The sequence below is a fragment of the Aquimonas voraii genome, from assembly GCF_900101825.1.
Classification (GTDB): Bacteria; Pseudomonadota; Gammaproteobacteria; order Xanthomonadales; family Xanthomonadaceae; genus Aquimonas; species Aquimonas voraii.
In genome coordinates this window covers 1-224360 of the sequence record NZ_FNAG01000002.1, presented here as the reverse complement: position 1 = coordinate 224360, position 224360 = coordinate 1, and the positions used below count along the sequence as shown (strand labels likewise).

Below are 224360 nucleotides of genomic sequence, written 5' to 3'. Positions count from 1 at the left end.
TCCGGCCCGAGCTGGTGCTGGTCTCGGCCGGCTTCGACGGCCATCGCCTCGACCCGCTGGCCGGACTGAACCTCGAAGCCGCGGACTACGCCTGGCTGACCGAGGAGCTGATCGACCTCGCGGACCGCCACGCCCGGGGCCGTCTGGTGTCGGCGCTGGAGGGCGGCTATAGCCTCACCGCGCTTCGCGAATGCAGCGTCGCCCACGTGCGTGCGCTGGCCGAAGCCGATCTCGCCGCCAGCGCGTGAGCACCGCGCACGATTCCAGTGGCCCCATCGCCATCGCACCCGCAGATCCGCGCGCGATCGAGGCGCTGGACTGGGCCTGCGAGCGGCTGGGCCGAAAGGACCTCGCGCTGGCTCCCGCGGCCAGCGACGCCAGCTTCCGCCGCTACCTGCGGCTCGACGGCGCGCCCGAGCTGTTGCTGATGGACTCTCCACCTGCACAGGTGCCGCTGCAGCCCTGGCTGGACGTCGGCGCGCTGATCGGCGGCGCCGGCCTGCGCGTACCGAAGGTGATCGCCGCCGATGCCGGGCTTGGCTTCGCGCTGATCGAACACCTCGGCGATGCGCTCTACCAGCATCGGCTGGACGAGCACAGCGCCGACGCCCTGTACGGCCGCGCGATGGAGGCCCTGCTGCGCCTGCAGACCCTGCCGGCCGAGGCCGTACAGCCGTATGAGCAGGCCCGCTTCGAGATGGAGCTGGAGCTGATGCCGGAATGGTTCCTGCGGCGGCATCTGGGCATCGCGCTCGAATGCGAGGACTGGGACCCGATCGAGTCCGCCTTCCGCCTGCTGCTCGACTGCGCGATGGCACAGCCGCGGGTGTTCGTGCACCGCGACTACCACAGCCGCAACCTGATCGACTGCACGCCCGGCCCCGGCATCATCGACTTCCAGGATGCACTTGGCGGCCCGCTGACCTATGACCTCGTCTCCCTGCTGCGCGACTGCTACCTGCGCTGGGACGAAGCGCGCGTGCAGGCCTGGGCCGAGGACTTCCGCCGCGAACTGGTGCGCGCCGGGCGGATCGCCGATGCGCCGCAGCGCTTCTTCCGCGCCTTCGACCTGATGGGCCTGCAGCGCCATCTGAAGGTGCTCGGCATCTTCTGCCGCCTGCACTACCGCGACGGCAAGGCCGGCTACCTCGCTGACTTGCCGCGCGTGCTCGGCTACGTGCTCGATATCGCCGCGCGCCACCCCGAGTTGGCTGACTTCCGCGTGCTCATGCAGCGTTTCACCGAAGGCCGCGACCTCACCCGGCCGCGCGCAGACGCATCGGCATGAGCGCGGTCGACGTCGCCTTCCTCCTCGCCGCCGGCCGCGGCGAGCGCATGCGCCCGCTCACCGACGTGACGCCGAAGCCCCTGCTGCCCGTCGGCGGCAAGCGCCTGATCGAGTGGCATCTGGAAGCGCTGGCCAAAGCTGGCGTGCGACGCGTGGTGATCAACATCGCCCACCTCGCCGACTGCTTCGAGCCGGCGCTGGGCGACGGCACGCGCTACGGGATCTCGATCCGCTACAGCCGCGAGGCCGAGCGTCTGGAGACCGGCGGCGGCCTGCTGAACGCCCTGCCCCTGCTGGATGCGCCGCGCTTCCTGCTGGTCAACGGCGACGTGTTCTGCGACGTCGACTACGCCGGCTTCGCACTCGCGCCGAACGATCTCGCCCAGCTGCTGATGGTCGACAACCCGCCGCAGCACCCGCGCGGTGATTTCCACTTTGAGGGCGGGCGCCTGCGCAGCGAGGGCGAACCACGCCTGACCTATGCCGGCATCGGCCTGTTCGACGCCCGCCTGTTGGACGGTTGGCGCGAGGTCATCGGCGACAACGAGGACAGCCGCCGCAGCCCGCCGCGCTTCGGCCTCGCCCCACTGCTGCGCGCAGCGATGGGCGCCGATCGCATCGCCGGGCTCAAGCACACCGGCGCCTGGGAAGATGTCGGCACGCCGGAGCGGCTGGCGGCCTTGGATGCGCGATTGCGCGCGCAGCCGCACACCTGAACCCGCAGCCCCGCGCTTCCGCTAAAGTCGGCCCGCGGCGAACGGCGCCGCTGGACTGTTCGGGGGCGACATGAGCTTCATCAGTGAATTCAAGGCCTTTGCCATGCGCGGCAACGTCGTCGACTTGGCGGTGGGTGTGGTCATCGGCGCGGCCTTTGGCAAGATCGTCGGCTCCCTGGTCGACGGCATCATCATGCCGGTCATCGGCCTGATCGTTGGCGGCGTGAACTTCTCCGACCTCGCGATCACGCTCAAGGAAGGCGCGGAGGGCGTGGAGCCGGTGCTGTTCAAGTACGGCGCCTTCCTGCAGACGGTGGTCGACTCCACCATCATCGCGTTCGCGATCTTCATGGTGATCAAGCTGATGAATCGCCTGCAGCGCAAGCAGGAAGAAGCGCCCGCCGCGCCGCCGGCACCGCCGGAAGACGTGCTGCTGCTGCGCGAGATCCGCGATCTGCTGAAGAAGTGAGTTCGAGAGCCGGGCAGGCCGATTCGGCTCCCGGCCTTTCCGCACATGCCGGTGCCCTCGGGCGCTGGCATGGTTCCAGCGTTCTCCTGCCTCCGGAAGTTCCGCCATGCGTCTGCGCGTTTGCCTGCTCGCCGCCCTCTTAGCGCTGAATGCGCATGCCTCTGAGCCAGCCTCGCCTGTCGTGGCGCCGCTGTCAGCCGGGAGCCTTGCGAACGCCGCCGCCCTGCGCGACAAGCACGTCGAGGCCGGCGCCGCTTATGCCATCGTCGAGTCGCTGACCACCGAGGTCGGGCCGCGCATGGCGGGCACCAAAGCCGATGCCCGCGCGATCGAATGGGCGCTGGCGAAGTTCGGAGCGCTCGGCTTCGATGACGTGCGGATCGAGCCCTTCAGCTTCCCCTACTGGCGGCGCGGTCATGAGCGCGGCGAGATTCTTGCGCCGTATCCGCAGCCGCTGGCGATCACCGCGCTCGGCGGCAGCATCGGCACCGGCGGCAAGCCGCTGGAAGCCGAGATCGTGGCCTTCGACAGCATCGCCGCGCTGCAGGCCGCCCCGACCGACGCGGCCGAAGGCAAGATCGTCTTCATCAGCCAGCGCACCCAGCGCGCGCGCGACGGCCGCGGCTACGGGCTCAGCGTGATCGGGCGCAGCTCGGGCGCGGTCGAGGCCGCGAAGAAAGGCGCGGTCGGCCTGATCATCCGTTCGATCAGCACCAATACCGATCGCTTCCCGCACACCGGGATCATGCGCTACGCCGAAGACGTGAAGCAGATCCCCGCGGCGGCGGTCTCGAACCCCGACGCCGACCTGCTGACGCGCATGATCGAGCGCGGCCAGCCGGTGCGCATCCGTCTCGACATTGATGCCGAGAACCGCGGCGAGGCGACCAGCTACAACGTGATCGGCGACATCCGCGGACGCGAGCTGCCGGACGAGGTCGTGGTGATCGGCGGCCACCTCGACTCCTGGGACCTCGGCACCGGCGCGCTCGACGATGGCGCCGGCATCGGCATCACCATGGCCGCAGGCGCCGCGCTGCTGAAGCTCGATCAGCGTCCGCGCCGCACCGTGCGGGTGATCGCCTGGGGCAACGAGGAACAGGGCCTGCTCGGCGCGCGCGCCTACGCCGCCGCGCATGCGGAGCAGATGGCGAAGCATGTGATCGGCGCCGAGAGCGACTTCGGCGCGGGCCGCATCTACGCCCTGCGCGCAGGCGTGGAGCCCACCTATTGGCCGCTGCTGGAGCAGATCGCCGAGGTGCTGGCGCCGCTCGGCATCCCCTTCGAGCGCGAGGGTGGCGGCCCCGGCCCGGACGTCGGCCCGCTGGTGCAGCGCGGCGTGCCCTGGGCCCAGCTGGCGCAGGACGGCATGGACTACTTCGACTACCACCACACCGCCAACGACACCCTGGACAAGATCGACAGCGAGGCGCTGGACCAGCAGGCGCGGGCGTATGCGGTGTTCGCCTATCTCGCGGCCGAGGCGGAGAGCGGGTTCGGGCGCGTGTCCAGGCAGCGCTGACGGGGCTCAGGGCTCGCGAGCGAGGGCGCCAGGGCTGGTCCGGACGCCCAGGGCAGGCACACGGCTTCAGCGCCGGTATTCGGCCGAGGCGGCGAGTTCTTCCTCGCCCTGCGGCGAGATCGTGTAAAGGCGCAGTTCGAGCCGGGTCGGCTCGGGACAGTCGAGCTCCAGCCGCCAGGTCCAGTCCGCGCTGATGCCCTCGCCGCCCTGCCCGCTCAGGCGCAGCAGCCCGCTTTCGTCCAGCCAGCCGCGCAGGGCCAGCACCTCGGCGCCGCCCACGGCACCGCCGACACCGCTGTCCATCCAGGCGCCGCTGGCGCGGCGGCTACCGGGATCCACTGCCAGCAGCAGATGGCCCTCGCGGATGCGGTCCTCGAAGGTCCACACGTAGCGCAGCCGGGCACGCGTAGGCGTTCCGGCCTGCACGCAGCGCAGCCAGGCGCTGGAGGTGTGCTCGGGATGCGCGGCATGGCCGGCGTGGAGACGGGTGACGCCCTCCCAGTCGCCGCACAGGGTCGCCAGCAGATCGATGTCTTGGCTCGGGTCCATCTGGGCGGTTCCGCGTCGCGCGTTCGGATGGGAGGGCATGCTGGCGCGGACCCGCGCCGGCGTCGCGTGATGGGCGTCACGCCGGTGCGGGAAACCCGCCGCTGCGTCAGCGCCCCAGCACCTGCTTCAGGGCGCCGAGCACGCGGTCAACGCACTCCGGCCGGCTGCTCTCGCCCATCAGGCCGATGCGCCAGACCTTGCCGGCCAGGGGCCCGAGGCCCGCGCCGATCTCGATGCCATGCTCGTTGAGCAGGGCGCGGCGCACGCCGAGGTCGTCGGCGCCCTCGGGAATCCGGATGGCGTTGAGCTGTGGCAGGCGGGCGGCCTCGGGCACCAGCAGCTCCAGGCCGAGCGCATCAAGGCCGGCGCGCAGTCGCAGGTGGTTGGACTGATGCCGCGCCCAGGCGCCTTCCAGCCCCTCCTCCGCCAGCATGAGCAGGCTTTCGTGCAGGGCGTAAAGCATGTTGACCGGCGCGGTGTGGTGATAGCTGCGGCCACCCTCGCCCTGCCAGTAGTTCATCACCAGCGACAGATCGAGGAACCAGCTCTGCACCGGGGTCTTGCGCGCACGCACGGCGGCCACGGCGCGCTCGGAGAAACTCACCGGCGACAGGCCCGGCGGGCAGGACAGGCACTTCTGCGAGCCCGAGTAGATGGCGTCGATGCCCCAGGCGTCGACTTCCAGCGGAATCCCGCCGAGGCTGGTCACCGCGTCGACGATCGATAGCGCGCCGTGCTGCGCGGCCAGCGCACACAGGGCCTGGGCGTCCGAACGCGCGCCGGTCGAGGTCTCGGCGTGCACGAAGCCCAGCGCCTTGACGCCCGGATTGGCCTTCAGCGCGGCTTCGACCTTGTCGACGCTGACCGGCTGGCCGAAGTCGTCCTCGACCAGGATCGGCACGCCGCCGGCGCGCAGCACGTTCTCGCGCATGCGTCCGCCGAATACGCCGTTGACGCAGACGACCACTCGATCGCCGGGCTCGATCAGGTTGACGACGCAGGCCTCCATGCCGGCCGAGCCGGGAGCGGAAACGGGAAACGTCAGCGCGTTCTCGGTGCGGAAGGCGTAGCGCAGCAGCAGCTTGATCTCGTCCATCAAGCCCACGAAGGCCGGGTCGAGATGGCCCAGGGTGGGACGGGCCAGTGCGTCCAGCACGCGCTGCGGCACGGTGGATGGCCCCGGCCCCAGCAGCAGGCGCTGCGGCGGGTGGAAGGAGCGGCTCGGCAGGGCGGCGGTCTGGGGCATGGGGCGAGAGGTCCAGGGAAGGCAGCCCCGGAACCTCGCAGGGGGACGCCGCGCCGTCAAGCCAGCCGTGCGGCTGCGGCTGCGCTCGTCATACCGCACCCCCTCGCGTTGCCGCGGCCCAGCGCTTGCATGCGCCAAGCGTTCCCACCCCACCGGAGCGTCCGATGCTGGGCATGGTCTTCACCGAACTCATGGACATGGTTGAAACGCGCTACTCGCCAGAGCTGGCGGACCGGGTGCTGCAGCGCGCCGCGCTGCCCCATGGCGGCGCCTACACCGCCGTGGGCTACTACCCGCACGAGGAGATCGTGCGCCTGGTCGGCCTGCTGTCCGAGGAGACCGGACAGCCGGTGGACACGCTCGTGCGCGGCTTCGGCCAGCATCTGCTGGGCCGATTCGAACAGGCCTATCCGGAGCTGTTCGCCGGCAAGCGGACCCTCTATGACTTCCTGGCCAGCATCGAGTCGCACATCCACGTCGAGGTACACAAGCTCTATCCCGAAGCGCGGCTGCCGCGTTTCGAAGTGCTGGAGCGCGGGCCACGACACCTGCAGCTCGCCTATCGCTCGCCGCGGCGGATGAGCGCGCTGGCCGAGGGCCTGATCATTGGCGCTGCCGATCTCTACAAGGAGCCACAACGACTGGAACTGCGCGAGGCGCCGGAACTGGGGGCCGATGCGATGGTGTTCGAACTCCATGCCCTCTACTGAACCCGGCGGCGCTACCCACACCATGCCTGGACTGCTGCTGCCGCCCGCATCGGAGCCTCAGGATCCCGCCGCCCAACAGCGCCTGGCCCTGATGGAGCGCCGACTGGAGCGCGAGCGCGAGGCGCGGCGCCAGGCCGAAGCCCTGCTCACCGCCAAGAGCCGCGAGCTCTACCTCAGCGCCGAGCGCGCCCGCGAGGCCGAGCACACCCTCGCGCTGGCGCTGTGGGCCAGCGGCGAGAGCATCTGGGAGTGGGAGGCCGCGAGCAGTCGTCTGAGCCTGCGCAGCTTCGAGGGCGACCGCCTGCAGACCCTCGATGACGCGCCGCAGATCCTGCTCGACGACGCCGGCAGCGTGCACCCGGCCGACATCGGCGAGGCCAGTACGCATTGGCGCGATTACCTGCGCGGCGCCGCCGAGTCCTTGGAGTGCAGCTTCCGCCTGCGGTTGAATTCGAACTGGCGCTGGGTGCGCATCCGCGGCCGCGCGGTGGCACGCAGCGCCTCGGGCCGGATCGAGCGCATCGTCGGCACCCTGCGCGACGTCACCGCCGAACGCGAGGCGGAAGAGGCACTGCACCTGCTGAGCGACGCTTTCGACAAGGCCCGCGAGCCGATGCTGATGCTCGACCGCCGCGGCGTGATCCACGAATGCAACCGCGCTTTCCACGATCTCGTTGGCATCGACAGCTTTGGCAAGGGCAGCCATGTCTTCAGCCTGCTGCAGGGCGACCGCAGGGCACTGGAGCACCTGCTGATCGAGGTCGGCGAAGGTTGGCGCGAGCAGCTGCAGCTCAAGCGCGCCGACGGCAGCCTGCTGCCCGTCGAACTCAGCATCCTGCGGGTGATCGAAGGCGCCGAGCGCCGCGGCATGCTGGTCGCCACGCTCAGCGATCTCAGCCTGCAGCGCAGCGCCCAGGCGCGCGCCCAGCGCGCCAGCCTGCTGGATGGCCTGACCGGCCTGGCCAACCGCGCTCACTTCGAGAACCGTCTCAAGCTGCGTCTCGCCCGCGAGCAGGGTGCTCCACTGGCTCTGCTGTGGATCAACCTCGACGGCTTCCGCGCGATCAACGACTCGCTGGGCCATGCCGCAGGCGATGCCTTCCTGTTCGAGACCGCGCAGCGCCTGCAGGACCTGGCCGGCGAACGCGACGAGTTGGCGCGCTTGAGCGGCGACGAGTTCGCCATGCTGCTCGATGGCGAGGACGCCGCCGGGCGCGCGCCCACCGCCGCGCGCCAGATCATCGCCACCGTCGGCGCGCCGATGCAGATGGGCGAGCGCATGGTCTCGGTCAGCGCCAGCATCGGCATCGCCCTGTTCCCCGAGGATTCGCGCCTGGCCGATCAATTGCTGCAGCAGGCCGAGACGGCCATGCGCAAGGCCAAGCAGCGGGGCCGCGCGCGCGCCGAGTTCCACCGCGGCGAGTTGGGCGGCGAAGCGGCACGCCGACTGGAGCTGATCACCGAACTGCGCCGCGACATCGAGGCCGGCGCGATGGACACCGTGCTGCAGCCCAAGGTGAGCGCCGGCGGCTACGTGGTCGGCTACGAGCTGCTGATGCGCTGGAACAACCCGCGGCTGGGGCCGGTCTCGCCGACCGCCTTCATTCCCCTGTCCGAGGAGTTCGGCCTGGTCGGCGCGCTCGGCCTGATCGCGATGGAGCGCGCCGCTGCCTTCGCCGCGCACCTGCTGCGCATGGGGCTGCATACGCCGGTCGCACTCAATCTTTCGCCGCGGCAGGTGTTCGACCCTGACACCGAGCAGCAGCTGGTGGCGGCCTGTGCGCGGCACAGCCTGCCGCACGACATGCTGGAAATCGAGCTGACCGAGTCGGCCCTGCTCGAGAACATCGAAGCCGGGCGCAGCTTTCTGCGCCGGCTGTCCGAGCAGGGTTTCAAGCTCTCGCTGGACGACTTCGGCACCGGCTTCTCTTCCTTGGCCTACCTGCGGCGGCTGCCCTTCAACACCATCAAGATCGACCGCTGCTTCATGGACGACATCGATACCGATGCGCGCGCCCTGCGCCTGCTCGAAGGCATGGTCACCCTGTGCCAGTCGCTCGATATCGCCGTGGTGGCCGAAGGCGTGGAGACCATCGCCCAGCGCAACCTGCTGGTGCGCATGGGCGTCGACCAGATGCAGGGCTACCACTTCGCTCGCCCGATGCCGGCCGAGGACGTGATCGCCCTGGCGACGCGTCGGCTTCCCCTCGGCGAGTGATCTCGCCCGCGGCACGTGCGCATCGGCGGGCGTGTCTGCAGCGGCCCGGACCCGTGCTTCTTGACGCCACGCAGCAGGCCCGGGGTCGGCGGGGCCGCTATGCTATCGCCCCCACCCTACGGAGGCGTATGCATGTTGCAGAAGATTTCCCACGGCCGCGTTCACGAGTTGCGCTTCGATCGCCCGCCGGCCAACGCCTTCAACCACGCCCTGCTCACGGCCCTGATCGAGGCGATCGACGCTGCGCCCGGCGAAGGCGCCGAAGGGCTGGTCATCTCGGGCAGCCCGGGCCTGTTCTCCGGCGGGCTGGACGTGCCGACCCTGCTCACGCTCGACCGCGAGGGCGTGCTCGCCACCTGGGGCGCCTTCATGCAGGTCTGCGCCAGGCTCGCCGCCTGCCCGATCCCGGTGGTGGCTGCCCTGACCGGCCACAGCCCGGCCGGCGGCGCGGTGATCAGCCTGTTCGCCGACTACCGGGTGATGGCGCGTGCGGGTGAGAAAGGTCCGTACCGCATCGGACTCAACGAAACCCAGGTCGGCCTGGTGGTGCCGGGCCCGATCCAGTACGCGCTGAAGCGCCTCGTGGGCGAGCGTATCGGCGAGCGCCTGCTGGTCGCCGGCGAAATGATCGAATCCACCCGCGCCGCCGAGATCGGCATGGTCGACGAAGTGGCCGAGCTCGACCAGGTGATCCCGCGCGCGATCGCCTGGCTGGAGGCCCACCTGAGCCTGCCGCGTCGGGCCATGCTGATCACCCGCGCGATGTCGCGCGAGTCCCTGATCCAGGCGATCTGCGCGCCCGACGCCATCGACCTCGGCCCCTTCATCGAAGGCTGGTACCACCCGGAAACCCAGGGCGTGCTGAAGGCGCTGGTGGCGCGGCTGGGCAAGTAGCCAGCGAATGCACGGGTAGGCGCGCAGCGAGCGCGCGCCTACCCTATGCGCCCCCGCGCCCGAGTGACTCCGCATGCCGCAGTTTGCCGCCCACCCCGAGCTCACCCCCGATGAGCGCGCACGCATCCCGCTGGATGTGGTGCGCGCGCTCGAAGAGGACATCGGCGGCGGCGATGCCACGGCCGCGCTGATCGACGCCGGCGCGCGCTCACGCGCCCGCCTGATTTGCCGCGAACGCGCCGTGCTGGCTGGCCGCGACTGGTTCGAGACCTGCTTCCGCGCGCTCGACCCCGAGGCGCGCATCGACTGGCGCGCAGCCGACGGCCAGTGGCTGCAGCCCGGCGCCGAGGTCTGCGCCATCGAAGGCACCAGCCGCGCCCTGCTCTCGGCCGAACGCAGCGCGATCAACTTCCTGCAGACCCTGTCGGCCACGGCCACCCGCGCTGCCGCCTTCGTCGAAGCCGTTGCCGGCACCCGCGCGCGCATCCTCGACACCCGCAAGACCCTGCCCGGCCTGCGGCTCGCACAGAAGTACGCGGTGCGCTGCGGCGGTGGACACAACCACCGCATCGGCCTGTACGACGCCGTGATGGTGAAGGAGAACCACATCGCCGCGGCCGGCAGCATCGCCGCGATCGTGGCGCAGGCGCGCCGCCAGTCGCCGGGTCTGCCCGTCATCGTCGAAGTCGAGACCTTGGATGAATTGGCGCAGGCCATCAAGGCCCGCGCCGACCGCATCCTGATTGACGACTTCAACGCCGAGGAGCGCCGTCGCGCGGTCGAGTTCACCGCCGGCCGCGTCCCGCTGGAAGTGTCCGGTGGCGTCGGCCTCGAAGGCATCCGCGCGATCGCCGAGAGCGGCGTCGACTGCATCTCGATCGGCAGCCTGACCAAGCATGTGCAGGCGATCGACTTCTCGCTGCGGCTCGCCGCGGTCGAGCAGGCTGTTGAAAAACAGGCTGCCAGCCCGGCCAAGGGTGGCCGGGACGACGAAGCAAGCGCGTAAGCGATGGATGTGTCGGGAGGCGGTACGGACCTGCGCCGGACCGCCGACTTGAAAAACTCCCCGGAAGGGAGTTCTTCAACAAGCGGCTAACCCTGCCCCCCCAGTTCAGGGGGTACACGCGGCACGCGTCGACACCTAGCCTGTCCGCGTCCATCCACGCCGACAGGGGGCGCTCCATGTTCAAGCAGATTCGCACGGCTCTCGGCCATCGCCGACTGGCGCTTTCACTGGCCCTGCTGCTGCCGGCCTCGGCCGGCCTCGCCCAGAGCATCGACTACACCGGCGGCTGGTGGCGCGCCGACGAGTCGGGCTGGGGCCTGTTCACCATCGACCAGGGCAATGTCCTGCTGCCGACCTGGTTCACCTATGACGTCCAAGGCCAAGCCAGCTGGTTCGTGATCGGCGGAGCCAGCCTGCAGTCCGACGGCAGCTACCTCGGCGATGTCTACCGCTTCACGGGCGTCCCCTTCACGCAGATCAACGGCCGTGCGTCGGAGACCGGCACCAAGGTCGGCAGTGCCCGGCTGCGCTTTCCCGCGCGCGATCGCATGCTGTTCGACTACACCATCGACGGCATCAGCCAGAGCAAGCAGCTCGATCGCTTCGTGTTCGACGGCCAGCAGCTCGAGTGCTCGGGCAGCAGCGCCGATCCGGCCGGCTTCAGCAACTACACCGCACTGTGGTGGAACCCGGACCAGAGCGGCTGGGGCGTGCAGATCAACCACGTTGGCGACCTGCTCTCGGCCACCTGGTACACCTATGGCGAAGACCGCAAGCCGGCCTGGTTCGTGTTCAACGCGACGCGTCAGGCCGACGGCCGCTACACCGGCCCGCTGCTGCGCGGTCGCACCGGCACCCGCTTCGATCAGATCAACGGCCAGCCGGCGGTGGGCCAGATCGAAGAGGTCGGCACGGTGAGCCTCAGATTCACCAACGGCGCCGCCGGCGAGTTCAGCTACACGATCGGCGGCAGCACCCGCAGCGTGCAGATCAGCCGCGCCGAGTTCGGCGCCCGCAGCAGCGAGTGCCGCAGCGTACCCGCCACGCCGGTCGGCGAGCCATCCGCGGGCGACGAGTGCTATCCCCCACTGCGCGTGGGCGACCGCTTCCTGCTGCAGGACGGCAGCGGCGGGCGCATCGAGCAGCGCGTCACCGGCACCAGCACCTACAAGGGCCGCCCGGTGTTCGTGCTGGAAGACCGCATCGTCGGCGACAACAGCGCGACCGTGCGCGAGTTCATCGAGCAGACCGACACCCACCGCATCTACCTCGGCGGCGAGGGTTTCATCCGCTCGGCCAACGCCCAGGGCACCTACGAGTACGAGCCGCCGGTGGAGATTCCGCGCCTCACCCCGGTCGGCACCGAACTGCGCCGCAGCTATGTGGTGAAGAACCGCTACACGGCGATGGGCATGCAGGTCGCCGCCGACGTGCAGACCGAACAGCTCACGGTGCGGACGGGCAGCGCCGACGTGAGCGCACCGGCGGGCACCTTCAATGGCGCCTGCAGCTTCGACACCCGCGTCACGCTCAACAGCACGGTCAACGTGGCGGGCTTCTCCGTCAGCACCCGCACCGAAGGCCGCACCCTGCTCTCCGCCCATCCCAGCGTCGGCACCGTGCGCAGCGAGCAGGAGTCGACCAGCACCACCAGCGCCGCCGGCGCGCCGCCCAGCAGCCAGACCACGCGCACGACCAGCGTGCTGGTCGAGGCCGAGGTCAACGGCCGCCGCTACCCCTGAGGCAACACGGATCAAGTCCATCCTGGCCTTGATCAGTGATCGCGAGTCCGGCGCAGGTCCGGACTCGCCTTGGCTGGATCAAGCATCGCGTGCTCGATCCGCGGGTGCGCCCGCCATGGCGCGCAACAACGCTGGATTCTCCAGCGTTGCCCTGAGCCCAGGCCCTGACCGGCCATCGAGCACTTCCCGCTGACACGCCCGCGATCCCCGGACGGCAGCCGCCAGACGCTGCCGCCGGGGCATCGCCCCGCAGTCTTCACAAACGCTTGATTCAGATCAGGAACGGCCACCCTGCCCTGCGGCAGCCTGTGCGCCCTGTCACCTCCACTAGCGCGAGACACCGCACATGGACTTCGACCTGATCGTGATCGGTGCCGGGCCGAACGGCCTCTGTTTCGCGCGGGCGCTGGCGGATGCCGGCCTCAGCATCGCCCTGGTCGACCAGCAGCCGCGCCAAGCGCTCGCCGAGGCCGAGTTCGACGGCCGCGAGATCGCGCTGACCCATCACAGCGTCGAGCTCCTGCAGCGCATGGGCGTGTGGGCGCACATCCCCGAGGACGAGCGCCACCCGCTGCGGGCCGCCAAGGTGCTGAACGGCGATGCGAAGCGCGGCATCGAGATCGACCCCGGCGCCAGCCCGCACGACCGCCTCGGCTGGCTGGTGCCCAACCACCTCATCCGTCGTGCGGCCTATGCCGCAGTGGAGGGGCAGGCCGGGCTGCACTGGTTCGATGGCCTGCGGCCGATCGCGGTGGACTGCCGCAGCAGCCATGCCGAGGTGCAGCTGTCCGACGGCCGCCTGCTGCGTGGTCGCCTGCTGGTCGCGGCCGACAGCCGCTTCTCCGAGACCCGACGCGCGCTGGGCGTCGCCGCCGACATGGAGGACTTCGGCAAGACCATGCTGGTCTGCCGCATGCGGCACGAAGTCGGCCACGAGCACACCGCCTGGGAGTGGTTCGGCTTCGGCCAGACCCTGGCCCTGCTGCCGCTCGGCGAGCGCACCGCCTCGGCCGTGCTGACGCTTCCGGCCTGCGAGATCCAGCGCCTCTTGGCGATGGACGAGGCCGCCTTCGGCGCCGAGATCACCCGCCGCTTCGACGGTCGCCTGGGCGCCATGCAGCCGATCGGCAGCCGCCATGCCTATCCGCTGGTCGGCGTGTATCCGCGCCAGTTCGTCGGCACGCGCTTCGCCCTGGTCGGCGATGCCGCGGTGGGCATGCACCCGGTCACCGCGCACGGCTTCAACTTCGGCCTGCTCGGCGTGGATCTGCTGGCCCAGCGCATCCGTCGGGCCCGCACCGTGGGCCTCGACATCGCCAATGCCCGCGACCTGCAGGGCTACCAGCGCGAACTGCGCCGCGCCACCCGGCCGCTGTACCTGGCCACCCGCGCGATCGCCCGGCTCTACACCAGCGACAGCGCCCCGGCGCGCCTGCTGCGCCGGGCCGGCATCGCCTTCGCCGCCCGCGCCCTGCCCTTCCGTCGCGCGCTCGCGGGCGCGCTGTCGGCCAGCGGCGACAGCCGCGAGCAGACGCGGCCGCTGACCCAGGGCCTGCGCGCACTGTTCTGAGGCAAGGCAGAAGAACTGAGCCTTTGCCGCGCGCCATGGAGGGCGCGGCAAAGCCGTAGGCTTCCGCCTTGCGCACAGGCGGCCCCGCCACGAGGCCCGCCCCCCACCAAAGCCACGCCCCACATCGCCACGCGCGCACCCATAATCGGGCCTTCACAACCCGCCCACGCGCACCGCCATGCCCGCTCATACCGACACCGGCTCCACCGACGCGACTTCGCCCAAGGCAACGCTGCCGAACAACGCACGCATCCGCCGCATCAGCGCCGCCGATGACCCCGCGGTGGCGAACATCATCCGCACCGTCATGCCGGAATTCGGCGCCGACGGCCCGGGCTTCGCCATCCACGATCCCGAAGTCGCTGCGATGAGCGAAAACTACGCCGCCCCCGGCCACGCCTACTTCGTTCTGGAGCGCGACGGCCGCGTCATCGGCGGCGCTGGCATCGCACCACTCGCGGGTGACGTGCCCGGCGTCTGCGAGCTGCGCAAGATGTACTTCCTGCGCGAGGCCCGCGGCATCGGCGCAGGCGCCGCGATGATGGCGGTCTGCCTCGACTACGCCCGCGAAGCCGGCTATCGCCAGTGCTACCTCGAAACCCTCACCGGCATGGACGCCGCCGCCAAGCTCTACGAACGCAGCGGCTTCAGCCGCATCCCGCGGGCCATGGGCGCCACCGGCCACTTCGCCTGCAACCGCTTCTACCTGCGCGAGCTCTGAGGTGAGCGCGCCCTTCGACCGCCTGCTCTGCGGCCTGCGCGCCGCCACGCTCGCCGACGAAAGCGGCTACGGCCTGATCGAAGACGCCGCCATCGGCATCCGCGACGGCCGCATCGCCTACATCGGCCCGCAGACGAAGCTCAGCGCCGAGCAGCGCCACCAGGCCCGCGAAATCGAGCTGTTCGACAACGCACTCGCCACGCCCGCCCTGATCGACTGCCACACGCATCTGGTGTTCGGCGGCAACCGCGCCCGCGAATTCGAGATGCGGCTGAACGGTGCCAGCTACACCGAAATCGCCCAGGCCGGCGGCGGCATCCTCAGCACCGTGCGCGCCACCCGCGAAGCCACCGAAGAACAGCTGCTCACCGCCGCCCTGCCCCGCGCCCGCGCGCTGATGCGTGACGGCGTGGCGACCATCGAGATCAAGTCCGGCTACGGCCTCGACATCGACACCGAGCTGCGCATGCTGCGCGTGGCGCGACGACTCGGCGAGGTGCTGGGCATCAGCGTGCGCACCACCCTGCTGGCCGCCCATGCCCTGCCGCCCGAATACGCCGGCCGCGCCGACGACTACATCCGCCACGTCTGCACCGCCATCCTGCCCGCCGCCCACAACGAAGGCCTGGTCGACGCCGTCGACGCCTTCTGCGAAGGCATCGGCTTCAGCCCCGAACAGACCCGCCGCGTGTTCGATGCAGCCACCGCGCTGGGCCTGCCGGTGAAGCTGCACGCCGACCAGCTCAGCAACCTCGGCGGCGCGGCCCTGGTCGCCGACTACGGGGGCCTGAGCGCCGACCACATCGAGTTCACCGACGAAGACGCCGTGGCCCGCATGGCCGAACGCGGCACCGTTGCCGTGCTGCTGCCCGGCGCCTTCCTCTGCCTGCGCGAAACCCAGCTGCCCCCCATCGACGCCCTGCGCCGCCACCGCGTGCCCATGGCCGTCAGCACCGATCTCAACCCCGGCACCTCACCGCTGATGTCCCTGCGCCTTGCCATGAACCTGGCCTGCACCCTGTTCCGCCTGACCCCCGAAGAAGCCCTGCGCGGTGCGACGGTGAATGCGGCGAAGGCGCTGGGGCTGGCGGATCGGGGACGATTGGTGGAAGGGATGCGGGCGGATATCGCGGTGTGGGGGGTGACTGAGGCGGCGGAGTTGAGTTACTGGATGGGGGCGGAGCTGCTACAAGCCACTCACTACGCGTCACAACGCCACGATTGACGGAGCTCTCCTGAACGCGTTCGAACATTCACCTGTGAAGCTTCTGCTGGCAGCAGCGCTGGCGATAAGCGCTTCGCGCGGCACCGCAAGCGAAGCCGTCGACCCGTCACCCGACGAATCACTCGCGCTTGAGGAACCCGCTCAGGGGATACTGCACCTGCAACGCCATGCCCTGATCGCACGCAGACTGGAGCAGCTGGCCGTACTGCTTTCGGACGGCTACGCCGTGCTAGGCGAGCAAAGAGACGGGGTGCGGTTCGGCCCCTTGCTGCCCGATCAGGGGCAGGCCGCGGTGGCAGTGTTCTCGCTCGAAGGCTTCCGCAAGAGCAACTCGCACAACGACTACCTCGCCGTGTTCGCGCACATAGTTAACGAAACCGGCGAGCTCGACGACCCTCATGAGCCCTACCGACTGCTGGACGTGATGCAGATCGGCGGCAAGGGCTGGCGCAGCTTCCCGAACGCCCCGGTGAGCATCGAAGCAGGTGTGATCTCGCTGGAGGGCTTGAAGTACGCAGAAAGCGATGCACTGTGCTGCCCGAGCCTGCCGTTTACGACCCGCTTTCGCTTCGAGAATGGCAGGCTGTCGGAGCTGACTTCTGCTCTGGCAACTGCCGAACCTGAAGTCGAGCTCTAGCTTGCAAGGGGAGGGCAGTTGGCTCAAGACCGAACTGTCCTAGCCCCTGCTTCGCGTGTGACGTCAAACCAGGCCCAGACATGCCCACCACCCGCATCGCCCTCGCCAACCTCCCAATCCCCGCCACCCGCGAAGCCGCGGTCGATGCCGCCGTCGCCGCCATCGCCGAAGCCGGGCGCCAAGGCGCGCTGATCCTCTGCTTCCCCGAGTGCTTTATCCCCGGCTATCGATGGCCGGGGGCGGTGATGCCGGCGCCGGAGACGGGCTTTCTTGAGCAGGCCGTGCGTGCGGTGGCAGATGCCTCGAAGGCGGCAGGCGTGGCGGTGATCCTGGGCACCGAGCGCATCACCGAGCGCGGGCTGCAGATCAGCGCCTGCGTGATCGGTGCCGATGGCGAGATCCTCGGCTGGCAGGACAAGGGCCAGATCGATCCGGATGAGGAGCCCACCTACCCCGCCTATGGCAGCGAGCGGCAGGTGTTCAGCGTGGGCCCGCTGCGCTTTGGCGTGGTGATCTGCCACGAGGGCTGGCGCTATCCCGAGACGGTGCGCTGGGCGGCGCGGCGCGGGGCACAGGTGGTGTTCCATCCGCATGCCGCCGTCGGCGAGCCCGGCGGCTTTCGCCCGCAGACCTTTGCCGACCCGGGCGGCAGCTTCCACGAGATGGCCGTGCGCTGCCGCGCCGCAGAGAACACCGTCTACTTCGCTTCGGTCAACTGTGCGAGCGAGGGTGTGCCGATCACTTCCGCGATCGCCGCGCCCGATGGGCGGCTGCTCTGCTGGCAGCCACATGGGGTACCGGGTTTGCTGGTGGCGGATCTCGATTTGCACGCGGCGACGGGGCTGCTGGCGCAGCGATGCAGGACGTCCGGTCTGTAGGGGCGTCTTTGCCTGCCGGCCTCGCTTGGGTGCTCGCGATGGGGTGGCAGGGCGTTGGCGAAGACCTTGGCGAGCGAGTGGCTCATGGTGGGCCGGGGCTCACCCTATGGCGCTCCGGCGAAGCTGTGGGCGATCTTGCGAGGTATGAAAGCTGAGTCGCCGGGGCCTGCTTCGTCAGTTCAGCGCTTGCTCGATCCAAGTCAGGGCCTGGGCCGCCGTGAAGATCGGCACGCCTTCGTGTTCACCGAGATCAAGCAAATCGAGATCGCCCGAGACGATCAGGCGGGCATTGGCCGCAAGCGCACAGGCTAGGACGTGATCGTCATCAGGGTCGCGCTTGACGACGCGCCGCACCGTTGCAGGCGACACATGCGTCACCAGCGCGGCATAGCCATTGAACAGCGTACGCGCAGACGTTCCGCGCTTGGCCAGTGTTCGGGCGAACTTCGGCCGGTCCAGCACGCCCTGAAGCTCGGCCAGCAGGGCGGTGCTGCTGAAGAGTTCGATACGCCCATCGAGCGCGGCGTCGATCAAGTGTCAGGGCGGTCCTCCGGGCCAGAGCAGGCCCGAGACGGCCGTGTTGGTATCAAGTACCAGCCGCACGTCGCTGCGCATCGCGATAGGCGGTGATCTCGCTGTCAATCTCGGCTGCGGTCAGCGCAGGCACGGGGTCCGCGGCCAGCGAATGCCTCGCGGCCCGCAGTTGCGCCACTCGTTCTACTCGCAGCTGCTCACGCAGCAACGCTTCGATACGCTCGGCGCGCAGCAGACCGGCGCTCGCGGCTTCTTCGGCAAGCTGGTCTGGCAGGGTGATCTGTACGGTGGTCATGACGCAGGGCCGAAGTTCGGGGTGGGTCGATTCTAGTCCTGGAGGGATGCCGGGCAAGCAGGCGAGCACTGCCTGATCTGCTGATGGCCGATCTGGATTCAAGTGCAGCGACTGGGGTTCTGGTGCAGCGGTCCAGAGGGTCGAGGGTGTAGGGGTGCTCTTGCCCTTGGCCTTGCGCGGGTTATTGCGATGGGAGGGCGGGGGCCTTGGCGAAGACCGGGGCGGGCGTGCCGCTCATGGTGGGCCGGGGCGCACCCTATAGGTGCTCGGTGGCGCCGCGGTCCACGGTGTCGGCTCACGCTGGGAAGCTGGCTGTGCTTGCAGCTCAGCACGCGGAGCCCCAAAGTACACACACTCAAGTAAACACAGGTGCCAGCCATGGCGACCCTGACCTCTCGTGTGTTCAACAACGGCAACAGCCAGGCCGTGCGTATTCCGGCCGAGTTCAAGCTGGATACCGACCGCGTCACCATCACCCGCAACGAGGCGGGTGATCTGATCATCCATCCGCTGCGTGCGCGGCGTGGTGCTGCCCTGCTCGAAGCGCTTGAGGCGCTGGCAGACGCGGACGCGGAATTCGTTGCGGCCCTGGAGGCGGAGCGCGCCAGCCAGCCCGACGTGCAGGAACGCGAGCCGCTGTGATCTATCTGCTCGACACCAACATCCTGATCTACCTGATCAAGAACCGGCCGCCCAGCGTGGCGCAACGAATTGATGCGCTGCCGGAGTCCGACGAGATCTGCATGTCCTTCATCACTTGGGCGGAATTGCTGAAGGGCGCGGAGCGCAGTACGCGCAAGGCCGAGGTATTGCGACGGCTCGACCAGCTCAGCCGCCAGGTGCCTGTGCGGTATCCGAGCGGCCCGGCCATCTGCCGGCACTATGCCGAGCAGGCGACTCAACTGAAGGATCAGGGCACGCCGATCGGCGCGAACGATCTTTGGATCGCCTGCCACGCCCTCGCCGATGCGGCCACGCTGGTGACGCACAACACGCGCGAGTTTGCGCGTGTCAGCGGATTGAGCGTGGAGGACTGGGCTTCGGAGGTGGCGGATTGAGCGAGTGACCTGCTGGCAACCGCAGGCCCCGCCGAGGCTGCTGGTGGCACGTCTGGATCTCGATACCGCGAGCGGGCTGCCAGCGCAGCGGTGCGAGGTGTCGGGGGTGCAGGTGTGTCCTTGCCTGCTGACCTCGCGCGGGTGCTTGCGATGAGGTGGCAGGGCGTTGGCGAGGACCTTGGCGAGCGTGTGGCTCATGGTGGGCCGGGGCCCACCCTATGCGCGCTTCGGGGGCCGATGCGGCGGGCTTCGGCGCAATACCCCACAGGGTGTATTGAACCTCTAACCCCCAGAGGGTATAAAGCGTCGAAATCCCCCACAGGGTATACGCCATGCGCCTCCATGCCGACACCCCCCAACAGCTGGCCGCCGTGCTGCGCGGCCGGCGGCTGAGCGCTGAACTGACCCAGCGCGAGGCGGGCAGCAAGGTGGGGCTGTTGCAGAAGACGGTCTCCAGCCTCGAAACCGACCCCAGCGGCAGCAGCATCGCCAGCCTGTACAAGCTGCTCTCCGCCCTGCAGCTGCGCCTGGTGCTGGAGCCGAACGAAGCGCCGGCGGACGATCCGCAGTCGCCGGAGTGGTGAGGTGAGGCGCGCACGCGGCCCTCGCCAGCTGGCGGTGTGGATGAACGGCGAGTTCGTTGGCCGCTGGCGCATCGGCGCAGGTGGCGTGCATGCCTTCGGGTACGAGGCGAGCTGGCTGCAGTCCAAGGCCGCACGTCCGCTGTCGCTGTCTCTGCCCTTGCGCGCCGCGCCCTACACGGGCCCGGTGGTGGAGGCCTTCTTCGACAACCTGCTGCCGGACAGCCCGGCCATTCGCCAGCGCCTGCAGTCGCGCTTCGGTGCCGCCAGCCAGCGCGCATTTGATCTGCTGGCGGAAGTGGGTCGCGACTGCGTGGGCGCGGTGCAGCTGCTGCCGGACGAGGTGGCGCCCGCGCCGATTGATCGCATCGAGGGCGAGCCGATGCGCGAGGCCGATGTCGCCGCCCTGCTCCGGCGCACACCGGCACTCTCGGGGCTTGGCCGCGACGACCAGGTCGACCTGCGCATCTCGCTGGCCGGCGCGCAGGAGAAGACCGCCCTGCTCTGGCACGCTGGCGGCTGGCAGCGCCCGCTGGGCACCACGCCGAGCACGCACATCTTCAAGCTGCCGCTGGGCAGGGTCGGCAATATGCAGGCCGACTTCGCCACCTCGGTCGAGAACGAGTGGCTGTGCGCGCAGCTTCTGCACGCCTTCGGCCTGCCGGTGGCGGAATGTCGCATCGCCCAGTTCGAAGAGCAGAAGGCACTGGTAGTGCAGCGCTTTGATCGGCGCCTGGCCAAGGCCAGGACACATTGGCTGCGCCTGCCGCAGGAAGACTTCTGCCAGGCCACCGGCACACCGCCGGCCTTCAAGTACAAGGCCGACGGTGGGCCCGGCATCATGCAGGGCATGCGGCTCCTGCTGGGCTCGGCACAGGCCGAGGCTGACCGCGAGACCTTCTTCCGCGCGCAGTTGGTGTTCTGGCTGCTCTGCGCCACCGATGGCCACGCCAAGAACTTCAGCCTGCACATCGAGGCCGGCGGCCGCTATCGGCTGGCGCCGCTGTACGACGTGCTGTCGGCGCATGCGGTGCTGGGCAAGGGCCGCAATCAGCTTGCCCCCGAGCGCGCACGCATGGCGATGGCAGCACACAGCACGCATCGTCACTCCCTTTGGAAGCGCATCCTGCCCCGCCACTGGGACGCCACCGCGCATCGCTGCGGCTTTCCAATCGAGCGCGCGCGTGCGCTGCGTGAGGACTTGGCGGAACGGGCGCCGGTGGTGGTCGAACAGGTGGCCCGGCAGCTGCCCGAGCGCTTTCCTGGAGAGCTGGCGGAGCGCGTGCTGGAAGGCGTCGCAGCGGCAGCGAAGAAGCTGCACACGCTGGAGTGAGCCGCGCCCGCTACGCCAATTGACGATCCAATCACACTGGCACGCCACGCCGCCTCGCGAGGGGCGCACATGCCCTACGCTACTGCCTCGAACAGCATGCCGAATGCACCGGATGACATCGCCGTATCGGCCCTCGCAGCAGTTTGAACCACCACCCTCCGCCCCGACGACAGCGTCCGGCCTGTCGATACCAGGCATCGTCATCTGGGCGCTCGGCCTGTTTCTGCTCACGGTAATGGCGAGCAGCGTGATCACTGCGCTCGGCTTCACAAGCCTTGGACTTACAGCGCAGGACGTCACCCAACCCATGGGCCTGTTCCGGCTGACCCAGCTGATTGCCTGCGGAGTGCTCGAATCACTGGTCTTCGCCTGGGTCGGCACACGAGCCCATTCAAGGCCGGCGAGAGATATCACCGCGGTACTTGTCGCCTACCTGATCCTGGGCACTTCGATCTCGGCCCTCTTCCTGGACGTGTCCCTGCTCCAGGACGCGATAGAGGGCTGGCTGCCAGCCCTTGTTTCTGCAGCGCTTGGCTACGCGATTGCAAGGCGGCTCGCGTGAAAAGGCATGCGCCAAGCGTCTACCACTTCAGGAGCATCGAGACAGGCGGAAGCTCACCCCTGTTGCAGTCGCGAGGGTGCACAGGACACTCCGTCGCGGACCGGACCGAGCGATAAATCCAATCGAGTGATCCCCACCTCGGAGCATCGATCTTCCGTTTGAAGAACTCGCCCAAGCTGGGGCACCCCATGCCGGCGAGGGACGCCACCACCACCGTGTCCGGAGACTCAACATGAAAGCCCTGCTCTTCCTCGGCTCCCGCCGAGCCTCGACACCACCGCAACCCAAGCGTCTGGGTGAGCGCGTCTGCGCGTTTCTCGGCGCGCACCTCGCCAGTCGCTTCGAAACCACGCTGATCGATCCGCTCGACTACCCGCCCACCGAGGTCTTCAAGCCGGTCTTCGCTTACGCCGAAAGCAGCAAGCCGGCACATCTCGCCGCGCTGGAGCGGCAGATCGTCGAAGCCGACGCCTATGTGATGGTGAGCCCCGAATACAACCACAGCATGAGCCCGGCGCTGGCGGACCTGCTGAATCACTTCCCAAGCTCGGCCTTCGCCTTCAAGCCCAGCCTGATCGCGACCTACTCCAGCGGCCAGTGGGGCGGCGCGCGGGCGGCGCTGAACATGCGCAGCTACCTGTCGGAACTCGGCTGCCTGCCGGTCTCGGCGATGCTGCACTTTCCGCATGCCGACAAAGCCTTCGAGGCCGACGGCAGGCCCGCCGCCGATCAGGACTCAGCGCGCTGGGCGAAGTACGCAGCGCGCGGCATCGAGCAGCTGCACTGGTGGGCAGAGGCCGCCGCGCAGCAGCGCGCGGGGGTCGATCCTTTTGCCGCGTCGCCGGCGTTCCGGCGAACGCCGAGCGAGCGCGATGCGCCCGCGGGGTGAGCAGGCGTCGGCCACGGCGGCGCAGTGAGAGGCGGTATCCCGGACGTTTGAGGCAGCGCACTTCGATGCGGCGGGCGCAGCCGAGCCGGCCCATGTCACCAGAACACCGGATCGTTCAAGGCCTCAACGCAGCGGCACGGCCCCGGCAGCGGAAGCAGAGGGGCCTCGCGCAGCGATTGACCTTGCCAGCCATGCGGCATCTGCAGCGGAAACGGCGCCTGCACCTCGTCCTCGCGCAGCGGCTGGAAGCCCACCTTGCAGTAGTAGTTGGGGTCGCCGTAGGTGAGGACGGCATCCACGCCGTGCTCGCGCAGGGCTTGCAGACCAAAGCGCAGCAGCTGCAGGCCGATGCCCTGATGCTGCCGGGCGGTGGCCACGGCCACCGGCGCCAGCACGAAGACCTGACGCGAGTCCTGCGGATAGCGCAGTCGCGAGAAGACGATGGCGCCGACCAGCTGGCCCGCATCCTCGGCAACGTAGGCAAGCCGATCCTCGGTCGGTGTCTGCCGCAGCAGATCGAAGGCGAGCTTGCCGATCAGTCGGCCTTCGCGCTCTCCTTCGGAGGCGGTGAAGCTGGACTCGACCAGTTGGGCGATCTCGTCGGCGCGGTCTGTGTGGGCTTGAAAGCAATGCATGGAAGACTCCGATGGCAAGGAAATCGATAGCGACGGTGAGCAGCGCTGGGGCGGAGCCGACCGCCTCGCTGCGCGCTCCCCCCAGGATTCTGAAGTTGAGGACCTGAAGGTGAGGATCTGAGAGTGAGGATCCGAGGATAGGCATCTGCGGATGTGGAGCCGCGCGCTCCGACAGGGCGGCCGGGGCAAGCGCGAGGCAAGGCAAGAGGCAGACCGCAGGGGCGTGGCGACGCGCGCGGCTCTGGCTCACCGATGTCCGGATCTGCACCGTGGCGACGTAGCCTTGAGGCCTGTCATCGGAGCACTGCCCATGCGCCTCCTGTCCTGCCTCGTCCCGCTCGCCCTGCTGCCGTTCACCGCCAGCCAGGCCGCCACCACCTACACCGTCACCAGCACCGCCGACAGCGGTGCGGGCAGCCTGCGGGCGGCGATCCAGTCGCTCAATGCGAATACCGCGGAAAACAGCCACACCATCGCTTTCGCGGTCGGCAGCGGGCAGACGATCCAGGTGCTGAGCAATCTGCCGGCCATCGGCCGCAGCGGCGCCTTCGTCACCATCGACGGCAGCGGCAGCCCGGGCCTGCAGATCGATGGGCTGAGCACGAACCGGCTGCTGTTCTCGTTCGAGAACGCGCTGTTCAGCGTGCGCGATCTCACCCTCACCCGGGGCTTTGCGGGTGGCGGCGGCTGCCTGCGCAGCGGCGTGGATGCCAGCGCCAGTTCGCCCATGGTGGTGGCGCGGGTGCTGTTCTCGGGCTGCCTGGCGGGCATCCAGGGGGGCGGGGCGATCTATGCCGGTGCCCAGCTTACGGTCACCGACAGCGTCTTTCTCGACAACCAGGTGACGCTGATCCCCACCGTGGCCTCGGGCGGCGGCGCGATCCTCAAGGCCGGCGCGGGCAATCTGATCGTCGAGCGCAGCACCTTCGTCGACAATCGCGTGCTGAGCGATGGAAGCGGCGACGCAGGGCCCCTGGGCGGCGCGCTCTACATCGCCGGCAGCAGCCTGAACCACGCAGTGCGCGACAGCGGGTTCAGCGGCAACCGGGTGGGCAATCCGGGCGGGACGGCGGGCGGTTTCGGGGGGGCCATCCATCTCGAAAGCGGCGGACTCAACGTCGAGCGCAGCTTCCTGCGCGGCAATGTGGCGGATCGCGAGGGCGGCGCGATCTCGGTGGCCGCCTTCGGCAACGCCTCGGCCGCGCGCAACCTCAGCGTGCGCAACAGCAGCTTCGTCGCCAACAGCGCCGGCTCGGGTGGCGCCGTCCAGTTCGCCAACTACGGCGGCAGCAGCGGCGTGCTGGACATCCGCAACAGCCTGTTCGAGCGCAATGCCGCCAGCGGCGGCAGCGGCCACAGCCTGCGCATGGGTGACAACGTGGGCAGCTTCAATCTGTCGCATACGGCCTTCGGCGCGATCGGGCTCGACGGCAGCACCGCGGGGACGCACTGCTCCGGAACCGCGAACACCCACAACGCGAATGCTGCCCTGCAGGGCACCTCGATCGGTTGCGGAACCACAGCGCTCAGCGTGACCACGCTGGGGCTGGCCGGCAGCGAGCCGACCCTGCCGGCCGCACAGCCCGTGGCCTTCGCGCTGGCACCGAACAGCCCGCTGATCGACGCTGGCGCGGAGACGGCCAGCCTTGCCAATCCGGCGGCCTGCCTGACCAGCGATGCGGCAGGCAGCTCGCGTCCGCAGTCAGGCCTCTATGGCGGACCGATCCGCTGCGATATCGGACCGATCGAGTTGATCGGCCCGATGTTCCGCGACGGCTTCGAGGACTGACGGCGTCGGCGGCGCAAGCGCGATCCGCCGAGCGCCTCAGAGCCTGCGCAACCGCACGCTGTAGCCCTGCACCGGCGGCTGCGTCATGCCGAGCAGCAGCGGCGTGCCGGAGTCGTCGATGGTGAGCGTCAGTTCGTCCGGGCCGTGCACCGTGATCTCGAAAATGCCAACGGTCTCGACCGTACGCGCCGCACGCGCGGCGAAGTTGCACTCGGGGTTGGGGAACTGTGTGGTGCAGGCCACGGCATCGGCCTCGGCGCGCAGCACCCGGCCCAGCAAACGGGTGGGCGAGGCCCAGTAGGTCTCCGACAACACATGCCACTGGCTGCGGCCGTCGGTGGCGAAGTTGGACCAGCTGCCCCACAGGCTGTCGAGGTTCGCGGAGCCCGCCTTTCGACGCGCGTGCTGCAGCAGCAGGCCGGTGCCCGAATGCTCCGGTGAATACCAGGCGCCGCTCAGGTCGTACTGCGCGGTGACCGGGAACAGCCCAGCCGGCGGCTGACGCGCGGTGGGCCAGTGCGTCACTTGCCGCTCGGCCGGCGCCTGGATGGCGAGCTCGATCGGCGGCAGCACGGTCAAGCCCTGGACCGGGGTGACGGTGCTGCCATCCGGCGCCGCCAGTCCGTCGTGGGTGTTGACCACGGTGATTGACAACGCGCCGATCTCATTCTCGTCGAAACGCACGTTCTCGATGTCGCGGGTGAAGGGGGTGAGCGTCGAGAAACAGAAAACGAAGGCCGAGCGGTTCCAGAACAGGTTCAGCAGTCGCCCCTCACCACTGCGCTCGAAGCCCAGCACGTTCGGCGTACAGCTGTCGCGCCAGACACCGCTGATCCTGAGCGTGACCGTCTCACCGGCGGGAATCTCGCGGCTCAGCTGGCCGTTGGGCAGCACGCGCTGGATGTCATCGATGCGCGAGGCGGCGTGGGCCTGCGGCGCGAAGAGCGGGGCGATCAATGTGGCAAGCGAAAACAGCATCCTGGGTGCCATGGGGTCCTCCCTGTCCGGTGATGGAGATCGGCGGTGCCGATGCCCGGGCGAGACGCTTCGGGCGCCCACAAACCTATCCAAGCCGCGCGCCGAAGACTGCAGCGGATGTGTATCGAATGCGTAGTTGTGGTGAAGACGGCGACAGCGGCTTGAAAGCAAGCCGGGCCACGCCTACCCCACCGGCGGGTCGGCTGCGGCAGCCGGCAGTGCCCGGCACGACGCATGCGCGACGGCATGGGCGGCACGCGGCCGCTATGCTGAGCGCGGCACCGCATCCTGCGGTCGCTGCCCCTGACCAGTGAGAACCTCATGCACCTCCTCCCGCATCACGCCCAAGGGCGGTGGCTCGTGTCCAGCCTGCTCGCCTGCGCGGTGGCCGCAGGCGCCGCGCACGCCGAGACCCTGCGGATCGACGGCGAGCTCAAGCAGACCGTGGGCATGCTGCGCGAAGCCGTCAGTGGCGATGTGAGCTGCTATCTGCAGCTCGAGTCGGACGCCGGCGAGACCTTCCATGAGTCGGCCGTGTTCGAGCTGTGCGAGGACCCCTCGCTGATCGGCCAGCGGCTCAAGCTCAGCTACTCCGTGGAAAGCGTGCTGGCCGAGTCCTGCCGGGGCGATGTGGACTGCGGGCAGAGCGATCAGGTCGTGCTGGTGACTTCGGCACGGGTGTTGCGCCCCGCGAATTCGGCCATGGCCGTCTCGCTGTGTGCGCCCGATGAATCCATCGCCTTCGACTGCGCGACCGGGACCAAACGGGTCTCGGTGTGCGCCTCGGCCGATGCCTCGAACGTATCGGGCTCGCTGCAGTACCGCTTCGGCAAGGCCGACGGCAGCGCGCCGCCCGAGCTGGCCGTCCCTGACCACCGCGCGGTGCCGCGGCTGGCATCGCGCGGAGAGTCCACGCCGTTTGCCGGTGGCGGCGGCAGCTGGCTGCGCTTCCACAACGGCGCGTATGCGTACGTGGTCTACAGCGGCATCGGCCGCTGGGGGGCCGCGGGAGAGACACTCGAACTCCAGGGCGTGCAGGTGGAGCGCGACGGCGAAGCCATCGCCGCCCTGCCCTGCACGGGACCGCTGCAGAGTGCGCTGGGCCCCGACTGGTTCGAGCGCATGGGCGTCATCTCCGAAGGCGAAGAGTTCACCTTTCCCAGCGCGGAATGAGCGCGGGCCGGGCGAGGCCGGCACAGCCCGCATCGCTCCTGCCTGACCCGTGCCGTCAACGCACTCGCTTGCCGATCCGCCGCAGGGGCGGCGAGCCTCGGCCAAGCCGCCACGCTGCAGGCGGTGCGCAGGGAACTGCCGATGCCCCCGCACGTGCGCGAGCGCCGCGAATGCATCGATCGCTACGGAAACCCTCAAGGCGACGCTGAAGAATTCAGCGTCGCCGCGCGCCATGGAGGGCGCGCCCGCGGATCGAGCACGCGATGCTTGATCCAGCGCAAGCGAGTCCGGACCTGTGCCGGACTCGGAACCACTGAGCAAGGCCAGGAGGGACTTGATCAGTGTTGCCTTGAGAGCCGATCGAGCAGCTGCCAACACCTGACCTAGACCCTCGGGGAAGGACACTGCACGCCCCCTCCCCCAGGACAGCCCCCATGGTCAACCTCGCCCTCTTCCACGCCACCCTTCCCCAATACCTGCGCAGCCAGGCTGGCGAAGCCGACCAGAAGAACCTGCAGGTCGTGCTGTCCGGCGAGCGCAAGGAGCAGCTCCTCGCCGCCGCCGGCACGGTGCGCGTGGATGCGCTGGTGGTGGACCTCGCCCTGCTTGGCGAGCAGCCCGAGGCGGTGCTGGACGAACTGGAGCGCGCCTTCAATCCGGAGCTGAGCCTGGTGGTCTACGCCTTCGCCAAGTGGGACCTGATCGAGCGCCTGCGCGGGCCGCGCCGGCAGCTGCTGCGGGCGCCGGTGAGCGCGCGCTCGCTGCGCTCGAACATGATCGGCCTGATCGTCAAGCACCTCGCCAGCAGCACGTCCGCCACCGCGACCGCGGTGAGCCCGGAGGCGACCCTGCTGCGGCTCGAACAGCAGCCGCCGATGCGGCGCTACGACGACATGCAACTGGCCGCACTGCAGGACGTGAAGTCCCTGGTCGACTGCGAATGTCCCAACCAGGTGGCCGACCTGGTGCTGGCGCTCAACGCCTTCGAAACCTATTCGGCGCAGTGCCAGAACCGCAACGAGAAGGACGCGCAGATCCATCGCATGCTCGCTCGCGTCACCGGCCATGCGCGTGCGGTGATGGAGTACGCGCTGAAGGAGCTGTGCGCTTTCGAGAACATCGACCCGGCGGCACTGGTGCGGCAGGCCGGACGCGCCAACGGCTGAGGCGCGTCGGTGCAGCGCCACGATCACTGTGGTCCGGCTTCGGCCACAATCGAGGCACCGTCTCCGTCTGCGTGACTGCATGGCTCCCTCTTCCGCCCCGATCGACACCCCTGCTGCGGCGGCAACCACCGATCGCCTGATCGCCTTCCTGCGCGATATCGGGCTGCGCGTGGACGCCGAACCACTGGCGACGCCCGGCTTCCTGCCGGGCGTGGCGATTCGCGCGGGCGGCCTGGTGGTGGATCGGGTGGCGCTCCAGTGGCCGGGCGATCTGCTGCATGAGGCCGGGCATCTCGCAGTGATGCCGGCAGCCCTGCGGCCCGCGCAGAGCGGTGCACTGCACGACTGCGAGCATGTCCCGCATGCCGGCGAAGCGGAGGCCATGGCTTGGGCCTATGCCGCAGCCTGCGCGGTGGGGCTGTCCGCGCGCGAGTTGTTCCATGCCGGCGGCTACCACGGCCAGGGCGAGGCGCTGGCGACGACCTTCGGCTTCGGCGTCTATCCCGGCCTGCATGGGCTGATGCAGGCCGGCATGGCCTATGGACTGGCGGAAGCGCGGACGCTCGGGGTCGAACCTTTCCCGCACATGCGCCGCTGGCTGAGGGCGTGAGGGCTTGACGGGGCTGACGTTCGCCAGCAGCGGATGCAGCGCGTCAGCCTCCTGAAATCGAGAGCGCGCGCAGCCGCTCCGCGGTCGCCGCGTCCGCCGGGTAGAAGCACTCCAGCGCGAGCTCGGAAAGCGTGACGTCCGCGGGCGTGCCGAACACCGTGATGGTGCTGAACAGGGCGAGCTCGCCCAACGGGCTGCGCAGGCGGAACAGCATCAGCACATCGGGCGTCGGCGACTCCGGGGTGTCGTGCCGCTCAGACTCATGCGGCAGGCTCGGGTAGGCCGACAGCTCGGCAAGCAGACTGGCCAGCGCGGCATCGCCACTCTCGTGGACCTGGCGGCGCAGGCGCGCCAGCAGATGCCCGCGCCACTGCTTCAGGTTGATGATCTGCGGCGCCAGCCCGCGCGGATGCAGGCTGATGCGCAACACATTGGCCTGCGGCTGCAGCAGCTCGGGCGCCACCGCGCCCAGCAAAGCCTGCGCGCTGGCGTTGGCCAGCTGCAGATTCCAGTGCCGATCCACGGCCACCGCGGGAAACGGCGAGTGCAGATCGATCACCCGCTGCACCGCTTCGCGCGCGGCCGCGAGCGCCTGGCTGTCGAACGTGGCCTCGGCGAACGCCGGCGCGAATCCCGCCGAGAGCAGGCAGCGGTTGCGCTCGCGCAGCGGCAGCTCCAGCAGTGCGGCCAGGCGCAACACCAGTTCACGGCTGGGACGGGCGCGGCCGGTCTCGATGAAACTCAGATGTCGCGTCGAGATCTCCGCCTCCAGCGCAAGCTCCAGCTGCGAGAGCCGACGGCGCTGGCGCCAGTCGCGCAGCAGGCCGCCGATGGCGTAGGAAGACGCGGACGCGGCGGTCGATCGGGGGCTGTCCATGGCGGCGGATGCTACTCGCGCCGGCGCGGCTGGGGCATTACCTCGAAGGTAATCGACCGCCGGCAGGCACGGGCCGAAGCTGCAGCCGCCGTCAACCCCCGAACCCAAGGAGATCCGCCATGAGCACCGTGCTTCCCTCATCCCTGTTGCGCCTGGGCCTGCGGCTCGACGCCATCCTCAGCCTGGCTGCCGCCGCGGCGGTGCCGCTGCTGCTGATGCCGCTGAGCACCGCACTCGGCTTCAACCGCGAACAGATGATCCTGATCGCCGCCTTCATGTTCGGCTGGGCCGCATTCACCGGCTGGATGGGCGGCCAGGCGCGGCTGCCGGCCTGGAGCGTCTGGCTTGCGATCGCCGTCAACGTCGAATGGGCGGCGGCCAGCCTGCTGCTGCCGACCCTCGGCTGGATTGCGCCGAATGCGCTGGGCTGGCTGCTGCTGATCGCGCAGGCGCTGGGCGTGCTGGTGTTCGCCGCGCTGCAGTGGCTGGGCCTTCGGCGCAGCGAGCGGATCCGTGCCGCCGCCGCGGCGATCGCCTGAATGCAGCGCACGCGAATCAGTTTCGGACGCCAGTGGATCCGCGCGGGCCTGTGGGTCGCGATCGCGATCCACTGGCTGCCGCTGCCGGGCCTGCTGGGCGCCGACTCGCTGCGGACGCTTTACGCGCTGGCGGCCAGCATCGAGCCCGCAGTCGAACTGCTGCTGCAGCACCGTGCCCTGCTGTTCGCCCTGCTCAGCCTGCCGCTGGCCTTCGCACTGAACGGACGCGGCTCGCTGCGCGCGGGATGCGCCCTGCTGCTGGCCAGCGACATCGCATTCGCCCTGCTGTGTCTCCAGCGCTGGCCGCTCTCACCCGCGCTGCAGCGCGTGCTGCTGTTCGATGTCGCCTCGATCGCCCTGCTGTTGATCGGCCTGGCCGCGACAGCGCCGAGCGGCGATCAGACCTTGCGCAGATAGCAGGCCTTGAGCATGAAGTTGCCGGCGTCCATGCGGCAGTCGACTTCGTGGTCGCCGTCGACCAGTCGAATGCTCTTCACCTTGCTGCCGACCTTGAGCACGGTCGAGCTGCCCTTGACCTTGAGGTCCTTGATGAGCACGACCGAGTCGCCGTCGGCCAGCGGACTACCGTTCGCATCGCGAACCACACGCTCCTCGCTCGGCTCCGCCGCTGCTGCGACGCCGGGCTCCCATTCGTGGGCGCAATCAGGGCAGATCCACTGCGCGCCGTCGCGATAGGTGTTGTCCGAGCCGCATTGCGGACACGAAGGCAGGAGGTCGGACATCGGACGGAACCATGGAAAGGGCGTGAAAGTATACGCCCGCCCGCTCGGGGCCCCGAGCGCGCCTATGCGCGCAAGCTGCGCTCGAACAGGGCCAACGTCCTCGCCCAGGCCTCGCGCGCCGCGGCTTCGCTGTAACGCGGCGTGGTGTCGTTGTGGAAGCCGTGCAGGGTGCCGGGCGGCTGGAACAGCTCGAAGCGTGCGCCTGCGGCGGTCAGCGCGGCCTCGTAGGGCGGCCAGGTCGCATTGACGCGCTCATCGTCGGCGGCGAGCACCACCAGCAGCTCGGCCTTGATGTCCGGCACGCCTTCCAGCGGCGCCGCACCGCCGTAGTAGGGCGCGGCGGCGGCCAGTTCGGGCAGTCGCGTGGCCAGCAGGTTGACGATCGCACCGCCATAGCAGAAGCCGGTGGCGCCGAGTTTGCCGTTGCCGCCTTCGAGCGCCAGCAGCCAGCGCGAAGCGGCGACGAAGTCCTCGCGGCACTTGACCTGGTCGAGCTGCGGAAACAGCGCGCGCGCTGCGTCCTCGTCGCCGGGATAGCCGCCGAGGGTGAACAGCGCATCGGGCGCGAAGGCGCGATAGCCCGCAAGGGCCAAGCGGCGCGTGACGTCCTCGATATGCGGGTTCAAGCCGCGGTTCTCGTGCACCACCAGCACGCTGGGCAGCGGGCCCGCGGGCTCGGCGGGCTGCGCGAGATAGCCGCGCCCCTTGCCGTGGCCTTGCGGCGAGTCGAACTCGCGGTACTCGGCGCGCAGTCGGGCATCATCGACAGCCACCTGCTGGGCGGCGGCGAACTGCGGGCTGAGCGCCGCCAAGAGGCCCGCTGCACCCGCGGCTCCCGCGGCGTAGCGCCCCGCGCCTGCGAGAAATGCGCGGCGGTCAATAGCGCCGTGCACGAACTGATCGAACAGGCGCAGCACTTCGGGATGGAAATCGTGCTGGTCGAGGCGACGCGACGTGCTCATGGCGAATTCCAGAATTGGGTTGGCTCGCAAGGCTGGTGGTGCGGGCATCGCGGTCGCGTGAATCGAGGCGCCCCGCGTCTGGCGCCGCCCGCGGAGCGCCGTAATGCACGGCGGTCAGCGGGCGGCGCGCGCCACTCAGCCGGGGCTGACGGCCAAGGGATAGACCTCGCGGATCGGACAGTGACTGCCGAGCCGGCTCGCAGCCATGCCGGCGAGATCGGCCCGATCGTCGGGAAGGATGATCACGGTGTCGCCGGTGTTGCCGCAGATCAGGCCGTTGTTGGCGCCCGAGGCGAAATCGATGTTCTCGAAGCGGCCGAGATCGGAACAGCTGCCGTCGAGCTCCACGCGGTAGCTGGCGCGCCCGCCACCGCGCCGTGCGGAGGCCTCGACCACGAGGCCACCATCGACCTCGTTCCAGGCGCGCAGGTGGCGCGAGGCGAAGCAGAAGTCGGCGCTGCCACCGAATCCGCTGCGCCCGCGGCCCCGCACTTCGACGGTCGCCAGCCGGCGCGCCGAAGCCTCACGGGCCAGCCGCGCGAATTCACGCGACTCGACCGGCGCGAGCGCGGCGATGCCGCAGGTCTCCCCGCCCGGCTGCACCTGCACCAAGGCGCCCTCACCGCAGGCCCAGCCCTCGCGAGCCAGCAGACTGGGCTGGGCCTCGGCCTGCAGCAGCGACTCGCAGGCCTCGGCCAGTTCGACGCGGAAGCGCTGACCGTTCGACAGCGCCACCGCCAGCTGCCAGGCCGAGGGCGCGTGGAAGTCCTCGACCAGGCGGGCGTCGAGGCAGTCCGGCGAGGGCGCGGGGGAACGGGCGGCGGCCGCGCCGGCCAGGGCAAGCGCCATCAGGGCGAGCACGGAGCGGTTCATCGGGCCACCTGCGCGATCGGAAAGACCTCGCGGATCGCGCAGCGCGAACCCAGCGGGGCCACAGGGATCAGGCCCACATCCATCAGCTCCACCCGATCCCCGGCATGGCCGCAGATCACGCCGTTGTCGGTGCCCGAGCGGAAAGCCACGGTGATCGCACGGCCCAGGTCGGGACAGGTTTCGTCGAGTTCGACCCGGTAACGCAGGTTGCCACCGGAGCGGCGCGCAGCCACTTCAACCTCCAGCGCTTCGCCGGATTCGCTCCAGCCGCGCACATGGCGGGCGGCGAAGCAGTGATCGTGGCTGCCGCGGAATCCGCGCGGCGCCTTCGCCTTGACCTCCAGCGGCGCGAGCCGGACATCGTCCCCCTGCCCGGCCTCGCGCAGCAGGGCCGCGAATTCACGCGCGTCCGCCGGCGCAAGCGCGGCGATCGCGCAGGCGGTGCCGGTGTTGGCATCGACGATGAACTCGCGCGGGCCGCCACAAGCCCAGCCCTCCTGCGAAAGCAGGCTGAGCTTGGCCGCATCTTCGAGCACAACAGGGCAGGCCGAATCCAGTTCGACGCGGAAGCGTCGGCCATCGGCCTGGACCACGGCCAGCTGCCAGGGCGACACCGGATACAGGCGATCGACCTGCCGCGCATCAAGGCAATCCGGAGTAGGCGCCGGTGCGCGCGGCGCATCGGCCAGGGCGAAGGACGAGTACGCGCAGCAGGACAGCAGCAGAAGCGAACGCAAGAACATGGAACCCCCAAAACGGAATGTGGCCGAACGGGCCGCGCGGAACTGTGCCAATCCGGCGCTGGACCAGCAAGTACCCGCATCGCTCAGCGACAGACGCATTGGACAGGCCACATTCAGCGACACAGCAGAGAGCTCGACCGGCTCGGGCAGGCGGAGTTTTGAGTCGCCTCAAGCCCACAGGCGATAATGCCGCCGACAATCGCCTCCGCTCCGAGGCCTTCCCTTCCCCCTCAAGCGCCCCTCCAACGCCTCGGCCCCGGCCGGCGCGGCCGGGCGCCTGGAAACCCTTCCGCATGAACGCTGCCGTCCAGCCCGCCCGCGCCGAAGCCGACAAGCCCTACCGCATCGAGCGGGTCACCGCCGTGCACCACTGGACCGACCAGTACTTCACCCTGCACACCACCCGCGACGAGGGCCTGCGTTTCGAGAACGGCCAGTTCGTGATGATCGGCCTGATGGTCGACGGCAAGCCGCTGCTGCGCGCCTACTCGATCGTCAGCCCGAACTGGGAGGAGCAGCTCGAGTTCCTCAGCATCAAGGTGCCGGACGGCGCGCTCACCTCGCGCCTGCAGCACATCCAGCCGGGTGAGGAGCTGCTGGTCAGCAAGAAGCCCACCGGCACCCTGCTGATCTCGGACGTGAAGCCCGGCCGCAACCTCTACCTGCTGGCGACCGGCACCGGGCTCGCGCCTTTTCTGGCCATCGTCCGCGACCCCGAGACCTACGAGCGCTACGAGAAGATCATCGTGGTGCATGGCGTGCGTCTGGAGCGCGATCTGGCCTACCGCGACTTCCTCACCCGCGAGCTGCAGCAGCACGAGTATCTGGGCGAGATGGTGCGCGACAAGCTGCTCTACTACCCGGCGGTGAGCCGCGAGCCCTTCGTGCACGCGGGCCGCATCACCGACCTCATGGACTCCGGCCAGATGATGCGCGACCTCGGCCTCGATCCGCTCGACCCCGCGCAGGATCGCGCCATGATCTGCGGCAGCCCCGGCATGCTGGCCGACTTCCGCGCCCTGCTCGACCGCCGCGGCTTCGAAGTCAGTCCGCGCATCGGCACGCCTGGCCACTACGTGTTCGAGCGCGCCTTCGTCGAAAAGTAGTCCGCTCGCAGGCGTCACGCTTCCCCGCATACTTCGTCTTCACGCGGCGCCCATCGGGGGCGCCCGCGCCTTCGGGGGTTTCGCCATGTTCGAACGTTTCGCGCGCAGCTGGTCGCTGATCAAGGCCAGCGCTTCGGTGCTGAGGCAGGACAAGGAGCTGCTGCTGTTTCCGCTGCTGTCTTCGATCGCCACCCTGCTGGTGACGGCAGCATTCGTCCTGCCGGCGCTGGGCCTCGGCGCACTGGATGGGCTGCAGCGGATGGACGAACAGGGCCTGCCGCCGCTCGCCTATGTGCTGGCCTTCCTGTTCTACCTGTCGCAGTACTTCGTGATCTTCTTCTTCAACACCGCACTGGTGGGTGCCGCGATGATCCGCCTGCAGGGCGGCGATCCGACCCTGGGCGACGGCCTGCGCATCGCCGGCGGCAAGCTCGGAGCGATCTTCGGCTACGCGCTGATCGCCGCGACCGTCGGCATGCTCCTGCGCGCGATCCAGGAGCGCGCGGGCTGGCTGGGCCGCTGGATCGCAGGCCTGCTGGGGGCGGCATGGACGGTCGCGAGCTTCCTCGTGGTGCCGGTGCTTGTCAGCCGCGATGTCGGCCCGGTCGAAGCGGTCAAGGAGAGCGCGCTGCTGCTCAAGCGCACCTGGGGCGAGAACGTGATCGGCCAGGGCGGCATCGGCCTCGTGTTCGGCCTGATCAACTTCCTGGTGGTCATTGCGGGCGTGGCGCTGATCGTGGCCGCAGCGATGAGCCAGAACGCCGTGCTGATCGGCCTGGCGGTCGCCATCCTGGTCATCGCGCTGGTGATCGGCGCGCTCGTGCAGGCGGCGCTGTCAGGGATCTACTCGGCAGCCCTGTACCGCTATGCCAGCGGCGAAGGCGAGAGCGCAGGCTTCGACGGTGCCCTGCTCACCCAGGCGTTCGCGCCCAAGCGCTGAGCTCGGCCCAGGGGCATCGAGCGCGGCCGCGCAGCGTGGGTCGCAGTGCCGTGGACTCGGCGCTCCGCCGAAGCATCGCCGACCGATCGAGGCGCCATTCAGGCAAGGCTGAAGCATTCAGCGTTGTCGCGCGCCATGAAGGGCGCGCCCGTGGATCGAGCACGCGATGCTTGATCCAGCGAAAGCGAGTCCGGACATGCGCCGGACTCGCGACCGCTCATCCAGGCCAGGAGGGACTGGATCTGTGTTGCCTTCACCGGCCGCTGCCCGTGCTTGCAGACGCCACTGTTCAGGCAGGGAGCAGGCCATCGTCGGATGCCGCCGCCCCCTCACCCTCGGCACCTTCGTCGCGCTGCGCCGCGAGTTCGGCAAGCGCAGCCCGTGCGGCATGCTCGAAATCGTCGCCGACCCAGAGGCTGTGCAGGCCCGCGACCGGCAGTTCGCCGATCGCGCCGCCCAGGTGTTCGCCCGCCAACAGGGACGGCACGCCGGCGGCTTCCAGCCAGCCGCGGGTGATCTGCGCGTCGATGTAGCTGTCGGCCTCGTAGACTTTGCGCATACCTGAGCCATGGGGTTCCGTTCGATGAAGCAGAGAGCGTACGCGCTGCCGCGCCGCCTGACCGTGTGGAGGTCCGTCTGGATGTTGTCCGCGTACCTGCTGGCACTGGCCGGCTGCGCGCCACAGCCCCTGCCGCCCGAGTTCGGTCGCATTCAAGGCATCGAGATCGTCGACCTGCGCGAGGGTGAGGGCTCGCCCGCCAAGCCGGGCGACCGCCTTCGCATGCACTACCGCGGCTACCTCTTCGACCAGCGCGCCGAGGGCGGCCGCGGGCCGAAATTCGATGACTCGCATGCACGCGGCCAGCCCTTCGAGTTCGTGCTCGGCGCGGGGCAGGTGATCCGCGGCTGGGACGAAGGTCTGGTGGGCCTGAAGCCCGGCGGCCAGCGCCTGCTGCGCCTGGGCCCGGACTTGGGTTACGGCGAGCGCGGCGCCGGTCGCGCGATTCCGCCGGGCGCTTCCCTGTTGTTCGAGGTCGAACGCCTCGCCGAGCCCGACTGAAGCCGGCGCACTCAGGCGCCAGCGTCGCGCTCCTCGCGCCAGCGCTGGGCGCCGAGGAAGATCATCCGCAGCTGGCGGGTCAGCTCCTGCTGCTGTTCGCGTTCGGCCTGTGCATCGCCGGGCGGCAGGTCGAGGATGTCGTTGATGGCGTTGATCACGGTCGCCACCACCAGACGGCACAACAGGGCAAGCGTATTGGCATCGAGGCCGGGCATCAGGTTCAGCCGGCGCATGTCCTGCGCCATCTCCTGCGCGAAGTGGCCTTCCTCGGTGCGGATGGCCTGGCGGATCACCGGCGCGCCGCCGCCGCGCTCGGAGGCGATGAACAGGAAGTGCGCGCGATGCTGCTGCACATAGGTGCGGAAGATCAGCACCGAGCTGCGCAGGATCTGGGTGGGCGGCAAGCCGGTGCGGCGGGCCTCGCGCAACAGCCGCCGCAGGGTGGCGCCGGACTCCTCGACCAGGGCCAGGCCGAGCTCGTCGAGGTTCGGGAAATGCCGGTAGAAGGCCGCCGGCACCACGCCGGCCTCGCGGGTGATCTCGCGCAGGCTGAGCGAGGCGAAGCTGCGCCCCGTGCCCATCAGCTGGAGCGCCGCCGCCAGCAGCTGGGCGCGCGTCAGCAGGCGGCGCTCATCACGGGTCAGCGTGGAGTCGGCCTCACCGGCCGTTCGTAGGGACATGGGCGTGGCACTGCGGGTGAAGCCGGAAGTGTACCCGCCGCGCCCTCGCCTTCGGCGGCCTCAGGCCTCGCGGGTCCGCGCCCAGGCCTCGAACTCGGCGGCCGGCATGGCCGGCGCGAACAGGTAGCCTTGGCCGCGCGTACAGCCCATCGCATGCAGGGCAGCGCGCTGCTCTTCCATCTCGATACCCTCGGCGGTGAGCGCAAGCCCGAGGTCACCGGCGAAACCGATGATGGTATGCACAATGGCGCGGTGGCGCGGATTGCTGCCCATGTCGCGGACGAAGCCGCGGTCGATCTTGAGCGCATCGAAGGGTGAGTCGGCGAAGCGCTCCAGCGAGCTGTAGCCGGTGCCAAAATCGTCGACCGCAAGGCCGGCGCCGGTGGCCTTGAGCGCGGCGAGGCGCTCGCCAGCCTGGTTCATGTCGCCGCCGAACACGCGCTCGGTGACTTCGATCTGCAGATTTGCAGCGGGCAGACCCGAGGACAGCAGAGCAGCGCGGACCTCGTGCGCCGCCACCTGCGAGGCGACCAGCCGCTCGTCCATGTTGACGCTGAGGGTGAAGCTGCTGCGGCGGAACGCCTGTCGCCACAGCGAGGCCTGGCGACAGGAGCTGCGCAGCACCCACAGGTCGATCTCTCCAATCAGACCGGCCTCCTCCGCCAGCGGCAAGAACTCGCCGGGCAGCAGCAGGCCGCGGCGCGGGTGGCGCCAGCGCACCAGCGCCTCGCAGCCCAGCGGCCGGCCGCTGTCGAGGTCGACGATCGGCTGGTAGTGCACTTCGAACTCGCTGCGGCCGATCGCCAGCCGCAGGTCGGTCTGCAGTTCGAAGCGGCGCCGCGCCTCGGCATGCATGGCCTCGTCGAACACCGCGAAGCCGCCCTTGCCCTGCGCCTTGGCGCGGTACATCGCGGTATCGGCATCGCGCAGGATCTGCTCCGGCCAGCGGTAGTCCGGGTGTCCCAGCACGATGCCCACGCTGGCGCCGGAATACACCTCCTGGCCGTCGACCCGGAACGGCCGCTCGAACAGCTCGCCGATCAGACGGGCGGTGGCTTCGGCGCGCTGCCGCGTGCAGGCCCCCTTGGGCAGCAGGCTGAACTCGTCGCCGCCGTAGCGGGCCAGCAGGGCCTCGCGGCCCAGGGTCAGCGAAAGCCGCTCGCCGATCGCCACCAGCAGGCGGTCGCCGGCACCATGGCCGAGGCTGTCGTTGACCCACTTGAAACCATCGAGGTCGAGGAACAGCACGGCATAGTCATGGCAGTCGCGGCCCTGCGCCTCGCCCAGGGTGATCAGCAGCTGCTGCTCGAACTGCCAGCGGTTGGGCAGGCCGGTCAACGGATCGAAGTTGGCATGGAAGCGCAGCAGGTGCTCGGCCTCGCGCTGGCGGCTGATGTCCACCACGGAGCCGGCCAGCTCCATGCCGCCCGCGTTCTCGGCGCCGCGCTGGACCGACAGGTTCACCCACAGCAGGCTGCCGTCCTGGGCGACGAGGCGGGTGGTGAAATCGGCCACGCGACCCTCGCCACGCAGGCGTTCAAGCAGGCGGTCGCGGTCCTCGGGATCTGCATAGAGACGATCGACATGTTCGAGCGAGTGCAGCAGGGAGGCGGGATCGGCGTAGCCGAGCATGCGCGCCAGCGCCGGATTGACGTCGAGGAAGCGACCCTGTTCGGTGCTGCGGAACAGTCCCACCGGCGAGCGATCGAACAGCTCCCGGTAGCGCGCCTCGGCCTCGGCCAGGGCCTGCCGCTGGCGCTGCTCGGCGGTGATGTCGCGGATCACCCCGGTGGAGGCGATGTCTCCCTGGTAGAGGATGGCGTCGGCATGCACCTCGACGCTGACCACGTGGCCGCGTCGGTGCAGAAGGCGGATCACGTAGCGCTGCGCGTCCAGCGAGCCGTCCTCGCGCGCCTGCCTTCGGGCCATCTGCGCCGGCAGATCATCGGGGTGGATGCTCTCCATGTAGCCGTGGCCAATGACCTCGGCCGGGGTGTAGCCCAGCATCTCGGCCAGCGCCGGATTGACGAACAGCAGGCGGCCGCGCTGGATCAGGAAGACGCCATCGCGGCAGTTCTGCACCAGCGCGCGGTAAAGCACCTCGGACTCGCGCAGCGCCTGCTGGGCTTCGAGCTCGGCGCTGATGTCGATCAGCGAGCCCTCGTGAAACAGGGTGCGCCCGCTGCCGTCGTTGACGGCACGCGCGTTCAAGCTGACCCAGACGATATCGCCATCGCGCCGCCGCATGCGCTGGCGGCGGCCACGCACGCGGCCGCTGACGGCCAACTCCTCGCGGACCCGTGTCGCATCTGCGGGATCGGCGTACAGCGCCTCCATCTCCTCGGCAAGGGCCAGCAACATCTGTGCTGGCGAGTCGTAGCCGAACAAACGGGCCATCGCCGGGTTGGCGTCGATCAGGCCACCATCGGGCAGGCAGCGATACAGGGCCTCGGCGGCATGCCAGTAGAGCGAGCGATAGCTCTCGCGCTGCGGGTCGGCGCTGTGTTCGACAAGGCGCTCGGGCGCCACGTCGAGCAGGACGAAGATCTGCGTGCCCTGCTCGCCGTCCATGCACTCGGCATTGAGACGACACAGCAGCAGGTGCCCCTCGGCGTGGCGGACGGTGATCTGCAGGCCGCAGACGCGGCCGTACTCGCGCAGCTGCGACCAGATCGCGGTACGCACCGACATCTCGGGCCACAGGCCCAGTTCGAGCGGCCGATGGCCCAAGGTGTCCTCGCGCCGGTAACCCAGCATGCGCTCCAGGGCGGGATTGACCTCCAGCACGGTGCCGCGGTCGGCGCAGAGCAGCGCGACCACCGTATCCGAGTGCCTGAAGCGATCCAGAAGACCCACCCAACGCCCTCCCCTGCGCAAGACGCCGACTATACGGACCAGCCCGCCGCCGCGCCTGCGGCCACCCGGTTTGCCGGGTCCTCGGGCTTTCCTGCAAGCTTGGGGCCATCGAAAGTGCCGACCGGTCCTGGGCCCAAGGCCATCGCCGCCCGCGGCACCTCTCTCGCCACCTGCATCCGAGCTTTCGCCCTTGAGCCCGAAACGCCCCCGAATCCATCGGCTGAGCCTTGCGCTCGGCCTTGCCCTGACCGGCCAAGTCCAAGCCCAGACCGCCCCCTCGGACTGGAGCCTGTGCCGGGTGCGGGAACTTCCCGCCTTCTATCGTCAGGATCTGCCGCGCGACGTCGAGCGCGAGGGCGCGCCGGTCGACGTCGCGGCGCGGGCCTTCCGTATCGAAGGGCCGGGCCTGTACGTGCTGGAGGGCGAGGCCGAGCTGTTGCGCGCCGACCAGCGCCTGCTGGCGCCGCGGCTGGACTATGCCGCCGGGACTGGCGCCTTCAGCGCACCGCTGGGGCTGCAGTACCAGGACCGTGCCCTGCTCGTCGAAGCCGCGCAGGCCAAGGGCGACCTGCAGCATGACCAGACCGAACTCAGCGACCTGCGCTACCAGATGCTCGAGCTGCGCGGCAACGGCGTGGCCGCCGCCGCGCGCATGCAGGGCAGCCGCAGCGCGCTGGACGGGGTCACCTACACCACCTGCGAGCCTGGCCAGGAAACCTGGCAGTTCCGCGCCCAGCAGATCGATCTCGACACCGAGACCGGCCTCGGCAAGGCCCGCAACGCACGCCTGGAGTTCGCCGGCCTGCCGGTGTTCTACCTGCCCTACGTGACCTTTCCCATCGACGAGCGCCGGCGCAGCGGCTTCCTCTACCCCGGAGTGGGCTCGGGCAACAGCAATGGCCTCGACATCCGCCTGCCGTATTACCTGAACCTTGCGCCCAACTACGACGCCACCGTGGTGCTGCGCAGCCTGGGCCGGCGCGGCCTGATGCTGGGCGGTGAATTCCGCTACCTCGGGCGCAGCTTCGAGGGCCAGGTCGAAGGCGACTGGCTGCCCAACGACGACGTGCGCGGCCGCGACCGCGGCGCCCTGCGCTACCGCCACTACGGCCGCCTGTCGCCGGCCTGGACGGTGCAAGCCGACCTCAATCATGTCTCCGACGACCGCTACTTCGAGGACTTCGGCGACTCCCTGACCAGCATTTCGACCACCCTTCTCGAGAGCCAGCTCGGCCTGCGCGGCCGCGGCCGGCAGTGGCAGGCCAGTGCGGTGGCGCGCGACTTCCAGCTGGTCGACCCGCTGATCGCCGACAGCGCCGCACCCTTCCAGCAGCTTCCGCAGCTGCGGTTCAGCGGCTGGCTGCCGGCCGGGCCCGTGCGATTCGGCCTCGACGCGGAGCTGGTCGCGTTCGGCCATGAGGATCGCGCCGCCGGCAGCCGTTACGACCTGCGCCCTTGGCTGCGCGCGCCGCTCGAACGCGCCTGGGGCTTCCTGCGGCCGGAACTGGCTTTCCGCCAGACCGGCTACCGCCTGGACCGCGGCTTCGAAGCCGACTTCCCCGATCGCAGCCCGGAGCGCAGCCTGCCGATCGTGAGCCTGGACAGCGGCCTGCTGTTCGAACGCTCGACCCGGCTGTTCGGGACCGATCTGCAGCAGACCCTGGAACCGCGCCTGTTCTACCTGCGCGCGCCCTTCCGCGAGCAGGAAGAGCTGCCGCTGTTCGACACCCAGGAGCTGTCCTTCAGCTTCGCCCAGCTGTTCCGCTCGAACCGCTTCACCGGCGCCGATCGGCAGATGGACGCCAACCAGCTCACTCTGGCCGTGGGCAGCCGCTTCTTCGATGCCGGCGACGGCCGCGAGCGCTTCGCCGCCAGCGTCGGCCAGATCCGCTACTTCGATCCACCGCGAGTGGGCCTCACGCCAGGCGGCCTGTCGACGCGACCCAACGCCTCGCCCTTCGTCGGCGAGATCTCGGCGAACTTCAATCGCAACTTCTCGGCCGGCATTGGCAGCCAGTGGGACCCCGACCTCGACCGCACCGACCTGTCGGCGCTGCGGGCGCAGTACCGCCGTGACGATGGCACGGTGGCCAACCTCAGCTACCGCTTCCGCCGCACCACCGGCGCGCCGGTCGAGCAGGTCGACAGCAGCTGGCTGGTGCCGGTCAGCCCGGCCTGGCGCATCCTCGGCCGCTGGAACTACTCGATCGCCGATCGCCGCACCATCGAGGCCTTCGCCGGCCTGCAGTGGGAGAGCTGCTGCGTGGCCGTGCGCCTGCTCGGCCGGCACTACGTGCGCAATCGCGAAGGCGAGAAGAACAACGGGATCTATGTCGAGATCGAGCTGAAGGGCCTCGGCCGCTTCGGCCGCGACTCAGAGGAGCTGTTGCAGCGTGCTATCCTCGGCTACTCGCGCTAGCGGCCCGCCTCGGCGCGCTCCGCCCGCCGCCACGGCCTGCGGCCCGAGCCCTCCGCACCGCATGCGGGCGAGCGTTTAGGCCATGTCCATGCGCAGCGTGCGAGCCTCCGGCCGCTGCCCATAGACCCGGGCCGCCGACTCCCACCCAAAGACACACGAGACCGTTCACGCATGAACCGGATCGCCTCACGCTGCATCGCCCTGCTGCTCCTGCTTGCCGCCACGCTCGGCGCTCCCGTCCACGCCCAGCTGGCGACGCCGGTCACGCCAGTCGAGAGCGTGGTCGCCGTGGTCGAGGAGGACGTTATCCTGCGCAGCGAACTCGAGCGCGCGATCGCCAACATCACCGCCCAGTACGCCGACCGCCGCGACCAGCTGCCGCCGCAGGCCGCGCTGGAGCGCCAGGTGCTGGAGCGTCTGATCCTGCTGCGCCTGCAGGTCCAGCGCGCCCGCGACATGGGCGTGCGAGTGCCGGATGCCGAGGTCGAGGAGGCCATCCGCCGCATCGCCCAGCAGAACAACATCAGCCTTGAGCAGATGCGCGGCCAGCTCGCCAACGACGGTATCGAGATGCCGGAATTCGCGCGCTCCCTCCGTGAAGAGATGGTGGTGCAGCGCCTGCGCCAGCAGATCGTCCAGAGCCGCGTGCAGGTCAGCGAGACCGAGATCGACATCCTGCTGGCCTCCGAGTCCGAGCAAGGCGCGCGCGTGCGCGCGGCCAATATCCTGGTGGCCCTGCCCGACGGCGCCACGCCCGAGCAGATCCAGCTGGCCAAGACCAAGATCGACGGCGTGCGCGGGCTGATCGCGCGCGGTGAGATGGGCTTCCAGGCGGCTGCGATCCGCTATTCGGACGCGCCCAACGCGCTCGAAGGCGGAGACCTCGGGTTCCGCCGCCTCGACGAGATGCCGCCGCTGTTCGCGCGCATGCTGGAGTCGATGCAGCCGGGCGACGTGTCGGAGGCCGTGCGCGGCCCGGGCGGCTACCACCTGCTGCAGCTGGTCGAGCGCGCCAACGACGGCCCGCAGCAGCTGACCGAATACAACGCTCGCCACGTCATGGTGCGCATCAACGAAGTGGTCAGCAGCCAGGAAGCGCGCACCCGTATCGACGCCCTGCTGGCGCGCATCCGTGGCGGCGAGGATTTCGCCGAGGTCGCCCGCGCCGAATCGCAAGACGCCGCCACCCGCAACCAGGGCGGCGACCTCGGCTGGTTCCCGCTCAACGCTTGGGGCGAAGCCATCGGTCAGGCCGTGCTGACGCTGAAGGACGGCGAGATCTCCGAACCCTTCGCCAGCGGCAGCGGCTGGCACATCCTGCAGCGCCTCGGCTCGCGCGAGCAGGACATCACCGACCGCCTGCGCCGTGACGAGGCGCGCGAAACCATTGGCCGCCGCAAGGCCGAGGACGAGTACGAGCGCTTCCTGCGCCAGCTGCGCGACGAGGCCTACGTCGAAACCCGACTGGCGGGCTGATCCGCCGATGGGCGCGCCCGTGCGTGCGCAGCGCGGCGCGGCGCGCCTGCTGCTGATCCCCGGCGAACCCGCGGGGATCGGCCCGGAGCTGGCGCTGAAACTCGCACTCGAACCGCGCGACTCGGAGCTTCTGGCCTTGGCCGATCCGGCCCAGCTGGCGCAAATCGCGGGTCGGCTCGGGCTTGAGGTCAAGATCCACGAGAGCGCGGGCGATCGCATCGAGCGCCGCGGCGGCCACCTGTCGGTGCTGCCGCAGCGGCTCGCGGCGCCCGCAGTGCCGGGCTCGGTCGACCGGGCAAACGTCGCGCAGGTGCTGGCCTGCATCGACCGCGGCGTCGACCTGTGTCGCAGCGGCGAGTTCGAGGGCCTGGTCACGGGCCCCGTGCACAAGGCGGTGATCAATGCCGCAGGGATCGCCTTCAGCGGCATGACCGAGCGCCTCGCTGAGCGCGCTGGCGTGGACGACGTGGTGATGATGCTGGCCTCGCCCAGCCTGCGCGTCGCCCTGGTCACCACCCACCTGCCGCTGCGCGCGGTGCCCGATGCGATCACCGCCGCGCGCATCGCCCGCGTCGCCCGCACGCTGCACGCCGCGCTGCGCCATGATTTCGCCATCGCCGCACCGCGTATCGCCGTGCTCGGGCTCAATCCGCACGCGGGCGAGGATGGCCATCTGGGGCGCGAGGAGATCGAGATCATCGCCCCCTGCCTTGAGGCGCTGCGCGCCGAGGGCCTGGACCTGGCCGGCCCACTGCCTGCGGACACCGCCTTCCTGCCGCAGGTGCTGGCGGGTGTCGACGCGGTGCTCGCCATGTACCACGACCAGGGCCTGCCGGTGCTCAAGTACAGCGGCTTCGAGCAGGCCGTGAACATCAGCCTCGGCCTGCCCTTCGTGCGCGTCGCCGTCGACCATGGCACCGCGCTGCCCCTGGCAGGCACCGGACAGGCAGATGCCAGCAGCCTGATCGCCGCCCACCGCCTCGCCTGCAGCCTGGCCCTGCACCGCCGGAACGCCCCACCATGAGCCACCAGACCAAGAAGTCACTGGGCCAGCACTTCCTCAGCGACCCCGGCATGATCGAGAAGATCGTGCGCGCCATCGACCCGCGGCCGGGCGAACGCCTGGTCGAAATCGGCCCCGGCGCGGGCGCCATCACCCGCCCCCTGCTGCAGCGCCATCGCGCGCTCACCGTGATCGAGTTCGATCGTGACCTGATCGAACCCCTGACCGCACTCGGGGTCGAACTCGGCGCCGAGCTGTCGATCGTCCATGCCGATGTGCTGACCGTCGATCTCACCGCGCTGGCCGGAGGTTCGCCGATCCGGCTGCTCGGCAACCTGCCCTACAACATCTCCTCGCCGATCCTGTTCCACGCCCTTGAGCATCTTGCGGTGATCCGCGACATGCACTTCATGCTGCAGAAGGAAGTGGTCGACCGCATGGCCGCCGCCCCCGGCAGCAAGGTTTATGGCCGGCTCAGCGTGATGCTGCAGGCGCGCTGCCGGGTGACGCCTCTGTTCAAGGTGCCGCCGGGCTGCTTCCGCCCGCCGCCCAAGGTCGATTCAGCAGTCGTCCGGCTGGAGCCGCGCGACCCGGCCGAGGTCGGGCTCAACGCGCCCGCGCGCTTCGAGCAGGTGGTCCGCGCAGCTTTCTCGCAGCGCCGCAAGACCTTGCGCAACGCGCTCTCGACGGTATGCACGCCAGAGCAGATCGAAGCCGTGGGCATCGACCCAGGCGCCCGCGCCGAAGTGGTCGCGGTGGCCGACTACGTGGCGTTGGCCAATGCGCTGGGCGCCTAGGCAAGGCCGTGTGCGCTGCACGCGGCTGCGGGCACTAGAATGCAAGCCATGAGCGCCCTCAAGACCGAACCGCCCTGTGCGCAGATCCGCATCGAGGTGGAGACCCGCTACCTGCCCGACCAGTCCGAACCCGAGGACGACCGCTTCGCGTTCGCCTACACGGTGCGCATGACCCATCTGGGCGGCGCGCCAGCGCAGCTGGTGGATCGCCACTGGGTCATCACCGACGCCGACGACTGCGTGGAGGAAGTGCGTGGCCCGGGCGTGGTCGGCCAGACCCCGCGGCTGGAGGCCGGCCAGAGCTTCGAGTACACCTCGGGCGCGGTGCTTCGCACCCCGGTTGGCCGCATGCAGGGCAGCTACGGCTGGCAAACCGACGACGCCCGCAAGTTCCGCTCGCCGATCCCGGCCTTCGTGCTGGCCATGCCGCGCGTGCTGCACTGATGGCGGTCTGGGGGATCGGCGACATCCAGGGCTGTCTGGAGCCGCTGCAGCGGCTGCTCGACGCGATCCGCTTCGATCCGGCCAGCGACCGCCTGTGGTTCTGCGGCGACCTCGTCAACCGCGGCGGCGAATCTCTGGAAGTGCTGCGCCTGATCCACAGCCTCGACATCCACAGCACGGTGGTGCTGGGCAACCACGATCTGTCCCTGCTGGCGATCGCGGCACGCCCGGAGAACGAGCGACGCCGCACCAATGCAGAGCTGCAGCGCGTGATCTTCGCCGAGGACGGGCCGATGCTGCTGGACTGGCTGCGCTGCCGTCCACTGGTGCACCTGGAGCCCAGCATCGGCTGGATGATGGTGCACGCCGGGCTGGCGCCGAAGTGGACGCCGAAGATCGCCCGCGCCCGCGCGCTTGAGGTCGAGCAGCGGCTGGCCGGCCCCAGCCACGCCAAGCTGCTGCGCAGCATGTTCGGCAACAATCCGGCGACCTGGAGCCCCAAGCTCGACGGCATGGACCGCCAGCGCGCGATCATCAACGTCTGCACGCGCATGCGCTTCTGCTCGCCCAAGGGCACGATGAACTTCGAGCACAAGGGCCGGCCCGGCACACAGAAGCCTGGCCTGTATCCCTGGTTCGCGGTGCCCGGCCAAGTCGAGCGCGACTTGCGCATCGTCTGCGGCCACTGGTCCACGCTCGGCCTGTTCCAAGGCTTGGGCGTGCATGCAATCGACACCGGCTGCGTCTGGGGCGGCAAGCTGACCGCGCTGCGCCTCGACCAGGAACTGCCGCAGGTGGTGCAGGTGGCGGGGCGGATCGGCGGCAAGCCCGGCAACGATTGAGCCCGGCCGGATCGCGGAGCGGCGTCGGCGGCGCATACTGCGGGCCTCGCTACCGCGTCTGTGACCCTCGATGCTAGTCCCGCTCCGTTCAAGTCTTTCCCTGAGCCTCGGGCTCGCACTGGCGTGCAGCCCCTGCGCACAGGCGCAGACCGCCGAGACCGAACTCAAGTCAGCCAAACAGCCGCAGGTGGACGCGCGCCTGAGCAGCGTGCTGGACGCCGCCGCGGTCAGCTATGCCGTGCTCGACTCGGGCGATCTCGAAGTGGTGGCCGCGCTCGCCGACGGTCGACGCCAGCGCGTGATCCTGCGCTCCAGGACGCACGCCTATCGGCAGGAGGAGTGGCGCGAGGTCTATTCGATCGCCCACGAACTGCCTGAGGGCAGCGCGCCGGCGCCCGCACTGCTGGAGCGCCTGCTGGCCGACAACGACAGTTTGAGCCTGGGCGCATGGTCGCTGGCGGCCAGCAGGATCACGCTCGCCCTGCGCTTGCCGGCACGCTCCAGCCCCTTGCGGGTGGTCGAGGCGATCGACTTCACCGCCGAAGTCGCCGATGCCCTGGAGCGCGAACTCGGCGGCACCGAGGACATACGCTAGCGAGCGAACCTGGGCAAGCCATCGACGACGCAGCCATCGGTTCGCACCCAGGACAAAGCGAAGCCCGCGCCGGATCGCACGGCGCGGGCTTCAAGAAGGCCGGGCCGCGCCTCCCTGCGGCGCAACCTGGCCCTTGGCACGGTCTGGATCAGTCGGCGGCGTCGGCGCGCGGCGGAGTCACCGTCACGAACTGGGTCGCCTCACCGCGGCGGATCAGCAGCATCACTGGCTCGCCGGGCTTGGCGTCCTTGACCGCCTCGTTGAAGGCCTTGACGCTGCCGACCCCGGTGCGCCCCACCATCAGCACGATGTCGCCCTCGGTCAGGCCGGCGCGACGGCCGGCGATACCGCGGATGGCGCTGATCACCACGCCTTCGCCGCTCTTCAGGCCCAACTGTTCGCGCTGCTCGGCGGTCAGGTCCTCGACATCGAGACCCAGCGGATTGGCCGGAGCGCGCTCGCCCTGACTGCCGCTGCCGGCCTGCGCGGTGGCATCGCGCGGCAGCTCACCGACGGTCACCGGAATGACCCGCTCGCGGCCCTCACGGAACACGGTGACGTCGATGCGCGTACCCGGACGGGTCGCGCCCACCGCCGGCGGCAGGTCACTGCTGCGGTTGATGGTGGTCTCACCGAACTTGAGGATGACGTCACCACGCTGGATACCCGCCTTCTCGGCCACACTGTCGGGGCTGAAGCCGCCCACCAGGGCGCCGCCCGGACGCGGCAGGCCCAAGGCCTGAGCGGCTTCGCGGCTGACTTCCTGGATCTGCACGCCGAGCAGGCCGCGCGAGACGAAGCCCTTGTCCTTGAGCTGCTCGACCACGTCCATCGCGACCTCGATCGGAATCGCGAAGGACACGCCCATGTAGCCGCCGGTGTTGGAGAAGATCTGCGAATTGATGCCGACCACCTCGCCCCGGATGTTGAGCAGCGGGCCACCGGAGTTGCCGCGGTTGATCGGCACGTCGGTCTGGATGAAAGGCACGTACTGCTGCCCGGTCATCTGCGAGGAGCGCCCCAGGGCGCTGACGATGCCGGCCGTCACCGAGTGCTCGAAGCCAAAGGGCGAGCCGATCGCGACCATCCACTGGCCGGGCTTGAGCGTGCGCGACTCGCCGATCTTCGCGGTCGGCAAGCCGGTCTCATCAAGCTTGAGCAGGGCGACGTCGCTCTGCGCGTCCGAACCGACGACTTCGGCCTCCAGTTCGCGACGATCGCGCAGGCGCACGATCACCTGGTCGGCGCCGTCGATCACGTGGTGGTTGGTCAGCACATAGCCGTCGCTGGAGATGATGAAGCCGGTACCCATAGAGGTGCGGTCGCGCGGCATCTGCGGCATGCCGGGCTGCTGCTCGAAGAAGCGCCGGAAGATCTCAGGCATCTCCTCCTGCGGGATATTGTTCGGCCCCATGCGCGCGGCCGCCTCGGCCGTGCGGGTGGCTTCGATGTTCACCACCGAGGGTCCGGCCTGTTCGACCAGCTCGGTGAAATCGGGCAGCGACTGCGCGTCGGCCGCGCGGCCGGTGAGGGCCAGCACGGCGGCGAGCCAGAAAGCGTGCAGCGGGTGGGTCGTGCTCATGGGCATCCGGTTCCTCATGATGGCGTGGGGAGGGTCTGCAAATGACAGTGCGCTGAGCAATGCGGCCGAGGGCCGCAGCATTCAAGGTGCGGCGGAAGGCGGCGTCGGGACGGGGCGCACGCGCGGGGCCGGCAGCTTCCCCGCGGCGCGCTTGGAGACGTGCACGGCCAGCAAAGTTCCTAGCAGGGCGCCAGCGGCGGCGCTCGCATTACCCCAAGGGCTGGCGAGCGCTGCTCCGCCCAGCAACCCGAGCAGCGGCAGGCCGTAGCCAAGCAGCGCTTGGCGCAGCAGCAGGTTCGATGGCAGTTCGACCTCGACCGCCTCGCCCGCGCGCCAGGTCCGCACTTCGGGAGGAGTGGCCAGCTCGAAGACATCGGAGGCATCGGCCAGGAACACGCTGCAGCGGCCACCGCAGCCGCCGCAGCCCGAGCACTGCGCCGTGTAGCGCAGCCGCAGGCGGCCCGGGCACGAGTCCAGCACCAGGGCGCGGCGACGCTCCATCGAGACGTTACTGCGCGCGGACCGGCAGCAGCGGCGGCGCCGACGGCACCGGATCGGTGGGCGTCTGCAGCAGCGGCGTGTAGGGCACCAGCAGCAGGCGGCCATCGGCCTGCAGCACCGGCACGTAGCGCACCGGCAGGCCCATCTGCGCGCTGCCGTAAGGATGGGCGCCCTGGGCCACGGTCTGCGCTGCCCGCGAGATGTCCGGGCGCAGATCGCGCTCGGCGACGCTGCTGGGCACCACCTCACCGTTGCCGACAAACGCAGGCGCGCTGCTCGGTACCACTGGCTGCTGGACCGGCACGGCGATGATCGCGGCGAGCGCCACCGCAGCGGCCACAGCCGCTCCGCCGGCCCAGCGCAGCCAGCCATGCTTGCCGCCGGCCTCCGCTTCGACCTCCAACGCCGCCTGCACGCGGTCGGCGAAATCCTGCGCCAGCGGCGGCCCGGCCTGGCGGCGCAGGCTGTCGCCGATCAGATGGTAGTTCGACCAGGCTGACTTCAGCTCGGCATCGTCGGCCAAGCGCTTCAGCAGGAAGCGCCGGCTGTCGGCGGCGAGCTCGCCGTCGCACAGGGCCGAGACCTGCTCGCGCAGTTCGGCGTTCGGATCGAGGGGCTTGTCGATGCTCATGGGCGGACTCGCTCGGCGCCCATCAGCGGGCGCAGTTTCTGGTCGATGGCGTCGCGGGCGCGGAAGATCCGCGAACGCACGGTGCCGATGGGGCAGCCCATGGTCTGGGCGATCTCTTCGTAGCTCAGGCCATCGACCTCGCGCAGGGTGATGGCGATGCGCAGCTCTTCGGGCAGGGCCTCGACGGTCTCGGCGACGGTGCGCTCGATCTCCTGCCGGGCGAGCTCCTGCTCGGGGGTATCGACATCGCGCAGCCAGGTGCCGCCGTCGTACTGCACGGCGTCGGAGGCGTCGATGTCGTCGGTCGGCGGACGCCGGCCCTTGGACACCAGGTGGTTCTTGGCCGTGTTGACGGCGATCTTGTACAGCCAGGTGTAGAACTGGGCGTCGCCGCGGAAATTGCCGAGCGCGCGGTAGGCGCGGATGAAGCTCTCCTGGGCGACGTCCTGGCACTCGCTCCAGTCATTGATGTAGCGCGAGATCACGCTGACCAGCTTGTGCTGGTACTTGCGCACCAGCAGGTCGAAGGCGCGCTTGTCGCCGGCCTGCACCCGACGCACCAGGTCGTAATCAATTTCGTTCTCGGCCATCCGGGGCCGCTCTCCCTGTTGTTGTTCTGTTCGCGCGGGGGCTGGTGCGCGCGGGGCGGCGGGCGCGGGCGTCTCCTGCAGGCGGAAGACGGAGGAATTCAGGCTGTCGAAGCTGAGGACGGCGTTCATGGCAGCCTGCGACCGCCGGTTTAGTGTGAAAGTTCACTCCACCGCCGCCACCATACGCGCCCGGATTGACCGCGCCCGCGCACAGTCCGGATCATACGTGACCCCTTCGCGGCCGGCGCGGCTTAGCATGCCGGCGCCCGCCCCCTGCAGGAGATTCCCATGTTCGACGGCTTGCGCTTCAAGCACTGGCGTCCCGAGCTGCGCGACGACCGCGTGGTGGTACTGAGCTTCGACCGCGCCGAGTCCAGCGTGAACACCTTGGCCCGCGAGGTGTTGGAGGAGCTCGAGCAGCTGGTCGAGCGCATCGCCATCGAGAAACCCAAGGGCGTGGTGATGATCTCGGGCAAGAGCTCCGGCTTCGTCGCCGGTGCCGACATCGCCGAGTTCAAGACCTACCACGAGCGCGGCACGGTCTTCGAATCGATCCGCTACGGCCAGAATGTGTTCCAGAAGCTGGCGGAACTGCCCTGCCCCACGGTCGCCGCGATCCACGGCTTCTGCATGGGCGGCGGCACCGAACTCTCGCTAGCCTGCCGCTACCGTGTGGCCAGCACCGACGACAGCACCCGCATCGGCCTGCCCGAAGTCAAGCTCGGCATCTATCCGGGCTGGGGCGGCAGCGTGCGTCTGCCGCCGCTGGTGGGTGCCCCGGCCGCCTTCGACATGATGCTGACCGGCCGCGCGCTGTCGGCGTCGAATGCGCGCGCGATCGGCCTGATCGACAAGACCTGCGAACCGGCCGTGCTGCTCGACACCGCGCTCGGTCTGCTGAAGCGCGGCGTGAAGCGTCCGCTCAAACAGCGCCTCACCGGCTGGGCCACCAACTGGTGGCCGGTGCGTCAGGCGCTCGCCCCGATGCTGGTCAAGCAGGTCAGCCGCAAGGCGCGCAAAGCGCACTATCCGGCGCCCTTCGCCCTGATCGAAACCTGGCGCCGCAGCGGCGGGCCGATCGAATCGCGTCTGGTCGCCGAGGCCAAGTCGGTGGCCAAGCTGGCCGGCACGCCGACCGCGCAGAACCTGGTGCGGGTGTTCTTCCTGCAGGAGCGCCTGAAGGGCCTTGGCGGCAAGTCGCACGACATCAAGCACGTGCACGTGGTCGGCGCCGGCGTGATGGGCGGCGACATCGCCGCCTGGAGCGCGCTGCGCGGCTTCGAGACCACCCTGCAGGACCGCTCGCTTGAGCAGATCCAGCCGGCGATCGCCCGCGCCCATACCTTCTACGAGAAAAAGCTGAAGCGCGAGGACAAGCGTGCCGCCGCGATCGCGCGCCTCAACGCCGACGTCGACGGCGCCGGCGTGGCGAAAGCGGATCTGGTGATCGAGGCGATCTTCGAGAACCTGGAGGCCAAGCGCGCGCTGTATGCCAAGATCGAGGAAAGCCTGCCCGAGAGCGGCCTGCTGACCTCGAACACCTCATCGATTCCGCTCACGGATCTTCGTGCCGAGCTGAAGCGCCCGGCACAGTTCGCCGGCCTGCACTTCTTCAATCCGGTGTCGATGATGCCGCTGGTCGAGATCGTCCGGCACGACGGCATGGATGCCGAGACCGAGCGCCGCCTGGCCGCCTTCTGCCGCGCCATTGACAAGCTGCCGGTGCCGGTCGCCGGCACGCCGGGCTTCCTGGTCAACAGAATCCTGATGCCCTACCTGTTGGAGGCGATGACGCTCTACAGCGAGGGCGTTCCCGGCCCGGTGATCGACAAGGCGGCGCTGGCCTTCGGCATGCCGATGGGCCCGATCGAACTGGCCGACACCGTGGGGCTCGACGTGGCCGCGAGCGTCGGCAAGATCATGGCCGAGTTCCTCAACCTTCCGATCCCCAGCGGGCTCGACGGCCTGCTGGCCTCGGGCAAGCGCGGCCGCAAGGACGGCCAGGGTTTCTACACCTGGGAGAACGGCCGCGCCAAGAAACCCGAGGTGCCGAAGGACTACAAGGCCCCCGAGGACCTCACCGATCGCCTGGTGCTGGCCTTCGTCAACGAGGCCGTGGCCTGCCTGCATGAGGGCGTGGTCGCCGATGCCGACCTTCTGGACGCCGGCGTGATCTTCGGCACCGGCTTCGCGCCCTTCCGCGGCGGCCCGATCCAGTACGTGCGCGCCGAGGGCGCGGCCAAGCTGAAGTCCCGCCTTGAGCAGCTCGCCGGTCGCCACGGCCCGCGCTTCAACCCACGGCCGGGCTGGGATGCGCTGATCGCGGGCTGAAGCCTGCGCTTCCGCTGCGTGGATCGACGAGGGCGAGCCGAGAGGCTCGCCCTCGTCGCATTGGGATCGCTCCCGCTCAGCCGCCGTCCAACGCACACCTGGCACGTCTGGCTCGTCTGGCACGCGTGGTGGCGACCGCCATGCGGCGGCTTTTCCAGGTACAGGTCCTCAGTCACGCCCCCGTCATTCACCGGGTGCTCACGCGCCCGAATGGACTATCTCGCTCGTAATTTCAGAAATTACTGAAACTTCGGAGATGGCGATGAACCTTCCACCGCTCAGTCAGGCCTTCGTGCTGCACTTCGGCGAGATGGGCAGCCGCTGGGGCATCAACCGCACGGTCGGGCAGATCTATGCCCTGCTCTACGTCAGCCGCGAAGCGCAGACCGCGGACGACATCGTCGAGAAGCTCGGCGTGTCGCGCAGCAACGTCAGCATGGGTTTGAAGGAGCTGCAGAGCTGGCGGCTGGTCAGGCTCGAACACCATCCGGGCGACCGCCGGGATTTCTACTCCGCACCCGAGGACGTCTGGCAGATTTTCAAGACGCTCGCGGAAGAGCGGCAGCGCCGCGAGGTCGACCCGACCCTGTCGATGCTGCGCGATGCGCTGCTCGAAACCGCCGGCTCGCCCGAGGACATCTACGCGCAGGAGCGCATGCGCAAGATGCACGAGCTGATCGAGCAGATCACCGACTGGTTCGCCGAAGTCCGCAAGCTTTCGCCCGACACCCTGCAGAGCCTGATGGGCCTCGGCAGCAAAGTCGTGAAGCTGCTTGAACTGAAGGAGCGCGTGATGGGCGGCGGCCGCCGCAGCGAGCCCGAACCGAAAGCGCCGCCTGAAACGGGCGAGCGCGCATTGAAAGCGGTGGACTGAACGGAGCGCTTAGGTCACTGCGGACTGCCAACACCCAGCCCTCTCCCCAACCCACTTTCGCTTCGCTCGGGCTCACCAAGCCACGGACCCATCGGCAGTCCGTAAGCGGCCCGTTTCGCTCCTCGGGGAGAGGGGCTCGGAACGGGAAGCCGGAAGCTCGCGGCAACCTGCTCTGCCGAATCCCGAATCCCAAATCCCCAATCCCGGCTCCAACATGGACACCCTCGACCCCATCCTCCTGGCCCGCATCCAGTTCGCGGCCAACATCAGCTTCCACATCCTGTTCCCCACGATCACCATCGCGCTGGGCTGGCTGCTGCTGTTCTTCAAGCTGCGCTGGCGCGCCACCGGCGAGGCCAAATGGAACGCGGCCTACCGGACCTGGGTGAAGGTGTTCGCACTGTCCTTCGCGCTGGGCGTGGTCAGCGGGATCACCATGAGCTTCCAGTTCGGCACCAACTGGCCGGGCTTCATGGAGCGCGTCGGCAACATCGCCGGCCCGCTGCTGGGCTACGAGGTGCTGACCGCGTTTTTCCTGGAGGCCGCCTTCCTCGGCATCATGCTGTTCGGCCAAGGCCGCGTGTCGGATCGCGTGCATACGCTGGCCACCTTCCTGGTCGCCTTCGGCACCACGCTGTCGGCGTTCTGGATCCTGGTGCTGAACTCGTGGATGCAGACGCCGGTGGGCTTCGAGATGATTGACGGCCAGGCGCACCCGACCGACTGGGCGGCGATCGTCTTCAACCCCTCGTTCCCCTATCGCCTGAGCCACATGCTGCTGGCCTCCGGCCTGACGGTGGCCTTTCTGGTCGCCGGACTCTCGGCCTGGCGTCGGCTGCGGGGTGATGCCAGCGCCGAAGTGCAGGCCACCCTGCGCACGGGTTTGGTGCTGGGTGCGGCGCTGATCCCGCTGCAGATCCTCGCCGGCGACCTGCACGGCCTGAACACGCTGGAGCACCAGCCGGCCAAGGTCGCGGCCATGGAGGGCATCTGGGAGACCGAGCGCGGCGCCGGGCTGCGCCTGTTCGCGCTGCCGAACGAGGAGACGCGCAGCAATGACTACGAGATCCAGATTCCGAAACTCGCCAGCCTGATCCTCACCCACGAGCTCGACGGTGAAGTGAAGGGCCTGAACGAATTCGAGCATCACCCGCCGGTGGCGCCGGTGTTCTGGTCGTTCCGGGTGATGGTGGGCATCGGCATGCTCATGCTGGCGGTGAGTTGGCTGGGCGCCTGGCAGCTGAAGCGCCGCGGCGAGCCCGCGCGCTGGCTGCTGCGCGTGCTGGTCGGCATGACCTTCGCGGGCTGGGTGGCCACGCTGGCGGGCTGGTATGTCACCGAGATCGGCCGCCAGCCCTGGGTGGTCTACGGCGTCGTGAGCACCGCCGATGCGGCCTCGACCGTGCCGGCGCCCTTGATCGGCATCAGCCTGGGCCTGTACCTGTCGATCTATGCCGTTCTGCTGATGGCCTACATCAGCGTGCTGTTCCACCTGATGCACAAGGCCTCGAAGGGCGAGCTCGACAGCGCCATCGGCACCCTGCCCGCCGATGACACCGCTGAAGGAGCACGCGCATGAGCGCCTGGCTGCCGGAAATCTTCCTCGCTCTGATGGGCCTCGCCATGCTGGCCTACGTCGTGCTCGACGGCTTCGACCTTGGCGTCGGCATCCTGCTGCCCGGCGGCGACGAGGCGCAGAAGGACACGATGATCGCCTCGATCGGGCCGTTCTGGGACGCCAACGAAACCTGGCTGGTGCTGGGTGTGGGCATCCTGCTGATCGCGTTCCCGATGGCGCACGGGGTGATCCTGAGCTCGCTCTACCTGCCGGTGACGCTCATGTTGATCGCACTGATCCTGCGCGGTGTGGCCTTCGACTTCCGGGTCAAGGCCCGGGCCAAGCACAAGCACCTGTGGGACCGCGCCTTCTTCGCCGGCTCGGCGCTGGCCGCGCTGTCGCAGGGCTTCATGCTCGGCGCCTACATCTTGGGCTTCGAGTGGAGCGTGGCGAACTTCGCCTTCGCCAGCTTCATCGGCGTCTGTCTGCTGGCCGGCTACGCGCTGCTCGGTGCGACCTGGCTGCTGATGAAGGCCGAGGGCGAGCTGCAGCAGAAAGCCGTGCGCTGGGCGCAGCGCGCACTCTGGCTGACCGGAATCGGCATCGGGGCGGTCTCGGTGGCCACGCCGATGGTGAGCGCGCGCATCTTCGAGAAGTGGTTCAGCCTGCCGAATTTCATCCTGCTGCTGCAGATCCCGCTGATCACCGCGGCGCTGTTCTTCATCGCCCTGCGCTCGCTGAAGCGCCTGCGCACCGGCGATCTGCGCAGCCCCTGGCAGCCCTTCGTCTGCTCGGTTGGCCTGTTCGTGTTCGCCTTCCTTGGTCTGGCCTACAGCCTGTTCCCGTATCTGGTGGTCGACCGCATCACCATCCACGACGCGGCGGCGGCACCGGGCTCGCTGATGATCATCCTGTTCGGTGTGGCCATCACCCTGCCGGCGATCCTCGCCTACTCGGCCTACACCTACCGCGTGTTCTGGGGCAAGGCGACCCAGCTGCGCTACTACTGAGGCACGGACTTGACCCGGATCGACTGAATCCGGCCTCATCCGGGGCCCACCGCATGGTTCGCCCCGGATGACCCTGCTCAGCCTGCTCGCCCTGCTCGCCTTCGCCCTGTTCCTGCAGCCCTTCCTGCACCGGCTGTGGCTGGCGCGACAGCGCGACCGCCTGCGCCAGGCAATCGAGGCCGAGCGCGGCAGCCGGGTGATCCTGCTGGTGCACCGCGAGGAGCGGATGAGCCTGATGGGCGTACCGCTGCTGCGCTACATCGATATGGACGACGCCGAATCGGTGGTGCGCGCGGTGCACCAGACGCCGCCGGAACAGCCCATCGATCTGGTCCTGCACACGCCCGGTGGACTGGTGCTGGCCTCGCTGCAGATCGCCCGCGCGCTGGCGCGGCATCCCGGCCCAGTGCGCGCCCTGGTGCCGCACTACGCGATGTCCGGCGGCACCCTGCTGGCGATCGCCGCCGACGAAATCATCATGAGCCCGCATGCGGTGCTGGGCCCGCTCGACCCGGCCATCGACGAGGTGCCGGCGGCCTCGATCCTGCGCGCGGTGGCGCAGAAGGACCCCAAGGACGTCGACGACGACACACTGATCCTCGCCGACCAGGCGCAGATGGCGATCCGCCAGCTGCGCGAGAGCCTCACCGACCTGCTGCTGGCCCGGCTTGGCAAGGAGCGCGCCGAAGAAGTCGCCATTGCACTCACCGAGGGCCGCTGGACCCACGACTACCCGATCACCCCCGAGCAGGTCACCGAGCTCGGGCTCAAGGTCAGCATCGACATGCCCGAATCGGTGCTGGACCTGATGGCCCTGTACCCGCAGCCGATGCGCGGCCTGGGCGGGGTCGAGTACGCGCCGCGCGAGCGGCAGATCGCCGAGGAAGAAAAGCCCAAGTGAGGCTGCCCTCAGCCGCTCGCGCCGGCAAGCGTACTCAGACCAGCAGCATCGCCACGAACCACAGGCCGGCCAGCAGCTCGATCGCGGTGCTGCGCTCCGGTGAGCGGCCCACGGCCAGCAGCAGGAACAGGTTGTAGGGCAGCGGCGCGAAGTGCAGCGTCACCGCCAGCCAGGCCGGCGCGCCGCCGGCGAGCAGGGCCAAGCCGCTGACGCTGGCCACGACATTGATCAGGCTTCCAATCACCAGCAGGTCGCGCCAGAACAGCCGGCGCATCGGCACCGCGCCCTGCCAGCGCAGACGGAAGAAATCGAGGACAGCATTCGACGACATGGGCGGCAGTCCATTGCTTGCAGGCGCGCAGCGTAATCGAAAGGCTGAGCGGACCGGCACACCGATACCGCCGCCATCCCGGGCGCAGGCGCGTCCACCAAAGCACGAGGCCGACCCTTTCGGGCCGGCCTCGGTCGCTACGCGCTGGGCACGATCAGCTCAGTCGTCCCACTCGGTCTCGCTGTGCAGCACGCGGCCGTCGTATCCGCTGGCGCGCAGCTCGACGCGCTGGCCGTCGGGGCCGACCGCCTCGGCACCCCAGGTCGCGCCCTCGCGGTCGAGGTCGTTGATCTGGGTGTAGCCCTGCGCCTCCAGCGCGGCGATGAGGGCGGCGGCATCGAGCTGGGCGCGCGCGGCCTGGGCGTCGAACACCTCGCCACTGACCGGGTCGATGTGGACTTCGCCCCAGCGGCCGTCGGCGCGGCGCACCTCGGCCTCCCACAGGCCGTCGTCGTACTCGATCTCGCGCACTTCGGCATAGCCGGCGCGGTTGAGCTCAGCGGCGACATCGGCGGAGGAACGCGGGTTGACCGCGTGGGCGGCAAAGGCGAGGCCGACGGCACCGGCGGCGATGGCGGCCATCAGCATGGAGCGACGCAGGGGAAAGGAAGCCTTGAACATGGGTATCTCCTTTAGGAAGGTGGACTCGCCGGGCGGATCGCCGCGGCGTGGTGCACAGTCTCCGGAGCCGGCCTATGCCAACTCTGAGGGCGGGGTTCACGATCGATTTAAGGGCCGCAGGCAGGCTGTGCGCATGCTCAGGCCCGCCCCTCCGCTGCTGATCGCCCTCGCGCTCACCCTGAGTGGCGCCGCACTCGCCCAGGGCACCGACCGCGCCGACACCCGCCAGCTGCGCGAGGCCGTGCAGCGCGGCGAACTGGCCTCGCTCGACTCGATCATCGAAGATGCCCTGCGCCGCAAGCCCGGGCGTCTGGTCGACGTCGAGTTCGACCTCGACGACGACGAGTACGAGATCGAGATCCTCGACGCCGACGGCCGCGTGTGGGAGTTGGAGTACCGCGCCAGCACCGGCGAGTTCATGGACCTGGAGCAGGACTGATGCGCGTGCTGGTAGCCGAGGACGATGCCGAGCTCGCGCAGCGCGTCTGCGCCGCACTGAACGAAGCCGGCTTTACCGCTGAACACTGCGCCGACGGCCGCGAGGCCGAGTTCCGCGGCGCCACCGAGGCCTATGCCGCCGCCGTGCTGGACCTTGGCCTGCCCTCGCTGGACGGCCTGTCGGTGCTGCACCGCTGGCGCGAGCAGGGCGTCAAGCTGCCGGTGCTGGTGCTGACCGCCCGCGGTCGCTGGCACGACAAGCTGGCCGGCTTCAACGCCGGTGCCGATGACTACCTGACCAAACCTTTCCTGCTCGATGAAGTGGTGCTGCGCGTGCGCGCGCTGATCCGCCGCGCCAGCGGCCATGCGAGCCCGGTGCTGGAGTGCGGTCCACTGAGCCACGACGTCAACGCCGGCCGCTTTGCCCTCGACGGCGCCAGCCTCAGCCTGACCGCCCAGGAGTCGCGCATCCTCGGCTACCTGCTGCACAACGTCGGCCGCATCGTCAGCCGCGGCGAACTGGGCGAACACGTCTACGAAGGCGGCCACGACCCCGACTCGAACGTGCTCGACGTGCTGGTCGGGCGCATCCGCAGGAAGATCGGCCCCGGCCTGCTGCACACCCACCGCGGCCAGGGCTTCCGGCTCGAAGCTGAGGCTGAAGCTGGCGCGGACGCCGGCGAATGAACCTGGCCGGGCGCTCGCTGCGCGCCCGCCTGCTGCGGGTGGGCCTGTTCGGCGGCATGCTTCTGAGCCTGCTGGCCGCCTGGCTGCTCGGCGAAGCCTTCCGGGTGATCGCCGAGCGCGGCCAGCTGCGCATCCTCGAACAGGAGCTGGCCGGCATCGTCGGTCGCCTCGAAGGGCGGCCCGACGGCAGCCTCGGCATGCGCGACCGCCCGGGCGCCCCCGACTACGAGCGCGTGTTCTCCGGCCGCTACTGGCAGGCCGGCGAGGACGGCAGCGGCTACACCTCGCGCTCGCTGTGGGACTTCCGCGCCAGCTTTTCCACGCCTGCCGGCTCGCGGGCGGCGCTCGAGCGCATCGACGGGCCCACGGGCCAGGCGCTGCTCACCCTGCGCCAGCGTGTGCAGGTGCCGCGCGTGCGCCTGCCGGTCGAGGTCTGGGTCGGCCTCGACGAGGGCCCGCTGCGCGAGGATGTGCAGCGCTTCCGCGGCCTGACCCTGGTCGCCACGGCCCTGCTGTTCCTGCTGCTGGCCGCACTGCTGGCCGTGCAGGTGCGGCTGGGCCTGCGCCCCTTGAAGCGCCTCGCCGCCGAGGTCGAGCAGGTGCGCCGCGGCGAGCGCGCGCGGATCGGCGGCGAGGGCCTGCCCGCCGAGCTCGGTCCGCTGGTGGCTCATCTCGACGAACTGCTGGAGCACCATGAACGCTCGGTGCAGCGGGCGCGCCACGCTGCCGCTGACCTCGCACATGCGCTGAAGACGCCCCTTGCCGCGCTCGACGCCGCGGCCCAGCGGCCCGGCCCCGAACTCGCGGAGACCGTGCGCGAACAGAGCGCGCGCATGCAGGCGGCGGTGTCACGCCAACTGCAGGCCGGCGTGGCTCGCGACTTCCGTGCGCGCAGCGAGCTCGCGCCCGTCGCCGCGACGCTGATCGAACTGATGCGGCGCATCCACGCCGATCGCAGCCTCCGGATCGACGCCCGCATCGAGCCCAAGCTGCAGCTGCCCTACGCCGAGGATGACCTGGAGGAGCTGCTCGGCAACCTGCTCGACAACGCCTGCAAGTGGGCGCGCTCGCAGGTGCGGCTGAGTGCGGGCAGTACACCCGCGACGCTCTGGCTGCAGCTCGACGACGACGGCCCCGGCCTGAGTGAGGATGCGGCCACCGCCGCGCGCCAGCGCGGCGTGCGCCTCGACGAGCGGGTGCCCGGCTCAGGCCTCGGCCTCGCCATCGTCGAGGACCTGCTCAACGCTGCCGGCGGCCGGCTGCAGCTGCTGCGCTCGGATCTTGGCGGCCTGCGGGCACGGATCGAAATCGACCGGGGGCGCTGAACGTGGCGCTGCGGAGCACGGCCGCGGCGCCGCGCGCTCCCGCTTCAGTACGCGCCCATGTAGTCGCGCTTGCCGATTTCCACGCCGCTGTGGCGCAGCAGGGCATAGGCGGTGGTGACATGGAAGAAGAACTGCGGCAGGCCGTAGGACAGCAGATAGGCCTGGCCGCTCAGCGTGCGCTCCTTGGGCGTGCCAGGGCGCAGCACGATCTCGCGCGTCTCGCTGCCCTCGAAGGCGGCTGCATCGAGGCTGTCGAGAAAGGCCAGCGTGCTGGCGATGCGCTGCTGCAGCTCGTCGAAGCTCTGCTCGGTGTCCGGCGCGCTCGGCACCTCGACGCCGGCCAGACGCGCGGCCACGCTGCGCGCGAAGTCGGTGGCGATCTGCACCTGGCGCAGCAGGGGAAACATGTCCGGGAACAGACGCGCCTGCAGCAGGGACGGCGGGTCGATCTTGCGGGCCGCGGCGTGTTCCGCGGCCTTGGTGAGGACGCCACTCAGGCCACCGAGCAGCTGCTTGAAGACAGGAACCGAGGCGACGTACATGGGCTGCTGCATGGGGAGACTCCTGCGAAAGGGCGCCGATGGTAGCCCGTGCCGGCGCGACGGGCTGCGCGCCTCTCGCCGCGGCTGGCCATGGAAGGCGGCGTCTGAGGCGATTCGCACGTGCCGCATCGCGCGATCCGGCGCGGCCTGCGATCATGGCGCATGCAGACCTTCCAAGAACTCGATCTTCGCCCGGCGCTCAGACAGGCACTGGATGCCGCCGGCTTCCACACGCCCACCCCGATCCAGGCCCTGGCCCTGCCGCCGATCCTGGCCGGCGCCGACGTGCTCGCGCAGGCGCCCACCGGCAGCGGCAAGACCGCGGCTTTCGGGCTCGGCCTGCTGCAGCGGCTGGATGCCGCCGCCATCCGCACCCAGGCCCTGGTGCTGTGCCCGACCCGCGAGCTGGCCGACCAGGTCGGCAAGGAGCTGCGCCGACTGGCCGCCGCGATCCCCAACGTCAAGATCAGCCTGTTCACCGGCGGCGTGGCGCTGGGCCCGCAGCTGGCCTCGTTGACCCATGCGCCGCACATCGTGGTGGGCACGCCGGGGCGCGTGCAGGAGCTGCTGCACAAGCGCGCGCTGGACCTTTCGGAGATTGACGTGCTGGTGCTGGACGAAGCCGACCGCATGCTCGACATGGGCTTCGAGAAGTCGATCAAGGACATCGTCAGGCGCCTGCCGAAGGCGCGGCAGAGCCTGCTGTTTTCGGCCACCTGGCCCGAGGAGATCCGCGCGCTTGCGAAGGACAGCCTGCGTGAGCCGGTGGAGGTTTCGATCGAGGGCGAGGCACACGCACCGGACATCGACGCGCGCTTCTACGAGGTCGCGCTCGATGCCAAGCCCGCCGCGCTGATGGGCCTGCTGCTGCAGCTCAAACCCGAGTCGGCGGTGGTGTTCTGCAATACGCGGCGCGATGTCGATGACGTCGCCACTGCGTTGGCCAACGCCGGCTTCTCCGCCGCCGCCCTGCACGGCGACATGGAGCAGCGCGACCGCGACGAGGTGCTGGTGATGTTCGCCAACCGCTCACTGGGCGTGCTGGTGGCCAGCGATGTCGCCGCGCGCGGACTCGACGTCAAGGACCTCGCCTGCGTCGTCAACTACGAGCTGCCGCACGAGGCGGATGTCTACGTGCACCGCAGCGGCCGCACCGCCCGCGCCGGCGGCAGCGGACTGGTGCTGAACCTCGTCACTTCGCGCGAGATGCCGCGCGCGCAAGCCATCGAAACCGGCCGCGGCGAGCCGATCCGCTGGAACCGCGCGCCGCTGAATGCGCGCCCGACCGACGTGCCCAAGCCCGCCATGCGCACCCTGCGCATCGACGCCGGCCGCACCGACAAGCTGCGTCCGGGCGACATCCTCGGTGCGCTCACCGGCGCCGCCGGCTTGAAGGCCGATGCGATCGGCAAGATCGATGTGTTCCCGACGCGCAGCTATGTGGCGGTGCGCGCGGGCGTGCTGAAGGCGGCGATCGCCGGCCTGCAGGCGGGCAAGATCAAGGGCCGCAGTTTCCGGGTGCGGGCGATGTGAGGTCGCTACGGCGTGTCGGCCGTGGCCGGGCGCGGTTCGTAGGGAGGGCCGGCCGCGCACCGGACACACCAGGCCCTCGCGCACCTCTGCGCATGGCGCGCTCGCCGCACTTGGCGCGCAGCAGGCTCTGCCAAGGCGGTGCTTCCGTTCTTCTGCCTCGCGCTTGAGCGCGATCAAGACGTCGCGACCCAAGGCGCAAGAGGCTTGCGGCGACGCTTCGAGGAGAGCCCGCCATGTCGAGCCGGATACGCGCAGCCCTGTCGGCCTTGCTGGCCTTGCCAATGCTCTGCGGCCTTGCCGGCGCACAGAGCGTTGGCTACCAGCTTCAGCTGTATCCCGAGTATCGGCTGGAGCGTTTCCAGCTCCCGGATACGCACCTGGCAGAGGCGATCGGAACGCCTGCGGCAGATGAGATCTTCGCGCTGGCCCACGACCCGGTATCCGGCGAGCTGCTTGCCGCCACAGCGAGCGGCGCGCTGGGACGCTTGGACCCCGATACCGCGGGCTGGACGCAGATCGCCACAATCGTCGGCGCCGGTGGCACGGTCACCGGTCTCGCGACCTTGGGCGGGAGCGCTCCGCTCTATCTGATGACCTCGGACGGCGGCAGCAGCTATCTGTTCACCCTGGACCGCAGCAGCGGCGCGAGCCAGCTGGTCGGAACCTTCAGCGGTCGCCTCTACGTCGATATCGCGATCGACGCGACAGGCCAGCTGTTCGCCCATTGCATGCTCACCGACAGCCTTTACCGCCTCTCGACCACGGGGATGGAAACCTTGATCGGTCCGACTGGCATCGATGCCAACTATGCGCAGGGCATGGACTTCGATCGCGGCAGCGGCGAGCTCTATGCCTGGATCTACTCGAACAGCGTCAGCGCGACCCTGTTCTCCCGCCTGGACACCAGCACCGGCGCCGCCACGGTGCTGCAGACGCTGGCGGGAGAGTTCGAAGGCGTGCTCACCGCACCGCTGACCCGGATCTTCGCCGACGGCTTCGAAGACGCCCCCTGAGCCCTCCTGCCCAGCGGCGCTCGCCGCCACGGGCCTGTCCTGCGATCATGTGCGGCCGCCTGAGCTTCGGACGTCGCCACCCCATGCGCCTCAACAAACACATCGCCGACACCGGCTACTGCTCGCGCCGCGAGGCCGACCGGCTGATCGCCGCCGGGCGCATCACGGTCAACGGCCAGCGCGGCGGCATCGGCACCGAGGTCGGCGAAGGCGACGAGGTGCTGCTGGACGGCCGACCGCTGCCCAAGCGCGAGGAAAAGCGCGGCCGCAAACACGTCTACATCGCGCTGTACAAGCCGGTCGGCATCACCTGCACCACCGACACCGAGGTCCGCGGCAACATCATCGACTTCGTCGGCCACGAGCAGCGGATCTTTCCGATCGGCCGCCTCGACAAGGACAGCGAGGGCCTGATCCTCTTGACCAGCAACGGCGACATCGTCAACGAGATCCTGCGCGCCGAGAACCGCCACGAGAAGGAATACCTGGTCGGGGTCAACAACCCGGTGACGCCGGAATTCCTGACCGGCATGGCCCGCGGCGTGCGCGTGCACGGGCAGATGACCCTGCCCTGTCGCACCTCCCGGCTGGCCAAGTACGGCTTCCGCATCGTGCTGACGCAGGGCCTGAACCGGCAGATCCGCCTGATGGCTGCAGCATTCGGCTATCGCGTCAAGGAGCTGCGGCGGGTGCGCATCGACAACATCAAGCTCGGCGTGCTGAAGCCCGGCCAGTGGCGCAACCTGACCGACGCCGAGCTGCGCGGGCTGATCCCCGGCCGCACGGACTGGTAGCGATGCGCGAGAAGCAGCGCATCGCCATCGACATGGACGAGGTGGTGGCCGACTCGCTCGGCCGCTTCCTCGCGATCTATGAGCGCGAGTACGGCGAGCGCATCGAGCGCGCCAGCCTGGCCGGCCGCCACCTGTTCGACGCGGTGCCGATCGAGCGCCGTGACGCGGTGCGCGCCTATCCGCACCGCGAGGAGTTCTTCCACGATCTCGAGGTGATCGAGGGCAGCGTCGAGGTGGTGCGGGAACTGAACGAACGCTACGAGATCTTCTTCGCCACCGCGGCGATGGAGTATCCGAACTCCTTCCTGCCCAAGTACCACTGGCTGCACCAGCACTTTCCCTTCGTGCCCTGGCGCAACTTCATCTACTGCGGCGACAAATCCGCGGTTTGCGCGGACTTCCTGATCGACGACCACAGCCGCAACTTCAAGGGCTTCCGCGGCCAGGGCCTGCTGTTCAGTGCGCCGCACAACCTGCACGAGGACGCCCCGCTGCGCCTGCACGACTGGGCCGACGTCGCCCGCCACTTCGGGGTCTGAGCACGCACATGGAACCGACCACCCTGATCGGCCTCGGCGCCGCCGTCTGCACCAGCGTGGCCTTCCTGCCGCAGGTGATCCGCAACTTCCGCCGGCGCAGCGCCGGCGACCTCTCCCTGCTCGGCTTCAGCCTGTTCACCCTGGGCGTGGTGCTGTGGCTGGCCTACGGCCTGCTGATGGACGACCTGCCGATCATCGTCGCCAACGTGTTCACGCTCGGCGTGAACCTGCTCAACCTGGGCCAGGTGCTCTGGTACCGCCGTCGCCCCGCGCCGATGCCGCCCGCCGGCTGAGGCAGTCGACCAACCGGCCTTTACGGTCACAGCCCGCGCGCGCCACCATCCTCGCGGCCTTACTCCGCCGTCCGGGCCCATGAAGTTCTTCGACACCCAGCGTCGCGAAGCGCGCAGGCGCAGCCTGTGGCAGTTCGCCTACCTCGGCGCGATCGCCGCCACCGTGCTCAGCATCGCCGGGCTCTGTCTCGTGCTGCTCATGGCTCTGGGCTGGGTGCAGGAGGCCCCTGGACGCGCTTTCGCGGCCCTGCTCGCGGCGGTGGTGGCCGGGGTGACGGCAGCCGTGCTGCGTGCGCCCCTGCGCGGCGCCAGCGCCGAGCTGCAGGCCCAGCGGCTCGGCGCCATCGCGCTCGACACCGAAGGCAATGCGGAGCATCGCCAGCTGCGCAACGTCTGCGAGGAAATGGCGATCAGCGCGGCGATCCCGGCGCCGCCGATCCGCCTGCTGCCGCATTCGACCTCGGTCAACGCCTTCGCGCTCGGGCGCTCGCGCGAGGACGCCGTGCTGGTGGTCAGCGCCGGCAGCTTCGTGCACCTGACCCGCGACGAACTGCAGGCGCTGATGGCCTGGTGCATCGGCCGCGTGCGCGACGGCGACTGCGCGCTGGATACCGAGCTGCTGAGCCTGCACCACGGCCTGATCGCGCCCTTCGAGCTGTGCATCGACCTGTTCCGCGCACTCATGGCACGCGCCGCGCGCATCTCGCTGGGCTACACCCGCCACGGTGATCCCGCCGATGCGCGGAACTTCGCCATGCTGCTCGGCCTTCCGCTGCTGCTTGGCGCGGTGATCAGCGGCCTCGGCTATGTGCTGGCCAGCCTGCTGCAGGCCGCGGCGGTGCGGCGCGGCATGTTCAAGGCCGATGCCGCGGTGGTTGAACTCACCCGCCACCGCGAGCCCCTGCTCAGCCTGCTGCTGAAACTGGGCCACGACTACCCGCTGTCGCGCATGAACATCGATCTGGCCGATGAGCTGAGCCACTTCTGCTTCGCGCCCTCGGGCTGGTTGGCACGCCTGTTCATCGAGACCCATCCCAGCGTCGAGCGTCGTTTGAAGCGCCATGCCGCCGGCATCGATCGCAGCAGCCTGGACCTGCAGCCGCGCCGCCGGGCGAGTTCCGAGGCCTCGGCCTGGACCCAGACCGCGCCGCTCGATGCCGAGGCCGCAGCGCACTGGGCGCGGCTGGCGCAGCGCGCTTCGCCGCCAGCGGCAGCAGCGGTGCTGGCGAGCCCGCCTGTCTTTGCGCCGGCGCCGCCTGCAGAGAGCGGCATCCGCGCGCGGACCGCCGACGAGACGCCCGAAGTCGCCGCCCTGCTGGCGACGACGCCGCCGACGCTGCAGCGATCCGCGCAGGACGCAGAGCGTTCCGAGCCGATGGTCCTGCAGCACCGTGACGATGCAGTGGCCGGTCTGCTCGCCCTGTTCGTGCTGCCGCTGGTTCCCGGCGCGCTGCGACTGCTGCTGGCCGGCAATCGCGAGCTGTTCGAACGCGGACTGCCCGCAGCCGAGCCCTGGTACCAGCGACTCCGCGTGCTGGAGGGTCCCGCGCGGGTCGCACTGATCGAGCAGTGCTGGCCACACCTGGCCAGCCTGCCGGCCCCACTCGCACGCCGGCTGCGGCTGGCCATCCAGCGCCAGATCCTGAGCGACGGCCGCATCGATTTGGCCGAATGGACGCAGTGGGCGGTGCTGGAATCCCTGGGCCGACAGCTGGCAGGCGCGCTTCCAACTGTGCGTCGCCAGTCGCTGTCGCTGCGCGAGGCGGAGGTACGCCAGATCCTGCTCTGGATGGCCCGTCGCAACACGGACTCGCCCGCCGCCGCACTGCTCGCCCTGCAGGCGCAGGAAAGCGCGCTGGGGCTGAAGCGCTCACCCCGCCTGCCGACCGAACATCCCGCACTTTTCGACAGCGCGGTCGACCGCCTTGGCCTGCTGCAACCGCAGGACCAGCGTCTTCTGCTGGCCGCGCTGGTCTCCATGGCCGCCGCTGACGGCCGGCTGTGCGCGCAGGAATGGCTGCTGCTGCGCGGCCTGGCCGCACTTTGGGACCTGTCGCCGACGCAACTGCCCGACGCCTTCAGGATCGGACTCGCGGACGCCTAGGACCCTGTCGGACCTTTGGACGGCCGGGCTGCAAATCCGCCTGCGCAGACCCTTGCTTCCTTGCTGCGACAAATCGGTGATCCGGAGTGCGGACCCATCTGCATGCCGTTGGCGTGTAACGGGCCAGGTGCGCTACGGATCGAGCGTGCCTTCGGCTCTGAATCGGCTGAAGTTTGTAGTGGTGATGCTATCGCCGCCGCCGATGCTGGACTGGGTGGCCGTGGCGACGTTCGATTCGCCGCCAAGGATGGCCGAGTAGCTGCCCTGGGCATCGTTCTGCCAGCCGGACACGGCCACGGAGCGGAAGCCGGTGGCGCGGTTCTGGTAGCCGCCAATCACCACCGCGGTGACATCGTCCGCCAATCCGCCGGTGCCGCTGACGATGACGCTTCGCCCGCCGGTGGCCTGGTTGCCGTCGCCGCTGATCACGGAGGCATGGTCGCCACTGATCAGGTTGTCGACGCCGCCGACGATGCCGCCGAAGCGCGTGTAGCTGTTGCGCAGGCCCAGCACCAGGTTGTGCGAGCCCGTGCGAACGCTGGGGCTGGGCGTCACCCGCGGCTCGTTGTAGCCCAGGATCAGGTTGCCGCGGCCGTTGGGTGCGGCATCGGTGCTGCCCGCGCCGCTGCGCACGTGGAGGTTGACGCCGGTGAAGAACACTTCGTCGCCGCTGACGCTGATCGAGGCGGTCTTGGCTTCCAGCCCGGTGGTGCGTCCATTGAGCGAAGCCAGGGTGGTGGATTGCGCCTGCACGGTCGCCTGCAGCGCGTCGATCTCGGCGTTGGCGTCGGCCAGCGCGCCCTGCAGGCTGCCGAGGCTGTTGCCCTGCGCGGCGCTGCTGGCGATCAGCGTGTCGACCTGGCTGCGCAGCTGGGCGTTGGCCGTCTCCAGCGCCGCCACCCGCTGCAGCAGCGCGTCGATGCTGGCCTGCAGGCCGGCGCTGTCGAGAGAGCGCACGGCCAGCGGCGCGGCGGCGAGGCGCTGGCGCGGCTGCAATAGTTCGCCGTCCACTTCGATCTGCAGCCACAGGCCGTTCTGATAGGCCTGGCTGCCGAAGTCGAGGTCAACGCTGAACAGGCCGCGATCGACCAGCACCGAGCGCGTCAGCGCGGGGCCGATGGCGACGCCGCCGTTGGCCGCGCTGAACAGCTGGAAGCGCATCGGCAGCTCGGCGCTGATCGGCGCATCGGACTGCTCGAGGCGCCCCTGGTAGGTGAGCGTGGTGGAGGCGTAGGCGCTGCCGCAGCACAGGGCGGCGGCCAGCAGCAGACTCATCAATCGGAACATGGGTGGGTTCTCCGGAACGGAAGGGGTGGCGCGCGCTGCGCGCTCAGCGATGCGTCGGGCGTACGGGCGTGCCGCCCGGCGGCGGCGGCGTTTCGAAGCCATCGCGGAACAGGCAGTCGGCGGCGCCCGCGCAGCCGGCGCCGGGCTCGGCGCGCAGCCAGCCGGGCCAGAAGCCACCGCGCAGGCGGTAGCGCGCGCCGGCGCAGGCCGCGCCACCGTCGGCGCTGCACAGCGGCACGCGCTCGGGCTCGAGCTGACCCAGGGTGCCGTCCAGGCGCAGACCCGACGCCGACTGCGCGCGACCGCCGCCCGAATCCAGGGTCGACCAGGGCACCCGGTAGCCGTTGCCCGCGGCGACTTCAGCGGCGGCCGACAGGCTCAGGATCAGCAGTGTCCCTGCCAGTGCGGCGCAGAGGGCTGGCGGGCGCGAGGCCCGACGGAGCTTGAGATCACTCACGGGTGATTCCTCGGTTCTCTGAAGCGCGCAGCGCTTGATCGCCTGCGCTCTGCGGCGGGCATGCGTCGGCACGGCTTTGCGTGGCTTGCTCGAGTTCTGCAGGGCGACTGCTCATCGAATCGGCACGACGGGCTCGAAGCCATCGCGAAAAATGCGCATCGGCTCCTGCTCGTAGGCGCCGATGTCGCAGACGCTGAGCAGCGGGTTGCCGCTGCCGTTCTGCGGCCGCGCCACGCCGCGGGCGTCCGAACTCATGCAGGTGGTCCAGTCGGCGACGAAAGGCGTCACCGGGTTACCGGCGTCGACCGCGGGGCTGTCCAGCCCCAAGGCCAGAAAGCCGCCCTGCCCGTTGGCCGGGATGTCCGGGAAGTCAGCCAGCCGCAGGGGTGTCGAGGTGGTGGTGATCCCGCAGCCCGGCAGCGGTCGGCTCGACAGATTGAAGCTGCGCTCGACGCTGACGCCCGGCCCGACCGAACAGGCCGCCCCCGGATTCGTACCGGCGTCGAAAAGCGTGTGCGAGAGGCGCAGCAGACTCGGCCCCGTTTGGCCTGCACGCGCTTCGACGCGGATTTCGCCCGCGCTCGCCGAGCCCATCGTGGTGCCTGCAAACGTGGTGTTGCGGACCAGCACGTCCGCGTAATCGCTGTAGATCACGCTGTTGCCGGCGCCGTCGGCATCGCCGCGGAAGAACGTGGTATTGCGGATGTTGAGAGTGCGGGTGCGATCCGCGGCGGTGGCCGACACCAGGCCGCGCGCCGAGCCCCCCTCGAAGAACAGCGTGTTTTCCAGCAGCAGGTTGCCGTCGGTGTGGATGGCGCCGCCCGAGCTCGGGTTCGCGCCCAGAGCAAAGGCCCTATTCTCCGAGAACCGGCTGCGATTGATCGACAGCCGCGCGCCGCCTTCGATGTAGATGGCACCGCCGGCTGCGGCCAGCCCGTTGGACACGTTGCCACCGTTGGCAAAGCTTTCGCCGAAGTAGGTGCCTTCAATCACCACCTGCTTCGCGCTGTCGGCGAGGACCGCCAGCGAGGCGCCACCCACCCTGAAGTCGCCCGCCGGCTGATTCTGGAAACTGTTGAACTCGAAGGCGCCGCCGGTGATGTTGACACTGCGGTTGAAGACCAGCACCCCGGCACCGTAGGCCGAATTGAAGAGAGTGTTGCGCGAACCCACGCAGCCCACCACGTTGACGCGAGTGAGCACCAGCGTGGCGTTCTGCGCGGCAGGCTCCGCCAGCAGGCAGCCGCCACCGCCAACGCGTTCGCCGCTGCTCAGTGAGAGGTCCACCAGGGTCAGCAGCGTGTTGCTGGGCGCCACCCGAAGCAGCGGCACCGCGTTGTCGGTGAACGGGGAGCTCTGGCTCTGATCGGTGATCTGGAGGCGCGGCGAGCCGCTGGCGCTGATGCTGAAGCCCGGCTTTTCGATGGCCGGCAGCTCGCTCTGCAGCACGATGGTGCTGTCCGGCGGCAGTTCGATGACCACGCTGTGGATATTGCCGCTGGTGGCATTGGCGGCCTCGATGGCGGCGCGCAGGCTGCCCGGCCCCGAGTCGGCGGTGCTGGTGACGGTGAACGTGGCCGCCGAGGCCGGCAGCACCGGGCTCAGCGCAAGCGCACAGGCAAAGGCCATGGGCAAGGAGGGACGCGTCATCTGGAGGCTCTCGTGGTGGCGACTGTCCAGGCGTACGCAGAAATGCGCGAAGCAGCTTCATTCGCCTCAACGGGCGCGCAGGGCCACGGCGACCGTCCCGGATAGAACCCTCATGCAGCGGCGATGCGCGCCGTCAGCACCGCCAGCGCCCGCACGCTTTCCTGCAGTCTGCGCAGCCACCGAGAGCCGGGGCACTGCAGCGCGTGTGTCTGCTTCAGAAAGCCTCGTCCACGCCGTGACGATCCACGCGGCATCGGGGCTGGCGAGAACCCGGCGTGACGCGCAGCGGTGGATCCGACTTGCGCCGCGGTCCGCGAGCACCGCCTTGCGGCATTCCGGATGAACACCCTTGGCGACGCCCGCCAGGTCGCCGATCGCCCTGACGCTGTCGAGGAAGAACTCGCGTACTCCCATGGGCTGGCGGCCAGCGAGCACCGGCCCCGCCCGGACACCGCGCCTGCGCACCCGAACCCAACCCGAGGAACCGCTCATGAAGATTTCCAGCCCGCTGTTCGTGCTGAGCTGCTGCGCATTGCTGGCGGCCTGCTCCGCCGAAGCGCCCTCTGCCGCACCCGCTCAAGCCACGACTGCAGGCGGTGCCCGTGCCCCGCTCGAGGACGAGTACGCCCTGAAGCAGCAGCTGCGTCCCTTCATGAGCGATCGCCGCGTGTACGAAGACACGCAGGTCGTGGCCGCGCTTGCGGCCACCCGCGTGGCTCAAATGGAGTGGGTCAAGGCACGCGACGCCCACCCCGCGCTGAAGGCCCAGGTCGAGAAAGCGGAGGGCCTGATGTCGAGGGCCACCCGCGAAGCGCAGTCCGGGGATTCCGACCTCGCCAAACAGTTGGCGACCGAGGCGGGCATGGCCAAGGCTGAACTGGAGCAGATGGCCCTGAGGCTGCCGGACCTTACGCCGCTGAATCAGGCGCGACAGGCGGCGCAGCGCGAAGTGGAGCGGGCGCAGATCGAGGCGCTGAAAACGCTTCCGGAAGCCCGCGCCCTCGCAGAACGCTGGGAAGCGTTGCTGGACGGACGCTGAGCCCGTGCAAGCGCGATCACGCATGCGTACCTACGCCCGCAATGTTCGCAAGCAGGACCAGACCCGATGGGCGCCCTGCGGCCCTCCGCTTCCGGAAGCACCGCGCTGAAGCCTCCGACTCCGGGGGTGGAGGAGCGCAGGAGACCTCGGCTCACAGGCCTCGCCATTTCGACATCGGATCCGCATCGTGTGTCCGCGGGCTCACGACAGCTTGGCGCATGCGCCCGTCTCCGCGGGCGGGACAGCGGCTGGGGAGAGGGGCAGGTTCGCGGCAAGCCCCCTCTCCCCCGGCCCCTCTCCCACGAGGGGAGAGGGGAGCAAACAGGCCTGAGCTGACTCAGGGCGCTGATCCGGAGTCGAGGTTCAACTCACGAAGCGGCGCGTCTTGCGCTCGCCTCAGGGCGCATCGACGCCGCTCGACGGGAGCACGGTTTGCGAGCGCGTCAGCCAGGACTGCAGAGCGCGGGCGCGCGCGTAGTCGGCGCCGCCCTGGCTCGACCACTCGGACAGCAGGTCTGCGGATTCCGACGCGCGGCCCTGCGCAATCGCCTGCCAGAAGCGGATCTCCACCGCCTCCATGGCCGTGATGGGCACGCGCTGGGCCAGCGTGGCCGCCGCGTCGGCGGCGGCACGACACGCAGCGTCATCGCCCGCGCTGCAGTGCACCTCCGCCGCCCACAGCCAGGCGGCCGTGGCGCCGCGCGCGAGCATCGGTGGGGCCGTCGCCAGCTGTTGCGCGAGCGCTTCGACCGCGCTCACCGTCGAGGGATCGCGCTGAAGTTCGACCCGACGCAGCGCGAGCTCCGCCCGCAGCGGCAGCGGGTGGCCGGCCGGCACCAGCGCCCGCATCGATTCCAGAGCCTGCGCCGCCAGCTGCCGCGCGTCGTCGAGCCGATCCTGCTCGAAGGCGATGTCAGCCAAGGCCAGGCGCACACCCGCCACATCCATCGAGCCTTCGCTGGTCAAGCGCTGGACGATGGCCAGTGCCTGTTCCGCGAGAGACCGCGCTTCGTCGGCATCGCCCAGCCCAAGACGGACCCGTGCGAGGTTGCTCAGCACGCTGGCATAGGCGCCGGTTTCCGGCCGCCCCGCTTCATGTCGCGCGCGGGCCTCGCGCAGGCTCTGCTCGGCCGCGACCAGATCCCCTCGCAACAGCGCGGAGGTGCCGAGATTGCCGAGTGTGGTCAGCGCATGGGTGTTGTCCTCCAGTCCGCCGCGCTGCCAGGTCTCCAGCGCCTGTCGCAGGTAGCGCTCGGCCTCGTCGAAACGCAGGGCCTGCAGCAGGCCCACGCCGAGGTTGGACTGCTCGATACCCAGCACCAGGGTGCCGGCATCGCCGGCCTCGGCGATCGTGTCCACCGCCTGTTCCTGCAGGGCCAGACCCTCCTCCTGGCGACCCTGCTGGCGCAGCCAGCTGGCGCGGGCCGCGAGGATGCCGCCGCGCAGGCGCGAGGCGCGCTTGGGAAGCGCCTGCGCCAGCGCCTCGGCCTCGACCAGCGGCGCTTCGGCGGACACCGCATCGCCCTGACGCAGCAACACCATGGCGTGGATCTGCGCGGCCATCGCCTGATCGACCAACAGGGTGCTTTCATCGACCTGACTGCGGTAGCGCTCAATCAATGCGCGCGCGGCGGTCATGTCCTGCAGGTTGAAGTACAGCTCCGCCAACACCAGCAGTACGCGCCGGCGCAGCTCGGGATCGTCGGCATAGAGGGTGTCGAGCTGGGCGGCGCTGGCATCCAGCAGCGCCTTGGCGTTGAGATCGCTGCCCTGCACGCCGGAGTCGCGGAAGATCAGCATCAGGTGCTCGCGCAGCGCGTCCTGACGCAGGGCCTCCAGCCGGGCGCGGTCGCGCTCCTGGGCGGCGACGCGCGCCTGCCAGGCGGTGCCGGCCAGCGCGATGCAGAGGGCGACCAGGGCGATCGCGCCAAGCGACGTCGACAGGCGGTGCCGCTGCAGGAAGCGACGCAGCACATAGCCACGCTCACCGGCGCGCGCCGCGATCGGACGCCGCTCGCGCACCGCGACCAGGTCCTGCCGCAGCAGCGCCAGCGAGGCATAGCGCTGCTCGGGATCGTCGACCAGGCAACATTCCAGAACGCTGCGCAGATCGGCGCGCTGGGCCGGTGCCAGAACGGCATCGGGCGCCGAGCCGGCAAACGCCGCGGGCGCGCCCGGGACATCGATCCCGAGCAGCAGCCAGCGCCCGATCAGACCGAGCTGGTACTGGTCGCTGGCGGTCGACGGTGCCTGACCGGCCTGCTGCTCGGGGCTGGCCCAGCCCGGCGTGTAGAACCGGGAGGGATGCCCCGTCTCTTCGGCCAGGGAGCGGGCGATGCCGAAGTCGAGCACGCGCAGGCGGCCGTCGTCTTCGACCATGAGGTTGGCCGGCTTGAGGTCGCCGTGGACCACCAGCTGCCGGTGTGCGTAGCCGACCGCGTCGATCGCCTGCAGCAGCAGATCGAAGCGCGCGTCGAAGGCGGGCCGCCGCTGGGCCACGAAATGATCGAGGCGTCGACCTTCGATGTATTCCATGGCCAACCAGGGATGACCCGACTCGTCGAGACCGCCGTCGATGACGGTGGCAAGGCCGGGATGGCTGAGTCGCGCCAACAGGGCGCGCTCGGCCGCGAGATGACGCGCGGACTGGGCGCTGTCCAGCAGCGGCGTGTCGAGCATCCGCTTGATCGCGACCCGCTGCTCGAACTGGCCGTCGACCCGATGCGCGCGATAGACCTCGCCCATGCCCCCATGTCCAAGCAGCGCATCGAGCCTGAAGGCGCCGATGCGGGTGCCGGCGGGCAGCGGCGTCGGCAGCTGGAGCTGGCGGGCCGCCGCACCGGTCAGCCCGTCGCGGGCGGTGCCCGCGTCGAAAGCCTCCAGCAGTCGCGCGACCAGGCCGGCCAGACGCGGCTCCTCGGAATGCAGACGGGCGATCCGCGCCGACCGCTCGCGGGGGGAAGCGTCGAGCAGGACATCGAGTTCGGCATCGGCGCGGCGGATCAGATCGGCCTCGGGGGCCGTGCGGGAGGCGAAGCGGCGCAGGCTGTCCATGAGGTCGAGGATAGCGTTCAGGGCTGACGCACCCCAGCGCGGGTCGCCGTATGCGAGAGTTCACGCATGAGTGGCGTCCACGAAACCCCTTCCCCGCCCGCAGGCGAGGCCCTGGATGCGCTGCTGCGCGACTGGCGCAGCGGGGATCCCGCCGCCGCGGATCAATTGTTCGGCCTGCTCTATCCGGAGCTGCAGCAGCTTGCCGCGCGCGCGCTTGCGCCCCATCGTCGCGGCCCGACGCTGGACACCGGCGCACTGGTGCAGGAGGCCTGTCTGCGGCTTCTGAACAGCGCGTCCGCGCCGCAGAGCGCCCTGCACCTGAAGGCGATCGCGGCGGCCGCGATGCGCCAGATCATCGTCGATCATGCGCGACGGCATCTGGCCGGCAAGCGCGGTCGCGACTGGCTGCAGGTGACCTTCGGCGCGACCGTGGAACGGCTTCCCTCCGACCAGGTGGGGCCCGCCGACGTGGTCGAGGTCGACCAGTCGCTGCAGCGCCTGGCGGCGCTCGGCGAGCGCCCGGTACGCGTGGTGGAATGCCGCTTCTTCGCCGGGCTCAGCGAGCAGGAAACCGCCGAAGCACTGGGGCTTTCGCGCAGCACCGTGCAGCGCGAGTGGCGGCGCGCCCAGGCCTGGATGGCGGTGATGAAGTCCGATCCGGGCAGCGCGGACGCCGCCTCGCCCGATCAGGAACCGCTGCCGTAAGGGTGGACACGACGCCCGCAGGGGTACCGAGCGCATCGACCCCGACCAGCCGCCCGCGTTGCGCCCCCGCGCACCGCAGGCCCGGCCACGGGATACGGCCGCCCTGCCTGCCGCCGCGCGCACGGCGAGCGTCGTTGGACGTCAGCGCAGCGTCGATTCGAAGCCGTCGCGGAAGATCGCCGTGGTGTTGAGTTCGAAGGCGCCGATGTCGCAGCGCGGCGTGCCGTCGAGATCACCATCATCGGGGCGCGCGCTGCCGCGCACGTCGAGCGGAGCACAGGTGTCAAAAGCGGTCGGACCGGCCGTGCTGCCGATGCCGGCGTCGAGCAGCACCGAGCCGGCCAGCAGCGGGTAGAAGGGCACGCCCAGCGCGGTGAGCTCGCGCGCGCCCAGACCCAGCGCGGCCTCATCACCGGCATTGATCTGCGGCATCAGCGCGGTGCAGGTGTTGTCGGTCGCGATATTGCCGGCGACAAAGGGCGCATTGCCGGGGCCGGCGTTCAGGACGCAGGCGCTGCCCAGCGGCGTCGGGCCGCCGGCGACCCGCGTGCCGATACGTCCGATCAGGGTCGAGTGCACGCTCTGCAGTCGCGCGCCCTGCAGGCTGAGGTGCGCGCCGGGCAGATCGCTGACGGTGTCGCCTGCAGCGTTGTTCCACAGGCTCACGTTACGCATCCGCAAACTGGCGGTTGGGCCGATCACATGCAGGGCGCCGCGCTCGCTGGCCTCGTTGTCGAAGACCGTGCTCGACTCGAGGCTGAGACGCAGCGGCGCGTTGTTCAGCGCCTGCGCCTGGATGGCGCTGCCGAACTCGGCGGCATTGCCCACCAGGCCACTGCGCAGCACAGAGGAGTCGACATTGCGCAGGTACAGCGCGCCGCCCTGCCCTGCCGCGTTGAACTGCAGAAGGCTGTCGTGGATCTCGAGCGTGGCGCTGCCGGGCACGATCATCGCGATGCCGCCACCGAAGGCGGTGCTGGCACCGGCGCCAAGGGCCTGGTTGTCCAGGAGAACGCTGCGCTCGATCCGCAGGCTGCCGACACCGAAAAGGATTGCGCCGCCGGCGGCCGCCTGCGCGCCGATGGCGCGGCTCTCCTCGATCCGGCTGTCGCGGATCGTGACCTGACCATTCAGCGAAATCGCCCCGCCCAGTGCGGTGTCGTCATTGTCCTGCCGGCAGGCGGAGAACGTGACCCGATCGATCTCGACCACGGCCGAATCCAGCATCGCGATGGCGTCGAGGCAGCCAGCCCCCACGCTGCCCCGCCCCGCCTCCAGAACCAGATCGGACAGACCGAGGCGCTCGACGGTGGAGGCCACCCGCAGCAGCGGCGTGCTGTCCTCGCCGCTCAGCGTCGGCGCGCCGCCGGGGCCGCCCGCACCGCGCAGCGTGATCCGGGGGTGTTCGAGCACCGGCAGCGGCTCGCCGAAGCTGAGCCCGTCCACGCCCTGTGCGAACACGATGTTCTGGTCTTCGGCCGGGTGGGCCGCGTTGGCGGCGAGCACGGCGGCGCGCAGGCTGCCGGGTCCGCTGTCGTTGCTGTTGCTGACGGTGAGCGTGGCGGCGTCAGCGCCAGCGGCAAACGCCATCATCGCCGAGGCGAGCACACAGATGCGCAGTCCGCGACTCATGGCTGCACCTCCGCACCATGCACCTGGGCGATCACCTTGGAGGCCAGCGCCTGCGCTGCCACCGGCGGCAGCGGCGCCGAGCCGATCAGGCTCAGCAGCATCGGGCCCACCGCCACCGACAGCTGGCTGCGGTCACCCGAGTGCAGGGCCGGCAGGCCGTCGACGTCCAGCGACAGGGCCTGCGGGTCGGCGATGCGCTGACGCTCCAACTGCGCCAGCGGTCGGGCGGCGTCCTTGGTGGGGTACAGCACCAGGCGGAGGGAGCGCTGGCCCTGGGCATCCGTCCACAGGCACTCGGCACTGCGGCGTCCCACGTAGGGCTTGGATTCGAGGGCTCCGCCGGCGGCGGGGAACACCCGGGCGTAGTCGGCCGCATCGAGCAGGGCGCAGGGATCCTGCGGCGCCGCCTCGGCGGCAGCGGCCGAGGCGGAGGCGGCAACCAGCAGCGCCGCCGCACAGCTCAGGACTCGACGGCGTCGTGCGTGCGAATGGAAACATCTGGGGGCTGACATGGGCACTCCGGAAATGGGGTTCTGTCCGGAGTACGCACAAACCGCAGATTCAGCGTCAGCCCAGTACCCGCCGCGTGCGTGCCCCGTGCCCGAAGCCCCTTCGCCCGCGCAGGGCGGAGGCCTCCGCCGCCTCCTTGCCCTGATCGCCGGCAGCGCCGGCGGCGGCGCGCGGCCAGCCCGAATTCGTCCGCGCTGCCCTCAGGCATTACTGATCAAGTCCCTCCCGGCCTTGAGCAGTCGTCGCGAGTCCGGCACCTGTCCGGACTCGCTGTCGCTAGATCAAGCAGCGCGTGCTCAATCCACGCGCGCGCCCTCCAGGGCGCGCGACAACGCTGAATTCTTCAGCCGTGCCCTAAGGTACGCGCCGCGCCAGCAGCCAGTAGCCGGGGCCGACGAGATCGGCCAGCGCGGCGCGCGCGGCCTCGACCTGCGCCCGGCCGCCGCGGCCATCGAGAAACGCACACAGGGCGAGGTCCAGGCGTGCGGCGCGGCCGCTCACCAGATCCGGGTTCAGCGGTTCGGCATCCGCCTGGGACTTCGCCTCGATCTGCTCGGCCTGCGCGCAGGCTGCGGCCTGCAGCGCGGGATCGTCGCCGCGAAGGTCGAGCGCCAGGCCCAATCGCTCCAGCGCGAAGCCCGCCGCGAAATTCGCTTCCTCGCGCGGCGTGCCCGCCTTCCACACCGCGGACTCGAGGGCCCGCAGACGCGCGCCGGCCCGCGCGAAGTCGCCGCTGCGGCGCGCCAGACGCGCGCCCAGCAGCGCGCCCGCACGGACCCGGGCGTGATCCCTGCCCACCTGGCCTTCGTAGTCGCGCATCCATCGCTGCCAGCGCGGTTCGAGGTCCTGCATCTGTGGCTGCTCCACGGCCCAGGCGAGCCAGGCACCTTCGGCATAGCTCAGCAGTGCGCTGCCCTGTTCGCTGGCGAAGATCCGCAGCGGCCGCTCCAGCCAGGGCTGTGCGGCCTGCCACCGGCCCTGCAGGGTCAGCACGCGGCCGTACACGACCTGCGCAGTGGCGTGGTAAGGGGCGTCGAGCCGGCCCTGGGCCTCGACCCGCCCCAGCGCCTCGCCGTAGTCCGCAGTGGCGCCGGCGTAGTCGCCCATCAACATGCGCGTGCCGGCCAGATTGGTCAGGCGCTTGATCATCACCGGCTGGTCTGGCGACTGCACCTGCGCCAGGGTCTCGTAGGCCTGGCGCTGCAGCGTGTAGGCGCGAACCGGATCGGGCTCCAGCAGCGCCGCGTAGGCGAGCGCATCCGATCGTTCGTGCGCGTTCGCCTCCGCGCGCTCTGAAAGCTCAAGCACGTCGCTCACCAGACCGCGGGCGACGGCTTCCTGCCCGGACAGCCGCAGCGCTTCCATGCGTCGGATCATCAGGAACAGGCGCCAGCGGTCGGATTCCGCATGCGCTTCAGGCAGCGCATCGAGTGCGCGCGCAAACGCGGCAGCCGAACCGGCATGGTCGCCACCGGACTCGATCAACTCCGCCTCCAGGGTCAGCGCCTGCAGCGCGGCGAAGCTGCCAGGGCTGGGCGAAGCGTCGGATGCCGCCGCATGGCCGATCGACTGCGCCAGGGTCTGGTCTCCGCGCCGCAGGGCGACGATGCCCAGCATCGCGCGCGCCTCGTGGCGGAGGTCCGGATCCTGCGAAAACTGACGTGGCACTTCGTCCGCGGCCGCCGCCAGCAGCACGTCGATGTCCTGGATCAGGCCACCCTCGCCGATCGGATCGGCCAGCGAGAACACGCGCTCGACAAAACCCAGCATGCGGCCGCGCCGCTCCAGGGCGTGGCGGGCACGTTCGGCCTCGGCGATGGCGAGATCGCGGGCCTGCGCCAGCTCGACATTGCGCTGCTGCAGGGTCCACAGAAACCCGCTGCTGGCCACCAGCAGCAGCGCCGCCAGGCCCAGGCTCAGCGGATGCCGCCGCAGCAGGCTCAGCGCCTGCCAGCGCAGCTGGCCTGCGCGTGCCGCAATGGGCCGCGCTTCGCGCCAGGCCAGCAGGTCGGCACGCAGGGCGGACAGATCGGGATAGCGCTGCCCAGGGTCCAGGCTCAGCGCGCGCGCCAGCACCGCCTCCAGGGTCGAATCCAGCCGGCGCGCATGCGCCAGCCCGGCCGCGCGTGCGCGCTGGGCGAGGCCGAGGGGCTCACCGGGCGCGAGTGCCTGCGAATCGCCCGCGAGCAGCAACAGCGCCAGCCGCGCGATCTGATACTGATCCGACGCGATACCTACGACCCCACCGCTGCGCTGCTCGGGGCTGGCCCAGCCGGGGGTTGCGGGCCCGCCCGTGGCCGGCGACGGGGCCTCGCTCAGCAGGCGCGCGATGCCGAAATCGAGCACGCGCAGGCGGCCATCGGGCTGCACCATCAGATTCACCGGCTTGAGATCGCCGTGCGCGATCAGCTGCCGATGTGCATGCATCACCGCGTCGATCAACTGCATCAGCAGATCGAAGCGCTGCGGGAAGCCAGGCGCGTGCGACTCGAGATACGCCGCAAGCGTCTGCCCCTCGATGTACTCCATTGCCAGCCAGGGAAAGCCATCGACGTCGACGCCACCGTCGATCAAGGTGGCAATGCCCGGATGCTGCAGGCGCGCGAGCAGGCCACGCTCGCGACCGAGGTACTCCGCGGCGCGCTCGGGCGCCAACGCGCCGTCGCCAACGATGCGCTTGATCGCGACGCGCTGGTCGAAGCCGCCCTCGACGCGCTCGGCCAGGTAGACCTCCCCCATGCCGCCACGACCGAGTGCACGGAGCACCGCGAAGGCGCCGAAGCGGAAGCCCATCGACAGTTCCGTCGGCTCGGGCAGCGCACGCGCGGCTGCACCGGTGGCCATGCCACTCAGGCCACCGCCCTCCCAGGCCTGCAACAGGCGGCGAAGCATCCCACCCAGCTCGGGATCTTCCGCCTCGAGCTGTCGCAGACTGAACTCACGCTCCGCCAGCGAAAGCTCCACCAAGGCATCGAAATGCCGGTCGGCCAAACGCATCAGTTCGGCCAATGAACGCTGACTCGACGTCATGCCTCTCCCCGGGACGACTGGACGCGGATCGACGCGACGGCAGGCGCACAGCCGCGCCCTCTCGGCAAACACCCTGCCGAAATCCATGTCGAAGTCGATCAGGCGTGAAGCCTAACAGCTTGTTGAAAAACGCCGTTCCGGGGCGCTTCTCAAGTCGGCGGTCCGGCGCAAGTCCGCACCGCCTCACGACAGAGCCATCGCTTGCGCGCGTGCTTCGTCGTCCCGGCCATCCCTGGCCGGGCCCGCAGGCTGCTTCTCAACAGCCTGCCAACAGGCCAGGACGCAGCCCGCGCTCGTCGTGCAGGCCTGCGGGGCAGGCGCCGTGTGGATTCGGCGGCGCACGCGGCCTGCCCGAGGGCAGCGCTACACCGCGGTCCCCGCCGCGTGTCCCGAGGCCCAGGCCCACTGGAAGTTGTAGCCGCCCAGCCAGCCGGTGACGTCCATCACTTCGCCCACGAAGTAGAGGCCGGGGCAAAGCTTCGATTCCATCGTGCTGGACGACAGCTCGCGGGTATCGACGCCGCCCAGGGTGACTTCGGCGGTGCGATAGCCCTCGGTGCCGCTGGCGACGAGCGGGAAGTGCTGCAGCGCATCCGCGATCTGCTGCAATTCCTTCGGGTTGAACTGGCGCATCGGCCGACTCTGGAAGTTCTCCTCGCACAGACGCTGGGCGAGGCGCTTGGGCAGGAGTTCGGACAGCACGGTGCGCAGCTCGGCCGCCGGACGTTCCTCGCGCAGTGCCTTGAGCCGGGCGAAGGCATCCTCGCCCGGCAGCAGATCGAGCGTCAGCGGCTCGCCCGGCTGCCAGTAAGAGGAGATCTGCAGGATCGCTGGCCCGCTGATGCCGCGATGGGTGATCAGCATGGCGTTGCTGAAGCTCTGTTTGCCGGCGGTGGCGGTGACCGGCAGGGCGACGCCGGCGAGATCCTCCATGCGCTCGGCGTGGGTACCGCTCAAGGTCAGCGGCACCAGCCCGGCCCGGGTCGGCAGCACGCTGTGGCCGAACTGCTTCGCCAGCGCATAGCCGAAGCCGGTCGCACCCATGCTCGGAATCGACAGGCCGCCGCTGGCCACCACCAGCGCCGGCGCTTCGAACACGCCCTGGGTGGTGCGCAGGCGGAAGCCCGCCTCAGTCTTCTCGACGGCTTCGATCGAGCACTGCGTGCGGATGTCGACGCCGGCCGCCGCGCATTCATCGAGCAGCATGCGCACGATCTGCTTCGACGACTCGTCGCAGAACAGCTGGCCCAGCTCTTTCTCGTGATAGGCGATGCCATGGCGCTCGACCATGGCGATGAAGTGCTCGGGCCGGTAGCGCGCCAGCGCTGACTTGCAGAAGTGCGGATTGGCCGAGAGGAAGTTCTCGGGCCGCGTGCCGGTGTTGGTGAAATTGCAGCGCCCGCCGCCCGACATCAGGATCTTCTTGCCGCAGCGGTTGGCATGTTCGATCACGCGTACGCGCCGCCCGCGCTGGCCGGCGGTGAGCGCGCAGAACAAACCGGCCGCGCCGCCGCCGATGACCAGCACATCGAACGCCTCGACCTCAGCCACGAGTGACTGCCTGCAGCAGCACCGGCGTCACCGTGACGCTGGCGCTTTCGCTCATCAGCTGCACCTCGCCCTCCTGCACGATGCACTGCAGGCGCATGCCGCGCGCCAGCAGACCGGCCAGCGCCTCGGCGCTGCCGGCCGGCAGCTCGATCACTTCGAGGTTGGCGCAGCGGGCGAGCGCGCTGGCGTTCTTCTCCCACCAGATCTGGAAGGCGCGCCCGCTGTAGCCGATCAGGGTGACCTTGCGCGCGCGGCCGCAGGCGCGACGGATCGCAGCCTCCTCGGGCTGGCCCAGCTCGATCCAGTGGTCGATCTCGCCGGTCAGCGACTTGAGCCACAGATCCGGCTCACCGTCAGCGCTCAGGCCGCGGCCGAACTCCAGCCGCTCCTGCGCGTACAGGGCGAAAGCGAACAGGCGCACCATCAGGCGCGCTTCGGTCTCGGACGGGTGCTGAGCGAGGGTGAGGCTGTGGCTGGCGTAGTAGTGCCGGTCAAGATCGCTGATCTCGAGCTCGGCACGGTGGACGGTGGCTTTCAGGGCCATGCGCAGGGGACTCGCTGAAGGGCTGCGCAGTGTAGGCGCTGCGTGCTCCGGCGGTGCGTCGCAGCCGCTGCTGCGGCGCAGCGCGAAGCGCCTGCGTCGACTTGCTAGCCTCGCCGGCATTGACGCCGGTGAAGTCACGATGAGCCCGAACCCGATGCGCCCCGACCGGCAGGCCGCCGCCCCCGATCCCAGCCCCGCCGACGAGCGGCCCTTCGTGGTGCCCTGCGCCGACCTGCATCCCGGCGCGCCGCTGCGCTGGCTGCGGCTGGGCTGGCGCGACCTGCGCGCCGCGCCGGGCCTGAGCCTGCTGTTCGGCGCGGTCATCGTGCTGGTGAGCATCGCAGTGTCGGCGCTGGCCTGGTCGCTGGGCCGCTTCGCCCTGCTCGCCACCCTGCTCTCGGGCTTCGTCTTCATCGCCCCCTTGATCGCCGTCGGGCTGTACTGCGTCAGCCGCGGACTGGCGGCGGGGCGCCGGCCCACGCTGGCGGATTCGTTCACCCTCGCCCGCCGCGTGGTCGGCCAGGCCGGCGTGTTCGCACTCGCACAGCTGGTGATCCTGCTGGTGTGGTCGCGCGCAGGGATGATGGTCAACGCCTTCTTTCCGATGGACGCCGGCAACCTGCGCGGACTGATCGAGTTCCTGCTGATCGGCTCGGCGGTGGGCTCGGTGTTCGCGGCGATCACCTTCGCCACCGCCGCCTTTTCGCTGCCGATGATCGCCGACCGCGAGGTCGACATGGTCACCGCCTGCGTGTCCAGCATCCATGCGGTGATGCGCAACAAGATCACCATGCTGGTCTGGGTCGGACTGATCGTGGCGCTGACGGCCATCGGCTTTGCGACCGCGTTTCTGGGCCTGGGCTTGGTCATGCCCTGGCTGGCCTACGCGGCCTGGCATGGCTATCGCGAGACGCTGGATGCGAGCAGTTGGCCCGCGCTGGACTAGGCGAAGCCCACCCCGCGCTGGCACGCGCTTCGGCAGCGTCGGCCCGCAGAAGGCGGGGTTCAAACGTGCGTCTGGCTCGCGCAGCGGCCGAACTCTGTGGCCCTCTCCCCGGCCAGGCCGCGGCGGCCCTGCCTGGTCCACATGTCGCCACCGCTTGTCCTGCCGCACCGCCGACATACGCTTGTCCAGGCATTCCCGGTGAAACGAGTCACGTCCATGCGTTCTCTCAGCCCTGCCCTGCTCGCCTGCATCGCCAGCCTCGCCTTGCCTGCCCAGGCCGAGACCTATCGCGTCGGTCCCGCCGGCGACCCCGCCTGCACCCACACGGACCTGCAGGCCGCCATGAACGCGGCCGCGTCGACGCCGGCGATCGGCACCCACCGCATCCTGATCGCGCTGCCCGAAGTGGCGCGCACGCCCGCTTTCCACTACGAGAGCGCGTTCTCGCTGGTCAACCCGCAGGCCAACGTCAGCATCGAGGGGGGCTTCGCAACGTGCTCTGCCAACACCCCTGACCTCAACCTTGGCTGGACCACGTTGCGCATCAGCCCAGGCTCGCAGGGGCGCGTCCTGGGCATCGACAACAGCGGCAGCCTGCGCACGGTGACCCTGCGCAACCTGCGCTTGAGCTTCGGCGACACCACCGCGCCGCTGACGTTTCCGACCAACAACCCGCCGCATGGCGGCGGCCTGCGCGTGCGCGGCGCGGTGCGCCTCCGGCTTGAGGACAGCGTGATCAGAGAGAACCGTTCCGTTTACGGCGGCGGCGTAGCGGTGCTCGGAGGCGCTGAGCTGCGCTTACTGGACAGCGTGATCGACAACAATTTTGCGTCCGGCGCTTCGGGTCGCGGCGGTGGGATCTACTGTGCAGACCCGAACTCGAGCGTCCACATTGACGAAGGGCAAATCGTGTTGAACCAGTCTGCCAACAACGGCGGCGGCGCCTATCTCGATGCCTGCGCCGGTCTGTTCGGTGGCACGCCCGACGCACAGAGTTCGCAGGGCAGGGCTCAGGCGAGCATCTCCGAGAACCGCGCCAACGGCGTTGGCTCAGCCTCTGGCCTCGGCGGCGGCATCTACAACGATCGCTCGCAGGTGGTCTTCTTCGAAGCTGATCGCCACGCCTACAGTCTGCTGATGCACGACAACGAAGGGCAGCGCGGCGGCGCGCTGTACGCCGTCGGCGATGCCGTGAACCTCGCCCGCGTGGACCTGCGCAACGGCGCCTTCATCGCCAACAGCGCGCGCGACCGCGGCGGCGTGGTGTTCAGCTCGGGTCGTGTCGAGATCGATGTGGAGCATGGAAGGGCCGGGGCCTGTCGACTCGACGCCACGCTGGGGGGCGTGGCCTACCAGCTGGAGGGCTGCAGCCTGCTGGCCTACAACCGCGCCCTGGCCAACGGCAGCCCGAGCACCAGCGGCGGCGGCGTGCTGCAGGCGCTCAACACCAGCGGCGGCAGCGCCAGCATCAATATCCGCCGCAGCCTGATCGCCCATAACGAGGACAGCGGACGCGCGGCCGTGGCCTACGCCAGCAACGCCGTGCTCAATCTCTCGGGCTCGATCCTGCACGACAACCGTGCGCTCGGCACCGGCACCGGTTTCCTCACGCCCTCGCTGATCCAGCTGTTTGGCGGCGGACCGCACTTCCTGCGCCACGCCACCGTGGTGGCGAACCCGCTGCTGCAGATGGCCCTGCTGGATGGCACCAGCCTCGACATCGCCGGCAGCATCGTCCACGGTTCGAGCATGCGGGTGTTCCGCGCCGCCAACGGCGGCAGCCTGACTCACCGTGGCTGCCTGCTGATCCACCCCGCGCAGAGCGACGCAACACTGCTGGAGGAGGTATCGCCCGGCTTCTTCACCGAGGGCGTGTTCCAGAGCGATCCGGCGCTGGGCCCGGACTTCACGCCCACGCCGGCCTCGCGCGCGATCGACGCCTGCTCCGGCAGTCGCGGCGGCGGCGGATTCGACTACCGGCTGGGCAGCCGCGACATCGACGTGCCCGCGGTGGTCAACTATCCGTTCCCGGCGCTGGAGCCTGGCGCCTTCGTCGCGGACCTGGGCGCCATCGAGCTGCGCGATCTCGGCCCGATCTTCAAGAACGGCTTCGAGACGCCCTGAGACGCCGAGCGGAACGCTCGGCCCTCGGCAGCCCCGACCGCGCTTGTCGACGCGGGCAGGGGGCGCAGAGAATGCAGGACGCCGCCGCGTGCAGGTACCGCGCCATTCCCGTGCGCGGGCGCGGTGGCGGCACCGCAGATTCTGGAGATCCCCATGCAACGACCGTCGCTCGTGGCACTCACCCTGTCCTGCCTGCTGCTGGTCGCCTGCGCCAGCACGCCGCCCGCCAAACCCATGGCCTCGACCCAGGCCAGTGCGCTGCATTTCGAGCGCATCGTGGTCAGCGCCCAGCCCTCGGCCGATGACCTCAGACAATGGCGCGAGAGCGGCGTCTCCAGCGTGCTGAACCTGCGCACGACCGAAGAGATGGCCGACCGCAGCCGGGTGCCCTTCGACGAGTCCGCGCTCGCCGCGGAGCTCGGCATCGACTACCGCGCCCATCCGATCGACGGCAAGGCACTGCCTTTCTCGGCGGACGCGGTCGACGCGCTGGCAGCGGCGCTGGCCGCTGGCGAGGGCAAGGTGCTGGTGCACTGCGCTTCGGGCGTGCGTGCGGGCTGGGTCTATGCCGCGTATGCCGTCAAGTATCAGGGCATGCCCCCGGAAGAGGCGCTGCGCTCGCTGGCGCCGCTGGGTCACTGGCCGCTGCCGCTGGAGCAGATGACCGGCCTGCCGCTGCGGCTCGAACTCAAGCGCGAGAACGAAGACGGGGGCTGAAGGCCCCCGTGCTTGCCCCGCTCCTGCACTACGGCTCAGCGCGCCAGAACACGCCGCAACGCCGCAGCGAAAGCGTCGCTGGGCGTTCGCGGCGAAACAAGGGGAAACGAAGCGAGCGAATCCAGCCGCATGGGGCAGGCCGTTGGGCCGCGGGGCATGCATCGCCCGCGGCCGTCACGAGCGTCCCGCGGCGGCGGCCGCTAGCGCGGGCTGCTTTCGCTAGCGCTCAGCGGACCTCGACTTCGCAATGCTTCTTGCGACGCGGCGCGGGGTCTTCGCCAAAGGCGCGCAGGCTGCATTCGACGCCGCCGCGAAACTCCGCGGTGACGAAACGGCCATCGGTGCCGAAGCGAACCAGGCGACGGCCGCGGAAATCGCAGTAGCCGTCCTCGTTGGCGCAGAACTCGAAGCGGCCGGCGCCGACGCCGCCGCCCATGCCGCCCCCACCGCCCCAGCCGCCATCGAGACGGAACTCGCAGTGCTTCTTCTTGCCGCGCGCGGGGTCACCGAACTCGCCCACCGAGCACGCCACCGAACCACCGCGGTAGGACTGCTCGTAGAAGCGTCCATCGGCGCCGAATCGCACGGTGGCGCGGCCCGGCAGTCTGCAGTAGCCGTCTTCCGACGCGCAGTACTGCCAGCCCTCAGCATCGCCCTGCCAGCCACCGCCACCGCCACCGCCACCGCCGCCCACGCTGCGCACCTCGCAGTACTTGGAACGCCCGGGCGCAGGGTCACCGAAGCTCTGGTTGCTGCACATCACCTGGTTGCCGCGCACCTCGCGCTCGTAGAAACGCCCGTCGGCGCCGTAGCGCACCAGCGCATAGCCGCCGCCGAAGCGGCAGACGCGGCCTTCGCTGGCGCACTGGGTCCAGCCGTAATCGCCACCGCCGGATCCACCGCCGCCCCAGCCGCCACCGCCGTAGTAGCGCACCTCGCACTGCTTGGAGCGGCCGCGATACGGGTCGCCGAACATACTGTTGTCGCAGCGCAAGGTCGCGTTGCGCACCTCGCGGTAGAAATAGCGGCCGCTGGTGCCGTAGCGCACCACGCCCCAGCCGCGGACGCTGCAGCGCTCGCGCTCGCCGGCGCAGAAGGTCCAATCGCCGTCGTAGCCACCGCCGTAGCGTCCGCCCTTCTGCATGCCGGGCGCCGCGGGCTCGCTGCTGAGTTCCGGCCCGATGTAGCCGTCTTCCGGCTGGGCCAAGGCCGACGTCAGCGGCGCCAAAGTGCAGAACGCGCCGGCCAGGGCCAGCAGAACGCGCGGCAGACCCGCGCGGATGAAACGGCTCGACGCACGCATGCTGCACCTCGGAGTGGGGACCGCGGCGCAACGATAGAGCGGCGAGGCCGCCGACGCCAAGCCTGCGAGCACAACGCTGGCTGAGCGGACGCAACGCAAGGGGCCTCTGGCGGAGGCCTGCATCCAGGGGCGGAAAGTCGGCCCCGCGAGGCGTCGCCAGCTCGGGCGGGGTCAAGGGCACTCGGCGCGACGCGAACCAAGCCTCACCCTCGGCTTGAGCCCTCCAGCCTCTAGGGGCCTCGAGCTACTTGCCCCACAACGCCTCCAGCCGCGCATCGCGGCCACAACGGCTGCGGTAGTAGCTGTAGCGGATCGGATTCTTGAGGTAGTAGTCCTGGTGGTAGTCCTCGGCCGGCCAGAAGCGCGCCGCCGGCAGCACTTCGGTGGCGACCTCGCGGCCGAAGCGCTTCGACAGCTCGGCGCGGCTGGCCTCGGCCAGCGCGCGCTGGTCTTCGTCCAGGGCGAAGATGGCGCTGCGGTACTGCGGCCCGGCATCGCAGAACTGCCGGTTCACCGCCAGCGGGTCGACGTTGCGCCAATAGGTGTTGAGCAACTGGGCGTAGCTCACCTTGGCGGGGTCGTAGCGCACTTCGACCACTTCGATGTGGCCGGTGCCGCCCGCGGACACCTGCTCGTAGCTCGGGTTCTCGACCGTGCCGCCGGCATAGCCCGAGGTCGTCGAGAGCACGCCGTCCATCTGGTCGAAGGGCTTCTCCATGCACCAGAAGCAGCCGCCCGCAAACAGCGCCACGCCGACGTTCGCGCCATCCGGCACGGGCGGCGGCGTATGGCTCTGCTCGCTGATCTGCACATCGACAACGTCGGAGGCCAACAGGGTGCCGATCAGCCCGAGCTTGAGCAGGATCGCCAGCCATGGCGCCCAGTGGATGGCCGAGAAGCGCGGTTCGCGGCTCATGTGCGCAGCTCCGGCAGCGACTCGCCCTGCGGCACGAAACGCAGGGCCAAGCCGTTGTTGCACCAGCGCTGGCCGGTGGGCTCGGGGCCGTCGTCGAATACATGCCCCTGATGCCCGCCACAGCGGATGCAGTGGTACTCGGTGCGCGGATAGATCAGCTTCCAGTCGCGCTTGGTGCCCATCACACCCGGCAGATGGGTGAAGAAACTGGGCCAGCCGGTTCCGCTCTCGTACTTGTGCGCGGCATCGAACAACGGCAGGAAGCAGGCCGCGCAGCAGTAGGTGCCCGGGCGATGCTCGTCGTTCAACGGTGAGCTGCCGGCGCGCTCGGTGGCTTCCTCGAACAGCACCGAGTACGCCGCCGGCGTGAGCAGCGCCTTCCACTCGGCCGGGGTCTTCCGCAGCGTCTCGATGGCGGAGGTCGCGGCCACCTCCTCTCGCGCGTTGGCGCGTTCACCGCGCGTCGCCAGCCAGGCCGCGGGCGCCAGTGCCGCGACCCCCAGGCCCCACAGGAAGGGTCTGCGTTTCATACGGGCCACTCCTTTCTCAATCCGAAACTCATCGCACCACGCGGGCACGGAAGCTGTTGTCCGCTGAGGTTCGGACAGGGGAGGTCTTGAGGCGGTGAATGATTGCATCGAGCAAGGCCCGGAGCTCGGCTGCTGCAAACGGGTAGCCGCGTGTCTCCGTCGGCCGGATGCTGTGCATCTCCTCCGGCGCGGGCGCGACATGCGCCTCGCGAGGACGGCTGGAGCCCGCACCCGACCGAGCCAGCGCTCTGCGAGGGCGCGGAGCCACGCGCATCATTCGGCGCCCTCTGAAGGGGCCTCAGCCAGCGGCTCGCGGGGTCAGGATCTCCCCGGATCCTCGGGCTCGATGGTTTCAGCGCGGAGCATCCCCTGCCCGACATCGGCTGGACGCCTCTGTCAGAATAGTGGCCCTGTTCCTGAAGCTCGATCTGATGAGAGTCCCTTTCAACCCGCTGGTCAGGCTTCACGCCGACAGGCAGGAGGCCTTGGGTAGCGCGCTGCTCGATGTGCTCCGCTCCGGCTGGTTCGTACTCGGCCCCCAAGTCGCGCGATTCGAACAGGACTTCGCCGCCTACTGTGGCCTGCCGCACTGCGTGGGTGTCGGCAACGGCAGTGACGCGCTGATGATCGCCCTGCGCGCCCTCGACGTCGGCCCGGGCGACCGGGTCGTCACCGTCGCCAATGCAGCGGCCTACTCGACCCTGGCCATCCTCGCGGTCGGCGCCCAGCCGCTGTACATCGACATCGATCCCGAGCGACTGCTGCTGGCGGAGGATGCGCTGGACGCGGCGCTGGCGCTGCGCCCCAAGGCGCTGATCGCAACCCATCTCTACGGCCAGCTGTGCGCGATCGAGTCGATCGCCGCGCGCTGTCGCGCAGCCGGCGTCGCGCTGATCGAGGACTGCGCGCAGGCGCATGGCGCGCGCCGCAACGGACGCATGGCCGGCGCGTTCGGCGACATCGGCTGCTACAGCTTCTACCCCACCAAGAACCTCGGCGCACTCGGCGATGGCGGCGCGCTGGTCAGCGCCGACCCGTCGCTGGCCGCCAGGATCCGCGCCCTGCGCCAGTACGGATGGTCGGACAAGTACCGGATCGATCAGGCCGGTGGCGGCAATTCGCGCCTCGATGAGCTGCAGGCGGCGGTGCTGAATGTCGAACTGCCCCTGCTCGACGCCCGCAATGCGCGTCGCCGCGACATCGGCCGCCGCTATCTCGACGGGCTGGCCCACCCCGAGATCCGCCCGCTCGCCCGCGGCGGCGGCGACGACGTGTTCCACCTGTTCGTCGTGCGCTGCACCCGCCGCGATGTCCTGCGCGCGCATCTTGCCGAGCGCGGCGTGCAGACCGAACTGCACTACCCGATCGCCGATCACCTGCAGCCGGGCCTGCCGCGTATCGATCCCGCGCCCCGGCTGGCGCGGACAGAGCAGGCCTGCGCCGAGGTGCTGAGCCTGCCCTGCCATCCTGCGCTCAGCGATGCCGAGGTCGACCACGTCATCGAGGCCTGCAATGCCTTCCGCCGCTGAATGCACCGTGGTGGTGCCGGTGTACCGCAACGAGGAAAACGTGCCGGCCCTGCTGCAGCGTCTCGCCGACCTGCACGCCCGCGTGCCCGGCGGCATCCGCGCCCTGCTGGTCGTCGATGGCAGCCCCGACCGCAGCTACGAGCGGCTGCGCGAGGGCCTGGCCGCGGCGCCCTATGCGGCGCGACTGCTGCTGCTGTCGCGCAACTTCGGCTCCTTCGCCGCCATCCGTGCCGGCCTGATCGAGGTCGAGACACCGTGGATGGCGGTGATGGCGGCTGATCTGCAGGAGCCGGCCGAGCTGTTCGAGGCCTGCTTCGCCCGCCTGCGCAGCGGCGAGGTCGATGTGGTGCTGGCCAGCCGCAGCGGCCGCGCCGACCCGTGGCTGGATCGCCTGGCCTCCGGTCTGTTCTGGGGCGCCTACCGGCGGCTGGTGCAGCCGGACCTGCCGCCTGGCGGCATCGACGTTTTCGCCTGCAACACCCCCTTCCGCGATCGTCTGGTCGCGTTCTCGGAAAGCAACAGCTCGCTGGTCGGCCAGCTGCTCTGGCTCGGCTTCCGTCGCGAGGAGGTCGCCTACGTGCGGCAGGCGCGGGAGATCGGCAGCAGCGCCTGGACCTTCCGCCGCAAGCTCAAGTACCTCGCCGACAGCGTGTTCTCGTTTTCCGACCTGCCGATCCGCCTGTTCCTGCTGCTGGGCGGGCTCGGCCTGCTGGCCTCGGCGCTGTTCGCACTGACCGTGCTGGGCGCTCGCCTGAGCGGGTTGATCGAGGTGCCGGGCTACACCGCCACGGTGCTGTCGGTGCTGTTCTTCTCCGCGCTCAACCTGTTCGGCCTCGGGGTCATCGGCTCCTATGTCTGGCGCGCCTACGAGAACACCAAGGCGCGGCCGCTGGCCGTGGTGATGCAGCGCGACGAATTCACGGGAGGCTCCGCCCCATGAGCGTGTTCATCCATCCTCAGGCCCTGTGCGAGTCGGCGACTGTCGGCGAGGGCACCCGTGTCTGGGCCTTCGCCCATGTCCTGCCGGGCGCGCGCATCGGCCGCGACTGCAATCTCTGCGACGGCGTCTTCGTCGAGAACGACGTGCAGATCGGCGACCGCGTCACCGTGAAGTGCGGCGTGCAGCTCTGGGACGGCGTGCGCCTGCACGACGATGTCTTCGTCGGCCCCAATGCCACCTTCGCCAACGACCGCTTCCCGCGCAGCCGGCAGCGTCCCGAACACTTCCTGCAGACCGTGGTGGAGCGCGGCGCCTCGATCGGCGCCAACGCCACCCTGCTGCCGGGCATCACCATCGGCGCGGGCGCCATGGTCGGCGCGGGGGCCGTGGTGACGCGCTCGGTCCCGCCCAACGCGATCGTGGTGGGCAACCCCGCCCGCATCAGCGGCTATGTCGGCACCGCCCGCGAGCTGCCCGAACCCGGCGTCGCGGCGCCGCGGCTGCGCGAGTCGGCGGTGCCCGCGGTGCGCCTGATCGCCCTGCCCCAGCACGCCGACATGCGCGGCCACCTGACGGTCGCGGAGTTCGCCGAGCACCTGCCTTTCGTACCGCAGCGCTGCTTCCTGGTGCACGGCGTGCCCAGCCGCGAGGTGCGCGGCGAACACGCGCACCGGCGCTGCGCGCAGTTCCTGGTCTGCGTGCACGGTTCGATGTCGGTGCTGGTGGATGACGGCGAGCGCCGCGACGAGCATCGACTGGATTCGCCGTCGGTGGGCCTGTACCTGCCGCCCATGGTCTGGGGCACGCAGTACCGCTACAGCGAGGATGCCGTGCTGATGGTGCTGGCCTCGCTGCCCTACGACGCGAGTGACTACCTGCGCACCTACGAGGAGTTCCTCGCCGCGGTGCGCGGTGGCTGAAGCGCGTCCCGGTGCGGCCGCCCTGCCCGCCCAGGCACTGCGCTTCCTGCTCGCCGGCGGCGCCAACACGGCGATCACCTATGCGCTGTTCTGGGTGCTGTCGGCGTGGATGCACCACCAGCTCGCGCTGGCGGTCGCGTTCGCCACCGGCATCGGCCTCGCCTACCTGCTCAACAGTCGCTTCGTCTTCGCCACCACGGGCAGCGCCCGCAGCGCGCTGGGCTACCCGCTGGTTTACCTCGCCACCTATGCACTGAACGCCACGCTCGTGGAAACCGCCGTGCGCCTGCTCGGCTGGCCACCGCGGCTGGCGCTGTTGGGCGCCATCGCGATCGTGGTGCCGGTCAGCTTCGGCCTCAACCGCTGGTGGTTGCTGCGCGGCGTATCGCCGGCCTGGCCGAGCGAAGACCGCGCGGCTGCCGTGCTGCTTGGCTTGGCCCTGCTGGCCACGGCCCTGCTCTACGCGCCGGGCTACGGCGGCTACTGGCTGGGCGATGACTTCTCCAACCTCCACCGGGCCTATGTGTGGGCGCTCAAGAGTGAAACCCTGCCGCAGCTGCTCGGCCTGTTCACCCGCAGCGTCAGCGAGGGCGCGGCCTTCTTCCGCCCGGCCATCCTCGCCAGCCTGAGCTTCGACTACCTGCACAGCGGCACCTGCTACGGCGGCTGGTTCCTCTACAACCATGGGCTGCACCTCGCCAACATGACCCTGGTGGCGGCCGTGGTGATGCGCCTGTCAGCGCGGGCAGGCTTGGCCCAGGCTCGTCTGCCGGCCGCCTTGGCGGCGACGCTTTTCGGGCTCTCGCCGGTGCTCGCCGAGGGCGTGTGGTGGGTGTCGGCGCGCTCGGACCTGAGCGTCACGTTTCTGGCCCTGCTTGCGCTGTGGCTGTGGATCGGCCGACCCGAGGCGCGGTTGGGCGCCGCGGCGCTGCCGCTGCTGATGCTGCCCGCGCTGCTCTTCAAGGAATCCGCAGCCCTGCTGCCGCTGCAGTTCGCACTGCTCTGGCTGGCGATGCCGGAACTGCGCGAGCGCCGGCGCGGCATCGCCCTGCTGTTCGCCTTCGGCCTGATGCTGGCCTTCCTGGCCTGGCGCGCGCATCTGTTTGGCGATGCCTGGCAAGTCTACGGCGGCGACGCACCTCGGCCCCCAGCCAGCGAGCGCCTGGCCAGCGTCGCAACCTCGCTCTGGCCCTGGGCTCTGGGCTGGTCCAGCGGCCAGGTGTCGGTGCTGCTGGCCCATCTCGTCCTGCTGGCGCTGGCAGCCGCCGGGGCGCTGCTGGCGGCGCAGCGCCGCCTGGCGGTGTTGGCGCTGGCCGCGGCCGGCGGCGGCGCTCTCTTGGCGACCTTCCTGAACCTCGGCGGTCTGATCGCCAGCGGCGAGGGCGGGCGTCTGTTCTACGGCCCGCTGGCCTTCCTGGCGCTGGCCCTGGGCTTGGCCTGCGCTCGCGATCCCGCCGCTGCGCAGACTCCCACCCTGCGGGCAGCGGCACTGTCCTTCACCGCGCTCGCCGCACTGGCGGGCGCCCTCCTGCTATGGCCCCTGCTGCAGACGGCTTGGCGAACGCAGGACGCCCTGCGCGGCACTGCGGCCGCACTGCCCGCACTGGCGGCCAGGGAGGGCCCCATGCTGCTGCTCATGCCCGACCATGTCGGCCCGGTGGTGGCCCTGCGCAACGGCCAAAGCACCCTGGTGCTACGACCGCTGCAGGCGGAAGGACTGCTGCACCAGATCCTCCCCACCCTGCCGCAGGAGCTGGCCTTGCGCCACGGCCAGTATGCGCAGGGCCTGCTGGATCGCCTGGACTCGGCTCGGCTGCAGCACTGGGATGCCGACGCGATGGCGGCCAGCGTCGCAGACACCAGCCCGCGCTGGCCGCAGCGAATCGGCTGCTGGTCGCAGTCGCAGGACTCGGTGGTGGAGTTTCCGGCACCGCCTCCCGAGGACGCCGATGCCTGGACCGCGCGCATCCTCGCCGAGGCGCGCGCCCACGACTGCCTGCTGGACTGAGAGCCTGTGAGAACCATCCGCCTACTGCGGCCGCCTCTGGCCGCCCGTGGCGGCAGCGGCAGCTGCCGCGGGCTCCCCCAGCAGGGGACTGCCTCAAGCTGTGCTCAGACAGGCTGAGGGCATCACGCGCAGGGGGCTTTCCCCACTGGATCCCCCCCGGAGCTCCAGGCGCTGCAGATCCAGAACGACGCGCGCCGGCGACAGCTCACACCCGAAGACTCAGCTGCCAATGGCGTGACAGGCCGGGCAACGCCCATGAAGCCTCGCCGATCCCGCGGTCTCCCGCCACACGACACCCACCGCATCAGCGCGTGTCGTGGTCAGCCCCACCAGGCCGGATGAACTCGATCGCAGCCCGAAGCTGCTCAGGTGAGGGCTGATGACCGCAGAACCGCAGTGCGCGCCCGAACTCCTCTCGCGGGTCGGCAAGCAGGCGAGGAAAATGCAGAAGCTCGGCCGGCCACCCGAAATGCACAAGCGCATCGAACAGCTGCGAATAGATGAGCTGGGCACCGGTCGCCCCGAAAACCTGCCCCCAGCCGCGCCGCCGCGCCGTTGCCTCGATATCCGCCAGCGGCCGTGTCACCACCAGCACACGGAGGCTGAAGGCATCGGCCAGCGCCGGCAGCAACAGGGCGCTCAAGGGATACTTCATGACCAAGGGCGCATCGATCTGGGGATCGTAGGGCCCGTAGCGCTGGCAAAGAATCTCATCGCGAAACTGCAGGGCCGCGGCGCGAATCGGCGCCGGCGAATTCACCGTCAGCGACAGCGTTTGCTCCGAAGCGAAGCGCTGAGTCCAGTCGCGAAACACCGTCCACTCGTAGCTGTTGGGCGTGCGCGGATCACGTGTATGCAGGTACGGCCCGAAACTCTTGAGGCCCGCATGCACCAGGGCGCCCGCCACCGCGGTCGTGCCACTGCTCCAAGGGCCGCTGACAAGAACGAGGGTCGGTTTCATCGGGGGGCGAGATCGGGATCCAGCTGATGACCCCCGGGACCTTACGAAGCCGAACCGCGCCGTGCAAGGTGGGTTGAGGAAGCGGTGCGGAACATCGCAGCCCGCGGGGCCATGAGCTCCGGGGGCAGGCTTTGCTGTGCCACATCCTCATTCAGAAGCTCGCCGCGCGATCCGGCTGATCGTCGCGTAGTGCAGGCCGAAGTGTGCACCGATCTCGCCCAAGGTGTAGGCCCCCGTGGCGTAGGCGCGGCGGATGGCGGCGTTGCGGTTCGCCGCATCCGCTTCGATCTGGCTCAGCGTCGGCGCGAGGCGCTGGCGGCGGGGGACTTCGGGGGAGACGGGCTCGACTTCGTTCGCCACCTTCGTAACGAAATTCTCGTCGCCCAGAAAGCTCTGTGCCTGCACTTCAGGCTCGAAGGCTTGGCCGACGCCTTCCGCCACGAAGCGCGCGAAAGCCGAACGGGCGGCGGCCCGCTCGCTGCCGAACAGCGACAGCGTGCGATCAGCAGCCAAACCAGGCAAACGCTCAGCCTGCCCCATCACTGCCGGATAGCTGCTCCAACGCCAATCGCCGGCACCTCCACAAAGACCCGCACGCACCGGGTTCAGCACGATGTAGCGCTGCAGTTCGGTGAGGTAGGCGTCCTTGTCGACCAGGATGGCCTTGTAGCGGCCCTGCAGCACATGCCCTACCCGGCCGTACCGGCGATTGAAGCTCTGCGAATAGATGCCGTTGACCTCGCGCATCCCGCGCGAGAGCGTCGGCTGCTCGGTCTCGACCAGCAAGTGGTAGTGGTTGTCCATCAGGCAGTAGGCCCAGAGGATCCAGCCAAAGCGATCGCAAACACGCGACAGGCCGTCCAGAAACCGCTGCCGATCCTCGTCGTCCCAGTAGATCCGCTCACGCGCATTGCCCCGCGCCATCACGTGATAGCAGGCACCCGCGAACTCAATGCGCTGAGGACGAGACATGCGCCGACATTACGCCGGCGCATGTGGCAAAACAAGACCTGACCCCGGATTTTTTGTCCCCGGATTTTGCGGATTTCTGCTAACGCCGAGAGCACGATGAACGAATTAGATCAAGTGCCGCCAAGCCGAAACAAAGAAATGCCGAAACTGACTGGAACCATCTCTCCTCGAAAAGCAGAACAAAACCGAAAAACAAGCCTAGCCCTGCAACTACAACGTAGCCCGATCGCCACATTTACTTGAACCCGTTGTACGAGCAAGAGTCGGAACCACATACCAGCGTACACCCCAAACTTGTACCGACGGCGTATGACGCTGTTGCGGCAGTGAGAACCCCCCCCAACCCCGCCCGAGTTACAGAACCACAGAATGACGGCTTAATCCTAATCTCGGGAACAGGATGCCGAGGATTCCTACGACGGTCCCACTGCGACATCTCGCTTGCAGCCATCGCGAGACCCAAAGGAAAGAACACTTCGTCCGTTTGAGTCGTATCTATACAGAACCACCAACACTCACTGAACTCCGTTTCTTTGCACTGGTTTTCAGGCTTTTTTCTTGGGAAGTCAGGATGCGGAATGCAGCTCTCATCATCTGCGTTTCCCATACCATTGGGTAGAAGACCGGAAGCCCCACCGCAGAACGGACTCCCATCCAAGCCCTTCTTGTCGATGAAATTCAAGGCTCTAGCCGTCACGTACGAGTATGTGGACACCCCACCCTCCAACCCAATCGGATCCGACTGCACATACCTCCCTGTAGCAGGCTCATAATCCCGAAAGTAGTTGTAATGCCACCTCGTAACCGAGTCAAAATACTGCCCCGGATACCGCAAATTGAACTCCAGAGAAACCCCATCCCCATCCACATCCGCTTCCGCCGGATGCTGACCAAACGCACTGCCCTCCAGCGTCCAGCGCCACACCACCGCGTTGCCCGCTGCCGGGCGGGTGATCGCACGCGGGCTGCCGAGGTGGTCGGCGTGGATGTGCAGCCATTCGCCGGCATAGGGGGCTCCGCGGTGCAGAGTGCCCTGGCGTAAGGCCACCGGCTGGCCGTCCAGCCAGACGATCAGCTGGCGGATGCCCAAGCTTCCGCCCTGGTTCTCGCCCTCGAACAGCAGCTGGCCGCCCTCGTCGTAGCCGAAGTGGCGCGGCTCAAACTCCATACGGCGGTACTCGCGTTCGCCGCGGCCGTTGTAGAGGTTGACCTGCAGCGCCTCGAAGAACGCGCTCGGCAATGACTCATACCGATTGAACCCCGAGTACTGCACCTGCAAACCACCGATCGCGGTGGTATTGCCGGCCTCGCTATAGCTGCGCGGCTCACCGGCGACGGACTGCAGTCGGTGGCTGTCTGCCGGATAGTCGTAGGCCATGCTCACGCCGCGCCCGCCACCGCCCTGGGTATGACTCAGACGGTTGCCGGTGGCGTCGTAGCCAAAGCTCTCCAGCGGGCTGGTGGCTTTGGGTTCGCTCAAGCCGGTCAGGCGATAGAGGTCGTCGTAGGCGAACTCAAAGTCGGCGCTGCCGGCGCTCAAGCCGACCACATTGCCCACCGCATCCAGCGTGTAGTCATAGCTGAAGCCCGGGCTGCTCAGCGTGTCGATACGGTAGTCGGCATCGAGCGCGCGCTGCCATACCGCACCACTGGCGTACTGCAGGCGCGTCACCGGGCCGAAGGGCGCGTGCTGCACCTGGGTGATCAGCGGCTGCGGCTGGCTCGTGCCGGCGGGCTGCACGTCCACGGCATTGACGCGGCCGGCGATGTCGCGGCGATAGAGCACGCGATCGCCGTTCGGGTAGGTCAGCGACGCCAGCTGGTCGGCCTTGGTGTAGCTGTAGGCCAGGCTCCAGCTCAGTTCGAGGTCCGGCGCCATGTCTTTGACCGGGCTGCGGTGCTTGGCGATGACATTGCCGCGGCGGTCGTAGCAGTAGGTCAGCAGGCCCAGGCGGTCTTCGATCTGGCTCAGACGGCCCACGGCGCTGCTGCTGGCGCAGAGCTTCTCGGCGCCCGCACCGTCGTAGCGGTAGACGATGACTTCGTCGTCCTGGCTGTTGCTCTGCCGGGTCAGGCGATTGAGCGCGTCGTACTGCATGGTCACGGTGACACCGCGCCCGTCGGTCTGCGTGAGGCGGTTGCCGGCTTCGTCCACCGTGTAGCTGGTGATGCCGGTGTCCGGGCTGCTCAGCTGGGTGAGGTCGCCCAAGCCGCTATAGCTGTAGTCGGTGTGCAGGCCCTTGGGGTCGATGACCTTGGTGAGGCGGTCCTGCGCGTCGTAGCGGTAGCCGGTGCTGACGTTCAGGCCGCCGACGTCCTGCAGGCTCTGCTGCAGGCGGTTCAGCGGGTCGAAGGTTTGCTCGCTGCGCACGTTCAGCGGGTCGGTGCTGGCGGTGCTGTTGCCGTTGGCGTCGTACTCCGACACGTAGGCGCGCAACGGGGCATCGCGCTGTTCGCGCAGCTGGCCGAGCTGGTTGTAGACGCGCGAGAGCTGGCGCTTGACGGCGCCCTGCGGGTCGAAGGTGGTCTCGGACGTGCGGTTGCCGGCGGGGTCCAGGGTGTAGTCGATGCGATTGCCCAAGGCATCGGTGACCGAGATCAGGCGGTGGGCGTCGTCATAGCCGTAGTCGAGATGGCTGCCATCCGCCTGGGTGATGCGATCGACCAGGCCCGTCGGGTAGTAGTCGAAGGTGGTGGTGGCATCAGCGGCGGCGGTGGCGCCCTTGATCGTGCGGCTCAGCAGCCAGCCGCGCGGGTGGTAGCTGAGCTCGGTGACAACGCCATTGGCGTCGATCGAGCGCGTCACCCGGCCGGCGCGGTCGTAGCGCGCGCGGGTGGTGACGTGGCCAAGCGCATTGGTGACGGTGTGCAGGTCGCCTCTGCGATGACAGGGCCCCGTGGCCTGCGAGCAGCCGGATTCATCGGTGGCGGCGTGGTAGGCGTAGGTGGTGACATCGGCCACGTCGACGCGCGGGCCGTCGACCGACTTCAGCGCGCCGATGATCGGGCAGGTGGAGCCCGGTGCGCTGGCGTCGGCGGCTTCGCAGTAGGTGTAGCGGGTTTGGCGCACGCCAAAGGGCGCATTGGCGGCACTGCCGCACTGGGTGTAGGCCACGGCCGCAGGCACGGCAAGATCGACCTCGCAGCGCGCGGTGGTCTGGCCGCGGCTGTTGTAGGCGAAGCGGATCTGCCGACCCGGCTCGGTGCGGGTCAGCATGCGGTTGAGGGTGTTGTCCCAGGTGCTGCTGTAGCTGCGGGTGAGCGCCGTGGTGGCGCCGTTGGCCGTCAGCGCCTCGGTGCGGCCGGTTTCGCGGAAGGCGTCGTGGGTGTAGTTGGTGCGTGTGCCGCGCGCATCCACGCTGTGGTTGCGGCGGAAGGTGGTGGGGTTGACGTCGTGCGTGGTGGTGCCAGTGACGCTGCCGTCGGTGGTTTCCTCAACGCTGCTCAGCAGCTTGCGGAAGCGGCCGGTGCTGAAGGTGTAGAGCCGGCTGCCGCCCTCGGGCTGGGTCACGCGCACCTGGCTGGCGCTGAGGTAGTTCAGGCTGACGCGCTTGGCATTGCCGGCGTGCTGGCTCTGGGTGACGCGGCCGCGGCTGTCGTAGGTGTAGTCGGCGGTGCGGACGCCGTTTTCGTCGGTGATTCCGGTCAGATGGTTGGGGAAGCGCAGCGCCGACTGCGCGGCGTCGCAGCCCGCCTCGGGTGCGCCGTTGTGCAGGCGGCAGTGGTGGGTGGGTTCGGCGTAGTGGTACTCACGGCTCGCCGTGCCGGTGCTGGCGGGATACTCGACGGACTGCAGCCGCGCCTGTGCGTCCCAGCCGTAGCGCACGCGCTCGCCGGATTCGTCGGTAATCGAGCGCAAGCGCACCGCGGACTGGCTCAGCCCGCCCCTCGGGGGCAGTTCCACGCCGACGTAGTCAAAGCTGAGCAGGCGGCCGCGGGTGTCCTCCACGGCCAAGAGCAGGTCGAGTTCCGGACAACGGCCCGCCGTGACATCGGCGGAGCTGCAGTAGGACAGCGTCAGTGCGCGCTCATCGCTGCCGTGACGCACCAGACGGCCCTGGGAATCAAATGCGAGTTCGGAGCCATCGGCCTTGCGCAGCAGCCAGCGGACACCGCCCACATTGGACTGCAAGGTGGTGCCCGGCGAGTTCTCGGCGAAATAAGCGTTATCGGCGCTGCGCCAGACGAGGCGGTCGTAGTGTCCGCGGTCGTCGATCCATAGCACTGGACCCGTGCCCGACGACGGCGGGTGCAAACGGTGGGCGAGCGAATGCGACCAATTACTACCCATCGCGGCGGCAAGTGGCAGCTCTCCTAGTGAATTGTAGAACCTGGAAAATCCGAACCCTGACCAATCGAACTCGGCAGCGCTGTATTCCTTGGCGCCCGTGGCGGGAATACATGGATTTCCGTCACCGCACTGCCGATACTGGCGACCCTCAATAATTACCTGACCCGACGCCTCGACAACGCAGATGTTTGGCCATGACGTATCGGCTGAAGCCGGCCAGTGTGGGGGCTTAACGTAACTGGGGTGCACAGCCAAGAAAAACGGATCAGTGCACACGTGATGCGTGGTCATCGAAAGCAGCAACCCATCGGGCGCATAATGAGGCGCTAGCATTCTTCGGTGATTGGGCGGCGACACTCTCCAATCGATGTCCGCCCTGTTTCCCCAGTTGCGCCACACCATCGGGGGATACGCAGCCCATTGCCCCGTAAGGGGACCAGCGCAATTCGACGGATTGGGAACTTCCCGCCGAGCACAGTCCGCCACTGCTACAGCTGCCAGCTCGGCTTCAGAGTGGCAAGCTCGCCCGATTTGTACATCACAGTGACCACGACTCGAACGAATGGAGACACCATCGGGTTCGATCTTCCTTGGAGAAACCCAATAGTCCGTGATGATTCGACCGTCCGGCACGGTATACGTTTTCCCGGGCTCGAGAAGTGCTCGACCAACCGGCTGCGGCGGCTCTTCTCGAATGAAATCAACCGCCTGCCCCATGGTGGGGAAGCACATGTAGCTCGTCGGCGGAATACCAGAAGAACGAACACCGCAATACGCCAAACCGGCTTGCGACTTATCGACCCGAACAACAGAGGCCGAGCCGACAGCAGGAACAGCAAGAGTGAGAGCCGATAATACAAACCCAACGGAAACAACGGACGAAAGGCTATTTGCGAAACAGGACTTTCTCACAAATTTCTCCAGACACGAATGAATTCTTTTGGCCGAAGCGATCAACACCCTATAGCCCAGAAGATCTCGATCCTTTTCGCGCCATACAGAAGACCGGCTACCGAGACCGAGAGACACAGAGACATCTGCTGGGAGTGAAAACGTCGCGTTCAGACAAGGCAATTCCCCTCAGAATGACACCCATGGTGTGCATTCATCATTCCTTGTGAGGTGGTGCCCCTCCCAGCGACTACCCACACCCCGGTCGCTTCCCCGCCCTTTGCGCCTGCTGGTACACCTCCCGTAAACCGGGGGCGGAATCGCTCAAAGCCCGGATCCGACCCTCGGGATCCGGATGCGTCGACAGAAACCGCGGTGGCCGGCCTTCGCTGCCGGTGGCGGTCTGCATGCCCTGCCAGAGTTCGACCGCGGCCTGCGGGTCGAAGCCGGCCTGGGCCATCAGGCGCTGGCCGTACACGTCGGCTTCGGTTTCGTGCTTGCGCGAGAACGGCAGCAGCACGCCGACCTGGGCGCCGGCGCCGAGTGCGGCCATCATCAGGTTCACCTGTTCGGGCGAGGCCTTGCGGCCGGCGTAGGCGCCGGCCAGCGCAAGGCCGGTCTCCGCCAGCTGCTGCTGGCTGATGCGCTCGCCGGCGTGGCGGAAGACGACGTGCGCGACCTCGTGGGCCAGCACGGCCGCGAGCTTGTCGGGCGTGTCGGCAATCCGCAGCAGGCCGGTGTTGACGCCGACCTTGCCGCCCGGCAGGGCAAAGGCGTTGGGCTCGGCGATGGCGAAGGCCTGGGCTTCCCAGTCGAGGCGCTGCCATTCGGGCGGCAGCTCGCGCACCAGCGCATCGACGATGCACTGCGCATACGCGCTGCGCGCCGGCACGGTGCTGGTCTTGTCCTTGGCCTTCATCTGTTCGAAGGCGGTGATGCCCATCTGGTTCACCTGGGCATCGGACACCATCATCACCTGGCTGCGGCCGTCGGGTGTGGTGGCGCAGGCGCCGAGCAACAGGCACAGGGCAGCCGCGGCAAGGGGTCGCAAGGACATGGCTCTTCTCCGGATGGCGCCGGCGGCCGGCGGTGGATGCGATCGGGCCTGAACTGTAGCGGCTTGGGCAAAGCGGTCCAAGCGCCCTGCCCGGGTGCCCCTCAAGCCGCGAGCGGTCTGCGGTGGGCCTAGCCAGCCATGGCTGGCGCGAGAATCGAAGGCCCGGCGACTCCCCCGCGGAAGCGGCCGCGGCTGGCGCGCGCGCGTCTGGCGCATCAAGACCTGCGCCCGGGCCTCCGGTGCGCCTGCGGCGGCGGATGGCCCTGCTGCGAGCTGCCGCGGCCGCGGCGGAAGCCATCGGAAATCCACCCGCGGGCGGCGGCCAAGCGCAGCGGCCCGGACTGCTAGACTGCGCGGCTACCCGAATCCAGCCCTGCCCCCATGTCCGACGCCGCTCCCGCCGACACCGCCGACAGCCGCCCCGTCCGCAACGACTTCATCCGCCAGATCGTCCGCGAGGACCTGGCCTCGGGTAAGCATGCGGCGATCCAGACGCGCTTTCCGCCCGAGCCCAACGGCTACCTGCACATCGGCCACGCCAAGTCGATCTGCCTGAACTTCGGCATCGGCGAGGAGTTCGGCGGGCGCTGCAATCTGCGCTTCGACGACACCAATCCGGCCAAGGAAGACCCCGAGTACGTCGCCGCCATCCAGGACGACGTGCGCTGGCTCGGCTTCGAGTGGAGCGAACTGCGCCACGCCTCGGACTACTTCGAGGTGTTCTATCTCGCCGCCGAGAAGCTGATCCGCGACGGTCTGGCCTACGTCTGCGATCTGAACGCCGACGAGGTTCGCGCCTACCGCGGCACCCTGACCGAGCCCGGTCGCGAATCGCCCTACCGCGGCCGTAGCGTGGAAGAGAATCTCGACCTGTTCCGCCGCATGCGCGCCGGCGAATTCCCCGACGGCGCGCGCACCCTGCGCGCGAAAATCGACATGGCCAGCGGCAACATCAACCTGCGCGATCCGGCGATCTACCGCATCAAGCACGTGCCGCACCAGAACACCGGCGACGCCTGGTGCATCTATCCGATGTACGACTACGCGCACTGCCTGTCGGACGCCATCGAGGGCATCACCCACTCGCTGTGCACGCTGGAGTTCGAGGACCACCGCCCGCTCTACGACTGGTGCGTCGACAAGGTCGACCTCGCCGGCAATCCAGACCTGCTGGAGCCGCTGCGCGCCCGCGGCTGGCACGACCGCGCCGCCAAGCCGCGGCAGATCGAGTTCTCGCGGCTCAACATCAACTACACGGTGATGAGCAAGCGCAAGCTGATGGCGCTGGTGCAGGAAGGCCTGGTCAGCGGCTGGGACGACCCGCGCATGCCGACCCTGCAGGGCATCCGCCGCCGCGGCTACACGCCGGGCGCGCTGCGGCTGTTCGCCGAGCGCATCGGCATCAGCAAGCAGAACTCGCTGATCGACTTCTCGGTGCTGGAAGGTTGTGTGCGCGAGGACCTCGACGCGGCGGCAGCGCGTCGCCTCGCCGTGCTCGATCCCATCAAACTGGTCATCACCAATCTCGATGCCGGCCACGAGGAATCGCTGGAGTTCTCGAACCACCCGAAGAACCCCGACTTCGGCACGCGCCGCGTGCCGTTCTCGCGCGAGCTGTGGATCGAGCGCGAGGACTTCGCCGAAGTGCCGCCCAAGGGCTTCCATCGTTTGCGACCTGGCGGAGAGGTGCGTCTTCGAGGTGTTGGCATCGTGACGTGTCTTCATCACATGACCGACGCGCAAGGCGTCACTACCATTCACTGCCACCTCGATCCTGAGTCCCGCCCCGGCATGCCCGGCGCCGACCGCAAGGTCAAGGGCACGATCCACTGGGTCAGCGCGCGCCACGCCATCGCCGCCGAGGTGCGCCTGTACGACCGCCTGTTCAAGGTCGCCGACCCCGATGACGACAGCCACGGCGGCTCCTACAAGGATCATCTGAACCCCGACTCGATCCGTACCGTGCAGGCCTGGATCGAGCCGAGCGCCGCTGAAGTCGCGCCGGAAACCCATCTGCAGTTCGAGCGCACCGGCTTCTTCGTCGCCGACCGCCGCGATCACAGCGCCGCCAGGCCGGTGTTCAACCGCGCGGTGACCCTGCGCGACACCTGGGCGGCGGGTTGATGCGAGCGCGCGCGCTCCGATCTGGGCTGTTGCTGCTGGCGGCCCTGGCGCTGTCGGGCTGCCTGCCCATTCCGGAGCCGCCGCCCGAAGCCACCGCGCAGTCCAAAGTGTCTGCCGAGGTGGAGACGTGGGAGGTGACGTTCATCGATCCGCCGCCGCCCCCGCCGCGGCGACAGGAGCCGGCGAAACCGCCCTTCCAGTTCGAAGACGGCCGCGGCCCCAGCGGCACCTGCGGCACCGGCAGCGATGCCGGCTGTTCCGCACCTGTTGCTGAGGGCGGCGACCTCGCTGACAAGGCGATGCCCGCCGAGCCCGACCGCCGCTGCAGCACCGACGCCGATTGCGTGGTCAAGAACGTCGGCAACTGCTGCGGCTACTACCCCGCCTGCGTCAACGCGCAGGCGCCAACCTTCCCCGAGCAAGTGAAGGCCGCCTGCGAGGCGCAGGGGCTTTCCAGCATCTGCGGGTTCCAAGACATCACCGCCTGCGCCTGCATCGAAGGTCGATGCGAGGCGGCACCGGGCGGTGGCGAGCTGAAGTAAGCCCTCCCATGCTGTACGCCCAAGTCCACCTCACCCTGCCCGCCTGGGTGCACGCGCTCGCGCCCGCCGGCAGCGTCTACGCCAGCGATGAAGACAAGATGCGGCTGGCGGTCGAGCTGTCGCGCCGCAACGTCGATGCGCGCAGCGGCGGCCCCTTCGGCGCGGCCGTCTTCGATGCGCAGCATCGTCTTGTCGCCGTCGGCGTCAATCGCGTCGAGCCGCACACCTGCTCGGTCGCGCACGCCGAGATGATGGCCTACATGACCGCGCAGCAGCGCCTGCAGCGCTTCCGCCTCAACGAGGACGCGCCCGGCGTGACGCTCGCGACCTCATCGCAGCCCTGCTGCATGTGCTACGGCGCCACCTTCTGGGCTGGCATCGACACGCTGTTGATTGGCGCCCGAGCGGAAGACGTCATGACACTCACCCAGTTCGACGAAGGCCCGCTGCCCAGCGACTGGAAGGGTGAACTCGAGAAGCGCGGCATCACGGTGCGCCGCGACCTGCTGCGCGAGGACGCCTGCGCGGTGCTCAAGCACTACACCGACAGCGCCGGGCGCATGTACTGATGAAATCCTTCGGCGACGCCGGCCTCTACCTGCCCTGCCGCGCCGGCTTCGAGCCCGAGTGCGCGGCCGAGATCAGTGAGCGTGCGGCCAGCTTCGGCGTGGCCGGCTATGCCAAGACCGAGCGCGACTCGGGCTATGTGCGCTTCCTTGGGCTCGACGCCGAATCGCAGTCGCAGCTCTGCCGCGCCCTGCCCTGGCACGCGCTGATCTTCGCCCGCCAGCGTCTGTCGGTGTTCGCCGAGCTGCAGAACCTCGACCCCAAGGACCGGCTGAGCCCGGTGCTGGAAGCGATGGCCGGCAGCGGCCAGGTGTTCGGTCAGCTCAGCATGGAGCACCCCGATGCCGATGTCGGCCGCGATCTGGCGGGCCTGGCGCGCAGCTTTGGCAACGCCCTGCGCGCCGGCCTGCGCAAGCCGGGACACCTGAGCGCCAAGGACGATCCGCGCAAGCCGACCCTGCACGTGGTGCTGCTGTCGGGCACGCACCTGCTGCTGGCCGCGGGTGACGCCGAGGACACACCGCCGATGCGCGGCCAGGGCGAACGCGCGGCACCGTGGACCGGGGGCATCCCGCGGCTCAAGCTCGCCCACGATGCGCCCAGCCGCTCGGCGCTGAAGCTGGAAGAGGCCCTGCTCACCCTGCTCAGCCCCGACGAGCGCACGCGCTGGATGAAGGCCGGCCAGCAGGCGGTCGATCTCGGCGCCGCGCCCGGCGGCTGGAGCTGGGTGCTGGCGCGGGCGGGCCTGTCGGTCACTGCCATCGACAACGGCCCGCTGGCCGAGAGCGCGATGGGCACCGGCCTGATCAAGCACCTGCGCTCGGACGGCTTCCGCTGGCGGCCGCCGCATCCGATCGACTGGCTGGTCTGCGACATGGTCGAGCAGCCCAAGCGCGTCGCCGCGCTGATGGGCGACTGGCTGGTCGAAGGCGACGCCCGCCGCGCCATCTTCAACCTGAAGCTGCCGATGAAGAAGCGCTGGCAGGAAGTGCGCGAGCAGATGGACGCACTCGATGCGCGTCTCAAGCAGGCCGGCCTGAACCTCGAACTGCGCGCACGCCAGCTCTACCACGACCGCGAAGAGATCACGGTCGCCGCGGTTCCCGGTTGAGGGCGCGCCGGGCGTTCGCGCGCAGCCGCCGGCGCGAGCGCGGACACGAGTGGTCTCGACGGCCCCGCCCGCCAGCACCAATCTGCGGGCACCACGCGATGCAGCAGCGCCGAGGCGGTCCGTCCGCGGGTCCAGCGCGAGCGGCCGCCGTTGATGCGGGCCCGCGCACCGAACGCGCAGGCCCGCCCTTGCGCGTCTCAGAGCGTGCGCGCGGCTGCGCGTTTCAGGCTGCGGATGGCGGCCACGGTTTCGGTGGTGCGCTCGACAAGGTCGCTGGTCAGCACGCGCTCGGCCTCGTCCTGCCGCCCTTGGCGGATGTGGGTCGCAATCTCGCCGGCGCAGCTGTGGAAGCGCGCGTGCTGCAGGCGCAGGGATTCCAGCTCGGGCAGCTGTCCGTAGCGAGCGCGCCCGTCGGAATAGATCCACTTGCCCAACGGACAGGCGTTGTCGACGCAGGCTGTGGCCGGATCGATGGGGTCGCCGTGGCCGTTGAGGTCGCTCATCAGCCGCTTCTTCCAGCTCCGGTGGCCGCGGATCATCGCCTCGAAGTCGAGGCCGAGCGCATCATCGGCGACCATGCGCCGATCGAGGCGGAAGCGGGTCATGACCGTGCTGAGTTCGTTGGCCTGGTCGTCGAGGCCATGCGCCGCAGCCGATACCTCTTCGACCAGCGCAGCGTTCTGCTGGGTCATCTGATCCAGCTCGTTCAGGCTCAGATTGACCTGGTCGATGCCCTGGATCTGTTCGGCGGTGGCGCTGCTGATCTCAGCCACGAGGGTCGCCACCTGGCCTGCGGCATGGACGATGCCCTCGATGGTGCGGCGGGTGCCTTCGACCTGCTCGGCACCGTGGTTGACCGCATCGACCGATTCGCGGATCAGGGTCGAGATTTCCTTGGCCGCGGCGGCGGAGCGCTGTGCCAGGGCACGCACCTCGCCCGCCACCACCGCGAAACCGCGGCCCTGTTCACCGGCGCGCGCGGCCTCGACCGCAGCATTGAGCGCAAGGATATTGGTCTGGAAGGCGATGCCGTCGATCACGCTGATGATGTCCGAGACCTTGCGCGAAGCGGCCTCGATCTCGGCCATGGTGCGCACGAGACCAACGACGCTGTCGCCGCCGCTGCGCGCGACCTCGGCGGCCTCGCGGGCCATACGGTTGGCCTGCTGCGCGTTTTCGGCGGTCTGCCGCACCGTGGACGTGAGCTCCTCCATCGCGGCAGCGGTTTCCTCCAGATTGGCCGCCGCCTGCTCGGTACGGGTGGAGAGATCACTGTTGCCCGAAGCGATCTCGGCCGCCGCGGTGTTCATCGCCGCCACCGCCTGGCGGATGTTGCCGACCATTTCACTCAAGCGCTCGACGCTGGTGTTGGTGTCACGCTTGAGCTGGCCGAACAGGCCCTTCAATTCGGCATCGACGCGCTCGCTCAGATCACCATCGGCGAGCCCCGCCAGCACAGCCTGCACCGTTTCGATCGAGGTCGAGACCACCTCGACGAGGCCGTTGATGGTGCGCGCCACCTCGACGAAGCGATCGTCGTAGCCGGCCTCGTCCATGCGCACGCCAAGATCGCCGGCCTGCGCCGCCTGCACCACGCGCCGCAGCTCGGTGTTGAAGTTGGCGGCGGCCGTGCGGTCCTGCCATTCCAGCGCGGTGCCGACGCGCGTTCCGTCCTCGCTGAAGATCGGGTTGGCGCTGAGCGCGAAGTGCGCCTTGCCGACCGAGATGCGCGAGACATGGCGCTGGACGAGGCCGCCGATCAGCTGGCGGTTGTGGGCAGGGTCACGGTGGAAGATGTCGAAATTCGAGCCCAGCACCCTGGCCGGATCGAAGTCGGGCAGGCGCTTGCGCAGTTCATCGCGGGCCTCGCTGAGCACCTTCAGTACCGAGGGATTGACGTAGACGATGCGGCCCTCGGCATCGGCGATCATCACGCCGATGCTGGCCGAGTCGAGCGCCATGCGCACGCGCAGGTTCTCGGCGGCGAGCGCGCGCTCGCTGTCGATGCGCGTCTTCAGTTCAGCCTGCATGCGCGAAAGCGCCTGCACCAGCTCGCCCAACTCATCCATGGGAATCGGGCGGATCACGTTGTCCAGCCTGCCTTCGGCGATCCGCCCGGCCAGCTGGGCGGTGAACTCGGCGGTGCCAACGATCTGGCCGATGCGTCGCCACAACAGCGCGCCCAGCACCAGGATCAAACCGACGGCCACGCCAGCGCTGACGTACAGACTGCGCTGCGAGGCTTCCATCTGCGCCTGCGAGAGGGCCGCGAGCTGGGCCAGCGCGGCTTCCTTGCCCTGGTCACCCGCGGCGATGGCTTGACTGAAGGTCTGGGCCCAGCCTTCAGCCTGGACCTCGGCGCCGCCACGCCAGCCTCCCTGGAAGAGCGTTTCCGCCGCTGTCCAGGTTTCGCCTATGCGCGCGCGCAAGCCCCTGAGCGCTTCGCCGGTCGTGGGATTCAATCCCTCCGCCTTGGCCAACTCGCGCAGCAAGGTCTCGTACGACTGCCTGGCCCGCCCCATCGCCAGATCGACCCCATACGACGATGGCGGCAGCAGCGCGCCCTGCGCGAGGGCGGTCTGTGCATCCTGTAGCCAGAGGGCACCCGCCACCTGCGCGCGTGCCAGACCCTCACGGTACTCCGGCAGGTGGGTCAGCACGGCGAGCATCAGGTGATAGCTCTCCGGGTACGGCGTGTACGAGTACGCGGACTCATCGCGCAGGGTATCGAGCAGCGCGAGGGCCCCATCGACACCGCGACTGCCACGCGCGAACGCCTCGCCCGCGCTGTCGCCCGCACTCGGCCTCGTCTCCGCGCGCTGGCGCTGCAAAGCAAGGGCGGCCTCGGTGCTGGCATTGAAATCCGGGCGCTCGGTCAGGCCGCGAACCAGCTCCTCCAGCTGGGCATCGACCGCTCGCGAGACTTCAGGCAGCGCCGCCGCATCACCGGCCGCAGCGCGCCCGCGCTCGTCCTGCAGCGCGGCCACCAGACGCAAGCCCTGGTCCAGTGGCGCGATGCCCGACAACTCGTAGCGGGAAACCTCAATGTCGTCTCCGACCGATTCCAGCAGCACGGAGACGGGCAACAGCACCGCGATGACGGCCAGCAGACCCAGCAAACCCAGTTTGAAGCGCAGCGAATTCCAGCGAAGTGCCAGTGGCATGTATCCCTCGACGTGCGATTTCGGCCGACGCCCCTGCACCGGCCCTGGCACCGGGATGCATAACCCATGCCGATACCCACCCGGCCATCGCGGCCGAGACCCGCTCGCGTGCCAAGTGGCAAACGCTTCGCTGCACGGAGATGTGACGTTTTCCTGACAGGCTTCCTGGCCGTGCGCGACGGACAGACTCGGCGATTCGCCGGGGGTGGCGTCGACGGACGGACGCCAGTCCCGCCTCAGCAGCCCTGCTCGCGCAGGGTCTGCCGCACCTGCTGGTGGATCGCCTGCACCGCCTGCGAGGGCGCGGCGGTGAGCAGGCTGACCACGTAGACCAGCACGGTCGAGACGATCACGCCGGGCACCATCTCGTAGAGGGCGCTGCCGGTCTGTTTCCACAGCACCACGGTGAGCGCGCCGCCGAGCATGCCGGCCAGCGCGCCGGCGAAGTTCATGCGCTGCCAGTACAGCGAGATCAGCACGACCGGGCCGAAAGCCGCGCCGAAGCCAGCCCAGGCGTAAGCGACGAGACCGAGCACGCGACTGGCCGGATCACGCGCGATCCACAGCGCCAGCAGCGCGACGATCAACACGGTGAGGCGACCCACCCAGACCAGTTCGCGCTGGCCGGCGTGCGGCCGCAGCAGGCCGCGGTAGAAGTCCTCGGTCAGCGCGCTGGAGCAGACCAGCAGCTGGGCCGAGAGCGTGCTCATGATCGCGGCGAGGATGGCCGAGAGCAGCACGCCGGCGATCCACGGGTTGAACAGCCGCTCGGCCAGCACGATGAACACCCGCTCGGGGTTGGCGTTGACCGCCGCCGCCTGCTCGGGATGCGCGGCGAACCAGGCGATGCCGAACCCGCCGGTGGCCATCGCGCCGAACAGGCACAGCACCATCCACACCATGCCGATGCGGCGCGCGCGCGGAATGGTGGCGAGGCTGTCAGCCGCCATGAAGCGCGACAGAATGTGTGGCTGGCCGAAGTAGCCGAGGCCCCAGGCGAGGGTCGAGACCACGGCGACGAGGCCGCCGGCACCGATCCATTCGAGGCGCTTGGGGTCGAGCTGTTCGATCAGGGCCAGCGAGTCGCCGATCCCGCCGCTGCTGACGATCACCACGCTTGGCACCAGCAGCAGGGCGAAGATCATCAGGGTCGCCTGCACGGTATCGGTCCAGCTCACCGCGAGGAAGCCGCCGACGAGGGTGTAGGCGATGGTGACGGCCGCGCCCCACCACAGCGCCTGCGCGTACGGCAGGCCGAACATGCTCTCGAACAGGCGCGCGCCGGCGACCACACCGGAGGCGCAGTAGATGGCGAAGAACACCAGGATCACCAGCGCCGACAACACGCGCAGCACGCGCCGCGAATCCTCGAAGCGGTGGGTGAAGTAGTCCGGCAGGGTCAGCGCATTGCGCGTGCGCTCGGTGTAGACGCGCAGCGGCCCGGCCACGTACTTCCAGTTGCACCAGGCGCCGACGATCAGGCCGATCGCGATCCAGGCCTCGGACACGCCGGTGAGGTAGAGCGCGCCCGGCAGGCCCATCATCAGCCAGCCGCTCATGTCCGATGCGCCCGCCGCCAGTGCGGTGACATAGCTGCCCAGCGAGCGCCCGCCGAGGATGTAGTCGTCCAGGCTGTGCGTGCGGCGATAGGCCCACAGCCCGATGCCGACCATCAGCAGCAGGTAGGCGGCAAAGGTGACGAGCAGCGGCGTGCTTGCGGTCATGCGTGTTCCCCCACGGTGATGGCGGCAGCCTACGCGCCGGACGCGCGCCGCGAACCTGCAGGAAGGCCCGGCTGCGCACATGCAAAGGGCGCCACGCGGGCGCCCTTTGCGGATTGACGCGATGCGCGACTTACTTCACGCCGTGCATCAGGCGGTTGATCAGAGGCGCGGCGAGGAAGAACAGCACAGCGATGCCGATGCCGATCAGGAACAGCTGGTTGAAGGTGGCGCCGTACTGCAGCAGCGAGCTGGCGGCCTCTTCGCCGCCGGTGCCACCCGAGGCGATCGCGGCGATGCGGCCGGCCACGTAGTTGGCCATCGCAATCGACAGGAACCAGCCGCCCATGGCGAGGCCGGTCTCCTTCGGCAGGGCCAGCTTGGTCACCATGGCCAGGCCGATCGGCGACACACAGAGCTCGCCCATGGTGTGGATGAGGTAGGTCAAGGTCAGCCAGATCCAGCTGATCTTGCCGTCCTCACCGACGAAGTTCTGGATGGCGAACACCAGCACGTAGAAACCGATCGCCGCACCGGCCAGGCCGTAGGCGAACTTGCGCGGGATGGACGGATTCCAGTCGGCGCGGTCGAGCTTGACCCACATCGCGGCGAAGAAGGGCGCGAGCAGGATGATGAAAATCGGGTTGACGGACTGGAAGATCTCGAAGGTCGGCGTCCAGCCGAAGATCGATACGTCCGGCATGCGAACGAAATCCTGGGCCAGGAAGTTCAGCGAGGAGCCGGCCTGCTCGAACAGGGCCCAGAACAGGATGTTGGCCGCGAACAGGATCAGCATGGCGATGTAGCGGTGCAGCTGCTGCTTGCTGCCGCTGCGCACGCCGCTGATCACGAAGTAGGCCGACAGCCCCAGCATCAGCGCGATCAGCAGGCCGCCCAGGATCTCGCTCTGGCTCAGCAGGAAGTAGACCGGCACCACCAGCACGATGGCCGCCAGCAGCACCTGCACGACCGGCTTCGCACCCTCTTTGCCGGCCGGTGCGGTGCCGACATGGCCCAGCCACGACTTCAGCAGCTGGAACATCATCAGGCCGAGGATCATGCCGGTGCCGGCGGCGAAGAAGCCCCAGCGGTAGCCGAACTTCTGGCCGATCAGCGAGGCGCAGACGATCGGCGCCACCAGCGCGCCGGCATTGATGCCCATGTAGAAGATGGTGAAGCCCGAATCGCAGCGCGCATCGCCCGGCGCGTAGAGCTTGCCGACCATGGTCGAGATGTTCGGCTTGAACAGGCCGTTGCCGACCACGATCACGGCGAGACCGAGCACGAAGGTGGTGAGGTCGGGCGCCATCAGCATGTAGCTGCCAACGGCCATCATCGCGCCGCCCAGCATGATCGAACGCTGGTAGCCAAGGATGCGGTCGGCGACGAAGCCGCCCAGGATGCCGGTCATGTAGACGAGCGCGGTGAAGCCGCCGTAGGTCAGGCTGGCCTGCGCGCGCGCGCCGTCACCCAGGTGCGCGAAGAAGGCGGCCGCGACATGCACCGCCAGCATGGCGCGCATGCCGTAGTACATGAAGCGTTCCCAGAATTCGGTGCCGAACAGGTTCCAGAGGGCATTCGGGTGCCCTAGGAACTCGCCCGGCGGCGGCGGCACGAAACCATTCGCCTTGTCAGACGCAGCGCTCATCCATGTTCTCCCTGTAGTGAGACTTCGCGACGCGGCGGCCACCCCCGGAACCGCTGGCAGACTCCGCCAGCCGAACCCGTCGCGCCCCCGCGCGCCGTATGCATGGGCCGGTCTACGCCGGCACCAAAGCCGGCGCATGGTGAGCGCCGCATGCAGTCGCCGTCAAACCTTGACAGCGGGGTGCCTCAGTCGGGCTTCTGCAGCCAGCGCGCGTCCTCGAAGCTGGCCACCCATTGCGGTCGGTAGGCCACCATCAGGGCCAGCGCACCGCCGGTGAGGAAGGCCTCGCCGAACACCATCAGCGGCGCCGAGACGACATACCCCATCGCCGCATCGCGCGCCGCGCCTTCCACCAGCGCCGCTGTGACCGCAGCCTTGAACAACTGCCCGAGCAGCACGGCCGCACCCGCGCCGAAGAAGGCGATCAGGAAGACGTAGACGAAGGGGTTGCCGGCGAAGCGCCGCTCGACCTGCGCGCGCACGAAGTGCAGGCACAGCACCGGGATCAGCCCGCAGGCGAGGAAGTCCGGGCCGAGGCCCAGCCACACCCCGGCAGGCGTCAGCGCCGCGGCCAGCGAGGCCAATCCCATCACCCACAGGGCAAACGCGGTGCCGAACATCAGGCAGACGATGCCAGCGCCGAGGAAGTGCAGGTGCAGGCCGGGGATGCGGTCGAACACCGCGAAGCGCAGCACGCAGACCGCGAGGATCGCGGCGAACAGCACGTGCTGGGCCTCGCTGTCGCCGCGCAGCTTGAACCAGGGCAGCTGGCGCGCGGCCAGCGCCAGCGCCAGAAACGACAGCCCCCACGCCGCGACGTGGAAGAACGTCGGCAGCGTGGGGGCGGTCATGCGCTGGATTAGGGATGAAGGCCGCGCTTACTGCGCGGAGCCCGCGGCCGCCGGAGCCACGTACTCGTAGGTCGAGCCGATGCCCAGCGGGATGTCGAGCGCCCAGAAGCCGAGCAGGAAGCAGGTCCACACCACCAGCAGGCTGATCGAGTACGGCAGCATCAGCGCGACGAGCGTGCCGATGCCCGAGGACTTCACGTATTTCTGGCAGAACACCACGATCAACGGGAAGTAGGGCAAGAGCGGCGTGATGATGTTGGTCGAGCTGTCGCCGACGCGATAGGCCGCCTGGGTGAGGTCGGGCGATACGCCCAGCTCCATCAGCATCGGCACCATGATCGAGCCGATCAGCGCCCACTTGGCCGAGGCCGAGCCGACCAGCAGGTTGACCGAGGCGGTGAGGAAGATGATGCCGACCAGGGTCATGGCCAGCGGCAGGCCCATCGCCTTGAGCGCATTGGCGCCCTTCACCGCCAGCAGCACGCCGATGTTCGACTGGCCGAAGGCGTAGATGAACTGCGCGCAGAAGAAGGCCATGACGATGTAGTAGCCCATGCCGCTCATGGCCTTGCTCATGCCGGCGATGATGTCGCGATGGGTCTTCACCGTGCCCGCCACGTAGCCGTAGACCATGCCGGGAATCAGGAAGAACACGAAGATCAGGGCGACGATCGACTGCATCAGCGGGGCGGCGCCCACCAGCAGCGGATGGCTGCCCTCCGGCACCTGGTCGGCCGGTGCCGCCCACGGCGTGCCCTCGATGAACAGGGTCACCGCGAGCAGGCCGATCGCAATGGCCATCGCCAGCAGCGCGGCGCCAAGGCCACGGTTCTCTTCCGGACGCAGCGCATCCATGGTCGGCATCTGGCTGGTGTCGCCATCGACCTTGGTGGCCTGCAGGCGCGGCTCGATCACCTTGTCGGTGAGGAACCAGCCGAGCAGCACGATCAGGAAGGTCGAGGCCGTGGTGAAGATGTAGTTGTTGAGCGGATTGATCTCGACAGTCGGATCGGTGATGCGCGCCGCGACCTGGGTGATGCCGGCGAGCAGCGGATCGAGGCTCGAAGGCACGAAGAAGGTCGCCGAGAAGCCACCCGACACGCCGGCGAAGGCGGCCGCGATACCGGCCAGCGGATGACGGCCGGCGGCGTAGAAGATCACCGCGCCCAGCGGGATCACCAGCACGTAGCCCGCATCCACCGCGATATGGCTGAGCACGCCGACCGCGATCAGCACCGGCGTCAGCAGCATGCGCGGGGTGAAGCCGAGGATCTTGCGCAGGCCGGCATTGATGAAGCCGGTGTGCTCGGCCACGCCCAGGCCCAGCATCGCCACCAGCACCACGCCCAGCGGATGGAAGGTGACGAAGGTGTTGACCATGGTCGCCATGAAGCTGGTCAGGGCGCTGCCGTCGAGCAGGCTCTTGACCACGATCGGCTGACCGCTGCGCGGATCGACCTCGCTGAAGCTCACGCCCGACAGCAACCAGCTCACCACCCACACCACGAACATCAGCAGCAGGAACAGCACCGCCGGATCAGGCAGCTTGTTGCCGACGCGTTCGACGACGTCGAGCGCGCGTGCAAGCGCCCCGCGCGGGGCTTGAAGTCCAGTGGTTGGGGTCATTCGGATCTCCTCGGGTCAATCAAATGGAAGCGTTCGGATCAACGCCCCAGCACGGTGCGTACATCCAGCAGTTCAGGGAAGAAGGTCAGCTCCAGGGCCTGTTTCAGGAAGCCCACGCCCGAGCTGCCGCCGGTGCCGCGACGGTAGCCGATGATGCGTTCCACCGTCTTCATGTGGCGGAAGCGCCAGAGCTGGAAGCTCTCCTCGACATCGACCAGCTGCTCGCACAGGGCATAGGCTGCCCAGTGCGTGTCGGTGTCCTCGTAGATGCGTTTGAACACCGGGATGAGGCCCGGCTCGCGGGTATGCGTCTCGCGGAAGTCGCGCTCCACGCAGGAGGACGGCACCGCGTGACCGCAGCGCGCCAGATGGCGCAGGAACTCGTCGTAGAGGCTGGGTGCGGCGAGCGCTTCGGAAAGCTCGGCGCGAATCGCCGGCGCGTGCTCGAACACGTCGAGCATCTCGGCGTTCTTGTTGCCGAGCATGAACTCGATCAGACGGTACTGGTGCGACTGGAAGCCCGAGGAGGGGCCCAGGTCGTCGCGGAAGCCCAGGTACTCCGAAGGGGTGAGCGTCTCCAGCACCGACCACTGCTCGAACAGCTGGCGCTGCACCTGTTTGACCCGCGCCAGGATCTTCTGCACCGGGCCCAGTTCGTCACGCTGCAGATGGGCAATGGCGAGACGCAGCTCGTGGATGATCAGCTTCATCCACAGCTCGGACACCTGGTGCTGGATGATGAACAGCAGCTCGTCGTGGTTGCCGGCCTGCGACACCGGCTGCTGCGCCGACAGCAGGGTATCGAGCTGCAGGTAGCCGCCGTAGCTGAGGCGATCCTTCAGGTCGCGGGTGATCCCCGCCTCCAGCGCGCGCTGGTTCGTGTCGGTGCTCAAGTCGGGCCTCCCCGGCCGCGGCTGCGCCTGCCGTGGCGCACCAAGGGGCGCAACCATACCTCAGGGCGCGCCCCTGCCGCAGACGAAGGTTCTTGCGCAAAGCTGGCGGAATCGCGCGTCAGGCTTGCGTGAAGCGACCGTTCCGCAGCGTTTTGCGGCAGTGCACCTTGCCCGCGGCGCAGCAAAATCGTTTCCTGTGCAACTTCTTTCGCCCCTGCATGGACGCCGCACGCGCATGAGCACCGTCGCGCAGTTTTCCATCGAACACCTGCAGTTCCTCGACCCCGAGGGACGCGAGGTGGCCCCGCTTCCGGACTTTGTCGGCGACGGCCGGCCGGTGCTGGAGCTGTTCAAGCAGATGCTGCGCGTGCGCAGCTTCGACACCAAGGCCGTGGCCCTGCAGCGCACCGGCAAGCTCGGCACCTATGCCAGCTGCCTCGGCCACGAGGCCGCGCATGTCGGCATCGGCGCGGCCATGCGGCACGAGGACGTGTTCGCGCCCTCGTATCGCGAGTACGGCGCGCAGTTCATGCGCGGCGTGCGCCCGCGCGACGTGCTGATGTACTGGGGCGGCGACGAGCGCGGCAATGATTTCGCCGGGCCGAAGCACGACTACCCCTGGTGCGTGCCGATCGGCACCCAGTGCCTGCATGCGGCCGGTGCGGCGCTGGCCTTCAAGCTGCGCGGCGAAGCGCGCGTGGCGGTGGCCTGCGTGGGCGACGGCGGCAGCTCGAAGTCCGACACCTATGCCGCGATCAACTCGGCAGGTGCCTACGGCTTGCCCTTCGTGCTGTGCATCGTCAACAACCAGTGGGCGATCTCGGTGCCGCGCTCGGCGCAGACCGGCGCCCAGACCTTGGCCCAGAAAGGCCTGGCCGGCGGCCTCTACAGCCTGCAGGTCGACGGCAACGACGTCATCGCCGTCTTCGAGGCCATGCGCCGCGCGCTGGAACGCGCCCGCAGCGGCGAAGGCGGAACGGTGCTGGAACTGGTCACCTACCGCCTGTCCGACCACACCACCGCCGACGACGCGCGCCGCTACCGCGGCGAGGAAGAAGTGAAGGCCGGCTGGGCGCGCGAGCCCTTCCTGCGGCTGCGCAGCTGGCTCACATCGAAGGGCCTGTGGGACGACGCGCAGGAGGCCGAGTGGAAGCGCGCCTGCGACGCCGAGGTCGACGTCGAGGTCAACGCCTACCTCGAAACCCGCAGCCAGCCGGTGGAAGCCATGTTCGACTACCTCTACGCCGAGCTGCCCGCCGATCTCGCCGCCCAGCGCGCAGACGCCCTGCAGTGGGAGGGCCGTGGCCGATGAGCAGCCAAGCGATCACCCTGATCGAAGCGATCACCCAGGCCCTGGCCTACGAGATCCAGCACGACCCGAGCGTGCTGGTGCTGGGCGAGGACGTCGGCGTCAACGGCGGCGTGTTCCGCGCCACCGCCGGCCTGCAGCAGCGCTTCGGCGCCGACAAGGTGCTGGACACGCCGCTGGATGAGACCACCATCGCCGGCCTGACCGTCGGCTTGGCCACGCAGGGCATGAAGCCGGTCGCCGAGGTGCAGTTCGACGGCTTCGTCTACCCCATGCTCGACCACCTGATCTGCCACGCCGCGCGCTTCCGCAATCGCACCCGCGGTCGCCTGCACTGCCCGATGGTGCTGCGCGTGCCCTGGGGCGGCGGCATCCGCGCGCCCGAGCACCACAGCGAAGCCAACGAGTCGATGTTCACCAACGTACCGGGCCTGCGCGTGGTGATGCCGAGCAGCCCGCAGCGGGCCTACGGTCTGCTGCTGGCGGCGATCCGCGACCCCGATCCGGTGATCTACCTGGAGCCCAAGCGCATCTATCGCCAGTACAAGGAGGAGGTGCCCGACGACGGCGAAGCCCTGCCGCTCGACGTGTGCTTCGTGCTGCGCGACGGCTCGGACATCACCCTGGTGAGCTGGGGCGCCCAGGTCAAGGAGACGCTGGAAGCCGCCGAGGCGCTGGCGCGCGAGGGCATCAGCGCCGAGGTGATCGACGTCGCCACGCTTAAACCCCTGGACTTCGACACCATCGCCGAATCGGTGGCCAAGACGGGCCGCTGTGTGATCGTGCACGAGGCCGCGAAAACCGCCGGCTTCGGCGCCGAGATCGCGGCGCGCCTGGCCGAGCAGTCGATGTTCGACTTGAAGGCGCCGGTCGAGCGCGTCACCGGCTACGACACCCACATTCCATTGTTCAGGCTGGAAATGAAGTTCCTGCCGAGCGTGGAGAAGATCCTGGCGGCCGCGCGCAGGGCGATGCAGTACGGCTGATCGGCGCAGCACGGCGTATCGGTGCAGCCCGGTGAATTGCTGCATTCATGCGCCACCGGCTTTGCGCTGTGCGGAAACGGCGCAACTGCGGGCGCCGCCACCGCAACGCTCGCCACAACTGAGCCCCTCTCCCCTCGTGGGAGAGGGGTTGGGGAGAGGGGGGACAACACTCGCCGCAAGCTTCCCCCTCTCCCCCGACCCCTCCCCCACGAGGGGGGAGGGGAGAAAAGCAGCCCCCTAGGCGCCGCGCTGACGACACAGCGCCGCCCGATTTCCACCCCACGACGCGCCGCGCGCGCTGGAGTCCGCAATGAGTTCGAACAAATCCTTCCACCTGCCCGATTTGGGCGAAGGCCTGCCTGACGCCACCATCGTCGAGTGGTTCGTCAAGGTCGGCGATGTCATCAAGCTCGATGAGCCGCTGGTGTCGATGGAAACCGCCAAGGCGGTGGTCGAGGTGCCGGCGCCCTGCTCCGGCACCGTGCTGAAGCTGGCCGGCGGCCCGGGCGACGTCATCAACACCGGCGCGGTGCTGGCCGAGTTCCAGATCGATCCCAGCCTGCCGCAGCGCGCCGATGCGCAGGACACCGGGCACGGGCATCACCACGCGCCCGCTTCGCAATCGGCTCCTTCTGCCGAAGCGAGCGCATCGCCCGCCAACGCCAGCGCATCAGCGCGTTCGACCTCCGGCAATGCCACGCCCGTCGCAACCGAAACGAGCTCCACCGCGCCCGCCAAGACCGAGCGCGCCGACGCCGGCACCGTGGTCGGCGCCATGCAGGTCAGCGACCAGGTGCGCAGCGAGGCCGCCGTCAGCGTCGGCGGCGTGCGCGCCATGCCCGCCGTGCGCGCGCTGGCCAAGAAGCTCGGCGTCGACTTGAGCCGCGTGCGCGCCACCGGGCCCGAAGGCGTGGTCTCGATGGACGACGTCAAGCGCGCCGCGGCCGAGGGCAGTGCGCCGGCGTCGGCGCGGACGAACCCCCAGACCGTCTCACCCTCCCCGCGCTCGCCCGAGGGTCCCGGCCCTGTCCAGCCGTCGGCCAGCGCGCACGCAGCACCGCCCCAAGCCCAGATCATCCGCACGCCCGTGTCCGCTTCCGGCAAACCCATGGCGACGCGGCCGCCGTCTGCAGTGGCCGCCACCGGCCAGCCCGAGCAGCTGAAGGGCGTCCGCCGCAACATGGCGCGGGTGATGGCCGCGGCCCACGCGCAGGTGGTGCCGACCACGCTGACCGACGACGCCGACATCCACGCCTGGACGCCCGGCAACGACATCACCGTGCGCCTGATCCGCGCCATCGTCCGCGCCTGCAAGACCGTTCCGGCGCTGAACGCCTGGTTCGACGGTGAGAACCTCACCCGCACCCTGCATCCGCATGTGGACATCGGCATCGCGGTCGACACCGACGACGGCCTGTTCGTGCCGGCCCTGCGCAACGCCGACGTGCTGGACGCCGCCGGCATCCGCCAGTCGGTGGACCGCCTGCGTGCGCAGGTCATGGATCGCAGCATCCCCTCCTCCGAGCTGTCCGGCTACACGATCTCGCTGAGCAACTTCGGCATGTTTGCCGGCAAGTACGCGACGCCGGTGATCGTGCCGCCCTGCGTTGCCATCCTGGCCGCCGGCCGCGGCCGGCATCAGGTCGTCCCCGTGATGGGCGGCATCGAAACGCACAGGATCATTCCGCTGAGCCTGACCTTCGACCACCGTGCGGCGACGGGCGGCGAAGCCGCACGCTTCCTGCGCGCGGTGCTGGACGATCTGGCGCTGCCGGGCTGAGTCCGGCAGCAGGATTCGGGATTCGGGATTCGGGCAGAGCGTCTCCGCCTCTACTCGCGGTGCAAGCGGATGCTTCCTCCCTCTCAAGTTGTGTCCAAAGTCCTGCAGACCTCGTACCGGCCCTTGAATCGGATCGCGAGCATGCTCGCGCCCACCGCAAACGTCCGCCCAGAACCGCAGCTCAGAGCGATGCCCGCAGCGCCAGCCTCGCTCTTACGAACCCCGAATCCCGAATCCCATGCTCCTCATCCACAACCCCCGCTGCAGCAAATCGCGCGAGGCGCTGGCCCTGCTCAAGGAGCGGGGCGTGGCGGTCGAAGTGCGCGAGTACCTGCAGGCGCCGCTTTCGGCGTCAGAGCTTGAACATCTGTTGATCCAGCTCGACCTGCCGCCGCAGGCGGTGATCCGCTTCAAGGACGAGTTGGCGAAATCGCTGGGGCTGGCCGCCGGGGATGCACGCAGCCGCGCCGCCTGGATCGCGCTGCTTGCCGAGCACCCTGCCCTGCTGGAACGTCCCATCGCGGTGCGCGATGGCCGCGCGCTGGTCGCGCGTCCGCCCGAGCGGGTGCTCGAACTGCTCGACTGAGGCCGCGAACGCGCGGTGACCCACGCGCCCGACCGCCCCTGCGTGGATCGTGAGGGCGCTGGCGACAGCTCACGCGCCCTGCCGCCTCCGGAGAGTCGACTGCGCGAACGCTCTCCGGGCGGTGGCCCGGACGGGTGCCCGTCTCGCTACGAGCACGGCCAATCGTCCGGCGGCTAGCGCAGCAGCGGCGAGTCCAACACCTCCGAAGGCGCTCCGGTGACCTCCTCGAAGGCCTCACGCAGCTCGTCCAGGCTGATACGGCCGCGCCCGACCAGGAGGCGCGAGACATCGTCGATATCGTGGCGATCCTTGGTCAGTCGCTGCACTTCGCGATCGAGGTCGACGAACAGGGCGACGGCGCGCGCGGTGCGCGGACCATGGCTGCGATCGGATTTGAGCGTGGTGACGCGGCGGCCGTGGTTGCGCATCCACTCGAAGGCCTTGCGTGCGCGCGCCTCGTTCAAGAGCCCGACACGGCGCATCATCTCGATCGAGTAGAACTCGGCGAAACCCTCGGCGATCCAGTCGTCGCCGGCGGCACCGCGCACCCGCGAAATCACGTGCACCATCTCATGCACGAGCGTGCTGGTGCCGTTCTCGCTGATCAGCGGACGATCGGAGTGCAGGTACAGCGAGCGCGGCCCGGACAGGCCGCCGCGCCACATCGGATCGCCGGCGCCGACGATCAGCACCTTCTCGGGCAGCGGGCCGAACGCGGCCTCCATCTCGCCGGCCACCAGGTTGAGGAAGGCGAGGTATTCGTTGCGGCGCATGGGATCGCCCTTGGGTGCGGCCACCGCGGTTTCCATGTCGCCGATGAAGTCGCGACGGATGCCGATGTCGCCGGCGATCATCCAGCCCACCGGGCGCTGGAAGCGGCGGTCGTCGTCGTCGATGTCGAACACCGGGGCCTCGCCGCGGCGCTTGAAGGGCGTGTCGACGCCCACCCAACCAGTCGGCAGCTCGAAGCGGAGCGTGGCGCGCGCCCGCGCGTCACGGGTGAGCCGCGCGCGCGCCGAAGGCACCAGGTGGTCGCCGCGCAGCAGTGCCCAGTCGTCGGTGATGCGCGCGTCGTAGCCGCCGCTGCGGCGGCGCTTGTCGATGGTGTAGCGCCAGCGCAGCTCGCCGCCCTTGGCCGGCGGGGTCCAGACCAGGCGATCGTCCTTGCGCTCGATTTCGCCGTCGCCGCCGAAGCCGCTGTAGCGGTCATCGGGCATGGCGAAGTCGAGGCCACGGATGCGGCCTTCGCCCGGCGTGTAGTCGAGGGTCACCGCGGCCACGCCCTCGTCGGGCAGGAATCGCACGCGGTACTCGATCTCGAAATGGCGGTCTTCGGCGAGGGCGAGCCCAGCGCCGGAAGCGAGCAGCACCAGGGCGGTCAGGAGGCGAGCGAGCATGCTGGGCGAACCACGCGATGAAGGGGCGCCGACCCTAGCACGCCGCCCGCGAATCGCGGCCGAACGGCCGCATCGCAGGTGCGGGAAGCGGCTACAGCTCGCCCAGGCCTTCGGCTTCGCCGCCCTCGCCCACTCGCAGCAGGCGCAAGGTGTTGGTGGCGCCGAGCTGTTCCATGTGGTCGCCGCTGGTGATCACCACGCGGTCGCCGGTGGCAAGCAGGCCCAGTGCGTGCAGGTGCCCGACCGCGGCGCGCGCAGCCTTGCGCGGCGACAGCCCGGCGCTGTCGAAGTCGATGGGGTAGACATCGCGCATCAGGCCCATGCGCCGACGCGCACCGGCGTGGCGCGAGAGCGCATAGATCGGCACCGAGCTGCGGAAGCGCGACAGGTGGCGCGCGGTGCCGCCCGATTCGGTCAGCGCGACGATCGCGCGCAGCTGGATGTGTTCGGCCAGGAACATCGCGCTCATCGCGATCGCCTGGTCGACATGCACCAGGTTGCGCGGTGCGGCCTCGAAATCGGTGTCCATCTGGAACTGGCGCTCGGCGCCCAGGCAGATACGCTCCATCGCCTGCACGGCCTTCTCAGGATGCGCGCCGCTGGCGGTCTCGGCCGAGAGCATCACCGCATCGGTGCCGTCGATGACCGAGTTGGCCACGTCCAGCACTTCGGCGCGGGTCGGGATCGGGTTGTCGACCATCGACTGCAGCATCTGGGTGGCGGTGATCACCACCCGGCCGCGGTCCAGGGCTTCGCGGATGATTTTCTTCTGCAGGCCCGGCAGCTCGGCGTCGCCGATCTCCACGCCGAGATCGCCGCGCGCCACCATCACCACGTCGCTGGCGTCGACGATCTCGCGCAAATTCTCGATGGCTTCCGCGCGCTCGATCTTGGCCACCATCTGCGCGCTGCTGCCGGCCTCGCGCGCAAGCCTGCGGGCCTCTTCGATGTCGGCGGCGGTGCGGCAGAAGCTGACGGCGATGAAGTCCACGCCCAGCGCGGCAGCGTGCTTGATGTCGGCGCGATCCTTGTCGGTCAGCGCCCCCAGCGAGAGGCCACCGCCCAGTCGGTTGAGGCCCTTGCGATCGGACAGCGGACCGTCGGTCAGCACGCGGGTCCGGATCTCACAGCCCTCGACCGCTTCGACCATCAGCGCGATCAGGCCATCGTCCAAGAGCAAGGTGTCGCCGGCGTGGACATCGTTGACCAGGCCGAGGTAGCTCACGCCGACCCGGGTCGCGTCCCCCGCCGGCGCATCGGCGCGGCAGTCGAGCACGAAGGCGTCGCCCGCCTTCAGTTGGACCTTGCCGGCGGCGAAACGCTCGACCCGGATCTTGGGGCCGCCAAGATCCGCAAGGATGCCGATCTCGCGCCCCAGTTTGGCTGCCGCTGTACGCACGGCCTCGGCGCGGGCGGCATGGTGCTCGGCGGTCCCGTGCGAAAAGTTCAGCCGCACCACGTTGACGCCCGCCAACAGCACAGCCTCCAGCACACCGGCTGCATCGGTGGCGGGGCCCAGGGTGGCGAGGATTTTGGTGCGGCGAAAGGCAGGCGCGCTCATGAGGGATCGGCATGACGTTGGAGGAAGCCGCGAGTGTAGCCAGCGCGACCCGTCGCGCGCCGTACTGCATACGAATAAAACCCAGACCACAGGCAGACCAATCTCCCGCACTGCCGCAAAAACGGCCGGTTCTGGCGCAATCCAACGGTCCTCTGAAAGACCAGTGCGACCGTTATAGACGGCGTATCCGAAGCGGCAGACGCAGCACAGGGCCGCCGCATGGCAGCATCGTCCCCCACCTTTCGCCCTGCCCTGCGAACACCGCCATGACCCGACGCATCGATCTTGAAACCCACTACGGACGCATCGGCGCGCAGCTGGCCGAGCCCGCGGGCGCGCCACGCGCGGGGCTGGTGCTGATCCAGGAGATCTTCGGCGTGAACCGGCACATCCGCGCGGTGGCCGAGCAGTGGGCAGGCCTGGGCTACGCAGTGATCGCGCCGCAGCTGATCGACTTCGTCGAGCCCGAGGTCGAGCTCGACTACACCGCCGAGGGCGTGGCCCGCGGTCGCGCCCACATGGCCGAGGTCGGCTTCGACCGCTGCGTCGCCGCCTGTGCGGCCGCCGCCGAGGTGCTGCGCGCCGGCGGGCTGAAGGTCGGCGCGCTGGGTTTCTGCATCGGCGGCAGCATCGCCTTTCTCTGCTGCACCCGGCTGGGCCTGCCGGCGGTGAGCTACTACGGCGGACGCACCCTGCCCTTCCTGCACGAGCGCCCGCAGGCGCCGCTGCTGCTGCTCTTCGGCGCGCACGATCCGCTGATCCCGCCGGAGGCGGTGGAGGCCCATCGAAAGGCCCTGCCCGAGGCGCGCATCGAGCTGTTCGACGCCGGCCACGGCTTCAACTGCGAGCAGCGCGTCGACTTTCATGCACCATCCGCGGCACGCGCCCTGCAAGTGGCCCAGGACTTCCTCGCTTCCCACCTGGCATGAGCGCTTCCTTCCAGCTCGACCCGCGGCTTGAGGCCGACAGCCTGCCCATTGCCGAACTGGGTCTGTGCAGCCTGCGACTGATGGACGACCAGCGCTTTCCCTGGCTGCTGCTGGTGCCGCGCCGGGCGGGCCTGCGCGAGGTCTTCGAGTTGTCGGCCTTCGACCAGGCCGAGCTGCTGATCGAGCTCAACCACGCCGCGCGCGCGCTCGGCGCGGTCGCCGCTCCGCACAAGCTCAACCTTGGCGCGCTCGGCAACATCGTCCAGCAATTGCACCTGCACCTGGTGGCACGCCAGCCCGACGATGTCGCCTGGCCCGGCCCGGTCTGGGGCAGCGGCGCGCGCCAGCCCTATGCGCCCGCCGCCGCGCAAGCCCTGATCGCTCGGCTGCGCCAGGCCCTGCACGACACCCGCGAGCCCGTCGATGACTGAGCGCCGGCTCAAGCCGCAGTTCGAGCCGCTGGGCGAGGCCGCCCTGCTGCTGCGCTTTGGCGACGCCCTTGACGCCGGCCTCAGCGCCGCCGTGCAGCGGCTCACCGGCCTGCTGGCCCAGCAGCCGGCAGAAGGCGTTGTGGATCTGGTGCCGTCCTACAGCGCGCTGGCTGTGCATTTCGACCCGCTGCGCACCGATCTGGACAGCGTCGCCGCCTGGGTGCGCGGCCGCCTGCGCGAGCACGATCCGGCCCACTCGCGCCCATTGCCGCTGCCGCTGCGGCCCATCGAGATCCCGGTCTGCTACGGCGGCGACTACGGGCCCGACCTGACCGATGTCGCCGCGCACGCGAGCCTGAGCGAAAGCGAGGTCATCGCCCTGCACACCCGGCCCGAGTACACGGTGGCGATGATCGGCTTCCTGCCGGGCTTTCCCTACCTGCTGGGCATGGACCCGAAGCTCGGCATGCCGCGACTCGCCACCCCGCGACCGCAGGTACGTGCCGGCGCGGTCGGCATCGGCGGCGCGCAGACCGGCATCTACCCGCAGGAAAGCCCCGGCGGATGGCGCCTGATCGGGCGCACGCCCGAGGCCCTGTTCGACGCCCGCCGCAACCCGCCCAGCCTGCTCAAACCCGGCGACCGCGTGCGCTTCGTGGCGATCTCGCCGGCCGACTTCAAGCGCCTGCAGCGCGAGGTCGACGCATGATCGAGGTGCTGAAGCCCGGCCTGATGAGCACGGTGCAGGACCTGGGCCGCCCGGGCCAGCGCGCGATCGGCGTACCCGTGGGCGGCGCGCTCGATACCTTCAGTCTGCGCGCCGCCAATGCCCTGGTCGGCAACCCTGACGAGGCCGCCGCGCTGGAGTTCACCCTGACCGGCCCCTGCCTGCGCTTCGCCCACGACGTGGTGATCGCGATCTGCGGCGGCCGCTTCGAGGTCGAGGTCAACGAACTCGCGCTGCCGATGTGGCGGCCGCTGCGGCTCGGCGCCGGCAGCGAACTGCGCATCGGCCGCGTGCAGCGCGGTGCGCGCGGCTACCTCGCCTTCGCCGGCGGCCTTGATGTGCCGGCGGTGCTCGGCGGGCGCGGCTGCCTGCCGGGCTCGGGCTTTCCGGCGCTGGCCGGCCGCCCCCTGCAGGAAGGCGACCGCCTGCGCCTGCGCGGCATGAGCTTGGCCGGCCGCAGCTGGCCGCGCGCCGACATCGGCGTGCGCATGGCGCGCTGGTGGGCCAACCCGGCCCCGGTGCTGGAACTCGACCAGCCCGCCGAAGCCCTGCTGCTGCCGGGCCGCGACACGCTCGCCGACACCGACCTGCTGCACGAAACCGCCTGGCGCGTGTCGGCGCGCTCGAACCGCATGGGCCTGCGGCTGGAAGGCCCGGCGCTGGAACTCGCCGAGCCCGCGCCCGGCCTGTCCGAGCCGGTGGTGCCCGGCACCCTGCAGCTGCCGCCGGAGGGCGGCCCCATCCTGCTGCTGGCCGACGCGCAGACCGTTGGCGGCTACCCGCGCATCGGCCACGTCGCCCGCGCCGACCTGCCGCGCCTGGCCCAGCTCGCCCCCGGCGAGACCCTGCGTTTCTTGCCCGCCAGCCCCGAGACCGCGATCGACCGGCTGCGGCAGATGGAGCGTCACCTGCAGAAGCTGCGCCTGGCGGCACAGCAGGTCATGGGCGAGTAGGCCCGCGGGCCCCCACCGGCCGCGGCGCTTGTGGCGACCGCGGTAGGACGATGGAGCGTGCCTGCCGGGCCCGCAGGCTGCCAGCGACCTCGGTCCTGGGCCGGGCGCCGCGGACGCGGTCTGTGCCCCTCCTGGTCCATCCCTCTCCGCTGATGGCCATGGCTTGAGGACGCTGGCGGGCGGCCAGCAGGCTCTCCGATCGCCCGCGCGAGAACCTTGGTGCGTCCTGGTTGAAGCCCTGCGCATGGCCCATGCCGGCCAACCCACGGCCCGCGCAGCGGACCCGCTGCGGACGCCCCCGCAGCGCCAGCCGATTGTCCTCCTGAACGCGCACACGTTTTGCACACGTCCTGTCCCCAACAGGGGCGAGGATCAATTCGGCGCCCGCACTCACGGGAGAGAACATGCTTCGCAATCGCCTGATCCTGTTCACGCTGCTGATCAGCCTGCTGCCGCTGGTCCTGCTGGGCGTTTTCGCCAGTCAGCAGAGCCGCAGCCTGCTTGAGAAATCGGCCGCCAACACGCTGGACTCGCAGGCCGGGCTCAAGGGTTCAAAGATCGCCGCTTATCTCGATTCCGTGCGCCGCGACGTCATGGCCCTGGCCGAGAGCCAGATGAGCCGACAGGCCCTGCCCGCGTTCACCGCCGGCTTCCAGACCTTTCTCGAGCAGGAGCTGGGTGCGAACGCCGATCTCGACACAGCCACGGTCGAGGCGCGTGCGGCCGTCGCCGGCTTCGTCGACCAGGTCTTCGGGGCCGCCTATCGCGAGACCAACCAGAGTGCCGGCCCCGAGGGCACGGCGTTTGCGGCCGCGCTGCCGCCGGCCGCGGCCGAGCTGCAGAAGCTCTTCATCGCCAACAACCCCGCACCGCTGGGTCAGAAGGACGGCATGATCGCCCTGCCGGGCAGCACCGACTACGGCCAGACCCACGCCCTCTACCACCCGATCTACCGCTCGCACCAGCAGCGCAGCGAGTACTACGACATCTTCCTCGTCGACACCGAAGGCAACGTGGTCTACAGCGTGTTCAAGGAGCTGGACTACGCGACCAACCTGTTCAACGGCCCCTGGCGCGACACCGGTCTGGCGCGGGTGGCGCGGGCCGGGCTGGCACTCGATCAGCCCGGCGCGATCGCGGTGGACGACTACGCGCCCTACGGGCCCAGCTACGAATCGCCGGCGATGTTCCTGGCCAGCCCCGTTCTCGACGGCGGTACGGCCATCGGCGTGGTCATCGTGCAGATCAGCCTGAAGCGCATTTCCGAAATCGTCTCGGATTCCGCCGGCCTGCGCGAGGGCCAGGATGTGTTTCTTGTCGGTCCCGACCGGCTGCTGCGCTCCGACTCGCGTCTCGGCGACGCCCGCTTCACGGTCGCCAGCCATTTCGCCCAGCCCGAGTCGTCGCGCCTGCAAAAGGCGGCCATCGAAAGCGTGCTCTCCGGTCAGGACTTCAGCGGCTTGGGCGAAACCCTGGACGGCCGCGAGGCCCTGGTCAGCGGACGTCGCGTCAGCGTCGGCCCGGCGCTGGACTGGGCCATCCTCGCCACCTACGACACCGACAGCGCCTACGCGGCGGCGCGGCGGCTGGTCTGGCTGGTGGGCCTGGCGGTGCTGGCGGTGGCGGTGATCGCCGCATTCGCCAGCGGCCTGTTCGCCCGACGTATCGTGCGTCCGATCCTGAATGCGCAGCAGGCCGCAGCCCGCATCGCCCGCCTGCAGCTGGACAACCGGCTCGTCGCCCACGGCCAGGACGAGGTCAGCGATCTCGTCCGATCGCTCGACACCATGCAGCGCGAGCTGAAGGAGCGCATCGAGCGCGAGGCCAAGGTCGCCGCGGAGAACGCGCGCATCCGCGCGGCACTCGATGTCGCCTCCGGCGGCATGATGGTGGCCGATGACGAGGGCGTCATCGTCTACATGAACCAAGCGGTGTCGAAGACACTGGGCGATGCCGAGCAGGAGATCGCCGCCCACCTGCCCGGCTTCGCCGCCAGCAAGGTGCTGGGCTCGAATTTCGATCAGTTCCACAAGGATCCCCGCAAGCAGCGCGGGATCATCGCCGATCTCAAGCACACGCACTTCGGGCGCATTCGCGTGGGCAGCCGCGTGTTCGAGCTGTTCGCGAATCCGGTGTTCGATGCCGAGGGCAAGCGCATCGGCACCGCCCTGGAATGGCTGGACCGAACCGCGGAATCGAACTTCCGCCACGGTCTTCGCAACATCGTGCAGCGTGCCGCCGCCGGCTTCCTCAACGCGCGGGTCGAGGTGGCCGTGAACGACGAGCGTTTCGTCGAGCTGGCCGAAATCGTCAACAACCTGATCGGCACTACCGACCAGGCGCTGTCGCAGGTCGAAGTGGTGATGGAGGCGCTCGCTGAAGGTCGACTGGGCGTGCGCTCGAATGCGGTGCTGCTGGGCAAATTCGGCGAGATCAATGCCAACGTCAACCGCACCTCCGAAGCCCTGTCCTCGGTGATCGGCGACATCCAGGCCGCGGTGCGGCAGATCGATGTGTCCGCGGGCGAGATCTCGCAGGGCAATGCCGATCTCTCGCAGCGCACCGAGCAGGCCGCCGCCAGCATCGAGGAGACCGCCTCGGCGCTTGAGGAAATCACCTCCACGGTCAAACACACCGCCGACAACGCCCAGCAGGCCAATGCGCTGGCCAGCCGGGCCACGGCCGTCGCGGAGGACGGCGGCAAGGTCGTCGCCCAGGTGGTGGCGACGATGCAGGGCATCGAGGCGGCCTCCCGCCAGATGGCGGACATCATCTCGACCATCGACGGCATCGCCTTCCAGACCAACATCCTGGCGCTCAACGCCGCGGTGGAAGCCGCCCGCGCCGGCGAACAGGGCCGCGGCTTCGCCGTCGTCGCCAGCGAGGTGCGCGCGCTGGCCCAGCGCTCGGCCAATGCCGCCAAGGAAATCGCCACCCTGATCAACGACACCGCGAGCAAGATCGAATCCGGCTCCCTGCTGGTGCAGCAGGCGGGCAGCCGGATGGACGAAATCGTCAACTCCTCGCAGCGCGTGGCCGGCATCGTCGCCGAGATCAGCGCGGCCGCCGCCGAACAGGCGCGCGGCATCACCGAGGTCAACCGTGCGGTCACCCAGATGGATCAGGCCACCCAGGCCAATGCTGCCCTGGTCGAAGAAGTCGCCGCCGCGGCTGAGGCCCTGAGTTCGGAAACCCAGCGCCTGAGTGAAATCGCCGACCGCTTCGTCTTTGCCCAGACCTGATCGCGCGCATCGGCAGGACGCTGTCTTTCCATAGCCTGGCCTGGCCAAGGCCGGGCAGTGCGCCGATACGGGCGCGCGACTGCGGCGCGTGGCTCTGGGCAACGCTGAAGAATCCGGCCTTGTCGCACGCCATGGAGGGCGCGCCCGCGAATCGAGCACGCGATGCTTGCTCCAGCGTGACCGAGCGAAGCAAAGGCGTCGCCCCTAGCGGCCGAACCAGCCCGAACCTGTGCTGGACTCGCGACCACGGATCCAGGCTAGGCGGGACTTGATCAGACTCGCCTTTGGCACGCGGTCCCGGCACGGAGAGCTCCCATCGCCAGCGCATAGGGCTGGGAGCATCTGAAGAACCACCCGCCGAGGGCGGCGGTCTCTGCCCCCATGACGGCCGCGCTACGCGAATCCCGCGCTCATTGGGCCCGTTCGACGCCATGGAATTCGCGCAGCGCGCTTTGCCTCGCGCCTGATGCCGCCGTCGCTACGGCATCCGGGTTTCTCCCACGCTTCGAGCGGATTGCGTCGGTCCCTGCCGTGTTCCGCCCTTGCCTGGGCAACCCGGGCACCGGCTCGCTCGCACAGGTTCCCGCGACTGCCAACGCGATCCTTGAGCGCGCCCTTCGCCGCGCGCGAACAGGCTCAGCACTTGGCAGGGGAACGGCAAGACCAGCTCTCGCGACGTGGCTGCGCCTGCCCTCGCCGCCCGTGCGCGCAGATTCCGGCGTCGGACGCGTTGCCACAGGGTCGAACGCCCGGGCGCGTGCTCATGCGGCAGGGCTCGCGTCGGGCCGGTCGCGCCCCGCAGCCCGCAGGGCTTGAACGACCGGTGCAAGCAGCCCATCGAGACGCCCGGGGGTGATCGATACCTGCTCCTTGAGCGCGGCCTCGGCCTCAGCGGCCGCCGCGCTCACTTCGGGGAATCCGAACGTCCCGGCCGAGCCCTTGAGGGTATGCAACCTCAGCCTGACGGCGTCGAGGTCGAACTCGGATGCCTCTTGCGCCAAGGCCTCGCACTCCTCAAGCAGGCGCCCGCCGTAGCGCGCGCGGATCTCGGCGAAAGCCGCGGAAAGCGCGAGCGCCTCCGGGGTGAGGTCCGCAGCGCCAGCGGCAGCTGCTTCGGCAGTATCTCCGTCACCCGCGGGCAGGAATCTGGCCAGCACCGAATACAAGCGACTGCGATCGATCGGCTTGGCCAGCATGGCGTCGAAGCCGATGGCAAGCCCGTCAGGCGATTCGTGTTCGATCACGTCGGCGGTCAGTGCCGCAATCGCGCGCGTGTAGCCCGATTCGCGCAACTGCCGCATCGCGCTGTAGCCGTCCAGCATGGGCATGTGCTTGTCCAACAGGATCAGATCGAAGTGCTGCGCGAGGGCGCGCTCCACCGCCTCGGCACCATTCGACGCGGTCTCGCAGTCGGCCCCGGTCGCAGCGACTGTCTGGGTAATCAGTTCCCGCAAGTCCTCGACATCGTCGACCACCAGCACACGGCCCGCGAGGCGCGGAATCGTGAGGGCCTCAAGGTCGGCGTCCACGGCCGCTTCGCGCGACGCGATCCAAGCCACTCCGCTGTCGAACGGCACGCGGATTCGAAAGCAGCTGCCCGCACCCAGGACGCTCTCCACCTCGAGCGTTCCGCCCAAGGCTTCAATCCAGCGCTTGCTGATGAACAGCCCGAGCCCGGAGCCGCCGAATCGCCTGGTGACCGACACATCCGCCTGCTCGAACGGCTTGAACAGGCGTTCCAGTTGCTCGGCGCTGATGCCGATGCCGGTGTCACACACTTCGATCTGCAGCTGCGTCGACACGACCGAAAGGCGGATTCGCACCTCGCCGTGCTCGGTGAATTTCAGGGCATTGCCGACGAGGTTGATCAGTGCCTGACGCAGGCGCAGGGGATCGGTGCTGATCGACGCCGGCAGCGGCCAGTCGCAGTCCAGCTCCAGACGCAGGTGGCGCAGCTCAGCATCCGGGCCCAACAGCGCGTGGACATCGTCGACCAATGCCAGTGGCGAACATGGCTCCAGCACAACTGCCAACTGACCGGAATCGATTCTCGCGGCATCGAGGACATCGTTGACGATTCCGAGAAGGTGGCGGCCATTGCGCACCACCACCTCCAGCGCCTGCGCGCTGCGCTGGGCATCGCCGGGCGCCAGCCGGGCCTGCTCGGCGAATCCCAGAATGGCGGTCAGCGGTGTGCGCAGCTCATGGCTCATTTGCGACAGGAAGCGGGTCTTGGCTTCGGCGAGGTGCTCGGCGTCGGCCAGCGCCTTGGCGAGATCCGCGGTTCGCTCCTCGACGCGCGCCTCCAGCTCGCGGTTGAGCTGGGCCTGTGCATCCAGTGCGCTCCGCAGGTCCTCGCTGAGATCTCGAAGCCGTCGCACCATCGCGTTGAAGTCCTCCGCCAAGGCAGAGAACTCGGCGCTGGAGGCCCGAAAACGGAGGGGCTGCAGGGTGCGGGGCACCCCCAGGTCGAGTTCGCGAATCCGGCCCACCATCTCCCTCAGCGGCCGCACGAAGGGTTGGGCGAACCGACGCGCGCCCTTCTCCAGCAGGAGCAAACCCAGCAGAGCCAGGCTGCCGACCAGAACAAAGCTCCAGTTCTGCAGAAGCACCAGGGGCGCAAGGGGCTCGAGCAGCACCACGCGCCAGCCGAGATCCGGCAGCGTCGTCGCCTGGAGCGTGTGCTGCTTGGCCGCGTTGAGGGGCGACGACAGCCATCTCGGACCGGCCTCGACCAAGGCCCCCTCGGCCGGCTCCAGAGGAACCAGCGCGTCCAGGGTGGACAGCACGACGGTGCCGCTGGCGTCGGTGAGTACGAGTTGAAGCCCATGCTGCTCGGCGATCCTGCGCAGGCGCTCCCTCAGAACGCCGAGCGAGAGCGATCCCTCGACCACGCCGGCGAAGTCCTGCCGCGCATCGCGATAGGGCGCGCTGACCGCCACCAGGATGTCGCTGCCGAAACCGCGGCCTCGAAAGACTGGGCTGATGTAGCTCGCACCGGTCCGGCGCGGCTCGCGGAAGTACGCGCGATCCTCCACCGAACGCAGCGCGCCGAAAGGGCTGGGGGCCCGGAAGTCGATGATCTCGCCCTGTGCATCGGTCACCAGCAGGGTGAGAAAGCCCGGATGAGTCTGCCGCAGACCGTCCAGCACCGGCGGCCGCACTGGCAGGCTGACATCCGCTGCCACTTGCGCCACTGCGCGCTTGTGCGCCTGCAGATGGTCGGACACGACCTCGGCCGCCTGCTCGGCGCGCAACTCCAGCGCAGCGGATCGACGCCACAGCTCGATCTGCCAGCCCACGAACGCCAGCGCAAGCAGGGCCAGCACCAGCAGGGGCCATAGCGTCGCCGCGGCGCCTGCCGCGATCTGATCCCCCAGGCTGCGCTGCGCCTGATCCGAACGCGAAGGCGCGAAGCCCCACAGTTGGCGCGCGGCAGAGTGCGCCACCGCAACCCCGACCAGCAGGTTCAGGGCGCCCAACAGCCACGCTGTCGCCGAGAACGGTGCGGGGAAACTCAAGTACAGCGCGGGGGCCAGCAGCACCGCGGCAAGAACCCAGGGCAGCTGGCGCAGGACTGTCGGACTTGCCGCTGCGACGACGAACACCAGCCCCTGCAGCAGGGCAAACCACGCCCACTCTCCCGACACCAGCGGCGCAGACACCGCCAGCGCACTGGTTAACACCCAGGTCCAATGCAGGTGTTTCGCCAGAACCGCAGGTGCGATGCCTCCCAGCAAGACCGGCACCGCGCCGGGCAACGGCGCCGCCATCAGGTTGCAGAGAGCACCGCCCACAGTCACGACCGCCCAGAAGCGCCAGCGGCGCCAGGACGTGCGGGTTGCAGCGTCGGCGTGCGCCCGCATGTTCACCGGGACGGGCATCCATGGATCCTGCGCACGCTTTCGCAGTCCTTGTCGCCACCCCCGCCCTGCGACGGGCCCGCCATCGTTTTCAAAGCGGGTGGCGGAAGATCCGCGGCTGCAGCAGCGAGCGGCAGACCACACGCGATCCCAGCGCTTCGGCGCCGCGGCAACGCGCGGTGTTCGTTGCTCTGTCCTCCACGGGAGGGGGACTCACCCATCGATGGCGTGAGCACGCCGCGGCGGGTCGGCATCGGCCGAGACGCCGGCAATGCTGGCCTTTTCGCCCGAAGTATCGGAGCGTATGCGCGCGAGCACGGGGAGGCAGCGCCAGACCGCAGACGCTCGCGCCTCGACCACTCAAGGACTGGAGCCGGAACCATGCGCGAACTGCGACGGGTGCTGTACGTGGAAGACGAGCGGGACATCCACGAGATCGCCCGGCTGGCGCTGGAGTTGATCGGCAGACTCGTCGTCAAGACCTGCGGCTCCGGCCCTGAAGCGCTGGCTGAGGTGGAGGCGTTCTCACCGGACCTGATCCTCTTGGACGTGATGATGCCGGGCATGGACGGCCCGGCAACGCTGCAAGCCCTGCGCCAGATCCCCGCTGTCACTCGCCTGCCTGTCGCGTTCATGACGGCCAAGACTGACCCGTCGGAGATCGCCCATCTGAAGCAGCTCGGTGCCATTGCAGTGATTGCAAAGCCGTTCGATCCGATGCGGCTGGCGGCCCAGCTGCGCGACGTTTTCCAGACGCACGTCGCCGCCAGCGCAACGCTGGCACCCGGCCGTTGATGACGACACCCGTCAACCTGCCACGTCGCCGCAGGCTCAGGACGATTCCCGAGAGCCCGCTGCCTGCCTTCGCGGCCTTGCCGGGGTGGACGCGCCCCGCCACACTGATGCCACCGGGCAAACGTGCGAGCCGGGTGGCGGATCCGGCGGGATGTCGGCGAGGGCCAAGACAGCGCGCGCACCGCCGCGGCCGCGTACGCCTGCAGCCGCACCGGCGGTTCTCGTGCGCAGGAGGCGCTTCTTTGCACGCGCACGGCGCCCACTGTCGGACGCGAGACTCATGAGCAGGCAAACGGGCCTTGCGCGGGGGCCCAGCGCCCGCTCACGCCTGCTGGTCTACGGTGGCGTGCTGGCGGGCGCCCTGCTGGTGCTGTTCGGTCCGCAGCTGGCCGAATGGGGCCTGTCCGCGCTCGGCTGCCCGCTCGGATTCGGCGCCCCCGGGGCTGGCTGCACTGGCGTACTGGAAGCGCCTGCGCGCGCACTCGTGCGCTGGTCCCAGGCATCGCCACCGCTGGAAACCGCGTTCGTGCTGTTCAACCAGGCGTGGCCGCTGCTGCTGTGCTGGGCCGCAGCGGTCATTCTCAGCCTGCGTGCGGATCGGACGCGCTCCACCCCGGCGCCGGCATCGCCCAGAGGGGGGAGCCCGCCGCACTCCACGCCCCAGGGCCTGACGCCGGAGGCGGCGCGCGCGCGCTGGATCGCGGCACGCCAGCACGAGCAGGCAGAGGAAGCGCTCGCAAACAGTCGAGCCCTGCACGATCAACTGTTCGCGGAAGCGGGCTTCGTCGGAGGCGTCGCCTTTGCCTGCGCGCTGCTGATCTGCGGGCTGTTCGCGTTCTGCCTCGCGTTCGGCCTTCCGCTGCTGGGTGGCGTCAGCGCCGAGTACACCCTCCACGCATTCGGCTGCGATGCGCCGGCGCAGGCGGCCATGGATCCGCTGGCCCGTGCCTGCGGCACGCTGGAACAGCGACTTGGGCCGTATCGACAGCCGTTCTTCGGCGCACTGCTGTCGCCCCTTTGGCTGTTCACACAGTTCGGAGACGTGCTGCTGCTCTGGCTTCTCTGCATCTCCGCCCTGACGGTTCTGCCCGCACTGCGATTCGGACTGCGGCGGCTGCTGAGGGCGTATCCGCCGATCTGGCTGGGGCTGATCGCAACGGCCTGCCTCGCCGCCATCGCCACAGTGAGCGGCTGGCTGAGCTCCGCCAGCCACTCCAACGGGTCCCTCCCTGGCCCCGGCGATCCGGTCCCGGCCCTCGCCTTTCTGCAAAACATCGCACTGGCGCTGCTGGTGGGCTGCGTCCTGCTGGTCCTGGCGACTCTCGCGTGCGTGGCTGCCGTCGTGATGACCGTTCGCGCCCGCCGCAACCCGTCCGGGCCATCCACCCGGAAGCCCTGAACTGAGCCTCCTGCAAACGCGGCCGGCACTGCGGCGCTCTTGCTTGCGCAGGGGAAGCCGCGGGTCCGCCGTGCCTCCGCCGCGGACCCGCAGAAACCGCTGGGATCCGCGCGCTCGCTGCCCGGCGCCATGCCGCACACCGCTGCGTGGAACAGCATGCGTTCGCTCAACGACGGCGGCGCGTTCTGCGCATCGAATCCATCCAGCGCAAGCTATCCCGCGGAATCACATCGAGCGGAGCCTCATCGTGCTCGGCCGGGCGCGATTCGTCTGCAAGGCCTTGCGCGCGCCACACGGTGCCCCCGCGATCACCTCTTCACTGCCCGAAGCCGTCAGCGTGGATCGCCGGATTGCGCGGCAGCTCGATCGATTCTCGCGCGACATAGGCCACCGAACCCGGAGCCGCCGGAACCCGGTCGAACACCTGCAGGCGACCGGAGCGACGCTCGTAGGCCCCGTTGTGCTCGGGGCAGGTCATTCGGACGCGGGTGCGGATCTGGGAGAGTGAAGGCGCCGCGCTGGCTTCGGCGGCGCGCGAACTCGCTCCTGGAGCTGATAGGTGGCAGCCCGGACTTCATGCGCCAGAGCAGCCCAGCCTTGAGCCCGCCACTTCATCCCGCCCGTGTTCAAGGGCACCAGCCTCAACATCACCGGCAGCGTCGCCCACGGCTCGACCATGCGCGTCTACCGCGCTGCCAACGGCGGCAGCCTCACGCACCGCGGCTGCCTGCAAATTCACCCGTTGAGAGCGATCCATCGCTGCTGGAGGAAATCGCGCCCGGTTTCTTCGCCGACGGCACGGTCCAGAACGATCCCGCAGTCAGGCGCAGCTTCATCCCCACCGCCAGCTCAAGAGCGCTCGACGGCTGATCCACCGCGCGCAGCGGCAGCTCCCTCGACTTCAGCAATCAACCCCGCAACATCGACCTGCTGGGCGTCATCAACGTCCCCTTCCCGAACCTGGAACCGGACAGCGACCTCGGCGCCATCGAACGGCGCCATCGACCGGCGCGATCCGGGGCAGATCTTCAGGCATGGGTGAGAAGCGTTTTGAAGGTTTTGGGTCGACCGACAAGCCGCGGAGCTCGCGCCGCCGGAGCGCTGCGCCGGTGCAGGTGGGGCCTGCGCCCGTCGCACAGGCCCCGGCTTTCGGCGGGCGGGAAATGGGCCACCTCACCCTCCCCGAAGCACGCGTTCGACAAAGGACTCGAGCGTTTCCGGCGCCTCGAAGCCGTCAAGATGGATCACATCGACCGGGTCCTCATCAGCGCTGACGTTGTTTTCAAGCGCGGGATCAGGTTGGTCGATCGACGGGGCGACTTCAGCTTCCACCCGGAAGGGGCCACGATGATCGCCGTCGACTTGGCCATCGAGGAGCACGACCACGAAATCATCGGCACCGATATCCACGGGCACATCGAGCGTTTCCGCGCCGGTCGGGGTCCGGCAGACGGACTGATCGCCGGCATTGCAGACCCAGGTGGAACCGAGCAGGGATTCGGGAATCGGCACCCTGACTCGCGCGCCCAAAGCCGCCTCGCTCGACAGATTGCGTGCCACCAGCACGTAACTGATGGGCCGGCCGACCCTCACCAGCGGCGACAGGTTGCTGAGCGAGACGGCAAGATCCGGACCTGCGAGAACAAGCACGTTGAAGTCCACCTCGGTGCGGTCATCGCCTCCGCCATCGTCCTCAACACCCAGCCGCAGGGCGGCGCTGCCGGGACGACCCGACAGTTCAAGCAGGAGCGCACTCCCCTCCAGCTGCGGACTCGAGGCGAGAATCGTCGATGGGTCGAACAGCACCTCGAGGGTGGGCGCAGCCAACTGCTGGCCTGGTTCATTGGCGCCCGGATCGGCGTCGAGGAAGTCCGCGATCCGCTGCAACCCGCGACTGCCGACTGCGAACTGCGGATCGCCACTCAAGCGGACCCGAGGCGGGTCGTTGACGCCCTGCACCTCCACGCTCAGCGCCTTGGCCGCGGACGCATCCTGGCCGCCGGACGCCACGCCCCCATCGTCGAACAGCCGCCATACAAGGTCGGCGCTACCCCAAGCGTCGGCGGCAAGCACGACGCGGAGATCGCCGGTCGCGGACAGCGTCGGCGGCTCGGCGAACAACTGCGGCGCCGAGTTGGACTCAAGCTGGAAGCGGAGCACCTGACTCGACTCGCCGGGCGCGCCAGCATCGATGGCGCTCGCCCAAGCGGGAACCAGCACTTCCCCGGCATCCTCGACCACCGCCACTGCAGGCCCGGCAACGAAGTCGGGCGGATCGTTCACGGCCAGCACTCGAATCGGGAGGCTGCGACGCACCAGCCCGGTGTCGAGCCCTCCCAAGGCGGTTCCACCATCATCGCGGACTTCGAACTCGACAATGGCCTCGCCGAAGCGATCTGGGGCGGCGCGGTAGGTCAGGTCGCCCGAAGGACCGAGCCGCGGGACCTCGGCGAACAGTTCAGGGGCGCTATTGCCGACCAGCACGTACTCCACAGCCTGTGAAGCTTCGTTGGCCGGTCCGGGCACAGCGGTGGCGACGCCTGCCACGGCGACCAGGCCCTGATCCTCGGTGCTCGCTGGCGGCTCGGCGACGAGGAAAGACGGCGGATCGTTGATCGCCTGCACCGTGACGCGTACCGGCTGATCGACGAAATCTCCGTAGGTATCGAAAGCGCGCAAGACCAGATCCGCCATGCCATTGGCATCCGCGCGAACGGCAAGCTCCAGCCGCTGCTCGACCGGAACGATCCGCACCACGTCGAAGAGTGACTGCTGGGTATTCGACAGCACCACGATGCTCAACTGCGAATCTTCGTCTTCGACGTCGTCGAAGACCGGACGCAGGTCTGCCGAGACCAGCGGCGCGTCTTCAGGCAGATCGATCGGCGCCATGCCGCGAGCGATCGGAGCCTGGTTGACCTGGCGCAGCAGATCCACCGTCTGCCCGGGCGCCACGGCGATGCGGCGGCCCGCGGACAGCACCTCAAGCACCGCGCGATTGTCCGCATTGGCAGTCAGGAGCGTGCCGCTCAGGGTGAACGCGTCCGGCGCAGGCAACAACAGCGCCGCCACGCGATCCGCGGCGAAATCGAACTCGACCCAGGTGTCGCCAAAGTGATTGTCGACCGCCAAACCATCGTTGCTGCAGCTGGCTGTCGTCTCGTTCGCAATCGGTTCGGCTTCTTCATCGAAGGCGTGGACGAAACCGCTCAAGCGCAGTCGGTCGTCCGCGCAGAACAGAGCTCTGACTTCCGAGGGCTGCGGCGCGGGTTCGACCGCGATGCGCAAGCCCTGCTCCTCGCGCCAGGCATCCTGCACCCGGACCACCTCCTGCGCGGGGTTGAGCAGCCGACCGGAGCTGCTGCCTCCCAGCCCCGCGTCACTGAAGCCAGTCGCACCGAAAGGCCTGTGGCGGTTCGGCGGCGCGATCAGGTCGCTCAGGCCGTCGCCATTGCTGTCGGGTTGATCGACGAAAACGCTGAACTCCGCTAGGGCCAGATTGCCGGCGGTGTCGACGGCCTGGCACGCCACCAGCAACTCCACCGAGGCGATGGGCTCGCCCGGCGCTGGCGTGCAGAACGCATCGATTTGCAGGCCGACCTCATCAACGGCGACCGGATGCACGTAGGCGGCCACCGTTGCGAAGCCGTTGACGGCGGTGATGCGCTGATCGACCAGCGGCGCGCCTCCAGGGAAGGTCAGTCGCGGCGGGCGCGTGTCCTGGATGCGAATCGCTTGCTCCACCTGGGCGGTGTTGCCGGCGCCATCGCGCGCCGTCCAGGTCAGCACGTGCTCACCCAGCGGCAAGCCCTGCGCGGGCCAGTCGTGTTGCAGCGTCACCCCGCCGCCGATGTCCTCGACATCCGGCGGCACCAGCAGATCCACCGGAGCCACCGTGAGCGCGCCACTGGCTTCGAGCGTCAGGGGTTCCGGCGAAGCAATGAACTCAGGCGGACGGGTATCCACCACGTCGATCGCGAGATCGCAGCGACTGATCTGTCCCACCGCGTCGGTCGCGGTGAAGCGGACAACCGTACGCTGGCCCAGCGCGATCAGCGCGGGCGCATCGTTCTCCAGGCGCACAGAGGGAATCTGGATGTTGTCGGTGGCAACAACCTGGTCGAACAGCTGCCCCAGATCGACACTGGCCCCCTCGGTCGGCGCCCCCGCCAGCCGTGGGCGCGCGCCCCCGGTGGTCGAGGCCTCGATGCGGAAGGCCTCCTGTCCGGGAGCGAGCGGTGGGCAGACGATCTGCGGCGGCTGCGTGTCCTCGATGACCGTGATGGCCACCGATGCCTGCGGGCCGCTCGCGCCGAGACTGTCCACTGCTCGATACAGGAAACCGTCGTTCCCCGCGTAGCCGTCGTCCGGCCGGTACATCACGGTTGCGCCACCGGCATCGACATCGAAGGCTGAGGCGTCGAACGCATGCAAGCGCCGGAAGGGATCGCCCTCGGCGACGAAGAACACGCTGTCATTGACCGCGAGGTCGTTGACCGAAACAAAGCCACCGGGCTCAAGGAAGCTGAATAGATTGCCCGGCTCGCCATTCGCCAGTGTTTCGTCCAGGAAAGTGCCTTCGAGCGAGAACGTTTGCGCACGCGCCAGGGGCTCGGACATGCCGCTGCGCTGGATGAGATCACTGACATAGAGCTGGTCCAGGCTGCGATCAAAGGCCAGCGCGAAGTCGACGGTGCCGCCACCCGGCGCGAACTGTCCGGCCTGGCTGCCCGCGAACACACCACCGTCACTGCAGCGACTGGCACTACAGGTGAAACCGGCGCTGCGCTGATTGACGACATCACAGCCGGGACCGGACTGGCAGCGCCCCAACCAGCCGACGTAGGCGCCGTCGGGATGGAACTTGTGTATGCGGGCGCGGCCAGGCTCGGTGAGGTAGACATCACCGCGACTGTCCGTGCGTACTCGCTCGAGCCCGGCAAACCCGGCATTGCCGAGTTCAATCGCGGCGCTTGTGGCCCAGCTGAGGTTCTGGCCGTCCTCACCCAGCGCTGCCACCGGGCTGGCCTGGGAGAACAGTACGAAGCTCGGTCGAGAGGACAGCGCCCCCGCAGTGCGCAGCGAACGGAACTCCAGCCCCCGATCGGTCAAGGCGTAGAGGCGCTGGCGGACCGGGTCATAGGCGATCGAGCGGCCCGCTGCACCGTCATTGCTTCCGGCGCCGGCACTCTGCGCGTAGCTCGCATCCTGGTGCTGTGCGAACCCGTCCCGCCACGTCACCCGCCCCTGGATTGGCGCGGAGTCAACGTTCTGGCCCCTGGAAATCGCGAACACGGTGACGGTACCGGCGACGTCATGCACAGCGAAATCCACCCAGTCGCTGTCACCACCGCTGAGCGAGGCAGGCGAGAACGCGGGCGACCCGAAGCTGAGCTGCGTCTCGTCCAGTTGTGTCGGCATGGAACCCACCAGCCTGCCGAAACGGTCGAAGCGCGCAATGCGCTCGTCTTCCAGCACATAGAAGCTTTCGCTACCGCGCAGCCCAGCCACCGCGAGCCGACGGGGATCGACGAAGCGGGTGCCGATGTTCGAAGCGCCCGCATCCGTCGAGCCCCCAGCCGATGCGGCAATGCGCCGCACCTGACGGGTGTCGCTGTTGACCGTACTGAACTCCGAGCTGCAACCGCTGCCGGCGGCGAGAATGTCCTGCGGATCGGTCAAGGCCGCCAGCCCGCCACCGGCAGGCGCCTGGAAAACGTTGGCCAGGGAGAAGGTCTGCTGCACGACCGGGGTGGCAAACAGCGAAGTGCCGCTACCCAGCTGCACGCGATGGAGGCGTTGGTTGTCCCAGTCCGCCAGCGTGACCGTCAATGCACTGCACGCATCGACTGCGATGCCGGTGGGCCGGATACCGACGCCCGCCACGGCAGGCAGGCTGATCGCACGCGATGCGACCACCGCCAAGCCAGAGGCCAACGGCGGGGTCGATTGCGAAGGGTCGTAGCCGGAGACGGTCAGAACGCGCAGGCCCGCGCCAGCGCCCTGCGCATCCCCCGGATCCGTCACCACAAGGTAGACCGGACCGCCGTTCGCGAAGTCACGCAAAACGACGAAGTGCTGCGGATTCGCGCCCAGGAAGGGCGACACGTCCAGGCCGCTATCGCCCTCGCGCGCGGAGAAGATGCGCCCCTGCGACCAGTCGGCAAAGAGCAGCTCCGGCGGAAAGAAGTCACTCGCAGCGTCGATGAATTCGCTGCCATCCGCCCAGGCAAGGCTGTAGGGCTGACGATCGGAAAAGAACAGACCCGCTTTCACCGAGCCCGTGCTGGGATCGATCTGCACGATCCGCTGGTTCAGAGGATCGGCAATCAATCTCCGCGAAGCCGTATCGACCCCCAGCGTCATGTCCAAATGGCTGGTGAGACGCTGCGAGAGGCCCAGCAAGGTGAAGCGCGACTGGTACAGCGGCGTCGGGTCGACGCCGAGGTCGCCGTGGGCCGGCAAGCTGTTGAGGCGGAAGTCGAGCGGGTCGAACTCGGGATCCTCGGCCTCAAGCCGGATCGGGGTAGTGATACCCGCCGCCACGGTCACCGAGGTGCCGGTGGCCACTGGCGCCTGATTGGTGCCGGCGGCACGCAGCACCAGCGCCTGCTCGACCTGTGCCGAGTTGCCACTGGAATCGGTGCCGATCCAGCGAACGCGGTAGCGCGTCCCCACCTGCAGCTGCGCGGCGCTGCAATCGACGAAATCGCCCTGCACGCCCGCGTCGACCTGACACGAGAAATTGGGCGTCAAGGTCGAGAAGTCGAAGAACAGTGGCGGATGGATGCGCGCGTCCGGCCGACTCCCCGTCTGGCACAGATAGTCTAGACAACCGATGCCCTGCGCAGTGAACGCCAGCGAGAAGGAACCTTGCGGCACTTCGATGCCAACAGGTGCCGGCGTCTCGATGGTGGGGGGCAAGGTGTCCACGGCCGTGACCTTGACCACGTAGTTCAATGGCGTGACATTGCCCGAACGGTCGCGTGCGGAGAGCGGATAGTAGTGCGTTCCCAGTGGAACCTTGCGCGGCACGCTGTTGAACGTGAGCGGAGACTCATCGCAGTTGTCGACCGCCGTGAACGTGGTGTCTCCGTCGGAGAAGTAGGGCGGAGTCGACCCGAGATCGGCACCATTGGCATCCAGGGCCTCCACCTCGAACTCGGCAACCACATGGCGCTCATCGGGCGCGCCCGCGTTCTCGACCCTCAGCACGCTGAAAGTGGGCGGAAAATATTCTCGGACCTGCAGGTATTGCGAATAGCTGATCGTCCCGAACGAGACCAGCGATGCGAGGTTTCCGGTCACCCCGAGCCTTATCCGAGGCCCAGCGCGAAACGCCGTTCCAGCACCTGAGCGAACCGCAATCCCGCTGTCCAGAAACGGCTGCAGATTGAGCTTCCAGCCGTTGAACTGATCGTCCAGGACGCCCTGGAGATCGAGATTGTCGACGATCAGACCCACGATCAGGTCACCAAGCCCGGGGATGATGTCATCCAGCGAAGGCCCCAGCCGCGGCAGCTCAATGCCCAGATTGATGACGCTGTCGATGCCGAAATCGGGGTAGCTGATGCGCTCGCGGATCTCCTCGATCAGGTAGTCGGCCACCATGCCCTGCGCATCGGGCGCGCTGGTGAACGAGGGATACGGGCCGAACGGGTCCACGTAGACCCATTCCTGCTCGTCGAACACCCCGAAGTTGGTGATGCGGTCATTCGAGTCGACCACCAGTCCGGAGCTGAAAAAGCAGGACCCGGGATCGGAAGGGTTGTCGACGTCCCTGTCGAGCGCATCGACGCCAGGCGGCACGAACGCCTCCTCGATGGCGCGCTGCAGACGCTGCGGTTCAGCGAGGTCGGTGAAGCCATCGCCCACGCGAATGGGTGGACACACGCCCGCCAGAGTCGCGCCAACGGCGACCCTTGCGGCCGCGCGCCGGATCTTGCGCTTGGCGCGCGACGTAATGTCGTCGAACGGATTGAACATCGCGCTCAGCAGCTGATCGATACCGAGGTCTTCCAACCGCGCGATGCCGTCGCTGAACAGATAGGACCCGCCCTGCTGACAGGCGGTGGCCGCGAAATTCCCCCCATCGGGCGGTAGCGTCTGTGCGCTGAGCGCCTGGCAGTTCAGCCCCAGAAGCAGTGACGGCGCGAGCAGAAGCGCCCGCGACTTCCGTCGCGGCGTGCGCAAGAACGACATGGACATGCTCTCCCCCAGAGACTGATATCGGTGTCATAGCGGCTTGCGACCGTAGCGCACATTTCCGGCCCAGACAATTTCCTGCCGACACGGGTGCCGCGTGACTAGGCCATTGCGCGAAGGCCCCATGCCCGACTCTCGCTGAAACCCCTCGCAACCCAAAAGAGGCGAAACGCTCTGAATCAGGACATCAAAGCGAACCTGATCGCGCCGCCGGCGGCACCTCCTGGATGTCGATAGAGCGCTTCCGCGAGGGCCCCATACCTATCCGGCAGCGTTGGCAGCAGGCGCCCGCCAGCAACGGCAGCGGCGAAGCCATGGCAAGCACGACAGTGGACGAGCCGGGGTTGCTCACACCAGCGGCATCCGCCTGAACCTGTCGCTCTCGATCCTGCACAACACACCTGCGCTGGGCAGCGGCGCCGGCTGCCTCACGCCCTCGCTAATCCCACTGTTCCGTGGCGGACCGCACTTCATGCGCCACAGCACCGTGGTGGCGAACCCGCTGCTGCAGATGGCCCTGCTGGATGGCGCCAGCCTCGACATCGCCGGCAGCATCGCCCACGGTTCGAGCATGCGGGTGTTCCGCGCCGCCAACGGCGGCAGCCTGAGCCACCGTGGCTGCCTTCTGATCCACCCGCTGCAGAGCGATCAATCGCTGCTGAAGGAAATCGCGCCCGGCTGCTTCACCGAAGGCACGTTCCAGAACGATCCCACACTCAACCGCAGCTTCGTCCCCAGCGCCAGCTCAAGAGCTCTCGACGGCTGCTCCACCGCACGCGGCGGCAGCCTCGACTTCAACAATCAGCCCCGCAACATCGAGCTGCTGGGCGTCATCAACTTCCCCTTCCCGAACCTGGAGCCGGGTAGCTACTTCGTCGACCTCGGCGCGATCGAGCTGCGCCATACGAGGCAGGTCTCCGAGGATCGGTTCGAGGAGCGTTGAGGGTTGGGGGCGAGTTGCGGAGGCGGCACGCTGGGTAGCGGATCCGATCCACGTTAAGCGCACTCTTCCCCAAACTCTTGCGCGAACTGCGACCAAAGTGAGCGAAAGCGCACCACGGGAAGGGCGTTGCGGCTATGACTGCAAGGGAAACGACTCGCCCAGCTTGTACCTGACACCTCGCACTAGCGGAGCAGACACGCTGACGAGCTCCCCTAGAAGAGGCTGAAGCTCCTCATCAACTCGCTGACGTTGAAGCATCGCAAGTTCGATTACGTCCGGCAGTCTCGCCCGATCCAGATCCTTCATCTCAGGCTCAAGGACGAGGCTTCCATCCTCCTTTAGCCAAACGTGTACCGGGAACGCTTCTTTCGGATCCCGGCTCTCTGCAGTGACCTTCTCTCCAAGTTCTCTACTCAAAGCAGCGACGTCAGCATCGAGATGCATATGCCGGCTGTCTCGCAAGCTCAAGAGGAACTGGTGGGCTCTTCTGAGTTCCGGAGTGTCGAATTCTTCATAGTCCGTACCTTGAAGAGTGCCAAGACCAAAGCTCTTCTTGAAGATCCTTCCGTAGCATGCCGTCATGCCGACCAGAATGCCGCGCACCGCTGGGTGCTCAGCAGAGTCCAGCATCCTTGAGGCCAGCCTAGCCAGCGCTACGCACTCATCAAAACCTTGAATAGCGAGCACCAAGAAGCGCACGCGCTCGGCAGTCTCGGCGATTTCATCGGGGATCTCAGACATCATCCGGCCTTCGGCGATCGAGAGCCCTTTGCATCACAAGCGGCTCGGCTTGCTGCGGCTCTCGGCCACAAGAATGCGCCTGCCTTGAATGCAGGCAAAGAGCCAGACCGCGCGCATCGCGAAACGCCTTACCGACCGGACGCGAGGCATCCACCGACTCTTCCATCGACCCGAACATCAAGCCAAGCCAGAACCCGAGCCGTAGTGTCGGCCCGGGCGAGCGAGCAAACGTGCCGGGCGTTCGCTGTGAATACAGTGATCAGATCACGACGTGTGGCACATGCCAGCCGATCCGCCGAGGGCGTCGCACTCCTCTCACTCAGCGCCGACCAACCGCTCCATCAACCCCGCCTCATCCAGGTTCTCGCTCTCGCTCGCCCGCCGCGCGCGGTACTCGTAGGTGCCGGCGGCCAGGCCACGCTCGGAGACGACGACGCGGTGCGGGATGCCGATGAGTTCGATGTCGGAGAACATCACGCCGGGGCGCAGGCCGCGGTCGTCGAGGACGGCTTCGATGTCTTCGGCCAGCAGCTTCAGGTACAGCGCTTCGGCGGCTTCGGTGACCTTGGGGTCGTTCTTGGGGTTGATGACGCAGACGGCGACCTGGAAGGGGGCCATGGGCTCGGGCCAGATGATGCCGTTGGCATCGAAGTTCTGCTCGATGGCGGCGGCGACGATGCGGCTGACGCCGATGCCGTAGCAGCCCATGTACATCACGCGCGACTTGCCGTTCTCATCCAGCACGGTGGCGTGCATGGCCTCGGCGTACTTCTGGCCGAGCTGGAACACGTGGCCGACTTCGATGCCGCGGGCCAGCTTGAGCGGGCCGCTGCCGTCGGGGGCGATGTCGCCTTCGATCACGCTGCGCACGTCGGCGACGATGGCAGGCTCCGGCAGGTCGCGGCCGAAGTTGACGCCGCGGAAGTGGAAGCCGTTTTCATTGGCGCCACAGACGAAGTTGGCCATCACCGCGACCTCGCGGTCGACCACAAGCTGGAAGGGCTTGGGCGCGCCGATGGGGCCGAGGAAGCCGGGCTCGGCACCCAGGGTGTCCTTGATTTCGGCTTCGGTGGCGAGGCGATAGTCGGCGAGGCCCGGCACCTTGCCGAGCTTGATCTCGTTGACGCTGTGGTCGCCGCGCACCAGCACCAGCACGAAGCCCTGCTCGCCGATCACGGCCACGGACTTGACGGTGCGGTTCAGCGGCAGGCCGAGGAGCGCCGCCACGTCTTCGCAGGTTTTCTGGGTCGGCGTGCTGACTTTCTCGAAGGCCTCGGTGGCCGCAGGGCGCGGGCCGGCCGGGGCCTGGGATTCGGCCTTCTCGACGTTGGCGGCGTAGTCGCTGTTCTCGGAGTAGGCCAGCAGGTCTTCGCCGGACTCGGCCAGCACGTGGAACTCTTGGGATGCATTGCCGCCGATCGCGCCGGAGTCGGCCATCACCGCGCGGAACTTCAGGCCCAGGCGGCTGAAGATGCGCTCGTAGGCGGCGAACATGTTCCAGTACTCGCGCTCCAGACACTCGGGCGTCAGATGGAATGAATAGGCGTCCTTCATCAGGAACTCGCGTGCGCGCATCACGCCGAAGCGCGGGCGGATCTCGTCGCGGAACTTGGTCTGGATCTGGTAGTAGTTGCGCGGCAGCTGCTTGTAGCTCGACAGCTCGCTGCGCGCGTAGTCGGTGATGACTTCTTCGTGGGTGGGGCCGTAGCAGTACTCGGCCTCCTTGCGGTCCTTGATCTTCAGCAGCTGGCCGCCGAACTTCTGCCAGCGGCCGGTTTCCTCCCACAGCTCGCGCGGCTGGATCGAAGGCATCAGCACTTCGACCGCGCCGGCGCGATTCATTTCCTCGCGCACCACGCCCTCCACCTTGCGCAGCACGCGCAGGCCGATCGGGGTCCAGGTGTAGAGGCCGGCGCCCAGCTTGCGCACCATGCCGGCGCGCAGCATCAGCTGGTGGCTGACGACTTCGGCGTCGGCCGGGGTTTCCTTGGTGGTGGTGATGGGGAACTGCGACAGACGCATGGACAAATCCGGCTGGGGTGCGAGGGCCGCCGATTGTAGCGGGCACGGGCCGGGGCGCCAGCGGCGGGGCGCGCTTCCAGTGGAGCGTGGCCCTGCAGGCTGCAGTCGCGGGCGCGCCCATCGCGTCAGGAGGGCAGCGGCGTCGCGGCTACTTGGGTGGAAAAGGAACTGGGGCCTGGCAATCAGCCGTTTCGCGGACGTTGCCCCCTCTCCCCAACCCCTCTCCCACCAGGGGAGAGGGGCTTCAATTTCGGGCCCCTCGCGTCCTGTCTTGCTACGAGGCGCGGCGCCTCGGATGCTGTCGCGGCGGCCAGACTCCCCTCCCCCGCGTGGGGGAGGGGCCGGGGGAGAGGGGGGACGCTCGCCGCTGGATTCACCAGCCTCCCCAGCTGCCTCGGCTGCTCTCGGCCTCGGTAGAACGTCGGCTGTCAGCGGCAGCCGACTACTGCCCTCCTGCGCTTGCCCACATGCGAGAGGGGCTGGAGCCGCCGGGCGGGGCAAACTTCAGCGCGTCACAACCTCGCGATGCATCGGCGCGAGCTTGGCCAGCAGCTTGTTCTGGGCCGCAAACGGCACGCCTTTGGCCTGCATCGCGTCCTGCAGGATCTCGACGAGCGCGTTGAACTCGCCGCGGCGGATGTCAAGGCCCTCGTGCGATTCGGCCATGCTGCGGCCGCTGTAGACGCAGTCGCCGCCGAGAATCACGCAGAACTGTTCAACCAGCTGGCGCTTGACGCGCGCCTGGTCGGAGAACTCGAAGAACTCGCGGGTGCGGTCATCGGCCAGCAGGCGCTGCATGAAGTCGTCCATCAGCACGGTGAGGCCTTCGACGCCGCCGAACTCGGCCAGCACGGGGCGCAGTTCGGGGTGGGCGGGCGCGGGGTTCATGGGCTCGGCGACGGCAGGGCCGGCAAGGACGAGGGCGGCGGCCAGCAGGGCGCCACGCAGGGAAGGGGTCATACGGTGTCTCCGGAAGTCGGGTGTGGGGGCGCGTGCGCGGCGATCAGAAGCCGAGCTGCAGGCTGAGATACCAGCCGCGCTGGTCGTCCTCGATCACGATGTTGCCGAGGTCGACATAGGCCAGGGTCAGCGCGGCGTGCTTGTTGGGCGCCCAGGCCAGGAACACGTCCCAGGCGTGGTCTTCGCGGGCGATGCCGAGGTTGTCGGGCTTGCTGCGGAACTCCGCGCCGAGCGCCAGGTTCGGGCTGAGCAGGCGGGCCACGCTGCCTTCGAGCTCCAGGCTGCGGCTGTCGCGCTTGTCGCCGCCGAAACCGAGGATGCCGAACTGGTTGGCGCGGGTGTAGCGCAGGGTGGCATTCACCAGCAGGCTGCTGTCGAGGTAGAGCTTGGTGGCAGCCAGATACAGATCGACATCATCGCGACGCTGTGCGCCGACGAAGGCCAGCACGTCGGGCTGGTCGTTGCGCTTGTACTGCGCGCCCAGCGCCAGCTGCGGCAGCCAGCGGTCCTGCTCGTAAACGGCATCGCCGGCGAGTTTGACCTTCACGCCGAGCGTGTCCTGGGTGAAGGCGAAGCCGCGACCCAGACCCAGCGCCGCGCCCACGTTCTCGGTGTCGAAACGCTGCCGCGAAACGCTCAGCTCGACGCGGTCGTACAGGCCGATGAGGGCGCCGTAGCTGTCGAGCGTGTAGTCGTCGAGACCCACGCGGGTGTAGTAGGCGTTCGCGCCGATCTGGTCGCGGGTGCCATAGCCGCCGATCAGGGCCCAGGGTGTCAGGCCGCCACCGCCCGCGCCTTCGACCTGGGTGACGCCGCCGGTGAGCAGCAGCTTGCCGCCGAAGCGCTTGGCGCCGCCCGCTTCGCTTTGGGCGCTGGCCGTCGCGGTGAGGAGCAGCCCGGCGGCGAGGGCTACGCCCCTGGCTGCGCGGCGCAGTGAGGGCTGCTTGGCCCTGCAGGCTGCCGACGTTCCTGGGGCGACGATGTCACGTGTCGCGGCGCGATATGCGTGTCTCGAGAGCGGGGGCATGCAAACTCCTGTGATGTCCGAACCAGAACCGGGGGCACCCGGCTCGAGTGGACTACGCAGGCACGGGGCAGCCTGGATGCAGCGGAGTTGCAGAGCGTTTTCGAGATCGGCCGCCGAAGCTCACGCAAGTACGGATGCGCGCGGCTTCGACGGGCGCGATCGCGCCTGCCGGCGCCGGTCGCGCCAGGACACGGGGCGGTGAGGATTCAGCCGCAAGGCGAGTACGACAGCGAGTCCGGGCGCGAGCCGACCCGCAAGAGAGCTCAAACCCCGGGTAGGCCTGAGCGTTGGCACCTCAGGGATACTGGTACTCGTCGCTGGGGACAGGGATGGGCTCAGGCTGAGGCGCAGGCGCAGCCGTTGCCGCGGGGTCGGGCACGATGTGCCAGACGCCGCTGACGTTGTCCCCCATGACGTCGCCCGCGCGCTTGTCGTAGGGCCAGTAGTACAGGGGCTGACCGCGGAAAGCCCACTGCCGCGAACCATCCATGCGCTCAAGCACGCTGAACTCGCCAAAGTCGACGGCATCGAGATCGGCCGAGAGCGGCGGCCACAGCTTCTCGCAGGCGCGGTAGCAGGTGCTCACGCCCGGACGGTCACGCTCGAAGATGTAGAGCGTCATGCCGCGGCGATCGACCAGATAGCCGCGCACGAAGACAGCGGGAGCGCCGGAGACTTCCGCAGGCAGCGCCGACAGCACAGCGGCGTGCTCCTCATCGGTCGCAGGGGGACGGGTCGACTCATACATGCTGCTGCTGGCGGCGGGCTTGTCGGGCGCCTGGCGGGCAACAGCGTCTCCCGTGCTGGCCAGCATCAGCAGAGCGAGGGCGGAGGCGTGAGCGAGCGCATTCATGGGAGAGACCTCTTGTCGAGCTGAAGTACAGGGAGGGAAGCCGCAGGGCGAGACTACAGCCGCAGCCGACGCAGCAGCCAGCGCAGCGCCCGCCCAAGGCGTGGCACCGGCTCGCCGCGGATCAGCAGCAGGGCGCCCTCCGGCGAATCGAAGGGCTGGTGACGCGAGCCGGCTTCGGCGACCAGGAAGTCACCCGCGGGATGGCGCTGGCCGGCGTGCAGGATCGCACCTTCGAGCACCAGACACTCTTCGCGGGCGCTGTGCCTGTGCCTTGGGATGCGCGCGCCCGGGGCCAGTCGCCACAGCGTGATCTGCTGGCGGGTCTGAGGATCAAATCGAAGAGTCTGCACTTCGACTCCCTCGAAGGTCGGCACCCAGGGCGCGGGCGCGCGTTGGCCCCCCGCGTCTGCACGCGACAGCAGACGCTCGCGCAGGCGATCGCGCGCGCACTCGGCCAGAGGCGCGACTTCGTCGGCAGGCATGCGTTCAGTCATCGCGCTGTCCTCGCCCACCCAGCAGCGCGGCAAGACGCTCCAAGGCGCGGCGCAGGTGACTTTTCACGGTCCCCAGCGGCACGCCCGTGCGCTCGGCGATCTCGCCGTGGCTCAGTTCCTCGACGAAGGCCAGGGCAAGCATCTGCTGCTGCGCAGGCGTAAGGCGGCTGCGTGCCGTCGCCATCGCCGTGTCGGCGTCGAGTCGGTCCCACAGCAGGTCGGCGGTGTCTGCGCTCATTGCCTGCGCATACGAACCTTCGTCGACGTCTGGATGCAGCGGCTCGGTGCGGCGATGCCGGCGCTCGCGGCGCAGACGATCGATGGACCGGCTCCAGGCCATGCCCAGCAGCCACGGCAGAACCTCACCGCGCTGCGGGTCGTAGTCGGGTGCACGTTCCCAAGCCTGGGAGAAGGTGTCGAGAGTGATCTCTTCCGCATCCTCGGCCCGCTGCAGCACGCGCAGGGCCAAGGCATGCACGCGCCCCGAGCAGCGGTCGAACAGCTCGGCCAGCGCCGCCTGCTCGCCTTGCGCCATGCGCAGCACCAGGCCGATCCGGCGCAAGGCTTCGGCCGCTGTGTCTTCATGCGTCGGAGGGGGGATCGGCGGCATCCGCATCAGGCTCGGCGAGGTCACGCCGCGATGCAGGATCCGTTCCGAAGTGTGGCCGAGGCGAGAAGCCGGGCGGCGCGTCGGCGCCGCGCCTCGGAGGGCGCCTTCGACCGGGACGAGACCGCAAGGCCAGGACCGGGACGCCCCATCGGCTCACCGCACGCGGCTGGACTGCACCGCCGGCGATGCCGGGCAAGGCGCCGGCTCTCGCTGGGCGCCTGCCCGCAGGCGATACAAGCCTGCGAGGAACCGCAGCATCCCCCGGCGCCGCGGTCGCGCAGGATCCACCCGATTCGATCACCCCTCCGAATCGACATCCGGAGCGCAGTGTTCGGTTTCGGCAGCTTCGTTCTCGGCGATCTGCTGCTGGCGCTCGGCCGAGGTCAGGGTGCGGGTGGTCTCGCCGTCGCGCAGGCTGACGTAGTCATTGGCGCGCAGCACCTGCAGGTTCTGCTGGGCGCGGGCACAGGCCGCGGCGCGGCTCTGGCGACGGGCATCGGCGGCGGCTTCGAGGGCGCGCTGGCGGGCCAGTTCGGCGCGCTCATCCGGGCTCAGGTTGGGGTCATCGACCGACGCGGGAGTGGCGGCAGCGCTGGTGGCCGGCGGGGCCGGGGCCACGCTGGGCTCGGCGCGCAGTGCCACGCGCTGGGCCTGCACGCCTTCGGGCGGGCGTTCGCCGTACTGGGTCACGCCGTTGGCGTCTTTCCAGCGATACACCTCGGTGGCGGCGGCCTCGGTCGACAGGCCAGCCAGGGCAAGGCTGAACAGCAGGGCGGTGGAGCAGATCGGCAGGCGCATGGCGCGGAATCCTTGGGGCTGCGGGTGCGCACTTGGTAGCACCCGTCCCGTGCGCTGGCAAGGCGCGGCGGCGCCAGCGGCAGAGGCGGCCACCTGAAGGGCACTGCCGATGCAAGTACACTCTGGCCGGTTCGCACCCGCGTCCGGGTGCCCTGCCGCCAGCCACATGACCGCCACCGATACCGGCCCGAGCGGCGAGACGCCCCGTCCGCCACCGCGCCGCAGCATCTACCTGCTGCCCAACCTGTTCACCACCGGCGGCCTGTTCGCAGGCTTCTACGCGATCATCGCCGCGTCCAACGGCGACTTCACCAGCGCGGCCATTGCGGTGTTCGTGGCCGGCCTGCTCGATGGGCTCGACGGCCGCATCGCGCGCATGACCAACACCCAGAGCGAGTTCGGCGTGCAATACGACTCGCTGGCCGACCTGGTCAGCTTCGGCATGGCGCCAGCCCTGGTGATGTACCACTGGTCGCTGTCGAACCTGGTGTACCACGGCCCGGTCTGGGGCAAGCTCGGCTGGGCCGTGGCCTTCCTGTACGCGGCCTGCGCGGCGCTGCGGCTGGCGCGCTTCAACACCCAGGTGGGCGTGGTCGACAAGCGCTACTTCATCGGTCTGGCCAGCCCGGCCGCGGCCGGCTCGCTGATGGCCTTCGTCTGGGCCGCGACCAAGCTCGGCTATGGCGGCGCCGACCTTGAATACGCCGCGCTGGCGGTGACCGTGATCGCCGCCTTGCTGATGGTCAGCCGCATCCGCTACCACAGCGGCAAGGCCCTGCCCTTCGGCGAGCGCGTCCCTTTCGTGGTGATCCTGGGGGCGCTTGGCCTGTTCGTGGCGCTGGCGATCGCGCCTGAGCGCGTGCTGCTGGCGGTGGCCTGGCTGTACGCGCTCTCCGGCCCGGTCGGCTGGGCGATCGGACGCCTGCGTCGGCGCAGCGGATGAGTTCCGCCGCCGCGCCCGCCGAGGCCACCGAGCAGCGCCTGCTGGCGCGGCTGGCGGATCTCTCGCAGCGGCTGGCGGTGTCGATCGACCTGGAGCAGACCCTCACCCAGGTCGCACAGATCATCGCCGAGTCGATGGACGCCGAGGCCTCGGCAGTGTTCCTTATCGACGATGCACAGCCGCGCATCGTCTGCCGCGCCTGCCACGGCCCGGTCGATATCCGCGGACTGACGCTGCGGCTCGATCAAGGCCTGGTCGGCCGCGCGATCGCGCGCCGGGCCTGTGAGATCGTGCGCGACGCACACACCGACCCGGACTTCGCCGGCCGCACCTTGGACGCGCGCACCGGCTTCGAGACGCGCAGCGTGCTGACCGCACCGATCATGACCACCGAGGGCGCGATCGGCGCCCTGCAGGTGCTGAACAAGCGCGGTGGCGCGCCCTTCGACGACGCCGATGCCGACTCGCTGCGCCTGCTCGCGGCGCCCACCGCGCTGGCGCTGAATCACGCCCGCCTCGCCGAGGTCGTGGTTCGGCAGAACCGGATCCAGCGCGAACTGACCATGGCCCGGCGCCTGCAGCGCTCGCTGCTGCCCAAGCGCCGGCGCGGGGCGTTCCCGCTGCGCGCGCTGAACTTCCCCGCACGCGAGATCTCCGGCGACTTCTACGACTTCTTCGAGCTGCCCGATGGACGCATCGCCTTCACCGTCGGCGACGTCGCCGGCAAGGGCCTCGACGCTGCCTTCCTGATGGTCCGCTGCGCCAGCCTGCTGCGCTGGGCCGGCAAGGAGGGCCTGCCGCCGGGCCAGTGGCTGGCACGCGCTAACGACGAGCTGATGGAGGCGATCGCCGCCGGCATGTTCGTCTGCGCGGTGGCCGGCTACTACGACCCCTTCCGCCAGCAGGCGGTGTGGGCGAACGCCGGCTTTCCGCCGCTGCTGCGGGTGGACCGCGCCGGCTGCTTCGCCCGCTTCGAGGCCGAGGGCCCGCCGCTGGGCATCGTGCATGGCATGAGCTACCCCGAGCAGCAGACCACGCTGGACGGCGCCGCCCTGTATCTGTTCTCCGACGGCATCACCGATGTGCGCGGCGATGATGGCGAGGTGCTGGGCGTCGACGGCGTGCAGCATGCGGTGGGCGAGATGCGCCTGCTGCCGCCGGAAGCGCGCCTGCGTGCGCTGGTGCGGCGCCTGCGCCGGATGACGGTCACTGACGACACCACGCTGATGGTGATCGAAGGCGAGGCCCCCGCCCTGCTGCGCATCGAATTTCCCGCCGAAGCCGTGCAGTTGATGCCAATGCGCCATGCAGTCGATGCCGTGCTCGAACAGCAGGGCATCGAGGGCGATCTCCGCGCGGCACTCGTGCTGGCGCTGGACGAAGCCTGCGCCAACATCATCCGCCACGCCTTTGGCGGTGGCTGTGGCAGCGGCCGCATCGAGCTCCTGATCCGGCGCGAGGACGCTGCCCTGCACTTCGTGCTGAGCGACACCGCGGCCTGTGTCGACGTCGAGCGCATCAAGCCGCGCGATCTCGATGAATGCCGCCCCGGCGGGCTCGGCCTGTGCTTCATCGACACCCTGATGGACGCCTGGAAACTCACGCCGCTGGCCGGCGGCGGCAACCGCCTGTGGATGCTCCGGCGTCTGGATTCGGCCGACCGCCCCGTAAACGAACACTGCCCCACTGCCCTCGACGCCGGAGCCTCGATCGCATGAACAACTGCCAGACCCTGAGCGAAGCCGGCCACACCGTGGTCCGTCTCGCCGGTGAAGTCGACCTGAGCTGGTCGGCGCAGGTGCGCCAGGCCGTGCTGGCCGCGCTCAACAGCGGCGGTCCGGTGGCCGTGGATCTCGCCGCCGTGCGCTACATCGACAGCTCGGGCATCGCCGCACTCGTCGAAGGTTTCCAGAACGCCCGCGGCCGCGGCCAGCGCTTCGTGCTGGTGGCGGTCAGCGCGCCGGTGCGCTCGGTGCTGAAACTGGCGCGACTGGACCGCGTGTTCGAGATCCACGAGTCGCTGGAGGGCGGCGCGCCCGCATGAAAGCGGCGAACGCCCTGCTCGAACGCGTCGGCCGCCGCAGCGTGCAGGTGCTGGGCGAACTCGGCTACGCCGCCATGCTGTTCATCGAGAGCCTCTATTTCATCGGCGCCGGCTGGGCCCGCGGGCAGCCGGTGCGGCCGCGCATGGTGGCCGAACAGATGCGCCAGATCGGCGTCGACGCGCTGCCGATCATCAGCCTGCTGTCGCTGACCATCGGGGTGATGCTGGGCATCCAGTTCATCGCCGCGCTGAGCGAGTTCGGCGCCGAAAGCCAGGTCATCATCGCCACTGCCAAGTCGATCACCCGCGAGTTCGGAGCCCTGATCACCGCCATCGTGGTCGCCGGCCGCACCGGCTCGGCGCTGGCCGCGCGGCTGGGTTCGATGGTGGTCTCGCAGGAAGTCGATGCGCTGGCGGTGACCGGCATCGACCCGGTGCGCTATCTGGTGGCCCCCGCACTCTTGGCGATGCTGGTGATGGTGCCGGTGCTGACCGTGTTCGCGAACCTGGTCGCGCTCACTGGCGCCGGACTGTACGCCTCCGGCCCGCTGGACATGGAGGTCGGCGCCTACTTGCACCGCACCCTGCAGTTGCTGGAGCCGCGCGACCTCTGGGAGGGTCTGTCGAAGTCCGTGGTGTTTGCCGTGCTGATCACCCTGATCGGGACCAGCACGGGCTTCTCCGTCAGCGGCGGCGCCGAAGGCGTCGGCCGCGCCACCACCCGCGCCGTCGTGCTGTCGATCAGCGCGATCGTGGTGGCGGATATGTTGTTCTCGTTCTTCCTCAATCGATGAGAGTCGGGATTGGGGATTCGGGATTCGGGATTCGTCGAGCAGCGCTCGGCGCGCCTTGCTGTGGTCGTTTCGCGCCATACCCGCCGACGAGAGCTTGCTGCGCACCCGCTCTGGCTGCTGCGAATCCCGAATCCCGAATCCCCAATCCCGGCGACTCCCCAAGGAGTCGCCCATGACAAATCCCCAATCCCCAATCCCCAATCCCAGCGGCTCGGCGACCGCCGAGCCGCTCATCGACGTCCACGGTCTGCAGGCCTACTACGGGCGCCGGCGCATCCTGCACGGCATCGACTTCCGGGTTCAGCCCGGCGAGATCCGCGTGATCATGGGCGGCTCGGGTTCGGGCAAGAGCACCCTGCTGCGGCATCTGCTGGGCCTGCAGAAGCCCGCGGCCGGGACGGTGCGGCTGTTCGGCACCGACATCGCCCACGCTTCGCCCACGCAGATGCTGGCGATCCGACGGCAGCTGGGCGTGAGCTTCCAGGGCGGGGCTTTGTTCACTTCGATGACGGTCGGCGAGAATGTCGCCCTGCCGCTGCGCGAGCACACGCGGCTCGACGAGAACACCATCCGCATCATGAGCCGCCTGAAGCTCGAGGTGGTGAATCTGGGCGGCTTCCAGGACCTGATGCCGGGCCAGCTTTCGGGCGGCATGGTCAAGCGCGCGGCGCTGGCGCGGGCGATCGTGATGGACCCGAAGCTGCTGTTCTTCGACGAGCCCTCGGCGGGGCTCGACCCCGTGGTTTCGGCCGAACTCGATGAGCTGATCCTGCAGCTGCGCGACGCCATGCGCATGAGCATCGTGGTGGTGACCCACGAGCTGGAGTCGGCCTTCAAGATCGCCGACACCATCACCGTGCTCGACCACGGCAATGTCCTGATGACCGGCACCGTGAGCGAGGTACGGGCCTCCGAGCATCCGCGCATCCAGGACCTGCTGAACCGTCGCCCGCGCGAGATCGAGGTCAACGTGGATGAGTACCTCAAGCGTCTGACGGAGGAAGAGGGATGAGACGCCGGGAATCGGGAATGGGGAATCGGCAATCGTCGAGCTGCGCTCGCGACTGGCAACCCGCACGCCTAAACTGCGCCACCAGCCACGGGATGAGCGGATGAAGCGCGACGGGATCAACTACAGCCTGGTGGGTGCGGTGGTGCTGGTCGCCTTCGGCCTGCTGCTGTTCGCCCTGTTCTCGATCACCGGGCGCAGCGGCAAGGCGCTGCGCTACCACACGCATTACGCCAACGTCACCGGCCTGGCCCCGGGCGCGCCGGTGTTCTACGAAGGCTTCCGCATCGGCCAGGTCGAAGAGATCCACCCGGACCGCAGCCAGGGCCGCACCCGCTACCGGGTGGAGCTGGCGGTACGCGCGGACTGGCCGATCCCCGAAGACAGCATCGCCGCGCTGCAATCGACCGGCCTCTTGGCCGACGTGGCGATCGCGATCCGCGAGGGGGAAAGCGGCGCGATGCTGGCCGAGGGCGAAGAGCTCGCGAGCCGCGAAGGCGCCGACCTGTTCGTGGCCATGGCCGATCTGGCCGGCGAGGTCAACGCGCTCTCGAAGGATCGGCTGCGGCCGATGCTCGAGAGCCTGGCCGTGCGGCTGGAGTCGATCGGCGCCGCGGTGGACGCCAGTGCGCCGGCCCTGCTCAGCGAGGCGCAGGCCCTGATGGGCCGGCTGAACACGGCCGCCGACGGCGTCAATGCGATCCTCGATGCGCCCAACCGCGAGGCCATCCGCGCCAGTCTGGCCAACGTCCAGCAGCTCTCGGCCGAACTCTCGGCCACCCAGGCGCGCGCGGACCGGCTGCTGGAGTCGCTCAACGCCACCGTCGACGAGAACCGGCCCGACCTGCGCGAGGCCGTCGCCGACCTCGAACGCACCCTGGGCACCATCGCCCGCCGCATCGACTCCATCACGCATCATCTGGAAAGCTCGAGCCGCAACATGGATGAGTTCACCCGCGAGATCCGGCGCAATCCAAGCCGCTTGATCTACACCCCGCCCCAGGATCCGGTCGAATGAACCCGCGTCCGCTGAGCTCCCTGCGCGGCACCGGCTGGCGAAGCCTGATCCTGCTGCTGGTTGCCGCACTCACCGGCTGCGCCAGCGCGCCGGGCATTCCCGAAACCACCTGGCACCGCTTGCCGGCCAGTGAGCGCGCGGCCGCGTTCACACAGGTCAGCGCGCTTCCCCTCGTCGTCCAGCGGCTTGAGGCCGATGGCCTGCACGCAGACCAGGCCCTGCTGTATGCACTCGATCCGCAGGGGCAGCGGCTGCGTGCCTACCACTACAACCTGTGGGTCGACCCGCCGGGCTATCTGCTGCAGAGGCGACTCATCCAGCAGCTGCAGGCGGCGGGCGCGGCCGACCGGGTCACTGACCAACTGCCTGCCGGCCAGCGGGGATTGTGGATCGGCGGTCGCATCGAACGTTTCGAACGCGCCCCTACCGAAGACGCCGGCTACGAGGCTCGGGTCACTTTCAGGCTGCGCGCCAACCCACGTGACGGCCGCCTGCCCTTGGTCGAGGGCGTATACGCCGCTGCAGTCCGTGCCGAGAACGACAGTCTGGCGGCCTCGGTCATGGCGCTGGGCCAAGCGACGGACCAAGCCTTGGGCCACTTCCTGCGTGATCTTGATGCGGCCCTGCAGGGAGCCGACCGATGAGCCGTCTGGCGCCCGCTGCGCAGCCTGCGGAACAGCTGCGCCTGGCCGCGGCCCTGGGGCTGCGCCCCCTGCGCCTGCGCGATCGCCCCCGACCGATGCCGCCTGCGCGACTTCGCGTCGTCGCTGCGGCTCCGCTGGAGACGCTGCGCGAGGATCGACTGCTGCTGGCCGTGCTGCGCGCGCTTGATCTGGGGCCGGAGGACATCGGCCCCGAGCAGGCAGGGACAGCCCCCCTGCTGGCCATCGATCGGCTCGATGCGAGCGCAGCCCTCTGCCTGCCGCCGCTGGAGGTTCTACGCCGCGACGGTTCGGCCAAGCGCGCGCTCTGGCCCGCCCTGCGCGCACTGCGTCGACGCCTGCAGTCGCCGTGAACGCACGCCCTGCCCCCGCCAGCGTCCAGCTGCGGCCCATGGTCGAGGCCGATATCGACGCGGTCATGCGCATCGAGCTGGAGGCCTATCCGTTTCCCTGGACCCACACGATCTTCCGCGACTGCCTGCGCGCGGGCTACGCCTGCTGGGTGCTGGACTCAGGGGTCGAGCTGCTGGGCTACGGTGTGCTCAGTGCCGCCGCCGGCGAGGCCCATGTCCTCAACGTCTGCGTCTCGCCGCGCCACCAGGGCGAGGGCCACGGCCGCCGCCTGATGCGGCGCCTGATCGACCTCGCCCGCTGGCACCGCGCCGAGCGCATCTTCCTTGAGGTTCGCCCCTCCAATCCGCGTGCGGTGGCCCTGTACGACTCCCTCGGCTTCAACGAGATCGCCCGCAGGGCCAACTACTATCCCGCCGCAGGCGGGCGCGAGGACGCCATCGTGATGGCGCTTGAGCTGCTTCCCGACAGCGAATAGGCAGGCTGCGGGTGCGGCTCGTCCCCGGCGCGCGGACGCCCACAGGGCGCCAGCACCCGCTGCAGGAAGGCGCAGGCTGGGCCCGAGGCGGCGACCGGATTCCGCTTGCCTGCGGTCCCGTCCCTCCTCCGAATGTGCTACACCAGAACGCCGCGAGGTATCGCCCGCGGCGACGCCGGGGCGATGACGCCTGGCGCGGCGAGGAACTTGCATCACCGGGCCTCGGACCCGCCGCCCACTCCGCCAAGGACCCCATGGACCGACTCGAAGCCCTGCGCAGCATCGCCCGCGACGCCGCGAGCGGTGAGCTGAGCTTCCCGACCCACACGCAGCTGGCGCTCAAGATCAAATCGGCGCTGGACGATCCGAACTGCTCGGTGGATCAAGCCGCACGCCTGGTCCAGGCCGATCCGCTGCTGTCTGCGCGCGTCGTCGCCATGGCCAATTCGGTGGCCTACAACCGCAGCGGACGCGAAGTGGCCGACGTCAAGACCGCCGTCAACCGGCTCGGCTTCACGACATTGCGTACGCTGGCGATGGCCCTGGTGACACGGCAGATGGCCGGAGGCACCGGCAGCCCTGCCCAGCAGACGGTCGCGCGCCAGCTGTGGGAACGCACGGCCCACGTGGCCGCGCTGGCGCGCGTGCTGGCCCAGAAAGTCACCGGCCAGAACCCGGAAAGCGCCCTGTTCGCGGGCCTGGTCCATGACATCGGGGGCTTCTATCTGATCTCCCGCTCGGTGCAGTACCCGAGCCTGCTCAAGGTCGAGGCGCCCCTGGCGGTGGAGTTGGCCGACGCCGCTGAGGGCACGGATATCGACACCGACCAGCGGGTCGAGCGCGATCTGGGCCTCGCCGTGCTGCGCAAGCTGGAGGTGCCGGCGGCGGTGATCGAGGGCATCGAAGATTACTGGCGGGGCATGCTGTCACTGCCGCCCGAAACCCTGGGGGACACCCTGCTGCTGGCCGATGTGCTGGCCCCGGTGGCGCATCCGCTGCGCTGGCAGGATCCCGCTCAGCCGGCCGCCACCCGCGCGGCCTCGATCGACATGCTGGTGGGCGAGGAGACCCTGCAGGAAATCCTGCGCGAGTCGGCTGCCGAAGTCGGCCAGCTGATCGAAACCCTGAAGTTCTAGCCATGCGCAGCGAACTCCCTGGCGGCGCCCCGCTCCCGGACAATGAAGCCGAGCGGCTGCGTTCGCTGCGGGTGGCCGAGCTGCTCGATACCGAAGCCGAGGCGGTCTTCGACGATCTCACCCGCCTCGCGGCCTCGATCTGCGGAACCCCGATTTCGCTGTTGTCGCTGGTGGACGAGCACCGGCAGTGGTTCAAGAGCCGTGTGGGTCTCGACGCGACGGAAACACCCCGTGAACTTGCGTTCTGCGCGCACGCCATCCTGGGCGACGCGGTGATGGAAGTGCCGGACGCCCGCGAGGACCCGCGCTTCCGCAACAATCCGCTGGTCACCGACGCGCCCGCCATCCGCCTGTATGCAGGCGCTCCACTGCAGGGCCCCGGCGGCTATCCGATCGGCACCCTGTGCGTGATCGACACCGAGCCGCGCTCGCTGACCCCCAGCCAGCGCGAGCAGCTGGCGACGCTCGCCGCCCTGGGCTCGCACCTGATCGAAGCGCGGCTGGCGCAAAAACGGGCCGAGCGCGGCGAGCGCGCGCTTGCGCAGCTGCTGGAGGCCCTGCCCGATGGGGTCGTCGCCTGCAACGCCCAAGGCGAACTGAGCCACTTCAACGGCGTCGCCCGCGCCTGGCACGGCTGCGACCCGATGCGCGTGCCGCAGAGTGAATGGGCGGAGCGCTTCGACCTGTACGAAGCCGACGGCGAAACGCGATTGAGCCCCGAGCGCATCCCCCTGGTACGCGCGTATCGCGGCGAAACCCTGCGCGATGTCGAATTCTGCATCCGTGCGCGCGGCCAATCGCCACGCTTCGTGCTGGCCAGCGGCGGCCCTGTCCGGGACACCTGGGGGAACACCGAAGGTGCCCAGGTGGTGATGCATGACATCACCCAGCGCCGTCACGCCCAGCTCGCGCTCGAAGAGGAACGCCGCCGCCTGGCGATGGTGCTGGAGGGCACCCGGGCCGGCACCTGGGAATGGAACGTCCAGACCGGCGAGACGCGCTTCAATGCGCGCTGGGCCGAGATCGTCGGCTACACCCTCGAAGAACTCGCGCCGATCAGCATCCAGACCTGGCTGGACCTCGCCCATCCCGACGACCTGCCTGGGTCCGAGGAGCGCCTGCAGGCGCACTTCCGCGGCGAAGCCGAGCAGTACGACTTCGTCTGCCGCATGCGGCACAAGGCCGGCCACTGGGTCTGGGTGCACGATCGCGGCCGGGTGATGTCGCGCAACGCCGAGGGCCAGCCTCTGTGGATGGCCGGCACCCATATCGAAGTCTCCGAACTACGCCGGACGCAGGAGCGCATGGAGCAGGCGCTGGCGCAACTGCAGTCGATTGTCGCCGGTGCGCTCGACGTCTCGATCATCGCCACGGACGTGGATGGCACCATCCGCCTGTTCAGCCCCGGCGCCGAGCGCCTGCTCGGCTATCGCGCCGAGGACATGATCGGCCACTGCACGCCGGCGATCTTTCACGACCCCGAAGAGGTCCAGGCGCGCGCTCGCGAGCTCAGCCAACGCGAGGGCCGCAGCATCGAGGGCTTCGATGTCTTTGTCGACGCTGCCCGCCGCGACATCGTCGAAACCCGCCAGTGGACCTACATCCGACGCGACGGAGGGCGGCGCCAGGTGCGGCTGTGCGTGAGCGCCATCCGCGACCCGGCTGGGCGTCCCAACGGCTTCGTCGGCATCGCGATCGACCTCACCGAACTGACCCAGGAGACGCGCGCCCGCGTGGAATCGGAAGACCGGTTTGCGGGGGCATTCCGGGCCTCAGCCCTGGGACTGGCCCTGGTGGCCCCGGATGGCCGCTTTCTTCAGGTCAACCCGGCCCTGTGCAACATGTTGGGCTACAGCGCCGAAGAGCTGCTTTCCGGCGATTTCCAGCAGCTCACCCATCCCGACGATCTCGCCATCGACCTCGAGCTGGTCAGACAGTCCCTTGCCGGCAAGCTGCCGGGCTATCAGCTGCGCAAGCGTTACATCACCCGGCAGGGTGCGACCGTCTGGGCCATGCTGGCGGTTTCCCTGGTGCGTGGCAGCGAGGGCCAACCCCTGTACTTCGTGTCGCAGGTGCTGGACATCACCACCCGCGTGCGCGCCGAAGAAGCCCTGCGCGCCAGCGAGGCCAAGCTCTCGGAGCTGTTCAGGCTGTCGCCGGTCGGCATCGCGCTCAAGCGGATGGAAGACGGCGCCTTTCTCGAGGCCAACCCCGAGTTCTACCGCATGCTCGGCTATTCCGAGGAGCGTTTCCGCAGGCTCAGCTACTGGGACATCACGCCGATCGACTACGAGGCGCTGGAGCGGGTGCAGCTCGGCAAGCTGCAGTCGCTGGGCCGCTATGGCCCCTACGAGAAGGAATACCTGCATGCCGACGGCCATCGCATTCCGGTGCTGCTGCACGGGGTGCGCTTCCAGCCGGGCGGCAGCGGCGAGGTGCTCATCCTGAGCGTGGTGCAGGACATCAGCGAGCGCAAACGCCTGGAGCGGATCAAGTCCGAGTTCGTCTCCACGGTCAGCCACGAGCTGCGCACGCCGCTGACGTCGATCTCGGGCGCGCTCGACCTGGTCGTCGGCGGCGCGCTCGGACAGTTGCCCAATGAGGCCCATGACCTGCTGCAGCTGGCCCAGCGCAACGCCCGCCGCCTGGGCTCCCTGGTCGGCGACCTGCTCGATCTCGAAAAGCTGCTGGCGGGTAAGATCAGCCTCAACAAGTCACTGCAGAACCTGGGCGGCCTGCTGGTGGATACCGTGGCGGCCCTGCAGCCTTACGCCGAGCGCTTCGACGTCAAGGTGCAGCTGCACGCGCCCCCGGATGTCCAGCTCAACACCGACCCCGGCCGCTTCAGCCAGATCCTGACCAATCTGATCTCGAACGCGATTAAGTTCTCGCCGCGCGCCGGGCTCGTGGAAATCCAAGCCCTGCTGGTGGACGAGGCGGTCGAGCTGCAGGTGCTGGATCGCGGTCGCGGCGTGCCGGAAGCCTTCCGCGACCAGCTGTTCCAGAGCTTTGCCCAGGCCGAAGGCGGCAGCGACCGCAGCCAGGAGGGCACCGGCCTCGGCCTCGCCATCAGCCGCGAGCTCACGGGCCGTCTGGGCGGCGACATCGGTTATCGGCCGCGCGAGGGCGGGGGCAGCTGCTTCTGGCTGCGGCTGCCGGTGATGCCGACCACAACAGCGGCTCAGGCAATCCAGCCCACACCGTCATCCACACGCCCCTGCGTGCTGGTGGTCGAGGACGACCCCGACATGGCGGCGGTGATTGAGCTGCTGCTGGAACGCGAGGGCTTCGACTCTCTGCACGCCGACTCCATGGAGTCAGCGAAGACCCAACTTGCCAAGGCGGACGTGCAGGCCATCACGCTCGACCTGTCGCTGGGCGAAGAGCGCGGTGAGGATCTTCTCGAGTGGCTGCGAGGCACCCCGGAGACCGCCGACCTGCCGGTGCTGGTCGTCAGCGGGCATGCGGATCGTCTGCCGGCGCTGGATCCGAACACCGCGCGCATGCAGAAACCCTTGCGGCTTCCCGCACTGACCGGCGCACTCCACACCTTGATTGGCCGCCGGGCAAGCCGTGAACACACGCAGATTCTCTGCGTCGAGGACGACGAAGACAGCCTGAAGCAGATCGCTGCCGCGCTGCGCCCCTTGGGCGAAATCACATTCGCCCGCAACCTCGCGCAGGCCCGTGTGGCGATCCAGGCGCGCCGTTTCGATCTAGTGGTGCTCGACCTGGTGCTGCCGGACGGCGACGGGCGGACCCTGCTTCCCCTGCTGCCCAAGGATCCCGCGCCGCCGGTGCTGGTCTTCAGCGAGCAGGCCCTGAGCCCGGACGCCACCCTGCAGTTCGCCGCGGTCCTGGGCAAGGCGGGCACGCCCAAGTCCCGCCTCGCCGACATCGGTCGGCTGCTGCTCAGCCAGCCCTCTCCCGACACCCAGACCGCAAGGAGCCCGCGATGAGCGGCGACAAAGGACAGGGCCTTCGACTCCTGCATGTCGAAGACGACCCTGCGATCCGGGCGATCGCGCGGATCGCGCTGACCCAGGTCGGCCAGTTCACCCTGCTGTCCTGCGCCAGCGGCGCTGAGGCCCTGGAAAACGCCCCCGGTTTCGACCCGCACATCCTGCTGCTGGATGTGATGATGCCAGGCATGGACGGACCGACCACGCTGCGTGGGCTCGCCGGGCGCATGCCGCTGGAGGATCGACTGGTGATGTTCATGACGGCCAAGGTGCAGCCCAGCGATATCGAGGCCTATCGGGCCGAAGGCGCGCAGGGCGTCATCATCAAGCCCTTCGATGCCATGCGCCTGTACCGGACGGTGCTCGACGAGTGGGAAGCGCTTCGTGAGCGACGCAGCCGGGCTTGAGGCCCGGCAGGCGCTGCAGCGCCTGGCCCGGGACTATCTCGCACAGCTGCAGGCCGAGCTGTCATCGGCGCAGGCGCTGGCCCGCCAGTGCGCCCAGGCGGTGCCTGCGCCGGCGCTGATTGAGGCCGTGCACCGCCTCGCCGGCTCCAGCCTGAGCTTCGGCTATAGCGATCTGGGAACGCAGCTGCAGTCGCTCGAACATGCCCTGCGGCTTGCGCAGGACGCGGGTCAACCGGCGGCCGAGGCGATGGCGGCGCTCGGCGCGCTGCAGCCCCCCCTTGAGCTCGCCTCGCTGTTCGACGCGGCCGCCGCCTCGGCGGCGCCGATGGCCGCTGAAGACAAAGCGCCAGCCGACCCCGCAACGCCTGGCGCAACGCGGGCGGCCGAGGCAGCGAAAGACGTTCCCGCACAGGGGCCGCCGCGGGCGCTCATCATCGACCCCTACCAGTGGCTGTCGCCCGCCGTCGAGTCGGTGGTGCAGGCCTACGGTTTCGAAACACGGCGGGCCGTGCCCGGGGAATGCGCCGAGCCCTGTGAGCTGGTGATCAAGTGCACGGCGTCGCCGACCGCTGAGGGGCAGGTTCCCCCGAGCCGCGCCCTGATCCTGGTGATTCCGCGTGACGGCTATGCAGAGCGTCTGGGCGCTGTCCGGCGCGGTGCCAAGGCCTTGCTGACCACGCCGCTCGACCTGCCCTCCCTGGAGCGCGTGCTGCAAGTCCTGACGCTGGCGCAGGAGCAGCGCCCCCATCGGGTGCTGCTGGTCGACGACGATGCCCTGCTGCTGGAGCGCTATCGACTGGCCTTGGCGGCGGCGGGGCTCGACGTGCGTGTGCTCAGCCGGCCGGAAACCCTGTTCGAGGTGCTGGACGAATTCCGCCCGGATGTCCTGGTGCTGGACCTGAACCTGCCCGGCTGCTCGGGGCTGGAGCTGGCCCAGGCCGTGCGCTACAGCGACGCCTGGCTGCAGATGCCCATCCTGTTCCTGTCGGCGCAGCGCTCACGGCAGGTGGAGGCCCTGACCGCGGCCGGCGAAGAATTCCTGAGCAAACCGATCGCGCCCGAGCTGCTGGTGGCGCAGGTGATCAGTCGCGCCCGGCGCGGACGCGCGCTGGCGTCGGGCCTGACGCGCGACGGCCTCACTGGCCTGCTGCGCCAGAACGATGCGCGCCAGCGTCTGGCCGCGGCCGCGGCGCGCGCGGCCACTCAAAGCCAGCCGCTGAGCGTGGCGCTGATCGATCTCGACCACTTCAAGCGCGTCAACGATACCCATGGCCATGCAGCCGGCGACATCGTGCTGAGAACGCTGGCCAACAGCCTGCGCAGACGCCTTCGCGGTTCGGACTTCGCCGGCCGCTTGGGCGGCGAGGAGTTCCTGCTGGTGCTGGAGGACTGCAGCGCGCAGGACGCCCTAAGCCTGGTCGATCGCCTGCGCCGCGAGTTCGCGCAGATCGAATTCGAGGGCCCCGGCACCGCCTGGACCTGCACCTTCAGCGCGGGCCTCGCAAGCCTTGTTCCGGCAGACACCCCCGGCAGCCTGCTCGAGCGCGCCGACCAGGCGCTCTATGCGGCGAAAGCGCAGGGCCGCAACCGCTGCGTTTCGGCGAGCACCGCCACGGGCCCGGCCTAGACGTCCTCGAGCGTCAGCCCATCCACCGCCGGCGAGGACAGCCCGCTTCGCCGCCAGAGCGCATCGAGTCGGCACCCCAGCACCGGATCGACGTGATCGGGGGCCAGATCGACCAGCGGCTTGAGCACGAAGGCGTGCTTCAGTTCGGGGCGCGGCAGCTTCAGGTTTCCCGGCCCTTCCAGCACCAGCGCATCGAAATAGACGATGTCGATATCCAGAGTGCGCGAGGAAAAGCGCGGCACATCACGGCGCCGACCATGGGCATCTTCGAGCGCGTGCAGCCAGTCGTTGAGCGCGAACGGGTCGAGGTCGCTGTCGATCGCCGCCGCCGCGTTGAGGAAATCCGGGCCTTCGAAGCCCACGGCCGGCGTGCGGTAGACCGGTGAGAAGCGCGCGCCGGGGAAACGCTGGCGCAGGGCGTCTGCCGCGAGACGCAGGTAATGCTCGGGCTGCTGGTTGCTGCCCAGGCTGAGCAGGGCGAAGCTCATGCCGCAGCGTCGGATCGAGTGCGCTCAATGATCACGCCCACCGCACGGGCGCCGCGCACCGCACCCGGCTTCGACAGCTTGAGGCGCACATGGCTGACCTTGAACTCGTCGAGGATGATCGCCGCACAGCGCTCCGCCAGGGTCTCGACGAGGCCGAAGCCGGATTCTCCGACGAACTGCATCAGACGCTTGCTGACCGCCTTGTAGTCCAGAGTGTCGCGGATATCGTCGGAAGCCGCGGGCACGCGGTTGTCGAAGGCCATCTCGATGTCGAGCACGATCGGCTGGCGGATGCGCCGCTCCCAGTCGTAAATGCCGATCAGGCACTCGATCTCGAGCGCCTCGATGAAAACCTTGTCCATGCGCAGTCCTGTGTGGAGGAAGCGGGGCGCGAGCACCCGCTCAGACGGGCGGCAAGCCTGCCATATCCCAGCGTGGCCGCACGGTGAGCGCGCTCGCCTCGTGCTGCCCGGCCGCCAGCCGCAGGGCGCCTGCGAAGGCGATCATCGCGCCGTTGTCGGTGCAGAACTCCGGCCGGGGAAAGCTCACCTTGACCTTGCGCCGTCGGCTGAGCTCGTCGAGCCGCGCACGCAGGCGGCGGTTGGCGCCGACGCCACCGGCCACGACGAGGGTTTTGGCGCCGGTGGCCTTGAGGGCGCGATCGCATTTGATCGCGAGCGTCTCGACCACCGCCTCTTCAAAGCCACGCGCGATGTCGGCGCGGGTCTGCGCGCTCTGATCCGACTGCTGCCAGGCCAGCAGCACCTGGGTCTTCAAGCCCGAAAAACTGAACTCGAGGCCCGGCCGGTCGGTCATCGGCCGCGAAAACGTGTAGCGCGCGGGGTCACCGGATTCGGCCAGCTTCGCCAGTTCAGGACCGCCGGGATACGGCAGGCCCAGCAGCTTGGCGGTCTTGTCGAAGGCCTCGCCGGCGGCGTCGTCCAGGGTCTCGCCGAGCAGGCGGTACACGCCGATGCGCTCGACTTCGACCAGCTGACTGTGGCCACCGGAGACCAGCAGGGCCACGAAGGGCGGCTGCGGCGGGTTCGCCTCGAGCAGCGGCGCCAGCAGATGGCCCTCCATGTGGTGCACGCCGATCGCGGGCAGGCCCAGCGACCAGGCGATCGCCCGGCCGGTGGCCGCGCCCACCAACAGGGCACCCACCAGGCCGGGGCCGGCGGTGTAGGCGACGCCATCGAGGTCGGCGACGCCGAGGCCGGCCTGCCCGAGACAGTCGCGGATCAAGGGCAACAGCTTGCGCACGTGGTCGCGGCTGGCCAGCTCCGGCACCACGCCGCCGTAGTCCGCGTGCAGGCGCACCTGGCTGTACAGCGAATGGCCCAGCAATCCGCGCGCGTGGCTGTAGACGGCCACGCCGGTTTCGTCGCAGGAGGTTTCGATACCGAGCACATTCATGGGGCGCAAGATGCAGATCGGGCCCCGGATTGCAAGGGCGTTGGAAGGCCGCGTATCATACGCGGCTCCCCGCCCCCGCATTGCGCGCATTGACCGCGCGGGCAACTGTCGCGGGGGCCCACCGAATCCGCACCGGAGATCCCATGCCCAGCGTCAAAGTCCGCGAAAACGAGCCGTTCGAGTTTGCCCTGCGTCGCTTCAAGCGCACCTGCGAGAAGGCCGGCGTCCTCGCCGAGACCCGCAAGCGCGAGTTCTACGAGAAGCCGACCCAGGAGCGCAAGCGCAAGGCGGCCGCCGCGGTCAAGCGCCATCTGCGTCGCGTCAGCCGCGACGTCACCAAGCGCCGTCGCCTCTACTGAGGCTTCGCCCGGCCCGCGCGGCCGGGGCTTGAATCCTTGAAGGGAATCCGGAGCCGGTGTTGCGCAAGCGACACCGGCTTTTCCTGTTGGCGCGCGAAGGTGGCGATCCCCGCGGCGCGCGCCCGATCCCGATGCCCTGCCCCACGCCGGGGCCGCATCACTGCACATCCGAGGTGAGCCATGAGCCTGAAGCAGCGACTGACCGACGACATGAAGGCCGCCATGAAGGGCGGTGACAAGGAGCGCCTGGCGGTGATCCGCCTGGTCAACGCGGCGATCAAGCAGCGCGAGGTGGACGAGCGCATCCAGCTCGACGACGCCCAGGTGCTGTCGGTGCTGGAAAAGATGATCAAGCAGCGCCGCGACTCGGTCAGCCAGTACGAGGGCGCCGGCCGCGAAGATCTGGCCGCACAGGAGCGTTTCGAGATCGAGGTGATCCAGGCCTACATGCCGCAGGCGCTGGGCGAAGCCGAGATCGACGCCCTGATCGAAGCCGCCATCGCCGAGACTGGCGCCAGCAGCGGCCGCGACATGGGCAAGGTGGTGGGCGCGCTGAAGCCGAAGGTGGCCGGCCGCGCCGACATGGGCGCGGTGTCGGCGCGCATCAAGGCGCGTCTGGGCGGCTGAGGCCGCGCGGCGCCGACGCCTTGAGCGCATCCGATCCCTTGAACGGCCCCGCCCGCGGGGCCATCGCCGCGCCGCCGTCGAAGCGGCGCGCGGCGCTGCTGTTCATCTTCATCACGGTCGCGCTGGACATCCTGGCGCTGGGCCTGATCATCCCGATCCTGCCCAAGCTGATCCTGGAGTTCAGCGCGGGTGACTCGGCCCGGGCGGCGACGCTCTACGGCCTGTTCGCGGTGGCCTTTGCGGCCATGCAGTTCCTGGCCTCGCCGGTGCTCGGCGCGCTCTCCGACCGTTTCGGGCGGCGCCCCGTCATCCTGCTGTCGAACCTGGGCCTCGGGCTCGACTACATCCTGATGGCGCTGGCCCCCAGCCTGTGGTGGCTGCTGGTCGGCCGCCTGCTGGCCGGCATCACCGCCGCCAGCATCACCACGGCCAACGCCTACATCGCCGATGTCACTCCGCCGGAGAAGCGCGCCGCCGGCTTTGGCATGCTCGGCGCCGCGTTTGGACTCGGCTTCGTGATCGGCCCGGCGCTGGGCGGCGTGCTCGGCAGCATCGACCTGCGCCTGCCCTTCTGGTTGGCGGCGGGCTTGAGCCTGGCCAATTTCATTTACGGCTGGCTGATCCTTCCGGAATCGCTGCCGGCCGAGAAGCGCCGGCCCTTCGCCTGGCGCGGCGCCAATCCGCTGGGTGCGCTGAAGTTCCTGCGCGCGCATCCAGGCGTGCCGGTGCTGGCCGGTGGGCTCTTCCTGAGCCAGCTCGCCCACATGGCCCTGCCTGCGGCCTTCGTGCTGTACGCCGACTACCGCTACGGCTGGGACGAGCGCGAGGTCGGCCTGGCCCTGGCCCTGGTCGGGATCTGTTCGGCGATCGTCCAGGCCGGTCTGGTGCGGCGGGTGATCCCGCACATCGGCGAGCGTCGCGGCCTGCTGCTCGGCCTTTCCATGGGTGCTGCCGGCTTCGCGCTCTACGGCTTCGCCTCCGAGGGCTGGATCCTGCTGCTCGGCGTGCCGGTGATGGCGCTGTGGGGCTTCGCCATGCCCTCGGCCCAGGGCCTGCTGACCCGCCACGTCGAAGCCGAAGCCCAGGGCCGGCTGCAGGGCGCATTGACCAGCCTGACCGGCATCGCCGGCATCATCGGCCCGCTGATGTTCAGCCAGATCCTCGCCGCCGCCATCGGCCCGCTGAAGGCCTGGCACCTGCCGGGCGCACCCTTCCTGCTGGCGGCCGCGCTGCTGACGGTGGCGGCGCTGCTGGTGCGCGCCCGCGTCCGAAGCTGAACGGAAGCGGGCAGGCTCCACTGTCCGCGCAACCCCGCAAGGGCGCATCCTCCGTACCCGGTCGCCGTCGCCGCATTCTGCGTCGGCATTGTCCGAACACCGATTGGAGGTCCACGATGCGCGTTCCCCTGCTGTCGATGCTGAGCCTTGCCATGACCGCCACCTCCGCCGCGGCTGCCGACACACCCGACTACGCGTTGACCGTCTACAGCGCGGCTGCCCCCGGCACGCTGTCGACCGAACGCCTCGCCGACTACGGCGATCGCCTGCCCGGCTACGCGGTGGTCAGCGACCGGCGCGCGCTGGAGCTCTCGCGCGGCACGGGCGAACTGCGCTTCTCGGATGTGGCGCGGCGGATCGACCCGACCACCGTGAGCTTTGCTTCGATCACCGATCCCACGGGCACTCGCGTGCTGGAGCAGAACTACCAGTACGACCTGGTCAGCCAGCAGAAGCTGCTGCAGCGCTATCTGGGCCAGCCGCTGACGGTGGAGCAACAGCGCGGCGACGCCATCGAGCGCATCAGCGGCACCCTGCTGTCGGCCGATGGCGGGCTGATCCTGGCGCGCGAGGACGGCAGCGTGGTCACGCTCAGCAGCTGGAGCAGCGTGCAGTTCCCGGCCCTGCCCGGCGGTCTGATCAGCAAGCCCACCCTGGTGTGGAAGCTCGATGCCGCACGCGGCGGTCGCCATGAGGCCCAGGTCAGCTACCAGACCCAGGGCATGACCTGGTGGACCGACTACAACATCACCCTGCGCGAGGAGGGCGGTCGCTGCCGCATGGATCTCGCTGCCTGGGTGAGCCTGGTGAACCAGAGCGGCGGCAGCTTTCCCAACGCGAAGCTGAAACTCGTGGCCGGCGACGTCAATCGCGCGCCAGCCGCGCCCGAGCCGCAGATGCTGTATCGAACCATGGTCGCTGAAGCTGCGCCCAAGGCCGATGGCTTCGCCGAATCCGAACTGTTCGAGTACCACCTCTACACCCTGGGTCGGCGCACCGACCTGCCCGACAACTCGGTCAAGCAGCTTGAACTGTTCCCCGCGGTCGCAGGCGCCGAGTGCCGACGTGAACTGGTGTTCACCGCCACGCCGAGCTACTACAACTACGGCGCGGCAATGACCGACCAGGGCTTCGGCGCCACCCAGCGCGGCGAGGCCGGCGCGTTTCTGGAGTTCGAGAACCGCGAAGCCAACCGGCTGGGCATCCCGCTGCCCGGCGGCCGCGTACGCGTGAGCCAGGCCAGCGCCGACGGCGCGCAGGAGTTCATCGGTGAGGACCTGATCCAGCACACCGCTCGCAACGAAACGCTGCGACTCAAACTGGGCACCGCCTTCGACATCAGCGGGGAGCGCAGGCAGGTGAGCTACAGCTACGACGAAAAGGCCCGCACCATCACCGAGACCATCGAAGTCGAGGTCCGCAACGGCAAGAAGAGCCCGGCCGATGTCACGGTGCGCGAGTACCTCTACCGCTGGAGCGGCTGGACGATCACCGGCAACAGCCAGGCCTACGACAAGCGCGACGCGCAGACGATCGACTTCGCGGTGAAACTGCCGGCCGAGGGCAAGCAGACGGTGCGCTACACGGTGACCTACCGCTGGTGAGGGCACAGACGGACGCGGCCCTGCTGGCGCTTCGCGGGGCCTCGTCGCGGAACCTCGCAGGCAAGGGTGGCATGCGCCAGTGGCTGGATGTTAGCAGTGCGAGCCATGAGCGGGGCCCGCGAGCCGCTGGCGCAGCAGCGCCCTGAGCGGACGGGTCAACACCCGCCGCTGGCCCCATGACGGTCTCACTGCCGAAGCGGGCGGCCGGCACCGGGCTCCGATGGGCGCACGCCCGCCCCATCGACACCGCAGCGAACCCCAACCGATGGCCGATGGGACGCGGGTTTCACACTGTTATGCTCCGCGGTTCTTTCGGTCCGTCTCCACGGAGTTCTCCATGCGTAGCCCCCTGCTCACCGGCGCCCTCGCCGGCGCGATCACCCTGGCCCTCGGCCTGAGCGCCTGCTCCAAGCCTGAAGGCGACACCGCCGCTCCGGCCGCGAGCACGGCCGCCGCCGACGCCGCGCCTGCCGCCGCGGCCGACCTCTCCGGCAACCCCTTCATGCAGCCGAGCAGCCTGCCCTTCATGGCGCCCGACTTCAGCAAGATCAAGGACGAGCACTACCTGCCCGCCCTGCTGGAAGGCATGCGCCAGCACATCGTCGAGATCGAGGCGATCGCCAACAACCCCGAGGCGCCGACGGTTGAGAACACGCTGGTCGCACTGGAGCGCTCCGGCGCCCTGCTGACCCGCACCGCCGAAGTGTTCATGAATCTCGCGGGCACCGACACCAACCCGACCATCCAGCAGGTGCAGGCGGAGATCGCACCCAAGATGGCCGCGCACCAGGACGCGATCCTGCTGAACGCCAAGCTGTTCGAGCGCGTCAAGTCGATCTACGACGCCCGCGAAGTGCTGAATCTCGATCCCGAGACCAAGCGCCTGGTCGAGCAGACCCACCTGCGCATGGTGCGCGCCGGCGCCGAGCTGTCCGAGGATGCCAAGGTCAAGATCCGCGCCCTGAACGAAGAGCAGGCCGGGCTGATGACCGCATTCCAGCAGGCGCTGCTGAAGCAGACCGAGCGCGCCGCCGTGGTGGTGGATGACGCCGCCCAGCTCGACGGCCTGTCGGAGGGTCAGATCGCCGCCGCCGCCGAAGCCGCCAAGGCCGCCGGCCACGAGGGCAAGTGGCTGATCCGCATCACCAACACCACCCGCCAGCCGGTGCTGACCCAGCTCAAGAACCGCGAGCTGCGTCAGCGCGTGTGGGAAGCCTCGGCCAACCGCGGCCTGCAGGACGGCGAAGGCGACACCCGCCCGATGGTGCTGCGCCTGGCCCAGCTGCGCGCCGAGCGCGCGGCGCTGCTCGGCAAGCCGAACCACGCGGCCTTCCAGCTTGAGAACCAGATGGCCGGCACGCCCGAAGCGGTGCTGAAGATGCTGTCGGATCTCGCCCCGACCGTGGTGCAGAACGCCCAGCGCGAAGCGGCCGACATCCAGGCCCTGATCGACTCGCAGGGTGGCGGCTTCCAGCTGCAGCCCTGGGACTGGGAGTTCTATGCGGAGCAGGTGCGCGCGCAGAAGTACGACCTCGACCCGGAGCAGGTGAAGCCCTACTTCGAGCTCGACCGCGTGCTGCGTGACGGCGTGTTCTACACCCTGAACCGCTTCTACGGCGTCAGCTTCAACGAGCGCAAGGACCTGCCCGTCTACCACCCCGACGTTCGCGTGTTCGACGTGATCGACTCCGACGGCACCCAGATCGGCCTGTTCTACGCCGACTACTTCGCCCGTCCGAGCAAGCGCGGCGGCGCCTGGATGTCCACCTTCGTTGATCAGAGCGAGCTGCTGAACCAGAAGCCGGTCGCGATCAACGTCATGAACATCCCGAAGCCGGTCGACGGCCAGCCGGCGCTGATGAGCTTCGACGAGGTCACCACGATGTTCCACGAGGTCGGCCATGGCGTGCACGGCCTGTTCTCCAAGGTGAAGTACCCCTCGCTGGCCGGCACCGCCGTGCCGCGCGACTTCGTCGAGTTCCCCTCGCAGTTCGAGGAGGACTGGGCCAAGCACCCGGAGATCCTGGCCAACTACGCCAAGCACTACCAGACCGGCGAGCCGATCCCGGCTGAGCTGATGCAGAAGATCCTGAACGCCTCCGGCTTCAACCAGGGCTTCGACACCCTGGAGTACATCGCGGCCAGCTTCCTCGACATGGAGTGGCACACCCTCCCGCAGGGCACCGTGGTGGAAGACGTCGAGGCCTTCGAGAAGGCCGCCCTGGCCAAGCACGGCGTCGACTTCGCGCCGGTGCCGCCGCGCTACCGCAGCGCCTTCTTCGCCCACGTCTTCCCGGGCGGCTACTCCTCCGGCTACTACGCCTACATCTGGAGCGAGGTGCTGGCGGCCGACGCCTTCGCCTTCGTCACCGAGCAGGGCGGCCTGAACGCCGAGCTGGGTGCGGCCTACCGCCAGGGCATCCTGTCGCGCGGTGGCACCGAAGACCCGATGCAGATGTACGTGAACTGGCGCGGCAAGCAGCCCGACGCCGAGAACCTGCTGTACCGCCGCGGCCTGAAGAACAAGAGCGACGACTGATCGCCCCGGGTTCTCCCACGCTGCAACCAGGAAGGGCGCCGTCGGCAACGACGGCGCCCTTTCCTTTGGGCGCGGGTGAACAAGGTTCTGGCTGGATTTGGAGAGGCCAGCAAAGCAAGCGGAACCAATCGCCGCAGGCTTGCTCCAAGCCGGCCTGCTTGTTCCGAACCGAGTCGCGCATGCCGCAGGACTGGCTGATTCACCCCCACCTCCAGCAGTCCGCGCTCGAAGCACGGGCGCGGCTCAGACAGTGGCGAAGTCGCCCCGGCGAGACGCTGTTCCACCTGCTCGCCATGCTCGCGCTGGCGATGCTTGCCACATTCTTCCTCGGCGCCCTGTCCACACGTCTGTCGCCTCTGGTCGAGGCGTGGCGAGGCCATGGAGGGTCAGCCCTTGGGCTGTTCGTCCTGATCGCCCTGGCAGCGCTGCAGCGCCGGGCTCGTCGATTCGAAGCGGCCTCTCGCGCAATCGACTGGCTTTCTGCACTGCCTGTCGGCCTCACCCTGCAGCGGCGCGGCCAACGCCAGCATCTGCTGCTCGGCCTCGGGCTCGGGCTGCTCTGGGTTCTGGCAGGCTCGCTGGCCGCGCTGGCTTCACGCGTACTCGCGCCCCACGAGGCCCTTGTTCTGGCGACGCAGGGCATGGCGGCCGTCCTGCTCGCGGGGGGCCTGACCCTCGCTCTGCAGAGCCGCCCGGGCCGACTCCAAGGCGCCAGGACGACCGCAAGCTCGGCCCCAGCCGAGGCGAAGCCGACTCTTGGCAGCGAAGCCCGGGGCTGGGCAGTCGCACCACGCTGGCTCGGTCCCTGGCCTGAACTCGGACAGCTGCAGCGCCGCAGCAGCCAGCGCGCCTGGCGCAGCGGTCGCGCCTGGGTCTGGCTCCTTCCACTGGGTCTCATGGTGCTGGCCGGCGAAGGCGCGCGCGTGTTGGCCGGCATGCTGCTGTTGGTGCTGATGCTGCCCTGGCTGCGCACCGCACTCGATGCCAGCGCCCGCGCACTGGCCGAGGCCGAACGCCTGCTGCTGGCGACGCCGCGCTCGCGTATCGAGTTCTGTCGCAGCGGCTGGCGCTACCCAGCCTCACGCGCGCTGCTGGCGAGCGTCGTGTGCGCGCTGGCCCTCTCGCTCTTCGGCGCGCCGCCACTCAACATCGCGCTCGGCGCGCTTGCTCTGCTGCTGCTCTGCGGACTGGAGATCGCGCTGATGCTGCACTACCCGCGCTCGCGCGCCCGCCAGCGCGGCCAGCTGATGGCCGAAGTCGCGCTGCTGCTGGTGCTGGCGCGCGAGGGTCTGGGGCCGGCCGTGCTGCTGCCGGCGCTCGGAATGATCGGATGGCACGCATGGCGTGCACGGAGACTGGCTTGAGCACGCACGCACTCGATATCCGCGACCTGCATCTGGCGCTGGGCGGCCGTCCCGTGCTGCAGGGCATCGACCTGAAGCTTCCACCCGGCGAGTTCCTGGCGCTCGCCGGGCCCAATGGCTCGGGCAAGAGCAGCCTGCTTCGCTGCATCGCCGGGCTGCTGCCCGCGCAGCGCGGAACGATCCTCATCTGCAGCCATGCGATTGCCGCCGACACCGCTGCGGCACGCGCGAAGTTCGGCATGGCGGTGGATCCCGCCGCCCTGCCCGGCCTGCTGACCGGGCGCGAATGCCTGCAGCTGTTCGCCCGCACGCGCGGGCTCGGCAAGGTGCCGGCCGCCACGCTCGCGCTTGCGGAAGCGCTGCGCTACAGCCCCTACCTTGACCGCCCGGTTGAGGAATACTCGCTGGGCACGCGACAGAAACTCGCGGTGCTGCTCGGCCTGATCGGCGAGCCGCCCCTGCTGCTGCTCGACGAGCCGCTCAACGGCCTCGATCCGCCCAGCGCCTGGGCGCTGAAGCGCCATCTCGCCGACCTCGCTGCGCGTGGCACCGCCATCGTGCTCGCCACCCACGCGATCGAACTCGCCGAGCGCCACGTGCATCGCGCCGTCCTGCTGGTGGATGGCCGCATGCGCTTGGATCTCGACCGCGCCGCGCTGGCGCTGCTGCGAGCGGATCCCGAGCGCTCCCTGGAAGCCGAACTGGTGGCCGCGATGGGCGCTTGAGCGCCTGCGTGCCCGAACCTGTGGCACCCGCCGTGGGTGCCGGGAGCGGGCACAATCGCAGGCCGATCCGTGCCGGAGCCCGCCATGCGCCACACCCGCCTCGCCGCCGCCCTGCTCGGCGCACTGCTCGCCCCTGCCGCCGCGTTCGCCGCGCCGCCGCTTCCGAGCGAGGCGCTGGTGCCTCCGGCCACCGAGCACGCGCCCAGCGCGCAGGTGCTGGCGCCGCAGATCCAGCGCTTTCGCGCCGACCTCGCCGCCATCGAGCACGTCAACGACATCGCCTGGGGCCAAGCCCGCCGGCGTGCGCTGGGTGAGCTCTACACCGGCTGGCTGACACGACTGGATTCGATGGACTTCGACGCACTGGGCCTCGAGGACCGGATCGACTGGATCCTGTTCCGCGGCGAGCTGCAGCAGCGCCAGCGCGAACTGGACTTCGAGCGCCAGCGTCTGGCCGAAGCCGCGCCCCTGCTGCCCAAAGTGGCGGCGCTGATCGAACTTGCGGAGGCACGCCGCGCCCTGCAGCAGGCCGAGGGCCGCAGCAGCGCCGGCGTGCTGGAGCACGCGCGGGCCGCACTGGCGGATCTGGATGCGCGCATCGAGGCCAAGGACGCTACGCTGTCGACGCTGTCGCCCGCCGTGGCGCATCGTGCCGCACGCGTGCTCGACGCCACCCATCGCGCGCTGAAGGACTGGCACGCGCATCAAGACGGCTACGACCCCGACTTCACCCATTGGGTCAGCAACCCCTGGCAGGCGCTCGACGCCCAGCTGCCGAAGACCGCCGAGCTGATCCGCAAGCGTTTGGCCGGGGTCGACAACCCCGAGGTGATCATCGGCGACCCGATCGGTCGCGAGGCGCTGATCGCCGCACTCACGGCGGAGCGCATCCCGTATACGCCGGAGCAGCTGGTCGAGATCAGCCGCCGCGAGCTGGCCTGGTGCCGCGAGGAAATGCAGAAGGCCGCGCGCGAGATGGGCTTTGCGGACTGGCGCGAGGCGCTGGAGGCCGTCAAGCAGAAGTCGCCGCCGGTGGGCCAGCAGCCGAAGCTGGTGGTGGAACTGGCGCGCGAGGCCATCGACTACCTCACCGACAACCAGCTGGTCACCGTGCCCGAGCTGTCGCGGCGCGACTGGCGCATGAACATGCTGAGCCCGCAGGCGCAGCTGCAGGCACCGTTCTTCCTCGGCGGCCGCGATGTGTGGGTGGCCTATCCGCATTCGAGCATGCCGCACGAGAAGCAGCTGATGAGTCTGCGCGGCAACAACCGCCACTTCTCGCGCGCGGTGGTGCACCACGAGCTGATTCCCGGCCACCACCTGCAGTACTTCTACAACCTGCGCCACCAGACGCAGCGCCAGCTGTTCAGCACGCCGTTCTGGATGGAGGGCTGGGCGCTGTACTGGGAGCTGTTCCTGTACCAGCGCGGCTTCGCGCAGACCCCCGAAGACCGCATGGGCATGCTGTTCTGGCGCAGCCACCGCGCCGCGCGCATCCAGTTCAGCCTGGCCTTCCACCTCGGCACGATGACCCCGCAGCAGGCCATCGAGCTGCTGGTGAACGAAGTCGGCCACGAGCGCGAGAACGCCGCGGCCGAAGTGCGGCGCAGCTTCACCGGCGACTACGGCCCGCTCTACCAGGCGGCCTATCTGCTCGGCGGCCTGCAGTTCATGGCCCTGCGCCGCGAGCTGGTCGAATCAGGCCAGATGGGCGAGCGCGACTTCCACGACGCCATCCTGAAGGGCGGCACCATGCCAGTGGATCTGGTCCGTCTGCGCCTGCGCGGCGAGCTGCCGGACAAGGACCAGCCGCTCTGGCGCTGGGAGTGAGGTGCACCTGAGGCGCTGAGACGATCCGCCGCCGCAACGCAAACGGCCCCGCTGAGCGGGGCCGTTTGTCGTGGGCTCGGGCGGGCCGTGAATCAGTCGCCCATCAACTTCTGGCGATGCTCCCAGCGCTCCTGCGCGTCGAGGCACAGGGTGGCGATCGGACGCGCTTCGAGACGGTCGATGCCGATCTCCTCGCCGGTCTCCTCGCAGTAGCCGTAGGAGCCGTCGTCGATACGCTTCAGCGCCTTCTCGATCTTGTTGATCAGCTTGCGATAGCGATCGCGCGTGCGCAGCTCCAGCGAGTTCTCGGTCTCGCGGGTGGCGCGCTCGGCCTCGTCGCCGACGTCACGCACTTCCTCGCGCAGGTTGTCGATGGTCTGCTTGGATTCCTCGACCAGTTCGGCGCGCCAGTTGATGAGCTTCTGGCGGAAGTACTCGAGGTGCTCGGGGCACATGTACTCCTCGTCCGCCTTGGGCTTGTAGCCCTCGGGCAACTCGACGCGGATGATCTGGTGGGCCACCAGCGGCTCGGGCTGGGCGGCGGGACGGCTCGGGGCCACCGCGCGAGCGCGCGTGCCTTCGCCGCTGCCGGCGCCGCTGGACTTGGACTTGGTGACGCTTGGTTTCATCGTGTTCCCTGTTGCATTGGAGGCGTCCGTGCCCGCAGCGCGAGACTTGGCTGCAGTGGCCGGGGCGGCCGCGGTCGACACTTTAGCGGCCGCAGGTTCCGGTTTCTTGTCGGCCGTCGCGCTCTTGGCAGTCGCTGCGACGGGTTTTGCGGGCGCGGCCTTGACCATGCCGACGATCGCCTGAGTGATCGACTTGACCGCGGTCACCGCCTTCTTGGCGATGGCCGCGGGTTTGGCGGCGGCTGCGGCCTTGGCGGGCGGCTTTGCGGCCGGCTTGACCGAGGTCTTGGCAGGCAGCTTCGCTGCCGGCTTGGCTAAGGCCTTGGCGGCGGGCTTCGCTGCCGGCTTGGTCGAAGGCTTGGCGGCGGGCTTGGCCGATACCTTGGTCGCGACCTTCGACACGGGCTTCGCTGCAGGCTTGGCTGCAGGCTTGGCTGCAGGCTTGGCAGCAGGCTTGGCAGCTGGCCTGCCCCCCGCCTTCGCCGCAGACTTCACGGCGGGCTTCGCGGCCTTGGCGACAGGCTTTGACGCAGCCTTGGCGACGACCTTCGCGCCCTTCGCTACGGGCTTCGCCGCGGGCTTGACCGCCTTGGCCGGAGCCGCCTTCGATTTCGACGCTGCGGCCGCCTTGGCCGGTGCTTTCACCGCTTTCGACTTCGCTGCCACGATAGCCCTTCCCTTGTGTGAGTTGCTTGAGGCTCAGCGGGCGCGTGTTATAGCCTGTCGCCCGCTCTGCGGCAAGCAAAACCGCGCCTGCCCGAAGCCCCTGCAAGTTCCGCCTGCCGCGCATCCGCAGGGTACTTCGACGTGCATTCACGTCCGCGCTGTCGTCGTCTTTCCCACTCAATCCGACCGGCCTGCCCGTGCGTCGATTCCTGATCCTACTCCTGCGCGGCTACAAGCGATTCATCAGCCCGCTGCTGGGCCAGCACTGCCGCTTCCACCCGAGCTGCTCGGAGTATTCGATGCAGGCCATCGAACGCTACGGTGCAATCCGCGGTGGCTGGCTCACCGCGCGTCGTCTCGCGCGCTGCCAGCCCCTGTGCGACGGCGGCCTGGATCCTGTCCCCGACACCTGGCCCAAGCGGGGCGAGCATCGCCGCTGTCGCTGCGGCGAGGCGGGAACGCCCGGAGACACCGCGGAAAGCGCAGCCGCCAGCACTCCGCCCGCCGGCCCCAACACGGATGACCCTCGCCGATGCGCGTCCTGCTGAACCTGCTGCTTCTGCTGGCTGCCCCTGCGCTGCATGCGGGCCCGATCCCCGAACGTCTGGCGCAAGGCGGTGTAGCGATCGTCCAGCTTGCGCCCGGCGAGCACGCCGAGCTCGACGGCCGTACGCTCAAGGTCTCGCCCGAGGGCTGGCTGGTCTTCGGGATTGGCCGCGAAGCGACCGGCGCACTGGAGTTCGTCCGCATCGACCGCGACGGCAGGCGTCACGCCCATCGGATCCGCATCGTGCCGCGCGACTTCCGCATCGAGCGGGTCAACGGCCTGCCGCAGCGGACAGTCACGCCGGACCCGGCGATCGCCGAGCGCATCGCCCGCGAGCAGGCGGCGGTGGGCAAGGCGCGCGAGCGCAACGACGACCGCATCGATTTCGCGGCGGGCTTCCTGCGGCCCATCGAAGGCGGCCGCATCAGCGGCGTCTACGGCAGCCAACGCATCCTCAACGGCGAGCCGCGCGCGCCGCACATGGGGCTCGATATCGCCGTGCCGACGGGCACGCCGATCCGGGCGCCAGCGGCGGGCGTCGTCAGCTTCGTGGGGCCCGATCTGTTCCTGACCGGCGGCACCGTGCTGCTCGACCACGGTCACGGTCTGTCGTCCAGCTTCCTGCACCTGTCGCGCATCGATGTGCGCGAGGGCCAGCGCGTCGAGCGCGGCGAGACGCTCGGCGCGGTCGGCGCCACCGGCCGCGCCTCGGGCCCGCATCTGCACTGGGGCCTCAACTGGTTCGAGACGCGACTCGATCCGGCCCTGCTGCTGCCCTGAATCCTCCCTCTTCTCCACCCTTTCCGAGGCCCACCATGCCTTCCTTCGACATCGTCTCCGAAGTGGATGCCCACGAACTCACCAACGCGGTCGACCAGGCCAGCCGCGAGCTGGGCAAGCGCTTCGACTTCCGCGGCACCTCGGCCGCCTTCGAGCTGGAGGACAAGACCGTCAAGCTGCGCGGCGACAGCGAGTTCCAGCTGCAGCAGCTGATGGACATCCTGCGCCAGCGCCTGACCGCACGCGGCATCGATATCCGCTGCCTGGAGCCCGGCGATATCGAGACCAATGTCGCCGGCGCGCGCCAGGCGGTGAAGATCAAGCAGGGCATCGAGCAGGCCACGGCCAAGAAGATCGTCGCCGCGATCAAGGCCAGCGGCATCAAGGTCGACAGCCAGATCCAGGGCGAGAAGCTGCGCGTCAACGGCAAGAAGCGCGACGACCTGCAGGCGGTGATCGCGCTGCTGCGCAAGAGCGATTTCGAGCTGCCGCTGCAGTTCGACAACTTCCGCGACTGAAGCAAGCGCGATCGCGCGAGAGACAGGGCGTGGCTGCAACGCCGCGCCCTGTCGGTGGCGGCTAGCCCACCCGCTGCAGGATGTCGTCGCGCGCGCGCAGCAGGGCGGGTCCGACTTCGCCGACCAGGCGCTCGCGGGTCATGCTGTAGACGGGCCCATTGACCGACAGCGCCAGCAGGCGCTCGCCGCCCTGGATCGGCAGCGGGACGCCGACGGCGTAGAGCTCGGGCATCCAGTCGCCCAGCGAGAACACGAAGCCGTGCGCGGCGAAGTCGGCGCGGGCCTGCTCGACGCCCGCCGTCACTTCGGCGCGCTGCGCCTTGGGCACGCGCTGCAGCAGTGCGGCCATGGCGGCCTCGTAGCGCGCCGGCTCAAGCCCCGCAAGGTAGGCGCGCCCCAGCGCCGTCGTGCCATGCGGCAGCCGCTCGCCGATCTCGCGGCGGATATGGAAGGCGTTGCTGCCGTGGCAGACCTCGAGCACCACCATCTGGGTCTGGTCGAGTGCACCCAGGATCACGCTGGCCTGCACCTCTTCGGCCAGCGCCTGCATCAGCGGGCGCGCCACGGTGCGCACATCCTCGCCGGCGAGGAAGGCATGGCCCAATGCGAGCACGCTGGCGCCCAGCGCGTACTTCTCCAGCTTCTGCGAGTGCTCCAGATAGCCGAGCCGGGTCAGGGTATAGGTCAGGCGCGAAACGGTCGGACGCGGCAGGCCGGTGCGGCTGGCGATCTCGCTGTTGGCCAGCCAGCGCTCGCTGCGCTTGAAGCAGCGCAGGATCGCCAGGCCGCGCGCCAGCGCGGTGACGAAGCGGCGATCGCGGGCCTCTTCGGCGCGGATGCCGGCCTCGGTGGCCAAGGTGTCGTCGGCGGCGGTGCTGGCGGTGTCGTTCCGGTCGGTCATTGCCCTGTGATTCCCTGCGTGGTTCAGCTCCAGCGCTTCAGCTCGAGCTTGGCGATGTGGTTGCGATGGACCTCGTCGGGGCCATCGGCCAAGCGCAGGGTACGCGCCATCGCGTAGGCGTACGCGAGCGGAAAGTCATTACTCACGCCGCCGCCGCCATGCACCTGGATGGCCCAGTCGATCACTTGGCAGGCCATGTTCGGCGCGGCGACCTTGATCATGGCGATCTCCTTGGCCGCCACCTTGTTGCCGACCGTGTCCATCTTCCAGGCCGCGTTGAGGGTGAGCAGGCGGGCCTGGTCGATCAGGATGCGCGCCTCGGCGATGCGCTCGCGGGTCACCCCCTGCTCCGCCACGGCGCGGCCGAAGGCATGACGATTCAAGGCGCGCTTGCACATCAGCTCCAGCGCACGTTCGGCCAGGCCGATCAGTCGCATGCAGTGGTGGATGCGGCCCGGCCCCAGTCGCCCCTGGGCGATCTCGAAACCCCGGCCCTCGCCGAGCAGGATGTTCTCCTCCGGCACCCGCACCTTGTCGAAGACGATCTCGCCGTGACCGTGCGGCGCGTCGTCGTAGCCGAACACCGGCAAGTGCCGCAGCAGCTGCACGCCCGGCGTGTCCATGGGCACCAGGATCATCGACTGCCGCAGGTGCGGGCTGGGGTGGTCGGGTTGGCTCTGACCCATCACGATCAGGATCCGGCAGCGCGGGTCGTTGGCGCCCGAGCTCCACCATTTGCGGCCGGTGATGACGTAGTCGTCGCCGTCGCGCTCGATGCGCGTGCGGATCTGGGTGGCATCGGACGAGGCCACGTCGGGCTCGGTCATGGCGAAGCAGCTGCGGATCTCGCCGGCCAGCAGTGGCTCAAGCCACTGCGCCTGCTGCGCCGGTGTGCCGTAGCGCTCAAGCACCTCCATGTTGCCGGTGTCGGGCGCGCTGCAGTTGAACACCTCCGGCGCGATCGGCGAGCGGCCCATCAGCTCGCACAGCGGCGCGTACTCGGCATTGCTGAGGCCCGCGCCACGCGCGGACTCGGGCAGGAACAGATTCCAAAGCCCGGCCGCTTTCGCCTTGGCCTTCAGCGCCTCGACCACACGGGTCGGCACCCAGGCGTTGCCGGCGCGGCGGTTGGCCTCGACCTCGTCGAAGAAAGCGGCCTCGTTGGGATGAACCTCGGCCTGCATGAAGGCCTCGACGCGGGCCAGCAGGTCTTGCGTGCGCTGCGAGTACTCGAAGTCCATCAGGGCGCTTCCTTCTGTGCGATGGTCCAGGCCAGCTCGGCCAGCGGCACGGCCTGCTTGCCCATTTCTGCGCCCTTGCTGGACGCGGCGTTGCCGGCCAGCGCGCGGGCCAGCACGCCCTGCAGAATCGCAGCGAGCCGGAACAGGTTGAAGACGAGGTAGGTGTTCCAGTGCGCGGGTCGGCCGGCGCTGCCGAGCTCGACGCCAGCAAGCCTGCAGTACTCGGCGATGTACTCGGCCTCGCTTGGAATGCCCAGGGTTTCGATATCGACGCCGGCCAAGCCGCGGAAGCCCGCACCGGGCATGCGCCAGGTCAGGGTGCTGTAAGCGAAGTCGACCAGCGGATCGCCGAGCGTCGACAGCTCCCAGTCCAGCAGGGCGCGGATCTCGATGGAATCTGGCGCGAAGATGAAGTTGTCGAGGCGCAGGTCGCCGTGGACGATGCGCACCGCATTCGGCGGCGGCAGGTGCGCGGGCAGCCATTCGATCAGGCGCTCCATCGCTGCGATCGGTGGCGCTTCGGAGGCCTGGTACTGGCGGGTCCAGCGACTGGTCTGGCGCTCCAGGTAATTGCCCGGTGCGCCGTAGTCCTCGAGCCCGACCGTCGCAGGTTCAATCGCATGCAGGGCAGCGATGGTCCGCGCCATCGACAAAAAGGCCTCGCGCCGCTGTGCGGGTTCAAGCCCGGGCAGCTTCGGGTCCCAGAACACCCGGCCCGGCACGTGGCGCATCACGTAGAAGGCGGTGCCGATGACGGCCTCGTCTTCGCAGAGCGCAAGCGCCTCGGCCACCGGCACGGCGCTGCCACGGAGCGCGCGGATCACCCGGTACTCGCGATCGACCGCATGCGCCGAGGGCAGCAGCTTGCCCGGCGGCTTGCGACGCAGCACCAGGCGCTCGTTGCCCACTTCGAGGTAGTAGGTCGGGTTGCTCTGCCCGCCCTCGAACTGCCAGAGCTTCAGCGCCCCTTCGAAGCCCAGCGTCTGCTTCAGCCACAGGGCGAGAGCGAGCTCGTCGATACGATGCGCCTCGCGCACAGCGGTGACACCGGCGGGCAGGACCATCAGAGCACGCTCATGCCGCCGTCGACGGCGATGTTCTGGCCATTGATATGTGCCGAAGCATCCGAGGCCAACAGCACGGCGAGACCCTTGAGATCCTCATCGCCACCCATCTGCCCGCGCGGCGTCAGACGGGTCAGCAGCTCGTGCGAGCGCTCGATGATCTTGTCGGCCATCTTGCTGCTGAAGAAGCCGGGGCAGATGCCGTTGACGGTGATGCCGCGCCCGCCCCACTCGGCGGCCAGCGCGCGGGTCAGGTTGACCACCGCGCCCTTGCTGGCGTGGTAGGCGGCGGCGCACAGCACTTCCGGCGGCGAAGCGCCCAGCCCGGCGACGGACGACACGTTGATGATCCGTCCCTTGCCCTGCGGCAGCAGGCAGCGTCGAGCCACTTCCTGGGTCAGCGCGAACAGGGCATTCAAGTTCAGGTCGATGACCTTGGCCCAGGCCTCGGGCGGGTGCTCTTCGGCACGCGCCCCCCAGGTGGCCCCGGCGTTGTTGACCAGGATGTCGATGCGGCCGAAGCGCGCCAGCGCGGCGTCCACCAGGACTGCGGCTGCACCCGGCTTGGCGATGTCCATGGGCACGGCCAGGACGTCGGCCCCCTGCGCTTCGAGCTGCGCTTGGGCCTGCGCCAGCTCCTCGGCCTTGCGCGCGGTGATCACCAGTCTGGCGCCCATCTCGGCCAGACCCTCCGCGATCTGCAGGCCGAGCCCGCGCGAGCCGCCAGTGACGACGGCGACGCGGCCGCCGAGTTCAAACAGTTGACGTACGCCCATGGTGATGCGCTCCCTTCGCCTGAATCAGGCTGTGTTGATCTGCGGAATATGATTCTGCACGTAGGCACCAAGGATACCCGCCCGAAAGGCCGGGCGATGGCGGCCGCCCCGCCTGCCCGCTGGCTCGAATCGCAAGCGCCGGGGCCGACGGGTATCCGTGCGGACCGCAGCTGCGGTCGCTGCCGCGCGATGGCAGCGACGCCGAGAATGCGGATCGAGGTCCTTGGATCGACCGCGACGCAGGCCAATACCGACTCGCGCCTCGCACCAAAGCGGCTGCACGCAGCCTGGTTTCTGGGCGTCAATTCCACTTTGTCTGTGTGCTTGCGCAGATTCGAATCCGGCAGGCACCGCTCGAAAGGTATGAATCCGGGAATTGCCTTGACTATTGGCATTCGGCTATAAAACGCTGTGTTCCACGTCAGTGCGAACACTCGGAGCGCGTCAACCCAAAAAAATCCAGAGTCCCCTGAAGGAGCCATTCCATGTCCATCGACCTGACCGGTCTCAGCCCGCAACAGCTGGACGAGCTGATCGCCAAGGCCGCGGAAACCAAGCGCAATCTGCACAAGCAGCGCATCAACGACGTCCGCAAGAAGCTCACCCAGATCGCCAAGGACGAGGGTTACTCGATCGAGGAACTGTTCGGCAAGGGCGGCAAGGGCGGCAAGGGCAGCGTCGGCGCGAAGTACGCCAACCCGGCGGATCCCTCGCAAACCTGGACCGGCCGCGGCAAGCGCCCGAACTGGTTCAAGGATGCGCTGGCTTCGGGCGCATCGGAGGAATCGCTGCGCGTCGGCTGATTCTGCGGACGCGGCAACACGGAACGCCGGCCCCAGTGCCGGCGTTCTGCTTTCTGCGGGGCTCGGCAAATGCGCGGCAGCGCTCAGAGACTGCGGCGCGGAGGAATCAGCAGGTTGCCGAAAAGCAAACCGGCGACCAGCGAAATCAGCACGGTGATGACCGTGAATCCCGCATCCAAACCGAGAAACACATCACGCTCGAAAACGAATGACAGGCTGCGAAAGCCCACGCTGCCCGGCACCAGAAGAATCATGCCCGGCACCCGCACCACCGCGCCCGGGCGACTGAAAGTCCGCGCGTAGAGATTGCTTGCGGCACTCACCGCCATGCCGGCCATGAACACACCGGCTTCGTTGCCCAGCGCCGCACCGCCATAGCGACTGCACAGATAGCCCAGAACGGCTGAGGCCATCACCACCGGATAATCGCGGCGATCAGCGCGGAAAAGCACGGCGAAGGAATAGGCGGCCACCAGCAGTGCCGCCCACTCCAGCCATTCCGGCGGCACCGGCATCGGAGGCTCAGCCGGCACCCAGCCCAACAGGCGCGCGAACTGGGTGGCCGCCACGGTGCCAAAGGTCAGTTTCAGTAGCGTGGAAACCGCCCCCGCAAAGCGCGCAGTGCCCGCCATCAGATGCTGGCTGGACAACTCCGACACCGCGTTCGCGAGCGTCAGGCCGGGCAGCAGCACGATCAGGCTGGCCACCACGACCGTCTTCAGGTTGATCGGCACCAGCCAGAAGGCCACCGCCGTCGCCAGCAGGGTTGCCAGGAGCGCGGCAATGGCGTCCAAGCCCTCGGACAGGCGCGGACGCCCGGCACCCAGCACATAGAGCAGGCCGATCACCCAACCGATACCGGCAGCGGTCGCGATATCGGCCCAGGCCGTGCCCAGCAGGCCGGCCACGCTGGCCGAGGCCAAGCCGAAGCTCAAGGCGGTCAAGGCCTGCGCGCCCGGCCCCGACGGCGCCTTCAGCTCGCGCAGCGCGCGCGAACCTTCGTTCAGGCTCATCTCGCCGGCCAGCACCTTCTCGGCGATGGCATCCGCCGCGCACAGCCGGGCCAGATCGACATCGCCGGGCTCCAGCCTTACGACCCGGGTGGTTTCAGCGGCGGGCGCGCCCTCGGCGACCACGGCGTCGGCATCCACCACCGACAGGATCAGCCCGGTCGGGTTGGCCATGGGCTGGCAGCGCAGGCGCAGTCGTGCTGCCACCTTGGAGATCGCCAACTCAAGGCGCTGGGCGGTGGTGCCATAGGTGTGCAGGCTGGCCGCGAGCTGCAGCAGGAACTCGATGCGATCGGCGTAGCTGGGCTGTGTGCTCATGGGCGTCGGGCATCGCGGGGCCGCCAAGGATAGCGGCTGCGCGAGTCACGCATGGACGCGCTCGCCGCATCGTGCGGGCGGGCATACTTCGCGCCCCTCGTCGCGCGGCCATAACGGAATCTGCATGCCCATCCAGTTCGGCCTCGGCGAAGCCTTCGCGCTGCTCAGCGCGCTGGCCTGGGCTGTGGGCGTGATCCTCTACAGCAAGCTCGGCACCTGGCTGCCGCCGTTGCAGTTGAATTTCATCAAGAATGCCCTCGTGCTGGGCATGCTGGCCGGCGCGGTGCCGCTGGTGCACGGCCTAGCCCTGCCCGACATGAGCGCCGCCGAAATCGCCATCGCCGTCACCAGCGGCGTGATCGGTCTCGCTCTCGCCGACACGCTCTACCTGAAGGCGCTGAATCAGCTCGGCGCCGGCCGCATGGGCATCATCGGCAACCTCTACAGCCCCTTCGTCATCGCCCTGTCCTTCGTCTTCCTCGGCGAACGCCTCGGGCCGCTGCAGATCGTGGGCTTCGTGCTGGTGAGTTCCGGCGTGCTGCTGGTGAGCAGCAAGCGCGAGCGCGACACCGGGGGCCCCAGCGTGCTGTCGGGCGTGCTGCTGGGCGTGCTCGCGATCCTGCTGATGGCGGTCGCCATCGTCATGGTGAAGCGCGTGCTGGAGGCGCAGCCCTTGGTCTGGATCAGCCTGATCCGCATGGGCGGGGCCCTGCTCGGACTGCTGCTGATCGTCGGCCTGCGCGGCGAGCTGCGCAGCCTGAACCCGCGGCACATGCGGGTGCACTGGCCGACCCTGCTGATCGCGGCCTTCGTGGGCCAGTTCCTGTCGACCCTGTTCTGGCTGGGCGGTTACAAGTACACCGACGCCATGGTCGCGGCCATCCTCAATGAAAGCTCATCGGCCTTCATCGTCCTGCTGGCCTGGCTGTGGCTGCGCGAGCCCATGGACCGCCGCCGCGCCTGCGGCATCGCCCTGGCGATGGCGGGGGTGGGCTGCATGGTGGTTTGAGGCCAGGCTCGGGCTTTGCGGCTGCGCGAGCCAGACCCTGCCGAGTCGCGATGTCCTGCATTCGACCGCGACCAGGTCGGGCCTGGCCCGGCAGCCCACGTCCCTCGATGGCGCCTACCCGCTCAGCGCATGCAGCCCTTGAGCGGCACCGCACGAACCAGGGGAATTTCACCCTGCTCGCCAGTGCTGAACCGATAGCTCATGGTGGCGGTGTTGCAGTCCTTGAAGACGAAGGTGGTGACGCCGGCACCCCGCGTGTCCAAGGACTGTTGCAGGCCCGAGAAACTGCCTCCGGTTGTCTGGTAGACCGTGCCCGCCGCTTCATCGCCGTCGATGTCGGTCAGCCCCGAGAACCAGAGGTGCTCAGCGGCTCGCGCCGCACCCGGAGCGCCCTGCGACCAAGTGAACCATGCGAACGCGAGCTTGCCTTGCTCTTCGAGCACATCGATATACACACCCTGCCCCGTGCGTTCGGGGTCGTACCAAGCACCATCGAGTCCCTCGGCGATCTCGAATGGCGGCGCCCCCGGCAACTCGGACTTGACGGTATAGCCCCAGAAACAGATCTGACCCCCGGTGTTCTGGATGAAGGCCTTGGGATTCTCCTCGACGAATCCGGGCCAGCCATCGCAGAGCTCGATGGCGAAGCCGCCGAAACCGTCCACGCTCTCGATGTGCCAGCGCCACAAACGCTGGTCGGGATCGCGGACATCGCGGTTGAAGCCGTCGCCGCCCGCGCCGATTTTGGCCAGCAGGATGCCCGGAATGTCCTCGCCCGGCCGCCCGCCGTTGGCGATGATCGCCCGCGCCTGGGCGATGTGTTCGGGGTCGCTCAAGGGGACGAGGAAGCTCTGGTTGCGCTCGGTCTCGATCTCGGCGATTTCGAACCAGACGGTTTCCGCGTGGGCGGACACGGAGAAGGAAAGGCTCAGGCACACAGATGCCGCGAGCTTGAGGGTCGGATTCATGCACTGCTCCTGGAAAGAGGGACCGCGGTGTCCGCACCACGCCAGACCGGGCGCGGCCAAGAATGGAATTCACTGGCGCCGGAACCCAGTCCCCCACGAATCCGGGCGGCGCTTTGTCCAGCTGCAGAACGGACGGCGGGAGCATGCCACAGAACCCCGAGCCCTTCATGCCGCAGGACGGCACCCGATCCAGCGGAAGGTCAGGTTCAGCCGCGGCGGCAATGCCCGGGCGCTCTTGGCGATGGCGTGCTGGTACAGGCTCTGGGTGCGCCCGGCCATCCGCAGCAGGCTGCCGTGGGGCAGCTCGAGCTTGAGCCGCTGGCGGCGCTCGGCGAGGTCGCGGAAGGCAAAGCCGCGTACCGCGCCCAGACTGAGCGAAGCGATCACCGGCTCTGGCCCCAGCTCGGGCTCGTCATCGGCGTGCCAGCCCATGCCGTCGGCACCGTCGCGGTAGAGGTTGGCGAGCACGCTGTTGAAGCGCGCGCCGCAGGCCTGCTCGATCCGCGGCTTCAGGCCGGCCAGCGCAGGCGTCCACGGCCGCGGCTCGAAGCGGGTGCGCGAATAGGTGTAGGCCGCACCGGGGTCGCCGATCCAGCAGGACAGCCGCGGCGAGGCGTGCTCGCGACCATAGAGCCGGATGCGGTGCTGCTCCCAGGGGATTTCAGCGCTGAGTGCCGCGAGCAGCGCATCGGCCTCCTCAGCCTGCAGGAAGGCTGGCGCGATCCGCAGTTCGGCGCCATCGAGCGCGATCTCGATCCATTCCATACGCTGAAGTATGCTTGCCAACCTCGCCGGCCAGGCCTGCCCCATGCAGGTCGCGCGCGTCGGCACTCTGCGGGCAAGACGGTCAAGACGCTGTCGCCTGCACGCCCCGCCACCGATAATGCCGCCCTTTACGCACACAGCCAGGAGCCAGCCATGAGCGAGCGCGATGTCATGGAATACGACGTGGTCACGGTGGGCGCAGGCCCTGCCGGCCTCGCCTTCGCCATCCGACTGAAGCAGCTCAAGCCGGATCTGTCGGTCTGCGTGATCGAGAAGGCCTCGACGATCGGCGCGCAGATTCTCTCCGGTGCGGTGATCGAGCCCGGCCCGCTGGACGAGCTGCTGCCCGGCTGGCGCGACAATCCGCCGCCGATCTGCGTGCCGGCCACCGAAGACGAGTTCTGGTTCCTCACCAAGACCGGCGGCTTCAAGTTCCCGATCGTGCCGCCGCAGATGAACAACCACGGCAACTTCATCGTCAGTCTGGGCGCCACCTGCGCCTGGCTGGCGCCGCAGGCAGAAGCCCTGGGCGTGGAGATCTACCCCGGCTTCGCTGCCGCCGAGACCCTGATCGAGGACGGCCGAGTGGTCGGCGTGCGGATCGGCGACATGGGCGTGGCCAAAGACGGCTCGCACAAGCCCGGCTACACCCAGGGCATCGACATCCGCGCCCGCATCACCGTGCTCGCCGAGGGCGCGCGCGGGCATCTCGCCAAGCAGCTCATCAAGCAGTACGGGCTGGATGCCAACAGCGATCCGCAGAGCTACTCGATCGGCATCAAGGAGCTGTGGCAGGTGCCGGAAGACCGCGTCACTCCCGGCAAGATCGTGCACAGCCTCGGCTGGCCGGCCGACTCGCGCACCTACGGCGGCAGCTTCCTGTACCACCTGACCGGCGGCCGCATCGCGCTCGGCTATGTCTCGGGCCTCGACTACCGCGACCCGAACTACCAGCCCTACGAAGCCTTCCAGCAGTGGAAGCACCACCCGACCGTGAAGCCGCTGCTGGACGGCGGCAGCATTCTCTCGGCCGGCGCGCGCGCCATCGTCACCGGCGGCTACCAGAGCCTGCCCAAGACGGAGATGCCGGGCGCGATCCTGATCGGTTGCGATGCCGGCCTGGTCAACGTGCCCAAGATCAAGGGTGTGCACCAGGCGATGCGCTCGGGCATGCTCGCCGCCGAGCACATCGCCAGCACCGATCAGGTCGAAGGCTGGGACGCCAAGCTGCGCGGCTCGGTGGTGTATTCGGAACTCAAGAAGGTCCGCAACTTCAAGCCCGGCTTCAAGAAGGGCCTGTGGTTCGGCCTGGTCAACTCGGGCTGGGAAACGGTGACCGGCGGCGCCTCGCCGTGGACGTTGAAGGTCAAGCCGGACTGGTCCTCGCTGCAGAAACTCAGCGAAGCCGAGAAGCCGAAGCGCGACTACGTCGACCGCAGCCTCGCCCCGCGCGACCGCCTGGCCGGCGTCTACTACGCCGCCACCGAGCACGACGAAGACCAGCCCGTGCACCTGCGCGTCGAAAACACCGACGTCTGCGTGACCAAGTGCGCCGAGGAATACGGCAACCCCTGCACCCGCTTCTGCCCGGCCGGCGTTTACGAGATGGTCGAGGACGAGGCCGGCAAGCGCCTGCAGATCAACGCCGCCAACTGCGTGCACTGCAAGACCTGCGACATCAAGGACCCCTACCAGATCATCAACTGGGTGACGCCTGAGGGGGCGGCGGGGCCGAACTACCAGAACCTGTAGCCGTGGCGAAGCCGCGAATCTCGTGGCTGCGGACACTGGGGCTGACGCTCGCCCTGGCCTTCCCCGTGGCCCCAGCGCTGTATCTGGAGCGGGAGTTCCGGCCGGCGGCTGAAGCGGGCGATGGGGGGAGTTTGCTGCCCAAGCCGTGGCTGGAGTTGCAGGGTGAACCCACGCCAATTCGAGCTGAAGCCACGCGCATGGCAGCAGTCGCGTTGACCCTATTCGAGCGAGATTTCCACGACCGCTCTGCACCGCCTTTTGACATTCAGTTCTCTGAGCTCAGCCGCTGTGACTCCCGCATCGTGGAAGTGGAGCGCGAGCGCCACCAGCTCTGGATCGCCGAAGCGTGGGCGGATACCCGATGGCTGCAGCTACGCATCGGTCGCGATGAAGCGCACCTGGACGAACACGTACTCGTCCAGAGGCCAGCACCACCTCCGACACAGGAAGATGACCCCGCGGAACACGCGGCTGGAGAGTCAGAAATTCTCGCCCGCGGATCGCAGCGCACCTTGAGCCGAATCCCCTTGGTCGAGCTGGAATCTCTTCGATCTGCTTGGAGCAGTCCGTCCTTGTGGAAGGTTCCTCACGCACAGACCCTTCATTTGGTGTGTCTTGATGGGAGGCACGTTGTGCTCGCCTCCTGCGTTTCTGGCGAACTGGAAGTCCGACTCCACCAATGCCTGGATGCCGATGACGCAGCAATCGATCGGTTGCTAAAGCAATTCGACGCTCTGTTGGAGACTGCTGAAACACACTCATCGCACTAGTCGGCCAGTAGACGGGCGGACGAGCTCCGCCCGAGTGCCCTCGTCAAGCATGAGAGTGACCTTCCAAGCGAAACGCTACATGGAGGTGGAGCGCCCCGCGTCAGCGAGTTCCGCATCGCGCTGCCCGGGTGAGTCGAGAAGGGCGTCCTCATCACCACCGGCCGCTTCAGCGCCTATGCCAAGGCCGATGCCAGCCGCGAGGGCGTGATTCCTATCGAACGCATCGACAGCGAGCGCCTGGTGGAACTTTTCGAAGATAAGGGCTTCGTCGCGAAGCCCAAGCAGATCCTCGCGATCCATCACGCAGTCTTCGACGAAATCAGGAAGCAGGTCTTCGAACCTTGGGCCGACTCGTCTGCGCACGCACATCGGAGCGCGAGGCGGTAGCGGCGCGGGCTTTGGGCCCCTCTCCCACTGGGAGAGGGGCTTCAAGAGCAGAGCGACCAATCCACTGACAAAACCGGGCGCACAAGGATCCGAGCGCGCTCCTGCGAATCCCGAATCCCGAATCCCAAGGCCGCGCAGCGGCCGTGATCCCGAACGCGCGCTCAGCGCGCGCTCACGGCAAGCGCCGGATCAAGGCCCCCAGACCGCCCAGCTTCTCTTCGATGCACTCGTAGCCGCGGTCGATGTGGTAGATGCGGTCGACCACGGTATCGCCGCGGGCGACGAGGCCCGCCAGCACCAGGCTGGCCGAGGCGCGCAGGTCGGTGGCCATGATCGGCGCGGCGGTGAGTTCGTTGACGCCGCGGATGATCGCGGAGTTGCCCTCGACGCGGATGTCCGCCCCCAGGCGACGCAGCTCTTCGATGTGCATGAAGCGGTTCTCGAACACCGTCTCGGTGACGATGCCGACGCCTTCGGCCACCGCATTCAGGGCCACGAACTGCGCCTGCATGTCGGTCGGGAACGCCGGGTAGGGCGCGGTGGTCAGATCGACCGCGCGCGGGCGGCGGCCCTGCATGTCGAGTTCGATGTAGTCGGCACCGGTGTTGATGTGGGCGCCGGCCTTCTCGAGCTTCTGCAGCACGGCGTCCAGCGTGTCGGCGCGGGTGTGCTTGCACATCACCCGGCCGCGGGTGATCGCGCCCGCCACCAGGAAGGTGCCGGTCTCGATGCGGTCGGCGATGACGTCGTAGCGGCAGCCATGCAGCCGCTCCACGCCATGCACGGTGAGCGTGCTGGTGCCGATGCCCTCGATCTGCGCGCCCATCGCCTGCAGGCAGTGGGCGAGGTCGGTAACCTCGGGCTCCTGCGCGGCGTTCTCGATGATGGTGGTGCCTTCGGCCAGCGTCGCCGCCATCAGGATGTTTTCGGTGCCGGTGACGGTCACCATGTCGAACACGAAGCGGGTGCCCTTGAGGCGCTTGGCGCGGGCGCGGATGTTGCCGCCCTCGACCGTGATCTCCGCTCCCATCGCCTGCAGCCCGCGGATGTGCTGGTCGACCGGGCGCGAACCGATCGCGCAGCCACCCGGCAGGCTCACTTCGGCCTGGCCGAAGCGCGCCACCAGCGGGCCCAGCACCAGGATCGAGGCGCGCATGGTCTTGACCAGCTCATAGGGCGCGACGAATCGGTCGGCACGGCTGGCATCGAGGGTGATGCGCATGCGGTCTTCGATGCCGAGCGTGACCCCCATCTGGCCCAGCAGCTCCAGAGTGGTGGTGACGTCATGCAGGTGCGGCACGTTGCCGATGTCCATCGGGCCGTCCGCCAGCAGACCTGCACACAGAATGGGCAGCACGGCGTTCTTGGCGCCGGAGATCCACACCTCGCCGCTCAGCGGGCCGTTGCCGGTGATCTGGATTTTCGCCATCGGATCAGCCCTCGCCGGCTTCGGCGGGGGTCTGGGTCTTCAGCGACAGCGCATGGATCGCGCCGCCCATCAGGTCGCCCAAGGTCGCGTAGACCATGCGGTGGCGGGCCAGCGGCAGCTTGCCGGCAAAGGCGTCGGAGATGACGAGGGCTTCGAAGTGCACGCCGTCGTCGCCCTGCACATGGGCGCGGGCGCCGGGCAGCCCGGCTTCGATCAGTTCACGGATGGTTTCAGGGGTCATGGGCAGGCTTGGCAGCGCCTCGCGTCCGGGATGCAGCGCGCCGGGCGCGGGCGGCCCCGGTGCGGGGCGGGGTAGAATGGCCGGCGATTCTAAAGCATCCCCGCCGGCCGTCCCGGCACCTGCCACAACTCGTCAGAATCCGCCGGCGTTCCGCTGCCCGCGGCCAAGCGCCACCCGACCGCCGTTTCTTCGGAATCCCTGAATCCCGCCATGAGCGCCCAAGTGCAGCCCCTGCCCTCTCTTCGCGACGCCAGCGGTCTCTCGGCCGAGACGCTGATCCACAGCGGGCGCGAGGTCATCGACGTTGAGCGCGACGCCATCGAAGCCCTGCGCGCGCGCATCGACCAGCACTTCGTCGCCGCCTGCCGGCTGATGTTCGCCTGCGAGGGCCGGGTGGTCTGCAGCGGCATGGGCAAGTCGGGCCACATCGCGCGCAAGATCGCAGCGACGCTGGCCTCGACAGGCACCCCGGCGTTCTATGTGCATCCCGGCGAAGCCAGTCACGGCGATCTGGGCATGATCACCGATGCCGATGTCGTCATCGCGGTGTCGAACTCCGGGGAAACCGACGAGCTGCTGACCATCCTTCCGGTGCTGCGCCGCCAGGGCAATCCGCTGATCGCGATGACTGGCCGGCCGGAGTCGACGCTCGCGCGCCTCGCCGACGTGCACCTCGACGTCAGCGTGCCGGCCGAAGCCTGCCCGCTGGGTCTCGCGCCCACCTCCAGCACCACCGCCGCCCTGGTCATGGGCGATGCACTGGCCGTGGCCCTGCTGGAAGCGCGCGGCTTCACCGCCGACGACTTCGCCCGCTCGCATCCGGCCGGCAGCCTCGGCCGTCGCCTGCTGCTGCACATCGGCGACATCATGCACAGCGGCGAAGAAGTGCCGCGGGTCGCTGCGTCCGCCTCGATCAGCGAGGCCGTGCTGGAGATCAGCCGCAAGCGCCTCGGCATGACCGCAGTGGTCGATGCCGACAACCGCCTGGTCGGCGTGTTCACCGACGGGGACCTGCGCCGGGCGATGGACGATCCCGGTTTCGACCTGCGCGCCACCATCGTCGAGAGCGTGATGACGCGCGCACCCAAGACCATCACCGCCGACAAGCTGGCGGTCGAAGCCGCCCGCCTGATGGAGTCGCACAAGATCAGCGCGCTGGTGGTGGTCGACGCTGAGCAGCACGCGGTCGGCGCCCTCAACATCCACGACCTGCTGCGCGCCCGTGTCGTCTGAGCTGCGTCATCTGTCCGCGAGCGAAGCCCGCGCCCGCGCCGCGGGCCTGCGCCTGGCTGCCTTCGACGTCGACGGCACGCTGACTGACGGCCGCCTTTTTTTCAGCGACGACGGCCGCGAGCTGAAGAGCTTCGACGTGCACGATGGCCAGGGCCTGAAGCTGCTGGGCGGCATCGGCGTCGAGATCGCCCTCATCACCGCCCGCACCAGCCCGCTGGTAGCGCGGCGCGCGGCCGATCTCGGCATCCGCCACCTGATCCAGGGCAGCCACGACAAGGGCGCGGCGCTGTCGGCGCTGTGCGCCAGCCTGCGCATCGAACCCGAGGCCGCGGCCTTCATGGGCGATGACCTGCCCGATCTCGCGGCCATGGCCGTCGCCGGCTTCAGCGTGGCGCCGGCGAACGCCCACGCCTGGGTGGCCGCGCGCGTCGACTGGCAGACCCGCGCGGCCGGCGGCCATGGTGCGGTGCGCGAGTTCTGCGATTTCGTCATCGAGGCCCAGGGCCGCAGCGCCGAAGTGCTGTCACGCTTCGTGCCGTGCTGAAGGCCATGCAGGCGCGCCAGATTCCCGTCCTGATCGGGCTGCTGTTGGCGGCGGCGGTGAGCAGCTGGCTGGTCTGGCTGCTGCGCGAACCGGCCCCGGCCCCGGCCCTGGTCGGGCCGCCGCGCTCGGACTACTTCCTCACCGATTTCTCGATGGTGGCTCTTGATGCCGAAGGCCGCGAAGCCTTCGCCGCCCGCGGCCCGCGGCTGGCCCGGCACCCGACGGCGGGCACGCTGGAGGTGAGCGCGCCGGAGTTCACGCTGCCGGATGCCGAGGGCGGCCGCTGGCTGGCGCGCTCCGACGCCGCCTGGGTCAGCGCGGACGCCAGCGAACTGCGCCTGCTGCGCGCCGTGCGCGTCAGTGCACCCGAAGGTGCCGACGGCCCGTCCGAGCTCAAAACCGAGCGGCTGGACCTGTTTCCGCGCGCGCGCCAGCTGCGCAGCGCCGATGCGGTGACCGCCTCCGGGCCCGGTTTTATACTCCGCGGGCTCGGCCTCGAGGCCGAGCTCGACACCCGCCGTTTCCGACTTCTCGACCAGGTGAGCGCCCGCTATGAGCCCCCTTCGCGCTGACGGCCGCCTGCTGGCTGGCATGTTTCTCCTTGCTGCGAGCGGCAGCGCGCTGGCGGCGAGCGCCGACCGCCAGCAGCCCGTCGACGTCTCCGCCCGCGCGGGCGATGCCACCCTCGCCGACGGCGATTCGATCCTGAGCGGCGAGGTGGTGATCACCCAGGGCAGCCTGGAGATCCGCGCCGACAAGGCGACGCTGACCCGCGCGGCCGGCGAGTTGAGCCGGGTGGTGTTCGAGGGCGAGCCTGCCTCGCTCAAGCAGATCGACGATCAGGGGCAGCCGGTCAGCGTGCGCGCCCGCAAGGTGACCTACACGCCGACCTCGAACGAGGTACTGCTGGAGGGAGCGGTCCAGGTCGACCGCCCCGAAGGCATGCTGCAGGGCGAAGTCATCACCTACGACATGGCCAATGGCCGCTTGAACGCCCGCGGCGAGGGCGCCAACGACCGCATCCGCATGAGTTTCCAGCCGCGCCCTAACGCTGCCGCCCCCGCCACTCCGACGGACGGCGGCTGATGCTCAGTGCCCGCAACCTGCGCAAGCGCTACCGCGATCGTGAGGTGGTGCGCGACTTCTCACTGACGCTCGACCGCGGTGAAGTCGTCGGCCTGCTCGGCCCGAACGGCGCCGGCAAGACCACCTGCTTCTACATGATCGTCGGCCTGGTGCCGGCGGACGGCGGCCAGATCCAGCTCGATCAGCAGGACATCACCGCCCTGCCCATGCACGCCCGTGCCCGCTTGGGCGTCGGCTACCTGCCGCAGGAGGCCTCTGTGTTCCGGCGCCTGTCGGTCGCCGACAACATCCTTGCCGTGCTTGAGCTGCGCGAGGATCTCGGGGACGTCGAACGCCAGCGCGAGTTGCAGGCCCTGCTCGACGAGCTGCAGATCGGCCACGTCGCCGACAGCCTTGGCGCAAGTCTCTCGGGCGGCGAGCGCCGCCGCGTCGAAATCGCCCGGGCGCTGGCGGCCAAGCCGCGGATGATGCTGCTCGACGAGCCCTTCGCCGGCGTCGATCCGATTTCGGTCGGCGAGATCCAGCGCATCGTGCGACACCTGAAGGCCCGCGGCATCGGCGTGCTGATCACCGACCACAACGTGCGCGAGACCCTGGGCATCTGCGACCGCGCCTATATCCTGAACGACGGCGGCGTGCTGGCGGAGGGCAGCCCGGCCGAGGTGCTGGAGAACGCCGAGGTGCGCCGCGTCTACCTGGGCGACGGGTTCCGGATGTGATGAAACCCTCCCTGCAACTGCGGATGGGCCAGCAGCTGACGCTGACCCCGCAGCTGCGGCAGGCGATCCGCCTGCTGCAGATGTCGACCGTAGAGCTGGAAACGGAGCTGAACGAGGCCATCGAGTCCAACCCGCTGCTGGAGCGCGCCGAAGACGCCGATCCGCAGGCGGCGGGCGGAGACGAAGCCTCGGCGGCCGCGGACGCCGAGGCCGCAGGCGCTGGCGGCAACGAAACCGGTGCCGACGAGGCCGCGACCGAGGTCCTCGAAAGCCCGCTCGACTACGAACCGGACTGGGACCTCGAAACCGCGGCCGGCAGCGGCAGCAGCGGTGGCGACGGCGAAGATCGCCTGGAGAGCCTGCAGGGCACGGTTACCGAAAGCCTGCATGACCACCTGCTGTGGCAGCTCGGACTCTCGCATCTGTCGGCGCGCGACCAGGCCATCGGCCGCGCCCTGATCGACGCCATCGGCGACGACGGCTATCTGCAGGAGGACTTCGACTCGGTGCGCGCCACCCTAAGGCCGGAGATCGAGGCCGACGCCGATGAGCTGCAGGCCGTGCTGGCGCACATCCAGCAGTTCGATCCGCTGGGCGTGGGCGCACGCACGCTGGCCGAGTGCCTGTGCGTGCAGCTGCGCGCCCAGCAGGACGACAGCCCCGCCTGGGCGCTGGCGCAGAAGATCGCGCGGGGTCATCTGGAGGACCTGGCCCGCCTTGGCACCCTCAAGCTGGCCCAGCAGCTGAAGCTCGACGCAGAACGGGTGGCCGAGGCCGTGGCCCTGCTGCGCAGACTGGATCCAAAACCCGGCGCCAGCTACGGCGGCGAACGCGTCGAGTATGTCGCGCCCGATGCCTATGCCTGGCGCCAGGGCGGGACCTGGCGCGTCAGCCTGGCGCCCGGCTGCCTGCCGCGCGTGGGCATCAACCGACAATACGAGGCGATGATCGGCGTGGCCGCGCGCGGCGATGCCAGCTATCTGCGCGGCCAGCTGCAGGAAGCGCGCTGGCTGATCCGCTCGCTGGAAACCCGCGCAGACACCATCCTCCGCGTGGCCGAATGCATCGTCCGCCAGCAGAGCGCCTTCCTCGAACACGGCCCCGAGGCCATGCGTCCGCTGGTGCTGCGCGAAATCGCCGAGGAGCTCGAACTGCACGAGTCGACGATTTCGCGGGTGACCACCCGCAAGTATCTGCACACCCCACGTGGGACCTTTGAGTTCAAGCACTTCTTCTCGTCGGGCGTGTCCACGGTCGACGGTGGCAGCGCTTCCAGCACGGCGATCCAGGCCATGATCAAGCGCCTGATCGATGCGGAATCCCCGCGCAAGCCCCTGTCGGACGCTCGCCTGACCGAGCTGCTGCAGGCGGAGGGCATCTCGGTCGCGCGGCGGACGGTGGCGAAATACCGGGAAGCGATGAGCATCCCCTCCTCAAACGAGCGCCAGCGGGTAAGCTGAGCGCCAATGGCCCATCCAGACGATCCCGGCATCCCGATCCACTCCCGCCCATCGCGCATGGGCCTTGCCGCGATGGGCGAAGCCCCCGGCGGCGCCGGAGCACCCGTCTGCAGACCGACACTCCGGTTTTTGCAGCGCGAACTTGGTTCGCGCCTCCTGATCCCAACCTGTTCTGGAGCGGCCCTTGCATGCCGCTCCTTGCCGCGCGGCTTGACCGCCGCGCCCTCCCCTGCCGCCTGGAACGTGCCGGCAGCGGGCTCCAACCGGACGTTCCCCTAGGAGGTTCCAGCCATGCGATTCGATATCAGTGGTCACCAGATCGATGTCACCGCCGCCCTGCGCGAGTACGTCGAAACCAAGCTGGCGCGCCTTGAGCGCCACTTCGACCACCTGCTCGATGTCCATGTGATCCTGTCGGTCGACAAGCTCGACCACAAGGCCGAAGCGACCCTGCACGCCGCCGGCCGCCACATCCACGCCGAGTCGGTGGCGGAGTCGATGTACGCCGCCATCGATCTGCTCGCCGACAAGCTGGACCGCCAGGTGGTCAAGCACAAGGAAAAGCTGACCGACCACCACCGCGGCGACGCACCCTCGCGCAACGGCAGCTTCGGCTAGTACCCTACGCCGCCGGGCCGGCCCTGCTGGCCCGGCGGCCCGCCTTCCCCAGGCAATGACACCATGCTCCTGATCGACCTCCTGACGCCTGCCCGCACCTCGGTCGGCGTCAGCGCCACCAGCAAGAAGCGCCTGCTGGAAACGCTCGCCGCCAGTCTGGCCGATGGCCAGGGCGAAGCCTGCGAGCGCGCCATCTTCGACAGCCTGTTCGCCCGCGAGAAGCTGGGCTCGACCGGGCTGGGCCATGGCGTGGCGATTCCACACGGACGCACGCCGGGGCTGAGCAATGCCATTGGCGCTTTCGTGCGCCTTTCCGACGGCATCGATTTCGGCGCGATCGACGGCGCCCCGGTGGATCTGGTATTCGCCATGGCGGTGCCGGAGCACTTCAGCCACCAGCATCTGGTGCTGCTCTCGCAGCTCGCCGAAATGTTCGGCGATTCAGGCTTCTGCCAGCGCCTGCGCAGTGCGCCCGACAGTGCCAGCCTCTACGCCCTGCTGGCGGACTGGCAACTCACCCACGCCGCCGCCTGAGCGCAGGCGCGGACGCATGGACGCCCGCATCAGCGCCCGCGAGCTCTATGAGCAGCTGCAGGAACGCCTGGGCCTGCGCTGGCTCGCCGGACAGCGCGGCGAGCGCCGCGAGATCGAGCCCGGCGAACATCTCGCCCGCAGACCTTCGCTGGCCGGCTACCTCAATACGATCCACGCCAACAAGGTGCAGATCATCGGCGCCGAAGAGCTGGCCTACCTCGACGCGCTGGATTCCCGCCAGCGCTGGGAAACCCTCGCCAAGATCATGAACGCGCGGCCCTTGGCCCTGCTGGTAAGCCGCGACCAGTCGGCGCCGCCGGACCTGCGCGACGCCTGCAACGAGACCGACACCCCGCTGTGGAGCTCGCCGCGCCGCGGCCATGAGCTGCTGACCTACCTCCAGTACCACCTGGCACGCGCACTGGCGCGCAGGCTCACCCTGCACGGCGTGTTCATGGAGGTCTATTCGATCGGCGTGCTGATCACCGGCGACTCCGGCTCGGGCAAGAGCGAGCTGGCGCTGGAACTGATCACCCGTGGCCATCGGCTGGTGGCAGACGATGCGCCTGAATTCACCCAGATCGCCCCGGATGTGCTCGACGGCACCTGCCCCGAGCTGCTGCAGGACCTGATCGAAGTGCGCGGCTTGGGCATTCTCAACGTGCGCGAAATGTTCGGCGACACCTCGGTGAAGCGGAACAAGTACCTGCGCCTGATCGTCCACCTCGAGCGCTACGATCCCGCCGCGCCACCTGCCACCCTGGATCGCCTGCACGGCGACCGCAGCCATCGTCGCGTGCTGGATCTCGACATCCCGCAGATCACCCTGCCAGTGGCGCCGGGCCGCAACCTCGCCGTGCTGGTCGAGGCGGCGGTGCGCTCGCACATCCTCAAGTCCAAGGGCGCCGACCCCGCACAGACCTTCATGGACCGCCAGGCCCACCAGATGCGGAAACTCGAATCATGAACGCTCCCACCGATGCGACGCCGGCCGCGGCGCAGGCGCAGGCGCAGGTGCTGGTCGTCAGCGGGCTGTCGGGCTCCGGCAAGTCGGTGGCCTTGCGCACCCTGGAGGACCTCGATTACTACTGCGCCGACAACCTGCCCGCCGAGCTGCTGCCGCAGTTCGTGGACAGCGTGGTCGACGGCGATCGCGACGCCACCCGCCTCGCCGTGGGCATCGATGTGCGCAATCGGGTCGAGGACCTCGCCGATCTGCCGCGCTCGCTGGCCGCGCTCGGCCAGGCCGGGCACGGCTACCGGCTGGTCTTTCTCGACACCCGCGACGAGGTGCTGATCAAGCGCTTCAACGAGACCCGACGGCGCCATCCGCTGTCGCGCCATGGCCTGCCCCTGGCCGAGGCCATCGCCCGCGAGCGCGAGCTGCTGCGGCCGCTGATGGCGCTGGCCGATGCGGTGATCGACAGCAGCGAACTCAACGTCCACCAGCTGCGGCGCAAGATCACCACCGAGATCGCCAGCGTCTCCTCCGCCACGCGGCTGTCGATCCTGCTCGAATCCTTCGCCTACAAGCACGGCCTACCCGCGGACGCCGACTTCGTGTTCGACGTGCGCTGCCTGCCGAACCCGCACTGGCTGCCCGCGCTGCGGCCGCTGTCCGGCCGCGACGCGGCCGTACGCGAGCACCTGGACGAACAGCCGCTGGTGCGCGACTACCTGGACCTCGTCATCCGCTTCCTCGACAGCTTCCTGCCACGCTTCGAGAGCGACAGCCGCAGCTACGTCACCATCGCCTTCGGCTGCACCGGCGGCCGCCATCGCTCGGTCTACTGCGCGGAAGCCGTAGCCAGCCACCTGCGCGAGAATGGCCGCGAACAGGTGGTGACCTTCCACAGGGAGATCGAATGAGCTTCGCTCGGGAATCGGGAATGGGGAATCGGGAATCGGAGAAGCGCCGCGTATCGGCGTCGGTCGTACACGCGTCGCTGCCCGGAGGAAGCCTCTGATGGCCGTCGGGATTCTGCTGCTGACCCATCCGGGGATCGGCACCGCGCTGCGCGCCGTGGTGCAGAAGGTGCTGGGCAATCCGACCCTGCCGGTCGAGGTGCTGGAGGTGCCCTTCGATGCCGCGCTCGATGAACTCGCGATGCGCGCACGCGGTGCGCTCGACCGCCTCGACGGCGGCGAGGGCGTGCTGATCCTGACCGACCTCTACGGCGCTTCGCCCAGCAACCTCGCCGCACGACTGGAATCCACCCCGGTCACGGTGCGGCGCGTCTCCGGCCTGAGCCTGCCGATGCTGCTGCGCGTGCTGAACTATCCGGAACAGAACCTGGAGGCGCTGGCCCAGACCGCGGTCACCGGCGCCCGCAGCGGAGTGGTGAACGGCCATGCTTGAGCGCGAACTGCTGGTGGTGAACCGACTCGGCCTGCACGCGCGGGCCTCGGCCAAGCTGGTGCAGCTGCTCGGCGGGTTCAAGTCCAACGCCTTCCTGGTCGGCCGCGGCCGTGAGGTCAACGCCAAGAGCATCATGGGTGTGATGCTGCTTGCCGCCGCCCAGGGCAGCAGCGTGTTGCTGCGGGTCGACGGCCCCGACGAAGACGCCGCAATGTCGGCAGCCGCCGACCTGTTCGCCCGCGGCTTCGACGAGGAGGGCTGATGCGCCTCGTCCTGCACGGCCAGCCGGCCTCGCGCGGACTCGCGCTCGGTCGCGCGCACGTGCGGGAGCCGCAGATGCACGAGGTGCGCGAGGAGCGCATCCCCGAAGGCGCCATCGAGGCCGAGATCGAACGTCTGCACATGGCGCTGGACACCGCCCGCGCCGAGCTGCAGCAGATGCGCGAGCGCCTGCAGGGTGCGCTGGCGCATGAGCTGGGCGAGTTCCTCGACATTCACCAGCTGATCCTCGACGACCCTGAGCTGGTGCTGGGTCTCGACGACCTGATCCGCACTGCGCGCTTCACGGCCGACTACGCGCTCAAGCTGCAGCGCGACCGCCTGGTCGCGGTCTTCGATGCGATCGACGACCCCTACATGCGCTCGCGCCGCGAGGATCTGGAGCACGTCATCGGCCGGGTCTGGGCGGCCCTGCACCGCAGTCCCGAAAGCACCACGCCGGGCGTGTCCGGCGAAGTGCTGGTGACCGACAACGTGGCGCCGGCCGAGCTATCGCAGCTGACCGAGCGCGGCGTGGTGGCGATCATCACCGGCGCCGGCAGCGCGCTCTCGCACAGCGCCATCCTCGCGCGCAGCCTGCACCTGCCGCTGATCGTGGGTGCGCATGAAGCCGTCGCCCAGATCAACGAAGGCGACGCCCTGCTGGTCGATGGCCACAGCGGCGAAGTCATCATCGAGCCCGACGCCGAGGACCTGCGGCGCTTCAAGCGCCTGCAGCGCGAAAACGCCCGCGAGCGACGCGCCCTGCAGAAGCTGCGCGACGCCGAAACGGTGACCCGTGACGGCGTCGAAATCCGCCTGCTGGCCAATGCGGAATCGCGCGAGGACGTACACCAGGCCTATGCGCTCGGCGCTTCGGGCATCGGCCTCTACCGCACCGAGTTCCTGTTCATGCAGGGCCGCGGCGCACCCGACGAGGACGCCCAGTTCCTCGTCTATCGCGACCTGGTCATGGCCATGCGCGGCCGCCCGGTCACCCTGCGCACCCTCGACCTTGGCGCCGACAAGGCCGACCGCGCCGGCATCGCGCTGAGCCACGAACCCAACCCGGCGCTCGGCCTGCGCGGCGTGCGGCTTTCGCTGTCCCAGCCGGCGCTGTTCCGCAGCCAGCTGCGAGCCCTGCTGCGCGCCTCGGCCTACGGCAAGGTCAACATCCTCGTGCCCATGGTCGGCTTCCGCGAGGAAGTGCGCGCGGTACGCGGGCTCGTCGATGCCTGTGCCCGCGAGCTTGAAGCCGAAGGTCACGCCGTCGCGAAGAAGGTCGCTCTTGGCATGATGATCGAGGTGCCGGCGGCTGCGCTCGCCCTGTCATCCTTCGGGCGCGAAGTCGATTTCCTGAGCATCGGCACCAACGACCTGGTGCAGTACCTGCTGGCCATCGATCGCGGCAATGATGCGGTGGCCGCTCACAGCAGCCCGCTGCATCCGGCGGTGCTGCGCGTGCTGCGCGAGATCCTGCAGTTCGGCCAGCGCCGCGGCCTGTCGACCTCGGTCTGCGGGGAGATGGCCGGCGACCCCGCCCATACGCGCCTGCTGCTGGCGCTGGGCCTGACCGAGTTCAGCCTCCATCCGAACACGCTGCTGGAGGTGCGCGCGATCATCCGCGACAGCGACTTGGGCGAGCTGCGCAGGCTGGGCAGCCGACTGCTGCGGGCCAGCGATCGGGCCGGCATCGAGCGGCTGCTGAAAGCAGTGCGCTGAACCTCGCGGGCGCGCGCAGCGACGCGCACGGCTACACCAGCAGGATCCGAAACCACGCCCAGGTGAAGCGCAGCAGCGCCTCCGGTGGCACCGGGCCCCACAGCAGCAGACCCAGCGCCAGCGCCGACAGGCCGTGCTCGATCCGCGCAGGCAGATCGATGCCGGTATCCATGGTTCAGCCGCCGCGGCCGCGCTGCGCGAGCAGGTGATAGGCCAGCATGCCGAGGCCGGCGGCGACGAACAGCAGGCCGAAGGTGCCCGGACTGTCGGCACGCAGGTCCAGCCATTCGATCAGGCCGAAGGCGGCACCCAGCGAGGTCAGGACCATGCCCCACTTCAAAGCTGCCGTACGGCGCGCGAGCTCGTCGGCCTCGATCAGCGAGCGCACCAGCGATTCGGAGGCGCTGGACTCGACCAGCCGACGCCGCACGCGGCCGTCGAGGATGACCTTGACGATGTAGGCGATCACGATGAACAGGGTGATCGGAATCAGGATGGTGAAGTCCATGGTGTCTCTCCTTTGCGCGGCAGGCTCCATGCCTGCCTGGGAGGATCAGAGACGGCCAGCGCGCCGACGGTTGCACGAGTCGGTCGGATTTTTTTCACTGGCGGCACTGCAACCGTCGTCAGCCTCGGTGTATCTGATGTCCGCATGAGTGAGGACCGCACCCTGGTGGACGATGTGCTGCGCGAACGCCCCGGCGCCTTCGCGCGCTTGGTCGAGGCGCACCAGCGCCTGGTCTGGCACATCCTGTTGCGCATGGTGCGGTCGGAGCAGGACGCCGAGGACCTGTCGCAGGAATGCTTCCTGCGCGTGTACCGCAAGCTCGACCAGTTCCGCTTCGACTGCGCCTTGTCGAGCTGGATTGGCCGGATCGCCTTCAGCCTCGGCAGCCGCCACCTGGAGCGCAAGTCGCTGCCGATCGAGCGCGGCGGCCTGTTCGAGGACGGCGAGGCCTTCGACCCGCTCGACCACATCGCCGACGAGGCCGATGTCGCCGCGGATTTCGCCGAGGCCGAGCTGCACGCGCATGCGCTGCGCCTGGTCGAGGCCCTGCCGCCGCTGCAGCGCACCGTGCTCAGCCTCTACCATGCCGAGGAGCTGGGCATCGCCGAGATCGCCCGCATCACCGAGCGACCCGAGGGCACCATCAAAAACCTGCTGTTTCGCATCCGCCTGCGCCTGCGTGAGGCGCTGAAGGAAGCGATCGGAGAAACCGCATGAGCCACCGAGCCGATTCCCCCGTCCCCGGCAACACGGCAATCGATCCCCGCATCGGAGCCGAATGGCGCCGCCAGGAGGCCGCGCGAGGATCCGCCGTCGCCGGTGAGGTCTCGGGGGCCACGCAAGATCCGCTGTACCGGGCACTGGCGCGCGCGGCCGCGCTGCCCGCCCCTGCCCTGCCCGTCGGCTTCGCCGCGCGCCTGCAGCAACGCGTGCAGCGCGGCGACGCCGGCGATCGCTTCGAGATCGCCCTGCTCGGTGGCGTGCTGACACTGGGCGGCCTGCTCGCCCTGTTCTACGGCCTGCCAGTGCTGGCCGAGCTGCTGCAGCCGCTGCAGTGGCGGCTGCCCGCGGCCTCGGACATTGGCCTGCACTGGGCGCTGATGGGCGCGGCGACGCTGGCGCTGAGCGGGCTGGTGAGCGGGCTGATCGAGCGGCGGCGCGGCGGGCCTGCCTAGGCATGGACATGGTGCGCCGCAGGCACACCTCATGCGAACGCTGACCGCGTCCTTCGCGGGAGCGAAGGCGTCGCTGGAAGCTGTAGGGTGCGCGTGTCGCGCACCCACGCCTGCGAGTGACGGCTCGCAGGGAACGAAACCGAAAGCGCATGGGCCCGAGTTCAAGTAGGCGCTCAATCACGCGACTCGACCAGACGCGGTGCGCCACTGGCACACCCTATGCGCGCGAAGCGCGTGATCGCGATGGCCTCTCGGCGTCTTCCGCGCTCCGCATCACTCCGCGTTGTTCGCCGCACTCGGCGCCATCAGCGCCGCGCGCACGGCTTCGAGCGCCAGCATGACGCAGCGATGGCGGCGCGGCAGCGCGCGCATCTCCGCAAGATCGGCGAGCGCGCCGAGGCGAACAGCCAGAGCGCCGTCAGGTTCTGGCTGGGTCTGGCCCAAGAGGCGCCGCAGATCCGCTTCGATCGCTTCCAGCCGGGTCGGCGCATGTCCGACCAGCGCCTCCCCGAGCATCGAGGCCGTAGCGACCACGATCGCGCAGGCCTCGGCTTCGAAGGCGTAATCGAGAATGCGCCCCTCTGCCACCCGCAGCTGCACACTCAGGCTGTCGCCGCAGAGCGCGTTTTCGCCGCAGCCGCAGTGCGTTGGCTGCAGCAACACGCCGCGCCGGTGCGGCGCCCGACTGTGATCGAGAATGGCAGACCGGTAGGGGTTCGACATGCGCGAGAGCCAATGGAGAATCGGGATTCGATGCCTGCCGCCCACTGCAGCCCCACTGCCCGGCTCTCAGCCCAACAAGCGCCGCGCCTTGTCGATCCCGCGCACCAGCGCCTCGATCTCGGCTTCGGTATTGAAGAACGCGAGGCTGGCTCGCAGGGTCGCCGGCACGCCAAAGAAGCTCATCAGCGGATGCGCACAGTGGTGACCCGAGCGCACCGCGATGCCTTCGAGATCCAGCAAGGTCGCGAGGTCATGCGCGTGCGCACCTTCGACAAGGAAGGAGATCACCGCCGCCTTCTCGCGCGCTTCGCCGAAGATACGCAGGCCGGGCACGGCGCGCAGCGCTTCGGTGGCGACACCCAGCAGGTACTGCTCGCGCTCGGCAATCGCCGGCATGCCGATGCCGGACAGGAAATCCGCCGCGGCGCCCAGACCGATGAAGCCGGAGATATTGGGCGTACCGGCCTCGAACTTGTGCGGCGGCTCGTTGAAGGTGGTGCGCTCGAAGCTGACCGAGCGAATCATCTCGCCGCCGCCGAAGAAGGGCGGCATCGCCTGGAGATGCTCGCGCTTCGCCCACAGTGCGCCGGTGCCGGTGGGGCCAGCCATCTTGTGGCCGGTGAACGCATAAAAATCGCAGCCGATCGCGGCGATGTCGACCGGCATGTGCGGCACCGCCTGCGAACCGTCAACCAGCACCGGCACGCCATGGCGGCGCGCCATGGCGCAGATCTCGCGGATCGGCGTCACCGTGCCCAGCACATTGCTGACGTGGGTGACAGCCAGCAGCCTGACGCGACCGTCGAGCTTCTTCTCGAGGTCGACGAGATCAAGCTCGCCGTTCTGCAGGATCTCGACCGGCAGCACCGTGGCGCCGGTGCGCTCGGCGATCAGCTGCCAGGGCACAAGGTTGGCGTGATGCTCCATGCGGCTGGCGAGGATCACGTCGCCGGCCTGCAGTTTGGGCAGCAGGTAGCTGTAGGCGACGAGGTTGATGGCCTGGGTGGTGCCCGAGGTGAACACCAGCTCATCGGACCGGACGTTCAGGAACTTCGCGAGTTTGGCGCGTGCGCCTTCGTAGGCAGCGGTCGCCTCTTCGCCCAGGCTGTGCACCGCGCGCGCCACATTGGCCGTGTAGCGCCTGTAGTAGGCGTCCATGGCCTCGATCACCGTTCGCGGCTTCTGACCGGTGTTGGCGTTGTCGAGATAGACCAGGGGCTTGCCGTGGACTTCGCGCGCCAGCACCGGGAACTCGGCGCGCAGGGCGAGCCAGTCGATGGACGCGTGGGGCTGGCGCTGGGCGTTCACAGGGCGGCTCCTTCGATGCGCGCGATCAGCGCATCGGTCAGGGTTTCGATCAGCGCCGACTGCTCGCCGACCTCGATGGCCTCGACGAGGAAGGCGCGGGTCAGCAGCGCGCGGGCTTCGTCGCGCGGAATCCCGCGCGAGCGCAGGTAGAACAGCGCGGCGGCGTCGAGCTGGCCGACCGTCGCACCGTGCGCGGCCTTGACCTCGTCGGCATCGATCACCAGCACCGGCTGGGTGTTGACCTCGGCGGTGTCCGACAGCAGCAGGTTGCGATCCGAGAGCTCGGCATCGGTGCCGTCCGCGCCTTCGCGGATGCGGATGCCGCCATAGAAGCTGAGCTTGCCGCGGCCCGCGGCCAGACCACGCCAGCGCAGGTCGCAGCGCGTGTCGCGGGCTACGTGGTCGACGGCGAGGCGCACGTCGACCGCGCGCTTCGCATCGACCAGCTGCGCGCCGCCAGAGACAAAGGCCGCGGCCTCGCCCTGAAGCTCGGCATTAAGTTCCAAGCGCGACAGCGCCGCGCCCAGCTCCAGATCGACGCGGCGGTACAGCGCACCCGCGGCCAGCGCGGCGTCCACGCGGGCGAACAGCTGCGCGCCCTCGGCCGCCGACTGCAGGCGCGCATGGGTGAGCTCGGCGCCCGGCTTCAGATGCACCTGGGCAATCGTATTGTCGAGATGCCCATGCGCCTCGAAGCCCAGCACGTGCTCAACGAGGATGAGGCGCGCATTCGCGCCCAGGTCGATCAAATGCCGCAGATGCCAGGCGGCCTCGGCCGACTCCGGGGCACCGATCGCCACCAGGTGCAGGTGTGCCTCGATGCGGGCATCGGCCTCGACTTCGATCACCGCGCCCTCGACCGCCAAGGCGGCATTGGCGCGCGCGAAGACCTCATCCGCCGACATGTAGCGACGCCCCAGATGCGCCACATCGCGCGCATGCGCCTCTGGCAGAACGCGGCCCAGGGCGCGCACGGACAAACCCACCGGCAAGTCGGAAAGGTCGCTCAGCGCAGTGTCCAGCCAGCCGTTGACGAAGACCAGGCGCGGCCGCGGGATGTGCGCAATCAGCGCAGCGTCGACGCTGGCGCCGGCAGAGGCGCGATAGCTGCGCTGGCCGAGCGCGCGCAGGTTGGTGTAGCGCCAGCGCTCGGCGCGCTGAGCCGGTAGGCCATCGGCGAGCATCGCCTCAAGTGCGGCCTTGCGCGCTTCGCCCAGGTCCGCGGCCGCGCGCAGCGGCGCCGGCAGCTCGGCCCAGCGCTGGGCGAAGCTCTCAAGCAGGGCGGACATCAGACCGCCTCCGGGCTCTGCCGATCCTTGATCCAGGCATAGCCGTGCGATTCGAGTTCACGCGCCAGTTCCGGACCGCCGCTCTCGACGATGCGGCCCTCCGCCAGCACGTGCACCACGTCCGGCACGATGTAGTCGAGCAGGCGCTGGTAGTGGGTGATGACGAGGAAGCTGCGCTCCGGTGAGCGCTGCGCATTGACGCCATCGGCCACGGCCTTCAGCGCGTCGATGTCGAGGCCGGAATCGGTCTCGTCGAGGATCGCCAGCTTGGGTTCCAGCACCGCCATCTGGAAGATCTCGTTGCGCTTCTTCTCGCCGCCCGAGAAACCCGCGTTGACCGCACGATGCAGCAGCTCTTCCTTGAGACTCAGGATCTGCAGCTTCTGCCGCACCAGCTTCAGGAACTGCATGGCGTCGAGCTCTTCCTCGCCGCGCGCCCTGCGCTGTGCATTCAATGCCGCCCGAAGGAAATAGGTGTTGTTCACGCCCGGAATTTCCACCGGGTACTGGAAGGCCAGAAACACGCCGGCAGCCGCGCGCTCTTCGGGCTCCAGGGCCAGCAGATCGATGCCGTTGAACTCGACCGAGCCCTGCGTGACTTCATAGCCCTCGCGACCGGCCAGCACATGGCCCAGCGTCGACTTGCCCGCGCCGTTGGGCCCCATGATGGCGTGCAGCTTGCCGGGCTCAAGCGTCAGCGACAGACCCTTGAGGATTTCGCGCTCGCCGGCGCGGACGTGGAGGTTGGTGATTGCGAGCATGGGATTGGGGATTCGGGATTGGGGATTCGTGGGGGGCGCGGCAAGACGTGCCGCAGCCTCAAGTTTCAGCCCCTCTCCCTGCGGAGCGAGGCAGGTGGGGGGGGTGGGCGATACAGAGCGGCAGCCGGGGTTACTTCGGAGTATCAAAGGCTCGGGCATTGAATCCCGAATCCCCAATCCCGAATCCCGGCTCTATCCCACCGCCCCCTCGAGCGACACCTCAAGCAGCTTCTTCGCCTCGACCGCGAATTCCATCGGCAGCTCCTTGAACACCTGCTTGCAGAAGCCGTCGACGATCATCGACACCGCGTCTTCCTCGCCGATGCCACGGGCACGGCAGTAGAACAGCTGGTCGTCACTGATCTTGGAGGTGGTCGCCTCGTGCTCGACGATGGCGTCGGGCCGGCGCACTTCGATGTAGGGGAAGGTGTGGGCGCCGCAGCGCTTGCCGATCAAAAGGCTGTCGCACTGGGTGTAGTTGCGCGCGTTCTCCGCACCCTTGCCAACATGCACCAGGCCGCGATAGGTGTTCTGGCCGCGGCCGGCGCTGATGCCCTTGCTGATGATCTTGCTCTTGGTGTTGCGGCCCAGGTGGATCATCTTGGTGCCGGTATCGGCCTGCTGGCGATGGTGGGTCAATGCCACCGAGTAGAACTCGCCCACCGAGTCGTCGCCCTTCAGGACGCAGCTCGGGTACTTCCAGGTGATGGCCGAGCCGGTCTCGACCTGGGTCCAGCTGATCTTCGACTTCGCCCCGCGACACTCGCCGCGCTTGGTCACGAAGTTGTAGATGCCACCGACGCCGTTCTCGTCGCCCGGGTACCAGTTCTGCACCGTCGAGTACTTGATCTCGGCGCGCTCCAGCGCGACCAGCTCGACCACCGCCGCATGCAGCTGGTTTTCGTCGCGCTGCGGCGCGGTGCAGCCCTCGAGGTAGCTCACGTGGCTGGCCTCGTCGGCGATGATCAGGGTGCGCTCGAACTGCCCCGTCTCGGCCGCGTTGATGCGGAAGTAAGTGCTGAGCTCCATCGGGCAGCGCACGCCCTTGGGGATGTAGACGAAGCTGCCGTCCGAGAACACCGCCGAGTTCAGTGCGGCGAAATAGTTGTCGGCCACCGGCACCACGCTGCCGAGGTACTGGCGGACCAGCTCCGGGTGCTCGTGCACGGCTTCCGAGAAGCTGCAGAAGATCACGCCGACCGCAGCCAGCTCCTTCTTGAAGGTGGTGCCCACCGAGACCGAGTCGAACACGGCATCGACGGCAACACCCGCGAGCTTGGCGCGCTCGTGCAGGGGCACGCCGAGCTTTTCATAGGTTTCGAGCAGCTTGGGATCGACCTCGTCCAGCGAGGCGTACTTTTTCTTCGGCTGCGCGAAGTAGCTGATGTCCTGGTAGTCGATCGGGTCGATCTTCAGCTTGGCCCAGTCCGGCGGCGTCATCGTCAGCCAATGCCGGTAGGCGGCCAGCCGCCATTCGGTGAGCCACTCGGGCTCGCCCTTCTTGGCCGAGATCATGCGCACCACGTCCTCGCTGAGGCCCTTGGGCGCGATCTCGGTCTCGATGTCGGTGACGAAGCCGGCCGAGTACTGTCGGGCCAGGGCTTCCTCGATGTCCTTGCGTTCGGTGGCCATGGGGCTGCCTATGCGGTGAAACGTGATGCCGGGGAGGCGTTCAATCGCTGGCCATGACCAGCGGGATGGATTGGGTCTTGCGGACGGGGCCGCGCGGCGGCGGTTTCAGCAGATCGACCAGGCTGACGCCGTGCAGGGCCTCGGCGATGACGTCGTTGATGCGCCGCCAGTTGGCGCGCACGCCGCAGCGGTGCTCGATGCCGCACTGGCCTTCCTGGCCCACGCATTCGGTCACCGCCAGCGGGCCTTCGATGGCCTCCAGCACGTGGATCAGCCGGATCTCTTCGGCCGGCCGCGCAAGCCTGTAGCCGCCAGCGGCGCCGCGGAAGCTCTGCACGAGCTGTGCCTGGGCCAGCAGCTTCAGCAGCTTGGACACCGTCGGCAGCTCCAGCCCGGCCTTCTCGGCCAGCCCGGCCGCACTGTGCACGGCCTCGCCGTCGGCCGCCATCACGGTCAATACGAGGGTGGCGTAGTCGGTGAGCTTGGTGACGCGGAGCATGCGCGGCAGCCGATTCCGTCAAACAGGACCGAAATTGTACGCATTAGGGGCGGCGGGCTCAATGCAGGCCGGATGAAGACCTTCAAGGCACAGGGAAGCCAGACGGCACGCGAGCGCCGCGGCCCGAGAGCTGGCGCGACAGCCTTCCGCCGAAGCTCGGCACGGCCGATTGGCGCGCCCCCGACTCAGCCGCCGGCAAGCTCGGCGATCACCTGCTGCAGGCCGATGCGCCAGTCCGGCAAGGCCAGCCCGTGACGCTGCTGAAGCCGGGCATTGTCGAGACGCGAATAGGCCGGCCGCTTGGCCTTGGTCGGATAGTTGGCGGTGCCGATCGCACGGACCTCGGGCGCTGCCGCGATCAGACCCGCGGCCACGGCCTCCTCGAAGATGGCACAGGCGAAGTCGTGCCAGCTGCACTCGCCGGCTGCAGTCAGATGCAGCAGCTCGCCCTGATGCGAATCGAGGTCGGTGCGCGCCAGCAGGGCCGCGGTCGCGGCGGCAATCCAGCGCGCGGGCGTCGGCGCGCCGCGCTGGTCCGCCACCACCGACAGCTGCGGGCGTTCGCCGGCCAGCCGCAGCATGGTGCGCAGGAAATTCTGCCCACGCGCCGCATACACCCAGGCAGTGCGCAGGATGAAGTGCGCGCAGCCGCTGCTCTGCACCGCCAGTTCACCGGCGCGCTTGCTGGCGCCATAGACGCCGAGCGGCGCGGTGGCGTCCTCTTCCCGCCAGGGGCGGGTCGAGTCACCGGGAAACACATAGTCGGTTGAATAGTGCAGCAGCCAAGCCTGCTGGCGGGCACAGGCGACCGCCACGGCACCGACGGCCTCGGCATTGACCCTGAACGCGAGCTCGGGCTCGTCCTCGGCGCGATCGACGGCGGTATAGGCCGCCGAATTCACCACCACCCGCGGGCGCAAGCGCTCGATCAAAGTCGCTGCGGCCTCGGGGTCAGCGATATCCAGCGCATGGCAACGGGCCAGGCCGGGCAACCTGCCGGAACGCGAGGTGCAGTCGATGGGCCCGAACGGCGACAGAGCCCGCAGCAGCTCGAAACCCACCTGTCCGTTCGCGCCCAGTACCAGGATCGACATCGACTCACCCCAAAGGCTCGGAAGGGCGCGAAGGGTAAAGCCCGCGGCGCCTACGCGCACCCTGCGACTGACCGCGACGGCCTCCCGCCCCCAAAACGATGGCGGGCAGTCCTGCTGCGCGGGCGCAAGCTACCGGGAGGATTCGCGCTTGGGGAGAGCCAAGCCAATCAGTCCCCGGCAGCGGCGCGCCGCTCGGCCTTCATCGCACGCACGTCCACCGGTCGGATCTCGCGGATACGGCAGACCTGCTCATCGAAGCGCACCGTGTCGAACTTCGCATAGACCCGCGAGCCGCTCGAGCTCAGTTGCACGGCGCGGGCGAAGTCCAGTCCCTGGCAGGGCTGTTCGACCTCGATCAGCCAGGCCTCGTTGATGCCGGTGTAGACCGCCAGGTGGGCGCGCCCCAGCGAGGCCCACTCCCGCATCAGACGAAGATGGAAGCTTGAGACGGGCTCACCGGCATGTGCGCGGTAGCGAGCCAGCGCGGCCTCGTCGCGCTCACGCGGGCTGCTCGATGCGCAGGAAGCGAGGGCAAAGCCAATCAACAGCCAGACCAGCGAACGGATCATGTCGTATCTCCTCAATGCCAACAGGCAGGGGCAACTGACGCCGCGGCCGTCGAAATCCCTCTATGCCACGGCGCCCGCCATCGTCGCGCAGGATCGAAGTGTTGGGAGCCCCGATTCGGCGAAGACCGCTGCGCAAGTGAGCCGGCATTCATCAAGCAGGCCCTCGCGACGCACAGCCGAGCGCCGGCATTCGTATCGCCCTGCGTGGTCCGACCCGGTTCCTCCGGACGCGAGCGCGGCACCCCGGCCGGGCGATCCCGCTTCGCCGCGCCCTGCCCTGTCGGCTTCGCCGGGGGCGTTGAAGCCACATCGGCGCAGGCGACTCGACCTCGATGCTTGACGGAGCGATTGCCTGCCGCTTTAATAGCGCGCTCTGCGGCGGGCTGACGCCAGCCGCAACTGGCCAAGTAGCTCAGTTGGTAGAGCAGGGGATTGAAAATCCCCGTGTCGGCGGTTCGATTCCGTCCTTGGCCACCACACTTCCGAAAAAGCCCCGCCAAAAGCGGGGTTTTTTTTGCCCAAAGCTAGCATTTCCAACGCTTTCGGGCTGTTCAACCGTCCAAGGCGGTCGCATCGAGTCGCACCCAATCTTGGGGCATGAGGGGGCATCATTGGGGGCAGTGCCCCCGACCCGCCGCGAGGATGCCCCCATGCCCCTGAGCGATGCTGCGATCCGCAAGGCCAAGCCCGCAGACAAGCCGCAACGCCTGTTCGACGGCGGCGGGCTCTACCTGGAGCTATCCCCGGCCGGCAGCAAGCTGTGGCGGCTGAAGTACCGATTCGGGGGCAAGGAAAAGCGGCTTGCGCTGGGGGCATATCCCGCTGTCTCACTGGCGCAAGCCCGAGAGCGCCGCGACGAAGCCCGCGCGCAACTGGCGCAAGGGCAAGACCCCGGCGAAGTCCGCAAGGCCGCCCGCCACGCCGCAGAGTTCGCCGGCAGCCAAACGTTCGAGATCGTCGGCCGCGACTGGCTGCAGCGGCAGCGCCTGGCCGAGTCCACCCGCGTGGCCGTGACCTGGGTTCTTGAGCGCAAGCTGTTCCCGCACATCGGCGCCCGACCCGTGGGCGCGATCGAGCCGCCCGAACTGCTGGCCGCCCTGCGCAAGAGCGAAGCGGCCGGCACCCTGGAGACGGCGAAGCGCGCCCGCAGCGTGGCCGGCCGCGTCTTCCGCTACGCCATCGCCTGCGGCCTCGCCGAGCGCGACCCCTCGCGCGATCTGGCGGGCGCCCTGACCCCGCCCAAGCCGCAGAGCTTCCCCGCCATCACCGACCCGGCGCAGCTGGGCACTCTGCTGCGGGCGCTCTGGGCGTATCCGGGTAGCGCCGTGGTCGCCTGCGCGCTTCGGCTGCAGCCGCTGGTATTCGTCCGCCCTGGTGAGCTTCGACAAGCGCCCTGGTCTGAGTTCGACCTTGAGGGCGCACTGTGGACTATCCCCGCCGAGCGCATGAAAACCCGCCACGACCATCTGGTGCCCCTGTCGCGGCAGGCCGTGGAGATCCTGCGCGAGCTGCACGCGGTGACCGGAGGCGGCGCCCTCGCCTTCCCCGCGAACCGGGGCAAGGATCGGCCGATGAGCGAGAACACATTGGCCGCGGCGCTCGCCACGCTGGGCTATCGAGACCGGCAGAGCGCGCACGGCTTCCGGGCCACCGCGCGCACGCTGTTGGATGAGGCACTGCACTTTCCGGCGCACCTGATCGAGCACCAATTGGCGCACGAAGTGCGCGACGCGATGGGCCGCAGCTACAACCGGACCACGCACCTATCGGAACGCCGCCGAATGATGCAGGCATGGGCGGACTACCTCGACTCCCTTCGCGCGCGCTGATCACATCGCGCGAAAGCCTGCCCTGTTGGGCGACCTCCCCCGGGCGCGACGGGCACATGCAGTTCTAAGGCAATCCGGAAGCCTTGTGAATTGCGGGCTTTCGGGGTGCGGCTGCCGACGCAGATTTGCGATTTGCCGATAAATCAATGCCTTGCAGGTGTATCCCGTTCCCCCGAGACCGGGACGCACTTGGTGTTGCATGTTGTCCGCAGCTGTTCGCGGGCACCCTTCGGTGCCCCTCCGAAAGCAAGGCCGGACGAGGGAAACGCATGCAAGACCATACCGATGTTCAGTTCCTGCCCATTCGCGCCGTAGTGCGCCGTCTTGGGGTGTGTCGATCAACCGTTTACCGCTGGATCGAGGACAACGGCTTCCCCAAGCCGGTATCCATCGGCCCCAACTGCGCACGCTGGGTTGCTGCCGAGGTTGACGCCTGGGCAGCTGGTCGCATCGCCGCCAGCCGCAGCGCGCCGAGGGCCGCGTGATGCGCGCGCGGGCCTTGACGTGCATGCGAGTTCCGTCGCATGCTCAGCCTGCGGTTTTGACAGGCCGCTCAGTTTTCAGACGGCGCACAAGCGCCCCACATCCGTTGGTCGGCGCTTTTTTCATGCCTGCGAAAAGGGTGTGGCGCGTGCTCGCGAGCTTTCAATGGCGGGCAGTGCGTGGGAGGGCGCAAGCCCTGCCGGTCCGTCTGCCGGTCTGTCAACCCGCGTACTGTCCGCCACCTTCGCGATTGACAGCGCAGTGGTGGGCTCCCTCACAGACGGAGTCCCAAGCTATGAACACCCGCACCCCGGCCGCAACGGCCGCGAGCACCAACGTCCCCCGCCCACAGTGGCCCGGCCTGCTGCAGCACGCAGCGATGGCCCTGGAGGGCCGCGCCATCTTCGACAGCGAGAGCCTGGCCGCCGAACTGCGCGCCATCGCCGCCGCCCTGCGCTCCGAGGTGACGGCATGAATACCGCCACCATCACCATGACGGTTTCAGACCTGCGCGACCTGGTGGATGCTGTGGAGATGGTCGACTATCGCCTCGCCGAGGCCGAGGCCCTGTTCGGCGCGATGATGGGCGAGACGCAGCGCGAGCAGCACCGCCGCCCGTTCTTCCTCGCGAGCCTCGGCGCGGACAGCATGGACCGCGCGCTCGGCGACATTGCCGAACCGTTGAAGAAGCTCCGCGAGATGGCCCGCGCTGCGGGCGTGGTGGTTGGCTCGTGAGCCGCCGCAAGCCGAAGCGAAACGCCCGCCGCGAGGCCCGCGCCAGTAAGCGCGGATTCGCCGAGCGCACCGTCCGCGAGCTGCCCGCGGTGCGCATCACGCCCGAGGGTCGCGAGTTCGAGCGCGCTAGCGCTCAGGAGGTCCGCCGTGGCTGACGAAATCAAGCGCTTCCCCCTGTCTCCGAAAGTCGCGCGCGAGTTTGCTCGAGTCCGCGCACAGCTGATGCTTTCGCAGCTTCTTGAGGCTGCCCGCCCCCTGGAGCGGGTCCGGAATGATCCCGATAGCGTCGGATTCGAGGTGGTGCACGAGGTCTCGGCGACGTTGCGTGATCTGGTGACCAACGGGATCGCAGGGCTGCAAGAAGATATGCGGAACGTGATCGGTACGCGGGGTGATTCATGAGGCGGCCGGAAGAGAATCGGGAGTGGCGGTTCTTTCGTGGCTCCGTGCACTCCCTGCAGCAGGCCGCCGATCAGATCCTGAACGGCTCGCAGGCGTGGCTTGGCTATGCAATGGCTGAGGCGATGGCCGTGCAGCAGGCTGCGAACATCAAGCTGCAGATTGCGATGCTGGGGTTCCCTGAGAACATCACGGCTGAACTTGAACGCATCGTGCGCAATGAGCCGCCGCCACCGCCTCGCGCCATCGCCGGGGGTGTCTGATGCCCTCGGCTCTGCGGGAGGTTGAAGCGGGGCCGCTGGAACTGGTGTTGTCGCGTCTGGATCGCCCTCGGCGGTCCGGTCGCGGCTACCTGTGCCGCTGCCCTGCGCATGAGGACCGCGCGGCCTCGCTGTCGATCGCAGCCGGTGACGATGGCCGCGTGCTGCTGCACTGCTTCGCGGGCTGTTCGGTGGATGACGTTGTGGCCGCCCTCGGCTTGCAGCGGCGCGACCTGTTCCCGCCGAACCTGCGCCGCGCCCACACGCCGGAAGAGCGCCGCGCGGCCTGGCGTGCCTCGCGTGAGGCGGCGTGGGCTGCGGCCTTGGGCGTGCTGGGGCGCGAGGCCCTGGTGATCGAGATCGCCGCGGGCTCGCTGGCCGCAGGCGAGCCGCTGAGTGCCGAAGACCTGGCCCGCTTGCGCGTGGCCTGCGAGCGTGTGGAAGGCGCGCGGGCGGTGCTGACATGACCGGCGCGGGTGGCTACCTCACCGCGGTGGACAAGGCCAGCGCTCGAGATCTTGAGCGCCTGGCGCAAGTCGCCAAGAAGCGCGGCCGGGCGGGTGATCCGCCAGGCGCCGACACAAGGCCCGAGGTCATTGTCCGCAAGGGGCGGATCCACGAATCGGCCGACGCCGCCGAGGTCGCACTGCTGGCGAAGGGCCTGCCGTTCTATGCGCGCGGCGATGTGCTGGTGCGCCTGACCTTCGGCGCCAAGACGGCAGGCGTTCGGCGGGATGATTCCCTACCTTCGCTGGTGCCGGCCTCGGGGCCGATGCTGCTGGAAGCGTTCGAGGCTTCGGCCAGATTCGTCGCTGCCTTCAAGCTGAAAGACGGCACGACGGAGATTCGCCCGGTGGGCTGTCCGCCCCAGCTGCCGGCCGTGTACCTCGGGCGCGTCGGGCGCTGGCAGGTGCAGCCCGTTCGCGCGGTGGCATGCGTGCCCGTGGTGCACCCGGATGGCACGATTGTTCGGGAGGGCTACGACGCGCGCAGCCGCGCGGTGGTGTGCAGCTCGGAAGATTGGGGCGCGATCCCCACGAAGCCAACGAAGTCCGAAGCCGAGGCGGCGCTGCTGCCGCTGCGCGCGCTGCTGGGTGGGTTCGTGTTCGTCGACCCGAGCGACGAAGCAACGGCGATCGCGGCGATGCTGTCGGCGGTGCTGCGGCCGAGCCTGAGCACGTGCCCGGGTTTCGGCTTCACCGCGCCCGTGCGCGGCTCGGGCAAGTCCAAGCTGGCGGACGTGTGCGCGGTGCTGGCGACGGGCCGGCCTTCGGCTGCGGTGTCCTGGCCACCGAAGGAAGAAGAGGCCGAGAAGCGGCTCGGCGCCACCCTGCTGGCCGGTGACCCGGTGGTGTGCCTGGACAACCTGGAGACGCCGCTGCGCTCGGCTGCGCTCAATAGCGCCATGACGCAGAGCGAGGTCGCCATCCGCGTGCTGGGCTCCAGCTCGATGCCCCGCGTGCAGGTGGCCTCACTGTTCCTCGCCACCGGCAATAACCTGGTGATCCAAGGCGACCTGAGCCGGCGCTTCCTGGTCTGCCATATCGACCCGGGTATCGAGCGTCCGGAGACGCGGGAGTTCAAGTTCTGCCCGGTGGCGCGTGCGCGCCAAGAGCGGGTGCCGCTGGTCCGTGCGCTACTGACCATTGCGATGTGGGGCCGCACCGTCGAGGCGCAGCGCCCGCCGCTCGGCAGCTTCGAGGATTGGTCGCGGCGCGTGCGTGACCCGCTGATAGCGCTGGGAATGGCCGACCCGTGCGCCTGCCTGGACACCCTGCACCGTGATGACCCGGAGCGCGAAGCGGCAGTCGAGGTGCTGACCGAGTGGCGCCGCGCCTTCAGTGATCGAGCTGTAAGCGTCGCAGACGCCATCGTTGAAGCTGGGCGCGATGGCCCGCTGCGCGGAGCGCTGGATGCCGTCGCGGGCGGCCCGGGCGGTATCAACCCGCGCCGGCTTGGCAAGTACCTCGGGCGCCAGCGCGATCGCATGTTCGGCTCGCTGGTGGTTCGTCACCGTCGCGACGTAATCGGCAACACCGGCCTGTGGGTTGTCGAGGATCGCCGGAGAACCGGATTACCGGAGATGGATTCAGCTACGCATGGGAAAGCATCCGGATATGAAACCGTCAGGGGCTGAGAACAAATCCGGCGTCTCCGGAAATCCGGCGACCGGTTCGGCCGGTGGCCGGGGGTGGGTCCTCCCCTGCGCGCCTGGATGCGGGTTGCATGGCCGCAAAACGCGACTAGGGCTAGGGCTCGGCAACCGGTTATGGCCTGTGCTCGGGGTTATGCCCCGGGCGGTCCGGGTCCTCCCGGCGGTCGATCAAGTGCGGGTTGCATGGCCGCATTCCCGCGCTAGTCATGGGGTGCGGCATGGGGCTGTGTGCGGTGCGAGGGGGGTTGTATGCCCCTGAGTTCTGGCTTCCTGGCTGGCTTCGACCTGGGCAAGCCGGCGCCGAGTCAAGCCGACTTCGGCCTGCTGGTCGGCCTGTCGCAGCAGCACGTCTCGCGTCTGATCGCTGCTGGTGTGCTGGTCGAGGGCGCATCGCTGCGCGAGTGGGTCCGCGCCTACACGCAGCGTCTCCGCGACACCGCCGCAGACCGCGCGCGCCAATCCTCGCCCGAGCTGCAGCGCGAGCGCCTGGGCCTGTTGCGCGCCCGCGCCGAAGGCCTGCGCATGCGAAACGCCGAGCGCATGGCCGAGCTCGCGCCGGTTGCGGTGATGGATGCGCTACTGGTCAAGACCGGCGCGCGCATCGC

208 protein-coding genes, 1 tRNA gene and 3 pseudogenes (1 of these 212 running past the window's edge) are annotated in these 224360 nt (G+C 69.1%); 131 read left to right on the top strand and 81 right to left on the bottom strand.

Annotated elements, in window-relative coordinates; genetic code table 11:
• The 5 genes from BLP83_RS05695 to BLP83_RS05675 form a co-directional block, all read left to right on the top strand.
• A protein-coding gene (locus BLP83_RS05695) for a histone deacetylase family protein (protein ID WP_091239956.1) crosses the window boundary here: on the top strand, window positions 1–248 show its 3' portion. The gene continues 688 nt to the left of window position 1, outside the view; the window shows 248 of its 936 coding nt (coding positions 689–936); the start codon falls outside the window, past its left edge; the stop codon is at window positions 246–248.
• Window positions 245–1288: an aminoglycoside phosphotransferase family protein gene (locus BLP83_RS05690; protein ID WP_245679967.1), complete on the top strand. Its 1044-nt coding sequence runs from the start codon at window positions 245–247 to the stop codon at window positions 1286–1288. The genes BLP83_RS05695 and BLP83_RS05690 overlap by 4 nt, the downstream gene beginning before the upstream one ends.
• Complete coding sequence (gene murU, locus BLP83_RS05685; RefSeq protein WP_091239951.1) at window positions 1285–2004, top strand: N-acetylmuramate alpha-1-phosphate uridylyltransferase MurU; 720 nt, start codon at window positions 1285–1287, stop codon at window positions 2002–2004. The genes BLP83_RS05690 and murU overlap by 4 nt, the downstream gene beginning before the upstream one ends.
• A 70-nt stretch (window positions 2005–2074) precedes the next feature.
• Window positions 2075–2473 carry a large-conductance mechanosensitive channel protein MscL gene (gene mscL / locus BLP83_RS05680; protein WP_091239947.1) on the top strand — a complete coding sequence of 133 codons (399 nt, stop codon included), beginning with the start codon at window positions 2075–2077 and terminating at the stop codon, window positions 2471–2473.
• Window positions 2474–2579: 106 nt separating this feature from the next.
• On the top strand, window positions 2580–3995 hold the full coding sequence (locus tag BLP83_RS05675; protein ID WP_091239945.1) for a M20/M25/M40 family metallo-hydrolase: 1416 nt from the start codon (window positions 2580–2582) through the stop codon (window positions 3993–3995).
• Window positions 3996–4061: 66 nt separating this feature from the next.
• Here BLP83_RS05675 and BLP83_RS05670 read toward each other — a convergent pair whose 3' ends face one another.
• Together BLP83_RS05670 and BLP83_RS05665 are read right to left on the bottom strand one after the other, a co-directional pair.
• Window positions 4062–4544 (bottom strand): DUF1579 family protein, encoded by a 483-nt coding sequence (locus BLP83_RS05670; RefSeq protein WP_176764026.1) that lies wholly within the window; start codon window positions 4542–4544, stop codon window positions 4062–4064.
• A 106-nt stretch (window positions 4545–4650) separates the two neighbouring features.
• Window positions 4651–5790, bottom strand: a complete 1140-nt coding sequence (locus tag BLP83_RS05665; protein ID WP_218121199.1) for a pyridoxal-phosphate-dependent aminotransferase family protein — start codon at window positions 5788–5790, stop codon at window positions 4651–4653.
• Window positions 5791–5954: 164 nt separating this feature from the next.
• Between BLP83_RS05665 and BLP83_RS05660 the strand changes: the two genes are divergently transcribed.
• From BLP83_RS05660 to BLP83_RS05615, 10 genes are all read left to right on the top strand, one after another.
• Window positions 5955–6500 carry a heme NO-binding domain-containing protein gene (locus tag BLP83_RS05660; RefSeq protein WP_176764025.1) on the top strand — a complete coding sequence of 182 codons (546 nt, stop codon included), beginning with the start codon at window positions 5955–5957 and terminating at the stop codon, window positions 6498–6500.
• The gene (locus BLP83_RS05655) at window positions 6487–8718 is read left to right on the top strand and encodes a putative bifunctional diguanylate cyclase/phosphodiesterase (RefSeq protein ID WP_218121198.1); all 2232 of its coding nucleotides are present in this window, start codon (window positions 6487–6489) and stop codon (window positions 8716–8718) included. Before BLP83_RS05660 ends, BLP83_RS05655 begins: the two co-directional genes overlap by 14 nt.
• Window positions 8719–8850: 132 nt before the next feature.
• A complete protein-coding gene (locus BLP83_RS05650; protein WP_091239937.1) occupies window positions 8851–9612 on the top strand; it encodes an enoyl-CoA hydratase/isomerase family protein in 762 nt (253 codons plus the stop codon).
• Between the two features lie 73 nt (window positions 9613–9685).
• Window positions 9686–10618 (top strand): carboxylating nicotinate-nucleotide diphosphorylase, encoded by a 933-nt coding sequence (nadC, locus tag BLP83_RS05645; protein ID WP_091239934.1) that lies wholly within the window; start codon window positions 9686–9688, stop codon window positions 10616–10618.
• Between the two features lie 176 nt (window positions 10619–10794).
• Window positions 10795–12360: a hypothetical protein gene (locus BLP83_RS05640; RefSeq protein WP_091239932.1), complete on the top strand. Its 1566-nt coding sequence runs from the start codon at window positions 10795–10797 to the stop codon at window positions 12358–12360.
• 346 nt (window positions 12361–12706) lie between these two features.
• On the top strand, window positions 12707–13930 hold the full coding sequence (gene ubiM / locus BLP83_RS05635) for a 5-demethoxyubiquinol-8 5-hydroxylase UbiM (RefSeq protein ID WP_091239929.1): 1224 nt from the start codon (window positions 12707–12709) through the stop codon (window positions 13928–13930).
• Between the two features lie 232 nt (window positions 13931–14162).
• Window positions 14163–14651 (top strand): GNAT family N-acetyltransferase, encoded by a 489-nt coding sequence (locus BLP83_RS05630; RefSeq protein ID WP_425388978.1) that lies wholly within the window; start codon window positions 14163–14165, stop codon window positions 14649–14651.
• Between the two features lies 1 nt (window position 14652).
• Entirely contained in the window at window positions 14653–15876 is a 1224-nt protein-coding gene (hutI, locus tag BLP83_RS05625; protein WP_091239923.1) for an imidazolonepropionase, read from the top strand.
• Between the two features lie 34 nt (window positions 15877–15910).
• The gene (locus BLP83_RS05620; RefSeq protein WP_091239921.1) at window positions 15911–16513 is read left to right on the top strand and encodes a hypothetical protein; all 603 of its coding nucleotides are present in this window, start codon (window positions 15911–15913) and stop codon (window positions 16511–16513) included.
• 80 nt (window positions 16514–16593) lie between these two features.
• Window positions 16594–17391 carry a carbon-nitrogen hydrolase family protein gene (locus BLP83_RS05615; RefSeq protein WP_091239919.1) on the top strand — a complete coding sequence of 266 codons (798 nt, stop codon included), beginning with the start codon at window positions 16594–16596 and terminating at the stop codon, window positions 17389–17391.
• Window positions 17392–17565: 174 nt separating this feature from the next.
• Here the strand turns inward: BLP83_RS05615 and BLP83_RS05610 are convergent, their stop codons facing one another.
• Window positions 17566–17925 carry a putative toxin-antitoxin system toxin component, PIN family gene (locus BLP83_RS05610; protein WP_218121197.1) on the bottom strand — a complete coding sequence of 120 codons (360 nt, stop codon included), beginning with the start codon at window positions 17923–17925 and terminating at the stop codon, window positions 17566–17568.
• A gap of 52 nt (window positions 17926–17977) precedes the next feature.
• Complete coding sequence (locus BLP83_RS05605) at window positions 17978–18220, bottom strand: hypothetical protein (RefSeq protein WP_091239917.1); 243 nt, start codon at window positions 18218–18220, stop codon at window positions 17978–17980.
• 378 nt (window positions 18221–18598) lie between these two features.
• On the opposite strand from BLP83_RS05605, the gene BLP83_RS05600 reads away from it, so the two are divergent.
• The 6 genes from BLP83_RS05600 to BLP83_RS05575 all read left to right on the top strand — a co-directional run bounded on the left by BLP83_RS05600 (window position 18599) and on the right by BLP83_RS05575 (window position 22643).
• Window positions 18599–18862 (top strand): antitoxin, encoded by a 264-nt coding sequence (locus BLP83_RS05600; protein WP_091239916.1) that lies wholly within the window; start codon window positions 18599–18601, stop codon window positions 18860–18862.
• Window positions 18859–19278 (top strand): type II toxin-antitoxin system VapC family toxin, encoded by a 420-nt coding sequence (locus BLP83_RS05595; protein ID WP_091239912.1) that lies wholly within the window; start codon window positions 18859–18861, stop codon window positions 19276–19278. The genes BLP83_RS05600 and BLP83_RS05595 overlap by 4 nt, the downstream gene beginning before the upstream one ends.
• 332 nt (window positions 19279–19610) lie before the next feature.
• Window positions 19611–19862: a helix-turn-helix domain-containing protein gene (locus BLP83_RS05590; RefSeq protein ID WP_091239910.1), complete on the top strand. Its 252-nt coding sequence runs from the start codon at window positions 19611–19613 to the stop codon at window positions 19860–19862.
• 1 nt (window position 19863) lies between these two features.
• Window positions 19864–21192, top strand: coding sequence for a type II toxin-antitoxin system HipA family toxin (locus BLP83_RS05585; protein WP_245679966.1), 1329 nt, complete (start codon window positions 19864–19866; stop codon window positions 21190–21192).
• 112 nt (window positions 21193–21304) lie between these two features.
• Window positions 21305–21754: a hypothetical protein gene (locus BLP83_RS05580; protein WP_143006556.1), complete on the top strand. Its 450-nt coding sequence runs from the start codon at window positions 21305–21307 to the stop codon at window positions 21752–21754.
• A gap of 232 nt (window positions 21755–21986) precedes the next feature.
• Window positions 21987–22643: an NADPH-dependent FMN reductase gene (locus tag BLP83_RS05575; RefSeq protein ID WP_091239906.1), complete on the top strand. Its 657-nt coding sequence runs from the start codon at window positions 21987–21989 to the stop codon at window positions 22641–22643.
• A gap of 95 nt (window positions 22644–22738) precedes the next feature.
• On the opposite strand, the gene BLP83_RS05570 is transcribed toward BLP83_RS05575, so the two are convergent.
• A complete protein-coding gene (locus BLP83_RS05570) occupies window positions 22739–23278 on the bottom strand; it encodes a GNAT family N-acetyltransferase (protein ID WP_091239904.1) in 540 nt (179 codons plus the stop codon).
• Here BLP83_RS05570 and BLP83_RS19215 point away from each other — a divergent pair.
• On the top strand, window positions 23277–23399 hold the full coding sequence (locus BLP83_RS19215) for a hypothetical protein (RefSeq protein WP_281187105.1): 123 nt from the start codon (window positions 23277–23279) through the stop codon (window positions 23397–23399). The two genes, BLP83_RS05570 and BLP83_RS19215, sit on opposite strands and share 2 nt — an antisense overlap.
• Before the next feature lie 189 nt (window positions 23400–23588).
• Window positions 23589–25067, top strand: coding sequence for a hypothetical protein (locus BLP83_RS05565; protein WP_091239901.1), 1479 nt, complete (start codon window positions 23589–23591; stop codon window positions 25065–25067).
• 36 nt (window positions 25068–25103) lie between these two features.
• Here the strand turns inward: BLP83_RS05565 and BLP83_RS05560 are convergent, their stop codons facing one another.
• On the bottom strand, window positions 25104–26057 hold the full coding sequence (locus BLP83_RS05560; protein WP_143006555.1) for a hypothetical protein: 954 nt from the start codon (window positions 26055–26057) through the stop codon (window positions 25104–25106).
• 348 nt (window positions 26058–26405) lie between these two features.
• On the opposite strand from BLP83_RS05560, the gene BLP83_RS05555 reads away from it, so the two are divergent.
• From BLP83_RS05555 to BLP83_RS05545, 3 genes are all read left to right on the top strand, one after another.
• The gene (locus BLP83_RS05555; protein WP_091239897.1) at window positions 26406–27218 is read left to right on the top strand and encodes a hypothetical protein; all 813 of its coding nucleotides are present in this window, start codon (window positions 26406–26408) and stop codon (window positions 27216–27218) included.
• Between the two features lie 434 nt (window positions 27219–27652).
• Window positions 27653–28384: a hypothetical protein gene (locus tag BLP83_RS05550; RefSeq protein ID WP_091239894.1), complete on the top strand. Its 732-nt coding sequence runs from the start codon at window positions 27653–27655 to the stop codon at window positions 28382–28384.
• Between the two features lie 79 nt (window positions 28385–28463).
• Entirely contained in the window at window positions 28464–28994 is a 531-nt protein-coding gene (locus BLP83_RS05545) for a hypothetical protein (RefSeq protein WP_091239892.1), read from the top strand.
• 43 nt (window positions 28995–29037) lie between these two features.
• Here the strand turns inward: BLP83_RS05545 and BLP83_RS05540 are convergent, their stop codons facing one another.
• Window positions 29038–29871 carry a helix-turn-helix transcriptional regulator gene (locus tag BLP83_RS05540; protein ID WP_091239890.1) on the bottom strand — a complete coding sequence of 278 codons (834 nt, stop codon included), beginning with the start codon at window positions 29869–29871 and terminating at the stop codon, window positions 29038–29040.
• 119 nt (window positions 29872–29990) lie between these two features.
• Here BLP83_RS05540 and BLP83_RS05535 point away from each other — a divergent pair, with 119 nt between their 5' ends.
• Window positions 29991–30410, top strand: a complete 420-nt coding sequence (locus BLP83_RS05535; RefSeq protein WP_091239888.1) for a hypothetical protein — start codon at window positions 29991–29993, stop codon at window positions 30408–30410.
• Window positions 30411–30827, top strand: coding sequence for a hypothetical protein (locus BLP83_RS05530; RefSeq protein ID WP_091239887.1), 417 nt, complete (start codon window positions 30411–30413; stop codon window positions 30825–30827). It abuts the gene before it with no gap.
• Here BLP83_RS05530 and BLP83_RS05525 read toward each other — a convergent pair.
• The 4 genes from BLP83_RS05525 to BLP83_RS05510 all read right to left on the bottom strand — a co-directional run bounded on the left by BLP83_RS05525 (window position 30809) and on the right by BLP83_RS05510 (window position 33731).
• Window positions 30809–31153, bottom strand: a complete 345-nt coding sequence (locus BLP83_RS05525; RefSeq protein ID WP_091239884.1) for a zinc ribbon domain-containing protein YjdM — start codon at window positions 31151–31153, stop codon at window positions 30809–30811. The genes BLP83_RS05530 and BLP83_RS05525 overlap by 19 nt on opposite strands.
• A gap of 62 nt (window positions 31154–31215) precedes the next feature.
• A complete protein-coding gene (locus tag BLP83_RS05520; RefSeq protein ID WP_091239883.1) occupies window positions 31216–32115 on the bottom strand; it encodes a dienelactone hydrolase family protein in 900 nt (299 codons plus the stop codon).
• A gap of 135 nt (window positions 32116–32250) precedes the next feature.
• Window positions 32251–32988 (bottom strand): hypothetical protein, encoded by a 738-nt coding sequence (locus BLP83_RS05515; protein ID WP_091239880.1) that lies wholly within the window; start codon window positions 32986–32988, stop codon window positions 32251–32253.
• Complete coding sequence (locus tag BLP83_RS05510) at window positions 32985–33731, bottom strand: DUF6491 family protein (RefSeq protein WP_091239878.1); 747 nt, start codon at window positions 33729–33731, stop codon at window positions 32985–32987. The genes BLP83_RS05515 and BLP83_RS05510 overlap by 4 nt, the downstream gene beginning before the upstream one ends.
• Window positions 33732–34024: 293 nt before the next feature.
• Here BLP83_RS05510 and BLP83_RS05505 point away from each other — a divergent pair, with 293 nt between their 5' ends.
• Both BLP83_RS05505 and BLP83_RS05500 read left to right on the top strand, forming a co-directional pair.
• Complete coding sequence (locus BLP83_RS05505; protein WP_091239875.1) at window positions 34025–34837, top strand: ferredoxin--NADP reductase; 813 nt, start codon at window positions 34025–34027, stop codon at window positions 34835–34837.
• An 85-nt stretch (window positions 34838–34922) separates the two neighbouring features.
• The gene (locus BLP83_RS05500) at window positions 34923–35777 is read left to right on the top strand and encodes a DUF6159 family protein (protein ID WP_091239872.1); all 855 of its coding nucleotides are present in this window, start codon (window positions 34923–34925) and stop codon (window positions 35775–35777) included.
• A gap of 289 nt (window positions 35778–36066) precedes the next feature.
• On the opposite strand, the gene BLP83_RS05495 is transcribed toward BLP83_RS05500, so the two are convergent.
• Window positions 36067–36336 (bottom strand): putative signal transducing protein, encoded by a 270-nt coding sequence (locus BLP83_RS05495; RefSeq protein WP_091239869.1) that lies wholly within the window; start codon window positions 36334–36336, stop codon window positions 36067–36069.
• An 81-nt stretch (window positions 36337–36417) separates the two neighbouring features.
• Between BLP83_RS05495 and BLP83_RS05490 the strand changes: the two genes are divergently transcribed.
• Window positions 36418–36837: an FKBP-type peptidyl-prolyl cis-trans isomerase gene (locus tag BLP83_RS05490; protein ID WP_091239866.1), complete on the top strand. Its 420-nt coding sequence runs from the start codon at window positions 36418–36420 to the stop codon at window positions 36835–36837.
• An 11-nt stretch (window positions 36838–36848) separates the two neighbouring features.
• Here BLP83_RS05490 and BLP83_RS05485 read toward each other — a convergent pair whose 3' ends face one another.
• Both BLP83_RS05485 and BLP83_RS05480 read right to left on the bottom strand, forming a co-directional pair.
• The gene (locus tag BLP83_RS05485; RefSeq protein WP_091239864.1) at window positions 36849–37517 is read right to left on the bottom strand and encodes a TetR family transcriptional regulator; all 669 of its coding nucleotides are present in this window, start codon (window positions 37515–37517) and stop codon (window positions 36849–36851) included.
• A 60-nt stretch (window positions 37518–37577) separates the two neighbouring features.
• On the bottom strand, window positions 37578–40373 hold the full coding sequence (locus tag BLP83_RS05480) for an EAL domain-containing protein (RefSeq protein WP_143006554.1): 2796 nt from the start codon (window positions 40371–40373) through the stop codon (window positions 37578–37580).
• A gap of 190 nt (window positions 40374–40563) precedes the next feature.
• Here BLP83_RS05480 and lptD point away from each other — a divergent pair, with 190 nt between their 5' ends.
• The 7 genes and pseudogenes from lptD (at window position 40564) to BLP83_RS05445 (ending at window position 47949) form a co-directional block, all read left to right on the top strand.
• Complete coding sequence (lptD, locus tag BLP83_RS05475; protein ID WP_143006553.1) at window positions 40564–42792, top strand: LPS assembly protein LptD; 2229 nt, start codon at window positions 40564–40566, stop codon at window positions 42790–42792.
• Between the two features lie 171 nt (window positions 42793–42963).
• A complete protein-coding gene (locus BLP83_RS05470; protein ID WP_091239856.1) occupies window positions 42964–44268 on the top strand; it encodes a peptidylprolyl isomerase in 1305 nt (434 codons plus the stop codon).
• A 7-nt stretch (window positions 44269–44275) separates the two neighbouring features.
• On the top strand, window positions 44276–45292 hold the full coding sequence (gene pdxA, locus BLP83_RS05465) for a 4-hydroxythreonine-4-phosphate dehydrogenase PdxA (RefSeq protein WP_091239853.1): 1017 nt from the start codon (window positions 44276–44278) through the stop codon (window positions 45290–45292).
• Window positions 45289–46068: a 16S rRNA (adenine(1518)-N(6)/adenine(1519)-N(6))-dimethyltransferase RsmA gene (rsmA, locus tag BLP83_RS05460; RefSeq protein ID WP_091239850.1), complete on the top strand. Its 780-nt coding sequence runs from the start codon at window positions 45289–45291 to the stop codon at window positions 46066–46068. The genes pdxA and rsmA overlap by 4 nt, the downstream gene beginning before the upstream one ends.
• Window positions 46069–46116: 48 nt before the next feature.
• Window positions 46117–46512, top strand: coding sequence for a Co2+/Mg2+ efflux protein ApaG (apaG, locus tag BLP83_RS05455; RefSeq protein WP_091239847.1), 396 nt, complete (start codon window positions 46117–46119; stop codon window positions 46510–46512).
• Window positions 46512–47327 (top strand): annotated as a pseudogene (locus BLP83_RS05450) (symmetrical bis(5'-nucleosyl)-tetraphosphatase); the annotation flags it as partial. The gene apaG and the pseudogene BLP83_RS05450, both read left to right, overlap by 1 nt.
• A gap of 97 nt (window positions 47328–47424) precedes the next feature.
• Entirely contained in the window at window positions 47425–47949 is a 525-nt protein-coding gene (locus BLP83_RS05445; RefSeq protein WP_143006552.1) for a hypothetical protein, read from the top strand.
• A 148-nt stretch (window positions 47950–48097) separates the two neighbouring features.
• Here the strand turns inward: BLP83_RS05445 and BLP83_RS05440 are convergent, their stop codons facing one another.
• The 4 genes from BLP83_RS05440 to rpoE form a co-directional block, all read right to left on the bottom strand.
• Window positions 48098–49531, bottom strand: a complete 1434-nt coding sequence (locus BLP83_RS05440; RefSeq protein ID WP_091239839.1) for a DegQ family serine endoprotease — start codon at window positions 49529–49531, stop codon at window positions 48098–48100.
• A gap of 81 nt (window positions 49532–49612) precedes the next feature.
• Window positions 49613–50032, bottom strand: coding sequence for a SoxR reducing system RseC family protein (locus BLP83_RS05435; RefSeq protein WP_176764023.1), 420 nt, complete (start codon window positions 50030–50032; stop codon window positions 49613–49615).
• A gap of 7 nt (window positions 50033–50039) precedes the next feature.
• The gene (locus tag BLP83_RS05430) at window positions 50040–50663 is read right to left on the bottom strand and encodes a sigma-E factor negative regulatory protein (RefSeq protein ID WP_091239832.1); all 624 of its coding nucleotides are present in this window, start codon (window positions 50661–50663) and stop codon (window positions 50040–50042) included.
• On the bottom strand, window positions 50660–51253 hold the full coding sequence (gene rpoE, locus BLP83_RS05425) for an RNA polymerase sigma factor RpoE (RefSeq protein ID WP_091239829.1): 594 nt from the start codon (window positions 51251–51253) through the stop codon (window positions 50660–50662). The genes BLP83_RS05430 and rpoE overlap by 4 nt, the downstream gene beginning before the upstream one ends.
• Before the next feature lie 288 nt (window positions 51254–51541).
• On the opposite strand from rpoE, the gene BLP83_RS05420 reads away from it, so the two are divergent.
• From BLP83_RS05420 to BLP83_RS05400, 5 genes are all read left to right on the top strand, one after another.
• Complete coding sequence (locus BLP83_RS05420; protein WP_091239826.1) at window positions 51542–53584, top strand: 3-hydroxyacyl-CoA dehydrogenase NAD-binding domain-containing protein; 2043 nt, start codon at window positions 51542–51544, stop codon at window positions 53582–53584.
• Window positions 53585–53846: 262 nt separating this feature from the next.
• The gene (locus BLP83_RS05415; RefSeq protein WP_091240861.1) at window positions 53847–54458 is read left to right on the top strand and encodes a GbsR/MarR family transcriptional regulator; all 612 of its coding nucleotides are present in this window, start codon (window positions 53847–53849) and stop codon (window positions 54456–54458) included.
• A 214-nt stretch (window positions 54459–54672) separates the two neighbouring features.
• A complete protein-coding gene (locus BLP83_RS05410) occupies window positions 54673–56037 on the top strand; it encodes a cytochrome ubiquinol oxidase subunit I (RefSeq protein WP_091239824.1) in 1365 nt (454 codons plus the stop codon).
• Complete coding sequence (locus BLP83_RS05405) at window positions 56034–57026, top strand: cytochrome d ubiquinol oxidase subunit II (protein WP_091239821.1); 993 nt, start codon at window positions 56034–56036, stop codon at window positions 57024–57026. Before BLP83_RS05410 ends, BLP83_RS05405 begins: the two co-directional genes overlap by 4 nt.
• A 67-nt stretch (window positions 57027–57093) precedes the next feature.
• Window positions 57094–57927, top strand: a complete 834-nt coding sequence (locus tag BLP83_RS05400; protein ID WP_091239819.1) for an SDH family Clp fold serine proteinase — start codon at window positions 57094–57096, stop codon at window positions 57925–57927.
• Window positions 57928–57961: 34 nt separating this feature from the next.
• Here BLP83_RS05400 and BLP83_RS05395 read toward each other — a convergent pair whose 3' ends face one another.
• Window positions 57962–58258, bottom strand: a complete 297-nt coding sequence (locus BLP83_RS05395) for a hypothetical protein (RefSeq protein WP_091239817.1) — start codon at window positions 58256–58258, stop codon at window positions 57962–57964.
• A gap of 159 nt (window positions 58259–58417) precedes the next feature.
• Window positions 58418–58879: a PepSY domain-containing protein gene (locus BLP83_RS05390; RefSeq protein WP_091239816.1), complete on the bottom strand. Its 462-nt coding sequence runs from the start codon at window positions 58877–58879 to the stop codon at window positions 58418–58420.
• A gap of 133 nt (window positions 58880–59012) precedes the next feature.
• Here BLP83_RS05390 and BLP83_RS05385 point away from each other — a divergent pair, with 133 nt between their 5' ends.
• Genes BLP83_RS05385 through BLP83_RS05375 form a run of 3 tightly spaced genes read left to right on the top strand, consistent with a single transcriptional unit; the run spans window position 59013 to window position 61329 of the window.
• Window positions 59013–59318, top strand: a complete 306-nt coding sequence (locus BLP83_RS05385) for a PepSY domain-containing protein (protein WP_091239813.1) — start codon at window positions 59013–59015, stop codon at window positions 59316–59318.
• Complete coding sequence (locus BLP83_RS05380; protein ID WP_091239812.1) at window positions 59318–60004, top strand: response regulator transcription factor; 687 nt, start codon at window positions 59318–59320, stop codon at window positions 60002–60004. The genes BLP83_RS05385 and BLP83_RS05380 overlap by 1 nt, the downstream gene beginning before the upstream one ends.
• On the top strand, window positions 60001–61329 hold the full coding sequence (locus BLP83_RS05375; protein ID WP_091239809.1) for a sensor histidine kinase: 1329 nt from the start codon (window positions 60001–60003) through the stop codon (window positions 61327–61329). Before BLP83_RS05380 ends, BLP83_RS05375 begins: the two co-directional genes overlap by 4 nt.
• A gap of 44 nt (window positions 61330–61373) precedes the next feature.
• Here the strand turns inward: BLP83_RS05375 and BLP83_RS05370 are convergent, their stop codons facing one another.
• Window positions 61374–61883, bottom strand: coding sequence for a DUF1993 domain-containing protein (locus BLP83_RS05370; RefSeq protein ID WP_091239808.1), 510 nt, complete (start codon window positions 61881–61883; stop codon window positions 61374–61376).
• A gap of 150 nt (window positions 61884–62033) precedes the next feature.
• Between BLP83_RS05370 and dbpA the strand changes: the two genes are divergently transcribed.
• The 6 genes from dbpA (at window position 62034) to BLP83_RS05340 (ending at window position 68147) form a co-directional block, all read left to right on the top strand.
• Window positions 62034–63404 carry an ATP-dependent RNA helicase DbpA gene (gene dbpA, locus BLP83_RS05365; RefSeq protein WP_091239805.1) on the top strand — a complete coding sequence of 457 codons (1371 nt, stop codon included), beginning with the start codon at window positions 62034–62036 and terminating at the stop codon, window positions 63402–63404.
• Window positions 63405–63637: 233 nt separating this feature from the next.
• Window positions 63638–64417 carry an NHL repeat-containing protein gene (locus BLP83_RS05360; RefSeq protein WP_143006551.1) on the top strand — a complete coding sequence of 260 codons (780 nt, stop codon included), beginning with the start codon at window positions 63638–63640 and terminating at the stop codon, window positions 64415–64417.
• Between the two features lie 83 nt (window positions 64418–64500).
• On the top strand, window positions 64501–65211 hold the full coding sequence (locus BLP83_RS05355) for a pseudouridine synthase (protein ID WP_091239801.1): 711 nt from the start codon (window positions 64501–64503) through the stop codon (window positions 65209–65211).
• A 2-nt stretch (window positions 65212–65213) separates the two neighbouring features.
• Window positions 65214–65750 (top strand): 5' nucleotidase, NT5C type, encoded by a 537-nt coding sequence (locus tag BLP83_RS05350; protein ID WP_091239798.1) that lies wholly within the window; start codon window positions 65214–65216, stop codon window positions 65748–65750.
• 8 nt (window positions 65751–65758) lie between these two features.
• Window positions 65759–66043, top strand: a complete 285-nt coding sequence (locus tag BLP83_RS05345) for a SemiSWEET family sugar transporter (protein ID WP_091239796.1) — start codon at window positions 65759–65761, stop codon at window positions 66041–66043.
• Between the two features lie 79 nt (window positions 66044–66122).
• Window positions 66123–68147: a M48 family metalloprotease gene (locus BLP83_RS05340; RefSeq protein WP_091239794.1), complete on the top strand. Its 2025-nt coding sequence runs from the start codon at window positions 66123–66125 to the stop codon at window positions 68145–68147.
• Window positions 68148–68279: 132 nt separating this feature from the next.
• Here BLP83_RS05340 and BLP83_RS05335 read toward each other — a convergent pair whose 3' ends face one another.
• From BLP83_RS05335 to BLP83_RS05325, 3 genes are all read right to left on the bottom strand, one after another.
• Entirely contained in the window at window positions 68280–69434 is a 1155-nt protein-coding gene (locus BLP83_RS05335) for a hypothetical protein (protein ID WP_143006550.1), read from the bottom strand.
• A gap of 43 nt (window positions 69435–69477) precedes the next feature.
• The gene (locus BLP83_RS05330; RefSeq protein WP_091239788.1) at window positions 69478–69891 is read right to left on the bottom strand and encodes a hypothetical protein; all 414 of its coding nucleotides are present in this window, start codon (window positions 69889–69891) and stop codon (window positions 69478–69480) included.
• A 111-nt stretch (window positions 69892–70002) separates the two neighbouring features.
• Window positions 70003–71541, bottom strand: a complete 1539-nt coding sequence (locus BLP83_RS05325) for a choice-of-anchor Q domain-containing protein (protein WP_143006549.1) — start codon at window positions 71539–71541, stop codon at window positions 70003–70005.
• A 490-nt stretch (window positions 71542–72031) separates the two neighbouring features.
• Here BLP83_RS05325 and BLP83_RS05320 point away from each other — a divergent pair, with 490 nt between their 5' ends.
• On the top strand, window positions 72032–72580 hold the full coding sequence (locus BLP83_RS05320) for a hypothetical protein (RefSeq protein WP_091239784.1): 549 nt from the start codon (window positions 72032–72034) through the stop codon (window positions 72578–72580).
• Between the two features lie 396 nt (window positions 72581–72976).
• On the opposite strand, the gene BLP83_RS05315 is transcribed toward BLP83_RS05320, so the two are convergent.
• Window positions 72977–75634: a serine/threonine-protein kinase gene (locus BLP83_RS05315; protein WP_091239781.1), complete on the bottom strand. Its 2658-nt coding sequence runs from the start codon at window positions 75632–75634 to the stop codon at window positions 72977–72979.
• A 66-nt stretch (window positions 75635–75700) separates the two neighbouring features.
• Between BLP83_RS05315 and BLP83_RS05310 the strand changes: the two genes are divergently transcribed.
• Window positions 75701–76339, top strand: coding sequence for an ECF-type sigma factor (locus BLP83_RS05310; RefSeq protein WP_091239780.1), 639 nt, complete (start codon window positions 75701–75703; stop codon window positions 76337–76339).
• A gap of 141 nt (window positions 76340–76480) precedes the next feature.
• Here the strand turns inward: BLP83_RS05310 and BLP83_RS05305 are convergent, their stop codons facing one another.
• The 5 genes from BLP83_RS05305 to BLP83_RS05285 form a co-directional block, all read right to left on the bottom strand.
• Window positions 76481–77971: a choice-of-anchor Q domain-containing protein gene (locus BLP83_RS05305; RefSeq protein ID WP_091239777.1), complete on the bottom strand. Its 1491-nt coding sequence runs from the start codon at window positions 77969–77971 to the stop codon at window positions 76481–76483.
• A complete protein-coding gene (locus tag BLP83_RS05300; protein ID WP_091239776.1) occupies window positions 77968–78483 on the bottom strand; it encodes a hypothetical protein in 516 nt (171 codons plus the stop codon). The genes BLP83_RS05305 and BLP83_RS05300 overlap by 4 nt, the downstream gene beginning before the upstream one ends.
• A gap of 352 nt (window positions 78484–78835) precedes the next feature.
• Window positions 78836–81511, bottom strand: coding sequence for a serine/threonine-protein kinase (locus BLP83_RS05295; RefSeq protein ID WP_176764021.1), 2676 nt, complete (start codon window positions 81509–81511; stop codon window positions 78836–78838).
• Window positions 81512–81874: 363 nt separating this feature from the next.
• Window positions 81875–83062 carry a BaiN/RdsA family NAD(P)/FAD-dependent oxidoreductase gene (locus BLP83_RS05290; protein ID WP_091239770.1) on the bottom strand — a complete coding sequence of 396 codons (1188 nt, stop codon included), beginning with the start codon at window positions 83060–83062 and terminating at the stop codon, window positions 81875–81877.
• On the bottom strand, window positions 83055–83606 hold the full coding sequence (locus tag BLP83_RS05285) for a YaeQ family protein (RefSeq protein WP_091239767.1): 552 nt from the start codon (window positions 83604–83606) through the stop codon (window positions 83055–83057). The genes BLP83_RS05290 and BLP83_RS05285 overlap by 8 nt, the downstream gene beginning before the upstream one ends.
• A 139-nt stretch (window positions 83607–83745) precedes the next feature.
• Between BLP83_RS05285 and BLP83_RS05280 the strand changes: the two genes are divergently transcribed.
• The 3 genes from BLP83_RS05280 (at window position 83746) to BLP83_RS05270 (ending at window position 87393) form a co-directional block, all read left to right on the top strand.
• Window positions 83746–84552 carry a DUF2189 domain-containing protein gene (locus BLP83_RS05280; protein WP_176764020.1) on the top strand — a complete coding sequence of 269 codons (807 nt, stop codon included), beginning with the start codon at window positions 83746–83748 and terminating at the stop codon, window positions 84550–84552.
• Between the two features lie 216 nt (window positions 84553–84768).
• The gene (locus tag BLP83_RS05275) at window positions 84769–86676 is read left to right on the top strand and encodes a hypothetical protein (RefSeq protein WP_091239762.1); all 1908 of its coding nucleotides are present in this window, start codon (window positions 84769–84771) and stop codon (window positions 86674–86676) included.
• A gap of 153 nt (window positions 86677–86829) precedes the next feature.
• A complete protein-coding gene (locus BLP83_RS05270; protein WP_143006548.1) occupies window positions 86830–87393 on the top strand; it encodes a beta-lactamase hydrolase domain-containing protein in 564 nt (187 codons plus the stop codon).
• 226 nt (window positions 87394–87619) lie between these two features.
• On the opposite strand, the gene BLP83_RS05265 is transcribed toward BLP83_RS05270, so the two are convergent.
• The 3 genes from BLP83_RS05265 to msrB all read right to left on the bottom strand — a co-directional run bounded on the left by BLP83_RS05265 (window position 87620) and on the right by msrB (window position 90142).
• On the bottom strand, window positions 87620–88696 hold the full coding sequence (locus tag BLP83_RS05265; protein WP_091239758.1) for a hypothetical protein: 1077 nt from the start codon (window positions 88694–88696) through the stop codon (window positions 87620–87622).
• Window positions 88697–88940: 244 nt separating this feature from the next.
• Window positions 88941–89612 carry a peptide-methionine (S)-S-oxide reductase MsrA gene (gene msrA, locus BLP83_RS05260; protein WP_091239755.1) on the bottom strand — a complete coding sequence of 224 codons (672 nt, stop codon included), beginning with the start codon at window positions 89610–89612 and terminating at the stop codon, window positions 88941–88943.
• Window positions 89609–90142 carry a peptide-methionine (R)-S-oxide reductase MsrB gene (msrB, locus tag BLP83_RS05255; RefSeq protein ID WP_091239752.1) on the bottom strand — a complete coding sequence of 178 codons (534 nt, stop codon included), beginning with the start codon at window positions 90140–90142 and terminating at the stop codon, window positions 89609–89611. The genes msrA and msrB overlap by 4 nt, the downstream gene beginning before the upstream one ends.
• A gap of 431 nt (window positions 90143–90573) precedes the next feature.
• Here msrB and BLP83_RS05250 point away from each other — a divergent pair, with 431 nt between their 5' ends.
• From BLP83_RS05250 to BLP83_RS05235, 4 genes are read left to right on the top strand one after another with little or no spacing between them, the layout of a single operon-like run.
• Entirely contained in the window at window positions 90574–91671 is a 1098-nt protein-coding gene (locus BLP83_RS05250) for a DegT/DnrJ/EryC1/StrS family aminotransferase (protein ID WP_091240858.1), read from the top strand.
• Entirely contained in the window at window positions 91655–92611 is a 957-nt protein-coding gene (locus BLP83_RS05245) for a glycosyltransferase family 2 protein (protein WP_091239749.1), read from the top strand. Before BLP83_RS05250 ends, BLP83_RS05245 begins: the two co-directional genes overlap by 17 nt.
• A complete protein-coding gene (locus BLP83_RS05240; protein ID WP_091239748.1) occupies window positions 92608–93531 on the top strand; it encodes a WxcM-like domain-containing protein in 924 nt (307 codons plus the stop codon). The genes BLP83_RS05245 and BLP83_RS05240 overlap by 4 nt, the downstream gene beginning before the upstream one ends.
• Window positions 93524–95539, top strand: coding sequence for a GtrA family protein (locus BLP83_RS05235; protein WP_176764019.1), 2016 nt, complete (start codon window positions 93524–93526; stop codon window positions 95537–95539). The genes BLP83_RS05240 and BLP83_RS05235 overlap by 8 nt, the downstream gene beginning before the upstream one ends.
• Before the next feature lie 304 nt (window positions 95540–95843).
• Here the strand turns inward: BLP83_RS05235 and BLP83_RS05230 are convergent, their stop codons facing one another.
• From BLP83_RS05230 to BLP83_RS05215, 4 genes are all read right to left on the bottom strand, one after another.
• A complete protein-coding gene (locus BLP83_RS05230) occupies window positions 95844–96500 on the bottom strand; it encodes a hypothetical protein (RefSeq protein ID WP_091239742.1) in 657 nt (218 codons plus the stop codon).
• A gap of 147 nt (window positions 96501–96647) precedes the next feature.
• Window positions 96648–97472, bottom strand: coding sequence for a transposase (locus BLP83_RS05225; protein WP_091239741.1), 825 nt, complete (start codon window positions 97470–97472; stop codon window positions 96648–96650).
• 235 nt (window positions 97473–97707) lie between these two features.
• Window positions 97708–102054, bottom strand: a complete 4347-nt coding sequence (locus BLP83_RS05220) for an RHS repeat-associated core domain-containing protein (protein WP_281187103.1) — start codon at window positions 102052–102054, stop codon at window positions 97708–97710.
• A gap of 850 nt (window positions 102055–102904) precedes the next feature.
• Window positions 102905–103711 carry a M48 family metallopeptidase gene (locus BLP83_RS05215; RefSeq protein ID WP_091239735.1) on the bottom strand — a complete coding sequence of 269 codons (807 nt, stop codon included), beginning with the start codon at window positions 103709–103711 and terminating at the stop codon, window positions 102905–102907.
• 381 nt (window positions 103712–104092) lie between these two features.
• Between BLP83_RS05215 and BLP83_RS05210 the strand changes: the two genes are divergently transcribed.
• The 4 genes from BLP83_RS05210 to rlmM are packed head-to-tail and all read left to right on the top strand — an operon-like array spanning window position 104093 to window position 108055.
• On the top strand, window positions 104093–105835 hold the full coding sequence (locus BLP83_RS05210; protein WP_091239733.1) for a glutamine--tRNA ligase/YqeY domain fusion protein: 1743 nt from the start codon (window positions 104093–104095) through the stop codon (window positions 105833–105835).
• Window positions 105836–105864: 29 nt separating this feature from the next.
• Entirely contained in the window at window positions 105865–106377 is a 513-nt protein-coding gene (locus BLP83_RS05205) for a hypothetical protein (protein ID WP_091239731.1), read from the top strand.
• 8 nt (window positions 106378–106385) lie between these two features.
• Complete coding sequence (locus BLP83_RS05200) at window positions 106386–106946, top strand: nucleoside deaminase (protein ID WP_091239728.1); 561 nt, start codon at window positions 106386–106388, stop codon at window positions 106944–106946.
• Window positions 106946–108055: a 23S rRNA (cytidine(2498)-2'-O)-methyltransferase RlmM gene (rlmM, locus tag BLP83_RS05195; RefSeq protein ID WP_091239727.1), complete on the top strand. Its 1110-nt coding sequence runs from the start codon at window positions 106946–106948 to the stop codon at window positions 108053–108055. Before BLP83_RS05200 ends, rlmM begins: the two co-directional genes overlap by 1 nt.
• Before the next feature lie 197 nt (window positions 108056–108252).
• On the opposite strand, the gene BLP83_RS05190 is transcribed toward rlmM, so the two are convergent.
• The 6 genes from BLP83_RS05190 to BLP83_RS05165 all read right to left on the bottom strand — a co-directional run bounded on the left by BLP83_RS05190 (window position 108253) and on the right by BLP83_RS05165 (window position 117958).
• The gene (locus tag BLP83_RS05190; protein WP_091239724.1) at window positions 108253–111219 is read right to left on the bottom strand and encodes a methyl-accepting chemotaxis protein; all 2967 of its coding nucleotides are present in this window, start codon (window positions 111217–111219) and stop codon (window positions 108253–108255) included.
• Window positions 111220–111455: 236 nt separating this feature from the next.
• On the bottom strand, window positions 111456–112943 hold the full coding sequence (putP, locus tag BLP83_RS05185; RefSeq protein ID WP_091239722.1) for a sodium/proline symporter PutP: 1488 nt from the start codon (window positions 112941–112943) through the stop codon (window positions 111456–111458).
• A 130-nt stretch (window positions 112944–113073) separates the two neighbouring features.
• The gene (locus tag BLP83_RS05180) at window positions 113074–114588 is read right to left on the bottom strand and encodes a peptide MFS transporter (RefSeq protein ID WP_091239720.1); all 1515 of its coding nucleotides are present in this window, start codon (window positions 114586–114588) and stop codon (window positions 113074–113076) included.
• Between the two features lie 185 nt (window positions 114589–114773).
• Window positions 114774–115439 carry an energy-coupling factor ABC transporter permease gene (locus tag BLP83_RS05175; RefSeq protein WP_091239717.1) on the bottom strand — a complete coding sequence of 222 codons (666 nt, stop codon included), beginning with the start codon at window positions 115437–115439 and terminating at the stop codon, window positions 114774–114776.
• Between the two features lie 27 nt (window positions 115440–115466).
• Window positions 115467–117065 carry an AbgT family transporter gene (locus tag BLP83_RS05170; protein WP_091239714.1) on the bottom strand — a complete coding sequence of 533 codons (1599 nt, stop codon included), beginning with the start codon at window positions 117063–117065 and terminating at the stop codon, window positions 115467–115469.
• A 38-nt stretch (window positions 117066–117103) separates the two neighbouring features.
• The gene (locus BLP83_RS05165) at window positions 117104–117958 is read right to left on the bottom strand and encodes a tryptophan 2,3-dioxygenase (RefSeq protein WP_091239712.1); all 855 of its coding nucleotides are present in this window, start codon (window positions 117956–117958) and stop codon (window positions 117104–117106) included.
• Window positions 117959–118193: 235 nt separating this feature from the next.
• On the opposite strand from BLP83_RS05165, the gene pdhA reads away from it, so the two are divergent.
• The 4 genes from pdhA to arsC all read left to right on the top strand — a co-directional run bounded on the left by pdhA (window position 118194) and on the right by arsC (window position 122619).
• Window positions 118194–119270: a pyruvate dehydrogenase (acetyl-transferring) E1 component subunit alpha gene (pdhA, locus tag BLP83_RS05160; RefSeq protein WP_091239709.1), complete on the top strand. Its 1077-nt coding sequence runs from the start codon at window positions 118194–118196 to the stop codon at window positions 119268–119270.
• On the top strand, window positions 119267–120253 hold the full coding sequence (locus BLP83_RS05155; protein ID WP_091239706.1) for an alpha-ketoacid dehydrogenase subunit beta: 987 nt from the start codon (window positions 119267–119269) through the stop codon (window positions 120251–120253). Before pdhA ends, BLP83_RS05155 begins: the two co-directional genes overlap by 4 nt.
• A gap of 310 nt (window positions 120254–120563) precedes the next feature.
• Window positions 120564–122033 (top strand): dihydrolipoamide acetyltransferase family protein, encoded by a 1470-nt coding sequence (locus BLP83_RS05150; protein ID WP_091239704.1) that lies wholly within the window; start codon window positions 120564–120566, stop codon window positions 122031–122033.
• 238 nt (window positions 122034–122271) lie between these two features.
• Window positions 122272–122619 (top strand): arsenate reductase (glutaredoxin), encoded by a 348-nt coding sequence (arsC, locus tag BLP83_RS05145; RefSeq protein WP_091239702.1) that lies wholly within the window; start codon window positions 122272–122274, stop codon window positions 122617–122619.
• Window positions 122620–122792: 173 nt separating this feature from the next.
• Here arsC and BLP83_RS05140 read toward each other — a convergent pair whose 3' ends face one another.
• Window positions 122793–124016 carry a M61 metallopeptidase family protein gene (locus BLP83_RS05140; protein ID WP_091239699.1) on the bottom strand — a complete coding sequence of 408 codons (1224 nt, stop codon included), beginning with the start codon at window positions 124014–124016 and terminating at the stop codon, window positions 122793–122795.
• Between the two features lie 91 nt (window positions 124017–124107).
• Window positions 124108–125577, bottom strand: coding sequence for a pyruvate kinase (gene pyk, locus BLP83_RS05135; protein WP_091239698.1), 1470 nt, complete (start codon window positions 125575–125577; stop codon window positions 124108–124110).
• A 266-nt stretch (window positions 125578–125843) separates the two neighbouring features.
• Between pyk and BLP83_RS05130 the strand changes: the two genes are divergently transcribed.
• The 5 genes and pseudogenes from BLP83_RS05130 to BLP83_RS19210 form a co-directional block, all read left to right on the top strand.
• Window positions 125844–126506, top strand: a complete 663-nt coding sequence (locus tag BLP83_RS05130) for a dienelactone hydrolase family protein (protein ID WP_091239695.1) — start codon at window positions 125844–125846, stop codon at window positions 126504–126506.
• Window positions 126503–126937, top strand: coding sequence for an HIT domain-containing protein (locus tag BLP83_RS05125; RefSeq protein WP_091239692.1), 435 nt, complete (start codon window positions 126503–126505; stop codon window positions 126935–126937). Before BLP83_RS05130 ends, BLP83_RS05125 begins: the two co-directional genes overlap by 4 nt.
• Window positions 126930–127646, top strand: a complete 717-nt coding sequence (gene pxpB, locus BLP83_RS05120; RefSeq protein ID WP_091239690.1) for a 5-oxoprolinase subunit PxpB — start codon at window positions 126930–126932, stop codon at window positions 127644–127646. The genes BLP83_RS05125 and pxpB overlap by 8 nt, the downstream gene beginning before the upstream one ends.
• On the top strand, window positions 127643–128617 hold the full coding sequence (locus BLP83_RS05115) for a 5-oxoprolinase subunit C family protein (RefSeq protein ID WP_091239688.1): 975 nt from the start codon (window positions 127643–127645) through the stop codon (window positions 128615–128617). The genes pxpB and BLP83_RS05115 overlap by 4 nt, the downstream gene beginning before the upstream one ends.
• A gap of 404 nt (window positions 128618–129021) precedes the next feature.
• Window positions 129022–131826, top strand: a pseudogene (locus tag BLP83_RS19210) (methyl-accepting chemotaxis protein); the annotation flags it as partial.
• Between the two features lie 794 nt (window positions 131827–132620).
• Here BLP83_RS19210 and BLP83_RS05105 read toward each other — a convergent pair.
• Entirely contained in the window at window positions 132621–135023 is a 2403-nt protein-coding gene (locus BLP83_RS05105; RefSeq protein ID WP_425388966.1) for an ATP-binding protein, read from the bottom strand.
• 1080 nt (window positions 135024–136103) lie between these two features.
• Between BLP83_RS05105 and BLP83_RS05100 the strand changes: the two genes are divergently transcribed.
• The gene (locus BLP83_RS05100) at window positions 136104–136517 is read left to right on the top strand and encodes a response regulator (RefSeq protein WP_091239682.1); all 414 of its coding nucleotides are present in this window, start codon (window positions 136104–136106) and stop codon (window positions 136515–136517) included.
• Window positions 136518–136797: 280 nt separating this feature from the next.
• Window positions 136798–137916 (top strand): hypothetical protein, encoded by a 1119-nt coding sequence (locus tag BLP83_RS05095; protein ID WP_091239679.1) that lies wholly within the window; start codon window positions 136798–136800, stop codon window positions 137914–137916.
• A gap of 316 nt (window positions 137917–138232) precedes the next feature.
• On the opposite strand, the gene BLP83_RS18590 is transcribed toward BLP83_RS05095, so the two are convergent.
• The 3 genes from BLP83_RS18590 to BLP83_RS05090 all read right to left on the bottom strand — a co-directional run bounded on the left by BLP83_RS18590 (window position 138233) and on the right by BLP83_RS05090 (window position 146118).
• Complete coding sequence (locus tag BLP83_RS18590; protein ID WP_176764017.1) at window positions 138233–138394, bottom strand: hypothetical protein; 162 nt, start codon at window positions 138392–138394, stop codon at window positions 138233–138235.
• A 232-nt stretch (window positions 138395–138626) separates the two neighbouring features.
• Complete coding sequence (locus BLP83_RS19205; protein ID WP_281187102.1) at window positions 138627–138752, bottom strand: hypothetical protein; 126 nt, start codon at window positions 138750–138752, stop codon at window positions 138627–138629.
• A gap of 337 nt (window positions 138753–139089) precedes the next feature.
• Window positions 139090–146118: an NHL repeat-containing protein gene (locus BLP83_RS05090; protein ID WP_143006546.1), complete on the bottom strand. Its 7029-nt coding sequence runs from the start codon at window positions 146116–146118 to the stop codon at window positions 139090–139092.
• A gap of 475 nt (window positions 146119–146593) precedes the next feature.
• On the opposite strand from BLP83_RS05090, the gene BLP83_RS05085 reads away from it, so the two are divergent.
• Complete coding sequence (locus BLP83_RS05085) at window positions 146594–147064, top strand: hypothetical protein (RefSeq protein WP_143006545.1); 471 nt, start codon at window positions 146594–146596, stop codon at window positions 147062–147064.
• A gap of 132 nt (window positions 147065–147196) precedes the next feature.
• On the opposite strand, the gene BLP83_RS05080 is transcribed toward BLP83_RS05085, so the two are convergent.
• The 8 genes from BLP83_RS05080 to BLP83_RS05045 form a co-directional block, all read right to left on the bottom strand.
• Window positions 147197–147805 (bottom strand): hypothetical protein, encoded by a 609-nt coding sequence (locus BLP83_RS05080; RefSeq protein ID WP_143006544.1) that lies wholly within the window; start codon window positions 147803–147805, stop codon window positions 147197–147199.
• Window positions 147806–148120: 315 nt separating this feature from the next.
• The gene (locus BLP83_RS05075; RefSeq protein ID WP_091239672.1) at window positions 148121–149827 is read right to left on the bottom strand and encodes a proline--tRNA ligase; all 1707 of its coding nucleotides are present in this window, start codon (window positions 149825–149827) and stop codon (window positions 148121–148123) included.
• A gap of 504 nt (window positions 149828–150331) precedes the next feature.
• The gene (locus tag BLP83_RS05070) at window positions 150332–150787 is read right to left on the bottom strand and encodes a group I truncated hemoglobin (RefSeq protein ID WP_091239669.1); all 456 of its coding nucleotides are present in this window, start codon (window positions 150785–150787) and stop codon (window positions 150332–150334) included.
• Window positions 150788–150830: 43 nt separating this feature from the next.
• Window positions 150831–151814 carry a DUF3034 family protein gene (locus BLP83_RS05065; RefSeq protein WP_091239667.1) on the bottom strand — a complete coding sequence of 328 codons (984 nt, stop codon included), beginning with the start codon at window positions 151812–151814 and terminating at the stop codon, window positions 150831–150833.
• 295 nt (window positions 151815–152109) lie between these two features.
• The gene (locus BLP83_RS05060; RefSeq protein WP_218121196.1) at window positions 152110–152667 is read right to left on the bottom strand and encodes a COG4315 family predicted lipoprotein; all 558 of its coding nucleotides are present in this window, start codon (window positions 152665–152667) and stop codon (window positions 152110–152112) included.
• A gap of 53 nt (window positions 152668–152720) precedes the next feature.
• Window positions 152721–153161, bottom strand: coding sequence for a cupin domain-containing protein (locus BLP83_RS05055; protein WP_091239664.1), 441 nt, complete (start codon window positions 153159–153161; stop codon window positions 152721–152723).
• A complete protein-coding gene (locus BLP83_RS05050) occupies window positions 153154–153771 on the bottom strand; it encodes an RNA polymerase sigma factor (RefSeq protein ID WP_176764016.1) in 618 nt (205 codons plus the stop codon). Before BLP83_RS05050 ends, BLP83_RS05055 begins: the two co-directional genes overlap by 8 nt.
• 297 nt (window positions 153772–154068) lie before the next feature.
• On the bottom strand, window positions 154069–154569 hold the full coding sequence (locus BLP83_RS05045; RefSeq protein ID WP_176764015.1) for a DUF4124 domain-containing protein: 501 nt from the start codon (window positions 154567–154569) through the stop codon (window positions 154069–154071).
• Window positions 154570–154735: 166 nt separating this feature from the next.
• On the opposite strand from BLP83_RS05045, the gene pssA reads away from it, so the two are divergent.
• The 13 genes from pssA to BLP83_RS04980 all read left to right on the top strand — a co-directional run bounded on the left by pssA (window position 154736) and on the right by BLP83_RS04980 (window position 169000).
• Window positions 154736–155512 carry a CDP-diacylglycerol--serine O-phosphatidyltransferase gene (pssA, locus tag BLP83_RS05040; protein ID WP_091239656.1) on the top strand — a complete coding sequence of 259 codons (777 nt, stop codon included), beginning with the start codon at window positions 154736–154738 and terminating at the stop codon, window positions 155510–155512.
• Window positions 155509–157230 carry an ATP-binding SpoIIE family protein phosphatase gene (locus BLP83_RS05035; protein ID WP_091239653.1) on the top strand — a complete coding sequence of 574 codons (1722 nt, stop codon included), beginning with the start codon at window positions 155509–155511 and terminating at the stop codon, window positions 157228–157230. Before pssA ends, BLP83_RS05035 begins: the two co-directional genes overlap by 4 nt.
• On the top strand, window positions 157227–157556 hold the full coding sequence (locus tag BLP83_RS05030) for an STAS domain-containing protein (RefSeq protein WP_091239650.1): 330 nt from the start codon (window positions 157227–157229) through the stop codon (window positions 157554–157556). The genes BLP83_RS05035 and BLP83_RS05030 overlap by 4 nt, the downstream gene beginning before the upstream one ends.
• Entirely contained in the window at window positions 157553–158350 is a 798-nt protein-coding gene (locus tag BLP83_RS05025; protein WP_091239647.1) for an MlaE family ABC transporter permease, read from the top strand. Before BLP83_RS05030 ends, BLP83_RS05025 begins: the two co-directional genes overlap by 4 nt.
• Before the next feature lie 172 nt (window positions 158351–158522).
• Entirely contained in the window at window positions 158523–159362 is an 840-nt protein-coding gene (locus BLP83_RS05020) for an ABC transporter ATP-binding protein (protein WP_091239645.1), read from the top strand.
• 100 nt (window positions 159363–159462) lie between these two features.
• A complete protein-coding gene (locus BLP83_RS05015; RefSeq protein WP_091239642.1) occupies window positions 159463–160377 on the top strand; it encodes an MlaD family protein in 915 nt (304 codons plus the stop codon).
• Window positions 160374–161021 (top strand): ABC-type transport auxiliary lipoprotein family protein, encoded by a 648-nt coding sequence (locus BLP83_RS05010; protein ID WP_091239639.1) that lies wholly within the window; start codon window positions 160374–160376, stop codon window positions 161019–161021. Before BLP83_RS05015 ends, BLP83_RS05010 begins: the two co-directional genes overlap by 4 nt.
• Window positions 161018–161392 carry a hypothetical protein gene (locus tag BLP83_RS18970; protein WP_091239636.1) on the top strand — a complete coding sequence of 125 codons (375 nt, stop codon included), beginning with the start codon at window positions 161018–161020 and terminating at the stop codon, window positions 161390–161392. The genes BLP83_RS05010 and BLP83_RS18970 overlap by 4 nt, the downstream gene beginning before the upstream one ends.
• On the top strand, window positions 161389–161868 hold the full coding sequence (rimI, locus tag BLP83_RS05000; RefSeq protein ID WP_425388964.1) for a ribosomal protein S18-alanine N-acetyltransferase: 480 nt from the start codon (window positions 161389–161391) through the stop codon (window positions 161866–161868). Before BLP83_RS18970 ends, rimI begins: the two co-directional genes overlap by 4 nt.
• Before the next feature lie 254 nt (window positions 161869–162122).
• A complete protein-coding gene (locus BLP83_RS04995) occupies window positions 162123–163004 on the top strand; it encodes an HDOD domain-containing protein (RefSeq protein WP_091239633.1) in 882 nt (293 codons plus the stop codon).
• A 2-nt stretch (window positions 163005–163006) separates the two neighbouring features.
• Window positions 163007–166963 (top strand): PAS domain S-box protein, encoded by a 3957-nt coding sequence (locus tag BLP83_RS04990; protein WP_091239631.1) that lies wholly within the window; start codon window positions 163007–163009, stop codon window positions 166961–166963.
• Window positions 166960–167373 carry a response regulator gene (locus BLP83_RS04985; RefSeq protein ID WP_091239628.1) on the top strand — a complete coding sequence of 138 codons (414 nt, stop codon included), beginning with the start codon at window positions 166960–166962 and terminating at the stop codon, window positions 167371–167373. The genes BLP83_RS04990 and BLP83_RS04985 overlap by 4 nt, the downstream gene beginning before the upstream one ends.
• Entirely contained in the window at window positions 167351–169000 is a 1650-nt protein-coding gene (locus BLP83_RS04980; protein WP_176764014.1) for a GGDEF domain-containing protein, read from the top strand. Before BLP83_RS04985 ends, BLP83_RS04980 begins: the two co-directional genes overlap by 23 nt.
• Here BLP83_RS04980 and folK read toward each other — a convergent pair.
• The 3 genes from folK to tsaD are packed head-to-tail and all read right to left on the bottom strand — an operon-like array spanning window position 168997 to window position 170904.
• Window positions 168997–169488 carry a 2-amino-4-hydroxy-6-hydroxymethyldihydropteridine diphosphokinase gene (folK, locus tag BLP83_RS04975; RefSeq protein ID WP_091239624.1) on the bottom strand — a complete coding sequence of 164 codons (492 nt, stop codon included), beginning with the start codon at window positions 169486–169488 and terminating at the stop codon, window positions 168997–168999. The genes BLP83_RS04980 and folK overlap by 4 nt on opposite strands.
• On the bottom strand, window positions 169485–169850 hold the full coding sequence (gene folB, locus BLP83_RS04970) for a dihydroneopterin aldolase (RefSeq protein ID WP_091239623.1): 366 nt from the start codon (window positions 169848–169850) through the stop codon (window positions 169485–169487). Before folB ends, folK begins: the two co-directional genes overlap by 4 nt.
• A gap of 40 nt (window positions 169851–169890) precedes the next feature.
• Entirely contained in the window at window positions 169891–170904 is a 1014-nt protein-coding gene (gene tsaD, locus BLP83_RS04965) for a tRNA (adenosine(37)-N6)-threonylcarbamoyltransferase complex transferase subunit TsaD (protein WP_091239620.1), read from the bottom strand.
• Between the two features lie 143 nt (window positions 170905–171047).
• On the opposite strand from tsaD, the gene rpsU reads away from it, so the two are divergent.
• The 8 genes from rpsU (at window position 171048) to BLP83_RS04925 (ending at window position 181229) form a co-directional block, all read left to right on the top strand.
• Entirely contained in the window at window positions 171048–171263 is a 216-nt protein-coding gene (gene rpsU / locus BLP83_RS04960) for a 30S ribosomal protein S21 (RefSeq protein WP_018971772.1), read from the top strand.
• 180 nt (window positions 171264–171443) lie between these two features.
• Entirely contained in the window at window positions 171444–171890 is a 447-nt protein-coding gene (locus BLP83_RS04955; protein ID WP_091239618.1) for a GatB/YqeY domain-containing protein, read from the top strand.
• Window positions 171891–171910: 20 nt separating this feature from the next.
• Entirely contained in the window at window positions 171911–173167 is a 1257-nt protein-coding gene (locus BLP83_RS04950; RefSeq protein WP_245679965.1) for a TCR/Tet family MFS transporter, read from the top strand.
• A 116-nt stretch (window positions 173168–173283) separates the two neighbouring features.
• A complete protein-coding gene (locus BLP83_RS04945; protein ID WP_091239616.1) occupies window positions 173284–174771 on the top strand; it encodes a DUF4139 domain-containing protein in 1488 nt (495 codons plus the stop codon).
• Between the two features lie 337 nt (window positions 174772–175108).
• A complete protein-coding gene (locus BLP83_RS04940; RefSeq protein ID WP_091239614.1) occupies window positions 175109–177310 on the top strand; it encodes a M3 family metallopeptidase in 2202 nt (733 codons plus the stop codon).
• Between the two features lie 179 nt (window positions 177311–177489).
• Window positions 177490–178674, top strand: a complete 1185-nt coding sequence (locus tag BLP83_RS04935) for a hypothetical protein (RefSeq protein WP_143006543.1) — start codon at window positions 177490–177492, stop codon at window positions 178672–178674.
• The gene (locus tag BLP83_RS04930) at window positions 178671–179399 is read left to right on the top strand and encodes an ATP-binding cassette domain-containing protein (protein ID WP_176764013.1); all 729 of its coding nucleotides are present in this window, start codon (window positions 178671–178673) and stop codon (window positions 179397–179399) included. Before BLP83_RS04935 ends, BLP83_RS04930 begins: the two co-directional genes overlap by 4 nt.
• An 84-nt stretch (window positions 179400–179483) precedes the next feature.
• Window positions 179484–181229, top strand: coding sequence for a DUF885 family protein (locus BLP83_RS04925; RefSeq protein ID WP_091239607.1), 1746 nt, complete (start codon window positions 179484–179486; stop codon window positions 181227–181229).
• A gap of 92 nt (window positions 181230–181321) precedes the next feature.
• On the opposite strand, the gene dksA is transcribed toward BLP83_RS04925, so the two are convergent.
• Window positions 181322–182524: an RNA polymerase-binding protein DksA gene (dksA, locus tag BLP83_RS04920; protein ID WP_425388963.1), complete on the bottom strand. Its 1203-nt coding sequence runs from the start codon at window positions 182522–182524 to the stop codon at window positions 181322–181324.
• Between the two features lie 197 nt (window positions 182525–182721).
• Here dksA and yidD point away from each other — a divergent pair.
• From yidD to BLP83_RS04905, 3 genes and pseudogenes are all read left to right on the top strand, one after another.
• Window positions 182722–182967, top strand: a pseudogene (gene yidD / locus BLP83_RS18965) (membrane protein insertion efficiency factor YidD); the annotation flags it as partial.
• Window positions 182968–183056: 89 nt separating this feature from the next.
• Window positions 183057–183851 (top strand): M23 family metallopeptidase, encoded by a 795-nt coding sequence (locus tag BLP83_RS04910; RefSeq protein WP_091239600.1) that lies wholly within the window; start codon window positions 183057–183059, stop codon window positions 183849–183851.
• A 35-nt stretch (window positions 183852–183886) separates the two neighbouring features.
• A complete protein-coding gene (locus tag BLP83_RS04905; protein ID WP_091239597.1) occupies window positions 183887–184369 on the top strand; it encodes a YajQ family cyclic di-GMP-binding protein in 483 nt (160 codons plus the stop codon).
• A gap of 61 nt (window positions 184370–184430) precedes the next feature.
• Here the strand turns inward: BLP83_RS04905 and BLP83_RS04900 are convergent, their stop codons facing one another.
• The 4 genes from BLP83_RS04900 to BLP83_RS04885 are packed head-to-tail and all read right to left on the bottom strand — an operon-like array spanning window position 184431 to window position 188351.
• Window positions 184431–185270 carry an IclR family transcriptional regulator gene (locus BLP83_RS04900; protein ID WP_091239596.1) on the bottom strand — a complete coding sequence of 280 codons (840 nt, stop codon included), beginning with the start codon at window positions 185268–185270 and terminating at the stop codon, window positions 184431–184433.
• A gap of 23 nt (window positions 185271–185293) precedes the next feature.
• Window positions 185294–186511 (bottom strand): acyl-CoA dehydrogenase family protein, encoded by a 1218-nt coding sequence (locus tag BLP83_RS04895; RefSeq protein WP_091239594.1) that lies wholly within the window; start codon window positions 186509–186511, stop codon window positions 185294–185296.
• Window positions 186511–187575, bottom strand: coding sequence for a phosphotransferase (locus BLP83_RS04890; RefSeq protein ID WP_091239592.1), 1065 nt, complete (start codon window positions 187573–187575; stop codon window positions 186511–186513). Before BLP83_RS04890 ends, BLP83_RS04895 begins: the two co-directional genes overlap by 1 nt.
• On the bottom strand, window positions 187575–188351 hold the full coding sequence (locus tag BLP83_RS04885) for an SDR family oxidoreductase (RefSeq protein WP_091239590.1): 777 nt from the start codon (window positions 188349–188351) through the stop codon (window positions 187575–187577). Before BLP83_RS04885 ends, BLP83_RS04890 begins: the two co-directional genes overlap by 1 nt.
• A gap of 485 nt (window positions 188352–188836) precedes the next feature.
• On the opposite strand from BLP83_RS04885, the gene BLP83_RS04880 reads away from it, so the two are divergent.
• A complete protein-coding gene (locus tag BLP83_RS04880) occupies window positions 188837–189154 on the top strand; it encodes an H-NS histone family protein (protein WP_091239589.1) in 318 nt (105 codons plus the stop codon).
• Window positions 189155–189237: 83 nt separating this feature from the next.
• Here BLP83_RS04880 and BLP83_RS04875 read toward each other — a convergent pair whose 3' ends face one another.
• A complete protein-coding gene (locus BLP83_RS04875) occupies window positions 189238–190482 on the bottom strand; it encodes a threonine/serine exporter family protein (protein WP_091239587.1) in 1245 nt (414 codons plus the stop codon).
• Between the two features lie 124 nt (window positions 190483–190606).
• On the opposite strand from BLP83_RS04875, the gene BLP83_RS04870 reads away from it, so the two are divergent.
• The gene (locus tag BLP83_RS04870; RefSeq protein ID WP_176764012.1) at window positions 190607–191491 is read left to right on the top strand and encodes a DMT family transporter; all 885 of its coding nucleotides are present in this window, start codon (window positions 190607–190609) and stop codon (window positions 191489–191491) included.
• A gap of 122 nt (window positions 191492–191613) precedes the next feature.
• Here BLP83_RS04870 and BLP83_RS04865 read toward each other — a convergent pair whose 3' ends face one another.
• A complete protein-coding gene (locus tag BLP83_RS04865) occupies window positions 191614–192459 on the bottom strand; it encodes a BP74-related protein (RefSeq protein WP_091239582.1) in 846 nt (281 codons plus the stop codon).
• A 165-nt stretch (window positions 192460–192624) separates the two neighbouring features.
• Window positions 192625–193224 (bottom strand): alpha-ketoglutarate-dependent dioxygenase AlkB family protein, encoded by a 600-nt coding sequence (locus BLP83_RS04860; RefSeq protein WP_176764010.1) that lies wholly within the window; start codon window positions 193222–193224, stop codon window positions 192625–192627.
• A 153-nt stretch (window positions 193225–193377) separates the two neighbouring features.
• On the opposite strand from BLP83_RS04860, the gene BLP83_RS04855 reads away from it, so the two are divergent.
• Both BLP83_RS04855 and BLP83_RS18155 read left to right on the top strand, forming a co-directional pair.
• The gene (locus BLP83_RS04855) at window positions 193378–194976 is read left to right on the top strand and encodes an electron transfer flavoprotein-ubiquinone oxidoreductase (RefSeq protein WP_091239580.1); all 1599 of its coding nucleotides are present in this window, start codon (window positions 193378–193380) and stop codon (window positions 194974–194976) included.
• 2 nt (window positions 194977–194978) lie between these two features.
• Window positions 194979–195746: a hypothetical protein gene (locus BLP83_RS18155; RefSeq protein WP_143006541.1), complete on the top strand. Its 768-nt coding sequence runs from the start codon at window positions 194979–194981 to the stop codon at window positions 195744–195746.
• A 75-nt stretch (window positions 195747–195821) separates the two neighbouring features.
• On the opposite strand, the gene BLP83_RS04850 is transcribed toward BLP83_RS18155, so the two are convergent.
• The 3 genes from BLP83_RS04850 to BLP83_RS04840 form a co-directional block, all read right to left on the bottom strand.
• Entirely contained in the window at window positions 195822–196046 is a 225-nt protein-coding gene (locus tag BLP83_RS04850) for a hypothetical protein (RefSeq protein ID WP_091239577.1), read from the bottom strand.
• Between the two features lie 259 nt (window positions 196047–196305).
• Window positions 196306–197562, bottom strand: a complete 1257-nt coding sequence (murA, locus tag BLP83_RS04845) for a UDP-N-acetylglucosamine 1-carboxyvinyltransferase (protein ID WP_091239575.1) — start codon at window positions 197560–197562, stop codon at window positions 196306–196308.
• A 4-nt stretch (window positions 197563–197566) separates the two neighbouring features.
• Entirely contained in the window at window positions 197567–197803 is a 237-nt protein-coding gene (locus BLP83_RS04840) for a BolA family protein (RefSeq protein WP_091239573.1), read from the bottom strand.
• Between the two features lie 210 nt (window positions 197804–198013).
• Between BLP83_RS04840 and BLP83_RS04835 the strand changes: the two genes are divergently transcribed.
• The 13 genes from BLP83_RS04835 (at window position 198014) to ptsP (ending at window position 208336) form a co-directional block, all read left to right on the top strand.
• Complete coding sequence (locus BLP83_RS04835; RefSeq protein ID WP_091239571.1) at window positions 198014–199036, top strand: KpsF/GutQ family sugar-phosphate isomerase; 1023 nt, start codon at window positions 198014–198016, stop codon at window positions 199034–199036.
• Complete coding sequence (locus tag BLP83_RS04830; protein WP_218121195.1) at window positions 199026–199580, top strand: KdsC family phosphatase; 555 nt, start codon at window positions 199026–199028, stop codon at window positions 199578–199580. The genes BLP83_RS04835 and BLP83_RS04830 overlap by 11 nt, the downstream gene beginning before the upstream one ends.
• Window positions 199574–200152 carry an LPS export ABC transporter periplasmic protein LptC gene (gene lptC, locus BLP83_RS04825; RefSeq protein WP_091239568.1) on the top strand — a complete coding sequence of 193 codons (579 nt, stop codon included), beginning with the start codon at window positions 199574–199576 and terminating at the stop codon, window positions 200150–200152. The genes BLP83_RS04830 and lptC overlap by 7 nt, the downstream gene beginning before the upstream one ends.
• Complete coding sequence (gene lptA, locus BLP83_RS04820) at window positions 200133–200666, top strand: lipopolysaccharide transport periplasmic protein LptA (RefSeq protein WP_091239566.1); 534 nt, start codon at window positions 200133–200135, stop codon at window positions 200664–200666. The genes lptC and lptA overlap by 20 nt, the downstream gene beginning before the upstream one ends.
• Complete coding sequence (gene lptB, locus BLP83_RS04815; RefSeq protein ID WP_091239563.1) at window positions 200666–201385, top strand: LPS export ABC transporter ATP-binding protein; 720 nt, start codon at window positions 200666–200668, stop codon at window positions 201383–201385. The genes lptA and lptB overlap by 1 nt, the downstream gene beginning before the upstream one ends.
• Window positions 201385–202845 carry an RNA polymerase factor sigma-54 gene (locus tag BLP83_RS04810; RefSeq protein ID WP_091239560.1) on the top strand — a complete coding sequence of 487 codons (1461 nt, stop codon included), beginning with the start codon at window positions 201385–201387 and terminating at the stop codon, window positions 202843–202845. Before lptB ends, BLP83_RS04810 begins: the two co-directional genes overlap by 1 nt.
• A 291-nt stretch (window positions 202846–203136) precedes the next feature.
• Window positions 203137–203463, top strand: coding sequence for a ribosome hibernation-promoting factor, HPF/YfiA family (gene hpf / locus BLP83_RS04805; protein ID WP_091239557.1), 327 nt, complete (start codon window positions 203137–203139; stop codon window positions 203461–203463).
• A 63-nt stretch (window positions 203464–203526) separates the two neighbouring features.
• On the top strand, window positions 203527–203997 hold the full coding sequence (gene ptsN, locus BLP83_RS04800) for a PTS IIA-like nitrogen regulatory protein PtsN (RefSeq protein ID WP_091239556.1): 471 nt from the start codon (window positions 203527–203529) through the stop codon (window positions 203995–203997).
• A 16-nt stretch (window positions 203998–204013) separates the two neighbouring features.
• On the top strand, window positions 204014–204964 hold the full coding sequence (gene hprK / locus BLP83_RS04795; protein WP_091239553.1) for an HPr(Ser) kinase/phosphatase: 951 nt from the start codon (window positions 204014–204016) through the stop codon (window positions 204962–204964).
• Window positions 204961–205866 carry an RNase adapter RapZ gene (gene rapZ, locus BLP83_RS04790; protein WP_091239550.1) on the top strand — a complete coding sequence of 302 codons (906 nt, stop codon included), beginning with the start codon at window positions 204961–204963 and terminating at the stop codon, window positions 205864–205866. The genes hprK and rapZ overlap by 4 nt, the downstream gene beginning before the upstream one ends.
• A 97-nt stretch (window positions 205867–205963) precedes the next feature.
• Window positions 205964–206356 carry a PTS sugar transporter subunit IIA gene (locus tag BLP83_RS04785; RefSeq protein ID WP_091239547.1) on the top strand — a complete coding sequence of 131 codons (393 nt, stop codon included), beginning with the start codon at window positions 205964–205966 and terminating at the stop codon, window positions 206354–206356.
• Window positions 206349–206618: an HPr family phosphocarrier protein gene (locus tag BLP83_RS04780; protein ID WP_091239543.1), complete on the top strand. Its 270-nt coding sequence runs from the start codon at window positions 206349–206351 to the stop codon at window positions 206616–206618. The genes BLP83_RS04785 and BLP83_RS04780 overlap by 8 nt, the downstream gene beginning before the upstream one ends.
• Window positions 206618–208336 carry a phosphoenolpyruvate--protein phosphotransferase gene (gene ptsP / locus BLP83_RS04775; RefSeq protein ID WP_091239541.1) on the top strand — a complete coding sequence of 573 codons (1719 nt, stop codon included), beginning with the start codon at window positions 206618–206620 and terminating at the stop codon, window positions 208334–208336. The genes BLP83_RS04780 and ptsP overlap by 1 nt, the downstream gene beginning before the upstream one ends.
• Window positions 208337–208367: 31 nt before the next feature.
• On the opposite strand, the gene BLP83_RS18585 is transcribed toward ptsP, so the two are convergent.
• The gene (locus BLP83_RS18585; protein ID WP_176764009.1) at window positions 208368–208508 is read right to left on the bottom strand and encodes a hypothetical protein; all 141 of its coding nucleotides are present in this window, start codon (window positions 208506–208508) and stop codon (window positions 208368–208370) included.
• A gap of 3 nt (window positions 208509–208511) precedes the next feature.
• The gene (locus BLP83_RS04770; protein ID WP_091239538.1) at window positions 208512–208844 is read right to left on the bottom strand and encodes a DUF6249 domain-containing protein; all 333 of its coding nucleotides are present in this window, start codon (window positions 208842–208844) and stop codon (window positions 208512–208514) included.
• 144 nt (window positions 208845–208988) lie between these two features.
• Between BLP83_RS04770 and BLP83_RS04765 the strand changes: the two genes are divergently transcribed.
• Together BLP83_RS04765 and BLP83_RS04760 are read left to right on the top strand one after the other, a co-directional pair.
• Complete coding sequence (locus tag BLP83_RS04765) at window positions 208989–209561, top strand: RNA polymerase sigma factor (RefSeq protein WP_091239536.1); 573 nt, start codon at window positions 208989–208991, stop codon at window positions 209559–209561.
• Window positions 209558–210019: a hypothetical protein gene (locus tag BLP83_RS04760; RefSeq protein ID WP_091239534.1), complete on the top strand. Its 462-nt coding sequence runs from the start codon at window positions 209558–209560 to the stop codon at window positions 210017–210019. Before BLP83_RS04765 ends, BLP83_RS04760 begins: the two co-directional genes overlap by 4 nt.
• A 273-nt stretch (window positions 210020–210292) precedes the next feature.
• Here BLP83_RS04760 and BLP83_RS04755 read toward each other — a convergent pair whose 3' ends face one another.
• The 8 genes from BLP83_RS04755 to BLP83_RS04720 all read right to left on the bottom strand — a co-directional run bounded on the left by BLP83_RS04755 (window position 210293) and on the right by BLP83_RS04720 (window position 217894).
• A complete protein-coding gene (locus BLP83_RS04755; protein ID WP_091239531.1) occupies window positions 210293–210742 on the bottom strand; it encodes an iron-sulfur cluster assembly scaffold protein in 450 nt (149 codons plus the stop codon).
• Between the two features lie 66 nt (window positions 210743–210808).
• Window positions 210809–212050 carry a cysteine desulfurase gene (locus BLP83_RS04750; protein ID WP_091239528.1) on the bottom strand — a complete coding sequence of 414 codons (1242 nt, stop codon included), beginning with the start codon at window positions 212048–212050 and terminating at the stop codon, window positions 210809–210811.
• Window positions 212047–213339 carry a Fe-S cluster assembly protein SufD gene (sufD, locus tag BLP83_RS04745; protein WP_091239526.1) on the bottom strand — a complete coding sequence of 431 codons (1293 nt, stop codon included), beginning with the start codon at window positions 213337–213339 and terminating at the stop codon, window positions 212047–212049. Before sufD ends, BLP83_RS04750 begins: the two co-directional genes overlap by 4 nt.
• Window positions 213339–214100 (bottom strand): Fe-S cluster assembly ATPase SufC, encoded by a 762-nt coding sequence (gene sufC, locus BLP83_RS04740; RefSeq protein WP_091239523.1) that lies wholly within the window; start codon window positions 214098–214100, stop codon window positions 213339–213341. Before sufC ends, sufD begins: the two co-directional genes overlap by 1 nt.
• 192 nt (window positions 214101–214292) lie before the next feature.
• Window positions 214293–215732 carry a Fe-S cluster assembly protein SufB gene (gene sufB / locus BLP83_RS04735; protein WP_091239522.1) on the bottom strand — a complete coding sequence of 480 codons (1440 nt, stop codon included), beginning with the start codon at window positions 215730–215732 and terminating at the stop codon, window positions 214293–214295.
• A 40-nt stretch (window positions 215733–215772) separates the two neighbouring features.
• Complete coding sequence (locus tag BLP83_RS04730) at window positions 215773–216231, bottom strand: SUF system Fe-S cluster assembly regulator (protein ID WP_091239519.1); 459 nt, start codon at window positions 216229–216231, stop codon at window positions 215773–215775.
• A gap of 185 nt (window positions 216232–216416) precedes the next feature.
• A complete protein-coding gene (gene rfbD / locus BLP83_RS04725) occupies window positions 216417–217325 on the bottom strand; it encodes a dTDP-4-dehydrorhamnose reductase (RefSeq protein ID WP_091239516.1) in 909 nt (302 codons plus the stop codon).
• Window positions 217326–217492: 167 nt separating this feature from the next.
• Window positions 217493–217894 carry a DUF6491 family protein gene (locus BLP83_RS04720; protein WP_091239515.1) on the bottom strand — a complete coding sequence of 134 codons (402 nt, stop codon included), beginning with the start codon at window positions 217892–217894 and terminating at the stop codon, window positions 217493–217495.
• 401 nt (window positions 217895–218295) lie between these two features.
• On the opposite strand from BLP83_RS04720, the gene BLP83_RS04715 reads away from it, so the two are divergent.
• The 11 genes from BLP83_RS04715 to BLP83_RS04670 all read left to right on the top strand — a co-directional run.
• Window positions 218296–218371, top strand: a tRNA-Phe gene (locus BLP83_RS04715).
• A gap of 173 nt (window positions 218372–218544) precedes the next feature.
• On the top strand, window positions 218545–219723 hold the full coding sequence (locus tag BLP83_RS04710) for a tyrosine-type recombinase/integrase (RefSeq protein WP_091239513.1): 1179 nt from the start codon (window positions 218545–218547) through the stop codon (window positions 219721–219723).
• Between the two features lie 269 nt (window positions 219724–219992).
• On the top strand, window positions 219993–220208 hold the full coding sequence (locus tag BLP83_RS04705; protein WP_091239511.1) for a helix-turn-helix transcriptional regulator: 216 nt from the start codon (window positions 219993–219995) through the stop codon (window positions 220206–220208).
• A 293-nt stretch (window positions 220209–220501) separates the two neighbouring features.
• On the top strand, window positions 220502–220681 hold the full coding sequence (locus tag BLP83_RS04700; protein WP_091239509.1) for a hypothetical protein: 180 nt from the start codon (window positions 220502–220504) through the stop codon (window positions 220679–220681).
• On the top strand, window positions 220678–220941 hold the full coding sequence (locus BLP83_RS04695) for a hypothetical protein (RefSeq protein WP_091239505.1): 264 nt from the start codon (window positions 220678–220680) through the stop codon (window positions 220939–220941). The genes BLP83_RS04700 and BLP83_RS04695 overlap by 4 nt, the downstream gene beginning before the upstream one ends.
• On the top strand, window positions 220938–221096 hold the full coding sequence (locus BLP83_RS18580) for a hypothetical protein (protein ID WP_176764008.1): 159 nt from the start codon (window positions 220938–220940) through the stop codon (window positions 221094–221096). The genes BLP83_RS04695 and BLP83_RS18580 overlap by 4 nt, the downstream gene beginning before the upstream one ends.
• The gene (locus BLP83_RS04690; protein ID WP_091239503.1) at window positions 221089–221343 is read left to right on the top strand and encodes a hypothetical protein; all 255 of its coding nucleotides are present in this window, start codon (window positions 221089–221091) and stop codon (window positions 221341–221343) included. The genes BLP83_RS18580 and BLP83_RS04690 overlap by 8 nt, the downstream gene beginning before the upstream one ends.
• 44 nt (window positions 221344–221387) lie before the next feature.
• Entirely contained in the window at window positions 221388–221603 is a 216-nt protein-coding gene (locus BLP83_RS04685; RefSeq protein ID WP_091239500.1) for a hypothetical protein, read from the top strand.
• Window positions 221603–222067, top strand: coding sequence for a hypothetical protein (locus BLP83_RS04680; RefSeq protein WP_091239497.1), 465 nt, complete (start codon window positions 221603–221605; stop codon window positions 222065–222067). Before BLP83_RS04685 ends, BLP83_RS04680 begins: the two co-directional genes overlap by 1 nt.
• The gene (locus BLP83_RS04675; protein ID WP_091239496.1) at window positions 222064–223737 is read left to right on the top strand and encodes a hypothetical protein; all 1674 of its coding nucleotides are present in this window, start codon (window positions 222064–222066) and stop codon (window positions 223735–223737) included. Before BLP83_RS04680 ends, BLP83_RS04675 begins: the two co-directional genes overlap by 4 nt.
• 267 nt (window positions 223738–224004) lie before the next feature.
• A partial coding sequence (locus BLP83_RS04670) for a hypothetical protein (RefSeq protein WP_218121157.1) occupies window positions 224005–224360 on the top strand: 356 nt, incomplete at its 3' end.

Bases quoted from the DNA above. Each gene is read 5' to 3' on its own strand.
- murU (WP_091239951.1), top strand. From the start codon at position 1,285: ATGAGCGCGGTCGACGTCGCCTTCCTCCTCGCCGCCGGCCGCGGCGAG.
- mscL (WP_091239947.1), top strand. From the start codon at position 2,075: ATGAGCTTCATCAGTGAATTCAAGGCCTTTGCCATGCGCGGCAACGTC.
- BLP83_RS05675 (WP_091239945.1), top strand. From the start codon at position 2,580: ATGCGTCTGCGCGTTTGCCTGCTCGCCGCCCTCTTAGCGCTGAATGCG.
- BLP83_RS05670 (WP_176764026.1), bottom strand. From the start codon at position 4,544: ATGGACCCGAGCCAAGACATCGATCTGCTGGCGACCCTGTGCGGCGAC.
- BLP83_RS05665 (WP_218121199.1), bottom strand. From the start codon at position 5,790: ATGCCCCAGACCGCCGCCCTGCCGAGCCGCTCCTTCCACCCGCCGCAG.
- BLP83_RS05660 (WP_176764025.1), top strand. From the start codon at position 5,955: ATGCTGGGCATGGTCTTCACCGAACTCATGGACATGGTTGAAACGCGC.
- BLP83_RS05655 (WP_218121198.1), top strand. From the start codon at position 6,487: ATGCCCTCTACTGAACCCGGCGGCGCTACCCACACCATGCCTGGACTG.
- BLP83_RS05650 (WP_091239937.1), top strand. From the start codon at position 8,851: ATGTTGCAGAAGATTTCCCACGGCCGCGTTCACGAGTTGCGCTTCGAT.
- nadC (WP_091239934.1), top strand. From the start codon at position 9,686: ATGCCGCAGTTTGCCGCCCACCCCGAGCTCACCCCCGATGAGCGCGCA.
- BLP83_RS05640 (WP_091239932.1), top strand. From the start codon at position 10,795: ATGTTCAAGCAGATTCGCACGGCTCTCGGCCATCGCCGACTGGCGCTT.
- ubiM (WP_091239929.1), top strand. From the start codon at position 12,707: ATGGACTTCGACCTGATCGTGATCGGTGCCGGGCCGAACGGCCTCTGT.
- BLP83_RS05615 (WP_091239919.1), top strand. From the start codon at position 16,594: ATGCCCACCACCCGCATCGCCCTCGCCAACCTCCCAATCCCCGCCACC.
- BLP83_RS05605 (WP_091239917.1), bottom strand. From the start codon at position 18,220: ATGACCACCGTACAGATCACCCTGCCAGACCAGCTTGCCGAAGAAGCC.
- BLP83_RS05600 (WP_091239916.1), top strand. From the start codon at position 18,599: ATGGCGACCCTGACCTCTCGTGTGTTCAACAACGGCAACAGCCAGGCC.
- BLP83_RS05590 (WP_091239910.1), top strand. From the start codon at position 19,611: ATGCGCCTCCATGCCGACACCCCCCAACAGCTGGCCGCCGTGCTGCGC.
- BLP83_RS05580 (WP_143006556.1), top strand. From the start codon at position 21,305: ATGACATCGCCGTATCGGCCCTCGCAGCAGTTTGAACCACCACCCTCC.
- BLP83_RS05575 (WP_091239906.1), top strand. From the start codon at position 21,987: ATGAAAGCCCTGCTCTTCCTCGGCTCCCGCCGAGCCTCGACACCACCG.
- BLP83_RS19215 (WP_281187105.1), top strand. From the start codon at position 23,277: ATGGAAGACTCCGATGGCAAGGAAATCGATAGCGACGGTGAGCAGCGC.
- BLP83_RS05570 (WP_091239904.1), bottom strand. From the start codon at position 23,278: ATGCATTGCTTTCAAGCCCACACAGACCGCGCCGACGAGATCGCCCAA.
- BLP83_RS05565 (WP_091239901.1), top strand. From the start codon at position 23,589: ATGCGCCTCCTGTCCTGCCTCGTCCCGCTCGCCCTGCTGCCGTTCACC.
- BLP83_RS05560 (WP_143006555.1), bottom strand. From the start codon at position 26,057: ATGGCACCCAGGATGCTGTTTTCGCTTGCCACATTGATCGCCCCGCTC.
- BLP83_RS05550 (WP_091239894.1), top strand. From the start codon at position 27,653: ATGGTCAACCTCGCCCTCTTCCACGCCACCCTTCCCCAATACCTGCGC.
- BLP83_RS05545 (WP_091239892.1), top strand. From the start codon at position 28,464: ATGGCTCCCTCTTCCGCCCCGATCGACACCCCTGCTGCGGCGGCAACC.
- BLP83_RS05540 (WP_091239890.1), bottom strand. From the start codon at position 29,871: ATGGACAGCCCCCGATCGACCGCCGCGTCCGCGTCTTCCTACGCCATC.
- BLP83_RS05535 (WP_091239888.1), top strand. From the start codon at position 29,991: ATGAGCACCGTGCTTCCCTCATCCCTGTTGCGCCTGGGCCTGCGGCTC.
- BLP83_RS05530 (WP_091239887.1), top strand. From the start codon at position 30,411: ATGCAGCGCACGCGAATCAGTTTCGGACGCCAGTGGATCCGCGCGGGC.
- BLP83_RS05525 (WP_091239884.1), bottom strand. From the start codon at position 31,153: ATGTCCGACCTCCTGCCTTCGTGTCCGCAATGCGGCTCGGACAACACC.
- BLP83_RS05520 (WP_091239883.1), bottom strand. From the start codon at position 32,115: ATGAGCACGTCGCGTCGCCTCGACCAGCACGATTTCCATCCCGAAGTG.
- BLP83_RS05515 (WP_091239880.1), bottom strand. From the start codon at position 32,988: ATGAACCGCTCCGTGCTCGCCCTGATGGCGCTTGCCCTGGCCGGCGCG.
- BLP83_RS05510 (WP_091239878.1), bottom strand. From the start codon at position 33,731: ATGTTCTTGCGTTCGCTTCTGCTGCTGTCCTGCTGCGCGTACTCGTCC.
- BLP83_RS05505 (WP_091239875.1), top strand. From the start codon at position 34,025: ATGAACGCTGCCGTCCAGCCCGCCCGCGCCGAAGCCGACAAGCCCTAC.
- BLP83_RS05500 (WP_091239872.1), top strand. From the start codon at position 34,923: ATGTTCGAACGTTTCGCGCGCAGCTGGTCGCTGATCAAGGCCAGCGCT.
- BLP83_RS05495 (WP_091239869.1), bottom strand. From the start codon at position 36,336: ATGCGCAAAGTCTACGAGGCCGACAGCTACATCGACGCGCAGATCACC.
- BLP83_RS05490 (WP_091239866.1), top strand. From the start codon at position 36,418: ATGTTGTCCGCGTACCTGCTGGCACTGGCCGGCTGCGCGCCACAGCCC.
- BLP83_RS05485 (WP_091239864.1), bottom strand. From the start codon at position 37,517: ATGTCCCTACGAACGGCCGGTGAGGCCGACTCCACGCTGACCCGTGAT.
- BLP83_RS05470 (WP_091239856.1), top strand. From the start codon at position 42,964: ATGAACCGGATCGCCTCACGCTGCATCGCCCTGCTGCTCCTGCTTGCC.
- pdxA (WP_091239853.1), top strand. From the start codon at position 44,276: ATGGGCGCGCCCGTGCGTGCGCAGCGCGGCGCGGCGCGCCTGCTGCTG.
- rsmA (WP_091239850.1), top strand. From the start codon at position 45,289: ATGAGCCACCAGACCAAGAAGTCACTGGGCCAGCACTTCCTCAGCGAC.
- apaG (WP_091239847.1), top strand. From the start codon at position 46,117: ATGAGCGCCCTCAAGACCGAACCGCCCTGTGCGCAGATCCGCATCGAG.
- BLP83_RS05445 (WP_143006552.1), top strand. From the start codon at position 47,425: ATGCTAGTCCCGCTCCGTTCAAGTCTTTCCCTGAGCCTCGGGCTCGCA.
- BLP83_RS05440 (WP_091239839.1), bottom strand. From the start codon at position 49,531: ATGAGCACGACCCACCCGCTGCACGCTTTCTGGCTCGCCGCCGTGCTG.
- BLP83_RS05435 (WP_176764023.1), bottom strand. From the start codon at position 50,032: ATGGAGCGTCGCCGCGCCCTGGTGCTGGACTCGTGCCCGGGCCGCCTG.
- BLP83_RS05430 (WP_091239832.1), bottom strand. From the start codon at position 50,663: ATGAGCATCGACAAGCCCCTCGATCCGAACGCCGAACTGCGCGAGCAG.
- rpoE (WP_091239829.1), bottom strand. From the start codon at position 51,253: ATGGCCGAGAACGAAATTGATTACGACCTGGTGCGTCGGGTGCAGGCC.
- BLP83_RS05420 (WP_091239826.1), top strand. From the start codon at position 51,542: ATGTTCGACGGCTTGCGCTTCAAGCACTGGCGTCCCGAGCTGCGCGAC.
- BLP83_RS05415 (WP_091240861.1), top strand. From the start codon at position 53,847: ATGAACCTTCCACCGCTCAGTCAGGCCTTCGTGCTGCACTTCGGCGAG.
- BLP83_RS05410 (WP_091239824.1), top strand. From the start codon at position 54,673: ATGGACACCCTCGACCCCATCCTCCTGGCCCGCATCCAGTTCGCGGCC.
- BLP83_RS05405 (WP_091239821.1), top strand. From the start codon at position 56,034: ATGAGCGCCTGGCTGCCGGAAATCTTCCTCGCTCTGATGGGCCTCGCC.
- BLP83_RS05400 (WP_091239819.1), top strand. From the start codon at position 57,094: ATGACCCTGCTCAGCCTGCTCGCCCTGCTCGCCTTCGCCCTGTTCCTG.
- BLP83_RS05395 (WP_091239817.1), bottom strand. From the start codon at position 58,258: ATGTCGTCGAATGCTGTCCTCGATTTCTTCCGTCTGCGCTGGCAGGGC.
- BLP83_RS05390 (WP_091239816.1), bottom strand. From the start codon at position 58,879: ATGTTCAAGGCTTCCTTTCCCCTGCGTCGCTCCATGCTGATGGCCGCC.
- BLP83_RS05385 (WP_091239813.1), top strand. From the start codon at position 59,013: ATGCTCAGGCCCGCCCCTCCGCTGCTGATCGCCCTCGCGCTCACCCTG.
- BLP83_RS05380 (WP_091239812.1), top strand. From the start codon at position 59,318: ATGCGCGTGCTGGTAGCCGAGGACGATGCCGAGCTCGCGCAGCGCGTC.
- BLP83_RS05375 (WP_091239809.1), top strand. From the start codon at position 60,001: ATGAACCTGGCCGGGCGCTCGCTGCGCGCCCGCCTGCTGCGGGTGGGC.
- BLP83_RS05370 (WP_091239808.1), bottom strand. From the start codon at position 61,883: ATGCAGCAGCCCATGTACGTCGCCTCGGTTCCTGTCTTCAAGCAGCTG.
- dbpA (WP_091239805.1), top strand. From the start codon at position 62,034: ATGCAGACCTTCCAAGAACTCGATCTTCGCCCGGCGCTCAGACAGGCA.
- BLP83_RS05360 (WP_143006551.1), top strand. From the start codon at position 63,638: ATGTCGAGCCGGATACGCGCAGCCCTGTCGGCCTTGCTGGCCTTGCCA.
- BLP83_RS05355 (WP_091239801.1), top strand. From the start codon at position 64,501: ATGCGCCTCAACAAACACATCGCCGACACCGGCTACTGCTCGCGCCGC.
- BLP83_RS05350 (WP_091239798.1), top strand. From the start codon at position 65,214: ATGCGCGAGAAGCAGCGCATCGCCATCGACATGGACGAGGTGGTGGCC.
- BLP83_RS05345 (WP_091239796.1), top strand. From the start codon at position 65,759: ATGGAACCGACCACCCTGATCGGCCTCGGCGCCGCCGTCTGCACCAGC.
- BLP83_RS05340 (WP_091239794.1), top strand. From the start codon at position 66,123: ATGAAGTTCTTCGACACCCAGCGTCGCGAAGCGCGCAGGCGCAGCCTG.
- BLP83_RS05335 (WP_143006550.1), bottom strand. From the start codon at position 69,434: ATGTTCCGATTGATGAGTCTGCTGCTGGCCGCCGCCCTGTGCTGCGGC.
- BLP83_RS05325 (WP_143006549.1), bottom strand. From the start codon at position 71,541: ATGACGCGTCCCTCCTTGCCCATGGCCTTTGCCTGTGCGCTTGCGCTG.
- BLP83_RS05320 (WP_091239784.1), top strand. From the start codon at position 72,032: ATGAAGATTTCCAGCCCGCTGTTCGTGCTGAGCTGCTGCGCATTGCTG.
- BLP83_RS05315 (WP_091239781.1), bottom strand. From the start codon at position 75,634: ATGGACAGCCTGCGCCGCTTCGCCTCCCGCACGGCCCCCGAGGCCGAT.
- BLP83_RS05310 (WP_091239780.1), top strand. From the start codon at position 75,701: ATGAGTGGCGTCCACGAAACCCCTTCCCCGCCCGCAGGCGAGGCCCTG.
- BLP83_RS05305 (WP_091239777.1), bottom strand. From the start codon at position 77,971: ATGAGTCGCGGACTGCGCATCTGTGTGCTCGCCTCGGCGATGATGGCG.
- BLP83_RS05300 (WP_091239776.1), bottom strand. From the start codon at position 78,483: ATGTCAGCCCCCAGATGTTTCCATTCGCACGCACGACGCCGTCGAGTC.
- BLP83_RS05295 (WP_176764021.1), bottom strand. From the start codon at position 81,511: ATGACGTCGAGTCAGCGTTCATTGGCCGAACTGATGCGTTTGGCCGAC.
- BLP83_RS05285 (WP_091239767.1), bottom strand. From the start codon at position 83,606: ATGGCCCTGAAAGCCACCGTCCACCGTGCCGAGCTCGAGATCAGCGAT.
- BLP83_RS05280 (WP_176764020.1), top strand. From the start codon at position 83,746: ATGAGCCCGAACCCGATGCGCCCCGACCGGCAGGCCGCCGCCCCCGAT.
- BLP83_RS05275 (WP_091239762.1), top strand. From the start codon at position 84,769: ATGCGTTCTCTCAGCCCTGCCCTGCTCGCCTGCATCGCCAGCCTCGCC.
- BLP83_RS05270 (WP_143006548.1), top strand. From the start codon at position 86,830: ATGCAACGACCGTCGCTCGTGGCACTCACCCTGTCCTGCCTGCTGCTG.
- BLP83_RS05265 (WP_091239758.1), bottom strand. From the start codon at position 88,696: ATGCGTGCGTCGAGCCGTTTCATCCGCGCGGGTCTGCCGCGCGTTCTG.
- msrA (WP_091239755.1), bottom strand. From the start codon at position 89,612: ATGAGCCGCGAACCGCGCTTCTCGGCCATCCACTGGGCGCCATGGCTG.
- msrB (WP_091239752.1), bottom strand. From the start codon at position 90,142: ATGAAACGCAGACCCTTCCTGTGGGGCCTGGGGGTCGCGGCACTGGCG.
- BLP83_RS05250 (WP_091240858.1), top strand. From the start codon at position 90,574: ATGAGAGTCCCTTTCAACCCGCTGGTCAGGCTTCACGCCGACAGGCAG.
- BLP83_RS05245 (WP_091239749.1), top strand. From the start codon at position 91,655: ATGCCTTCCGCCGCTGAATGCACCGTGGTGGTGCCGGTGTACCGCAAC.
- BLP83_RS05240 (WP_091239748.1), top strand. From the start codon at position 92,608: ATGAGCGTGTTCATCCATCCTCAGGCCCTGTGCGAGTCGGCGACTGTC.
- BLP83_RS05230 (WP_091239742.1), bottom strand. From the start codon at position 96,500: ATGAAACCGACCCTCGTTCTTGTCAGCGGCCCTTGGAGCAGTGGCACG.
- BLP83_RS05225 (WP_091239741.1), bottom strand. From the start codon at position 97,472: ATGTCTCGTCCTCAGCGCATTGAGTTCGCGGGTGCCTGCTATCACGTG.
- BLP83_RS05220 (WP_281187103.1), bottom strand. From the start codon at position 102,054: ATGACCACGCATCACGTGTGCACTGATCCGTTTTTCTTGGCTGTGCAC.
- BLP83_RS05215 (WP_091239735.1), bottom strand. From the start codon at position 103,711: ATGTCCTTGCGACCCCTTGCCGCGGCTGCCCTGTGCCTGTTGCTCGGC.
- BLP83_RS05210 (WP_091239733.1), top strand. From the start codon at position 104,093: ATGTCCGACGCCGCTCCCGCCGACACCGCCGACAGCCGCCCCGTCCGC.
- BLP83_RS05200 (WP_091239728.1), top strand. From the start codon at position 106,386: ATGCTGTACGCCCAAGTCCACCTCACCCTGCCCGCCTGGGTGCACGCG.
- rlmM (WP_091239727.1), top strand. From the start codon at position 106,946: ATGAAATCCTTCGGCGACGCCGGCCTCTACCTGCCCTGCCGCGCCGGC.
- BLP83_RS05190 (WP_091239724.1), bottom strand. From the start codon at position 111,219: ATGCCACTGGCACTTCGCTGGAATTCGCTGCGCTTCAAACTGGGTTTG.
- putP (WP_091239722.1), bottom strand. From the start codon at position 112,943: ATGACCGCAAGCACGCCGCTGCTCGTCACCTTTGCCGCCTACCTGCTG.
- BLP83_RS05180 (WP_091239720.1), bottom strand. From the start codon at position 114,588: ATGAGCGCTGCGTCTGACAAGGCGAATGGTTTCGTGCCGCCGCCGCCG.
- BLP83_RS05175 (WP_091239717.1), bottom strand. From the start codon at position 115,439: ATGACCGCCCCCACGCTGCCGACGTTCTTCCACGTCGCGGCGTGGGGG.
- BLP83_RS05170 (WP_091239714.1), bottom strand. From the start codon at position 117,065: ATGACCCCAACCACTGGACTTCAAGCCCCGCGCGGGGCGCTTGCACGC.
- pdhA (WP_091239709.1), top strand. From the start codon at position 118,194: ATGAGCACCGTCGCGCAGTTTTCCATCGAACACCTGCAGTTCCTCGAC.
- BLP83_RS05155 (WP_091239706.1), top strand. From the start codon at position 119,267: ATGAGCAGCCAAGCGATCACCCTGATCGAAGCGATCACCCAGGCCCTG.
- BLP83_RS05150 (WP_091239704.1), top strand. From the start codon at position 120,564: ATGAGTTCGAACAAATCCTTCCACCTGCCCGATTTGGGCGAAGGCCTG.
- arsC (WP_091239702.1), top strand. From the start codon at position 122,272: ATGCTCCTCATCCACAACCCCCGCTGCAGCAAATCGCGCGAGGCGCTG.
- BLP83_RS05140 (WP_091239699.1), bottom strand. From the start codon at position 124,016: ATGCTCGCTCGCCTCCTGACCGCCCTGGTGCTGCTCGCTTCCGGCGCT.
- pyk (WP_091239698.1), bottom strand. From the start codon at position 125,577: ATGAGCGCGCCTGCCTTTCGCCGCACCAAAATCCTCGCCACCCTGGGC.
- BLP83_RS05130 (WP_091239695.1), top strand. From the start codon at position 125,844: ATGACCCGACGCATCGATCTTGAAACCCACTACGGACGCATCGGCGCG.
- BLP83_RS05125 (WP_091239692.1), top strand. From the start codon at position 126,503: ATGAGCGCTTCCTTCCAGCTCGACCCGCGGCTTGAGGCCGACAGCCTG.
- pxpB (WP_091239690.1), top strand. From the start codon at position 126,930: ATGACTGAGCGCCGGCTCAAGCCGCAGTTCGAGCCGCTGGGCGAGGCC.
- BLP83_RS05115 (WP_091239688.1), top strand. From the start codon at position 127,643: ATGATCGAGGTGCTGAAGCCCGGCCTGATGAGCACGGTGCAGGACCTG.
- BLP83_RS05100 (WP_091239682.1), top strand. From the start codon at position 136,104: ATGCGCGAACTGCGACGGGTGCTGTACGTGGAAGACGAGCGGGACATC.
- BLP83_RS05095 (WP_091239679.1), top strand. From the start codon at position 136,798: ATGAGCAGGCAAACGGGCCTTGCGCGGGGGCCCAGCGCCCGCTCACGC.
- BLP83_RS18590 (WP_176764017.1), bottom strand. From the start codon at position 138,394: ATGACCTGCCCCGAGCACAACGGGGCCTACGAGCGTCGCTCCGGTCGC.
- BLP83_RS19205 (WP_281187102.1), bottom strand. From the start codon at position 138,752: ATGAAGCTGCGCCTGACTGCGGGATCGTTCTGGACCGTGCCGTCGGCG.
- BLP83_RS05090 (WP_143006546.1), bottom strand. From the start codon at position 146,118: ATGTCGTTCTTGCGCACGCCGCGACGGAAGTCGCGGGCGCTTCTGCTC.
- BLP83_RS05085 (WP_143006545.1), top strand. From the start codon at position 146,594: ATGCGCCACAGCACCGTGGTGGCGAACCCGCTGCTGCAGATGGCCCTG.
- BLP83_RS05080 (WP_143006544.1), bottom strand. From the start codon at position 147,805: ATGTCTGAGATCCCCGATGAAATCGCCGAGACTGCCGAGCGCGTGCGC.
- BLP83_RS05075 (WP_091239672.1), bottom strand. From the start codon at position 149,827: ATGCGTCTGTCGCAGTTCCCCATCACCACCACCAAGGAAACCCCGGCC.
- BLP83_RS05070 (WP_091239669.1), bottom strand. From the start codon at position 150,787: ATGACCCCTTCCCTGCGTGGCGCCCTGCTGGCCGCCGCCCTCGTCCTT.
- BLP83_RS05065 (WP_091239667.1), bottom strand. From the start codon at position 151,814: ATGCCCCCGCTCTCGAGACACGCATATCGCGCCGCGACACGTGACATC.
- BLP83_RS05060 (WP_218121196.1), bottom strand. From the start codon at position 152,667: ATGAATGCGCTCGCTCACGCCTCCGCCCTCGCTCTGCTGATGCTGGCC.
- BLP83_RS05055 (WP_091239664.1), bottom strand. From the start codon at position 153,161: ATGACTGAACGCATGCCTGCCGACGAAGTCGCGCCTCTGGCCGAGTGC.
- BLP83_RS05050 (WP_176764016.1), bottom strand. From the start codon at position 153,771: ATGCCGCCGATCCCCCCTCCGACGCATGAAGACACAGCGGCCGAAGCC.
- BLP83_RS05045 (WP_176764015.1), bottom strand. From the start codon at position 154,569: ATGCGCCTGCCGATCTGCTCCACCGCCCTGCTGTTCAGCCTTGCCCTG.
- pssA (WP_091239656.1), top strand. From the start codon at position 154,736: ATGACCGCCACCGATACCGGCCCGAGCGGCGAGACGCCCCGTCCGCCA.
- BLP83_RS05035 (WP_091239653.1), top strand. From the start codon at position 155,509: ATGAGTTCCGCCGCCGCGCCCGCCGAGGCCACCGAGCAGCGCCTGCTG.
- BLP83_RS05030 (WP_091239650.1), top strand. From the start codon at position 157,227: ATGAACAACTGCCAGACCCTGAGCGAAGCCGGCCACACCGTGGTCCGT.
- BLP83_RS05025 (WP_091239647.1), top strand. From the start codon at position 157,553: ATGAAAGCGGCGAACGCCCTGCTCGAACGCGTCGGCCGCCGCAGCGTG.
- BLP83_RS05020 (WP_091239645.1), top strand. From the start codon at position 158,523: ATGACAAATCCCCAATCCCCAATCCCCAATCCCAGCGGCTCGGCGACC.
- BLP83_RS05015 (WP_091239642.1), top strand. From the start codon at position 159,463: ATGAAGCGCGACGGGATCAACTACAGCCTGGTGGGTGCGGTGGTGCTG.
- BLP83_RS05010 (WP_091239639.1), top strand. From the start codon at position 160,374: ATGAACCCGCGTCCGCTGAGCTCCCTGCGCGGCACCGGCTGGCGAAGC.
- BLP83_RS18970 (WP_091239636.1), top strand. From the start codon at position 161,018: ATGAGCCGTCTGGCGCCCGCTGCGCAGCCTGCGGAACAGCTGCGCCTG.
- BLP83_RS04995 (WP_091239633.1), top strand. From the start codon at position 162,123: ATGGACCGACTCGAAGCCCTGCGCAGCATCGCCCGCGACGCCGCGAGC.
- BLP83_RS04990 (WP_091239631.1), top strand. From the start codon at position 163,007: ATGCGCAGCGAACTCCCTGGCGGCGCCCCGCTCCCGGACAATGAAGCC.
- BLP83_RS04985 (WP_091239628.1), top strand. From the start codon at position 166,960: ATGAGCGGCGACAAAGGACAGGGCCTTCGACTCCTGCATGTCGAAGAC.
- folK (WP_091239624.1), bottom strand. From the start codon at position 169,488: ATGAGCTTCGCCCTGCTCAGCCTGGGCAGCAACCAGCAGCCCGAGCAT.
- folB (WP_091239623.1), bottom strand. From the start codon at position 169,850: ATGGACAAGGTTTTCATCGAGGCGCTCGAGATCGAGTGCCTGATCGGC.
- tsaD (WP_091239620.1), bottom strand. From the start codon at position 170,904: ATGAATGTGCTCGGTATCGAAACCTCCTGCGACGAAACCGGCGTGGCC.
- rpsU (WP_018971772.1), top strand. From the start codon at position 171,048: ATGCCCAGCGTCAAAGTCCGCGAAAACGAGCCGTTCGAGTTTGCCCTG.
- BLP83_RS04955 (WP_091239618.1), top strand. From the start codon at position 171,444: ATGAGCCTGAAGCAGCGACTGACCGACGACATGAAGGCCGCCATGAAG.
- BLP83_RS04945 (WP_091239616.1), top strand. From the start codon at position 173,284: ATGCGCGTTCCCCTGCTGTCGATGCTGAGCCTTGCCATGACCGCCACC.
- BLP83_RS04940 (WP_091239614.1), top strand. From the start codon at position 175,109: ATGCGTAGCCCCCTGCTCACCGGCGCCCTCGCCGGCGCGATCACCCTG.
- BLP83_RS04935 (WP_143006543.1), top strand. From the start codon at position 177,490: ATGCCGCAGGACTGGCTGATTCACCCCCACCTCCAGCAGTCCGCGCTC.
- BLP83_RS04925 (WP_091239607.1), top strand. From the start codon at position 179,484: ATGCGCCACACCCGCCTCGCCGCCGCCCTGCTCGGCGCACTGCTCGCC.
- BLP83_RS04910 (WP_091239600.1), top strand. From the start codon at position 183,057: ATGCGCGTCCTGCTGAACCTGCTGCTTCTGCTGGCTGCCCCTGCGCTG.
- BLP83_RS04905 (WP_091239597.1), top strand. From the start codon at position 183,887: ATGCCTTCCTTCGACATCGTCTCCGAAGTGGATGCCCACGAACTCACC.
- BLP83_RS04900 (WP_091239596.1), bottom strand. From the start codon at position 185,270: ATGACCGACCGGAACGACACCGCCAGCACCGCCGCCGACGACACCTTG.
- BLP83_RS04895 (WP_091239594.1), bottom strand. From the start codon at position 186,511: ATGGACTTCGAGTACTCGCAGCGCACGCAAGACCTGCTGGCCCGCGTC.
- BLP83_RS04890 (WP_091239592.1), bottom strand. From the start codon at position 187,575: ATGGTCCTGCCCGCCGGTGTCACCGCTGTGCGCGAGGCGCATCGTATC.
- BLP83_RS04885 (WP_091239590.1), bottom strand. From the start codon at position 188,351: ATGGGCGTACGTCAACTGTTTGAACTCGGCGGCCGCGTCGCCGTCGTC.
- BLP83_RS04880 (WP_091239589.1), top strand. From the start codon at position 188,837: ATGTCCATCGACCTGACCGGTCTCAGCCCGCAACAGCTGGACGAGCTG.
- BLP83_RS04875 (WP_091239587.1), bottom strand. From the start codon at position 190,482: ATGAGCACACAGCCCAGCTACGCCGATCGCATCGAGTTCCTGCTGCAG.
- BLP83_RS04870 (WP_176764012.1), top strand. From the start codon at position 190,607: ATGCCCATCCAGTTCGGCCTCGGCGAAGCCTTCGCGCTGCTCAGCGCG.
- BLP83_RS04865 (WP_091239582.1), bottom strand. From the start codon at position 192,459: ATGAATCCGACCCTCAAGCTCGCGGCATCTGTGTGCCTGAGCCTTTCC.
- BLP83_RS04860 (WP_176764010.1), bottom strand. From the start codon at position 193,224: ATGGAATGGATCGAGATCGCGCTCGATGGCGCCGAACTGCGGATCGCG.
- BLP83_RS04855 (WP_091239580.1), top strand. From the start codon at position 193,378: ATGAGCGAGCGCGATGTCATGGAATACGACGTGGTCACGGTGGGCGCA.
- BLP83_RS04850 (WP_091239577.1), bottom strand. From the start codon at position 196,046: ATGGATCGCGAGGATCTGCTTGGGCTTCGCGACGAAGCCCTTATCTTC.
- murA (WP_091239575.1), bottom strand. From the start codon at position 197,562: ATGGCGAAAATCCAGATCACCGGCAACGGCCCGCTGAGCGGCGAGGTG.
- BLP83_RS04840 (WP_091239573.1), bottom strand. From the start codon at position 197,803: ATGACCCCTGAAACCATCCGTGAACTGATCGAAGCCGGGCTGCCCGGC.
- BLP83_RS04835 (WP_091239571.1), top strand. From the start codon at position 198,014: ATGAGCGCCCAAGTGCAGCCCCTGCCCTCTCTTCGCGACGCCAGCGGT.
- lptA (WP_091239566.1), top strand. From the start codon at position 200,133: ATGAGCCCCCTTCGCGCTGACGGCCGCCTGCTGGCTGGCATGTTTCTC.
- lptB (WP_091239563.1), top strand. From the start codon at position 200,666: ATGCTCAGTGCCCGCAACCTGCGCAAGCGCTACCGCGATCGTGAGGTG.
- BLP83_RS04810 (WP_091239560.1), top strand. From the start codon at position 201,385: ATGAAACCCTCCCTGCAACTGCGGATGGGCCAGCAGCTGACGCTGACC.
- hpf (WP_091239557.1), top strand. From the start codon at position 203,137: ATGCGATTCGATATCAGTGGTCACCAGATCGATGTCACCGCCGCCCTG.
- ptsN (WP_091239556.1), top strand. From the start codon at position 203,527: ATGCTCCTGATCGACCTCCTGACGCCTGCCCGCACCTCGGTCGGCGTC.
- hprK (WP_091239553.1), top strand. From the start codon at position 204,014: ATGGACGCCCGCATCAGCGCCCGCGAGCTCTATGAGCAGCTGCAGGAA.
- rapZ (WP_091239550.1), top strand. From the start codon at position 204,961: ATGAACGCTCCCACCGATGCGACGCCGGCCGCGGCGCAGGCGCAGGCG.
- BLP83_RS04785 (WP_091239547.1), top strand. From the start codon at position 205,964: ATGGCCGTCGGGATTCTGCTGCTGACCCATCCGGGGATCGGCACCGCG.
- BLP83_RS04780 (WP_091239543.1), top strand. From the start codon at position 206,349: ATGCTTGAGCGCGAACTGCTGGTGGTGAACCGACTCGGCCTGCACGCG.
- ptsP (WP_091239541.1), top strand. From the start codon at position 206,618: ATGCGCCTCGTCCTGCACGGCCAGCCGGCCTCGCGCGGACTCGCGCTC.
- BLP83_RS18585 (WP_176764009.1), bottom strand. From the start codon at position 208,508: ATGGATACCGGCATCGATCTGCCTGCGCGGATCGAGCACGGCCTGTCG.
- BLP83_RS04770 (WP_091239538.1), bottom strand. From the start codon at position 208,844: ATGGACTTCACCATCCTGATTCCGATCACCCTGTTCATCGTGATCGCC.
- BLP83_RS04765 (WP_091239536.1), top strand. From the start codon at position 208,989: ATGAGTGAGGACCGCACCCTGGTGGACGATGTGCTGCGCGAACGCCCC.
- BLP83_RS04760 (WP_091239534.1), top strand. From the start codon at position 209,558: ATGAGCCACCGAGCCGATTCCCCCGTCCCCGGCAACACGGCAATCGAT.
- BLP83_RS04755 (WP_091239531.1), bottom strand. From the start codon at position 210,742: ATGTCGAACCCCTACCGGTCTGCCATTCTCGATCACAGTCGGGCGCCG.
- sufD (WP_091239526.1), bottom strand. From the start codon at position 213,339: ATGTCCGCCCTGCTTGAGAGCTTCGCCCAGCGCTGGGCCGAGCTGCCG.
- sufC (WP_091239523.1), bottom strand. From the start codon at position 214,100: ATGCTCGCAATCACCAACCTCCACGTCCGCGCCGGCGAGCGCGAAATC.
- sufB (WP_091239522.1), bottom strand. From the start codon at position 215,732: ATGGCCACCGAACGCAAGGACATCGAGGAAGCCCTGGCCCGACAGTAC.
- BLP83_RS04730 (WP_091239519.1), bottom strand. From the start codon at position 216,231: ATGCTCCGCGTCACCAAGCTCACCGACTACGCCACCCTCGTATTGACC.
- rfbD (WP_091239516.1), bottom strand. From the start codon at position 217,325: ATGTCGATCCTGGTACTGGGCGCGAACGGACAGGTGGGTTTCGAGCTG.
- BLP83_RS04720 (WP_091239515.1), bottom strand. From the start codon at position 217,894: ATGATCCGTTCGCTGGTCTGGCTGTTGATTGGCTTTGCCCTCGCTTCC.
- BLP83_RS04710 (WP_091239513.1), top strand. From the start codon at position 218,545: ATGCCCCTGAGCGATGCTGCGATCCGCAAGGCCAAGCCCGCAGACAAG.
- BLP83_RS04705 (WP_091239511.1), top strand. From the start codon at position 219,993: ATGCAAGACCATACCGATGTTCAGTTCCTGCCCATTCGCGCCGTAGTG.
- BLP83_RS04700 (WP_091239509.1), top strand. From the start codon at position 220,502: ATGAACACCCGCACCCCGGCCGCAACGGCCGCGAGCACCAACGTCCCC.
- BLP83_RS04695 (WP_091239505.1), top strand. From the start codon at position 220,678: ATGAATACCGCCACCATCACCATGACGGTTTCAGACCTGCGCGACCTG.
- BLP83_RS04680 (WP_091239497.1), top strand. From the start codon at position 221,603: ATGCCCTCGGCTCTGCGGGAGGTTGAAGCGGGGCCGCTGGAACTGGTG.
- BLP83_RS04675 (WP_091239496.1), top strand. From the start codon at position 222,064: ATGACCGGCGCGGGTGGCTACCTCACCGCGGTGGACAAGGCCAGCGCT.